Source organism: Serratia sp. BNK-17 (genome assembly GCF_048684935.1).
In the GTDB taxonomy this organism is placed as follows: Bacteria; Pseudomonadota; Gammaproteobacteria; order Enterobacterales; family Enterobacteriaceae; genus Serratia; species Serratia nematodiphila.
On the sequence record NZ_JBLQTR010000001.1, the window covers coordinates 1,991,722 to 2,215,500 of the forward strand.

Sequence of the window (223,779 nt, forward strand, 5' to 3'; positions counted from 1 at the left end):
GCTGCTTGCCGTGGGATTCGGCCTCGGTTTGCACGAAGTCCATCAGCGCGCCGAAGAAGCCGCCGCGATACGACGTGGTCACCAGCCCGAGGGTATTGCTGTGGCTGGAGGCGAGCGCGCGGGCCGCCGGATTGGGGGTGTAACCGAGCTGGGCGACGGCGCGTTCAACCTTCTCGCGGGTCGGCGCCTTGACGTTGCTGTCGCCGTTCACTACCCGCGATACGGTGGCGCGCGATACGCCCGCCAGCGCCGCGACATCTTCCAGTGTCACCATCGTCCAACTCCTGATTACGGCTAAAAAAATGGGTTCGGCGCGCCGAACCCCTGTCATACCGCGCGCAGGCGCTTACCTGAACTGCGGCAAATACGGCGCGTTTATCGTCAACACCTCGTCCAGCAACGGCTGCGCCAGATTGGCGTTGCCCACCAGCGGGTTGGCGATCAGCGCCAGCAAGCCGCTGCGGCGATCGCCGTGCACCGCGGCCTCGATGGTCAGGCGTTCGTAGGCTTTCACCTGCTGCGTCAGCGCCTGCATCGGCTCCGACAGCGGCCCGAACGTCAGCGGATGCGCGCCTTGGGCATCGACGATACAGTTGATTTCTATCACAGCATCGTCCGGCAGGCCATGGATTGCGCCGCGGTTTGCGGTGTTGACCACTAATTGCGTGCCGAGATTATTATGGATAGCACGAATCAGCTCCAGCGCAACCTCGGAATAGAAAGAACCGCCGCGGAAGCTGAGCTGTTCCGGTTTCGTGTTCAGCTGCGGATCGGCATACAGCTCGAACAGCTCTTTCTCCACCTGCATCACCTGTTCGGCGCGGGTGCCGCGCTCGCCGGCGGCGGCCATCTCTTCCGCCAGCATCTCACGGGTCTGGTAAAAATAGCGGTGGTACGGGCAGGGGATCGCGCCGAGCGCGCGCAGGAAGTCCGGCTGCCAGGGCTCTTCCTTGATGTTGTTCATGGTCAGCGCCGCGCCGTCGCACAGCATGTCGATCACCTTGGCGGTGACGTCGCGCCCCTGCAGCGTGACCTGATGCACCCAGACCATGTGGTTCAGGCCGGCGAACCGCAGCTGCACGTCGGCGTAAGGCGCCTGCAGCATGTTGGCGATCATGTGATGCATGCTGATCGGCACGTTGCACAGGCCGATGATCTTCGCTTTGGTAAAGCGAGACACCGCCTCGGTGACGATACCGGCCGGGTTGGTGAAGTTGATGATCCAGGCGTCCGGCGCCAGCTTTTCCACCCGACGAGCGATATCCAGCATCACCGGAATGGTGCGCAGCGCCTTGGCGAAGCCGCCGACGCCGGTGGTCTCCTGGCCGAGCAGCTGGTATTTGAGGCCCAGCCGTTCGTCGGCGGCGCGCGCCGGCAGTTGCCCGACGCGGAACTGGGTCAGCACGAAAGCGGCGCCGCGAATCGCGTCGTCCAGCGTGAAGTGCACGCTGACCTTCACCTGTTCCAGCCCATGGCGCGCCAGCATGCGGCGCGTCAGGGCGGCGATGGTTTCCACTTTTTGCCGGCCTGGCTCGACGTCCACCAGCGCCAGTTCGGTGACCGGCAGCTCATCGATGCGCTGGATCAGCCCATCGACCAGCTCGGGAGTGTAGCTGCTGCCGCCGCCGATCACGGCGATTTTGAGCGTGCTCATGGGCGGCCCTCCGTCAGCGACTGACGGCGATAGAGCTCGATCATGTCGTCGGCCAGATCCTGGATCACCATGGCGTTCATCAGATGATCCTGCGCATGCACGGTGATCAGATTGATCGCCAGCTTGCCGCAGCCTTCGTCCAGGCCGATCAGCTCGGTCTGGATCAGGTGCGCTTTCTTCACCCACTCTTTGGATTCGGCCATGTGTTTGGCCGCGGCGGCGAAGTCGCCGGCGCGCGCTTGTCGCAACGCCATCAACGCATTGCTGCGCGCGCTGCCGGAGAACACCAGCAGTTCCATGATGGTGCTTTCAAACTCGGGGCTGACTTCAGTCATCAATTCACTCACGTCATTTCTCCAGGGGTTGCGCGGCGATGCCGCCGTGGGATGCTTCAATATCCGTTCTTTTTATAATGAGAGCGCTCTCATTTATATAGAGTAACGACAATGCGTGTGCAAACTGGGAGGCAGATCGCAAAAACCGCCCCAGGGCGGCACGGGGCAAAAAATGCGTGATGCGGTTGGCAAAAAAGCCTTCTGCGCCCATACTTTCCGCAGCAAAATTCAGGGCCGCCTAGGATATGTCCCGTAATTGGGTAAATATAGGTAAATGGCTGGCACTTGCCGATACAGCTCTTTAGAATCAAAGCGCTTTTCCGTTGTTTGTCTCTCAGAGAAAGGATCCGTTAATGTTCAAACGTACTTTAGTGACCTTCGTCGCGCTGTGTTCCCTGTCCGCAGTGGCACCAGCCGCACTCGCCGCCGGTGAGACCCATGTCATGCTGACGACCTCGGCGGGGAATATCGAATTGGCGCTCGACAGCCAGAAGGCACCGGTTTCCACCCAGAACTTCGTCGATTACGTGAACAGCGGGTACTACAACAACACCATTTTCCACCGCGTGATCCCGGGCTTCATGATCCAGGGCGGCGGTTTCACCGCTGACATGCAGCAAAAATCCACCAAGGCGCCGATCAAGAACGAAGCCGACAACGGCCTACGCAACCTGCGCGGCACCATCTCGATGGCGCGCACCGCCGACAAGGACAGCGCCACCAGCCAGTTCTTCCTGAACGTGGCGGATAACGCCTTCCTGGATCACGGCCAGCGCGACTTCGGCTACGCCGTGTTCGGCAAAGTGGTGAAAGGCATGGATGTGGTGGACAAGATCGCTCAGGTGCCGACCGGCAACGTCGGCCCTTACCAGAATGTGCCGACCAAGCCGGTGGTGATTCTGTCGGCCAAGGTGCTGCCGTAAATTTTTTGGCCGATCCCGCTGGGGTCGGCCGTCCTTCCTCCCGAAGCCTTGCCTTCATCACTGTTTTCTCCCGCGCCCCATGCTCTAATCGGCAGACAATAACCAGACCGGAAATCCGGCGTTCGCCCTTTGTTGTCTCTGGATGAGTTGCTGCCATGTATGAATTTAACCAGGTGCTGTTGCTGTTGCAGCAGATGTGCGTCTATCTCGTTATCGCCTATCTGCTGAGCAAAACCCCGCTGTTCATTCCGCTGATGCAGGTGACCATTCGCTTGCCGCACAAGCTGCTGTGCTACGTGATCTTCTCGGTGTTCTGCATCATGGGCACCTATTTCGGGCTGCATATTCAGGATTCGATCGCCAATACCCGCGCGATAGGCGCGGTCCTGGGCGGGCTGCTGGGCGGGCCGTCGGTGGGCTTTCTGGTCGGGCTGACCGGCGGCCTGCACCGGTATACGCTCGGTGGCATGACCGACGTGGCCTGCGCGATCTCCACCGTGTCCGAAGGGCTGGTCGGCGGCATCGTACACAGCATCGCCATGCGCCGGGGGCGCATCGAGCTGCTGTTCAATCCGCTGTTCGTCGGCGGCGTGGCGCTGGTGGCGGAAGTGCTGCAGATGGCGATCATTCTGGCGGTGGCGCGCCCTTATAACGAGGCGTTGCAGCTGGTGGAACACATCGCGCTGCCGATGATGATCGCCAATACCGTCGGCGCGGCGATGTTTATGCAAATCCTGCTGGACAGGCGCGCGATGTTCGAGAAATACACCAGCGCTTTCTCTTCCAAGGCGTTGAAGATCGCCGAGCGCACCGAGGGCATCCTGCGGCAGGGGTTCGATCAGGAAAACAGCATGAAGGTCGCCCGGGTGATTTATCAGGAGCTGGGCATCGGCGCGGTGGCGATCACCGATCGCGACAAGCTGCTGGCGTTTATCGGCATCGGTGACGATCACCACCTGCCGGGCACGCCGATCGCCTCGGTGCATTCGCATCGCGCCATCGACAACAACGAGGTGGTGTACGCCGACGGCAATCAACTCTCTTACTGCTGCTCGATCAATCCGGCCTGCAAGCTGGGATCGACGCTGGTGATCCCGCTGCGCGGCGAAAACCAGCGGGTCATCGGCACCATCAAGCTGTATGAACCGAAAAGCCAGCTGTTCAGCACCATCAACCGTACGCTGGGCGAAGGCATCGCCAGCCTGCTGTCGGCGCAGATCATGGCCGGACAGTACGAGCGCCACAAGCAGCTGCTGGCGCAGTCGGAGATCAAGCTGCTGCATGCGCAGGTCAATCCGCATTTCTTGTTCAATGCCTTGAATACCCTGGTGGCGGTGATCCGCCGCGATGGCGAGCGCGCCTGCGATCTGGTGCAGTCCCTCTCGACCTTCTTTCGTAAAAACCTCAAGCGCTCGGATGACGAAGTCAGCCTGGCGGACGAAATTGAACATGTGAACGCCTACCTGCAGATAGAGAAAGCGCGCTTCGCCGATCGGCTGGAGATTGCGGTATCGCTGCCGGAGGCGCTGCTGGCGGCGCGGCTGCCGGCGTTTTCGCTGCAGCCGATCGTCGAGAATGCCATCAAGCATGGCACCTCGCATCTGTTGGGCGTGGGCCGCATCGAAATCGGCGCCTGCTGCGAAGGCGAGCATCTGCTGTTGCAGGTGACGGACAACGCCGGGCTGTTCCAGCCGAAACCGAACTGCAGCGGGCTGGGGATGAACCTGGTGGATAAACGCATTCGCGTGCGCTACGGCGAAGGCTATGGCGTGCAGGTGGATTGCCGACCGGACGCCTACACCCGCATTACGCTTAATGTCCCTATGGAGAGGGCAGCCTGATGTTAAACGCACTGATTGTTGACGATGAACCTTCCGCGCGCGACAACCTGCGCCACCTGCTGGAAGCTGAAGCGGGGATCTCGATTATCGGCGAGTGCGCCAACGCCATCGAAGCCATCAGCCAGATCCATCGGCTGCAGCCGGACGTGGTGTTTCTCGATATTCAAATGCCGCGTATCAGCGGGCTGGAAATGGTCGGCATGCTGGATCCCAACCGTATGCCGCACATCGTGTTTCTGACCGCCTACGACGAATACGCGGTGCAGGCATTTGAGGAGCACGCCTTCGACTATCTGCTGAAGCCGGCGGAGCCGACGCGGTTGAGCAAGACGCTGCAACGCCTGCGGCAGCGCAGTGCGCCGCAGGATGTGACGGCGCTGGATGAGAGCGCCGGTTACTTGAAATACATTCCCTGCACCGGCCACAGCCGCATCTATCTGCTGCGGTTCGATGAAGTGCTGGCGATCCGTTCCAAGCTGAGCGGGGTATTCGTGGTGCGCAGCGACGGCATGGAGTGTTTCACCGAATTGACGCTGCGCACGCTGGAAAGCCGTACGCCGCTGGTGCGCTGCCATCGGCAGTATCTGGTCAACCTGGAGCAGGTGCGCGAGATCCGCTTCGAAGAGGGCGGTGCGGCAGAGATGATCATGTCGGCAGGCGATCCGGTGCCGGTCAGCCGGCGCTATTTGAAGGCGCTGAAGGAGCAACTGGGGCTACGGGGGTGACTATGCCGGCGGCCACCGGCGGCGAGTATGCACGATGGCCAATATGATGACGCGTTGAGCCGCCAATTCATAGACCAACAGATAGGACGGGGAGATGACCAGCTCGCGCGTGCCGCCTATCCGACCCGTTTTCCCGCTGGTGGGATGATGCACGAGGCGTGCCGCCGCGTCAGCGATTTTTGCATCATTTTCTGCGGCGGCGGCCGAATTTTTAAGTTCCAACCATTCATAAATCGCCAGACGATCGGCGAGGGCGGGTACCGTCCATGTCAGTTTCACAAAAGTCCTTTTGTGTTTTATTGCGTTGATTTAGCTCTGCGTTCGGCGAAATAAGCAGCCACCTCTTCATCGTCGGCGAACTTGCCTTCACGCAACGCCTTGCGGCTCACCTCGACCTTTTCCTTTAACCACTGGTCGTACTCTTCCTGCTGCGCCTGGCGGCTGACAAACTCGCGCATGAAATCGCGCAGCAGTTGCGAAACCGTGCGATCGGCGGCCTTTGCCGCGCTGGCGAAAGCGGTTTTTAACTCGTCATCCACGCGGATTACCACGGTAGATTCAGACATGGTATTTACCTCGTATATACAGCGTAATGCTCACTATAACACTGGTGCTTTATTGTTCAAGCAAAGACGCTCTGACGCTAAGCGCAATCTGAATTCATCAGGCCCCGACGGTGCCCTTTTTGTTTGTCCTTGACGGGGTTACGCGGCGCTTATAGCTTTATTGCATCAACAGGCGCGTTTCGCGCCGCGGTCAGCGTCAAAGGAACAGAAAATGAGTGAACCACGGATTATCGCCAAAGCGATGAAAGACGGAAAACCGGAACAGGATCTGGTGATTTTGCCGGCGTTGGCCAACCGCCACGGCTTGATCACCGGGGCAACCGGCACCGGCAAGACAGTGACGCTGCAGAAAATGGCCGAACAGTTCTCACGCATCGGCGTGCCGGTGTTCCTCTCGGACGTGAAGGGCGATCTGTCCGGCATCGGCGCCGAGGGCGTGCCTTCCGAAAAACTGCAGGCGCGCCTGGCGGCGATTGGCGTCACCGACTGGCAACCGCAGGCCTGCACCATTATCCCGTGGGATATTTACGGTGAAAAAGGCCACCCGATCCGCGCCACCATTTCCGATCTCGGGCCGTTGCTGCTGGGGCGCCTGTTGGATTTGAACGAGGTGCAAAGCGGCGTGCTGCAGCTGGTGTTCAAAATCGCCGATGACAATGCGCTGCTGCTGCTGGACATGAAAGACCTGCGCGCCATGGTGCAGTTCGTCGGCGACAACGCCAAACAATTCCAAACCCAGTACGGCAATATCTCTGCCGCCTCTATCGGCGCCATTCAGCGCGGGTTGTTGACGCTGGAAGAGCAGGGGGCCAATCAGTTCTTCGGCGAGCCGATGCTGGACATCAACGATCTGATGAAAACCGACGCCAACGGCCACGGCGTGATCAATCTGCTGGCGGCGGACAAGCTGATCAATCAGCCGAAGCTGTATTCGGTGTTCCTGCTGTGGCTGCTGGCCGAGCTGTTTGAGCACCTGCCGGAAGTGGGCGACCCTGAACAGCCGAAGCTGGTGTTCTTCTTCGATGAAGCGCACCTGCTGTTCAACGATGCACCGGCGGCGCTGCTGACCAAGATTGAACAGGTGGTGCGTCTGATCCGCTCCAAAGGCGTCGGCATTTACTTCGTCACCCAGAACCCGCTGGACATCCCGGACAGCGTGCTGGGCCAGTTGGGCAACCGCGTGCAGCATGCGCTGCGCGCCTTTACCCCGCGCGATCAGAAGGCGGTGAAGACGGCGGCGCAAACCCTGCGCGCCAACCCGGCCTTCGATGCCGAAACGGCGATCACCGAGCTGGGCGTGGGCGAAGCGCTGGTGTCGTTCCTCGACGAGAAGGGCCGGCCGAACGTGGTGGAGCGGGCGATGGTCATCGCGCCGGAATCCAAAATGGGCATGCTTGGCGCGGAAGGGCTGAACAGCGCGATCAACAAGTCGCCGCTGTATGGCCGCTATGAAGACATGATTGACCGCGAGTCCGCCTACGAGAAGCTGTCGTCGGGCGGTTTCGCCACCATCGGCACCCCGCAGCAGGGGCAACAACCGCAGACGCAACAGCAACAACAGCAGGCGGGCGGCGGCCTGATGGATGGTTTGAACGAGCTGTTGTTCGGTTCCACCGGCCCGCGCGGCGGCAAACGCGACGGCATCGTCCAGACCGCCGCCAAGAGCATGGCGCGCGATCTCGGCCGCCAGATCCTGCGCGGCGTGCTGGGCTCGATCACCGGCGGCCGTAAAAAGTAAGCGGAAATTATCGTCGGCAGCGGCGGGTTAAATCAGTAAACTATGGCGGCGTTTTTCTCTGCCGGACCTGACATGCTGCTGCTGATCGATAACTACGACTCCTTTACCTATAACCTTTACCAGTACTTCTGCGAGTTGGGCGCCGAGGTGGTGGTGAAGCGCAACGATGAGCTGCAGCTGGCCGCTATCGAGCGGCTGGCGCCGCAGCATCTGGTGATTTCCCCCGGCCCCTGCACCCCGAACGAAGCGGGTATCTCGCTGGCCGCCATTCGTCATTTCGCCGGCAAACTGCCGATCCTTGGCGTGTGCCTGGGGCACCAGGCGCTGGGGCAGGCGTTCGGCGCCGAGGTGGTGCGCGCCCGCGCGGTGATGCACGGCAAAACGTCGGCCATTCGCCATCTGGGCGTCGGCGTGTTCCGTGGCCTGAGCGATCCGCTGACCGTGACACGTTACCACTCGCTGGTGCTGAAAGCCGATACGCTACCGGACTGCTTTGAAGTGACCGCCTGGAGCGAACGCGACGGCGTGCGCGACGAGATCATGGGCATCCGCCACCGCGCTTTGGCGTTGGAAGGCGTGCAGTTCCATCCGGAAAGCGTGCTCAGCGAGCAGGGCCATCAGCTGCTGGATAACTTCCTCAACCGTTAATCCCGATGCGTTTTTTTCGCTCGTCGGGCGTTTTGCGTTTGCGCTTGATTGGTTTTTTATGCATATTTCGTGATTATGTTTTCAATCTAACATTACGATAGCGCTGAAAAACCTTCAGGGTGGAGCCGAAAAAATGACTGGAAAATCCGCAGTGAGCCGCAGCACCTTTGACCAGGTTATCCTGCCTGTTTATGCACCCGCCCAGTTTGTGCCGGTGCGCGGCCAAGGCAGCCGGGTCTGGGATCAGCAGGGAAAAGAGTACATCGATTTTTCCGGCGGCATCGCGGTAACGGCGCTGGGGCACTGCCATCCGGCGCTGGTCGAGGCGCTCAAACGTCAGGGTGAGACTCTGTGGCATACCAGCAACGTCTTTACCAATGAACCGGCGCTGCGCCTGGCGAGCAAACTGATCGACGCCACCTTCGCCGATCGGGTGTTCTTCGCCAACTCCGGCGCAGAGGCCAACGAAGCGGCGTTCAAACTGGCGCGTCATTACGCCATCACCCGCCACAGCCCCTATAAAACCAAAATCATCGCTTTCTATAACGCGTTCCACGGCCGCACGCTGTTCACCGTGTCGGTGGGCGGGCAGGCCAAATACTCCGACGGGTTCGGGCCAAAGCCGGCCGACATCGTGCACGTGCCGTTCAACGATCTGGCGGCGGTGAAAGCGGTGATGGACGACCACACCTGCGCGGTGGTGATGGAGCCGATTCAGGGCGAGGGCGGCATTACGCCGGTCGACGCCGGCTTCCTCAAAGGCGTGCGCGAGCTGTGCGACCAACATCAGGCGCTGCTGGTGTTCGACGAAGTGCAAAGCGGCATGGGGCGCAGCGGCAAGCTGTTCGCCTATATGCATTATGGCGTGACGCCGGACATTCTCACCACCGCCAAGGCGCTGGGCGGCGGTTTCCCGGTGAGCGCCATGCTGACCACCGAAGAGATTGCGTCGGTGATGCAGGTGGGCACTCACGGCACCACCTACGGCGGCAACCCGCTGGCCTGCGCGGTGGCGGAGGCGGCGTTGGATGTGATCAATACGCCGGAAGTGCTGAGCGGCATCGAACAGCGCCACGCGCTGTATGTGCAGACTTTGCAGGATATCGGCGATAAATACGGTATTTTCACCGCCATTCGCGGCATGGGGTTACTGATCGGCGCCGAACTGACGCCGCATTATCACGGCAGAGCGCGCGATTTCCTCACCGCTGCCGCCGCGCGTGGGCTGATGATCCTCAACGCCGGGCCGAACGTGATCCGCTTTGCGCCGTCGCTGGTGGTGGAGCTGCAGGACATCGAGGCCGGCATGGCGCTGTTCGAGCTGGCGGTGCAGGATGTGATCAACGCCTGAAGCTCGTGCGGCGAATAACGGGGCGCGGCATGCCGCGCCCTTATTGATCGCGCAGTTTGCGCTTGAGCCAGATGCCGTGGTGTGGGCGCTGGCGCCAGGCCAGCGACGAAATGGTATGCATCACGTTCAGGTGCGACAAAATGCGCCGCAAATGACGTTCCATCTCGGTGACGGGCATGTCCGGATGCAGATCCGGCGGCTGCATGATGCCGCTGTTGTCACTGCTCGGGCCGTCGTATTCCAACCGCTGCTGGCAGCTTTGCAGCGCAATTTCACAGGTTTGCAGATAGGCTTCCGCCAGTTTCGGCGTCAGCATGTAGTGCTCGCGCGCCAGAATGGTCATGGCGTTCAGGTGTTCGACGATGAACTGGCTGTGAGTGACCCACAGCCGCATGTCCGCCAGATAATTCGACGCGAACCCCGGCTCCTGCATCGCCTGATTGAGCGAGGTGAACAGCGCATTGTGCGCCTGGTTGACCTGCATGCGGGTATAGGCCAACGCGGTGGCATCCGGTTCCGGCTGCTTCAGCATCAGCCGCAGCGCGGCTTGATCGTTCTCCAGCGCCTGATGGGCATTCTTGCGCAGCAGCCCGCTTTGCCACTGCGGCCACAGCCAAATGGTGCCGCCGAACGCCAGCACGCAGCCTATCAGCGTATCGATCAGACGCGGCACCAGAAAATGCGAGCCGTTCAGCGCCAGCAGCTGCAGGGTGTAAACCGCCGTGACCGTAAAGCCAATCACCGACAGCCCGTAGTTCTTGCGCGAAACCAGGTAGGCCAGCAGCGTGATCACCAGCATGATGCTCAGCGTTTCTCCTTCCGGCAGCTGCAGCTGCAACAGCCCGGCCGCCAGCAATAGCCCGGCAATCGTGCCCAGCGCACGGTGCTGAATACGCACCCGGGTGGCGTTATACCCGTTTTGGCTCACCAGCATGATGGTGAGCAGGATCCAGTAAGGCTTCGGCAGGTTGAAAACCGCACCCAGGCTGCTGCCGACCGCCAGCGTCACCCCCAGCCGCGCGGCGTTGCGCAGGGCGGTGGATTTGAACGACAGGTAGCTGGCCAGCGCCGGCCAAAACGGCAGGCGGTGCTGGCCGGGCATCAGGTCGCGGCGGTACAGCGGATGCTGGGTGCGCAGCAGGCGAGCGATGCGGCTGAAGTGGTAATAACAAAACTGGCCGACCGGGTTATCGGGATGCTGCGCCGCCATTTTTTCCAGCGCCGCCAGTTCGTGGCTCATGGAGAAGCGCTTCGAATGTTGATGGTAGAGAATATCGTGCGCCACCACGCGCAGCCGGCCGGCGATCACCTGAGCGTTGCGGCGAATGATCGCTTCGGCCTGGCTCTGCTCCACCAGTTTTTGCACCTCCTCCGGCAGATGCAGGCTGACGGTGATGTGCTCCTGCAGATCCATCGCCACCTGAAAGGCGCGCTGCAGGCGCTTTTGTTCGAGGTTGTTGGCGTGCGGCAGGAAATTGAGCTGTTGGTATAAAAGGCTGATCAGATCCATCACCTTTTGTTGGCGCACCAGCAGCGGCGGCAGCGCGGTTTGCGGATCGGTGTGCTGGGTCAGCAACGAGTATTTGGCTTCGAAATAGTCAGCCAGCTCCAGATAGAGCTGGCTGAGCGTCTCGCGCATTGGCTGTTCTTTCCACAGCTTGAACCAGAACCAGGTGAATAAGCCGTACCAGACGGTGCCGATCGCGTACAGCAGCGGCGCCTGCCAGAGGGGTACCGTGCCGGCCGTGCTGAGGGCGAAAATGGCGGCCACCAGCGCCGCCGGCAACAGCCGGGCGTGCAGCGGGCTGATTTCGCCGGTGACGCCGAGCAGCAGCGCCAGGCCCAGCATCAGCGCCGGCAGCGGCACGTGCCACAGCAGTGCCTGTTGCAGCAGCACGCTGCTGAAGGCGAACAGCGAGCCGCCGACGATCAGCCGTTTAAAGAAGCGCTTATGCGGCGTGTCCAGACCGGCGATATTGCAGCAGGCGGGCACCAGAGAGAACATCAGGCCGAGCTGCAGCTGGCCTATTAACAAGCCGAACAGCACCGGCAGGCACAACACCAGCGTTTGTCGCAGTGCGTAGTTGATTTCCGGGTGGTAGATCAGGCGGCGCCACATGGCAGAGAGCAGATAAAAAAACGGCGCAGACTGCGCCGTTTCTTCGGGGATTAACGGGTGCCGTAGACGACAATGGTTTTGCCGTGGGCGGAAATCAGGTTTTGATCTTCCAGCATTTTCAGAATACGGCCAACGGTTTCACGCGAGCAGCCGACGATCTGGCCGATCTCCTGACGGGTGATCTTGATCTGCATGCCGTCCGGGTGAGTCATGGCGTCAGGTTGCTTCGCCAGATTCAGCAGGGTTTGCGCGATGCGGCCGGTCACGTCCAGGAAGGCGAGGTTGCCCACTTTTTCGGAGGTGACCTGCAGGCGGCTCGCCATTTGGGCGGACAGACGCATCAGGATGTCCGGGTTCACCTGGATCAGCTGGCGGAATTTCTTGTAGGAAATTTCGGCCACTTCACAGGCGGTTTTCGCGCGAACCCAGGCGCTGCGCTCCTGGCCTTCTTCGAACAATCCGAGCTCGCCGATGAAATCCCCCTGGTTGAGGTAGGACAGGATCATCTCTTTACCTTCTTCATCCTTGATCAGCACCGCGACGGAGCCTTTCACGATGTAGTAAAGCGTTTCGGCCTTTTCACCTTGGTGAATCAGCGTACTCTTCGATGGATATTTGTGGATATGGCAATGAGACAGGAACCATTCGAGAGTAGGGTCTGTTTGCGGTTTGCCGAGAACCATTCGCTGTTATCCTCTGTTGTTATCGCTGCCTTGTGTCACAGGGGTCAGAGTTCCCTGTAAAACCCGCCTGTAGCCGCAGTTATGAGCGAGGGCTACCGGCAAGTTTTGAGGCGTGTCATAAAAATACGCTGTCGCTCTAGCATATTAACTTGCCGTAAGCGCTGCAAGCTACATTCTGTTAACATACCGGTAAAGGAGCCTTTCTCTGGGCGTTTCCCTGAAATGCAGTGTCCCGGAAAGATTTATTGCGGCTCTGTTTGTAGCACAGAGTAAGGCGGGTGTCTCGTGTTGTCTCGCTTCAGCATGATTAGCATCAGGTTACGTTGCCTGTTTCTATGCGAAAGCGTACTCTGATTTTAAGAAATCAACCGGAGTGACCAGAATGCAGGCAAGAGTTAAATGGGTGGAAGGGTTAACGTTTTTGGGTGAATCGGCCTCCGGCCACCAGGTGCTGATGGACGGCAACGCCGGTGATAAAGCGCCCAGCCCGATGGAGATGGTGCTGATGTCGGTGGGCGGCTGCAGCGCGATCGACGTGGTATCCATCCTGCAAAAGGGGCGCAACGACGTGCGCGACTGCGAGGTGAAGCTGACCTCCGAGCGCCGCGAAGAAGCCCCGCGGTTGTTCACCCATATCAACCTGCACTTCATCGTGACCGGCCAGGATCTGACCGACAAGATCGTCGAACGTGCGGTGAACCTGTCGGCGGAGAAATACTGCTCGGTGGCGCTGATGCTCAACAAGGCCGCCACGGTAACCCACAGCTTCGAGATCCGCCAACCGGCGTAATCGAGGCGGAGCGCGGCCGGCGCCGCGCTCAACGCATTTATTCGATCTTCTTGCCTTCCAGCAACCGTTGCACCAGCGGCGCCATGATCAGCTCCATCGCCAGCCCCATTTTGCCGCCCGGCACCACTAACGTATTGATGTGCGAGATAAACGATCCCTGCAGCATCGCCAGCAAGTAGGGGAAGTCGATCTGGTCCAGGCCGCGGAAGTGGATCACCACGAAGCTTTCATCCAGTGAGGGAATGGCCTTGGCGGCGAACGGGTTGGAGGTGTCCACCGTCGGCACGCGCTGGAAGTTGATGTGGGTGCGCGAGAACTGCGGCGTAATGTAGTTGATGTAGTCTTCCATCGAGCGCACCACCGAATCCATCACCGCTTCGCGGGAGTGGCCGCGTTCGCCGGTATCGCGGATCAGCTTCTGGATCCACTCCAGGTTGACGATCGGCACCACGCCGACCAGCAGATCGACGTGTTTGGCCACGTCATGGTGCTCGGTGACAACGCCGCCGTGCAACCCCTCGTAGAACAGCACGTCGGTCGGCGCCGGCAGCGGCTCCCACGGGGTGAAGGTGCCCGGTACCTGATTGTAGGGCACCGCTTCGTCGTAGGTGTGCAGGTACTTGCGCGAACGGCCGGTGCCGTTTTTGCCGTAGTCGATAAAGCTCTGCTGCAGCAGGCCGAAGTCGTTGGCCTCGGGGCCGAAATAGCTGATGTGTCTGCCCAGATCGCGCGCCTTGCGGATCGCCGCGTCCATTTCCGGCCGGGTATAGCGGTGGAAGCTGTCGCCCTCCAGTTCGGCGGCGCGGATATTGAGCTGCTGGAAGATTTTACGGAACGCCACGCTGGTGGTGGTGGTGCCGGCGCCGCTGGAACCGGTCACCGCGATAACGGGATGTTTGGCAGACATGATGGTTGTCACTCCGTGTTGAATGCGCCGGCGTCAGGGGATTATTGTGGCTCTTGTTGACGCTCTCTATGTCAGGAAAAAATGGCGCGTGCTGGTTTGCAATGTCCCATTGTTACCTGATTTTTTCCGTCAGTCATAGAACCGGGCGCCACTAAATTTCTTCCTGCCCGGCGCGGAATTGGCCGCGCGGCATGATGTTGACGCTCTCATGCAGTTCCGACCACACCAGCACCACTTCGCCGTTTTTCAGCTGGCGGCGCACGTCCTCCACCTTCTGCTCCAGCGAGCGTTCGTGTTCGCCGTAATCGGTGCCTTCGCGCAGCACAAAGGATTCGATCAGGCTGTTCAGGGTGTCGGTTGCCAGTTCTTGCCAGGGAATAATCACGTCGGAATGTCCAGATAAGGGGAAAGCCAGGCCGGAATGCGATGCTCCAGCCACATGTGCGGTTTTTTCAGCGTGCCGCCGACGAAGCCGACGTGGCCGCCGAACTCAGTCAGCTGATATTCGATATTGCGCGGCAGGCCGGCGACGTCGGGGATCACCTCAGGGGTCATGAAAGGGTCGTCCTTCGCATGGATGATCAGCAGCGGCGTCTGGATAGACGGCAACAGCGGCAGGGCGCTGCAGCGGCGATAATAGTCGGTGGCGTCGCTGAAGCCGTGAATGCGCGAGGTGATGGCGTCGTCGAATTCGCGAATGCGTCGCAACCCGTTCAGCTGTGACAGTTTGAGCGGCAGAGTGTCCGGGTAGTGCAACAGCTTGCGGGTGGCGTTTTGTTTCAGCTGCCCCAGCAGGTAGCGCTGATAAACGCGGGAGAAGCCTTGCTCCATGCGGTAGGCGCAGGGTTCCAGCATCAGCGGCGCCGAGACCACCACCGCCGCCTGCAGCAGGCTGTCGGCGCCTTGCTGCGCCAGATAGCAGGCCAGCATGTTGCCGCCGAGCGAAACGCCTACCGCCGCGGTTGGCACCTCACCGTAGCTGTCGCGCAGCCAGCGCAGGAAGAAACGCGCGTCTTCGGTTTCACCGGAGTGGTAGATGCGCTGCTTGCGGTTGGGTACGCCGCTGCAGCCGCGAAAGTGCATCACCACCCCGAGCCAGCCGCGCTCGCGCCAGGCGTTGAGCAGGCCGTGCGCGTAGGGGCTGTAGAAGCTGCCTTCCAGGCCATGAAACAGCACTGCACGCGGTTTGTCGGGCGCCTGCGCCGGATCCTCGCTCCAGGCGAGATCGACGAAATCGCCGTCGGGCAATTCCAGCCGTTGCCAATGCGGTTTCAATAACACGCGGCGGCGCACCAGCCGCGGCAACAGCGTTTGCAGGTGCGGGTTACTGGCCCCGGTCAGAGGGCGAAAGGTGTTAGGCATAGGCTGAGTAAAATGTTGTGGGCGGCTATTGTGAGATCTCTAGCGCACTGTTAGCTTCAATACCAAGAATTATCAATGATACTGCAAAAAAGCGCCTTGGGTGAGGAGCACCCGTGCCATGGAACCGAGTTTATTCCTTTCGATGCTGGGCTTCCTGTGGGTCGCCGCCATCACGCCTGGCCCCAATAATCTGCTGCTGACCACCTCCGGCGCTAACTTCGGCTTTATGCGATCGCTGTGGCTGATGGTCGGCATCATGCTCGGCATGCAAAGCATCTTGCTGCTGGTGGCGTTCGGCGTCGGCAGCCTGATCCTGGTCTACCCGTCGCTGCACCTGATCCTGAAAATCCTCGGCAGCCTGTACCTGCTGTGGCTGGCGTGGAAAGTCGCCACCGCAGCCGGTGCGGCTGTATCAGGGCTGGCTGCTGCAGTTCCTCAACCCGAAAGCCTGGCTGATGGCGCTGGGGGCGGTGGCGAGCTTCAGCCTGGCGGGCGATAAGTACAACGGTTCCATTGCGGCGATCGCGCTGGGCATTGTGGTGGTGAACATCGTCGCCGGCATTATCTGGCTGGCGTTCGGCACCCTGATTGGCCGCCTGCTGCGCAGTAAAAAGGCCTGGGTTATCTTCAACGTTTCCATGGGGCTGCTGACTGCAGCCTGTGTATTACTGATTTGGCATTAAGGAGCGGAACGATGGCGGAAAACTATTATCACGTGGTCGCCTTTACCGGTGAGGGGCTGCGCGGCAACCCGGCCGGGGTCTGCCTGCTGACGCAGACACTGCCGACGGAGCGGCTGCAGGCAATCGCCAACGAGATCGGCCTGCCGGAGACCAGCTTTGTCTGGGATGACGGCGACATGACCGCCATCCGCTGGTTTACCCCGGAGCGTGAGGTCGATCTTTGCGGCCACGGCACGCTGGCGGCGGCGCATGTGATGTTCAGCGCGGTTAACCCGGCGCTGAAGGATATTCGCTTCCGTTCGGCCAGCGGCGAGCTGTTCGTCAAGCGCGATGAGCGGGACGGGGAGCGGCTGGTGCTTGATTTCCCCGCCAGGCCGCCGCAGAAAGTCGCCGAACCGGCGGGCCTCGCGGCGCTGCTGGGCGTGCAGCCGCAGGAAGTGTGGCAGGCGAAAGCGCTGCTGGTGGTGGTGGAAAATGAGGCGCAGGTGCGCGCGCTGCGGCCGGACATCCCGGCGCTGATCGCATTGGCCGGCCGCGCGGTGATCGTCACCGCGCCGGGTGACACCGTGGACTTCGTTTCGCGCTATTTCACACTCGACGGCGGCGAGGATCCGGTGACCGGATCCGCGCATTGCACGTTGATGCCTTACTGGACGGCGCGTCTCGGCCGCCATCGGCTGCACGCCCGGCAGATTTCGGCGCGCGGCGGCGAGCTGTTCTGCGAACTGCAAGGGGACCGCACGCTGCTAGGGGGCTACGCTCACGTGTTCCTGCGTGGGACGATCGTGCTGTGATTCGCTTTAATATTACCTAAGGTAATAAAGAAGACTTTTTTATTCTTTTATCGCCCGTCATCGCTCAGATAAAACTGTCAGCAACTGAACAGATTGTTATCAACGGAGCGGAACATGGCGGGCAAACTCTTTTCTTTACGCAACGCGGCGCTGCTGGCGTTGTCGCTCAGCGCGGCCAGCGCCTACGCGGTGGACGTGACCGTGGCGTACCAGACGTCGGCGGAGCCGGCCAAGGTGGCGCAGGCGGAAAACAGCTTCGCCAAACAGTCCGGCGCGACCGTGGACTGGCGTAAGTTCGACAGCGGTTCCAGCGTGCTGCGCGCGCTGGCCTCCGGCGATGTGCAGATCGGCAATATCGGCTCCAGCCCACTGGCGGTGGCCGCCAGCCAGAAACTCCCCATCGAAGTGTTCCTCATCGCCTCGCAGCTCGGCAGCTCCGAAGCGCTGGTGGTGAAAAATGACATCAAAAGCCCGCAGGATCTGATCGGCAAGCGCATTGCGGTGCCGTTTATTTCCACCACCCATTACAGCCTGCTGGCTTCACTCAAACATTGGGGCATCAAGCCTGAACAGGTGAAGATCCTCAATCTGCAGCCGCCGGCCATCGCCGCCGCCTGGCAGCGCGGCGACATCGACGGCGCTTACGTCTGGGCGCCGGTGGTCAACGAACTGGCCAAACAGGGCAAGGTGCTGACCGACTCCGCGCAGGTGGGCGAATGGGGCTCGCCGACGCTGGACGTGTGGGTGGTGCGCAAAGACTTCGCAGAGAAACATCCCGACGTAGTAACCGCCTTTGCCGCCAGCGCCCTGCAGGCGCAAAAGGCCTACCTGGCGGCGCCGGAACAGTGGCTGAAAGATCCGAGCCATCTCAGCACGCTGGCGCGCCTGAGCGGCGTGCCGGAAGCGCAGGTGCCGGAACTGGTGAAGGGGAACCGATATCTGCCGGTGGCCGATCAGGTTGCCCAACTCGGCCAGCCGGTGGACAAGGCAATCCGCGATACCGCCGAATTCCTCAAGCAGCAGGGCAAGATCCCGCAGGTCGACAGCGACTACAGCGCTTACGTCACCGACCGTTTTGTGAAACAGGTGCAGGCTGCGCCGCAGTCGTAAGGAAGCAGGATGCTAAACGTCAATCATCTTTCAGCAGAGTATCAGGGGCGGCCCGCGCTGCGTGACGTGTCGTTCCAGATCGCCGCCGGGCAACTGGTGGTGGTGCTCGGCCCATCGGGCTGCGGCAAGACCACGCTGCTGAATTTGATCGCCGGGTTTATCGAGCCTTCAGCTGGCAGCATCACGCTGGATGGAACGCCCGTTCACGGCCCGGGCGCCGAACGGGGCGTGGTGTTCCAGCATGAGGGCTTACTGCCGTGGCGTAACGTGGTGGACAACGTTGAGTTCGGCCTGCAGCTGGCCGGCATCGGCAAGGCGCAGCGCCGCCAGGTGGCGGAGCAGATGCTGCAGCGCGTGGGGCTGGCAGGCTATGAACAGCACTTCATCTGGCAGCTTTCCGGCGGCATGCGCCAACGCGTCGGCATTGCCCGCGCCCTGGCCGCCGATCCGCGTCTGCTGTTGCTGGATGAGCCGTTCGGCGCGCTGGACGCGTTCACGCGCGAGCAGATGCAGGAGCTGCTGCTAACCATCTGGCGAGATACCGGCAAACAGGTGCTGCTGATCACCCACGATATCGAAGAGGCGGTGTTCCTCGCCAGTGAACTGTTACTGCTGTCGCCGGGGCCGGGGCAGGTGGTGGAGCGGCTGTCGCTGAACTTCGGCCAGCGCTATGCCGACGGCGAAGCCTGCCGCGCCATCAAGTCCGATCCTGAATTTATCGCTCAGCGCGAATATGTGCTGGGCAAAGTTTTCCAACAGCGCGAGGCCTTGCTATGAGCCTGCATTCCACTCTGAAGGCTGCAGCCCAGCCGCAGGGCAAAGCGGCGCGCCGTTTCAGCGTGCCGCGCAACGTTTGGTTGAGCGGCGCCACGCTGTTGACGGTGTTGATCGTCTGGTGGGGCGTGACGGCGCTGCAGCTGATCAGCCCGCTGTTTTTGCCGGCGCCGCAGCAGGTGCTGCACCAGTTGATCACCATCGCCAGCCCGCAAGGCTTTATGGACGCCACGCTATGGCAGCATCTGGCGGCCAGCCTGGGGCGCATTTTGGTGGCGCTGCTGGCGGCGGTGATCGTCGGTATTCCGGTGGGCATCGCCATGGGGCTGAACGACACGGTGCGCGGCATCCTCGATCCGCTGATTGAGATCTATCGTCCGGTGCCGCCTCTGGCCTATCTGCCGCTGATGGTGATTTGGTTCGGCATCGGCGAGACCTCGAAAATCTTGCTGATTTATCTGGCGATCTTCGCGCCGGTGACGCTCTCCGCCGTGGCCGGCGTGCGCAGCGTGGCGCAGGTACGAGTGCGCGCCGCCCGCGCGTTGGGCGCCACGCGTTGGCAGGTGCTGCGTTTCGTGGTGCTGCCGAGCGCGCTGCCGGAGATCCTGACCGGCATTCGCATCGGGCTGGGCGTCGGCTGGTCGACGCTGGTGGCCGCCGAACTGATCGCCGCCACGCGCGGCCTGGGATTTATGGTGCAATCCGCCGGCGAGTTTTTGGCGACCGACGTGGTGTTGGCCGGCATCGGCGTGATTGCGGTGATTGCATTTGGGTTGGAGCTGGGGCTGCGCGCCCTGCAGCGCCGATTGACCCCGTGGCATGGAGTACAGCAATGAACGAACGTCTGAATATCACCCCGCTGGGGCCTTACATCGGGGCGCTGGTGGAAAACGTCGAATTGGCCCGGCCGTTGGGCGACGGCCAGTTTGAACAGCTTTATCATGCGTTGCTCAAGCATCAGGTGCTGTTCTTCCGCAACCAGCCGATCACGCCGTTGCAGCAGCGCGATCTGGCCGGGCGCTTCGGCGATCTGCATATCCATCCGGTCTATCCGCACGCCACCGACGTGGAAGAGATCATCGTGCTCGATACTCACGACGACAATCCGCCGGACAACGACAACTGGCACACCGACGTGACCTTTATCGAGAACCCGCCGCTGGGCGCGATCCTGGCGGCCAAGACCTTGCCTGCCACCGGCGGCGATACGCTGTGGGCCAGCGGCATCGCGGCCTACGAAGCGCTGTCGGCGCCGTTCAGAACGCTGCTCGCGGGGTTGCGCGCAGAGCATGACTTCACCAAGTCGTTCCCGGAGCACAAGCATCGCGGTAGCGAAGAAGAACACCAGCGTTGGCAACTGGCGGTGCAGAAAAACCCGCCGCTGCTGCATCCGGTGGTGCGCACTCACCCAGTCAGCGGCCGACAGGCGCTGTTCGTCAATGAAGGGTTCACCACGCGGATCGTGGATGTGGCGCCGAAGGAGAGCGATGCTTTACTGAATTTCCTGTTCGCTCACATCACTAAGCCGGAGTTTCAGGTGCGCTGGCGCTGGCAGGAAAATGACGTGGCGATCTGGGATAACCGCGTGACGCAGCACTACGCCAACGCGGATTATCTGCCGCAGCGGCGCATCATGCACCGCGCGACCATTCTGGGGGATAAACCTTTTTACAAGGCCTGAGGCTTAGGCTTCGAACGCCTGCGTTAACTGCTCCAGCTGTTCCTGCGCATCCAGCCAGGTCATTTCCGTCTCTTCCAGCGCGGATTTGGCTTGGCTTTGCTTTTGCAGGCAGTCGGTCAACTCGGCCTTGCGGCTGATGTCGTACAGCGCGGGATCCGCCAGCTGTTCCTCCACCGCCGCCAGTTCGGCGCCCAGTTTTTCCATCTGCTGTTCCAGCTTGGCGATCTGCTTGCGCAGCGGTTGGGTTTGCGTACGGAACTCCGCCTCGCGGCGTTTTTGATCCTTGCGCGCCTGCGCGCTGTTGCCGCCGCTCTCTTTTTCCGGCGCGTCCTGCTGGCTTTCCTGGCGCTGCAGGTCGACAAGCCACTGCTGATAATCGTCGAGATCGCCCTCGAAAGGCTCGACCTGGCCATCGTGCACCAGGTACAGATCGTCGGTGGTGGAGCGCAGCAGGTGACGGTCGTGCGATACCACCACCAACGCGCCTTCGAAATCGATCAGCGCCTCGGTCAGCGCCTGACGCATGTCGAGATCCAGGTGGTTGGTCGGTTCATCGAGCAGCAGCAGGTTCGGGCGCTGCCAGACGATCAGCGCCAGCACCAGCCGCGCCTTCTCGCCGCCGGAGAAACGCTCGGTCATTTCGCTGACCTTGTCGCCCTGGAAGCCGAAACCGCCCAGATAGTCGCGCAGCTGCTGCTCCAGCACCCTTGGGGCGATGCGGCTCAGGTGCTGCAGCGGCGATTCGTCGGCGCGCAAAAATTCCAGCTGATGCTGGGCGAAGTAACCCAGCTTGATGCCTTTCGCCAGGCCGATCTCGCCGCTCAGCGGCTCCAGGGTGCCGGCCAGCAGTTTGATCAGCGTCGATTTCCCGGCGCCGTTGCGGCCGAGCAGGCCAATGCGCGAGCCGGGCACCAGGTTCAGCTTGATTGACTTCAGGATCACTTTATCGCCATACCCGGCGCTGACTTTTTCCATGCGCAGCAGCGGGTTCGGCAGGCTTTCCGGCGGGCGGAAGCTGAAGGTGAACGGGTTGTCGACGTGCGCCGGGGCTATCAGCTCCATGCGCTCCAGCATCTTGATGCGGCTCTGCGCCTGTTTGGCCTTGGTGGCCTGTGCGCGGAAACGGTCGATATAGCTTTGCAGGTGCGCCACTTTCTCTTGCTGGTGCTGATACAGCGACTGCTGCTGCGCCAGCTTGGTAGCGCGCTGGCGTTCGAACGACGAGTAGTTGCCGGTGTACTCGTTCATCGTCTGCTGTTCGATATGCAGGATCTTGTCGACGATCGGATCGAGGAAGTCGCGGTCGTGCGAGATCAGCACCAGCGTGCCGGGATAGCTTTTCAGCCAGCGCTCCAGCCAGATCACCGCATCGAGATCCAGGTGGTTGGTCGGTTCGTCGAGCAGCAGCAGATCGGAACGGCACACCAGCGCCTGCGCCAGGTTGAGGCGCATGCGCCAGCCGCCGGAAAAGTCGCGCACCGGGCTTTGCAGCTGTTCGTTGGAGAAGCCGAGGCCGTGCAGCAGGCTGGCGGCGCGGGAACGGATGGTCCAGGCGTCGATGGCGTCCAGCTTGCCGTGCAGGGTGGCGATGGCGTGGCCGTCGTTGCGATCGTTGGCCGCCTGCAACTCGGCTTCAAGCTGGCGAAACTCGCGGTCGCCGTCGATAACATACTCGATCGCCGGCACGTCCAGCGCCGGCGTCTCCTGGTTGACCCAGGCCAGCGCCCAGTTGCCGGGGAAGGTGAAGCTGCCGCCGTCCGCCGCGATCTCGCCCTTCAGCAGCGACAACAGCGTGGATTTGCCGCAGCCGTTTTTGCCCACCAGGCCGACCTTCTGACCTGGATTAACCGTCGCCGTGGCGTTGTCCAGCAGGACGCGGATGCCGCGTCGGATTTGTAGCGAGGAGAATACAATCATAAAGCGCCGTATGTTCAGAGTATGTTAAATTATCATTAAGGTAACAGAACGCGCACCGCGCGCTGTTTTTGTCTTTGCGATGCATGGTAACGGAAAACCGCTACCCTGACGACGCTTTGGAGGGGAATGATGTCGCAGCCGCCCAAGGTCTTGCTGCTGTATGCCCATCCGGAATCTCATGACTCGGTGGCGAACCGGGTTTTGCTTCGACCGGCGCAGCAGTTGGAACATGTCACCGTGCACGATCTCTACGCGCACTATCCTGATTTTTTTATCGATATCCATCACGAACAACAGCTGCTGCGTGAGCACCAGGTCATCGTGTTTCAGCATCCTCTTTATACCTACAGCTGCCCGGCGCTGCTGAAGGAGTGGCTGGATCGCGTGCTGGCGCGCGGCTTCGCCAGCGGCGTGGGCGGCAATGCGCTGGCGGGCAAGTACTGGCGCTCGGTGATCACCACCGGCGAGCCGGAAGGCGCCTACCGTACCGGCGGTTATAACCACTATCCGATGGAAGATATCCTGCGGCCGTTCGAGCTGACCGCCGGGATGTGCCATATGCATTGGTTGACGCCGTTCGTGGTGTATTGGGCGCGGCGGCAAAAGCCGGAGGTGCTGCGCAGCCATGCGGACGCCTACGGGGACTGGCTGAGCCACCCGCTGCCGCACGGAGGACGATGATCATGGAAGGATCGACCTTACTGACCGCCATTTTGCTGTTCCTGTTCGCCGCGGTGGTGACGGTGCCGATCGCCCGCCGTCTGGGGATCGGCGCGGTGCTGGGCTATCTGATCGCCGGTATCGCCATCGGCCCGTGGGGATTGGGCTTCATTCGCGACGTTGACGAGATCCTGCACTTCTCCGAGTTGGGCGTGGTGTTCCTGATGTTCATCATCGGCCTGGAGCTGAACCCCAGCAAGCTGTGGGAGCTGCGGCGCTCGATCTTCGGCGCCGGCGCCGGCCAGGTGTTGATCACCGCGGCGGTGCTGGGCGCGTTGCTGTACCTGACGCACTTCGCCTGGCAGGCGGCGGTGATCGGCGGTATCGGCCTGGCGATGTCTTCCACCGCCATGGCGCTGCAGCTGATGCGCGAAAAGGGCATGAATCGCAACGAAGGCGGGCAGCTGGGTTTCTCGGTGCTGCTGTTCCAGGATATGGCGGTGATCCCGGCGCTGGCGTTGATCCCCATCCTGGCCGGCGCCGGCGGCACCAGCGACGACTGGGCGAAGATCGCGCTCAAGGTGGCGGCGTTCGGCGGCATGCTGATCGGCGGCCGCTTCCTGCTGCGGCCGCTGTTCCGCTATATCGCCGCTTCCGGCGTGCGCGAGATCTTCACTGCCGCGGCGCTGTTGCTGGTGCTCGGCTCGGCGCTGTTTATGGAGACGCTTGGCCTGTCGATGGCGCTCGGCACCTTCATTGCCGGCGTGCTGCTGGCGGAGAGCGAATACCGCCACGAACTGGAGATCTCCATCGAGCCGTTTAAAGGGCTGCTGCTGGGACTGTTCTTTATCTCGGTGGGCATGGTGTTGAATATCGGCGTGCTCTACACCCATCTGGCCGAGGTGTTGATCGGCGTACTGGCGCTGGTGGCGGTGAAATCCGGCGTGCTCTACGGCGTGTCGCGCCTGTTCGGCCTGCGTAGTTCGGTGCGCCTGCAGTTTGCCGGCGTGCTCAGCCAGGGCGGTGAGTTTGCCTTCGTGCTGTTTTCTGCGGCGGGCGCGCAAAAGGTGCTGCAGCCGGATCAACTCTCTTTGCTGTTGGTGGTAGTGACGCTGTCGATGATGACCACACCGTTACTCATGCAGGCCATCGACCGCATTTTGGCGCGCCGCTATAACGCCAAAGGCGAAGACGAGGAGACGCCGTACGTAGAGGACGACGATCCTCAGGTGATCATCGTTGGCTTCGGGCGTTTCGGCCAGGTGATCGGCCGCCTGTTGATGGCCAACAAAATGCGCATTACCGTACTGGAACGCGACGTCAGCGCCGTCGGGGTGCTGCGGCGTTACGGATATCAGGTTTATTACGGCGACGCCACCGAGTTGGAGCTGTTGCGCGCGGCGGGCGCCGAAAAGGCCAAGTCGATCGTGATCACCTGCAATGAGCCGGAAGACACCATGGAGATCGTGCGGCTGTGCCAGCAGCACTTCCCGAATCTGAGTATTCTGGCGCGGGCACGCGGCCGCGTGGAGGCGCATGAGTTGCTGCAGGCGGGCGTAAAACAGTTCAGCCGCGAAACCTTCTCCAGCGCGCTGGAACTGGGGCGCAAGGCGTTGATGGAGTTGGGCATGCACCCCCATCAGGCCTTCCGCGCCCAGCAGCATTTCCGCCGCCTGGATATGCGCATGCTGCGTGAACTGATGCCGCCGCATCAGGGCGACGTGGCGCAAATTTCCCGCGTGAAAGAGGCGCGGCGCGAGCTGGAAGAGCTGTTCCATCGCGAAATGCAAAAAGAAAGTCGCCAGTTTGACGGCTGGGATGAATACGAATAAGCGGGAGCATAACGATGTCTGCAACACGTAAGAGATTTATCGCCGGGGCGGTGTGCCCAAGCTGTAGCGCCATGGATACGCTGGCGGTGTGGCGGGAGGATCAGGTGGAAGTGGTGGAGTGCGTCAAGTGCGGCCATCACCAGCGCCAGACCGAACAACAGGTGGAAAAACACGTTCGACCGCAAGAGCAGGTGATCGGCATTTTTCAGCCGAAGTAGCGTTTTTTTATCCCGAAGGGTACAGCGAGGCAGATTTCCGTTACAATCTGTCCGGAAAAGGCGCGCATCCCGATAACGGTGTGCGTCCTAGTAGCCAACGGTAGGAGATATCATGAAAGTAGCAAAAGACTTGGTAGTCAGCCTGGCTTACCAAGTACGTACAGAAGACGGTGTTTTGGTTGATGAGTCTCCGGTGAGCGCACCGCTGGACTATCTGCACGGGCATGGTTCTCTGATCGCAGGTCTGGAAAAAGCGCTCGAAGGCCACGACGTTGGCGATCGTTTTGACGTTCACGTCGGCGCGAACGACGCGTACGGCAACTACGACGAAAACCTGGTGCAGCGCGTACCGAAAGATGTCTTCATGGGCGTTGACGAACTGCAGGTCGGCATGCGTTTCCTGGCTGACACCGATCAGGGCCCGGTACCGGTTGAAATCACCGAAGTTGACGGCGACCACGTGGTGGTTGACGGCAACCACATGCTGGCCGGCCAAAACCTGAACTTCAACGTGGAAGTTGTCGCGATCCGCGAAGCGACCGCAGAAGAACTGGCGCACGGTCACGTACACGGCGAGCACGACCATCACCACGAACACGGTGAAGGCTGCTGCGGCGGTCACGGCCACAGCCACGATCACGACCATGGTCACGACCACGGTAAAGGCGGTTGCGGTAACGGCGGTTGCGGCTGCCACTAAGCAGAACGCGATCACGAGACAAGAGGGCGGCCATCGGCTGCCCTTTTTTATGCGCGGCGCACCGGGCGCCGAACGGCACAACAGGACATGCCATGGCCACCATGAAAGACGTTGCGCGGCGCGCCGGCGTTTCCACGGCCACCGTCAGCCGGGTGATCAATAATACCGCCTACGTTGAGCCGGTGACCCGCGAACGCGTCGAGAAGGCGATGCGCGAGTTTAACTACCACCGCAACGCCGCCGCGCTGGCGCTGGCGAAAAGAAGCGGCAATATGCTGGGGTTGCTGACCGGCAACCTCGACGATCCGTTTTTTTCACGCCTGGCGCGGGGCGTGGAAGACATCACGCGACAGGCCGGCGTGCGTTTGATGTTGTGCAGCGGCGGGCATCAGGCCGAACTGGAAAAAAGCGGCCTCGACTTTCTCATCAATCAGGGATGCGAAGCCATCGTGGCGCACGTCACGCGCATGGGGGAGGAGGAGCTGCTGCGCTACGCCGCCCACACGCCCGCGCTGGTGCTGATCAACCGTTACCTGCCCGCCATCGCCAACCGTTGCATCTGGCTCGACAACGCCAATGCGGCGCAGACGGCGACCAAGCTGCTCATTCGTCAGGGGCATCGGAGAATCGCCTGCGTGACGACGGATCTGCCGATCGACGACCGCGCGCAGCGGTTAGCGGGTTACCGCCAGGCCATGGCCGCCGGCGGCATTGAGGTGCCCGGCAGCTGGATCATCAGCGTGCCCTTCAATGAAAGAGGGGGCGAACTGGCGGCCGAGCGCGTTCTGGCCAGCGACCAACGCTTCACCGCCGCAGTGACGTTCAACGACGTGATGGCCGCCGGCATGATGCGCACCTGCCACCAACGGCAAGTTCAGTTGCCTGAAGCGCTGTCAATCGTCGGTTTTGACGACATTGCCCTGGCGAAATATCTCCACCCCGCGTTGACCACCGTGCATTACCCCATCGAAAAAATGGCCCGCCGCGCCGCGCGTCTGGCGCTACAAATCCACAGCGGCAGCGACGTCGCGCCGCAGAACAACCGCTTTTCGGCCGAACTTATCCTGCGAGACTCCGTCGCCGATGGTGAGAGGACTGAGCAAAGCAAGCGCGGCGAATGAGAGGCGGCTCACATAACGCCATCTCATGAAACCGATTACATGGCCAGTGGCCTGCGCTCACATCCTCCGATTACCGAAGCCATTACGCTGTTGCAGTACCCCCTCTTCAACAGGAGCCGTATATGGATAATAAGAAAACGCTCAACCTTGGGCTGGCGACGCTGCCGATTGTGGCCATGCTGTTGCTGCTCATCATCGGCTATGGCCAGTTTGGCCTGCGCATTGAACCGCTGCTGCTGGTGTCCGCCGCCATCGCCGCCGCGTTGGCCTGGTGGCAAGGCTACCGCTGGGATGACATCATCGGGGCCATCGTGGCCAAGCTGGCTAAGGCGATGCCGGTGATCATGATCCTGATCTGCGTGGGCGGGCTGATCGGCACCTGGATGATCAGCGGCACAATCCCTTACATGGTGTATTGGGGGCTGAAGCTGATTAGCCCGCAATACATTCTGATCGCCGCGTTCTTCATCACCAGCGTGATCTCGGTGTGCACCGGTACCTCGTGGGGGGCGGCCGGCACCGTGGGCGTGGCGCTGATGGGCGTGGCCGCCGGTCTGGACGTGCCGCTGGCCGCCGCGGCCGGGGCGGTGGTGTCCGGCGCCTACTTCGGCGACAAAATTTCCCCGTTGTCCGATTCGACGAACTTCGCGGCTATCGTCGCGGATACCGATCTCTACAGCCATATCCAGCATCTGATGTACACGACGCTGCCGAGCTTCATCCTGGCCGCCGTGGTGTACCTGATCGCCGGCCACACCGGCGCGGTGGGCAGCGTGGCAACGCCGGAAAAAGTGACCGAAATCGTCAGCGCGCTTGAGGGGTTGTACCATTTCAATCTGCTGTTGATCCTGCCGCCGGTGCTGGTGCTGTGGGGCGCGGTGACCAAACGGCCGGTGATCCCCGTCATGCTGGCCGCCTGCGCGCTGGCGATCGCCATCGGCGTCGCGCTGCAGGGTTTTAGCCTGCAACAGGGGCTGAATGCGTTGATGGACGGTTTCCATCTGTCGATGTTCGCCAGCCAGGGCCATAACGTTGAAGGGATCGTCGCCGATGTGCCGCGCCTGCTGAACCGTGGCGGCATGTTCTCGATGATGAGTACGATCCTGCTGGTGTTCTGCGCCTTTTCCTTCGCCGGCGCCTTGACGCTGACCGGCGCGTTGACGGTGATCATCAGCCGGCTGCTGAAAGTGGTGCACACCACCGGTCAACTGATCGCCGCTACCGTTGCCACCACCATCCTGGTGACCGGCGCGACCAGCGACGGCAAGCTGGCGCTGCTGATCCCGGCGGAGCTGTTCAAAGGGGCCTATCGACGCATGGGGCTGGACAACAAAAACCTGTCGCGCACCGTCGAAGATGCGGGCACCGTCATCGAGCCGCTGATCCCGTGGACGGCCGCCGGTATTTACATGGCGACCACGCTGGGAGTGAGCACGCTCGATCTGCTGCCGTGGGCGATCCAATGTTATGTCGCAGTGGTGTTCGCCCTGATTTATGGCTTCACCGGCTTCGGTATCGCCAAACTCCAACCTCAGAACGACTTGCAGCGTAAGGAAGCCTGACATGACGAGTCATTTCAACGCCATCATCGATCGCCACAATACCGGCTCCGTGAAGTGGGACTTCATCGACCGCTATCTGCAACTGGACGGCAGCGAATTGTTGCCGATGTGGGTGTCCGATTTCGACTTTCCATGCCCGCCGGAGGTGCAACAGGCGCTGCATCAGCGGGTGGACCACGGCGTCTTTGGCTACAGCGAACGCGACGACGCCTACTACCAGGCGGCGATCGACTGGTTTGCCAAGCGGCACGACTTGCCGCTGCGGCGCGAGTGGTTCACGTCGATTGAAGGGGTGGTGCCGGGGTTGGCGATGCTGATCCAACTGCTCAGCAAGCCGGGGGACGGCGTGGTGGTGCAGGGGCCGTACTATGGCTCGTTCGCCAAGATAGTCACCATGAACGGCAGAGAGGTGATTGAAAATCCGCTGCTGGAAACCCCGCAGGGATGCCGGATCGATTTCGACCAGCTGGCCGCCTGCCTGGCGCAGCGCAAACCGCCGCTGTTGTTGCTGTGCAATCCGCACAATCCGACCGGCCGTTGCTGGCGCCGCGAGGAACTGGAGCGGCTCATGGCGCTCTGCCACGCCCACGATGTCACGGTGATCTCCGATGAAATTTGGGCCGATCTGCTGCTGCCCGGCGAGACGTTTACATCGGTGTTGCATCTGGACGAGGAATATCGCGAGCGGGTGATTGCGGCGACGTCCGCCAGCAAAACCTTCGGACTCTCTTCGCTGCGCATTTCGAATTTTCTGATCCCCAATGCCCGGCTGCGGCAGGCGTTTGTCGATCGGCTGAACGCCCACGGGCTGGATGTATTCAACGCGCTGTCGATGACGGCGGCGACCGCGGCCTATCAACGGGGCGCTGCCTGGCTTGATGAGCTGCTCGACTACCTGGCGGAGAATCGGCGCTGGTTTGAGCAGGCGCTGGCGGCCGCCGCGCCCTGGTGCACGATGACCCAGGCTGAAGGGACTTATCTCGCCTGGCTGGATTGCCGTGCACTGGGTTTGAACGATGCTGACTTACAGCAGGCGCTGGTGGCGGTGGCGAAGCTGGCGCCGTCGATGGGCAGCGGTTTCGGCCCGAAGGGGAGCGGTTTTATCCGCATCAACCTGGGGTGCCCGCGCCGCTATCTCGAGCGTGCCGTCGACGGGCTGGCACGCCTGAAATAACCGCGCAGCGGGCCCTCAATAGTGCGGCGGAGGGGTTTCTTCCGATTGCGAGGCGATCATTGAGGTTTGGGTCGAGCGCAGCTTGTCGGTCAACATGCGCAGGTGTTCGCGCATCTTCAGCATTTCCATTTGATGCTGGATGACGGTCTGGTTGAGCTCTTCGATGGTGAGCTCTTGGAAGGCCTGGCGGCTCTCCAGTTCTTCAAGCCGCTGTAGCAGGCGTTGAATGTCGGCGTTGTGCATGAGGCTACCTCTGACGCGATAAAATCCTGATTCGGCGCTATGGTAACAGCTGACGCCGGGTTTGCTCGCGCTATTTCTCCAGGCGGCGCGCAACGTTGCGATCGGCAGTGTAAAGTGCTGAAAAGTTGCACGCCCGATACGCCGTTTTTTGCTAACCTCGCCGAATATTCTGCAAGAAAAATCTGATTTATCATGCGAGTAGCACACAGGGGGAAACTTCTTGGCAAAGCGGGAGTCACACTTTGACTCGATTGGTTACCTGTGCGACTGTTTTGTTTTGTTTCAGGCAGCTATAGTAGCCCGGTTATCTTACCTAATGATTGTTTGGGGCATTGCTTCAGACACTGGAGAAATGGATGAAATCTTTGTTTAAAGTCACGCTTCTGGCAACCACCATGGCTTTTGCTCTGAATGCGACCCAGGTCATGGCAGCCGATGCCGCCAAACCGGCAGAAGCCGCTAAACCAGCGGACGCGGCGGCAGCTCCGAGCACCGGCAAGTTCAAAAACGACGACGAGCAAGCCGCTTACGCACTGGGCGCCTCTCTCGGCCGTTACATGGACAACTCTCTGAAAGAGCAAGAGAAGCTGGGCATCAAACTGGACAAAGATCAGCTGATCGCCGGCGTTCAGGACGCGTTCGCCAACAAGAGCAAGCTGAACGACGCCGACATCGAGAAGACCCTTCAGGGCTTCGAAGCGCGCGTGAAGGCTTCCGCTCAGGCGAAGATGGAACAGGACGCCAAGGACAACGAAACCAAAGGCGCCAAGTACCGCGACAGCTTCGCGAAAGAAAAAGGCGTGAAGAAAACCGAATCCGGCCTGCTGTACCAGGTAGAGAAACCGGGCGCGGGTGAAGCGCCGAAAGACAGCGACACCGTGGTAGTAAACTACAAAGGCACCCTGACCGACGGTACTGAGTTCGATAACTCCTACACCCGCGGCGAGCCGCTGTCGTTCCGTTTGGATGGCGTGATCCCGGGCTGGACCGAAGGCCTGAAGCACATCAAGAAAGGCGGCAAAATCAAGCTGGTGATCCCGCCGGCATTGGCCTACGGCAAAACCGGCGTTCCGGGCATCCCGGCTAACTCCACGCTGGTGTTCGACGTTGAGCTGCTGGACGTGAAAGCGGCGCCGAAAGCCGACGCTAAAGCCGAAAAATCGGCTGACGCGAAAGCAGACGCTAAAGCGAAATAATCTCGTCGCTCTGTTTGCCACCGCCGCGGATGCCCTCCGCGGCGGTTTTCATTTCGACCGCCGCCGCTTCTCTCTCCATTGAACGCTTGACGCCTGCCGGGCATCGGGCTTAACGTCAATACCACGCGCAAACGCAAGGACTTTGCTCCGGTCGCTTTGCTAGACTAATAATTCTGACTTATCAGTCATGCGTCTGCCCCTTAGGGCGTGTACCTAAAATTGTTCCCGGCCGCCTCGCCCGCGGATGTCATCGTGCCGTTTATGCTGCTCTCAGCCAGCCGCGCTGCGGCGTGCCGACGACGGCAGCGATCCGGTCCGAGCGGTTTTAGCTGCGCCCCCTGGCACAGGCGATCTATGAGGGTGGTATCTTCGATGTCGAATTCGCTTTTATCCAGCGAAGCCAGCGAACTTGATTTGCTGAATGAACGTCCGTTTACTCAAACGGATCATGAAATCCTGAAATCCTATGAAGCGGTGGTCGATGGGCTGGCGATGTTGATCGGCGGCCACTGCGAGATCGTATTGCACGCGCTGGAAGACCTGAACAGTTCGGCGGTGCGCATCGCCAACGGGGAACATACCGGGCGTAAAATCGGTTCGCCGATCACTGACCTGGCGCTGCGCATGCTGCACGACATGGCCGGCGACGACAGCAGCGTGTCGAAAGCCTACTTCACCCGCGCCAAGAGCGGCGTGCTGATGAAGTCGGTGACCATCGCCATTCGCAATCGCGAACAGCGGGTAATCGGCCTGCTGTGCATCAACATGAACCTCGATGTGCCGTTCTCGCAGATCATGCAGACCTTTATGCCGCCGGCCACGCAGGACGTGCCGTCGTCGGTGAATTTCGCCTCTTCCGTCGACGATCTGGTGGCGCAGACGCTGGAGTTCACCATCGAAGAGGTGAATGCCGATCGCTCGGTATCCAATAACGCCAAGAACCGCCAGGTAGTGCTAAACCTCTATGAGAAAGGCATCTTCGACATCAAGGATGCGATCAATCAGGTGGCGGATCGCCTGAATATCTCCAAACACACCGTGTATTTGTACATCCGCCAGTTCAAGAGCGGCGATCTGTTGGGAAGCGACCGTTGATGCTCGATTATTGTCTGTTGGTCACCGGTCCGGCTTACGGCACGCAGCAGGCCAGCAGCGCCTATCAGTTCGCTCAGGCCCTGCTGGCGAAAGGACACCGGCTTTCCAGCGTCTTTTTCTACCGTGAAGGGGTATTGAACGCCAACCAGCTGACCGCGCCCGCCAGCGATGAGTTCGACCTGGTGCGCGGTTGGGCGCAGCTGGCTCAGCAACACGGCGTGGCGCTCAACGTCTGCGTGGCCGCCGCGTTGCGCCGCGGCGTCACCGATGAGCGGGAGGCGGCGCAGCAGGGGCTGGCAAGCGCCAACCTGCAGCCCGGTTTTACCCTGAGCGGGTTGGGTTCCCTGGCCGAAGCGTCGCTAAGTTGCGACCGTCTGGTGCAGTTCTGAGGATAGGATGAAACGAGTCGCTTTTGTTTTCACCCATGGGCCGCACGGCGGCGCCAGCGGCAGGGAAGGGCTGGATGCGCTGCTCGCCACGTCGGCGCTCAGTGAAGATGTGGGGGTGTTTTTTGTCGGCGATGGCGTATTGCAGCTGTTGCCGGGCCAACAGCCGGAAAAGATTTTGGCGCGCAATTACATTGCCACCTTTGGCGTGCTGCCGCTGTATGACGTGGAGCGGTGCTATCTGTGCCAGGCTTCACTGCAGGAACGCGGACTGAGCCAGGTGACCGATTGGGTGCTGGACGCCGAGGTGCTGGCGCCGGACGAGCTGCGCCGCGAACTGGACGGCTACGACGCCGTGATGACGTTTTAGGATCCTCTGATGCTGTATACCCTGAGCCATTCGCCAAACCAATGTGACCTGCCTGCGCTGCTGCGCCTGACGGCGCAGGGCGACGCGCTGTTGCTGCTGCAGGACGGCGTGCTGGCAGGCCTTGCCGGCAGCGCTCATCTTGAATTGCTGCTCGCCGCCCCCATATCCCTTTATGCGCTGCAGGACGACCTGGAAGCCCGGGGATTGGTTGGTCATTTTTCGCACAAAATCACTGTCGTCGGCTATAATCACTTCGTTGAATTAACCGAACAACACCGCAGCCAAATGGCCTGGTGATAAGAGTGATGTTGTATATTTCTTGACACCCATACTGGTCAGCCCTAAAATTCTGCGTCCTCGTACTTTGCCAGTAGTGCATACGAGGGGATTTATCACATGTTTACGAAGCTAGTACGAAGCAAAAACCAGGAGCTTTTTTAATGGCAACAATTAACCAGCTGGTTCGCAAACCACGCTCTGTGAAGGCTGCTAAAAGCAACGTTCCAGCGCTGGAAGCCTGCCCGCAGAAACGTGGCGTATGCACCCGCGTATATACCACTACCCCGAAAAAACCAAACTCCGCACTGCGTAAAGTTTGCCGTGTGCGTTTGACCAACGGTTTCGAAGTGACTTCCTACATCGGTGGCGAAGGCCACAACCTGCAGGAACACTCCGTAATCCTGATCCGTGGCGGTCGTGTAAAAGACTTGCCAGGCGTGCGTTACCACACCGTCCGTGGTGCACTTGACTGCTCCGGTGTTAAAGACCGTAAGCAAGCTCGTTCCAAGTACGGCGTGAAGAAGCCAAAGGCTTAATGGTTCTCCGTTAAGTAAGGCCAAACGTTTTAACTTTAATGTCAAAATAAACTCGTAGAGTTTTGGACAATCCTGAATTAACAACGGAGTATTTCCATGCCACGTCGTCGCGTAATCGGCCAACGTAAAATCTTGCCAGATCCTAAGTTCGGATCTGAGCTGCTGGCCAAATTTGTAAATATCCTGATGGTAGACGGTAAAAAATCTACTGCAGAAGCAATCGTCTATACCGCGCTGGAGACCCTGGCTCAGCGTTCTGGTAAAGATCACCTGGAAGCTTTCGAAGTCGCTCTCGACAACGTTCGCCCGACTGTAGAAGTTAAGTCGCGTCGCGTTGGCGGTTCTACTTATCAGGTACCAGTTGAAGTCCGCCCGGTTCGTCGTAATGCTCTGGCAATGCGTTGGATCGTTGATGCTGCACGTAAACGCGGTGATAAATCCATGGCTCTGCGCCTGGCGAACGAGCTGTCTGACGCAGCAGAGAACAAAGGTTCTGCTGTTAAGAAGCGTGAAGACGTTCACCGTATGGCCGAAGCCAACAAGGCGTTCGCCCACTACCGCTGGTAATCATCCGGCTGTAGTCATGCTAACCAAGCGGGCGCGTCAAATCGGCCCGCTTGGGTTAACTGAACTTGAACGCCCTAGGAATAGAGGAATCAAATGGCTCGTACAACACCCATTGCACGCTACCGTAACATCGGTATCAGTGCTCACATCGACGCCGGTAAAACCACCACTACCGAACGTATTCTGTTCTACACCGGTGTAAACCACAAAATCGGTGAAGTTCATGACGGCGCTGCCACCATGGACTGGATGGAACAGGAGCAGGAGCGTGGTATTACCATCACTTCTGCAGCGACTACTGCCTTCTGGTCTGGTATGGCCAAGCAGTTCGAACCGCATCGCGTAAACATCATCGACACCCCAGGGCACGTTGACTTCACCATCGAAGTAGAACGTTCCATGCGTGTGCTGGATGGCGCGGTAATGGTTTACTGTGCTGTTGGTGGTGTTCAGCCACAGTCTGAAACCGTATGGCGTCAGGCTAACAAATACAAAGTGCCACGTATCGCGTTCGTTAACAAAATGGACCGTATGGGCGCTAACTTCCTGAAAGTTGTAGGCCAGATCAAAACTCGTCTGGGCGCCAACCCTGTTCCTCTGCAGCTGGCTATCGGCGCAGAAGACAAATTCACCGGCGTTATCGACCTGGTGAAGATGAAGGCGATCAACTGGAACGAAGAAGACGCAGGCGTAACCTTCGAATACGAAGACGTGCCGGCTGACATGATGGATCTGGCTGAAGAATGGCGCCAGAACCTGATCGAGTCCGCTGCGGAAGCTTCCGAAGAGCTGATGGAAAAATACCTGGGCGGCGAAGAGCTGACCGAGGAAGAAATCAAATCCGCTCTGCGTCAGCGCGTGCTGAACAACGAAATCATCCTGGTTACCTGTGGTTCTGCGTTCAAGAACAAAGGCGTACAGGCGATGCTGGATGCGGTAATCGAATACCTGCCGGCACCAACTGACGTTCCTGCGATCAACGGTATCCTGGACGATGGCAAAGACACTCCGGCTGAGCGTCACGCAAGTGATGACGAGCCGTTCTCTGCGCTGGCGTTCAAAATCGCTACCGACCCGTTCGTGGGTAACCTGACCTTCTTCCGCGTGTACTCCGGCGTTGTTAACTCCGGCGACACCGTGCTGAACTCCGTTAAGGCTGCGCGCGAGCGTTTCGGCCGTATCGTTCAGATGCACGCCAACAAGCGTGAAGAGATCAAAGAAGTTCGCGCAGGCGACATCGCCGCTGCGATCGGTCTGAAAGACGTGACCACCGGGGACACCCTGTGTGATCCAGACTCTCCAATCATCCTGGAGCGTATGGAATTCCCTGAGCCGGTAATCTCTATCGCCGTTGAACCAAAAACCAAAGCTGACCAAGAAAAAATGGGTCTGGCTCTGGGCCGTCTGGCTAAAGAAGACCCGTCATTCCGCGTATGGACTGACGAAGAGTCTAACCAGACCATCATCGCCGGTATGGGTGAACTGCACCTCGACATCATCGTTGACCGCATGAAGCGTGAATTCAACGTTGAAGCTAACGTGGGCAAACCTCAGGTAGCTTACCGCGAAGCGATTCGCGCGAAGATTACCGATGTTGAAGGTAAGCACGCCAAGCAGTCTGGTGGTCGCGGTCAGTACGGTCACGTTGTGATCGACATGTACCCACTGGAGCCGGGCTCTAACCCGAAAGGTTACGAGTTCATCAACGACATCAAAGGTGGTGTAATTCCTGGCGAATACATCCCTGCCGTTGATAAAGGCATCCAGGAGCAGCTGAAGTCTGGTCCGTTGGCTGGTTACCCGGTAGTAGACATGGGTATTCGTCTGCACTTCGGTTCTTACCACGACGTTGACTCCTCTGAACTGGCGTTTAAACTGGCCGCGTCTATCGCCTTTAAAGAAGGCTTTAAGAAAGCGAAACCAGTTCTGCTTGAGCCTATCATGAAGGTTGAAGTTGAGACTCCAGAAGAGAACACCGGTGACGTTATCGGTGACTTGAGCCGTCGTCGCGGCATGCTGCGCGGTCAGGAATCTGAAGTGACTGGCGTTAAGATCCACGCTGAAGTACCGTTGTCCGAAATGTTCGGCTACGCAACTCAGCTGCGTTCTCTGACTAAAGGTCGCGCATCATACACCATGGAATTCCTGAAGTATGATGATGCACCGAACAACGTCGCTCAGGCCGTAATCGAAGCCCGTGGCAAATAAGCCGCAGGGTTAAAACCAAAGTCCCGTGCTCTCTCCAGAAGGGGAGAGCGCTATAGTAAGGAATATAGCCGTGTCTAAAGAAAAATTTGAACGTACAAAACCGCACGTTAACGTTGGTACTATCGGCCACGTTGACCACGGTAAAACTACCCTGACTGCAGCGATCACCACCGTTCTGGCTAAAACCTACGGCGGTTCTGCACGTGCTTTCGACCAGATCGATAACGCGCCAGAAGAAAAAGCTCGTGGTATCACCATCAACACCTCCCACGTTGAGTATGACACCCCGACTCGTCACTACGCGCACGTTGACTGCCCAGGGCACGCCGACTACGTGAAAAACATGATCACCGGTGCTGCTCAGATGGACGGCGCGATCCTGGTAGTAGCTGCGACTGACGGCCCAATGCCTCAGACTCGTGAGCACATCCTGCTGGGTCGTCAGGTTGGCGTTCCTTTCATCATCGTATTCATGAACAAATGCGACATGGTTGATGATGAAGAGCTGCTGGAACTGGTAGAAATGGAAGTTCGCGAACTGCTGTCCGCTTACGACTTCCCAGGCGACGACCTGCCAGTAATCCGCGGTTCCGCGCTGAAAGCGCTGGAAGGCGAAGCTGAGTGGGAAGCGAAAATCATCGAACTGGCCGAAGCCCTGGACAGCTACATCCCAGAGCCAGAGCGTGCTATCGACAAGCCGTTCCTGCTGCCAATCGAAGACGTATTCTCCATCTCCGGTCGTGGTACCGTTGTTACCGGTCGTGTTGAGCGCGGTATCATCAAAGTTGGCGAAGAAGTTGAAATCGTTGGTATCAAAGACACCGTTAAGTCTACCTGTACTGGCGTTGAAATGTTCCGCAAACTGCTGGACGAAGGCCGTGCTGGTGAGAACGTAGGTGTTCTGCTGCGTGGTATCAAACGTGAAGAAATCGAACGTGGTCAGGTACTGGCTAAGCCAGGCTCCATCAAGCCGCACACCCAGTTCGAATCTGAAGTGTACATCCTGAGCAAAGATGAAGGTGGTCGTCACACGCCATTCTTCAAAGGCTACCGTCCACAGTTCTACTTCCGTACTACTGACGTGACCGGTACCATCGAACTGCCAGAAGGCGTAGAGATGGTAATGCCAGGCGACAACGTGAACATGGTTGTAACCCTGATTCACCCAATCGCGATGGACGACGGTCTGCGTTTCGCAATCCGTGAAGGCGGCCGTACTGTAGGCGCTGGTGTTGTTGCTAAAGTTATCGCTTAATCGCGAATAATTTTTCGACACAAAAAAGGGCACTTCGGTGCCCTTTTTTTATGCAATTCGTATAAGTCTTAATTGAAATAAAAACCATTCCTATTTAGACTCAATGCATTGGTTAAGAAGTGAGTCTCTCTATGTATGTATGTCTGTGTAATGCGGTGACTGACAAAGCGATCCGTAATGCGGTGCGTCAGCACAACCCCCATACCATGAAGCAGCTGCGTGAACTTGTGCCGATTGGTACCGATTGTGGAAAGTGCATTCGTCAGGCAAGACAGATTATGGTGGAGGAACGCGGAACTATCATCCCAATGCATGAAGTTGCCTAACAAAGGGTAAGGTTATTTTTGACTCTTGGCTTACAGGTTCTACACTTTTAGAACTGGCCAGGAGGAGTTACCTATGAAAGGCGATAAAAAGATCATTGCTCACCTCAACAAGCTGCTCGGCAACGAGCTGGTTGCCATCAATCAATATTTCCTGCACGCCCGCATGTTCAAGAATTGGGGTTTAATGCGCCTCAACGATAAGGAATACCATGAGTCGATCGACGAAATGAAACATGCCGATCGCTACATCGAGCGCATCCTGTTCCTGGAAGGAATACCTAATCTGCAAGACCTCGGCAAGCTGAACATCGGCGAAGACATTGAAGAGATGCTGCGTTCCGATCTGGCGCTGGAATTGGCGGGCGCCAAGAACCTGCGCGAAGGTATCGCCTACGCCGACTCGATTCACGATTATGTCAGCCGTGATTTGATGATCGACATTCTGGCCGATGAAGAAGAGCATATCGACTGGCTGGAAACCGAGCTGGATCTGATCGCTCGCCTCGGCATTCAAAACTATGCCCAGGCCCAGATTTTAGAGCGCAAAGAGTAAGCCTGCCTTCCGTTCGTCATCGCCTCTCCTGCCGGCGACCGTTTTTACGGCGGGGCAGGGGAGCTGCCCGCCAAGCATAATTCATACCTTGATCGCCACCTTCATCCCGTGATCGTCGCTGAAGACGCAAAAATGACGATTTCCTGAGCATATTTCCAACTGCGGCTTGCTTCCTGGGCCATTTTGCGTATAATGCGCGGGCTTACCTAATCTTGGTAAGCCTGATTTTAGCGAATCAGTCGATTGGCAGGTCTTTTTTGCCTTTCGAACAATACTCCCGATATGGGGGTTATATGTTGACGATTACACTCCCCCATCAATCGAAATGGGTGTGAGGAGTAATTATTTACGTTTATAAATAATTGGAGCTCTGGTCTCATGCAGAACCAAAGAATCCGTATCCGCCTGAAAGCGTTTGATCATCGTCTGATCGATCAATCAACCGCGGAAATCGTCGAGACTGCAAAGCGCACTGGTGCGCAAGTCCGTGGTCCGATCCCGCTGCCAACTCGCAAAGAGCGCTTTACCGTTCTGATCTCTCCGCACGTCAACAAAGACGCGCGCGATCAGTACGAGATTCGCACTCACAAGCGTCTGGTTGACATCGTTGAGCCAACCGAGAAAACCGTTGATGCTCTGATGCGTCTGGATCTGGCTGCCGGTGTAGACGTGCAGATCAGCCTGGGTTAATCAGGTCATTGAGCGATTGAGAGGTTGAAACAATGATTGGTTTAGTCGGTAAAAAAGTGGGTATGACCCGTATCTTCACTGAAGATGGCGTTTCTATCCCAGTAACCGTAATTGAAATTGAAGCGAACCGCGTGACTCAGGTTAAAAGCCTGGACACCGACGGTTACCGTGCCGTTCAGGTTACCACTGGTAGCAAAAAAGCTAACCGTGTAACCAAGCCGGAAGCGGGCCATTTCGCTAAAGCTGGCGTTGAAGCTGGCCGTGGTCTGTGGGAATTCCGCCTGGAAGAAGGTCAAGAATTCGCTGCAGGTCAGGAAATTAGCGTAGAAATCTTCGCTGACGTTAAAAAAGTCGATGTTACCGGTACTTCTAAAGGTAAAGGTTTTGCTGGCACTGTTAAGCGCTGGAACTTCCGTACCCAAGACGCTACCCACGGTAACTCCTTGTCTCACCGCGTTCCGGGTTCTATCGGTCAGAACCAGACTCCGGGCAAAGTGTTCAAAGGCAAGAAAATGGCTGGCCACCTGGGTGATGAGCGCGTAACCGTTCAAAGCCTGGACGTAGTACGTGTTGACGCTGAGCGCAACCTGCTGCTGGTTAAGGGTGCTGTACCGGGCGCAACCGGTGGCAACCTGATCGTTAAACCAGCTGTGAAGGCGTAAGGGGATAGCAATGGAATTAGTATTGAAAGACGCGCAAAGCGCGCTGACTGTTTCCGAAACTACCTTCGGTCGTGATTTCAACGAAGCGCTGGTACACCAGGTTGTTGTTGCTTATGCAGCAGGTGCCCGTCAAGGTACTCGTGCTCAGAAGACCCGTGCTGAAGTAACTGGTTCCGGCAAAAAGCCATGGCGTCAGAAAGGCACCGGCCGTGCGCGTTCAGGTTCTGTAAAGAGCCCGATCTGGCGTTCAGGCGGCGTGACCTTTGCTGCTAAGCCACAGGACCACAGTCAGAAAGTAAACAAAAAGATGTACCGCGGCGCGCTGAAAAGCATCCTGTCCGAACTGGTACGTCAAGATCGTCTGATCGTTGTCGAGAAGTTCTCTGTAGAAGCGCCTAAAACTAAGCTGCTGGCACAGAAACTGAAAGATATGGCTCTGGAAGACGTGCTGATCGTGACCGGTGAACTGGATGAGAATCTGTTCCTGGCAGCTCGCAACCTGTACAAGGTTGACGTGCGCGATGTAGCAGGTATCGATCCGGTTAGCCTGATCGCCTTCGACAAAGTGGTTATGACTGCTGATGCTGTGAAGCAAGTTGAGGAGATGCTGGCATGATCCGTGAAGAACGTTTGCTGAAAGTGCTGCGTGCACCGCACGTATCTGAAAAAGCATCCGCTGCGATGGAAAAAAGCAACACCATCGTTCTCAAAGTTGCCAAAGACGCGACCAAAGCAGAAATCAAAGCTGCAGTGCAGAAACTGTTTGAAGTCGAAGTCAAAGACGTGAACACCCTGGTAGTTAAAGGGAAAGTGAAGCGTCACGGTCAGCGTGTTGGTCGTCGTAGCGACTGGAAAAAAGCTTACGTCACCCTGAAAGAAGGCCAGAATCTGGACTTCATCGGCGGCGCAGAGTAAGTCGGAGGAGTAAGAACAATGGCAATTGTTAAATGTAAACCTACATCTCCGGGTCGTCGCCACGTTGTTAAAGTGGTTAACCCTGAGCTGCACAAGGGTAAACCTTATGCCCCGCTGCTGGAAAAACTGAGCAAAAGCGGTGGTCGTAACAACAATGGCCGTATCACCACCCGTCATATCGGTGGTGGCCACAAGCAACATTATCGTCTGGTTGACTTCAAGCGCAACAAAGACGGTATCCCTGCTGTGGTTGAGCGTCTGGAGTACGATCCGAACCGTTCCGCGAACATCGCGCTGGTTCTGTACAAAGACGGCGAACGCCGTTACATCCTGGCGCCGAAAGGCCTGAAAGCTGGTGACCAGATTCAATCTGGCGTTGATGCTGCAATCAAAGCGGGTAACACCCTGCCGATGCGCAACATTCCAGTTGGTTCAACGGTTCACAACGTAGAAATGAAACCAGGTAAAGGCGGCCAGATGGCTCGCTCCGCTGGCGCCTACGTTCAGATCGTTGCTCGTGATGGTTCCTACGTAACTCTGCGTCTGCGCTCCGGCGAAATGCGTAAAGTTCCAGCTGATTGCCGCGCCACCCTGGGTGAAGTCGGTAACGCTGAACACATGCTTCGCGTTCTGGGTAAAGCAGGTGCTGCACGTTGGCGTGGTGTTCGTCCTACCGTTCGCGGTACGGCGATGAACCCGGTAGATCACCCGCACGGTGGTGGTGAAGGTCGTAACTTTGGTAAGCACCCGGTAACTCCGTGGGGCGTTCAGACCAAAGGTAAGAAGACCCGTAGCAACAAGCGTACTGATAAGTTCATCGTACGTCGCCGTAGCAAAAAATAATTAGAGGATAAGCCATGCCACGTTCTCTCAAGAAAGGTCCTTTTATTGACCTGCACTTGCTGAAGAAGGTAGAGAAAGCGGTGGAAAGCGGTGACAAGAAGCCTTTGCGCACTTGGTCCCGTCGTTCAACGATCTTTCCTAACATGATCGGTTTGACCATCGCTGTCCATAATGGTCGTCAGCACGTACCAGTGTTCGTTTCCGATGAAATGGTCGGTCACAAACTGGGTGAATTCGCGCCGACTCGTACTTATCGCGGCCATGCGGCTGATAAAAAAGCTAAAAAGCGCTAAGGTAGGAGGAAGAGATGGAAACTATCGCTAAACATCGCCACGCTCGTTCTTCTGCTCAGAAGGTTCGCCTTGTTGCTGACCTGATTCGCGGTAAGAAAGTGTCGCAAGCTCTGGAAACTCTGACCTACACCAACAAGAAAGCTGCTGGTCTGGTTAAGAAAGTGCTGGAGTCTGCCATTGCTAACGCAGAACACAACGATGGCGCTGACATCGATGATCTGAAAGTTACGAAAATCTTCGTAGACGAAGGCCCAAGCATGAAGCGCATTATGCCGCGTGCAAAAGGTCGTGCAGATCGCATCCTGAAGCGCACCAGCCACATTACTGTGGTTGTGTCCGATCGCTGAGACTCTGGAGACTAGCAATGGGTCAGAAAGTACATCCTAATGGTATTCGCCTGGGTATTGTCAAACCTTGGAACTCTACTTGGTATGCGAATACCAAAGAATTCGCTGACAACCTGGACAGCGACTTTAAAGTTCGTCAATTCCTGACTAAGGAACTGTCGAAAGCTTCCGTTTCTCGCATCGTTATCGAGCGTCCTGCGAAGAGCATCCGTGTGACCATTCACACTGCTCGCCCAGGCATCGTTATCGGCAAGAAAGGTGAAGACGTCGAAAAACTGCGCAAGGTCGTAGCGGACATCGCTGGCGTTCCTGCACAGATCAACATCGCCGAAGTCCGTAAACCGGAACTCGACGCTAAATTGGTTGCTGACAGCATCACTTCTCAGCTGGAACGTCGCGTTATGTTCCGTCGTGCTATGAAGCGTGCAGTACAGAACGCAATGCGTCTTGGCGCTAAAGGTATCAAAGTTGAAGTAAGCGGCCGTCTTGGCGGCGCCGAAATCGCACGTACCGAATGGTACCGCGAAGGTCGTGTTCCATTGCACACTCTGCGTGCGGACATCGACTACAACACATCTGAAGCGCACACCACTTATGGTGTAATCGGCGTTAAGGTATGGATCTTCAAAGGTGAGATCCTGGGTGGTATGGCTGCAGTTGAACAACCGGAACCGGCTGCTCAACCTAAAAAGCAGCAGCGTAAAGGCCGCAAGTAAGGAGAGTCGCTGATGTTACAACCAAAGCGTACAAAATTCCGTAAGGTGCACAAGGGCCGCAACCGTGGTCTGGCGCAAGGTACGGATGTTAGCTTCGGCACTTTCGGTCTGAAAGCTGTTGGCCGTGGCCGTCTGACTGCTCGTCAAATCGAAGCAGCTCGTCGTGCAATGACTCGTGCAGTTAAGCGTCAAGGCAAGATCTGGATCCGTGTATTCCCGGACAAACCGATCACCGAGAAGCCGCTGGAAGTGCGTATGGGTAAAGGTAAGGGTAACGTGGAGTATTGGGTTGCCCTGATCCAGCCTGGTAAGGTCCTGTACGAAATGGACGGCGTGCCAGAAGAGGTTGCCCGCGAGGCATTCAAACTGGCAGCAGCGAAACTGCCGATCAAAACCACCTTTGTAACTAAGACGGTGATGTAATGAAAGCACAAGAGCTGCGTGAAAAAAGCGTTGAAGAGCTGAATGCCGAGCTGCTCAACCTGCTGCGTGAGCAATTCAACTTGCGCATGCAGGCGGCCAGTGGCCAGCTGCAACAAACTCACCTGTTGAAACAAGTGCGTCGTGACGTCGCACGCGTTAAGACTTTACTGACTCAAAAGGCGGGTGTGTAAATGACTGAAGTTATCCGTACCCTGCAGGGTCGTGTTGTTAGCGATAAAATGGAGAAATCCATCGTTGTTGCTATCGAGCGTACTGTGAAGCACCCGATCTACGGGAAATTCATCAAACGTACGACCAAGCTGCACGTACATGACGAGAACAACGAATGTGGTACCGGCGACGTGGTGGAAATCCGCGAATGCCGCCCACTGTCCAAGACCAAGTCCTGGACGTTGGTTCGCGTTGTAGAGAAAGCGATTCTGTAATAGAGTAGCTGGCTCTCACTTAATAAACGGCTCAGAAAATGAGCCGTTTATTTTTTCTACCCATACCAAGTAAGCGGTGTTATAATGCTGCGCCCTCGGTTATGGGGCTTTTCAACGGCCTAATTTTTACTTGGGTCTTTAAAGTAGTAGTTGACATTAGCGGAGCACTAAAATGATCCAAGAACAGACTATGCTGAACGTCGCCGACAACTCCGGTGCACGTCGCGTAATGTGTATCAAGGTTCTAGGTGGCTCGCACCGTCGCTACGCAGGCGTCGGCGACATCATCAAAATTACCATCAAGGAAGCAATTCCTCGCGGTAAGGTGAAGAAAGGCGATGTTCTGAAGGCGGTAGTGGTGCGCACCAAGAAGGGTGTACGTCGCCCGGACGGTTCTGTCATTCGCTTCGATGGCAATGCATGCGTTATTTTGAACAATAACAGCGAGCAGCCAATCGGTACGCGTATTTTTGGGCCGGTAACTCGTGAACTGCGTAATGAGAAGTTCATGAAAATTATCTCTCTGGCACCAGAAGTACTCTAAGGAGCGAACATGGCAGCGAAGATCCGTCGTGATGACGAAGTTATCGTGATTACCGGGAAAGACAAAGGTAAGCGCGGTAAAGTAAAAAATGTCCTGTCTGCTGGCAAGGTCATTGTTGAAGGCATCAACCTGGTTAAGAAACACCAGAAGCCGGTTCCGGCTCTGAACCAACCAGGCGGCATTGTTGAGAAAGAAGCTGCAATTCAGGTTTCTAACATTGCTATCTTCAACGCGGCTACCGGCAAGGCTGACCGTGTAGGCTTTAGATTCGAAGACGGCAAAAAAGTCCGTTTCTTCAAGTCTAACAGCGAAACTATCAAGTAATTTGGAGTAATACGATGGCGAAACTGCATGATTACTACAAAGACGAGGTAGTCAAACAACTGATGTCTCAGTTTGATTACAACTCTGTCATGCAAGTCCCTCGGGTCGAGAAGATCACCCTGAACATGGGTGTTGGTGAAGCGATTGCTGACAAGAAACTGCTGGATAACGCCGCAGCGGACCTGGCAGCCATCTCCGGTCAAAAACCGTTGATCACCAAAGCCCGCAAATCTGTTGCAGGCTTCAAAATCCGTCAGGGCTATCCGATCGGCTGTAAAGTAACTCTGCGTGGCGAACGCATGTGGGAGTTCTTTGAGCGTCTGATCTCCATTGCTGTTCCACGTATCCGTGACTTCCGTGGCCTGTCCGCCAAGTCATTCGATGGCCGTGGCAACTACAGCATGGGCGTGCGTGAGCAAATCATCTTCCCAGAAATCGACTACGACAAAGTCGATCGCGTTCGTGGTTTGGATATTACCATTACCACTACTGCGAAATCTGATGATGAAGGCCGCGCGCTGCTGGCTGCTTTTAACTTCCCGTTCCGCAAGTAAGGCAGGGTTACTGATGGCTAAGCAATCAATGAAAGCACGCGAAGTCAAGCGCGTGAAATTAGCTGACAAGTTCTTTGCAAAACGCGCTGAACTGAAAGCTATTATCTCTGATGTGAACGCATCCGATGAAGATCGTTGGAATGCCGTTCTCAAGCTGCAAACTCTGCCGCGTGATTCCAGCCCGTCTCGTCAGCGTAAACGCTGCCGCCAAACTGGCCGTCCACATGGTTATGTGGGCAAATTCGGGTTGAGCCGTATTAAGCTTCGTGAAGCCGCTATGCGCGGTGAAGTACCAGGCTTGAAAAAGGCTAGCTGGTAATTACCAATTGAATCACGGGAGTAAAGACAGATGAGCATGCAAGATCCGATCGCGGATATGCTGACCCGTATCCGTAACGGTCAAGCCGCGAACAAAGTTGCGGTCACCATGCCTTCCTCCAAGCTGAAAGTGGCAATTGCCAACGTGCTGAAGGAAGAAGGTTTTATTGAAGATTTCAAAATCGAAGGCGACGCCAAGCCTGTTCTGGAACTGGTACTGAAGTACTTCCAGGGCAAAGCTGTGGTAGAAAGCATTCAACGTATCAGCCGTCCAGGTCTGCGCATCTACAAGAAAAAAGATGAGCTGCCAAAAGTTATGGCCGGTTTGGGTATCGCTGTTGTTTCTACCTCTAAAGGTGTTATGACCGATCGTGCAGCTCGCCAGGCTGGTCTGGGTGGCGAGATTATCTGCTACGTAGCTTAATTCGGGAGGAAAGAATGTCTCGTGTTGCAAAAGCACCCGTCGTCATTCCTGCCGGCGTAGAGGTAAAACTCAACGGTCAGGTTATTTCGATTAAGGGTAAAAACGGCGAGTTGACTCGTACTATCCACGACGCCGTTGAAGTGAAGCAAGAAGCTAACGCACTGACTTTCGCTCCGCGCGAAGGTTTTGCTAACGCATGGGCCCAAGCGGGTACTACGCGCGCTCTGCTGAACGCAATGGTTGTTGGTGTTACCGAAGGCTTCACCAAGAAGCTTCAACTGGTAGGTGTTGGTTATCGTGCTGCCGTTAAAGGCAACGTGGTGAATTTGGCCCTGGGCTTCTCTCACCCTATCGATCACCAGCTGCCGGCAGGTATCACTGCTGAATGCCCAAGCCAAACTGAAATCGTGCTGAAAGGCGCTGATAAGCAGGTAATTGGCCAGGTAGCAGCAGATCTGCGCGCTTACCGTCGTCCTGAGCCTTACAAAGGCAAGGGTGTTCGTTACGCCGACGAAGTCGTGCGTACCAAAGAGGCTAAGAAGAAGTAAGGTAACACTATGGATAAGAAATCTGCTCGTATCCGTCGTGCGACCCGCGCACGCCGCAAGCTCCAAGAGCTGGGTGCAACCCGCCTGGTGGTACATCGTACCCCGCGTCACATTTACGCACAGGTGATTGCTCCAAACGGTTCTGAAGTACTGGTAGCCGCTTCTACTTTAGAAAAAGCTATCGCGGAGCAACTGAAGTATTCCGGTAACAAAGACGCAGCAGCAGCCGTAGGTAAAGCTCTGGCTGAGCGCGCGTTGGAAAAAGGGATTGCGAAAGTATCCTTTGACCGTTCCGGTTTCCAATATCATGGTCGAGTCCAGGCACTGGCAGATGCTGCCCGTGAAGCTGGCCTTCAGTTCTAAGGAAGAGGTTTAAGATGGCTCACATCGAAAAACAAGCTGGCGAACTGCAGGAAAAGCTGATCGCGGTAAACCGCGTATCTAAAACCGTAAAAGGTGGCCGTATTTTCAGCTTTACCGCACTGACTGTAGTTGGTGATGGTAACGGTCGCGTTGGTTTTGGCTACGGCAAAGCACGCGAAGTTCCAGCAGCGATCCAGAAAGCGATGGAAAAAGCCCGTCGCAACATGATGAACGTCGCGCTGAACAGCGGCACCCTGCAGCACCCTGTTAAGGGCGCTCACACGGGTTCTCGCGTGTTCATGCAGCCTGCTCATGAAGGTACCGGTATCATCGCGGGCGGTGCAATGCGCGCCGTTCTCGAAGTTGCTGGGGTGCACAACGTATTGGCTAAAGCTTATGGTTCCACCAACCCGATCAACGTGGTTCGTGCAACTATCGACGCTCTGGCGAATATGAAGTCTCCTGAAATGGTCGCTGCTAAGCGTGGTAAATCCGTTGCCGACATTCTGGGGTAATTGACCATGGCTAAGACTATTAAAGTTACACAAACTCGCAGCTCAATTGGCCGTCTGCCGAAGCATAAAGCTACTCTGCTCGGTCTGGGTCTGCGTCGTATTGGTCACACCGTAGAGCGCGAGGATACTCCTGCTGTTCGCGGTATGGTCAACCTGGTTTCCTACATGGTTAAAGTTGAGGAGTAACAGATGCGTTTAAATACTCTGTCTCCGGCTGAAGGTGCCAAGCATGCGCCTAAGCGTGTAGGTCGTGGTATTGGTTCTGGCCTGGGTAAAACCGGCGGCCGTGGTCACAAAGGTCAGAAGTCTCGTTCTGGCGGTGGCGTACGTCGTGGTTTCGAAGGTGGTCAGATGCCTCTGTACCGTCGTCTGCCGAAATTCGGCTTCACTTCACGCAAAGCGATGATCACGGCAGAAGTTCGTCTGTCTGAGCTGGCTCTGGTTGAAGGCGATGTTATCGACCTGAACGCGCTGAAAGCCGCTAACGTAGTTGGTGTCCAGATCGAATTCGCGAAAGTTGTACTTTCTGGCGAAGTCGCTCGTCCGGTAACCCTGCGTGGTCTGCGTGTCACCAAAGGCGCTCGTGCTGCTATCGAGGCTGCTGGCGGTAAAATTGAGGAATAAGTAGCAGATGGCTAAGCAACCAGGATTAGATTTTCAAAGTGCTAAAGGCGGGCTCGGCGAGCTGAAGCGCAGACTTTTGTTTGTCATCGGCGCGCTGATTGTCTTCCGCATCGGCTCTTTCATTCCGATTCCTGGTATCGATGCCACTGTGCTTGCCAAATTGCTTGAGCAGCAGAGAGGCACTATCATTGAAATGTTTAACATGTTCTCTGGTGGTGCCCTCAGCCGTGCTTCTATCTTTGCTCTGGGGATCATGCCGTATATCTCGGCGTCGATCATTATCCAGCTGCTGACGGTGGTTCATCCGGCGTTGGCGGAAATCAAGAAAGAAGGGGAGGCTGGCCGTCGCAAGATTAGCCAGTACACCCGCTACGGTACGCTGGTATTGGCCATATTCCAGTCGATCGGTATTGCTACCGGTCTGCCGAATATGCCTGGTATGCAGGGCCTGGTGTTAAACCCAGGCTTTGCATTCTACTTTACTGCGGTTGTGAGCCTGGTAACCGGGACAATGTTCCTGATGTGGCTGGGTGAGCAGATTACTGAGCGCGGTATCGGCAACGGTATCTCGATCATTATCTTCGCGGGTATTGTAGCGGGGCTCCCGCCGGCAGTGGCCCATACTATTGAGCAAGCGCGGCAAGGCGACCTGCACTTCCTCCTGCTGCTGTTGGTTGCAGTATTGGTGTTTGCAGTAACCTTCTTCGTTGTTTTCATCGAGCGTGGTCAACGTCGTATCGTCGTTAACTATGCGAAGCGTCAACAAGGTCGTCGTGTTTATGCAGCACAGAGTACACACTTACCGTTGAAAGTGAACATGGCGGGTGTTATCCCGGCGATTTTCGCTTCCAGCATTATTCTGTTCCCGGCCACGATTGCATCATGGTTTGGGGGCGGTACCGGTTGGAACTGGCTGACTACGATTTCGCTGTATTTGCAGCCAGGGCAACCGCTTTATGTGTTACTCTATGCGTCTGCAATCATCTTCTTCTGTTTCTTCTACACGGCGTTGGTTTTCAACCCGCGTGAGACAGCAGATAACCTGAAGAAGTCCGGTGCCTTCGTACCAGGAATTCGTCCGGGAGAGCAAACGGCGAAGTATATCGATAAAGTAATGACGCGTTTAACCCTGGTGGGCGCGATGTACATTACTTTCATCTGCCTGATCCCGGAGTTCATGCGTGATGCAATGAAAGTACCATTCTACTTTGGTGGTACCTCGCTACTGATCGTGGTTGTCGTCATCATGGACTTTATGGCTCAAGTGCAAACTCTGATGATGTCAAGTCAGTACGAGTCTGCATTGAAGAAAGCAAATCTGAAAGGCTATAACCGCTAGTCAGATTCGTTTGAGAAGTTACGGAGAGTAAAAATGAAAGTTCGTGCTTCCGTCAAGAAATTATGTCGTAACTGCAAAATCGTTAAGCGTAACGGTGTCGTTCGTGTGATTTGCAGCGCCGAGCCGAAGCATAAACAGCGTCAAGGCTGATTATCTCGCATATTTTTCTTGCAAAGTTGGGTTGAGCTGGCTAGATTAGCCAGCCAATCTTTTGTATGTCGCACTGCAACATTATTTGAGTATCCTGAAAACGGGCTTTTCAGAATGGTGTTGCTGTATAAAATAGTAGGAGTGCATAGTGGCCCGTATAGCAGGCATTAACATTCCTGATCATAAACATACCGTTATCGCCTTAACGTCGATCTTCGGTATCGGTAAAACCCGTTCACAGGCTATCTGTGCATCTACGGGTATTGCTGAAAATGTTAAGATCAGTGAGCTGTCTGAAGAGCAAATCGAAAAGCTTCGTGATGCAGTTGCCAAATACACCGTTGAGGGTGATTTGCGTCGTGAAATTACCCTGAGCATCAAGCGTCTTATGGACCTTGGTTGCTATCGTGGTTTGCGTCATCGTCGTGGTCTGCCGGTACGCGGTCAGCGCACCAAGACCAACGCTCGTACCCGTAAGGGTCCGCGCAAGCCGATCAAGAAATAATCGGGGTTATTGAATAATGGCAAAGGCACCTGTTCGTACACGTAAGCGTGTAAGAAAGCAAGTCTCTGACGGCGTGGCTCATATCCATGCTTCTTTCAACAACACCATCGTTACCATCACTGATCGTCAGGGTAATGCTTTGGGTTGGGCAACAGCCGGTGGTTCCGGTTTCCGTGGTTCTCGTAAGTCCACTCCGTTCGCAGCACAGGTTGCAGCAGAACGTTGTGCTGACGCAGTGAAAGAATACGGTATCAAGAACCTGGAAGTTATGGTTAAAGGACCTGGTCCTGGTCGTGAGTCTACTATCCGCGCTCTGAACGCGGCTGGTTTCCGCATCACTAACATTACTGATGTGACTCCGATCCCTCATAACGGTTGTCGTCCGCCGAAAAAGCGCCGCGTGTAACGCAGCTTTTAGGATTGTTGGAGAAAGAAAATGGCAAGATATTTGGGTCCTAAGCTCAAGCTGAGCCGTCGTGAGGGCACAGACCTGTTCCTTAAGTCTGGCGTTCGCGCGATCGATTCCAAGTGTAAAATTGAACAAGCACCTGGTCAGCACGGTGCGCGTAAACCGCGTCTGTCTGATTACGGTGTTCAGTTGCGTGAGAAGCAGAAAGTTCGTCGTATGTACGGCATTCTGGAGCGTCAATTCCGCAACTATTACAAAGAAGCAACCCGCCTGAAGGGCAACACCGGTGAAAACCTGTTGCAGCTGCTGGAAGGTCGTCTGGACAACGTTGTTTACCGTATGGGCTTCGGCGCTACTCGTGCAGAGTCACGTCAGCTGGTTAGCCACAAAGCAGTTATGGTAAACGGTCGCGTTGTTAACATCGCTTCTTATCAGGTATCTCCGAATGACGTAGTCAGCATCCGCGAGAAAGCTAAAAAGCAGTCTCGTGTTAAAGCTTCTCTGGAGCTGGCTGAGCAGCGTGAAAAGCCGACTTGGCTGGAAGTTGATGCTGCTAAGATGGAAGGCGTGTTCAAGCGTATGCCTGAACGTACCGATCTGTCTGCGGACATTAACGAACACCTGATCGTCGAGCTTTACTCCAAGTAAAGCTTAGTACCAAAGAGAGGACACAATGCAGGGTTCTGTGACAGAGTTTCTAAAACCGCGCCTGGTAGATATCGAGCAAGTCAGTTCGACGCACGCCAAGGTGACCCTTGAGCCTTTAGAGCGTGGCTTTGGCCATACTCTTGGCAACGCACTGCGCCGTATTCTGCTTTCATCTATGCCGGGTTGCGCGGTGACCGAGGTTGAGATTGATGGTGTACTGCATGAGTACAGCACCAAAGAAGGCGTACAGGAAGATATCCTGGAGATCCTGCTCAACCTGAAAGGGCTGGCGGTGAGAGTTCAAGGCAAAGACGAAGTTATTCTTACCCTGAATAAATCTGGCATTGGCCCTGTGACCGCTGCCGACATCACCCATGATGGTGATGTCGAAATCGTCAAGCCTCAGCACGTGATTTGCCACCTGACTGATGAGAACGCGGCTATCAGCATGCGTATCAAAGTTCAGCGCGGTCGCGGTTATGTGCCGGCTTCTGCCCGAATTCATTCGGAAGAAGATGAGCGCCCAATCGGTCGTCTGTTGGTTGACGCCTGCTACAGCCCTGTAGAGCGTATCGCCTACAATGTTGAAGCTGCGCGTGTAGAACAGCGTACTGACTTGGATAAGCTGGTCATCGAAATGGAGACCAATGGCACGATCGATCCTGAAGAGGCGATCCGCCGTGCGGCCACCATTCTGGCTGAACAACTTGAAGCTTTCGTTGACCTGCGTGATGTGCGTCAGCCGGAAGTTAAAGAAGAGAAACCGGAATTCGATCCGATCTTGCTGCGCCCTGTTGACGATCTGGAATTGACTGTCCGCTCTGCTAACTGCCTCAAGGCAGAAGCTATCCACTACATCGGTGATCTGGTACAGCGTACCGAGGTTGAGTTGCTGAAAACGCCAAACCTGGGTAAAAAATCTCTTACCGAGATTAAAGACGTGCTGGCCTCACGTGGTCTGTCTCTGGGCATGCGCCTGGAAAACTGGCCGCCGGCAAGCATTGCTGACGAGTAACCGGATCACAGGTTAAGGTTTTACTGAGAAGGATAAGGTCATGCGCCATCGTAAGAGTGGTCGTCAACTGAACCGTAACAGCAGCCATCGCCAGGCTATGTTCCGTAACATGGCCGGCTCTTTGGTTCGTCATGAGATCATCAAGACGACCCTGCCAAAAGCAAAAGAGCTGCGTCGCGTTGTTGAGCCGCTGATTACTCTTGCCAAGACCGACAGCGTAGCTAATCGTCGTCTGGCATTCGCCCGTACTCGTGATAACGAGATCGTGGCAAAACTGTTTAACGAGCTGGGCCCGCGTTTCGCGAGCCGTGCCGGTGGTTACACTCGCATTCTGAAGTGTGGCTTCCGCGCAGGCGACAACGCGCCGATGGCATACATCGAGCTGGTTGATCGTGCTGAGTCTCAAGCAGAAGTAGCAACTGCAGAGTAATCTGTAGACGCGTAAAAAAACCGGGCTTGCCCGGTTTTTTTACGTCCAAATCCAGCCAAATGTGCGCAATTCCCCTGCAGTGCTTAAGATCCCCGCCCCTATCCGCTATGCTAAGGCTTATTCATTAGGCTAACCGAGGCTGTCTGTCATGGGGTTGCTTGATCAATGGGCGGAACGTCATATCCTTGATGCTCAGGATAAAGGCGAGTTCGACAACCTGCCTGGCCAGGGGCAGCCGCTGGCGCTGGAAGATGACAGCGCGGTGCCGCCCGAGCTACGCGCCGGTTACCGTTTGCTGAAAAATGCCGGTTACCTGCCGCCGGCGCTGGAAGATCGTAAAGAGGCGTTGACCGTTGCTCGCTTGCTGCAAGAGATTAATAGCGAACATCCGGACTATGTCGATCTCAGCAAGCGCATGGCGCTACTGGAGCACCGGCTGCGTCAGGCTGGGATGAGCACCGATTTCTTGCATGGCGAATATCAGCGCGCGCTTGATGGCAAGTTCACCCGAGAGGAGCGGTAATGTTCAAGATAGGTCAGTTGGCCAAGCTCGCCGAAGTGACGCCGGATACCGTGCGTTACTATGAAAAGCAGGGCATGATGGATCACAATGTCCGCACCGAAGGCGGTTATCGGCTGTATACGGAGCAGGACCTGCAGCGGCTGCGTTTTATTCGCTATGCCAAACAGTTGGGCTTTACTCTGGAAACGATCGCCGAACTGCTGTCGATCCGGGTTGATCCTGAACACCATACCTGCCAGGAATCGAAGTCGATCGTCGATGCTCGCCTGAGTGAAGTTGAAAGCAAGTTGGCGGAGCTGACCCGCATGCGCGAATCGTTGAAACGCTTGAGTGATGCCTGCTGTGGCACCGCCCATACCAGCAACTATTGTTCTATTCTGGAAGCCTTGGAACAGGGCGCCAGCGATGATAAAGGCAAAAAAGGTTGCTGACGGCACTTTAATTTTTATATTGCCGGCAGTATTATCGGCTCGTTTTATTACCCTACCTTTTACAGGAGCATTACCATGACGAAATATCGTCACACTAAAGGCCAGATTCAAGATAACGCCATTGAGGCGCTGCTGCATGACCCGCTATTCCGCCAACGAGTGGAAAAGAATGTGAAAGGCAAAGGCAGCTACCGGCGTAAAGAAAAACACAACAAAGGCGGTAACTGGGAGGCCAGTGGCAAACTATCAAACGATAATTTACCACTGGCTTTCTGGTTTTAAGGCATTAAAAAAGCCACCTTCATCGGTGGCTTTTTATTGGCGTAACTTAATGCTGTTTTACAGCTTTGGCTGCTGTTGCTGGCTCAGCAAATCACGGATTTCCGTCAGCAGTTTCTCTTCTGCGGTTGGTTCTGGCGGCGCTGCCGGCGCTTCTTCCTGCTTGCGGCGCATCTTGTTCATCAGTTTAATCGCCAGGAAGATAGCGAAGGCGACAATCACAAAGTCAAATACGGTCTGGATGAATGAACCATAGTTCATTACCACCGCCGGTACGGCGCCCTGAGCTTCACGTAACACCAGATGGAACTGTTTAAAATCGACGCCGCCAATCAGTAAGCCCAACGGTGGCATGATGATATCAGCCACGAAGGACGAAACAATCTTGCCGAATGCAGCACCGATAATCACACCGACGGCCAGATCGACCACGTTGCCGCGCATGGCAAATTCGCGAAACTCTTTCAACATACTCATAGAACGCACCCCTTGCAGAATTAATAACTCAAGTTTAACAAAGCAATTTCCCTTTGCCACAAATGGCGAGAAGTTTTATCTCCTCCCAAGGCAGAGAACAACTACGCAATTATAGACCATCGCCTAATAAATTCGTTCTACAAGAAGAACGGGCTCGGTTGGAACAAGCGTTCAACGTCCGGCACGAATTTCTTGTCGGTAATAAACATGATGACGTGATCGCCCTGTTCGATTTTGCTGTTGCCGTTGGCGATGATCACGTCGTCGCCACGCACGATCGCACCGATGGTGGTACCCGGTGGCAGCTTGATGTCTTCCACGATGCGGCCGACCACTTTAGATGTGCTTTCATCGCCGTGGGCAATCGCTTCGATCGCTTCTGCCACGCCGCGGCGCAGTGACGAGACGCTGACGATATCCGCTTTGCGCACATGCCCAAGCAGCGCGGAGATGGTTGCCTGCTGCGGGGAAATGGCAATATCGATCACGCTGCCTTGCACCAGATCGACATAGGCGCGGCGCTGGATCAATACCATCACCTTCTTGGCGCCCATGCGCTTGGCCAGCATGGCGGACATGATGTTGGCCTCATCGTCGTTGGTGATGGCGATGAAAACATCCACCTGCTCGACGTGCTCTTCGGCCAGCAGCTCCTGATCGGAGGCATCGCCGTAGAATACAATGGTGTCGTGCAGCTGTTCGGCCAGCTCGGCGGCGCGTTGCTGATTCCGCTCGATCAGTTTGACGTTGTAGTCTTTTTCCAGCTTGGCGGCCAGGCCGGCGCCGACGTTGCCGCCGCCGACGATCATGATGCGCTTATAGGGTTTTTCCAGCCGCTGCAGTTCGCTCATCACCGCGCGGATATGCTGTGAGGCGGCGACGAAGAACACTTCATCGCCGGCTTCGATAATGGTCGAGCCCTGCGGACGGATCGGACGATCCTGGCGGAATATGGCGGCGACGCGGGTATCGATATGCGGCATGTGCTCGCGCATTGAAGAGAGCGCATTGCCGACCAGCGGGCCGCCGTAATAGGCTTTAACCGCGGCGATGCTGACCTTGCCTTCGGCAAAGTTGACCACCTGCAGCGCGCCAGGGTATTCAATCAGCTTGTAGATATAGTCGATGACTAGCTGCTCCGGCGAAATCAGATGGTCGATTGGCACCGCTTCCGGCAGGAACAGTTTCTCCGACTCGCGGATGTATTCCGGCGCGCGGATACGGGCGATACGGTTAGGGGTATTAAACAGAGAATAGGCGATCTGGCAGGCGATCATGTTGGTTTCGTCGGAGTTGGTGACGGCGACCAGCATGTCGGCGTCTTCTGCGCCGGCTTCGCGCAGCACCCGAGGGTGGGAACCATGCCCCTGAACCACCCGCAAATCGAATTTATCCTGCAGCTGACGCAAGCGGCCGGAATCGGTATCGACGACGGTGATATCGTTGTTTTCACCCACCAGGTTTTCCGCCAGCGTCCCGCCAACCTGACCGGCACCAAGAATAATTATTTTCATCGTGTTCTCTGCTTCACACTGAAAGACTTAGGGCGCGCACGCACGCCCTGAAGCATTACATTTTAATCAGCTTAGCGTAAAAGAAGCCATCGCCGTCCTCGGGATGCGGGCTATTCTGTCGCCCTGGCCGCTGCGCATCGCCGGTTTCAACCAGCTTGGCATCGGCGTGGCGTTGCAAGAACGCGGCGATCTGGTTGCTGTTTTCATCCGGCAGGATAGAACAGGTGGCGTAAACCATCACTCCGCCTGATTTTAGATGCGGCCAGACGGCTTCCAGAATTTCTGCCTGCAGTGCGGCGAGTTCGGCGATGTCGCGATCGCGGCGCAGCCATTTGATGTCGGGATGACGGCGGATCACGCCGGTGGCGGAGCAAGGTGCGTCCAGAAGGATACGATCGAACTGCTTGTCCCCGCACCACTGCTGCGGAGTGCGGCCATCGCCCAGTTTAACCTCTGCGTGCAAACGCAGACGCTGCAGGTTCTCTTTGACTCGCGCCAGGCGCTGTTCGTCGATATCGACCGCCATGACGTGTGCTTTCGGCGCCGCTTCCAAAATATGCGTGGTTTTGCCGCCGGGTGCGGCGCACAGATCGAGGATCTGTTCGCCGTCTTGCGGATCCAACAGATCGACACAGCCCTGGGCCGAAGCATCTTGTACGGTGACCCAGCCTTCGGCGAACCCTGGCAGATCGGTCACGGCGCAAGGCGCCAGCAAACGCACTGCATCGGCATAGTCTGAATGAGTTTCCGCGGCGATGCCGGCGTCGTTCAGCAGCTGCAGATAAGCGTCACGGGTGTGATGCAGGCGGTTGACGCGCAGCCACATCGGCGGCTTCTGGTTATTGGCGTCGACGATCTGTTCCCAGTTGGCGGGATAAGCCTGTTGAATGCGTTTCAGTAACCAGCTGGGATGCAGATAGCGGCTGTCATTGTTGGCGGCGCGTTGCAACAGCTCTTCCTGCTGGCGTTGAAATTGGCGCAAGACGCCGTTAATCAGGCCTTTTAACTGCGGGCGTTTCAGCGCTACCGCACCTTCCACGGTTTCCGCCAGCACGGCGTGCGCCGGGATGCGGGTATACAGCAGCTGATACAGGCCGACCATCAGCAAGTAGTGCAGCGTACGCTGCTTACCGGTCAGCGGCTTGGCCATCAATTGCTGAATGCACCATTCGAGCTGCGGCAGCACGCGTAACGTGCCGAAACACAGCTCCTGCAGCAACCCGCGATCTTTGTCGCTGATGGAGGTTTGCAGCGCCGGCAGGACAGTGCTGAGCGACTGCCCCTGATCCAGCACCTGGCCGATGGCTTTGGCAGCGATGCTGCGGAGATTGTAATTATTTTTCATAGGCTGAAGCTGATAACGATCGGCATTAAGAAAATAACGGCCCGGCGATGAACGGCCGGGCAGTGGGGTGACTTACAGCCGGTTACCCGGGGTAAACCATTCACGACGTGAATTTAACAGGTCCTGCGCCGACATCGGTTTCTTACCGGCGGGCTGCAGCTGGATCAGATTGAGGATGCCGTCGGCGGTCGCCACCTGAATGCCTTGCTTGTCGGCATGGACAACGGTGCCCGGCTTCGCGTTGGCGCTTTGCGCCAGCACGCTGGCCTGCCAGACTTTTACCGGTTGATCGTCGATGGTGAAGTAGCTGATCGGCCAAGGGTTGAAGGCGCGGATGCAGCGCTCCAGTTGTGCAGCGGACAGGTTCCAGTCCAGGCGAGCTTCTTCTTTGCTCAGCTTCTCGGCGTAAGTGACCAACGCTTCGTCCTGTACTTCGCGGGTGGCGCTGCCGTCGGCCATTTGGCGCAGCGTCGTCAGCATGCCCTGCGGGCCGAGCTGGGCCAGTTTGCCGTAGAGACTGGCGCTGGTGTCGCTGCTCTCAATCGGGCAGGCGATCTTGTGCATCATGTCGCCGGTATCGAGGCCGGCGTCCATCTGCATGATGGTCACGCCGGTTTCGCTGTCGCCGGCCCAGAGCGAACGCTGGATCGGTGCCGCGCCGCGCCAGCGAGGCAGCAGCGAACCGTGTACGTTGATGCAACCGAGACGCGGCATATCCAGCACCGCTTGCGGCAGGATCAACCCGTAGGCAACAACCACCATCACGTCGGCGTTAAGATCGGCCACCAGGCGCTGGTTCTCTTCTGGGCGCAGCGATTTGGGCTGAAATACCGGCAGTTGGTGTTGTTCAGCCAGCACTTTTACCGGGCTTGGCGTCAACTTGTTGCCGCGGCCTGCCGGGCGGTCGGGCTGGGTAAAAACGCCGACAATCTGGTGCTCAGATGACAACAGCGCGTCAAGATGACGCGCTGCGAAGTCTGGTGTTCCGGCGAAAATAATCCGTAAAGAGTCAGACACGTTGATTTCCTGATCGGTTAGGCGCGGGCTTGGAGCTTGGCCATTTTTTCCAGTTTCTGACGAATGCGCTGGCGCTTCAGCGGCGACAGGTAATCGACGAACAGTTTACCCATCAGGTGATCCATCTCGTGCTGGATGCAGATCGCCAGCAGATCGTCCGCTTCCAGCTCGAAAGATTTGCCTTCGCGATCCAGCGCGCGGATCTTCACCTGCGCGGCGCGTGGTACCAATGCACGCTGCTCGGGAATGGAAAGACAGCCTTCCTCGATGCCGGTTTCGCCGCTTTTTTCCAGCAGCTCCGGATTGATCAGCACCAGGCGCTGATCGCGATTCTCGGAGACGTCGATCACGATAATGCGCTGATGGATATCCACCTGAGTCGCAGCTAGGCCAATGCCTTCCTCTGCGTACATGGTTTCAAACATATCATCCACGATGCGCTGGATATCTGCATTGACTTCTTTTACCGGCGCTGCGACTTTGCGCAGACGCTCGTCTGGGAAATGTAATACCTGCAAGACTGACATATATCTTTAGATCTGTATCCGAGTAATGAACGAGGTTTAACCTCTATTCTAGACATTTCCCGGCCTGATTGACAGCATTGCGCACCAATTGCTCAGATTGGTAATACCACCGTTTTTGCTGAGGGAACAGACGATGCGGCCGGAAGAGATCGCTTTACGGATGCGGGGGGTTACGGGGCTGCAGACCGTCGTGGCCAGCCGGATCGTGCGGCAGTTATCGCAAATGGGTGGCGAGCCTCGCCGCGCGTTGCGTGAACTGGGATTGAATGAACGGCAGCGAGCACAGTTCAACCAGACGGATCCCGGTTATCTGGCGGCCACCTTGCGTTGGCTGGAAGTGCCGGCGCACCGTATGCTGAACTATGCAGCGGCCGGCTATCCCGAATGCCTGGCCCAGATCGACGATGCGCCGCTGTTCCTGCTGATCGATGGAGATCCTCAGGCGCTGTTGCGCCCGCAACTTGCCATGGTTGGCAGCCGGCAGTTCAGCCACTACGGCGAGCGCTGGGCTAACCATTTCGCCGAGGAATTGGCGCGTTGCGGTTTTACCATCACCAGCGGTTTGGCGATCGGCATCGACGGCATTTGCCATCGCGCAGCGCTGGCGGCCGGGGGTTGCACGATAGCGGTGTTGGGCTGCGGGCTGGCCAATGTCTACCCGCGGCGGCACCACAGGCTCGCAGAGCAGATAGTCGAGCAGGGCGGTGCGGTGATTTCAGATCATTTGGTCACCGATTTGCCCCTGGCCGACCATTTTCCGCGCCGCAACCGCATTATCAGCGGGCTGAGCCAGGGCGTTCTGGTCATAGAAGCCTCGTTGCGCAGCGGTACCCTGGTGACGGCTCGCTATGCGCTGGAGCAAGGGCGTGAGGTATTCGCCTTGCCGGGGCCGTTAGGGAACCCGATGAGCGAAGGCACGCACTGGCTGATCCAACAGGGCGCGCATCTGGTGACTGGGCCGAAAGATATAGCCGAATTGCTGGGAAGCGGCCTTCAATGGTTGCCACTGAACGAAAATACAACTATTTGTGCGTCGCAGGCTGAAGTTGAATTGCCATTTGCCGATGTGTTGGCTAACGTAGGAGATGAGGTGACACCTGTTGACGTCGTCGCTGAACGTGCCGGCCAACCTGTGCCAGTGGTGGTAATCAAGTTACTCGAGCTGGAGTTAGCAGGGTGGATCGCAGCTGTACCCGGCGGCTATGTCCGAATAAGGAGGGCAAGCCATGTTCGACGTACTCATGTACTTGTTTGAAACTTATATCCACAATGAACCAGAGATGCGCGTCGATCAGGATCAACTGACCGATGATCTCGCCCAGGCGGGGTTTCATCAGGATGATATCTACAACGCGTTGAATTGGCTTGAGAAGTTGGCCGACCTGCAAGAAGGTCAAAATGCGCCTTACTTTATGGATGCCGATCCGCTGGCGATGCGGATCTATACCGAAGAGGAAAGCGCGCGTTTGGACGCCGGCTGCCGTGGTTTTCTCCTGTTCCTGGAACAGATTCAGGTATTGAACCTCGAAACCCGTGAAATGGTTATCGACCGCGTTATGGCTTTGGATAATGCGGAATTCGATCTCGAAGATCTGAAATGGGTCGTGTTGATGGTGCTGTTTAATATCCCCGGATATGAAAGCGCCTATCAGCAAATGGAAGAACTGTTGTTTGAAGTGAACGAAGGTTATCTGCATTGAGCCGATAACGCGCATAGAAGACGTTATGACAAAAAACGCGATTTTTGCCGCCAGGCAAAATGAACCCTGTCCGGAATGCGGGGCCGAGTTGGTGATCCGTAGCGGTCGCCACGGCCCTTTTCTCGGCTGTTCCCAGTACCCTGAATGCCAATATATTCGGCCGCTGAAAGCACAGGCCGATGGGCATGTCGTTAAGGTGTTGGATGGGCAGCAGTGCCCGAAGTGTCAGGCGACGTTGGTGCTGCGCCAGGGGCGCTACGGCATGTTTATCGGCTGCAGCGATTATCCGCAGTGCGATCACACAGAAGTGATCGACAAGCCTGACGAAACCGCCATTACCTGTCCGCAGTGCGGCCAAGGCAAACTGCTGCAGCGCAAGTCGCGTTACGGCAAGGTTTTTCACTCCTGCGATCGTTACCCGGAATGCCAGTTCGCTCTCAACGTTAAACCCGTCGCTGGTGAATGCGCCTATTGCCATTATCCGCTGCTGATGGAAAAGCGCACGGCAAAAGGCCCCGTCCTGTGCTGTGCCAGCAAGCTGTGCGGAAAACCCGTTGCGACTACAGAATAATCACATCATGAATTCAGAATTAAGCCCGAACCTTTTATCTATCATCGATGCTTTGCATCAACAGCAGGTGATTGCGTATCCCACCGAAGCGGTATTCGGCCTGGGTTGCGATCCCGACAGCGAGCAGGCGGTCAATGCATTGCTGGCGCTGAAACAGCGGCCGTGGGAAAAGGGGCTGATTTTGATCGCCGCCGACTATGCGCAGCTTAAGCCTTATATTGACGACAGTACGCTCAGCGAACAGCAGCGCGCGACGATGTTCGCCAGTTGGCCTGGGCCGGTAACCTGGGTGTTGCCTGCTCGCCCGGAGGCGCCGCGTTTGTTGACCGGGCGTTTCAGTTCACTGGCGGTGCGCGTCAGCGATCATCCGCTGGTGCAGTTGCTGTGCCGGCAGTACGGCAAGCCGCTGGTGTCGACCAGCGCCAATCTCAGTGGGTTGGAACCGTGTCGCAGTGCGGATGAGGTCACGCGGCAGTTCGGCGAGGCTTTCCCGGTATTGGCCGGCAAGGTAGGCGGCCGTCTTAACCCTTCCGAAATCAGAGATGCTCTGACCGGCGAACAGATCCGTCAGGGCTAGAGGTAATGGGCATGGAGAAGTTTGCGGTATTTGGCAACCCTATCGGCCACAGCAAGTCGCCGCGAATTCATGCGCTGTTTGCTGCCCAGACCGGCATTGAGCATCCTTATGGGACGGTGTTGGCGCCGCTGGACGGTTTTGAAACCAGCCTGCAGGCGTTTATCCGCGCCGGAGGGTTGGGGGCGAACGTCACGGTGCCTTTCAAGGAGCGAGCTTATTCGGCAGCCTCTGAACTGAGTGAGCGCGCGGCGATGGCCGGTGCGGTTAACACCCTGAAGGTATTGCCGAATGGCGGTCTATTGGGGGACAACACCGACGGCATCGGTTTGTTGACCGATCTGCAGCGTCAGCAATTGATCCGGCCGCAGGATCGCATTCTGCTGGTGGGCGCCGGCGGCGCGGCGCGCGGCGTGATCCTGCCGCTGCTGTCTTTCGGCTGCCGGCTCACGATCACCAACCGCACTTTCAGCCGGGCCCAAGAGTTGGCCGACGCTTTCCGGCATCTGGGGGAGATCTCGGCGGCGCCGATGGATCAACTGGATCAGCAAGCGTTCGATCTGGTGATCAATGCGACGGCGTCCGGCATCAGCGGGGAGATCCCGGCGTTGCCTGCAGGCGTGGTGAATGCGCAAACCCGTTGCTATGACATGTTCTATCAGCAAGGCGTTACGCCATTTCTGGCCTGGGCGCAGCAGCAGGGCGCAACGGAATACGCCGATGGGCTGGGTATGCTGGTGGGGCAGGCGGCACATGCTTTCCTGCTGTGGCACGGAGTAATGCCAGAGATAGAACCAGTCTTGCGCCAGCTGCGCAGCGAGCTGGTGGCATAAATCCTACCCCGTTCTCTTTATAGGGAACGGGGCGCCCATCAGATATCTTCCGACAGGTATTCGTCTTTCCAGCGTACATAGTTGTTAGAAGAATAAAGCAATCCCTCCAACTCGGCGGCGGTCAAAGGCCGAACCTGGCGTGCCGGGCTACCCATATAAAGATAGCCGCTCGCCAGGCGTTTGCCCGGCGCCACCAAACTGCCGGCGCCAATCATCACGTCATCTTCTACAACTACGCCGTCCAACAGGATCGATCCCATCCCGACCAGCACCCGGTTGCCGATGGCGCAGCCGTGCAGCATCGCTTTATGGCCCACGGTAACGTCTTCGCCAATTAACAGGGGATAACCGTCGGGGTTATGTTCGGAGCGATGAGTCACATGCAGTACGCTGCCGTCCTGAATATTGCTGCGCGCGCCGATCTTTACCGCATTGACGTCGCCCCGGATGGTGACCAACGGCCAGATGCTGACGTCATCCGCCAGATCGACGTCGCCGATCACCACGCTGGAAGGATCGATCAAGACGCGTTGACCGAGTTTGGGTGTGTATTGAAGATAAGAACGTACTGCATCGGACATGGTGCTTGCCTCACGTCGGGATCATATTTACCGGCAATACTAGACCCTGGCGATGGAATTACAACCAGTCGCCGCGCAGGATCCTGCGGAAAATGGCCCTGATCGCACAAGATCCACCCGGAAGGACTGAAAAGTGTGCAAACAGAAAGAAAAGATCAAAAAAGGGGTTGTGCAAAAAACTCGGATCCCTATAATGCGCCTCCATCGACACGGCGCAAGTGATTCACTTCACAGAGCGGCCGGGAAGAAAGAGAAAAAAATCCTGAAAATTAGGGTTGACTCTGAAAGAGGAAAGCGTAATATACGCCACCTCGAGTTAGCAAGCGAAAGCGCCTAACTCACTGCTCTTTAACAATTTATCAGACAATCTGTGTGGGCACTCCACAAGACGATATCCAGCATCTTCGGATGCAAAAAAATATCAAGTCTTGAAGAGTGACTAACTGAAGTAAAATTCATGCAGTAAATCTTTGAGCATCGCTTCTCGAGTGGAAGCAAATCAAGCTTTTAATTGAAGAGTTTGATCATGGCTCAGATTGAACGCTGGCGGCAGGCTTAACACATGCAAGTCGAGCGGTAGCACAGGGGAGCTTGCTCCCTGGGTGACGAGCGGCGGACGGGTGAGTAATGTCTGGGAAACTGCCTGATGGAGGGGGATAACTACTGGAAACGGTAGCTAATACCGCATAATGTCGCAAGACCAAAGAGGGGGACCTTCGGGCCTCTTGCCATCAGATGTGCCCAGATGGGATTAGCTAGTAGGTGGGGTAATGGCTCACCTAGGCGACGATCCCTAGCTGGTCTGAGAGGATGACCAGCCACACTGGAACTGAGACACGGTCCAGACTCCTACGGGAGGCAGCAGTGGGGAATATTGCACAATGGGCGCAAGCCTGATGCAGCCATGCCGCGTGTGTGAAGAAGGCCTTCGGGTTGTAAAGCACTTTCAGCGAGGAGGAAGGTGGTGAACTTAATACGTTCATCAATTGACGTTACTCGCAGAAGAAGCACCGGCTAACTCCGTGCCAGCAGCCGCGGTAATACGGAGGGTGCAAGCGTTAATCGGAATTACTGGGCGTAAAGCGCACGCAGGCGGTTTGTTAAGTCAGATGTGAAATCCCCGGGCTCAACCTGGGAACTGCATTTGAAACTGGCAAGCTAGAGTCTCGTAGAGGGGGGTAGAATTCCAGGTGTAGCGGTGAAATGCGTAGAGATCTGGAGGAATACCGGTGGCGAAGGCGGCCCCCTGGACGAAGACTGACGCTCAGGTGCGAAAGCGTGGGGAGCAAACAGGATTAGATACCCTGGTAGTCCACGCTGTAAACGATGTCGATTTGGAGGTTGTGCCCTTGAGGCGTGGCTTCCGGAGCTAACGCGTTAAATCGACCGCCTGGGGAGTACGGCCGCAAGGTTAAAACTCAAATGAATTGACGGGGGCCCGCACAAGCGGTGGAGCATGTGGTTTAATTCGATGCAACGCGAAGAACCTTACCTACTCTTGACATCCAGAGAACTTAGCAGAGATGCTTTGGTGCCTTCGGGAACTCTGAGACAGGTGCTGCATGGCTGTCGTCAGCTCGTGTTGTGAAATGTTGGGTTAAGTCCCGCAACGAGCGCAACCCTTATCCTTTGTTGCCAGCGGTTCGGCCGGGAACTCAAAGGAGACTGCCAGTGATAAACTGGAGGAAGGTGGGGATGACGTCAAGTCATCATGGCCCTTACGAGTAGGGCTACACACGTGCTACAATGGCGTATACAAAGAGAAGCGACCTCGCGAGAGCAAGCGGACCTCATAAAGTACGTCGTAGTCCGGATTGGAGTCTGCAACTCGACTCCATGAAGTCGGAATCGCTAGTAATCGTAGATCAGAATGCTACGGTGAATACGTTCCCGGGCCTTGTACACACCGCCCGTCACACCATGGGAGTGGGTTGCAAAAGAAGTAGGTAGCTTAACCTTCGGGAGGGCGCTTACCACTTTGTGATTCATGACTGGGGTGAAGTCGTAACAAGGTAACCGTAGGGGAACCTGCGGTTGGATCACCTCCTTACCTAAAGATATTAGTTCGAGTGGCGTGCTCACACAGATTGTCTGATGAAAAAGTAACGAGCAAAAGCGTCATAAAAGTACGGTGTCGTGTCCCCTTCGTCTAGAGGCCTAGGACACCGCCCTTTCACGGCGGTAACAGGGGTTCGAATCCCCTAGGGGACGCCAAGCTTCCGACCCACCCGGTGAAAGCGGCGGTCTTCAGTATCTGACGATACACCATATCTTAAAGATGACTTCCGAGTCATGTTTAAGATATTGCTCTTTAACAATCTGGAACAAGCTGAAAATTGAAACATGACGGCTGAAATTTATCCCTCCGTAGAAGTACTGGGATAAAGAGTAACCTGTCATAGAGTCTCTCAAATGTTTGCAGCGCGAACGATGGAAACATCTTCGGGTTGTGAGGTTAAGTGACTAAGCGTACACGGTGGATGCCTAGGCAGTCAGAGGCGATGAAGGGCGTGCTAATCTGCGAAAAGCGTCGGTAAGGTGATATGAACCGTTATAACCGGCGATACCCGAATGGGGAAACCCAGTGTGTTTCGACACACTATCATGTCATGAATACATAGTGGCATGAGGCGAACCGGGGGAACTGAAACATCTAAGTACCCCGAGGAAAAGAAATCAACCGAGATTCCCCCAGTAGCGGCGAGCGAACGGGGAGGAGCCCAGAACCTGAATCGGCTTGTGTGTTAGTGGAAGCGTCTGGAAAGTCGCGCAGTAAAGGGTGATAGCCCCGTACACTAAAATGCACAGGTCGTGAGTTCGATGAGTAGGGCGGGACACGTGACATCCTGTCTGAATATGGGGGGACCATCCTCCAAGGCTAAATACTCCTGACTGACCGATAGTGAACCAGTACCGTGAGGGAAAGGCGAAAAGAACCCCGGCGAGGGGAGTGAAATAGAACCTGAAACCGTGTACGTACAAGCAGTGGGAGCACCTTCGTGGTGTGACTGCGTACCTTTTGTATAATGGGTCAGCGACTTATATTTTGTAGCAAGGTTAACCGTATAGGGGAGCCGTAGGGAAACCGAGTCTTAACTGGGCGATTAGTTGCAAGGTATAGACCCGAAACCCGGTGATCTAGCCATGGGCAGGTTGAAGGTTGGGTAACACTAACTGGAGGACCGAACCGACTAATGTTGAAAAATTAGCGGATGACTTGTGGCTGGGGGTGAAAGGCCAATCAAACCGGGAGATAGCTGGTTCTCCCCGAAAGCTATTTAGGTAGCGCCTCGTGAACTCATCTTCGGGGGTAGAGCACTGTTTCGGCTAGGGGGCCATCCCGGCTTACCAAACCGATGCAAACTCCGAATACCGAAGAATGTTATCACGGGAGACACACGGCGGGTGCTAACGTCCGTCGTGAAGAGGGAAACAACCCAGACCGCCAGCTAAGGTCCCAAAGTCATGGTTAAGTGGGAAACGATGTGGGAAGGCATAGACAGCCAGGATGTTGGCTTAGAAGCAGCCATCATTTAAAGAAAGCGTAATAGCTCACTGGTCGAGTCGGCCTGCGCGGAAGATGTAACGGGGCTAAACCATGCACCGAAGCTGCGGCAGCGACGCTTAGCGTTGTTGGGTAGGGGAGCGTTCTGTAAGCCGTTGAAGGTGGCCTGTGAGGGTTGCTGGAGGTATCAGAAGTGCGAATGCTGACATAAGTAACGATAAAGCGGGTGAAAAGCCCGCTCGCCGGAAGACCAAGGGTTCCTGTCCAACGTTAATCGGGGCAGGGTGAGTCGACCCCTAAGGCGAGGCTGAAAAGCGTAGTCGATGGGAAACAGGTTAATATTCCTGTACTTGGTGTTACTGCGAAGGGGGGACGGAGAAGGCTAGGCTAGCCGGGCGACGGTTGTCCCGGTTTAAGCGTGTAGGGGGTGTGACCTGGTAAATCCGGTTGCATACTAACCCTGAGGCGTGATGACGATGCACTACGGTGCAGAAGTAGTTGATGCCCTGCTTCCAGGAAAATCCTCTAAGCTCCAGGTAACATTAAATCGTACCCCAAACCGACACAGGTGGTCAGGTAGAGAATACCAAGGCGCTTGAGAGAACTCGGGTGAAGGAACTAGGCAAAATGGTGCCGTAACTTCGGGAGAAGGCACGCTGGCATGTAGGTGAAGTCCCTTGCGGATGGAGCTGAAGCCAGTCGAAGATACCAGCTGGCTGCAACTGTTTAATAAAAACACAGCACTGTGCAAACACGAAAGTGGACGTATACGGTGTGACGCCTGCCCGGTGCTGGAAGGTTAATTGATGGGGTCAGCCGCAAGGCGAAGCTCTTGATCGAAGCCCCAGTAAACGGCGGCCGTAACTATAACGGTCCTAAGGTAGCGAAATTCCTTGTCGGGTAAGTTCCGACCTGCACGAATGGCGTAATGATGGCCAGGCTGTCTCCACCCGAGACTCAGTGAAATTGAACTCGCTGTGAAGATGCAGTGTACCCGCGGCAAGACGGAAAGACCCCGTGAACCTTTACTATAGCTTGACACTGAACATTGAGCCTTGATGTGTAGGATAGGTGGGAGGCTTTGAAGCGTGGACGCCAGTCTGCGTGGAGCCATCCTTGAAATACCACCCTTTAATGTTTGATGTTCTAACTCGGCCCCGTGATCCGGGGTGAGGACAGTGTCTGGTGGGTAGTTTGACTGGGGCGGTCTCCTCCCAAAGAGTAACGGAGGAGCACGAAGGTTAGCTAATCACGGTCGGACATCGTGAGGTTAGTGCAAAGGCATAAGCTAGCTTGACTGCGAGAGTGACGGCTCGAGCAGGTACGAAAGTAGGTCTTAGTGATCCGGTGGTTCTGAATGGAAGGGCCATCGCTCAACGGATAAAAGGTACTCCGGGGATAACAGGCTGATACCGCCCAAGAGTTCATATCGACGGCGGTGTTTGGCACCTCGATGTCGGCTCATCACATCCTGGGGCTGAAGTAGGTCCCAAGGGTATGGCTGTTCGCCATTTAAAGTGGTACGCGAGCTGGGTTTAGAACGTCGTGAGACAGTTCGGTCCCTATCTGCCGTGGGCGTTGGAAGATTGAGAGGGGTTGCTCCTAGTACGAGAGGACCGGAGTGAACGCACCACTGGTGTTCGGGTTGTCATGCCAATGGCATTGCCCGGTAGCTAAGTGCGGAAAAGATAAGCGCTGAAAGCATCTAAGCGCGAAACTTGCCTCAAGATGAGTCTTCCCTGGGCCTTTAAGGCCCCTGAAGGAACGTTTAAGACTAAGACGTTGATAGGCTGGGTGTGTAAGTGCAGCGATGCATTGAGCTAACCAGTACTAATGATCCGTGAGGCTTAACCTTACAACACCGAAGGTGTTTTTAGAGAGATTTTCAGCAAAGTTCCGAGATTGGTTCTGATGGCGACACGAGAGTGAAGCGGTTGGAATGAAACGAATTTGCCTGGCGGCAATAGCGCGGTGGTCCCACCTGACCCCATGCCGAACTCAGAAGTGAAACGCCGTAGCGCCGATGGTAGTGTGGGGTCTCCCCATGCGAGAGTAGGACACTGCCAGGCATCAAATTAAGCGTGCTGATATGGCTCAGTTGGTAGAGCGCACCCTTGGTAAGGGTGAGGTCCCCAGTTCGACTCTGGGTATCAGCACCACTTTATTTAAAGTGGGTTTAGAAGTTCGGCAGAAAAAAGAATTTGCTTGGCGGCAATAGCGCGGTGGTCCCACCTGAACCCATGCCGAACTCAGAAGTGAAACGCCGTAGCGCCGATGGTAGTGTGGGGTCTCCCCATGCGAGAGTAGGACACTGCCAAGCATCAAATAAAACAACAAGCCTCATGCGAAAGCATGGGGCTTTTTGTTTTGTCTGTTATTTGGTGTTCTGCTCGAGCATGGGCATGCGAAAGGCCCGTCGGGAACGGGCCTTAACGCCGCTTGCGGCGGCCCCGCAGGGGAGAGTCTCAGGATGAGACGAATACTGTAGGACACTGCCAAGCATCAAATAAGCCAAGAGGCCATCCGAAAGGATGGCCTTTTTGCTTTTCATCCGCTTTACTCCCTCTGCTTATATCCCGGCGCAGGCCGTGCAATGAAACATTTTCACCTTTTCGCTGAATGCTCGACAGCGATGAAAAAAAACGCTATCTTCGGGCATCTAGAAGTCTAAACGTATAAATGGATGTGTGAGGGTTAAGCAATGCCGATTCGTGTTCCTGATGAGTTACCTGCGGTCAATTTCTTGCGCGGTGAGAATGTCTTCGTGATGACATCCTCGCGGGCAAAAACACAGGAAATCAGGCCACTGAAAGTGCTGATCCTCAACCTGATGCCAAAGAAGATCGAAACGGAAAACCAGTTTCTGCGTCTGTTGTCCAACTCGCCGCTGCAGATTGATATCCAGCTGCTGCGCATCGACAGCCGCGAATCGAAGAACACGCCGGCCGAGCATCTGAACAACTTCTACTGCGACTTCGAGGATATCCAGAATGAGAACTTCGATGGCCTGATCGTCACCGGTGCGCCGCTGGGGCTGGTTGATTTCTGCGATGTTGCCTACTGGCCGCAGATCGAGCGGGTCATTGACTGGGCCAAAAACCACGTCACCTCCACGCTGTTCGTATGCTGGGCGGTACAAGCGGCGTTGAACATCCTGTACGGCATTCCCAAGATGACGCGCGAAGTGAAGCTCTCCGGCGTTTATCCGCACCAAACGCTGCAGCAGCATGCGTTGCTGACACGCGGCTTCGACGAAAGCTTCCTGGCGCCGCATTCACGCTATGCCGATTTTCCGACCGAGGTGATTCGCCAATATACCGACCTGGATATTCTGGCCGAATCCGAGCAGGCCGGCGCCTACCTGTTCGCCAGCAGGGATAAGCGCCTGGCGTTTGTCACCGGCCATCCTGAGTATGATGCCCTGACCCTGGCCGGGGAGTATTGTCGCGACAGCGAAGCTGGCCTCGATCCTGCCGTACCGCTCAACTACTTCCCCGATGACAACCCCGCACTGACACCGAAAGCCACCTGGCGCAGCCATGGCCACCTGCTGTTTTCCAATTGGCTCAACTATTACGTCTACCAGATCACGCCTTACGATCTGCGCCATATGAATCCGACTCTCGACTGATCTTTTCTGCCTGCCGGCGGCTGAATCGAGGCCGCCGCGCTGTTGATCCTCTGCACGATCCTCTTTTTACCGGTCACTTTCCCCAAAAAACCATTGGTCAACAACGCGTTAGCCTATCTTTGCGATTCTATTGGAACCAGTTTCCTTACCTGTTGGTTATGTTATTTGTTCTAACTAATTGATAATAAAGTGTTAATAAAATATTTAATAATAAAATGGAAATGGTTTTTGATTTTTGTTTTTTGTTGAGTATTCTTAGAGCTATCGGGATGAGATCTGACCAGTTTAGGATCGTTTCATCCGCCCTGATCCACAGTGATTTCTGATGAAAATGCGCCGGTCGCTCGGGCGCAACGATGGGAAGGAGCAAGGTCATGACGCAACAGATAGCAGGCACGGAGTTAAGGTTTACCCAGGGTTTCGCCGCAGCGGAGCGCCAGGTATTAACGGATGAAGCGGTTGAATTCCTGGCGGAACTGGTGGGGAAATTCACGCCGCGGCGCAATGAGCTGCTGGCGGCGCGTGCCCGCTGGCAGCAAAATATCGATCGCGGCGAGCTGCCTGGATTTATTTCGGAAACCAATTCCATTCGTGAAGGCGACTGGCAGATCCGCGGCATCCCGCAAGACCTGCGCGATCGCCGGGTCGAGATCACCGGGCCGGTAGAACGCAAGATGGTGATCAATGCGTTGAACGCCAACGTAAAAGTATTTATGGCGGACTTCGAAGACTCCCTGGCGCCAAGCTGGGACAAAGTCATCGACGGTCAAATCAACCTGCACGATGCGGTTAACGGCACCATCTCCTACACCAATGAAGCCGGTAAGATCTACCAGCTGAAACCGAATCCGGCGGTGTTGATCGCTCGCGTGCGCGGCCTGCATTTGCCGGAGAAACACGTCTTGTGGCGTGATGAAGCCATCCCCGGCGGCCTGTTCGATTTCGCGCTGTACTTCTACCACAACTATCGTCAGCTGTTGGCCAAGGGCAGCGGCCCGTATTTCTACCTGCCGAAAACCCAGTCCTGGGAGGAAGCGGCCTGGTGGAGCGATGTCTTCAGCTTTACCGAGGATCGTTTCGATCTGCCACGCGGCACCATCAAGGCGACCGTGCTGATCGAAACCCTGCCGGCGGTGTTCCAGATGGACGAGATCCTCTATCACCTGCGCGATCACATCGTCGGCCTGAACTGCGGCCGCTGGGATTACATCTTCAGCTACATCAAAACGCTGAAGAACCACGGCGATCGCGTGCTGCCGGATCGTCAGTCGGTGACCATGGAGAAACCTTTCCTCAGCGCCTATTCACGTCTGTTGATCAAAACCTGTCATAAGCGCGGCGCCTTCGCCATGGGCGGCATGGCGGCGTTTATCCCGAGCAAAGACGCTGAGAAAAACGCCTGGGTGCTGAACAAGGTGCGGGCGGATAAAGAGCTGGAGGCCAACAATGGCCACGATGGCACCTGGGTGGCGCATCCGGGGCTGGCGGACACGGTGATGGAGGTGTTCGGCAAGGCATTGGGCGATCGCCAGAATCAGCTGGACGTGATGCGTGAGCAGGATGCGCCAATCAGCGCCGCGCAGCTGTTGGAACCATGCGATGGCGAACGCACCGAAGCGGGGATGCGCGCCAATATCCGCGTGGCGGTGCAGTACATCGAAGCCTGGATCTCCGGCAACGGCTGCGTGCCTATCTATGGGTTGATGGAAGATGCCGCGACGGCGGAGATCTCCCGTACCTCTATCTGGCAGTGGATCCACCACGAGAAGAGTCTGAACGACGGGCGCCCGGTCACCAAGGCGCTGTTCCGCCAGATGTTGCAAGAAGAGATGTTGGTGGTGCGTGAAGAAGTAGGGGAAGCGCGCTTTAACGCCGGCCGGTTCGAAGAGGCGGCGCGCCTGATGGAGCGCATCACCACGCAAGATGAATTAATCGATTTCCTGACGTTGCCCGGCTATGAGCTGCTGGCCTGAACTTTCCCAATCAACCCTACATGACTGAAAGGATAAAAATTATGTCTACCTCTCGCTCTCAACAGATCCAGCAGCTGGAACAGGAATGGAAATCGGCCCGTTGGGAAGGCATCACCCGCCCTTACAGCGCCGAAGACGTGATCAACCTGCGCGGTTCGGTCAACCCGGAATGTACCCTGGCGCAAAACGGCGCCGCCAAACTGTGGGCGTTGCTGAACGGCAAGGCGCGAAAAGGCTACGTGAACTGCCTGGGCGCGTTGACCGGTGGCCAGGCGCTGCAGCAGGCTAAAGCCGGCGTCGAGGCCATCTACCTGTCCGGCTGGCAGGTGGCGGCCGACGCCAACAGCGCGGCGGCCATGTACCCTGACCAGTCGCTGTATCCGGTGGACTCGGTACCGAAGGTGGTCGAGCGCATCAACAACACCTTCCGCCGCGCCGATCAGATCCAATGGGCGAACCAGATTGAGCCGGGCAGCAAAGGCTACACCGATTACTTCCTGCCGATCGTCGCCGATGCGGAAGCCGGCTTCGGCGGCGTGCTGAACGCCTTCGAGCTGATGAAAGCGATGATCACCGCCGGCGCCGCCGGGGTGCACTTCGAAGACCAGTTGGCGGCGGTGAAGAAATGCGGTCATATGGGCGGCAAAGTACTGGTGCCGACACAGGAAGCGATCCAGAAGCTGGTCGCCGCTCGCCTGGCCGCCGACGTGCTCGGCGTGCCGACGCTGGTGATCGCCCGTACCGACGCCGATGCGGCCGACCTGCTGACGTCCGATTGCGATCCGTATGACAGCGCCTTCGTCACCGGCGAGCGCACGGCGGAAGGCTTCTTCCGCACCCATGCCGGCGTCGAGCAGGCGATCAGCCGCGGCCTGGCCTATGCCCCTTACGCCGATATGGTGTGGTGCGAAACCTCAACGCCGGATCTGGATGCCGCTCAGCGCTTCGCCGACGCGATTCACGCCAAATACCCGGGCAAGCTGCTGGCCTACAACTGCTCGCCGTCGTTCAACTGGAAGAAGAACCTCGACGATCAGACCATCGCTCGCTTCCAGCAGGCGCTGTCGGACATGGGCTACAAGTATCAGTTCATCACGCTGGCGGGCATCCACAGCATGTGGTTCAACATGTTCGACCTGGCGCACGCCTATGCGCAGGGCGAAGGGATGAAACACTACGTCGAGAAGGTGCAGCAGGCGGAGTTCGCCGCGGTGGATCGCGGTTACACCTTTGCGTCGCATCAGCAGGAGGTGGGCACCGGCTACTTCGACAAGGTCACCACCATCATTCAGGGCGGCGCCTCTTCGGTCACCGCGCTGACCGGTTCGACGGAAGAACAGCAGTTCTGATGCGGCAAGCTTGAAGACGTTTCACCCGGAGCCTGCATGCGCAGGCTTCTTTTTCTGGCGGGGGTAAGGATGGCGGCAAAACTGGAGTTGTTGATCGCACAGACGATCCTGCAGGGCTTCGATGCGCAGTACGGCCGCTTTTTGGAGGTGACCGCTGGCGCGCAGCAGCGCTTCGAGCAGGCGGACTGGCCGGCGGTGCAGCAGGCGATGAAAAAGCGCATCCATCTGTATGACCATCACGTCGGCCTGGTGGTGGAGCAGCTCAAATGCATCACCGGGCAGAAATATTTCGACGCCGACTTCCCCAGCCGGGTCAAAGCGGTTTATATCGATCTGCTGCCGGACTACCCGCGTTTCGAGATAGCCGAAAGCTTTTTTAACTCGGTCTACTGCCGGCTGTTCAAGCATCGCGATCTGACGCCGGACAAGCTGTTCGTGTTCAGTTCGCAGCCGGAACGGCGCTTTCGCGACATTCCGCGTCCGCTGGCGCGCGATTTCATCTCCAATGGCGATCTGCCGGCGATGCTGCGCAGCGTGCTGAGCGATCTGCCGCTGCGGTTGCCGTGGGAGGATTTGACGCGCGATATTCGCTACATCACTCAGGCGCTGCAGCGCGCCTTCAGTCCGCAGCAACTGGCGGGGGCCACCTTTCAGATCGCCAACGAACTGTTCTATCGCAACAAGGCCGCCTGGCTGGTCGGCAAGCTGCGCCTGGCTGACGGCGTTTATCCGTTCTTGCTGCCGATCCACCACAGCGAGTCGGGCGCGCTGTTTATCGATGCCTGCCTGACCGGTAAGGCCGAGGCCAGCATCGTCTTCGGCTTCGCCCGTTCTTATTTCATGGTCTACGCGCCGCTGCCGGCGGCGATGGTGGAATGGCTGCGCGAGATCCTGCCGGGCAAGACCACCGCCGAGCTGTACATGGCGATCGGCTGCCAGAAGCACGGCAAAACTGAATGCTACCGCGAATACCTGACCTTTATGGCGCAGTCGCAGGAGCAGTTCATCATCGCGCCGGGGGTGAAGGGCATGGTGATGCTGGTGTTTACCCTGCAGTCCTTCGATCGGGTGTTTAAAGTGATCAAGGACGAATTCGCCCCGCAAAAAGAGGTGACGCAAGCGCAGGTGATGGCTTGCTATCAGCTGGTGAAAGAGCATGATCGCGTCGGGCGTATGGCGGATACCCAGGAGTACGAAAATTTCGTCGTCGACAAGGCGCGCCTCAGCCCGGAACTGTTGGCGGAGCTGCGGCGCGAAGTGCCGGGCAAACTGGAAGATCTCGGCGATCGCATTGTGATTAAGCACCTGTATATGGAACGGCGCATGACGCCGCTGAATCTGTATCTGGAGCAGGCCAACGACCAGCAGATGCGCGATGCGATTGAAGAGTACGGCAACGCGATCAAGCAGTTAGCCGCCGCCAACATCTTCCCCGGCGACATGCTGTTCAAGAACTTTGGCGTGACGCGCCACGGGCGGGTGGTGTTCTACGACTACGACGAGATTTGCTACATGACCGAGGTCAACTTCCGCGATATCCCGCCGCCGCGTTATCCGGAAGATGAGTTGGCCAGCGAGCCGTGGTACAGCATCGCGCCCAACGACGTGTTCCCGGAAGAGTTCCGCCACTTTCTGTGCGGCGATCGGCGCATTCGGCAGGTGTTTGAAGAGCTGCATAGCGATCTGTTTACCGCGGAGTACTGGCGCGGGTTGCAGCAGCGCATCCGCGAAGGGCATGTGGAAGACGTATTTGCTTATCGCAAGAAGCAGCGGTTCAGCCAGCGCAGCGGGGCGGCGCTGCCGGCCGCCACCGCTGCGATGTAAATCAGGCCTCGGCGCCCGCGACGGCGGCGCGCGCCAGTTCAGTGATGCGCGCGTAGTCGCCGCTTTCGAGCGCGTCCGCCGGCACCAGCCAGGAGCCGCCGATGCACAGCACGCTTTTCAGCGCCAGATAGCTGCGGTAGTTGTCCGGCGAGATGCCGCCGGTCGGGCAAAAACGCACCTGCGGGAACGGGCCGCCGATCGCCTGCAGCGCTTTTACGCCGCCGTTGGCTTCCGCCGGGAAGAATTTAAACTCGCGCAGGCCGTAATCCATGCCCTGCATCAGTTCGGAAACGGTGCTGATGCCCGGGATCAAGGGAATGGAACCGGCGGTGGCGGCTTTGAGCAGCTCGTCGGTCAGGCCTGGGCTGATGGCGAACTGCGCACCGGCTTCGGTCACTTCCCGCAGCTGCTGCGGATTGATCACCGTACCGGCGCCGATGATCGCTTCCGGCACCTCTTGGGCGATGGCGCGAATGGCGTCCATGGCGCAGGCGGTGCGCAGCGTCACCTCCAGCACCCGCACGCCGCCGGCGACCAGCGCTTTCGCCAACGGCACCGCATGTTCCAGCTTGTTGATCACGATGACCGGCACCACCGGCCCCGCCGTCAGGATCTGCTCGGCGCTTGTTGTCCACTTGTTCATGCTGACGTTCTCCTCTGTGGCCGCCGCCAGGCGGCGATGCGGCCAGGCTATCGATTAAAATTTGATGCAGCAGGCGCCCTGTTCGGCGCCGGACAGCTGGCTGCGCAGCGCGCCGAACAGCTCGCGGCCGCAGCCGATGTGTTCCGCGCTCAGATCGGGTTGGCAAGGCGTGCGCCGCGCCAGCTCCTCGGCGTCGACCAGCACCTGCAGCTCGCCGCTGCGGCCGTTGACGCGGATCGGATCGCCGTCGCGCACTTTCGCCAGCAGGCCGCCGGTATAGGCTTCCGGGGTGACGTGGATGGCGGAAGGCACCTTGCCGGAGGCGCCGGACAGGCGGCCGTCGGTCACCAGCGCCACTTTGAAGCCGCGATCCATCAGCACGCCCAGCGGCGGCATCAGCTTGTGCAACTCGGGCATGCCGTTGGCCTGCGGCCCCTGGAAGCGCACCACCACCACGCAATCGCGATCCAGCTTGCCGGCTTCGAACGCCGGCACGATGTCGTGCTGGCTGTCGAACACTACCGCCGGCGCTTCGATGATCTGGTTGTCGGCGGGCACCGCCGAGGTTTTCATCACCGCGCGGCCCAGATTGCCGGCCATCACTTTGGTGCCGCCGTGATGTTCAAACGGCTGAGTGACGCTGGCGATCACGCTGGCGTCGAGCGAGCCGGCCACGCCTTCTCGCCACACCAGTTGGCCGTTATCCAGCCACGGTTCCTGGGTGTAGCGGCGCAGGCCGAAACCGGCCACGGTGTGCACGTCTTCGTGCAGCAGGCCGTGTTGCAACAGCTCGCGCACCACCAGCGGCACGCCGCCGGCGGCCTGGAACTGGTTGATGTCGGCCGGGCCGTTCGGGTAGATGCGGCACAGCAGCGGCACCGCCTCCGACAGCTCCGAGAAATCGTCCCAGGTGATGATGATGCCCGCCGCCCGCGCCATCGCCACCAGATGCATGGTCAGGTTGGTGGAGCCGCCGGTCGCCAGCAGCGAGACGATGCCGTTCACCACCACTTTCTCGTCCACCAGGCGGCCGATCGGCAGGTAGTTGCCGGCGGTGTCGGTCAGTCGGGTCACCTGGCGCGCGGCGGCGTCGTTCAGCGCGTCGCGCAGCGGCGTGTCCGGATGGACGAAGGAGGCGCCCGGCAGATGCAAACCCATCACTTCCATCACCATCTGGTTGGTGTTGGCGGTGCCGTAGAAGGTGCAGGTGCCGATGCCGTGATAAGAGGCCGCCTCGGCCTCCAGCAGCGCCAAACGGTCGGCCTTGCCCTCGGCGTACAGCTGGCGCACGCGCACTTTTTCCTTGTTCGGCAGGCCGCTGCTCATCGGGCCGGCCGGCACGAACAGCGTGGGCAGGTGGCCGAAGGAGAGGGCGGCCATCACCAGCCCCGGCACGATCTTGTCGCAGATGCCGAGGAACAGCGCGCCGTCGAACATATTGTGCGACAGCCCGACGGCGGCCGACATGGCGATCACGTCGCGGCTCATCAGCGACAGCTCCATGCCGTCCTGCCCCTGCGTCACGCCGTCGCACATCGCCGGCACGCCGCCGGCCACCTGGCCCACGGCGCCCACCGCCTTCAGCGCCTGTTTCAGCCGCTGTGGGTAATGTTCGTACGGCTGGTGGGCCGACAGCATGTCGTTGTAGGCGGTGATGATGGCGATATCGCTGCGCACCATGTTTTTCAGCGACGCCTTGTCATCGGGCTGACAGGCGGCGAAACCGTGGGCCAGGTTGCCGCAGGCGAGCTGCGCGCGGTGGACGGTTTGGGAGCGGGCCGCCTCGATACGCGCCAGATAGGCGGCGCGGCTGGCCTGGGAACGGTCGATGATGCGCTGTGTGACACGGGACAAGGTTGGATTAATCATGCCTTCCTCACATTGCTGTTGTTATAGTCGCCGCCTGTGGCGGTGCCCCCGAGGGTGATTTGCAGCCCTGGTGTGCAAGGCCGGGGGCGATTTGGGATTTAAAACATCGTGAATGCAATCATGCCGATGGCGCCGCCGACGCTGCCCAGAATGGTTTCCATCACCGTCCAGGTTTTCAGCGTTTGCAGTTCGTTGGCGCCGGTGAATTTGCCGAACAGCCAGAAGCCGGCATCGTTGACGTGGCTCAGCACGATGGAGCCGCCGGCGATGCAGATGGCCAGCGCGGCCAGTTGCCCGCCGCTGAGCCCGAGCTGGCTGGTGACCGGCAGCACCAGGCCGACGGTGGTCAGGCAGGCGACGGTGGCCGAGCCCTGGATCACCCGCACCATGGCGGACAACGCGAATGCGGCTACGGCGATCGGCAGGCCGGCGCCGATCATGGCGTCACCCAGCGCCGGCCCGACGCCGGAATCCACCAGGATCTGCTTGAACACCCCGCCGGCGCCGGTCATCAGCAGGATGATCCCGGCCGGCTGCACCGCGGCGGAGCAGATGGCCAGCGTCTGTTCGTTGCTCATGCCGCGCGGTTTCGCCAGACCGTAAATCACGATCAGGCAGGCCAGCAGGATGGCGGTGAACGGGTGGCCGATAAACTCCAGCCACTGCTGCAGCTGTGAACCTGGAGTGACCAGCCGCGCGCCGATGGTTTTCATGCCGACCAGCACCAGCGGGCACAGCACCAGCGCCAGGCTGAAGCCGAACGACGGCAGATTGCCCTTGGTCAGCGTCGGCTCATTTTCTTCCGGCGGCATCGGCCAGTTGACGAAACGGCTGATAAAGCTGCCGTACAGCGGGCCGGCGATCAGCATGCCGATCACCGCCGCCACCAGGCCGATGGCGATCATCCAGCCGAAATCGGCCTTCATCTGCGACGCCAACAGCATCGGCACCGGCCCCGGCAGCAGGAAGGAGGCGGCGGCGGCCACGCCGGCGAACAGCGGGATCGCCAGCTTGACGATATTACCGTCGGTGCGGCGCGCCACGGCGAACACGATGCCGATCAGAAGCACCACCGCCACGTCGAAGAACAGCGGCAGCGCGCAGATCAGCCCGGCGATGCCGAGCGCGTAGTGCGCCTTGCTTTGTCCGAATCGTTTCAGCAATTGCGCCGCAATTTGATCGAGCGCGCCGACCTCATGCAGGATCTTGCCGAACATCGCCCCGAGCGCCACCACGATCGCCAGGAAGCCCAGCGTGTCGCCCATGCCTTTCTGCATGGTGTCGGCGATGTGTTCCAGCGGCATGCCGGAGAAAATGCCGGCGGCGATGGATACCAGCATCAGCGCGACGAAGGCGTGCATGCGCGCCTTCATCACCAGGAATAACAGCAGTAAAACCGAGCCGACTGCGGTACCGACCAGCGTTACAGTACTCACGCGCACACGTCCTGCGGCAGGAAGCTCTGGATATGGCGCACGGTATCGGCGATCACCGCGTCCAGCGGCTGATTGATGTCGATCGCCATCACGTCGTTCTCGTCGGCGCCCGGTTGCTCCAGTGCGGCGAACTGGGTGACCAGCATCTGCGGCTTGAAGAAGTGGCCGTTGCGCGCCGCCAGGCGGGATTCGATCACCGGGAACTCACCGTGCAGATAGATGAATGACAGGTTGCCGTTGCCGGCGCGCAGGCGGTCGCGATACTGCTTTTTCAACGCCGAGCAGACGATGATCGACACGTTGTTGGTGCGCTGCATGGCGAAGGCGGCGTCGTTGAGCGCGGCCAGCCACGGCGCGCGATCGTCGTCGTTCAACGCCTCGCCGGCGGCCATCTTCAGGATGTTGCTGCGCGGGTGCAGGAAGTCGCCGTCGAGGAAGCCGGCGGAGAGTTGGCGGGCCGCGGCGGCGGCGACGGCGGACTTGCCGCTGCCGGAAACGCCCATAACGACGTAAATGCGATTTTGATTGTTGGTCATGGCTTAGCTCCAAAACACCGGGTGACGTTACCTTCGTTCAGTTTGATTGTTACCGGTAACATGTTATCGGTAACATTGTCGAAGGAAGTTTGAGCGGTTGCAATGGGCTTTCGCCGTGAGGATCGTTAACTGTGATCGGCTTCAAGCTTTTTTCCTGTGCGCTAAACAGGATGCCGACAGCCTGTTACATGCTGACAACAGAGCATGGCGGGGGAGCAGGGGCGCACTGGGGCGCCCCTCGGATGAGCGGGATTAGCGCACGCCGCCGTAGGCCAGGCTGATCTCTTTCGACGCGTGGATCACCAGCGCGCCCAGCTCGATCACGCGATCGTCAGTGATGCGCGACACCGGGCCGGAGATGGAAATGGCGGCGAAGGCTTCGCGGTGCTCGTCGAAGATGCAGGCCGCCACGCAGCGCAGGCCGAGCGCGTGCTCTTCGTCGTCAAAGGAGAAGCCCTGCTTGCGGATCTGCGCCAGTCCCTCTTTCAGGTTGTGCGGCGTCAGGGTGTGCGGCGTGTAGGTGTGCATGCCTTTCTTGTGCAGCAGTTTGGTCACCTGATCGTCCGGCAGGGTGGCGAGGAACGCTTTACCGGCGCCGGAGGCGTGCATCGGCAGTTTGCCGCCGATCGGCGCCGACATGCGCATCAGCGCCGTGCACTGCACCTGATCGATGATGATCGCCTGGTACTCGCTGGTATCCAGCACCGCCAGGTTGACGGTTTCGCCGGACTCTTCCATCAGGCGGCGCAGCGTCGGATGCACCATCGCCAGCAGGTTGCGGCTTTGCAGGAAGCTGCTGCCGACCACAAAGGCGTGCGAACCGATGGTCCACAGGCCGAGATCGCCGACCTGGCGCACGAATCCCTGCTGCTGCATGGTGGTGAGCAGGCGGTGAGTGGTGGAGTTCGGCAGGCCGGCTTGCTGGGCCAGATCGGTCAGGGCCACGTTGCCCTGGGCTTCCGAAATGTATTCCAACAGTTTCAGGCCACGGGTCAACGATTGTACCTGACCGGTCGCCGCACTGGCGGCGGGGGCTGCTGCGCGGGGCTTCTTGCCGCGCTTGGCGGGAGCAGGGGTGGCCATGGGTGAGATTCCTTTTTCCGTATGATGGAATTCATTTTCGTTTTTTGTCGATGAATTGCAAGCCGCCGTCAGCTAATCGGAGGTGTTGGCGCACAACCTGAAAAACTCTCAATTGTCGCCTGGCCCTTTGTCCTTACAAGCTGTGCTAGGATGACTCGTTGGTGTTTGCGGCAGTTGAGCAATGGGCTGGATGGCAATGGAAGGGGTTACAGTGACGAATCGAGTAGAACAACTGCGCCGCCAGTTAGCGCAGCGCATTTTGGTGTTGGACGGCGGCATGGGCACCATGATCCAGAGCTACCGTCTGGATGAGCGCGATTTCCGCGGTGAGCGTTTCGCCGACTGGCGCAGCGATCTGAAAGGCAATAACGATCTGCTGGTGCTGACCAAGCCGGAAGTGATCACCGCCATTCATTACGCCTATCTCGAGGCGGGCGCCGATATCCTTGAGACCAATACCTTCAACTCCACCTCTATCGCCATGGCCGACTACCATATGGAGTCGCTGTCCGCCGAGATTAACTATCAGGCCGCCTGCCTTGCGCGCGCCTGCGCCGACGAATGGACGGCGCGCACGCCGGAAAAACCGCGCTACGTCGCCGGGGTGTTGGGGCCGACCAACCGCACCGCGTCCATCTCGCCGAACGTCAACGATCCGGCGTTCCGCAACATCTCGTTCGATGAACTGGTGGCGGCTTACCGCGAATCGACCCGCGCGCTGGTGGAAGGCGGCGTCGATCTGATCATGATCGAGACCATCTTCGACACCCTCAACGCCAAGGCCGCCGCTTTTGCGGTGGAAACCGAATTCGAAGCGCTGGGGGTGGTACTGCCGATCATGATTTCCGGCACCATCACCGACGCCTCCGGCCGCACCCTGTCCGGCCAGACCACCGAAGCGTTTTACAACTCGCTGCGCCACGTCAAGCCGCTGACCTTCGGCCTGAACTGCGCCCTGGGGCCGGATGAGCTGCGTCAGTACGTCGCCGAGCTGGCGCGCATCTCGGAGACCTACGTCACCGCGCACCCGAACGCCGGTTTGCCGAACGCCTTCGGCGAGTACGATCTGGATGCGGCCGAGATGGCGCGTCAGGTCGGGGAGTGGGCGCAGGCCGGCTTCCTCAATATCATCGGCGGCTGCTGCGGCACCACGCCGGAACATATCGCCGCGATGGCCAAGGCGGTCGAGGGCGTGCCGCCGCGCCGGCTGCCGGAGCTCCCGGTCGCCTGCCGCCTGGCCGGTCTGGAACCGCTGACCATCGACGCCAACACCCTGTTCGTTAACGTCGGCGAGCGCACCAACGTCACCGGTTCGGCACGTTTCAAACGCTTGATCAAAGAAGAGAAATACAACGAGGCGCTCGACGTGGCGCGCCAGCAGGTGGAGAGCGGCGCGCAGATCATCGATATCAACATGGACGAGGGGATGCTCGACGCCGAAGCGGCGATGGTGCGTTTCCTCAACTTGATCGCCGGCGAGCCGGATATCGCCCGGGTGCCGATCATGATCGACTCCTCCAAGTGGTCCGTTATCGAGAAAGGCCTGAAATGCATTCAGGGCAAGGGCATCGTCAACTCGATCTCGATGAAGGAGGGCGAAGAGGCCTTTATCCACCACGCCCGGCTGGTGCGCCGCTATGGCGCCGCGGTGGTGGTGATGGCGTTCGACGAAGTGGGCCAGGCGGACACCCGCGAGCGCAAGTTCGAGATTTGTCGCCGCGCCTATAAAATTTTGACCGAACGCGTCGGTTTCCCGCCGGAAGACATCATTTTCGACCCGAACATCTTCGCCGTCGCCACCGGCATCGAAGAGCACAACAACTACGCCGTCGACTTTATCGAAGCCTGCGCCGACATCAAAACCCACCTGCCGCACGCGATGATCTCCGGCGGCGTGTCCAACGTGTCGTTCTCGTTCCGCGGCAACGATCCGGTGCGTGAAGCGATCCACGCGGTGTTCCTGTATCACGCCATTCGCAATGGCATGGACATGGGCATCGTCAACGCCGGGCAGCTGGCGATTTACGACGATCTGCCTGGCGAGCTGCGCGAGGCGGTAGAGGACGTGATCCTCAACCGTCGCGAGGACGGCACCGAACGCCTGCTGGAGCTGGCGGAAAAGTACCGCGGCAGCAAAGACGGCGAAGCGGCGGTGCAGCAGGCGGAGTGGCGCGGTTGGCCGGTGGAAAAGCGGCTGGAGTATTCGCTGGTGAAGGGCATCACCGAGTTTATCGAGTTGGACACCGAAGAGGCGCGGCAGCAGGCCGAACGGCCGATCGAAGTGATTGAAGGGCCGCTGATGGCGGGGATGAACGTGGTCGGCGATCTGTTCGGCGAGGGCAAGATGTTCCTGCCGCAGGTGGTGAAATCCGCCCGCGTGATGAAGCAGGCGGTGGCCTACCTGGAACCGTACATCGAGGCCAGCAAGCAGCAGGGCACCTCCGCGGGGAAAATCCTGCTGGCGACGGTGAAGGGCGACGTGCACGACATCGGCAAGAACATCGTCGGCGTGGTGCTGCAGTGCAACAACTATGAAATCGTCGATCTTGGCGTGATGGTGCCGACGGAGAAAATCCTGCGCACCGCGCGCGAGGAGAACGTCGACATCATCGGCCTGTCGGGGCTGATCACGCCGTCGCTCGACGAGATGGTCAACGTGGCCAAAGAGATGGAGCGCCAGGGCTTTACGCTGCCGCTGCTGATCGGCGGCGCCACCACCTCCAAGGCGCACACCGCGGTGAAAATCGAGCAGAACTACAGCGGCCCGACCACCTACGTGCAAAACGCTTCGCGCACCGTGGGCGTGGTGTCGGCGCTGCTGTCCGCCTCCCTGCGCGACGAGTTTGTGGCGCGCACCCGCAAAGAGTATGAAACGGTGCGCATTCAACACGCGCGCAAAAAGCCGCGCACGCCGCCGGTCGATTTGCACAAGGCGCGCGCCAACGCCATGGCGCTGGACTGGGCCGACTATCAGCCGCCGGCGCCACGGCAATTGGGCGTATTCCCGGTGTCGGCCGGCATCGAGACGCTGCGCCACTATATCGACTGGACGCCGTTCTTCATGACCTGGTCGCTGGCGGGCAAATACCCGCGCATCCTGGAAGACGAGGTGGTGGGGGAAGAGGCCAAGCGCCTGTTCCACGACGCCAATCAGATGCTGGATCGGCTGGCCGCTGAGCGCAGCCTCAACCCGCGCGGCGTTTACGGCCTGTTCCCGGCCAACCGCGTCGGCGACGACGTGGTAGTGTACCGCGACGAACAGCGCGGCGAGGTGCTGGCGGTGAGCCGCCATCTGCGCCAGCAGACGGAAAAAACCGACTTCCCGAACTACTGCCTGGCGGACTTCGTGGCACCGAAAAACAGCGGCAAGGCCGACTACTTCGGTGCCTTCGCGGTGACCGGCGGGCTGGAGGAGGACGCGCTGGCGGCGGCGTACGACGCACAGCACGACGATTACAACAAAATCATGGTCAAGGCGCTGGCGGATCGTCTGGCGGAGGCTTTCGCCGAATACCTGCACGAACAGGTGCGCAAGTTGCACTGGGGTTATGCCGCCGACGAGAACCTGAGCAACGAAGAACTGATCCGCGAAAACTATCAGGGCATCCGGCCGGCGCCGGGCTACCCGGCCTGCCCGGAGCACACCGAAAAAGCGACCATCTGGCAGCTGCTGGACGTCAACCGCCACACCGGTATGGAACTGACGGAGTCTTTCGCCATGTGGCCGGGGGCGGCGGTGTCCGGCTGGTACTTCAGTCACCCCGAGAGCAAGTACTTCGCGGTGGCGCAGATCCAGCGCGATCAGGTGGAAGACTACGCGGCGCGTAAAGGGATGAGCGTGAGCGAGGTCGAGCGCTGGCTGGCGCCAAACCTCGGCTACGACGCCGACTGACCTTCCTCTTTAAGGGCGCAGCGATGCGCCCTTGTCATTTACAGCGCTTCCACATCGATGTGCAGCGCGTCGTACCGCCAATACTCCAGGTCGCAATCGATCACCCTGTCGTGCTGATCGCGATTCACCCGCGTAATGAACAGCGCCGGGCTGCCGTAGGTCACCTTCAGCATGGCGGCGGCCTGTTGTGGCAGCAGGGTGGGCAGCATATCGAAACGTACCCGGCCGTAGTGAATGCCGTAGCGTGCGGCGTACAGCGCGGTTAGCGACTGGGTCAGGTCTTCGTCCAGAATGCCGGGGAAATAGGCCGGATTGAGGTAGTGCTCGCAGTACAGCACCGCGCGCCCGTCGATGTAGCGCAGCCGGCGAATGCGATAGGCCTCGGCGCCGGAGGGCAGCGCCAGGCGGCCGGCCAGCGGCGCGTCAAGCGTGACGACCGCACTGTCGATCGCTTCGGTATGGGCGGCGCGCCCCTGTTGCTGCGCCATGGCGTGAAAATGGCTGCGCTGCAACGGGTTATAGATCAGACGTGGCGGCGAGATAAACCAGCCGCGCCGCACCTGGCGGTAAATGACGCCCTGCGCCTCCAACTGGCCGAGCGCCTCCTGCAGGGTAATGCGGGTGGTCGCGAACTGTTCGCTCAGGGCGCGCTCGGAGGGCAGCTTGCCACCCACGGCGAATTCGCCGGCGGTGATGCGGGCGTGCAGCGTTTGGCAGATGGTGGCGACGGTCGTCGGTGCTTCACTCATACAGCGGGTGTCCCGTTTCAGTGCGTTTGGCCTTTAAGGTAGACCAGCGTCGCGTTTTCGCCGTTGCAATGGGTGATAAAACTGTCGCTTTTTTAAGCTGACATATAATTATCACATTCGTCCGTTAGATTGGTTTGGTCCTTGCTGGACTAGTCCAGCCATCCCCACACTACCACCTGGAGCATCAGTTATGAAACGTTTGTGCGCTTCTGTGTTAACCAGTGCCATCGTGTTATCCAGCCAGATGAGCTGGGCCGCGGATACCGATCTGGCGGCGCTGGAGCAGGCCGCTAAAAAAGAAGGCGAAGTCAACAGCGTCGGCATGCCGGACAGCTGGGCCAACTGGAAAGGCACCTGGCAAGATCTGTTGAGCAAATACGGCCTGAAGCATGTCGATACCGACATGAGCTCTGCGCAGGAGATCGCCAAATTCGATGCGGAAAAGAACAACGCCACGGCGGACATCGGTGACGTCGGCGCGGCCTTCGGCCCGGTGGCGGTGCAGAAGGGTGTAACGCAGCCGTACAAACCCTCCACCTGGGATCAGGTGCCGGATTGGGCGAAAGACAAAGATGGCCACTGGGCGCTGGCTTACACCGGCACCATCGCCTTCATCATCAACAAGCAGCAGGTGAAAGACATCCCGCACAGCTGGGCCGATCTGCTCAAGGGCAGCTATCAGGTCACCATCGGCGACGTCGGCACCGCGTCGCAGGCGGCCAGCGGCGTGCTGGCGGCCACTTACGCGATGGGCGGCAACGAGAAAAACCTCAAGCCGGGCCTGGAATTCTTCGGCAAGCTGGCCAAGGCCGGCCGCCTGAGCCTGAGTAACCCGGTGATCGCGTCGCTGGAGAAGGGGGAAGTGCAGGTTGGCGTGGTATGGGACTTTAACGGCCTGAACTACCGCGATCAGATCGACAAAACCCGCTTTGAAGTGCTGATCCCGTCGGACGGTTCGATCACTTCCGGCTACACCACCATCATCAACAAATACGCCAAGCACCCGAATGCCGCCAAGCTGGCGCGCGAATACATCTTCTCCGACGCCGGTCAGATCAACCTGGCGCGCGGCTATGCCCGCCCGATCCGCGCCGAACATCTGACGCTGCCGGACGACGTCAAGGCCAAGCTGCTGCCGGCCGAGCAGTACAAGAACGCGCACCCGATCGCCGATCCGGCGGCCTGGGAACAGAGCGCCAAAGCGCTGCCGCGCCTGTGGCAGGAAAACGTCATTATGTTTATGCAGCAGTGAGTTAACGCACCATGAAAACGATCCTCGTGCTGCTGGACGGCCTCAACTACCGGGTGGCGCACGACGCCATGGGTTATCTGCAGGCCGAATGCGCGGCGGGACGCGGGCGGTTGTACCTGCTGGAGAGCGAGTTGCCCTCGCTCTCCCGGCCGCTGTATGAATGCATCCTCACCGGCATCACGCCGGTGGAGAGCGGCGTGGTGCATAACCACGTCTCGCGCCTTTCTCATCAACAAAGCGTGTTTCATTACGCGCGCGCCGCCGGGCTGACCACCGCCGCCGCCGCGTATCATTGGTTCAGCGAATTGTATAACCGCACGCCGTTCGACGCCGCGCGCGACCGCCATACCGACGCCCCCGAGCTGCCGATCCAGCACGGCCATTTCTATTACGACGACGGCTATCCCGACAGCCATCTTTTCGACGACGCCGAAAGCCTGCGCCAGCGTCATCAGCCGGACTTCTTGCTGATCCATCCGATGAACATCGACGACGCCGGGCACCGCTTCGGCCTCTCTTCGCCGCAGTACCGCAACGCGGCGCGGCGCGCCGACGGCTCGTTGTCGCGCTACCTGCCCGAGTGGCTGGCGGCCGGTTATCAGGTGCTGGTTACCGCCGACCACGGCATGAACGACGATCGCAGCCACGGCGGGGTGTTGCCGGAAGAGCGCCAGGTGCCGCTGTTCGTGTTCGGCGCGGGCTTCAGCCTGGACGACGCCGATCCGCAGCAAACCGAGCTGTGCGGCACGATCTGCGATCTGCTGCAGGCGCCGCACGACAAGCCGCGCTGCCGGGCGTTGCTGGCGCAGGATGCGCGATGAACAGCAAAACCAAATGGATCGCCGCACTGTGCCTGCTGCCGTTTATCGTGCTGTTCGGCGCGTTTCAGCTCGCCCCGCTGGTGTGGATCGCCATTCACAGCTTTTTCAGCGAGACCAGCGGCTGGGGCTGGGGAAACTATGTCGATATCCTCACTTCGCCGTTCTACCTGCAGGCGTTTCAGTTCTCGCTGGAGATCTCGCTGTGGTCGAGCGTCTACGGCTTGCTGATCGCGTTAGTTGGCAGTTACTCACTGCGCCAGCTCGGCCAGACGCGGTTTCATGACTTCGTGATGTCGTTCACCAACATGACCAGCAACTTCGCCGGGGTGCCGCTGGCGTTCGCCTTCGTCATTCTGCTGGGGCTGAACGGTTGCCTGACGTTGCTGCTGCGCAAATACGGCCTGATGGAGAGCTTCAACCTCTATTCGAAGAGCGGCCTGATCGTGCTGTATACCTACTTCCAGATCCCGCTCGGGGTGCTGCTGCTGTATCCGGCATTCGACGCGCTGCGCGCCGACTGGCGCGAATCGGCGGCGCTGCTCGGTGCCGGCCCCTGGCGCTACTGGCGGCATATCGGCCTGCCGGTGCTGGCGCCGGCGCTGATGGGCACCTTCGTCATCCTGCTGGCCAACGCGCTCGGCGCCTACGCCACGGTGTATGCGCTGACCACCGGCAACTTCAACGTGATCCCGATCCGCATCTCGGCGCTGGTGGCGGGGGACATCTCCCTCGATCCGAACCTGGCCAGCGCGCTGGCGATGCTGCTGGTGGTGATGATGGCGTTTATCACGGTGATCCACCAATGGATGCTGCGCAGGAGCTACCTCAATGCGCGCTCATAACCGGCTGGAGAATGCTCATGTCGCGTGTTGAACGCTTGTACCACCGCACGGTGACCGGCCTGCTGCTGTTGATCCTGCTGCTGCCGCTGGCGGCGACGCTGATTTACGCGCTGGCTACCCAGTGGGGCGCCACCATTTTGCCGGACGGTTTTACCCTGAAGTGGCTGACGGCGCTGTGGAGCGATCCGCGCTTTTTGCAGGCGCTGTGGCACTCGCTGCTGATCTGCTTCGGCACGCTGCTGCTGTCGGTGGTGGTGATCCTGCCGGCGATGTTTGTGATCGCTTACTACTTCCCCAAGCTGGACGCGGTGATGAACGTGCTGATTCTGCTGCCGTTCGCCGTGCCGCCGGTGGTGTCGGCGGTGGGGCTGATGCAACTGTTCGCCGCCGATCCGCTGCCGCTGCTCGGCACCCCCTGGATTTTGGTGGGTTGCTATTTCACCATCGCGCTGCCGTTTATCTACCGCGCCATCAGCAACAACATGCAGGCGATCAACCTGCGCGATCTGATGGACGCCGCGCACTTGCTCGGCGCCAGTACCTGGCGGGCGGCGCTGTGGGTGGTGCTGCCAAATTTGCGCAAGGGCGGAACGATCGCCGTGTTGCTGTCGTTCTCGTTCCTGATCGGCGAGTTCGTGTTCGCCAACCTGCTGGTGGGCAGCCAGTATGAAACGCTGCAGGTCTATCTGTTCAACATGCGCAACGGCAGCGGGCATTTCACCAGCGCGCTGGTCATCTCCTATTTCGCCGTGGTGCTGCTCGTCACCTGGCTGGCGAACCTGCTGAATAAAAACAAGGGTTAACCCGATGGCTTATCTCAACGTCACCCGCCTGAACAAACACTATGGCCAAACCCAGGTGTTTCAGGATATCTATTTCACCGCCGAAGAGGGGGAGTTCGTCACCCTGCTCGGGCCAAGCGGCTGCGGCAAGTCGACGCTGTTGCGCTGTCTGGCCGGCCTGACTCCGGTCGACAGCGGGCAAATTTTACTGCAGGGCCAGGATCTGGTGCCGCTGGCGCCGCAAAAGCGCGGCATCGGCATGGTGTTCCAAAGCTATGCGCTGTTTCCCAATATGACGGTGGAAGGCAACGTGGCCTTCGGCCTGAAAATGCAGAAGCTGGCGGCCGGGCAGATCGGCCAGCGGGTGCAGGAGGTGCTGGCGCTGGTGGAGCTGAGCGATCTGGCGAAGCGCTATCCGCATCAGCTGTCGGGCGGCCAGTGTCAGCGCGTGGCGCTGGCGCGATCGCTGGTCACGCGCCCGCGTCTGCTGCTGCTCGACGAACCGCTGTCGGCGCTGGACGCGCGCATCCGCAAACATCTGCGCGAGCAGATCCGGCGCATTCAACGCGAGCTGAACCTGACAGCGATCTTCGTCACCCACGATCAGGAAGAGGCGCTGACCCTGTCGGATCGCATCGTCCTGATGAACAAGGGGCAGATCGTGCAGAGCGGTGATGCGGAAACCCTGTATACCCAGCCGGCGGACGCCTTCGCCGCCGGTTTTATCGGCAACTATAACCTGCTGAGCGCCGAACAGGCCGGCCGGCTGACCGGGCGCAGCTATGCCGGCAAGGTGGCGATCCGCCCAGAGTCTATCGGGCTGTTGCCGGCCGGACAGGGGATCGGCGGGGTGATCCTTGGCCACAGTTTGCTCGGGAATGTGGTACGCTATCGGATTCAGGTTCGCGAGGTAGAGTTGCTGGTTGACGTGCTCAACCGTTCGGTGGCCGATCTGCGGCCCGACGGCGCGGAAATTGGGCTACACTTGGAACCTGTTGTATTGCGGGAAGTTGCATGACTTCGCAGCGCGGCGCCGGGGCTCTCCCACCGCCGCCTTAACCCTTCTCTTCTGCGGTCTGCCGCCCGCCCGCTGTCCTGCCAGACCCACGCCCGGCAGGCGGGACCGCGCGCTGTACCCGTCATCCTTTGGCTCGCCTCTGTGCTTCGCGTGACAGGCATCGGGTATCAGCCTCCTTTGGCCGGGCGTTAATGGAGCGTATCTTCCGTGCTGACCCTTCTTCACCTGCTTTCGTCCGTGGCGCTGTTGGTGTGGGGAACCCACATCGTGCGTACCGGGATCATGCGGGTTTACGGCGCCAATCTGCGGCGCGTGTTAAGCGACAGCGTTGAGAAAAAACCGCTGGCGTTCGTTTCCGGCATCGGCGTGACCGCGCTGGTGCAAAGCAGCAACGCCACCGCGCTGCTGGTGACCTCTTTCGTCGCGCAGGGGCTGGTGGGGCTGGCGCCTGCGCTGGTGATCATGCTGGGCGCCGACGTCGGCACCGCGCTGATGGCGCGCGTGCTGACCTTCGATCTTTCCTGGCTGTCGCCGCTGCTGATCCTGGTCGGCGTCTTCCTGTTCCTCAGCCGCAAACAGATGCGGATCGGCCAGATCGGACGCGTTCTGATCGGTCTGGGGCTGATCGTGCTGGCGCTGGAACTGATCGTGGCCGCCGCCACGCCGATCACCCAGGCGGCAGGGGTGAAAGTGCTGTTCTCGTCGCTGACCGGCGATGTGATGCTGGATGCCCTGACCGGCGCGCTGTTCGCCATCGTCAGCTATTCCAGCCTGGCCGCGGTGCTGCTGACCGCCACCCTGACCGCCACCGGCGTGATTTCGCTGAAGGTGGCGCTCTGTCTGGTGATCGGCGCCAACCTCGGCAGCGGCCTGCTGGCGATGATCAACGCCAGCGGCCAGAACGCCGCCGGGCGGCGCGTGGCGCTCGGCAGCCTGCTGTTCAAATTGGTGGGCTGCATCCTGGTGTTGCCCTTCGTCTCCTATCTGGCGGATGTGATGGCTCAGCTGCCGGGCGGCAGCGAAGAGCTGGTGATCTATTTCCACGTGTTCTACAACCTGATCCGTTGTCTGGTGATGATCCCGCTGGCCGGGCCGATGGCGACGCTGTGCGAACGGCTGATCGTCGACGTGGCGGCCGACGACCCGCGCATGCGGCCGCGTCATCTGGACGCCAGCGCGCTGGATACGCCGACGCTGGCGCTGGCCAACGCGGCGCGCGAAACGCTGCGCATGGGCGACGTGGTGGAACACATGATGATCCTGCAGCGCGAAGTGCTGCACGGTAAGCAAGGTGTGGATAAAGAGGTGCGGCGACTCGACGATGACGTCGACGTGCTGTACACCGCCATCAAGCTGTATCTGGCGCAGATCCAGAAGGAAGATCTGGGCGAGGAAGATTCGCGCCGCTGGGCGGAAATCATCGAAATGGCGCTCAACCTGGAACAGGCGGGCGACATCATCGAGCGCATGGCCGGCGACGTGGGCGCCAAATCGCACGCCGCGCGCCGCGCCTTCTCGGCGGAAGGATTGGCGGAACTGGACGGGTTGCACGAACGGCTGATCGGCAACCTGCGTCTGGGGCTGTCGGTGTTCCTGTCCGGCGACGTCACCAGCGCCAAACGCCTGCGCCGTTCCAAGCACCGCTTCCGCATTCTGGATCGCCGCTACGCGCACGCGCACGTCGATCGTTTGCATCAGCAAAACGTGCAGAGCATCGAGACCAGTTCGCTGCATTTGGGATTGTTGGGAGACATGAAGCGCCTGAACTCGCTGTTTTGCGCCGTGGCCTACAACGTGTTGGATCAGGATGCGAAAGACGACGATCGCGACTGGGAAGACACCCCGAGCACGCTGTAAAAAAACGCCCCCGGTTTTAACCGGGGGCGTTGCGTAGGGGAGGCGCGTTATTTGCCGCTGAACACGCCGGCTTTGGCGTCCGCCTGCTGAGTTGAGGCATGGCCGCTGGCGAACGGCACGTTGCCGTCGACGCTTTGCTTCGCCGCGCCGCCTAACAGTCCACCTACCGTGGCCGCCGCATCGACGCGGCCGCCGCCCTGATAGCGCTGGCCGCTGACGTCCTGCTGGCTGACCTGGCTACCGCCCAGTTCCACCTTGCCCTGCTGACTGCGGATTTCGCCGCCGGTCAGTTGGGTTTGGCCGCCGACCTGCAGCGCCACGCCGTGCTTACCGGCAATCGCCGATTGCTCGCCAACCGCATTGTTGTTCACCACGTCGGCATTGACCTTGAGCTGCCCCTGGCGACCCGCCGGCCCGGTGATGCTGTCTTTTACCGCGCCGCCGACGGTGCGTGCGCCGCGATCCCACAGTGGGCCCTGCGGTTTTTCGCCGGCCGGCGTTTCCGGCAGCGTGACTTTGCCGTCAGCCTTGCTGAAGCTGACTGCACCGGTGGTATCCTGCTGCGGATCGAGGCGACGCGCCACGCTGTTGTACTTGTCGGTGGTGGCGTCGGCCACTTTGTTCACCCCGGCTTCCAGTTTCTCTTTCACTTTACCGGCGTAGCGCGGCGTGCCGACCTTCGACAGCTTGGAGGTGATGCTGCTGCCCGGATCGTTGCTGTGGCTCAGACCGGCATCCACATCCACCTTCAAGCCTGTCTCGATGTCTTTGCGGCTTTCAACGCGCAGATCGCCGCCCACCTTGCCCTGTACGCTGTCGGCGTCGACGCGCGCGCCGGCAAGGCGGGTGTCTTTGCCGCTGTTGAGCGCCACGTCGCCCGCGGTGATGCCGGTGTTGGCGTGGGTGGTTTTATCCTGCTGCTCCACGCCGACTTTCAGACCTGCGCCCAGCGTGTGGGTGTCTTTGCCGGTGTTCGGATCGACCTTGCCGCCGGCGTCCTTGTTGAAGGTTTGACCGCCTCTGGCGTTGGCTTTGATGCCCAGATTCCAGTCGTCCTTATGCTGCTCGTTCTTGGCGGATTCCAGCAGGATGCCGCCGTTTTTCGCTTCGAGCGCGGCGTTGCCGCCGCTGACTTTGGCCCCCTGCAGATGCAGCGCGTCATCGCCTTTGCCGTTGGCGGACAGGGTGACCTTGCCGTCTGAGGCGATAGTAGCACCCTGGCGCTCGGTCGCGGACTCATTGACCTTGGCGATGTCGAACGCGCCGCCTGCGGAGAGGCTGCCGCCGGTTTTTTCCTTGCTGTCGCTGCTGCCGGCGCCCAGATCGATATTGCCGGACAGCTTGCTTTCCTTACGCGTTTGGGTCGATTCCGCCGCCTGCAGCGCGACCTTGTTGCCCGCGTTCAGGCTGACGTCGCCCTGGCTCTTGACGTTGGTGCCCTGCAGCGTCAGATCGCGGCCCGCCTTCAGCTCCACGCCCTGGCCGCTGACGTTGCCGACCTGCGCCGTGCTGCTGCTGCTTTCACCGTTGTTGGTGCCGCCGCCGAAACCGGCGCCGAAGTTTTTGCTGTCGGCGGTGAAGCCACCTTTGGCGGACGCTTTGACGTTAAAGCCGCTGTGGTTCTCGCTCTGTTTGTCGCTGGCCTGATCGAAGCGGATATCGCCGCCGGCGTTGACGGCGGTTTTACCGCTGCCGCCGTTCAGCGCGGTACCCTGATAGACCGCGTCTTTTTTCACGTTGACGTTGATGCCGTTGGCCGCGTCGATCGAGCCGGCCACCGCCTGGCTGGCGCTGCTGTTGCTGCGCTGGGTGCCGCCTTCGCCCTTGGCGTCCACGGTCAGATCGCTGCCGGTGGTGGTGTAGACGCGCACGCCGGCGCTGCCGCGGGTGTCGCGGCTCTGCTCGTCCTGACGGTTTGCCGCGGCTTCGCTGCGGTGGCTGTCCGCCGTCAGGTTAACCGCGCCTTTGCTCGCCTGGTACTGCGTGCCCTGATCGCGCACTTCGCCTTTGGCATTGATGTCGATGCTGCCGGCTTTCACCGAGCTGACCACCGCCTGCGAGCTGCTGCTGTGTTTTTCGCTGTTGCCGCCCTGTGCGCCGATATCCAGGCCGACGTTAGGCGCGCCGATGCCGCCGATGTCGTTGATAACGCCGGTAGCGTCCAGCTTGGCTGCCTTGCCGACCGCGCGCTCGACCGGACGGGTCACGGCGCTGTAATCGACGTTGGCGCCGATGTTCACGCCGACGTCGGTTTTGGTGGTGGTGGTGCTGGCGGTGTCGGCAGCGGCAAGGTGATCGACGCCGGCGGCGTTTTCTTGATAGGCGCCGCCGACGCGGTGCTGTGCGCCTTGCTGGGTCAGCTTGTCGCGGGCGTTGATCGTCAGGTTGCCTTTGACGTCGCTGCCGGAGGTGATCGCCTTGCTGCTTTGCGTCTGGGTTTTGCTGTTCTCGTAGCCGGCTTCCACGCCGCTGCCGAGTTTGTCGATGCCGCCGGTGTAATAGAAACCGCCGCCGATCTTGGTTTGCTCGGTGTTTGAGGCCGTTTTGTCGTCGGCCGCCAGGAACGAAACCTTGTTGCCGCTGACGCTGGCGTCGCCTTTGTCGGCGACCAATTGAGAACCGCTGAAGGTCACGTCCTTCTCCGCCTTGAGCTTCACGTTGCCGCCGCTGAGGCTTGAGGCGCTATTCTCGGTGCGGGTGGTTTTCTCGCTGTCGCGGGTGTGCTCGATGCGCAAACCGGCGCGGTACTGCTTGTCACCGGCTTCTTTGGCGTAGCCGTTAACGGTGAGCGCGGTCTTCTGCTCGTCGATGTTCTGCTGCCGCTCGGCCGCCTTGACGTTGATGTTGCCGGTCTTCGACTCGACGCTCAGCTCACCGCCGCTGGCGACCTGGCTGCCGATCACGTCGGCATCCTTGTGGCTGACCAGCGTCAGGTTGGTGTCGGACTTCAGCTCGCTGGCGGTGCTGCTCTGGTAGCTGTTGTCGGCCTTGTGCGAACTGCTGGTGATGTTGAAGGCGGTGCCGGTGCGCGCGTCGATTTTGTCCACGGTGGTGCTCAGCGCGTTGTCGATGCGCAGGCCGCCGTGGGTGGCGGTGACTTCGCCGCCTTTCTGGCCGCGCGCCTTGCTGCCGGTAATGGTGACGCCTTGCTGGCCGTTCAGGCGCAGGGTGCCGCCGCTGGTCAGCTCGGAAGCGTGGCTGATCTCGCGGCGATTGCTGTTGTTTTTGTTGTCGCCGCCGCCGATGCCGCCCCAGGAGGTTTTGTCATCGCGTACCGCTTTGGCGTTGGCGGTTTTCTGCACCCCGACCTGGATCTGGCCGTCTGCATCGATCGTCAGATCGCGCTGGGCATGGATATTGGCGCCCTGAGTCGAGACATTGCGACCGGCTTTCAACGTCAGTTCACCCTGGCTGCGCAGTTCGCTGGCCTTCAGGCTTTCGCTTTCGTCGCTGCTGCTCCATCTGCCGGTGCGCAGGCTGGAGGTGTGGTTGCGCTGGTAGCCGCGCTCGCTGGATTTATCCTTCTCCACCAGCCCGGCAAGGTGTACGTCGCGCGCCGCTTTGACGCTCAGCGCACGCTCGGCGCTGACATTGGCGCCCAGCAGCTTCACGTCTTCCTGGGTGCTGATGAGTTTGGCGCTGCCGCCGGCGGCGACGGTGCTGCCCGCCTGTTGCAGCTGCTCGCGTTCGCGGGTAACGTCATATTGCCAGGAGTAGAACCAGCGATCGTCGGTATGGCCTTGCGTCTGCTTCAACTGCTGGCCGTCGAGCGTCAGCTTACCGCCCTGCAGCGTAATGTCTTCACCGCGGATATCGGTGGCGGTGAGGTGCGCGAGATTATCCGCCACCAGACTGATGTTCTTGCCTTTCAGCTCGGTGCGGGTCAGCTTCTGGCTGCTGCTGCGATCGTTGACGTAGATGCCGCCACGGTAATTTTGATAGTTATCGCCGCCGTTTTTGTTGCTGCTGGCGTCGTCGACGCGGCTTTCGCTGCGGATATCATAGGCTTTCACCTTGAGCTCATCGCCGGCGTTCAACGAGCCGGCCAGTTTCACGCCGCTGCCCTGCGCGGTGTTGATGATGTTGATGCGCCCGGCCTGCATGCTGCCGAGGTAGTAGCTGTCCAGCGCGGTCGGCGTCTGTTGGCTGGCCTGCACCGTGCCGTCGCGCGCTACCCGGTTAAGGCCGCTGATGGCGTTGATCGTCGCCGAGGTCACCTTACCATCCGAATGCTTGAAATCTTGCACGATCACTTCGCCGCGGCTGTCGATCTTCGGCGCGATCAGATCCAGTACGCCGCCGGCGTTCAGGGTGCCATTGAGGCTCAGAGTGTTGCGGTTGCCGAAGGTGCTGTAACCCTGCAGCACGCCGTTTTCCACCAGCGGGTTGCCGACCACCAGTGAGGAATGGCTGGTATTGATGAATCCGCAGCCCTGACAGCTGATGCCGTTCGGGTTGGCCAGCACGTAGTCGGCCGCCATGCCGAAGATCTCTTGCTGGCCATGCAGCAGAGACGGGTTACGGCCGATCACTTCGTTGAGGATCACGCTGGCTTCGCGCCCGCCCAGATTGGGGTTGGCGCCCAGTTGGCCGGCCAGCTGCGACAGTCCCGCCTCGCGGGAGTTGTTCAGCACCGCGCCGGGCTGGTTGACGTTGAAGTCCTGATATTGGTTGTGCGACAGCCCGTTGCCGTTCGGCGCGACGATATCGACCACCTGCGCGCCGGTGGCGGCGGTGGAGACGCCGGGGCCGTTGGCGCCGTTGGCCGCAACGATCTCTGCGGCGTAGGCGCCGGCGGAAGCGGCGAGAATAATCGCCAGCGCGGCGGCCAGTTTGCCTGCCGCCGAAAGTCTGAAGTTATTATTTTTCATCCATGTATCTCCGTATATTGCCGTGGGGTCCTGCAAAACTGTTGATTAAAAGGTGTAAGAAAAGCGGGCCAACACCTGAACGGGATCTTCCGGCGTAGCGTGGTTAGACAAAATCCAGCCGCGGCTGACCTCGAGATCGACCAGCGCCTGGCGGTAACGTAACGTGGCGCCGGTGCTTATACCGGCGCTGCTGCGCCAGCCCGAGTTGTCCTGACGCGGCAGAATGCGGCCAACGTCGGCGCCGAGGCGCGGCGTCAGCGTGGTGGCACCCAGATTGAAACTGCGGGACAGCGTATTTTGCAGATACCAGCCGTTGTCGCCGGACTGGGTGCTGCGGCTGAAGCCGCGCACGGCGCTGCGATCGGTGAGGCTCAGCCACTCCACGCCGGGCAGCGGGTCGCGGCTGTACTGGCCATAGAACAGATTGTTGAGCTGATAGGTGGCGTCACCCAGCTGGAGGCGCTGGCTGAGGTTGGCGAACAGCTTGCCTTTGGTGAACTGGCTGTCGAGGTGCACCGAACTCGGGTGGCGGCCGGCCCCCAGCCACGGCATCCCCTGCTCGACGCTGAGGTTGGCGCTGAACACGCCATTGGGCAGAATTTGCAGGTGACTGGCGCTCAGTTCGGCCAGGGTCAGCGTTGGGCTGCTGACCTCAAGGCGCACGCTTTCGAAGTAGTTGTCGATGCGCTTGTAGGTCAGCTGGCCGCTCAGGCTGTCTATCTGATCGTGATCGCGATAAAACACGTAGTCGCTGCGCAGCCCGTACTGTTGGGTCTGGCCGTGCAGTTTGACCACGTTGTGCGGCAGCTGCTGGTGGTTTTCATAGGACGAGAAGCTGGCGAACCCGCTGAAGGTGAACGCGCCGTACGGCAGCGAATAGAGCAGGGTGTAGGCGCGATTATAGCGGTGAGCCGGGTTTTCCAGCGTGCTGTTGGCGTTCAGGCTGACAAAGTCCGACAGGCCAAACGGGCTGTCCAACGTGGCAGTGGCGCGCGCCAGCCACCGGCCGGTGCTTTTTTGGCCGTAATTATCCGTGCCGGCGGTAATCAGCCAGGGCTTGGCATGCTGATTGCGCAAACGAATAACCGAACCGCCAACCTGGCGGCCGGGCAATATATCCAGCTTGGTGGTATTTGATTGCAAACGGTTGGCCTGATCCAATCCCTGATCGAGCTCGGTTAATTTCAACGGCTTGCCTTCCAGCCCCGGAAATAATAAACGGCTGTTGACCCAGCGATCGCCGCCTTCTATTTTCTCGATAAATCCTTCCGTCACGCTTAACCCCAATTCTCCTTGTGAATTAGGGCGAACAATTTGCACGCGCGCGGTGATATAGCCCTTTTGCACATAAAGGCGCGTTAATTCACGGGTCAGGCGATTGATATCGTTGCTGCTGATGCACTGTTCCGGCAGCGCGCTCAGGGCCGACAAATCGGCCGGCGAGAGTAGGGTGACTCCCTGCAGATAAACGCCGGCGATCGGCAGGCACTGCGCGGACTGCGGCAGTGCGGGCGCGGCTGGTTCCGGTTCCGCCAGCAGGCGCTGTTGCTTCAGCTGCTGGTAGCGGCGTTGCTCAATCAACTGGTTGACTTCACGCGTGCTGTCTTGCAACGCGCGCCGTGATTCCCCCATCGACATGTCCATCATCATGTGGGAGTCCGGCAGGGTTTCGGCGGAAAGGGCCGTGCTGACCAGCAGTGTCAAGGCGGTGATTTTTTTTATCATTGTAATCCATTCTGAGAGGCCGCCGGGGCAGCCAGCCCAATCCATGAGGTTAACCACGGGCGGCCGACGGCCGGCCCGAAATAATGAGCGACATGCACATTGCGAGGTATCTTGATTTGCCGCAGCAAATAAGACGGTGGGTATATATCTAAATAATAATTAGGCTGCTTCTTTTATGGCGGGCAACCCTGGTGACTTAATTAATTAAAAAAAGTGGAGCGTCTCTTCCTCTTGTCAACATTATCGGCACGGATAGGAAGAATCTGAATTTTTATTTTTCACGGATGATAGGGGATGAGGGGAATTATGACAATCCGACCAGTGGGAAATACGAAATTTCGCAGGAAAGAAAAGGGACGCAATTGTTTGCGTCCCTACAGGCGGTTTATTTCTTCTTGATAGGGCGGCCGGACCAATAACCCGCCAGCAGTGAACCGGAGAGGTTGTGCCAGACCGAGAACAGCGCGCCTGGCAGCGCGGCCAGCGGCGAGAAGTAGATTTTGCCCAGCGTGGCCGCCAACCCGGAGTTCTGCATGCCCACTTCGATCGCCAGCGTGCGGCAGGTGGACTCGTCGAAGCCGAACAATTTGCCGCCCCAATAGCCGCTCAGCAGACCGATGCCGTTGTGCAGGATCACCGCGATGATAACGACCAGACCGACCGAAGCGATATGGCTTTGGCTGCCCGCCACCACCGCGCTGATGATCGCCAGAATGCACACCATCGACAACGCCGGCAACAGTGGCTCGATGCGTTTCACTGCCTTGGTCAGGGTATGGTGGACGATCAGGCCCAGGCCGATCGGGATCACCACAATCTGCAGAATGCTCAACAGCATGCCCATGATATCGACGCTGATCTCGGCGTCGACGTATAGACGGGTCAGCAGCGGCGTGGCGAACACCCCCACCAGCGTCGAGACCGCCGAGATGGTCACCGACAGCGCCACGTCACCCTTGGCCAGATAGATCATCACGTTGGAGGCGGTGCCGCTGGCCACGCTGCCCACCAGCACCATGCCGGCGGACAGATCCGGCGGCATGCGGAACAGCATCGCCAGGATCCAGGCTGCCAGCGGCATGATCAGATAATGCAGGAAGATGCCTGCCGCCACCGGGCCGGGGCGCGCCAGCACGCGTTTGAAGTCGTCGAGCCGCAGCGTGACGCCCATGGCGAACATGATCAGCATCAGCAGCGGGCTGACGTAGGGGCCGATACCGGTAAAGGTGGTCGGCGTGTAATACGCGGCGACGGACAGCAGTATCGCCCAGAGGGGGAATAAGCGCGTGAGTAGTGCCAGCATGCAGGTTTTCCTTAGCCAGATTGAGAACGGTGGATGTGGTTGTGTTTTTATTGCGGGCTCAACATGCTGAACCCCTGCAGGTTTTGAACGGATTTTTTAGACGCAGGGGCGCAGCATGCTGCGCCCGCAATCAGGGATAATGACTTATTCGAACAGGTTGTGATGCAGGGTACGCACCACCTGCTCGGCTTCTTCGCCCGGCACCAGGAAGCACAGGTTATAGCTGCTGGCGCCGTAGCAGATCAGGCGGATATTGAACGGATCGAGCACGCCGAACACCTCTTTGCCCACGCCGCAGGCGCTCGACAGCTGGTTGCCGATGATCGCCACCAGCGCCAGGTTTTCTTCCACTTCCACCCGGCACAGCGACGACAGTTCGGTCAGCAGTGAGGTGGTCAGCAGGCTGCCGCCGACGGAGGTGGCGCCGGTGGTGTCCATGGTCAGCGCGATGCTGACTTCCGAAGTGGTGATCAGATCGACGGAGACATTATGGCGCGCCAGGATGTTGAACACCTCGGCCAGGAAACCGCGTGCGTGCAGCATGTTCAGGCTGTGCAGCGTCAGCAGCGTTTGCTTGCGGCGCAGCGCCAGCGCGCGGAACAGCGGCGGGTTCTCGGTGGTGTTGCACACTAGCGTGCCGCCGGCCGCCGGATCCTTGCTGGAGCCGACGAACACCGGAATATCGCTGCGCACCGCCGGCAACAGGGTGGCCGGATGCAGCACTTTAGCGCCGAAGGTGGCCATTTCCGCCGCCTCTTCGAAACCGATTTTGTCGATGCGCTTGGCCGCCGGCACCACGCGCGGATCGGTGGTGTAGATGCCCGGCACGTCGGTCCAGATATCCACCCGGCCGACGCCGAGCGCTTCGCCGAGCAGCGCGGCGGTATAGTCGCTGCCGCCGCGGCCGAGCGTGGTGGTGCGGCCCTTCGGCTCGCTGCCGATAAAGCCTTGGGTGACCACCAGCGCTTCCTGCAGGCGCGGCTGCAACTGCGCCCGGGCCAGTTCGCTGAGCGCGGCGCTGTCCGGCACGGCGCGGCCGAAGTGATCGTCGGTGCGCATCACTTTGCGCACGTCGAACCATTCGGCCTGCACGTTGCGGGCGCGCAGGATTTCAACGAACAGCAGGGTGGACATCAGCTCCCCATGGCTGACCAGTTCGTCGGTCAACGCCGTCGAGGTGGCCAGCGACGCGGCTTCCGACAGCATGGCGATGTTTTCCAGCAGGCGGTCTATTTCGTCGCGGATCACCGCCGGCGCCGCGAGGCGATCGAGGATGGCGTATTGGATACGCCGGATTTCATCAAGCTGGTAATTGCGCTTGTCGGCCTCGCAACCCTCGGCCAGGGCGACCAACAGGTTGGTGACGCCCGCCGAAGCGGACAACACCACCAGGCGGACCTGCGGGTTGGCCAGCACGACGTCGGCGCTGCGGTTCATGGCTTCAAAGTCGGCGACGCTGGTGCCGCCGAACTTGGCTACCACGGTGGAATTCTGGGGTGCTGCTTGGTTCATCTAGAAACCTCGTGTCAGGGATGCCCGTTTGGGGCACTGTAATTCCATAGCCTTGGCACAAGGGGAGAGCGGTAAACAGGGGGCAGGCGTAGAGGTCAGGCTACGATACACCCAGAAGCGCCCCACCTTGTCGATCGCCCTGCGGGCGATCCCCTGGTGACAACCCAGGGGATTCAGCCCCTGTAGTCGATACGATAATGGCCGGCCATTACCCTACCTCGGCGTCGCTCCCCCTCGGGTGCCGTCAACGGAGAAACGGCTCCTCTGACACTCTACCTGGGCGACGCGCCTCTTCTGGCTTGCGCACCGGGTGCGCAAGTAGGCTGTTAGGAATAGCCGGTTATCGCCATTCTGTCAACGTACAGACGGTGAGGGATTTTCATCTTGCACCAGCGCGATAAGCGTACAGGGCATCGCGGGCGTGGAACCGGCGCCAATCGGTTGCAGAGAACCGTCTTCCTTTTGGCTGAATAGCGGAATAACGCCCTGATGTTTCTCCAAATACTCCAGCCAACCGAAATTTTCGTTCAATTTGGTCGCTTTGATGGCGGCCCCTCTGGCGAGCAGGCTGCTCAGGCGGCCGTAGGTGGCTTCCTGATTAAATAAAATTTCATGCCGGCGGAAACGCGAACTTTCCGCGCTGGCGCCGCGTCCTTTCAACGGCGCCCCCGAACGGATGGCGAACACGTGATCTTCGCCGAAGAGATGGCCGAAGTGGTAGACCGCCAGCGCGTTCTGGTGGCGATTGGGCGACAGCGCCAGCACCTGGGCGATATTGCTCAGATCGAGGTAGTTCTCGGCGTGTTCGGAGTAGGCGTGGCCATAGTAGGCCGGAATGCCGTCCATGCGCGCCTGACGGTAGTATTCCCAGCTGCTGTCGGTGACGATCACCGGCACGTTCAGCTTGATCAGCGCCTGCGCCAGCATGCGCGCCACGCTGTTGGCGCCGACGATCAGCACGCCGCGCGGTTTCTGCTGCTGCACCCGCAGCCAGCGCGCCATCATGCCGCTGGTCAGGCTTTGCAACACCACGGTGCCGATGATGATGGCGAACACCACGGTCACCAGCCGGTCGGCGCCCTGATAGCCGCTGCGCTGCAGCGTCAGCGCGAACAGCGAGCTGACCGCCGCGGCCACGATGCCGCGCGGGGCGATCCAGCACAGCAGCAGCCGATCGCGCCAGTGCAGGGAAGAGCGCCAGGTCGACACCGCGATGCACAGCGGCCGGGCGATGAACTGCACCGCCAGCAGCAGCAGGAGCAACGGCCAGCCCATGTTCCACAGTGCCTGGATGTCGAGCCGCGCCGCCAGAATGATGAACAGCGCCGAGATCAGGATCGCCGACAGCTCCTCTTTAAACGCCAGAATATCGCTGGTGTCCACGTCGCGCATGTTGGCCAGCCAGATGCCCATCACCGTGACGGTCAGCAGGCCGGATTCGTCGGCGATGGCGTTGGACACGCCGAAGGCGGTCAGCATAATAGCCAGCACCGCCAGGTTCTGCAGGTAGCGCGGCAGCCAAACGCGGCGCAGCGCCAGGCCGAGCAGGTAGCCGAACAGCGCGCCGGCGATAAGCCCGACGGCGGCGGTCACGCCCAGCGTCCAAAACAGGTGGGTATAGGACTCCGCATTCTGCTTCAGCACGATAAACTCGAACACCAACAGGGTGAAGATGGCGCCGACCGGATCGATGACGATCCCTTCCCAGCGCAACACCTGGTTAATGTTGGCGTTCGGCCGCACCACGCGCATCAGCGGGGCGATCACCGTCGGCCCGGTCACCACCGTCACCGCGCCGATCAGCGCCGCCAGCTCCGGCGGGAAATCCAGCAGCCACCAGCTGGCGAGGCTGATGACCAGAAAGGTGACCAGCATGCCGACGGTGACCAGGTTGCGCACCACGCCTCCGAGGCCGCGTATCTCCTCGAAGCGCAGCGTCAGCGCCCCTTCGAACAGGATGATCGCCACCGACAGCGACACCAGCGGAAACAGCAGATCGCCGAACAGCAGATCCGGCTGCACCAGATGCACCGTCGGGCCGAGCACGATGCCGAACAGCAGCAGCGGCAAGATGGCCGGCAGGCGCAGCAACCAGGCCAGCCACTGCGCCAGCAGCGACGCCAGGCCGATAAGCACCAACATGAGCGGGGCGGATAATTCCATAAGCGAGATCCCTTTCAAATGACGAAATAAGCGATGATGACACAGCCTGATGACAATTCGGCAATCCCGATAACAGGCCGTTAGCCAAAAGTATAGAGTGAAAGCTGAAACGAGGCGGCAATGCGTTGACAGTTAGCGCCTATCGCAAGAAAAGAGATCATAATCACAGTCGAACAGGCTACAATCGGACAAACGCGTCATTTTTATTCTCAAGCCTAAGAGTGTTGCTATGAAAAATATCAATCCTAGTCAAACCGCTGCTTGGCAAGCCCTGCAGCAACATTATGCACAGATGAAAGACGTACGGATCGCTGACCTGTTCGCCCAGGACAGCGATCGTTTCTCCAGGTTCTCCGCGACCTTCAACGACCAAATGTTGGTGGACTATTCCAAGAACCGCATCACGCAGGAAACTCTGGAGAAGCTGCAGGCGCTGGCGAAAGAAACCGATCTGCAAGGCGCCATCAAATCGATGTTCGCCGGTGAGAAGATCAACCGCACCGAAGATCGCGCGGTGCTGCATATTGCCCTGCGCAACCGCAGCAACAGCCCGATTCTGGTCGACGGCAAAGACGTGATGCCGGAAGTGAACGCGGTATTGGCCAAGATCAAACAGTTCTGCGCGCGCGTCATCGGCGGCGAGTGGAAAGGCTACACCGGCAAGCCGATCACCGACGTGGTGAACATCGGCATCGGCGGTTCGGATCTCGGCCCTTACATGGTGACCGAAGCACTGCGCCCTTATAAAAACCACCTGAACATGCACTTCGTCTCCAACGTCGACGGCACCCACATCGCCGAAACGTTGCAGCCGCTGAATCCGGAAACCACACTGTTCCTGGTGGCCTCCAAAACCTTCACCACTCAGGAAACCATGACCAACGCCCACAGCGCGCGTGACTGGTTCCTGAGCAGCGCCGCCGATCAACAGCACGTGGCCAAGCACTTCGCCGCGCTGTCCACCAACGGCAAAGCGGTAGCCGAGTTCGGCATCGATACCGACAACATGTTCGAATTCTGGGACTGGGTCGGTGGCCGTTACTCCCTGTGGTCGGCGATCGGCCTGTCGATCGCGCTGTCCATCGGTTATGACAACTTCGAGCAGCTGCTGAGCGGCGCGCACGCTATGGACAAGCACTTCGCCGAAACGCCGGCGGAGAAAAACCTGCCGGTGCTGCTGGCGCTGATCGGTATTTGGTACAACAACTTCTTCGGCGCCGAAACCGAAGCCATTCTGCCGTACGATCAGTACATGCACCGTTTTGCCGCTTACTTCCAGCAGGGCAACATGGAATCCAACGGCAAGTACGTCGATCGCAACGGCAACCCGGTGGATTACCAGACCGGCCCTATCATCTGGGGCGAGCCGGGCACCAACGGCCAGCACGCGTTCTACCAGCTGATCCACCAGGGCACCAAGCTGGTGCCGTGCGATTTCATCGCGCCGGCCATCAGCCATAACCCGCTGGGCGATCATCACGCCAAACTGCTGTCCAACTTCTTCGCTCAGACCGAAGCGCTGGCGTTTGGCAAATCGCTGGAAGTAGTGAAAGCCGAGTTCGCGGCGCAGGGCAAAACCCCTGAGCAGGTCAAGCACGTGGCGCCGTTCAAGGTGTTTGAAGGCAACCGGCCGACCAACTCAATCCTGCTGCGCGAAATCACCCCGTTCAGCCTGGGCAGCCTGATCGCGCTGTACGAGCACAAGATCTTCACCCAGGGCGCGATCCTGAACATCTTCACCTTCGATCAGTGGGGCGTGGAGCTGGGCAAACAGCTGGCTAACCGCATCCTGCCGGAGCTGGCGGGCAGCGAGAAAATCAGCAGCCATGACAGCTCGACCAATGCGCTGATCAACCGCTTCAAGGAATGGCGCTAAGCGCCTGAGCTGAAGCCAATAAAAAACCCGCCGCGGCGGGTTTTTTTACGTCTGTAACAAATTACAGATTGATCGGCACTTCGAAGCTGACGCCCGCGCCCACGTCATCGGCGGTGCTGTGATCGTTGTCGGTGTACCACAGGCTGGTATCGAACTTAACCTGGGACGGGAAGGTGTAACCCCAACCGACCTGGACGCCCTTCAGCGTATCGGATTTCGGGAACGCCTGGTTGATGCTTTGGCTCCGCGGGTTCACCTTGGCGTATACCAGACGGGTGCTCCAGCGCTGACTGTCGTCCAGCACCAGCTCGACGCGGCCGGACAGCATCTGGCCGTCGCCGCCCATTGCGTGACCCAGCGGGTAGCCCTGCTGATAGTAGCCGCCTTTGTAGACCCAGTGATTGTAGACATAGCCTTTGCGATCCATATTGGCGCGGGTATCCGCCCCTTCAATCGACCAGTTGATCGTGGTGCTGCCCCACTCAGGGTGACCTTCCAGACCCAACAGATACGTATTTTGTGATGGCAGATAACCGGCTTCATCCTCGCCGACCAGTTGGCCGTACAGGCTGACCGGCAGGCCAATCAGCGGCTGCATTTTCAGCTTGAAGTCGAAACCGGCGAGCTGGTTGCCCGGGTCATTGATTGAATTATCGGTATTGTCTTTGCCGGTTGTCGCATCCCAGAACGAACTCCAGGACTGCGGACGGCCTTCACCGCCCCACATCATGACACGTGACGCACCCAATTCGAGGAAGTCTGTCGGCATCATGGTGAAGCGGCCGCCGATCAGTTTGGTGTGCGGTACAGAACTGTACTGTGACAGCTGGCCTGCGGTCAGTTGGTATTGCCAGCGGCCGATCCACGACAGCCACGGGGTTTCAAACGGCGATTGATCGGCGCGCTGCAGCATAAAGCCGGCTACCGGGCGCGCGGCGTCGGAGCGAATCAGGCTGCCGTCGTAACCCGGGCCCCACCATTGGGAAACCTCGCCGAAGGAGAGCCACTGGTTCCAGATTTTCACTGCGCCGTAGGAGCCGTTCATATTGAATTTTGAGCCGTCGCTGACGCGCTGATCGCCTTCCACCGAGCCTTGCAGACGCACATCCCAGAACTCGCCGTTGGCGCCGGCGCCGATGGTCAGGCGATCGTCGGCGTACTCGTTTTGGCCGAAGCCCTGCGGGGTGCCGGGTTTATCGGTCGATGCGTAACCGCTGACGCGGATGTTGGCCTTTAACGCATCGACGCGGCGTTGCACGCGATCGATGACGTTCTTCTCGGTATTGGTCACCGGCTTGGCCTGCGCGATAACGGAACTGATCTCTTCCTGACTCAGCGGCCAGGTGGACAGGCTGACGTTGATGACGCCGCGGTCAGACAACCAGGCGAGATCGTTACGCAGATCGTTGTCAGGGGCTACCAGGCCGGCGGCGTGGCCGGATAATGCACAGGTAAACAGGCCCGCAGCGACCAGTCCGTTAAGTTTAGCGCGCATAAAAAATCCCTTGTTAATTCGAGGTTATTGGTTTTATGTAAAGATCTCTGCGTCCCATGATAGTTGACATTTCGATTTGCTACAAATCTATGAGTCAGAAACATCTTATTATAAGGTGATGAATTAAATGGGGTTTAAAAACGCTTTCGCGCGAAGGCCAAATTTTAAGACAATGCCTATATTGGCGCTAACGGATAATTTAAGCGGTAATCAGAGAGGATCTTTATGGCAAAAACGTCGCGTTCGATCATGATAGCGAAGGGGCTGCAGCGGGTGCTGAACGTGGGCTTGTTGCTGCTGGCGGCAATTCTGGTGGTATTTCTGGTCAAGGAGACCATCCATCTGGCGAAGGTGTTATTTATTAACAGCGAAGAGTCGTCCTCTTACCTGTTGATTGAAGGCATCGTGATTTATTTTTTGTACTTTGAATTTATCGCCTTGATCGTCAAGTATTTTGAGTCGGGTTATCATTTCCCGCTGCGCTATTTTATTTATATCGGCATTACCGCGATTATTCGTTTGATTATCGTGGATCACAAAAATCCCATCGACACCCTGATCTACGCGGCGGCGATATTGGTGCTGGTGGTGACGCTCTATCTGGCTAACACCGACCGGCTGAAACGGGAGTAGCTGAGATAAAAATGGCGGCCAAAGGCCGCCAAAGACACAGGATATAATTACCCGTCGTCTTTCAAGCGACAGCGTTGTTGACTGCACTCGCTAACCCCAGTTACTTACTGAAGTAAGCGCCTGGGCTTAGCGAGCTGGTCGCCTGGCTGTAACTTGAAATCCATAGGGTAAAAGATAAGGAAAAACATCAAACGCACTGCAGTGGCACAAATTACCCCTTCACGCCGCCGGCCGTCAGGCCACCCACCAGCCAGCGCTGCGCCAGCAGGAACACGGCGGTAATCGGTATCGCCGACAGTACCGCGGCGGCGGCGAAGTCGCCCCACAGGTAGTTCTGCGGGTTGAGATATTGCTGCATCCCCACCGCCAGCGTGTAGCTGTTCACATCGCGCAGCAGCAGCGACGCCACCGGCACTTCGGTGATGGCGGCAATAAACGACAGAATGAATACCACCGCCAGAATCGGCACCGACAGCGGCAACAGCACCAGACGAAACGCCTGCCACGGCGTGGCGCCATCCAGCGCCGCCGCTTCTTCCAGCGAATTGTCGATGGTTTCGAAATAGCCTTTGATAGTCCAGACGTGCAGCGCAATGCCGCCCATGTAGGCGAAAATCACGCCGCCGTGGGTGTTCAGGCCGATAAACGGAATGTACTGTCCCAGGCGATCGAACAGGGCGTACAGCGCCACCAGCGACAGCACCGCCGGGAACATCTGGAAGATCAGCATGCTTTTCAACAGCGCGCTCTTGCCGCGAAAACGCATGCGGGCGAAGGCGTAGGCGCAGGTGGTGGATAGCGTCACGATACCGATGGCGGTGATCGCCGCGATCTTGACTGAGTTCCACAGCCACAGCAGCACCGGGAACGGCGGCGGCGTCACGCTGCCGTCGGCGTGGGTGACGCTGAAGCCGAGCGCCAGCCGCCAGTGATCCCAAGAGAGGGTTTCCGGTATCAGGCTGCCGGTGGCGAAGTTGCCGGAGCGCAGCGAGATGGCGACCACCATCAGCAGCGGAAACATGATCAGGGCGATAAAGCACAGCATCAAGATATGGGTGATCCACAGGCGCAAGCGCTGGGATTTGGGTTGAACCATGGCCATCGTTATTCTCCCTAATCGAAGTTCATCTTGCTGGCTTTCAAATTCAGGATCGCCAGCGCGCCCACCAGCAGGAAGATCAGCGTGGCGATGGCGGCCGCCAGGCCGAAGTCTTGCCCGCCGCCGCCTTCGAAGGCGATGCGGTAGGTGTAGCTGACCAGCAGATCGGTATAGCCGGCCGGCGTGGTGGTGCCGATCATGTCCGGGCCGCCGTTGGTCAGCAGCTGGATCAGCACGAAGTTGTTAAAGTTGAAGGCGAAGCTGGCGATCATCAGCGGCGTCAGCGGCTTGATCAGCAGCGGCAAGGTGATGCGGAAGAAGTTTTGCCACGGGTTGGCGCCATCCATCGCCGAGGCCTCGTACAGATCGTCCGGGATCGCTTTCAGCAGCCCCATGCACAGGATCATCATGTACGGGTAGCCGAGCCAGGTGTTGACGATCAGGATCATGCTCTTGGCGGTGAGCGGATCGCTGAACCAGGCGGGTTTGATGCCGAACAGATGGCTGAGCATCATGTTGATTTCGCCGAAGCTCTGGTTGAACAACCCTTTGAAGATCAGGATCGAGATGAACGACGGCACCGCATAGGGCAGGATCAGCAGCACGCGGTAGATCGCCTTGCCTTTCAGCGCCTCCCACTGCACCACGCAGGCCAACACCATGCCGACCGCCACGGTGAGGATCACCGTCATTACCGAGAACACGATGGTCCAGATGAAGATCGACACGAACGGTTTCTTGATGCCTTCGTCCTGCAGCACCCGCAGGAAGTTTTTCCAGCCGGTGGTGACGGTATAGCCGGGGCTCAGGGTTTCCTGCGCCCAGCCGCCGTCGGCGTTGATCGCCTGATAGAAGCCGATGTCGCCGTTCGGCCGATAGCGCACCTGGGTCTGGTTATTGGTCAGCGTGCTGCCGTCTTTGTCCAGCGCATACAGCGGACGGGTGCCGGAGAATTGGCGAAGAGAGCTCATGCGCAATTCACCGCCGTCGGGCAGTTGCGCCACCAGCTGGCTCAGCGCTTGCCGGTTCTGGGTGATCACTCGCAGCGTGGCGCGTTCGCCCTGCGGCGCGGCGCTCTGCGTGGTCAATGTCAGGGTTTGCGGCGCAGCGGCGTCGAGGCGGAAAGGCTCGGAAATCATCGGCTGTTCACTATCCGGCGAGGTTAATTGCAGGCGCCATTGCTGATTTTCCGCCGGGTAGAGGCCGAAGGTGAAGGTTTTGCCGCTCTGGAACTGGCGTTGCATCAGCACCGATTGCGCGCGCTCAAAGGTCAGCTGGTTGGTGCTGCTGTAGTTGGTAAAGGCGATGGCGATGGTGCAGATCAGCGGGAACAGGACGAACAGTCCCATGCCGGCGACGCCGGGATACACATAGCGCCAGGCGTAGGCGCGGCGGTTGGCGAAGACGTAAAGTCCGGCGCTGACCAGGATCAGCGTCAGGATGGCGAACAGGTATTCACCCTGTGCATACATCAACACAATCAGGTAGCAGGTCACCAGGCTGAACAGGCCGACCACCAGCCATTTCAGCGCGTCGCTTTGCCACCACTTCGATTTTTTACGCGCAGGCGTCCCGGCGTGAGCGAATTGCATAGGGCGTTCCTTTCTGTGAAGCAATGGCGGGGCGCCACGGCGCCCCGCACGACGTCGTTACTTGGTGATGCGGGTCTGCACGTCGTCCAGCGCGGCTTTCACCGTCTGACGGCCGCTGACGGCGTTGATCACTGCACTGCGTTCGGCGTACCAGAAGGCGCTCATCTGCGGGATGTTCGGCATAATCTCCCCGTTTTGCGAGTTCTGCATGGTGGCGGCGATCTTCGGATCTTTGGCCAGCGCCTCCTGGTAGGATTTCAGCGCCACCGCGCCCAGCGGTTTGTCTTTGTTGACGTCCGCCAGCCCTTCGTTGGTCAGCAGGTAGTTTTCGAGGAACTCGGTCGCCAGCTCCTTATTCGGACTGGCGGCGTTGATGCCGGCGGTCAGCACGCCGACGAACGGCTTGGACGGTTTGCCTTTGAAGGTCGGCAGCAGCGTCACGCCGTAGTTGATTTTGCTCTGCTCGATGTTGTTCCAGGCCCATGGCCCGTTGATGGTCATCGCGGTTTGGCCTTTGTTGAACGCGGCCTCGGCGATCGAGTAATCGATATCGGCGTTGATGTGTTTGTTTTTCACCAGATCGACGATGAACTGCAGGCCAGCCTGTGAACCGGCGTTGGCGACGCCGACATCCTTGATGTTGTATTTGCCGTTTTCATACTTGAAGGCATAACCGCCGTCGGCGGCGATGATAGGCCAGGTGAAGTAGGGTTCCTGCAGGTTCCACATGATGGCGCTCTTGCCGCCGGCGCGCAGCTGTTTGTCCAGCGCCGGGATCTCTTCCCAGGTCTTCGGCGGCTGTTTGACCAAGTCCTTGTTGTAAATCAGCGACAGCGCTTCGACGGCGATCGGGTAGCCGATCAGCTTGCCGTCATAGCGCACGGCGTCCCAGGTGAACGGGAACAGCTTGTCCTGGAAGGCTTTGGACGGGTGGATTTCGGCCAACAGGCCGGACTGCGCATAGCCGCCGAAGCGGTCGTGGGCCCAGAAAATGATGTCAGGACCGTCGCCGGTGGCGGCCACCTGCGGATATTTTTCTTCCAGTTTGTCCGGGTGCTCGACGGTGACCTTGATGCCGGTGTCTTTTTCGAATTTCTTGCCGACTTCCGCCAGGCCGTTATAGCCCTTGTCGCCGTTGATCCAGATAACCAGTTTGCCTTCCTCAATCTTGGCGAAGGCGGAAGAAGAGAGCACCAGGGTGGCCAGTGCCGAGAGCGCCAGCGTGCGGGCGAGGGTAATGCTGCGAGTCATAATCCAGTCCTTCTTTTTGTGGGCACATAAATCAAGGAGAGACGTTTCGCGGTAATAGTGGGTCACAACGCGACATATTCTCATCCTCCCCCCTCTACGCCCCTAAGATGAGGAGTGTGATCCAGTTAACGTTGTGCTCTATTCTGTGGCGTCAGGCACAAAATAGGGGGGCGATTTTTGCCAGCCGGATCACAGATTTGCCTTAAGCGCGGAACTTCTCATCGCCGCGGTCGTTCTCTCATCCTCCCGCCTCCTCCCCCATGAAAAATCCTGTTACGGATGATTACCCTTTCCGGTGACTCCCGCACTATCGGCACATCGATTTTTAACGCCACGCGCAGCAGGGATACCGGATTTATGTCGTCAATGCCTATCGCCACTCAGCCCACCCTGTACCGGATCCATCCGGCCAGTTTCCGTGACGGAAACGGGGACGGCGTGGGCGACGCACACGGCATGCTTGCAGCGCTGCCGTACCTGAAAGCGCTGTCGATCGACGGCCTGCTGCTGCCGCAGACGCTGGCGCCGGAGGCCGAGGCGACGGTGACGGGCGAAGGGCTGACGCTGTGGTACGGCGATGAAGCCAACCGCGTTCGCAATGCCGTCGCGCCGCAGCGGTTCGCCCACGGCGCGCTGGCGCTGGACGTGATGCCGTTCAGCGCGGAGAAGCTGGCGGCGGTGTTGCACGCCCGCCGCGCCACGTTGGCGGACAGCCTGTGGAGCACCGGGGATGCCGAGCAGCCAAGAGTGGTCAGCCGCTGGGGGCAAGGCGATTTGCGTTCCGCCGCCGCCTTTTTGACGCTGTTGGCGATGTTGCCGGCGCCGATCTGCCTGTATCAGGGCGAAGAGCTGGGGCTGCCGCATGCCGCCGGCCTGCAGGATCCGCGCGGCGCGCAAACGCCGATGCCGTGGCATGAAGCCCCCGAACAGGTCACCGCCGGGGAGATCAGCTGGTATCAGCAGGTGGCGATCGAACACCGCGCATTGGCCATCAGCCGCCAACAGCACGACAGCCACTCCACCTTACGTTACTGCCAGGCGCTGTTGGCCCTGCGCCGTTCGCCGCTCATCCAGCGCGGCGAGCTGAACGCGGTCAGCCAGCGGGACGGCGTGGTGCGCTTACTTATTACCCATCAGGATCAATGCCTTGAAGCGCTGATAAACCTGCAGCCTTATACTCAGGCGGCCGCGCCGTCTGAGGCGACCTTGCCGTTGGCATGGCAGCACGGCGCGCAGCAAGAGGGTCATCAATGGGTTTTGGCGGGCTTTGCCTCCGCCATTTTCACACGACATGTTAACTGCGAAAGCAGGGGAGTAACGCATGGCTAGCGTGACACTGCGCAGCGTTTATAAGGCCTTCGGTGAGGCCGTGATTTCCAAAGACGTCAATCTGACCATCGAAGACGGCGAGTTTGTGGTGTTTGTCGGGCCGTCGGGCTGCGGCAAATCGACGCTGCTGCGCATGATCGCCGGGCTGGAGGACATCACCTCCGGCGACCTGCTGATCGGCGAGAAACGGATGAATGAGGTGCCGCCTTCCGAGCGCGGCATCGGCATGGTGTTCCAGTCCTACGCGCTGTATCCGCACCTGTCGGTGGCGGACAACATGTCGTTCGGCCTGAAGCTGGCCGGCGCCAGGAAAGCGGAAATCAATCAACGGGTGAACCAGGTCTCCGAGGTGCTGCAGCTGGCGCACCTGCTCGATCGGCGGCCGAAGGCGCTGTCCGGCGGGCAGCGTCAGCGCGTGGCGATCGGCCGCACGCTGGTGGCCGAGCCGGACGTGTTTCTGCTCGACGAACCGCTGTCCAACCTCGATGCCGCGCTGCGGGTGCAGATGCGCATCGAGATCTCCCGTCTGCACAAGCGCCTGCAGCGCACCATGATTTACGTCACTCACGATCAGGTCGAAGCGATGACGCTGGCCGACAAGATCGTGGTGCTCGACGCCGGTCGCGTGGCGCAGGTCGGCAAGCCGCTGGAACTGTACCACTACCCGGCCAACCGCTTCGTCGCCGGGTTTATCGGCTCGCCGAAGATGAACTTCCTGCCGGTCAAGGTGACCGCTGCGCAGGCGCAACAGGTGCAGGTCGAACTGCCCAACCGTCAACTGGTCTGGCTGCCGGTGGAAGGCGCGGGCGTTCAGCCCGGCGCCAACCTGTCACTGGGCATTCGCCCCGAACATCTGCTGCCCGGCGAAGCCTCTGAAGTGCGGCTTACCGGCGACGTACAGGTGGTGGAGCAGCTCGGCAACGAGACGCAAATCCACATCCAAATCCCGGCCATCCGTCAAAACCTGGTGTACCGCCAGAACGACGTGGTGCTGGTAGAAGAAGGTGCCACATTCGCCATCGGCCTGCCGCCTCACCGCTGCCACCTGTTCCGTGAAGACGGTACGGCATGTAAACGGCTGCACCAGGAGCCGGGCGTTTAAAGCATCAAAGTCGGTATAACAGGAGAATAATGATGACTACTCTGCGCAAACTTCCTCTGGCACTGGCTGTCGCCGCCGGTGTTCTCTCTACTCAGGCGCTGGCCGTGGATTTTCACGGTTACGCCCGTTCCGGCATCGGCTGGACCGGCAGCGGCGGTGAGCAACAGTGCTTCAAGGCCACCGGCGCCGCGAGCAAATACCGTCTCGGCAACGAATGTGAAACCTACGCCGAACTGAAACTGGGGCAGGAAGTGTGGAAAGAAGGCGACAAGAGCTTCTATTTCGACACCAACCTGGCCTATTCGGTCTCGCAACGTTCCGACTGGGAAGACGTGACGCCGGGCTTCCGCGAAGTCAACGTGCAGGGTAAAAACCTGATCGACTGGCTGCCGGGCTCCACGCTGTGGGCCGGTAAGCGTTTCTATCAGCGTCATGACGTTCACATGATCGACTTCTACTACTGGGATATCTCCGGCCCGGGCGCCGGTCTGGAAAACATCGATCTGGGCTTCGGCAAGCTGTCCGCCGCCGTGACCCGCAACTCCGAATCCGGCGGCTCTTACGGCTATCTGGATAACGAATGGAAACAGCGTCCGACCGTCAACGACACTTTCGACCTGCGTCTGGCCGGCCTGGAGCTGAACCCGGGCGGCACCCTGGAGCTGGGCGTGGACTACGGCCGCGCCAATGCGCAGGATAACTACCGCCTGGCGGACGGTGCCAGCAAAGACGGCTGGATGTTCACCGCGGAACACACGCAGAGCATCCTGAACGGTTACAACAAGTTCGTGCTGCAGTACGCCACCGACTCGATGACCTCGCAGAACAACGGCCGCAACGAAGGCGCCACCATCGATAACAACGGCAAGATGATCCGCGTGCTGGATCACGGCGCCATCGACTTCAACGATCAATGGGCGCTGATGTACGTCGCCATGTTCCAGGACATCGACCGCGACAACAACAACGGCACCACCTGGTACACCGTGGGCGTGCGCCCGATGTACAAATGGACGCCGATCATGAGCACCTTGCTGGAAGCCGGCTATGACAACGTCAAATCCCAGCGCACCGGCGATCGCAACGGCCAGTATAAAGTGACCCTGGCTCAGCAATGGCAGGCGGGCAACAGCATCTGGTCGCGTCCGGCCATCCGCCTGTTCGCCACCTACGCCAAGTGGGACGAGAAGTGGGGCTACGCCACCGGCGATGACACCGGGTATAACGCCGGCACCGCTTACAACGACACCAGCATGCATACCTTCAGCCGCGGCAAGGATGACGAAGTCACCTTCGGCGCCCAGATGGAAATTTGGTGGTAACGACAGGACGGGGAGGGCCGCAGGCTCTCCCCCAATCGCATTCGCCGCGGCCGGATCTCTTGCCTGATCCATCGCGGCGCTGAAAGAGGATATAACGATGAAAAAGAATCTGCTGTCACTCTGCCTGTCGCTGGCGCTGACCGTCGGCGCGCCTTTGGCGGCCAATGCCGATACGCCGGCCAACGTTTCCGTCGCGCCGGCCATCAGCGCCGCCACGCTGCAAAGCCTGCCGTGGCAGCCGTTGCAGCCGCCGGTGTCGCAAGAGGTGAAGCTCGACGCCGTCAGCCCGCAGCTCAATCAGGGCGAGATCCAGGGGGCGATCGCCGCCTATACGTTGCCGGCCGATCGCGGTTCGCTGGAAGTGACGCTGAGCAGCCTCGCCAAAAACAATTCGCTGTACGCGCCGAGCGTGCTGGTGCTGGACGAGCATCTGCGCCCGGCGGCGTATTACCCGAGCAGCTATTTCCCTTACCAGCCGCCGGGGGCGATGTCCTCCGATCGTCTCGAAGGCACGCTGAAGCTGACGCCGGCGCTCGGTCAAAAACAGATTTACCTGCTGGTGTACACCACTCGCCAGGATTTGGTGAAAACTACGCAGCTGACCAACCCGGCCAAGGCCTATGCGCAGGGGGTGGGCAACGCGGTGCCGGATATCCCGGATCCGATCGCCGGCCACGCGACGACCGGCACGCTGAAGCTTAAGGTCACCGCTGAACAGGGCACCGGCAACGTGATGATCGGCATGCTGCAGCCTGCGCCGAGCGTGGCGCCGGTGGTGGTGGGGTCGAGCACCCCGGCCGCAGCGGCGGCACCGATGCCGACGCCGGAGAAACCGGCGGAGCCGATGCTCAACGATACCGAAAGCTACTTTAATAACGGCATCAAGCAGGCGGTGAAGGCGGGCGATATCGATAAGGCGCTGAAGCTGATGAATGAGGCCGAGAAGTTGGGCTCTACCACTGCGCGTAAAACGTTTATCAGCAGCGTTAAAGGCAAGGGGTAACACCCGGCGCTGCCGATGCTGGCTCGATGATTGGTGCGCCTTGGCGCACCTTTTTTCATCCGCGCGCCAGCGTTGCGCCGATCAACGCCAGCAGACGGGCGTTGTCCACCTGCTGCATGATGCGCACCGGCTTGCCCTGCGGCGGCGGCATACCGACCGTCAGGCGCAGGCCGCCCGGCCGCCAACGGCGTGAGCTGCCGCGCGTCAACGCCCCTTCCAGCGCCACATCCACATGGAACATTTCGGTCGTGACCAACTGCGGTTCCAGCAGCCAGGCGATCACCAGCGCATCATGGATCCAGCAGCCCGGCAGGCGCCGCGTATGGCGCGAATAGTCGATCCACGGCTGCGTGGTGGCGCGCAAATAACGGCATAGCGGGGTATCCGGCTGGGTCAGCGCGGCCAGATCCGCCTGGGTCAGCATGGTCTGGGTGGTGACGTCCAGCGGCGCCAGCGTGATATTGGCACCGCTGTTCAACACCAGCCGCGCCGCTTCCGGATCCAAACCAAAATTGGTGTCCTTGATGTATCCTTCGACGTTGAACACGCCGCCCATGATCACGATCTCTTTCACCGCCTGCGCCATCTGCGGGTAAAGCTGCATGGCGTGCGCAACGTTGGTCAGCGGGCCGATCGCCGCCAGCGTGATCTCGCCGGGATGCCGGCAGATCAGTTCGCCGATGGCGATGGCGGCGTCCGGTGCGGGCGCGTTGGCCAGCGAGGGGGCGGGCAAGTCGCGCCACAGCGCCGCCAGCTGAGGATCGGCGATTGGGCGGTCCAGATGTGCGCGCCACGGCTCCGGCGGCTCGCTCAGGGCGCGCGCCGCGCCGAGGGCGACCGGTACCCGGTAGCCGCTCTGCGCCAGCAGATCGGAGGCGACGGCGAAGCCCACTTCACGCGGGGTATTGCCGGCCACGATGCTGATCAGCTCCAGTTGCAGCTGCGGTTTGGCCGCCAGCGCCAGAGCCAGCGCCAGACCGTCATCGACGTTGGCGCCGGGAACGCCGTTGCCGGGATCGCAATCAATGATTAAACGCATAGTAAGGTGTCCTGAGAAACCGCTAACAGCCGCACGAGTGGCGGATGCGCAGTTGAAAAGCGAATTCATGCAGCTCGGCGGGCGCGGCGCCGGCGGCCAGCATGGCGATGGCCCGTTTGGCCATGGCGTCGATCGGCTGCTCGACCGCGCTGAGCGGCGGCACGCTGAATTCGGATTGCTGCGTGCCGTTAAAACAGATCAGCGCCAGATCATCCGGCGCGCGCAGCCCATGTTCCGCCAGCGCCGACAGGCAGCCGAGCGCCTGCTGCTCGTTAGAGGTGAAAACGGCGCGCGGGCGCGGGCCTTGCACCAGGCGCTGGGTGGCCTGGTAACCGCCCTGGCGGGTGTAGGGCACCTCGAAAATCCATTCGTCGCGCGGCGCGATGCCCGCTTCCAGCAGCGCATCGCGCCAGCCGTTCAGGCGATCCTGTGCGTTGAGCATGGTCAGCGGGCCGATAAAAATGCCGATATCGCGATAGCCGTGCTGCAGCAGATGGCGGGTCGCCTGGCAGGCGGCGTCGCGCTCGTCGACGCGAATGGCGCAGACGCCGGCCTGGCTGTCGATGGTATCTATCATCACGCAGGGCGTGCCGGAGGCGCGGATCAGATCGAACCACGGATGGCGATCGACGCTGGTGTACAGCAGGCCGTCGACCTGGCGGCGCAGCAGGTTGTTGATCAGCTCATATTCGCGCTGCCGGTCGTCGCCGGCGTCGCCCAGCAGCAGCACGCGGCCGCGGCTGAAGGCCTCCTGCTGCAGCGCCCGCGCCAGCGTGGCGAAGAACGGGTTGGAAATATCCGGCACCACCAGCCCATAGGTTTGCGTGCTGCCGGAGGCCAGCGCTCGCGCGATGTCATTCGGCCGGTAGCCGGTCTGCTCGATCGCCGCCAGCACGCGCAGCCGGGTGGCTTCCGCCACCGGGCGCGGGCCGTTGTTGATCACGTAGCTGACCACGGCGACGGAGGTGCCCGCTATGCGAGCCACGTCGGCGCGGGTAACGCGGCGCGCGGAGTGATTATCCAAATTGAGGTCCTGTTCGCCTTCCCGCTACGCGGCATCCTGCGGCAGGTTGAGATCGCGGCCGCGGGTTTCGGGAGCAAAGAAGGTGGTGATTAAGCCGATGGCCGCCATTACAACAAAATAGCAGGCGACAGGCCACCAGTGACCGAAACCGGACAGCAGCGCGGTGGCGATCAGCGGCGCAGTGCCGCCGGAGAGGATCGACCCGAGCTCCTTGGCGAACGCCATTTTGGAGTAGCGGTTCTTCACGCCGAACAGTTCGACGCCGTAGGCCGCCTGCACGCCGAAGATCCCCAGCGATGCGATGCACATGCCGACCACGATCACCGAGATGACGATCGCCGGCTCACGGCTGTCGAGCAGCCAGAACGCCGGGAAAGCGTACAGCACCAGCAGCAGGCAGAACCACCGGTAGGTGATGCGACGGCCGAAACGATCGGAGAGCCAGCCGGCCAGCGGGATCACCAGAAAACCGCACAGTGAGGCGATCAGCACCGCCAGCGCCGGCACCGATTTATCGACCATCAGCACCTTGGCGACGTAGCCGACGATAAAGCCCTGGCACAGGTAGGAAGGGCCGTTCTCGCCGATGCGCAGGCCAAGCATCACCCAGAACGCCTTGGTGCGTTGCAGGTAGCTGCGTGAGTCCGGCGTGGCCTGGGCGGCGTCGAGCATGCGCTGGTGGTTTTGCTGCAGTTCGCGTTCGAACACCGGCGTTTCCCGCACGTGGCGGCGCAGATACAGCGCCACGCCGGCGATCAGGATACTGGCGAGGAACGGAATGCGCCAGCCCCAGCTCATCAGGTCTTCCTTGTCCAGCTGCAATACCAGCAGCCACACCAGCGACGCCAGCAGGGTGCCACTGTTGGAGCCGATGGCGATGATCGACGCCACCAGCCCGCGCCGCTTGGCCGGCGCGTATTCCGCCAGCATCACCGCCCCGCCGGACAGCTCCGCACCGGCGCCGAACCCCTGCGCGAAGCGCAGGATCACCAGGCAGGCGGGCGCCCAGACGCCGATTTGCGCATAGGGCGGGATCAGGCCGATCAATGTGGTGGAGAGGCCCATCAGCGCCACGGTGGTGATCAACACCACGCGGCGGCCTTTGCGATCGCCGATCCAGCCGAACACCAGCGCGCCGATCGGCCGCGCGACGAAGCCGACGGAGTAGGTGGCGAAGCTGGCCAGCAACGCCACCAGCGGCGTGGCTTCGGGGAAGAACACGTCGCCGAACACCATGCCGGCCGCCAGGCCGTACAGCGCAAAGTCGACGTATTCCATGGCGGTGCCGAGCCAGCAGGAGAAGGTGGCGCGCCAAAATTGGCTGCGCCCCTCTTTGGTTGCCAGGCGTTCATCGGCCGCCAGCGCGGCGTCGGCGGTCTGTGAAGGGGCAAGCGTTGTTTCGCTCATGGCAGTGCTATCCTCTTTTGTTCTGCGCCTGGAGGGGCGCGGTTAAAGATGGTTTCCCTGGTGCCGGCAACAAAGGTGTGCCGACAAATCATGTCGGACGCATGGCGATTCAACGCTGCGGTATCAGGGTATCTACGCGCGTAGATAACACAACGCGAGGAAGCTGAAACTTTGCGGGCGATCACAGAATCGTCAGCGCGCCGGGAAATGAAGATAGAGAATGCGGATGGCAAAAAGATGACAGAACCCCGGTTTTTCCGGCCGATTGACCTGCCGTTTTCGCCACGAATCAGCCTGCCGCTTTCGCATTTCTGCGCTACAATGGGGGCCTGTTAACAGTTTGTATCGTCTGGCGCGCCGTACCGGCTGCGGTTCAGGCGAGGAGTAAAGCAATGTCTGGCATCAGGGATTCCATCCTGCCGCCGCTGGAGTGGTTATCCGAACAGGATCCTCCGGCGCCCGCCGCCGTCAGCGACTGGCTGATGGAGTTAGGCTCCATGACCCGACGATTTGAACGCCATTGCGCCCAGGTGCGCGTTGAACCGCAGCGCGAATGCTTCGTCACGCGCGAGGCGCTGGGCGACGAGGCGAACCACCTGCCCGATAGCCCGCGCTACTGGCTGCGCGAAGTGGTGCTGCTGGGCGACGGCCAGCCCTGGCTGCTGGGGCGCACGGTGATCCCGGAACATACGCTGACCGGCCCCGACCAGGCGCTGGTGGATCTGGGGACGCTGCCGCTGGGGCGCTATTTGTTCAGCAGTGGCGATCTGACCCGCGACTATATCCATATCGGCCGACAGGATGCGCTGTGGGCGCGTCGTTCACGGTTGCGGCTGGCGGGCAAGCCGCTGCTGCTGACCGAACTGTTTTTACCGGCTTCGCCGCTGTATTCAGCGGTTCCCGCATAAGAGAGGAGAGCAAGACGTTGGAGGGAAGCGTGACTCAAAGTAAATGGCGGGCTTACAGCCATTTGATGCGCATTGATAAACCGATTGGCACGCTGTTGCTGTTGTGGCCGACGCTGTGGGCACTGTGGCTGGCCGGAAAAGGCGTGCCGCCGCTGTCGATTTTGCTGGTGTTCGTGCTCGGCGTGTTCCTGATGCGCGCCGCCGGCTGCGTGGTGAATGACTATGCCGATCGCGCGGTGGACGGCTACGTGAAACGCACCGCCGGGCGGCCGATGCCGAGCGGCCGGGTGAGCGCGAAAGAGGCCAAGGTGCTGTTCGTGGTGCTGGTGCTGATCTCGTTCTGCCTGGTGTTGACGCTGAATGCGATGACCATCTGGCTGTCGCTGGCGGCGCTGGCGCTGGCCTGGGTGTATCCGTTTATGAAGCGGGTGACCAACCTGCCGCAGTTCGTGCTGGGCGCCGCGTTCGGCTGGGGCATTCCGATGGGCTATGCGGCGGTCAGCGAATCGCTGCCGCTCAGCTGCTGGCTGCTGCTGCTGGCGAACATCTGCTGGACGGTGGCCTATGACACGCTGTATGCGATGGTCGATCGCGACGATGATCTGAAAATCGGCATCAAGTCCACCGCTATCCTGTTCGGGCGTTATGACAAGCTGATCGTCGGGCTGCTGCAGTTCGCGACGTTGCTGCTGCTGGTGTGGGTCGGTTATCTGGCGCAGCTCGGCGGCGCGTTTTACTGGTCGCTGCTGCTGGCGGGCGCGCTGTTCATTCACCAGCAGAAGCAGATCGCCGGGCGCGAGCGCGACGCCTGCTTCAAGGCCTTTCTGCAGAACAACTATGTCGGGCTGGTGGTGTTTATCGGCATCGCGCTGAGCTATCTGCCGGCGTAACGGTTTCCTGCAGCAAGAAAAAAGGCACCCCTTGGGGTGCCTTTTGTGTTTCCGCGCCGGGCGAAATCACTCGTCTTTCTCTTCTTGCGCATCGGTTTGCGGCAGAGCGTTGGTCTCTTCCGGCATGTTGACGCTTTCGATGGTCAGCTTGATTTCCGGCGTGATCAGATCGCTCAGCATGCTGTACACCTCGAGGGTGTGCTCGCGGATCGCATCGCCGCTGTCGTTGATGTAGCCTTCTTCACGCAGCGTCGCCACCAGGGTGGAGAACACCGCCTTGTCGAAGAACTCCGGCGCATTGATGCCGTGCAGCACCGACAGACGCTGCGCCATGATGCGGCTCTCTTTCTCCAGCGCGCCGCGGTTGATGCTCGGGTTGGCGCTGAGGATCGACATGGTGATGGCGTAGCGTTGCAGGGTTTCGCGCACCCCGGCGGCCAGCAGCTGCAGCGGGCGAATGCGCGCCGGGTTGAGCACCAGATCGTCGCCTTTGTCGCAGATCAGCTGTTGACGGATCAGCTCGTCGATCATCGGCCGCAGCACCTCCGGCAGCTGTTCCTTGTCGTTATGCAGGAACAGCTCGGCTTTCAGCATCGGGTAGATCATGCCGATCTGGCGCAGCAGCTCGGCGCGCGACACCCGACGGTGATGCATCACGATGCTGGCGATCAGCGACGGCAACACCAGCAGATGGTGGATGTTGTTGCGGTAATAGGTCATCAGCACCGCCTGCTCGCGCGGCAGGATGATGATGTCGCCGATGCTGTCCTTCTCCACCTCGAACTTGTTCATGTTCAGCGCGTGATCCAGCAGCTCATCCGGCGTTTGCGTCGGCACGGTGACGTCACGCGCGTAAGGCGCGTTGCGCATCAGCTGCAGGTAGCACTCGAGCTGCTCGACCAGCTGTTCGCGGGTCAGCGAACGCTGACGCGAGGCCAGCAGCGCGGTGGAACACAGGTTCATGGCGTTGGCTGCGGCGGCATTGTTGATGCGCACCATGATCTGGCCGGCCAGATCGTTGACCGTCGGCGTCAGCCAGCTTGGACGCTGAGCTTCGATCGGATCGATCGATTCGCGCCACTGCGGCACGTTCTGGTTGAGGTAAGCCGTCAACGGCAGCGGTTCGCCGAAGTTGACGTATCCCTGGCCCAGGTTGCGCAGCTTGCGCAGGCCGCGCAGCATCTGCGGCAGGCTCTCTTTTTCCTTGGTGGCGCCGCGCAGCTCTTTGGCGTAGGTACCCACTTCCATCACGTGTTCGTAACCGATGTAAATCGGCACCAGCGTGATCGGACGGGCGCCGCCGCGCAGCATCGCCTGGATGGTCATCGACAGGGTGCCGGTCTTCGGCTCCAGCAAGCGCCCGGTGCGGGAACGGCCGCCTTCCACGAAATATTCCACCGAGTAACCGCGGGTGAACAGCTCGCCGAGGTATTCGCGGAACACCGTCGAGTACAGCTTGTTGCCTTTAAAGGTGCGGCGGATGAAGAACGCGCCCAGGCGACGGAAGATCGGGCCCGCCGGCCAGAAGTTGAGGTTGATGCCCGCAGCGATGTGCGGCGGCACCAGGCCCTGGTGATACAGCACGTACGACAGCAGCAGATAGTCCATGTGGCTGCGGTGGCAGGGCACGTAGACGATCTCGTGGCCGTCCTGCGCCAGCTGGCGCACGCGCTCGGCGTTGGTGACGTTGATGCCCTGATACAGCCGGTTCCAGGTCCAGCTCAGCACGCGGTCGGACAGGCGCACGGTTTCGTAGGAGAAGTCGGCGGCGATCTCTTCCATCAGCGCGATGGCGTTCTGCTGGGCCTTCTCGTGCGAGATCTTCTTGCTGCGCGCTTCGTCCTCGACCGCTTTTTCGATCGCTTTGGACGCCAACAGCTTGTTGAACAGATCCTGACGGGCCGGCAGACTCGGGCCCACCGCGGCCAGGCGCTGACGCGAGAAGTGCATGCGCGCCACACGCGCCAGTTTCTGCGCGATGGTTTTATCCGTGCCGTGTTCGGTAGCCATGCGGCGCAGCGACACGGTGTTGGAGAAACGCACGAAGCTGTCGCGGCCGAGCCACAGCACGGCGAAGAATTTCTGCACGCCGTTCAACAGACGCAGGTGCGGCGTGCCGTGGCCTTCGCGGCCCGGCGAACGGCCGAACATCACCGAAACCGGCAGCATCTGAATGTCGAGATCCGGGTTGCTGCGATGCAGATCCAGATAGTCGTGGAACAGCTTTACCGACTCTTCTTTTGGGGTGTAATAGCGGAATACGCGCGGGCCGTCGTGGATGAACACGTAGCTCGGCAGCACGGTGCCGTCGATCTCCAGCGAGTTGAGCGGATCGGGCAGATCCTGCGCCAGGCACTGGGTGCGCAGCGTCAGCAAATCCGCCTTGGAATTGTAAGGTAAAACATACAAAATCGGCCGTGAGGGATCCAACCCTAGCTCGGTAACCGGATCTGAAGGGATGACCTTACTTCTTACCAACAATTTAAGTGGTAAATTCAATATTTTATAATAAATTTTACGCCAACCTGACATAACAACGTGAAGCCTCTTGTTAGCAATGCGCCGCAAGCATACCAGAAACCGGGTAGCAGATCTGTGGTGTTCGAAAACCGAGAGCCGTCAGCGCGGACTGTTCTAGACTCTTTTTATTATGACCGACCTCTGAGAAAGGCACGAAAACATGGCAAACCAAGCAACCGGACTGACCCGCATCATCAAGGCCGCCGGCTATTCCTATAAAGGGCTATCCGCCGCCTGGCAGCACGAAGCGGCTTTCCGCCAGGAACTGGTGGTCACCCTTCTGGCTATCATACTGGCTGTCTGGCTGGATGTGGGTGCGATAGCGCGCATTTTATTGATCGGATCGGTAGCGCTGGTGATGATCGTCGAGATCCTGAACAGCGCGATCGAGGCGGTGGTGGATCGCATCGGCAGCGAACATCACGAGCTGTCCGGGCGGGCCAAGGACATGGGATCGGCGGCGGTGTCGCTGGCGATCGTGCTGGCGCTGTTCGTTTGGGGCACGGTCTTATGGCAGCATTTCGGCTGACGAAAAGCGCCTACTGACTGATTTTTATTTATTCTTCGGTTCCCAATCCGCGCTTACCTGTATATACTCACAGCAAGACTGTATAAACAAACAGGGGGCGGAATGAAAGCACTAACTACCAGACAGCAAGAGGTCTACGATCTGATTCGCGAGCACATTTCGCAAACGGGCATGCCGCCAACGCGTGCCGAGATCGCGATGCGTCTGGGGTTCCGTTCGCCTAACGCCGCCGAAGAGCACCTGAAGGCGCTGGCACGCAAAGGCGTGATCGAAATCGTCTCCGGTGCCTCGCGCGGTATCCGTCTGCTGATGGAAGAAGAAGAAGGGCTGCCGCTGATCGGCCGCGTCGCCGCCGGCGAGCCGCTGCTGGCGCAGCAGCACATCGAAGGGCACTACCAGGTGGATCCTTCCCTGTTTAAACCGAGCGCCGATTTCCTGCTGCGGGTGAACGGTATGTCAATGCGCGACATTGGCATTCTGGACGGCGATCTGCTGGCGGTGCACAAAACGCAAGACGTGCGCAACGGCCAGGTCGTGGTCGCGCGGATCGAAGACGAAGTGACGGTCAAGCGCTTGAAAAAGCACGGCAACGTGGTTGAACTGCTGCCGGAGAACAACGAATTCCAACCGATCGTGGTCGATCTGCGCCAGCAGAATTTCACTATCGAAGGGCTGGCGGTCGGCGTGATCCGCAACGGCGACTGGATTTAATCGCCGCGCCATCACCGCCGCTCCCTGTATCAATCGCCCCTGTTTTGGGGCGTTTTTGTTTCTGACTTCGCCCTTTGTCACTCAGTCACAGGAACATCCCATCATGCGCCTGATTTCCGCTTTCACCAGCGACACCGATAAAGCCCTGTGGCGCCTCGCCCTGCCGATGATCTTCTCCAATATTACCGTGCCGCTGCTCGGGCTGGTGGACACCGCGGTGATCGGCCACCTCGACAGCCCCATTTATCTGGGGGGCGTGGCGATCGGTGCGGTGGCGACCAGCTTCCTGTTCATGCTGCTGCTGTTCCTGCGCATGAGCACTACCGGCCTGGCGGCGCAAGCGCTGGGGGCGCAGAACCCCCAGGCGCTGGCGCGCGCCTTTATGCAACCGCTGCTGCTGGCGCTGTTGGCCGGGGTGGCGATCGTCCTGCTGCGCTATCCGCTGATCGAACTGGCGCTGCGGATCGTCGGCGGCGATGCCGACGTGCTGGAACAGGCGCGGCGTTTTCTTGAGATCCGCTGGTTAAGCGCCCCGGCGGCGCTGGCCAACCTGGTGCTGCTGGGCTGGCTGCTTGGCGTACAGTACGTGCGGGCGCCGGTGATCCTGCTGATCGTCGGCAACCTGCTGAACATCGTGCTGGATATCTGGCTGGTGATGGGCCTGGGCTGGAACGTGCGGGGGGCGGCGGCGGCAACCGCCATCGCCGAATACGCTACGCTGCTGCTCGGCCTGTGGTTGGCGTGGCGGGTGATGCGCCTGCGCGGTATTACCCTGCAGATGCTGCGCCAGGCCTGGCGTGGCGATCTGCGTCGCCTGCTGGCGCTCAACCGCGACATCATGCTGCGCTCATTGTTGCTGCAACTGTGCTTTGCGTCGTTGACCATTTTCGGCGCTCGCCTGGGAAGCGAGGTGGTGGCGGTCAATGCGGTATTGATGAATCTGCTGACGTTCACCGCCTATGCGCTCGACGGTTTCGCTTATGCGGTGGAGGCACATTCCGGCCACGCCTACGGCGCCCGGGACGACAGCCAACTGCGCAAGGTGTGGCACGCGGCCTGCAGGCAGGCAGGGCTGGTCGCGTTGGCCTTCGGCCTGGCGTATGCTGTTACCGGCCAGCAGATCGTGGCAGCCTTGACCTCTTTGCCGGAACTGCGTGCGTTGGCCGCCCATTATTTACCCTGGCAGGTCATTCTGCCGCTGGTTGGGGTGTGGTGCTATTTGCTGGACGGCATGTTTATCGGCGCCACGCGCGGCGCCGAGATGCGCAACAGCATGGCGGTGGCCGCGGCGGGATATGGTATTGCGCTGTTCAGCGTGCCGCTGCTTGGCAACCACGGGCTTTGGCTGGCGCTGGCGGTGTTTCTGGCGCTGCGCGGCCTGGCATTGGGCTGGATTTGGCACCGTCACCAGGTGCGCGGCAGCTGGTTTACTGCCCATTAAACCGGACGTCTTGTTGGGTTAATGGTTAGTTTTTCTTATGATTTTGATCATGTTTGCTTACATGTTTTCAGCCTTGGTCTGTTCGCGTTAGTTCGTTGTTTGTTAGCGTTTTTTGTTTTTATCTTGTTTGTTAATGGTTTTTTATCCTGTGTTTTGGCTTTTTTATTTCCATGTTTAACTAGAATGAATCATGTGGCTGGTAAATGAAGGGGAGCGGTGCTTCTTAAGGTGAAGGAAGCATCAGCCAGAAAAACTTCTGGTTAACCCCGGCCGGCAACAGGGATCACTGATTCACCACAGGTTAACGGAGAGACTATGAATAAAGATCAAGCCGACGGTAACTGGAAGCAGCTGAAAGGCAAAGTGAAAGAGAAATGGGGCAAGCTGACCGATGACGATCTGACGGTCATCGAAGGGAAACGCGAACAGCTGGTCGGCAAAATCCAGGAGCGCTACGGTTACCAGAAAGAGGCGGCCGAAAAAGAGGTGAAGGCCTGGGAAGATCACACCAAACACCGCTGGTAACACGCAGGGCCGCCACTGACGGCGGCCGGCAACAGCGCAGGCCGGCGTCGCTCCATCCTCTGGCGCCCCGGCCGCAGGTACAGGGAAGTACCTGACTTCGTCTTACTTCTTCTTGATGGCGATGCTGTGATCGTGTTCGGCGCAGTCATGCTTGCTGTCACAAGCTTCAACTTCAACGCAACCGGCGCACAGGCCGTGCGCTTCCACCACGCTGTGCCGCAGCGCAAATCCGGCTTCTTGCGCCAGCTTCTGCAGCGTCTCCTCCACGCCTTCGGTGGTGCGTTCGGTCACCTGGCCGCAGCGATCGCAGATAAACAGCGCGGACGTATGCATCGGCTGTTCGAAGTGGTGGCACAGCACGTAGCTGTTGGCGGACTCCACCCTATGGATAAACCCTTGCTCCAGCAGAAAATCCAGCGCGCGGTAGACCGTCGGCGGCTTGGCCTGCGGTTCGGCGACGCGCAGCAGATCGAGCAGGTCATAAGCGCTGATTGCACCGGGTTGCTGAGTCATCAGACGCAGCACTTCCAGCCGTTGCGGCGTCAATCGCACATTGCGTTGCTGGCAGAGGCGTTCCGCCTGCGCCAACAGCTTTTCCTGGGTGGTTGAGTTCATCGCAAATATCCCGGTACGTAAAAAAGCCGATTTTACCATGATTACGGCGAATCGCCGAGAGTTGCCCCCTTTTCCCCTGAGGATAGCGCAGAGAAAGGCGCGCTGAGTGCGCTAAAAGAGAGATGCATCACAACTTTTCCCCTCCGCCGGGCGGTAGAACAACGTTGCCGGTTTTAGCGCTGGAGAGCAGCGGGCGAGAGCGGTATAACGCCTTTCACCCGCGTGATGAGCAGGAGCCCTGTGTGATGACGGAAAGAGACAAGCTGTTAAGCGGCCTGGAATACAACAGCCGCGATGAAGAACTGATCGCCCTGTACCATCGGGCGAGGGCGTTGACCAAAAGCCTGGGGGCGCTGGACTCGCATCAGGCGGACGAGAAAAATCGCCTGCTCGGTGAGCTGTTCGGCAACTGGGGTGAGGCGAGCTGGATCGAAACGCCATTCTGGTGCGACTACGGGCAGCATGTCCGCATCGGTAAAAACTGTTTTATCAACGTCAATGCGGTGTTCCTCGACTGCAACACCATCACCATCGGCGACAATACGCTGATCGGCCCCAACGTACAAATCTACACGCCGAGTCATCCGCTGAAGGCCGGTGAACGCTTTACCGGTGACCCGGCTTTTCCTTTCCGCACCTCGGCGCAGCCGGTGTCTATCGGCAGCAACGTGTGGATCGGCGGCAACGTGGTGATCCTGCCGGGAGTGACCATCGGCGACGGCACGACCATCGGCGCGGGCAGCATCGTCACCGGCGACATTCCGGCCAATGTGCTGGCGTTGGGGCAGCCGTGCCGGGTTATCCGCGCGTTGGAATAGGCCGCTTAACACGAATCGGCGGCCAGCGGTTTATCGGCGAGTGCGGGGCAAGGGCGGAGGAGGGGGCTTCTTACGGTGCGAATCGTCGTTTGGCAACTGGCGGTCATCGGCCAAGGCCAGGCGTGCGGCCGCCAGGCGGCTCATGACGGTGCCGATTGGCACCGCCAGCACTTTCGCCGCTTCCCGGTAGGACAGCCCTTCGACATACACCAGAAACAGCGCGTTGCGCTGGGCCGCCGGCAACCGGCTTACGCGCCGCATCACTTCATTGAGCCAGACCGGCTGTTCATCGTTGTCCGCATCACCAAGCTCTTCCGCCGCCATGCAGCCTTGCCCCTGACGACGATGCTGGGCGCGAACTTCATTGAGCCAAATAGAGTGCAAGATGGCAAACAACCAGCGATCCAGGTGTGAACCGGGGGTGAATTGCGCGGCGCGTTCCAGCGCACGCACGCAGGTTGCCTGCACCAGGTCGTCGGCGACATCCCGCCGGTGCGAAAGCACCAGCGCATAGCGCCACAGGCGGGAGAGATAGTGGCCGAGTTCATCGCGTATCGCATCGCCGCTGATAGTCACCTCCGCAGGCGCGTCGGATCAAGATTCCGGTTGGCGGTCGATGGCTGCCGCCAAATCTCGGTACTCCTCGCACCCGGTGCCGCACAGCGACTGGATCACCAGCAGCTGTTGGCGCGCCAGGTCGGGCCGCCCTTTCAGCATATAGGCTTCTCCCAGGTACTCGCGCACTTTGGGGTATTTCGGATCGAGGGCCACTGATTTTAAATAATAGCCGATACCCTCATCGGTGCGGCCCAGTTTGCGCGTGGCGTAGCCGCGATAATTCAGTGCGACGGCGGTGTTGGGATTTTGCAGCGTGTTGAGCATATCGATCGCTTCCTGATAACGGCCGCTTTTCGCCAGTGCATAGGCATAGTTAGTGCGGTCGGCGTCGTCGACTTTGCTGCCTTTATCCACCGTGCAGGTCTGGGTTTTACTGTCGTAAACCTGGCCTTTCGGACAGGTCGGCGGGGTTTGGCCGCTGCCGTCGCCGCCCATCGCCAGCGCCGCGCCGGAAAACAGCAGGCAGCCGGCAATGGCCGATGCCAGCAGGCGTTTAATGAAGCTGTTCATGGTTGTGTCCTCAAGGCAGAGGCACCGTGCGCGCCCGTAATGAGATAACACCTGAACGAGTGAATTTATTCGCCTTACTCCCGCTTATTTACGCCACCGGCAAGGCGGTTTTCCCAACGGCGTCGATTGTCGTTATAATAGCCGTTTGCGGCCGCGCGCCGTTCGTTGAACCCAGACAGACTCAGGTAGCCAGTAACTCAGCATGACGAAAGACAACCACGCCCCAACCTACGCCGCCAATCGCTTCTCCATCGCGCCAATGCTCGACTGGACCGATCGTCATTGCCGTTACTTCCACCGCCTGCTGACCAAGGAAACGCTGTTGTACACCGAAATGGTGACCACCGGCGCGATCATCCACGGCAAGGGCGACTATCTGGCCTACAGCGAAGAAGAGCATCCGGTGGCGCTGCAGCTGGGCGGCAGCGATCCGGCCGCGCTGGCGCACTGCGCCAAACTGGCGGAGCAGCGCGGTTATGACGAGATTAACCTCAACGTCGGCTGTCCGTCCGATCGGGTGCAAAACGGTATGTTCGGCGCCTGCCTGATGGGGCAGGCGACGCTGGTCGCCGACTGCATCAAGGCGATGCGCGACGTCGTATCGATTCCGGTGACGGTGAAGACCCGCATCGGCATCGACGATCAGGACAGCTACGCTTTCCTGTGCGACTTTATCCAGACCGTCGCCGGGCGCGGCGAGTGCGACATGTTCACCATCCACGCTCGCAAAGCCTGGCTCTCCGGCCTCAGCCCGAAAGAGAACCGCGAAGTGCCGCCGCTGGACTACCCGCGCGTTTATCAGCTGAAGCGGGATTTCCCGGCGCTGACCATCGCCATCAACGGCGGGGTGAAAACGCTGGAAGAGGCGCAACAGCACTTGCAGCATCTGGACGGCGTGATGATGGGGCGCGAGGCTTACCAGAATCCGGGCATCCTGGCGCGGGTCGACAGCGAACTGTTCGGCGCGCAGACCGCGGTGCCGGACAGCGTGGCGATCGTCGAAGCGCTGTATCCGTATATTGAGCGCGAGCTGTCCAACGGCACCTATCTCGGCCACATTACTCGCCATATCCTCGGTCTGTTCCAGGGCGTGCCGGGCGCGCGCCAGTGGCGTCGCCATCTGAGCGAGAACGCTCACAAGCCGGGCGCCGATGCGCGGGTGGTGGAGCAGGCGCTGGCGTTAGTGCGTCAGCCGCGTGTCGAAATGGCGTAGCCGAAAAAATTTGACCAACAGTTAGTCTTTTTCACCAGGCATTCGGCGCACTGCCGGATGCCTTCCCCATTTTTTCAATAGGTTAGCCATTCCGCCATTCTGGCACGCTTCTTGTAATTCACTCTGCAGATACGTTGCATTGCAAAGGAGCAATCATGTTGGAAATCTTCTTTCTCATTGGCTTTGTGGTGATGCTGATGGTGACCGGCATCTCGTTGCTGGGGATCTTCGCTGCGCTGTTGGCGGCGGCGGCGTTCATGTTGTTGGGCGGGCTGTTCGCGGTGGTCATCAAGCTGCTGCCGTGGCTGATTTTGGCGGTGGTTGGGGTATGGATTTACCGTTCGATGCAGAAACCCCAGGTCAGGCGTTACTGATTTTTTGCCGAATAATCAGTCAGTCGCGATGAAACTTGCATAACTGCCCACCACGCTAATGCGGCAGCGATCACAGCTTGGCAGTTTTCCCCGGCGATGTGGCACATAAAGCGTGTTTTTTGCCGGACGGGGCTGTTAGGATGTTGGTCGATGCAGTGATGCGACCCATTTCATCACCGTGAGAGACACCTAAAATTCGTGTTGCTAAAGCAACCCCTGTCTCTGGCGGACTCTGCTCTACCCCTACAAAACGCAGTAACAGAAAGGGCTCCGCAAGGAGCCCTTTTCTTTGGCTGCTATCAGGGGATCAGCAGGCTGGAACCGCTGGTGCTGCGGCTTTCCAGCACCTGGTGCGCACGCTGGGCGTCGGCCAGCGCGAATTTCTGCTCGTCTCTCACCTCCACCCGAATGGCGCCGCTGCCGATCAGCGAGAACAGCTCATTGCTGGCGTACTGCAGCTCGGCGCGGTTGGTGATGTAACCGTTGAGGGAAGGGCGGGTGACGTACAGCGAGCCCTTCTGATTCAGCAGCGCCAGATCGACTCCCGTCACCGGGCCGGAGGCGTTGCCGAAGCTGACCATCAGGCCGCGCCGCTTCAGGCTGTTGAGCGAGGCCTGCCAGGTGCTTTGCCCCACCGAATCGTACACCACGCCAACCTTCTCGCCGTGCGTCAGCTCGGCCACCCGCTGGGCGATATCCTCTTTGTGGTAGTTGATGGTGGCCCAGGCGCCGGCCTGTTTCGCCAGCGCGGCCTTCTCGTCGGAGCCGACGCTGCCGATCAGGCGCGCGCCCAGCGCTTTGGCCCATTGGCAGGCGATCAGCCCAACCCCGCCGGCGGCGGCATGGAACAGGAACACTTCACCCGGTTGCACGTCGTGGGTCTGGCGCAGCAGGTAATGCACCGTCAGCCCTTTGAGGAAAGAAGCGGCACCCTGCTCAAAGCTGAGGTTGTGCGGCAGCAGCGCCACTTTTTCTTCCGGCACATTGTGGACTTCGCTGTAGGCGCCGAGCGACGACTGCGCATACACCACCCGGTCGCCCGGTTTGATCGCGCTGACCCCGGCGCCAACCTTGACCACCACGCCGGCCGCCTCGGTGCCGAGGCCGCTCGGCAGGCTGGGCGGCGCGTACAGCCCGCTGCGCACATAGGTGTCGATGTAGTTGATGCCGATCGCTTTGTTCTCGATCTGCACTTCGCCGGCGGCGGGATCGAGCGGTGTAAAATCAACGTATTGCAAGACTTCCGGCCCGCCGGTGGCGGAAAACTGAATGCGCTTGGCCATATCGTTACCTCGTTTGAGTGTCTGATTTCACCCTATTCTTTTTAGTATCGGAGGTCCAGTTCACCCGTGCGGGATTCAATACCTTTTTTGCATCGGTTATGACGCAAAAATCACGTATACTCTCGCGTCAAGATCCTTCATTCGCAACCGGATAAAGACTACGTTTCATGGCAGGAAAAAAACCAACCAACAAAACAAACGCGGACGAAACCAGAGAGCGTTCCAGAGATCGTCAGATGGAAGGGCTGAAGATGCCGCCGCACTCGCTGGAGGCCGAGCAGTCGGTGTTGGGCGGTTTGATGCTGGATAACGAGCGTTGGGACAACGTGGCGGAGCGCGTGGTCGCCAACGACTTCTTCAGCCGTCCGCACCGCCTGATCTTTACCGAGATGCAGCGTCTGCTGGAGATGAGCAAGCCTATCGACCTCATCACCCTGTCTGAATCGCTCGAACAGAAGGGCGAGCTGGACTCGGTCGGCGGCTTCGCCTACCTGGCCGAGCTGTCGAAAAACACCCCGAGCGCCGCCAACATCGGCGCCTACGCCGACATCGTGCGCGAGCGCGCGGTGGTGCGCGAGATGATCTCGGTGGCTAACGAGATCGCCGACGCCGGCTACGATCCGCAGGGGCGCAGCAGCGAAGACCTGCTCGATCTGGCGGAATCCCGCGTCTTCCAAATCGCCGAGAACCGCGCCAGCAAAGACGAGGGCCCGAAGGGCATCGAGCGCATCCTGGAAGATACCGTCTCGCGCATCGAACAGCTGTATCAGCAGCCGCACGATGGCGTGACCGGGGTCGATACCGGCTATCAGGACCTCAACAAGAAAACCGCGGGCATGCAAAAGTCCGATCTGATCATCGTCGCCGCCCGTCCTTCGATGGGGAAAACCACCTTCGCCATGAACCTGTGCGAAAACGCCGCGATGACCCAGGAAAAACCGGTGCTGATCTTCAGCCTGGAGATGCCCGGCGAGCAGATCATGATGCGTATGCTGGCGTCGCTGTCGCGCGTGGATCAGACGCGCATCCGTACCGGCCAGCTCGACGACGAGGACTGGGCGCGCATTTCCAGCACCATGGGCATCCTGCTGGAGAAGCGCAACATGTACATCGACGACTCCTCCGGCCTGACGCCGACCGAAGTGCGCTCGCGCGCGCGGCGCATTTTCCGCGAGCACGACGGGCTTAGCCTGATCATGATCGACTACCTGCAGCTGATGCGCGTGCCGGCCCTGTCCGACAACCGTACGCTGGAGATCGCCGAGATTTCGCGCTCGCTGAAGGCGCTGGCGAAAGAGCTGCAGGTGCCGGTGGTGGCGCTGTCGCAGCTGAACCGCAGCCTGGAGCAGCGCGCCGACAAACGCCCGGTCAACTCCGATCTGCGTGAATCCGGCTCCATCGAGCAGGACGCCGACCTGATTATGTTCATCTATCGTGATGAGGTGTATCACGAGAACAGCGATCTGAAAGGGATCGCGGAAATTATTATCGGTAAGCAGCGTAACGGCCCGATCGGCACCGTGCGCCTTACCTTTAACGGCCAGTGGTCGCGTTTCGACAACTACGCGGGGCCACAATACGATGACGAATAATCAGCTAAGGAACTGAAATGAAAGCGGCAACCGCTGTAATCGACCGCCGCGCTCTGCGACATAATCTGCAACAGGTGCGCCGCCAGGCGCCGCAAAGCCGCCTGATTGCCGTTGTGAAAGCAAACGCTTATGGACATGGCCTGCTGGAAACAGCACACACCCTGCAAGACGCCGACTGCTACGGCGTGGCGCGCATCGGCGAGGCGCTGATGCTGCGCTCCGGCGGCATCGTCAAACCGATCCTGCTGCTGGAAGGCTTCTTCTGTGCCGAAGACCTGCCGGTGCTGGTGGCGAACAACATCGAAACCGCAGTGCACTGCATCGAACAGCTCGAAGCGCTGGAGCAGGCCGAACTGGCGCGCCCGGTGCCGGTGTGGATGAAGCTCGATACCGGCATGCATCGGCTGGGGGTGCGCCCCGAGCAGGCGGAGGCGTTTTATCAGCGCCTGTGCGCCTGCCGCAACGTGGCGCAGCCGGTCAATATCATGAGCCACTTCAGCCGCGCCGATGAGCCGGAGTCCGACGCCACCCTGAAACAGATCGCCTGCTTTGAGCAGTTCGCGCTAGGCAAACCGGGCCAGCGCTCGGTCGCCGCCTCCGGCGGCACGCTGCTGTGGCCGGATGCTCACAACGAGTGGGTGCGTCCCGGCATCATTCTGTACGGCGTCTCGCCGCTGGATAACGGCAGCGGCGCCGGGCATGGCCTGCTGCCGGCGATGACGCTGAAATCCAGCCTGATCGCGGTGCGCGAGCACCAGGCCGGCGAAGCCGTCGGCTATGGCGGCACCTGGGTAAGTCCGCGCGATACTCGCCTTGGCGTGGTGGCGATGGGATACGGCGATGGCTACCCGCGCAGCGCGCCGACCGGCACGCCGATCCTGATTAACGGCCGCGAAGTGCCGATCGTCGGCCGGGTGTCGATGGACATGATTTCGGTCGATCTCGGGCCGGACGCCGCCGATAAGGTGGGGGATGAAGCGGTGTTGTGGGGGCCGGCGTTGCCGGTCGAGCGTATCGCCGCCTGTACCGGCATCAGCGCTTATGAACTGATCACCAAGCTCACGCAGCGCGTGGCGATGGAATACATCGGCGACTGATGCGCCGCAGGGGCCGACGCGCGTCGGCCCCGTTCTTCAACGTGTTACTTCTTTACCGCCAACCACTTGTCGATAATTTTCTGATACTCGCCGGTCGCCTTGGCCAGGTGCAGCCACTGATCCACATACAGTTTCCAGCTCAGATCGTCGCGCGGCAGCATGTAAGCCTTCTCGCCGTACTGCATCGGTTTGGTCGGATTCACCGCGCACAGCTTCGGATAGCGCTTTTGTTGGTACAACGCCTCGGAGGCGTCGGTGATCATCACGTCCGCCTTGCGATCCACCAGCTGCTGGAAAATGCTCATGTTGTCGTGCGTCAGCGTCAGTTTGGCCTTCGGCAAATAGGCGTGCACGAAGGCTTCATTGGTGCCGCCCGCCGGTTCCAGCAGGCGCACCGACGGTTTGTTGATCTGTTCTATCGTGCGGTATTTCTTCACGTCGGTGCAGCGCACCAGCGGGATTTTGCCATCGGTATCCAGCTTGTCGGCGAAGAACACCTGCTTTTGCCGCTCCAGCGTGACGGAGATGCCGCCCATGGCGATGTCGCACTTGCCGGAGGCGAAGTCCGGCGTCAGGGTTTTCCAGCTGGTTTTCACCCACTTCACCTTGGCGCCCAGGCTCTTCGCCAGCGATTCCGCCATGTCGATGTCGATGCCTTCATAGCCGCCGCCTTCCTTGAGGAAGGTGTAGGGCTTGTAGTCGCCGGTGGTGCAGACCTCCAGGGTCTTTTGCTGCAGCACTTTGTCCAGGTGGGATTGCGCGCCGGCGCTGCCGGCGGCGAGCAGCAGCGCGAGGGGGAGTAGCTTTTTCATCTGGCGTCCTTTTTATACATTCGTGGTTTTATGCGTTACTTCGCCGTTAATTGTCGTTTGCCTGCATGAGTTAGCCGTTTTTTATGCCGCTTACCGGCGAAAACGCCGGGCGTTGCTGCTGTACGCGATTTAAGCGCCAGGGTGTGACGTCGGCAACGGTAAAAAAACTGGTAGGCTGTAACGTCAACATTTATTAACACAGTTTACAGGTGGCTATGTACAACATTGACGATTTTGATATGAAAATCCTGACGCTGTTACAGGCCAACGGCCGTTTGACCAATCAGGAGCTGAGCGAGCTGGTGGGGCTCTCCGCCTCCCAATGTTCGCGGCGGCGCATCAGCCTGGAGCAGGCGCAGCTGATCCGCGGTTACCACGCGCGGCTGGCGCCGGAGGCGGTCGGCCTGGGGCTGGTGGGGCTGATCGAAGTCAGCCTGATCACGCACGCGCAGGAGCAGATCGACAGCTTTCATCAGATGCTGGAGGAAGTGGACGCGATCCTGGACGCTTACAAGACCACCGGCGACGCCGATTACCTGCTCAAAGTGGCGGTGGCGGACCTGCCGGCGCTGAGCGAATTCATCAGCCAGACGCTGTCGCCGCACAAAAGCGTGGCGCATATCAAAACGGCGGTGGTGCTCAATCGCATCAAGGAAAACGGTTTATTGCCGGTGGCGAGATAAAGCTAAAACCGAATGCGCTTTTCCGTCTATATTAGGAACGTAACGCTGTGCCCAAAACCACAATAAACCAGGAGAAAAACCCCGTGTTCCAGAACGTTGACGCCTATGCCGGCGATCCCATTCTGTCGCTGATGGAAAAATTCAAACAAGACCCGCGCGCGCACAAGGTGAACCTGAGCATCGGCCTGTACTACGATGCGCAGGGCATCATTCCGCAGATGCGGGCGGTCGCCGCGGCGCAAGCGCAGTTGAACAGCGTCGAGCATGGCGCCTCGGTATACCTGCCGATGGAAGGGCTGCAGTCTTACCGTTCCGCCATCCAGCAGCTGCTGTTCGGCGCGCAGCACCCGATGCTGCAGCAGGGGCGCATCGCCACCATTCAGACCGTCGGCGGTTCCGGCGCGTTGAAAGTGGGCGCCGACTTCCTGAAAAGCTATTTCCCGGATTCGCAGGTGTGGGTCAGCGATCCGACCTGGGAAAACCACGTCGCCATCTTCAGCGGCGCCGGTTTCAAGGTGAATACCTACCCGTATTTCGACAGCGAAAGCCTGGGCGTGAAGTTCGACGCCATGCTGGCCGCGCTGAAACAGCTGCCGAAGCACAGTATTGCGCTGCTGCACCCGTGCTGCCACAACCCGACCGGTTCCGACCTGACCCCCGCCCAGTGGGATGAGGTGGTCAAGGTGATCGCCGAACGTGAAATCATTCCGTTCCTCGACATCGCCTATCAGGGCTTCGGCGGCGGCATGGAGCAGGACGCCTACGCCATTCGCGCCATCGCGGCGGCCGGTTTGCCGTGCCTGGTGAGCAATTCGTTCTCGAAGATCTTCTCGCTGTACGGCGAGCGCGTCGGCGGCCTGTCGGTGGTGTGCGAAAGCGAAGAGGCGGCCGGGCGCGTGCTGGGCCAGCTGAAGGCCACCGTGCGCCGCAACTACTCAAGCCCGCCGAACTTCGGCGCGCAGCTGGTGGCCAAGGTGCTGAACGACGCCCAGCTCAAAACCCAGTGGCTGGACGAGGTGGAGAGCATGCGCACCCGCATTCTCGAGATGCGTCACGCGCTGGTGGACACCCTGAAGAGCGCGCTGCCGCAGCGCAACTTTGATTACCTGTTGGCGCAGCGCGGCATGTTCAGCTACACCGGCTTCAGCGCGGCGCAGGTCGATCGTTTGCGTGAAGAGTTCGGTGTTTACCTGATCCACAGCGGCCGCATGTGCGTGGCCGGCCTGAACCACAACAACGTGCGTCAGGTGGCCGAGGCGTTTGCCGCGGTGCAGTAACGCCTGTTAGTCTGAACGGACGTTCATCGGGAGCGATAGCGATATCGCTCCTTTTTTATTGCCGGCGCGCCGCCGAAGTTGCCGCAAACCGGAGAGAGAATATACTGATTGAGGGGCGCTCACTCATGTGGCATCAGCAAACGCTAATCCTCAGCGCAAAAGCGCGTGGCTTTCATCTGGTTACCGACGAGATAGTCAACCAGTTAACCCACTTACACCGCCTGCAAACCGGCCTGCTGCATCTGTTGCTGCAGCACACCTCGGCCTCGCTGACGCTCAACGAGAACTGCGATCCCACGGTGCGAGCCGATATGGAGCAGCATTTCCTGCGTCAGGTGCCGGAAAACGCACCCTATCAGCATGACTACGAAGGGCCGGACGACATGCCGGCGCACATCAAATCCTCGCTGCTGGGCGCTTCCTTGACGCTGCCCGTCAGGCACGGGCGGCTGATGTTGGGCACATGGCAGGGCATCTGGCTGGGAGAGCACCGCATCCACGGCGGAGCACGCCGTATTGTGGCCACGTTACAGGGGGAATAACCCAATGAATAACAGCGCATTGCTGGAGTACTGCATGGCGAAGCCGGGCGCGGAGCAGAGCGACCAGAACCAGTGGCAGGCCAGCCAGATCAAGGTGGGCGACGTGATGTTCGCCATGGTGTGCGAGGTCGAAGGGCGGCCGGCGCTGGCGGTCAAGTCCAGCCCGGAGCTGGCGGAAAGCCTGCGTGAACACCATCCGGAGATCGTCGCCTGCGACGGTCTGAACAAGGCGCACTGGAATACGGTGTTTCTCGACGGCAACCTGCCGAACTCGCAGTTTTACACGCTGATCGACAGCTCCTATCAGCTGGTGGTGGACGGCCTGCCCGAACACGTGCGCCAGGAACTGCGCGCCTGATTGCCGGGCGGCGGCGCCGCCCGTTTTTCTTCTGTTTTTTTCATGTTAAAGCGTGATCGCGACCTGGGTTTGGGAACGTTCCCTTTTTATTGCGGCACTAAAACAGCTACGCTTGGGCATTCAAGACACGCGGATGAAGGAGGCCGACATGGCCATGAGCGAAGAAAAGCGCAAGATGATCGCCGGGGAACTGTACGACGCCGGCGATGAACTGCTGCGCAGCGAACGCCGGCGCGCACGCCAGCTAACGCATCGCTATAACCACTCCTCGCCGGAAGAGGGCGAGCTGCGCAAACAATGGCTGGGTGAGTTGCTGGGTTGCTATCAGGGCGGCACCATCGAGCCGACCTTCCGCTGCGATTACGGCTATAACATCTATCTCGGCAAGAACTTCTACGCCAACTTCGATTGCGTGATCCTCGACGTATGCGAGGTGCATATCGGCGACAACTGCCTGCTGGCGCCGGGCGTGCATATCTATACCGCCACCCATCCGCTGGACGCCGAGACTCGCGTCGGCGGGGCGGAGTTCGGTAAGGCTGTCAGGATTGGCGACAACGTGTGGATCGGCGGGCGTGCGGTGATCAATCCGGGAGTGACCATCGGCGATAATGCGGTCGTGGCCTCCGGCGCGGTGGTGACCAAAGACGTGCCGGCCAATTGCGTGGTGGGCGGCAACCCGGCCAGGATCATCAAGCAGCTATAAAAAAACGGGCGCCGCCGGGCGCCCGCCGTCATCAGGCGCGCAGCGAGTCGATATCCACCACGAAGCGGTACTTCACGTCGCTTTTCAGCATGCGTTCATAGGCCTCATTAATTTGCTGCATCGGGATCAGCTCGATATCCGACGTGATGCCGTGCTGCCCGCAGAAGTCCAGCATCTCTTGCGTTTCCGCGATGCCGCCGATCAGCGAACCGGCGATGCGGCGGCGCTTCATGATCAGGTTGAACACCTGCGGTGACGGATGATCGTGCTCCGGCGCGCCGACCAGCGTCAGGGTGCCGTCGCGGCGCAGCAAGTTGAGGAACGGGTTCAGATCGTGCTGAGCCGCTACCGTGTTGAGGATGAAGTCGAAGCTGTTGACGTGCTGTGCCATCTCATCCGGGTTGCGCGAAATCACCACTTCATGGGCGCCGAGGCGCTTGGCGTCTTCGATTTTCGACGGCGAGGTGGTGAACAGCACCACATGCGCGCCCATCGCCCGCGCCAGTTTGACGCCCATGTGCCCCAGCCCGCCGAGCCCGACGATGCCGACCTTTTTGCCTGGCCCCGCGCCCCACTGGCGCAGCGGCGAATAGGTGGTGATGCCGGCGCACAGCAGCGGCGCGACGCCGGCCGGATCGAGGTTTTCCGGCACGCGCAGCACGAAGTCCTGATCCACCACCAGATTGGTGGAGTAGCCGCCGTAGGTCACGGCGCCGGTGTGGCGATCCTGGCCGTTATAGGTGCCGGTAAAGCCGTTTTCGCAATACTGTTCCAGCCCCTCATCGCAGCTCGGGCAGCTGCGGCAGGAATCCACCATGCAACCGACGCCGACCAGATCGCCGATCCGGTAACGCGAGACATGGTCGCCGACGGCGCTAACGCGGCCGACGATTTCGTGGCCCGGCACCACCGGGTAAATCGTATTGCTCCATTCATTGCGCGCCTGGTGCAGATCCGAGTGGCAGACGCCGCAGAACAACACCTGAATTTGCACATCGTGGTCGCGCAGGGCGCGCTGCTGGTAATCGAAAGGCACCAGCGCAGACTTCGCGTCATGCGCGGCATAGGCATGGGTAATGTTCATGGTCGCTCCAGTTATCAATGTAGGGGGGACAACGTTTGACCGGCAGCGAAGTGCCGGCGAGACGCGGCCTGAATCAGACAGGGCGGCCGCCGAGGGAACATTGATGATAGAAGCGGTGAGCGCGGAGGGAAATGCCTGAAAATGTCGAAATCTTGCCTGTTTCTGTTCGATTGCGGGGAAACGGGGCAGCGTGCGGACCGCCTGAACGACGGCCCGCACGCCGGCGACATTACTGGTTCAACAGTGGTTTCAGGAAGCGTGCGGTGTGCGATTTCTCGCAGTCGGCGACCGTTTCCGGCGTGCCGGCGACCAGGATCTCGCCGCCGCCGCTGCCGCCTTCCGGCCCCAGATCGACGATCCAGTCGGCGGTCTTGATCACGTCCAGGTTATGCTCGATGACCACGATGGTGTTGCCCTGATCGCGCAGCTGATGCAGCACCGCCAACAGCTGTTGGATATCGGCGAAGTGCAGACCGGTGGTCGGTTCGTCGAGGATATACAGCGTTTGGCCGGTGCCGCGCTTCGACAGTTCGCGCGCCAGCTTGACGCGCTGCGCTTCACCGCCGGAAAGCGTGGTGGCCGACTGGCCGAGGCGGATGTAGGACAGGCCGACATCCATCAGGGTCTGCAGCTTGCGCGCCAGCGCCGGCACCGCGTCGAAGAAATCGCGCGCTTCTTCGATGGTCATCTCCAGCACTTCGTGGATGCTCTTGCCCTTGTACTTCACTTCCAGCGTTTCGCGGTTATAACGCTTGCCCTTGCACTGGTCGCACGGCACGTAGATGTCCGGCAGGAAGTGCATCTCGACCTTGATCACCCCGTCGCCCTGGCAGGCTTCACAGCGCCCGCCCTTGACGTTGAAGCTGAAGCGGCCCGGCGTGTAACCGCGGCTGCGCGATTCCGGCACGCCGGCGAACAGCTCGCGCACCGGGGTGAAGATGCCGGTATAGGTTGCCGGGTTGGAGCGCGGCGTGCGGCCGATCGGGCTCTGATCGATGTCGATCACCTTGTCGAAATGTTCCAGGCCGGTCACTTCGCGGAACGGCGCCGGTTCGGCGATGGTGGCGCCGTTGAGCTGGCGCTGGGCTATCGGGAACAGCGTATCGTTGATCAGCGTCGATTTGCCGGAGCCGGACACGCCGGTGATGCAGGTAAACAGACCGACCGGCAGCGTCAGCGTCACATCTTTCAGGTTGTTGCCGCGCGCGCCGCTCAGCTTCAGCACTTTGGTCGGATCGGCCTGCACGCGCTGCGCGGGGATGGCGATCTCGCGCTTGCCGCTGAGGAACTGGCCGGTCAGCGATTCCGGCTGCGCCATGATGTCGTCGACGGTGCCTTCCGCCACCACCTGGCCGCCGTGTACGCCGGCGCCGGGGCCGATGTCGATCACATGGTCGGCGGCGCGGATGGCGTCTTCGTCATGCTCCACCACGATCACCGTGTTGCCGAGGTTGCGCAGGTGGATCAGCGTTTCCAGCAGGCGCTCGTTGTCGCGCTGGTGCAGGCCGATCGACGGCTCATCCAGCACGTACATCACGCCCACCAGGCCGGCGCCGATCTGGCTGGCCAAACGGATTCGCTGCGCTTCGCCGCCGGAGAGCGTCTCCGCCGAGCGAGACAGTGACAGATAGTTCAGGCCGACGTTCACCAGGAATTTCAGGCGGTCGCCGATCTCTTTCAGCACTTTCTCGGCGATTTTGGCGCGCTGGCCGCTGAGCTTCATGTTCTGGAAGAAGGTCATCGCATGGCCGATGCTCAGATCGGAGATCTCCGGCAGCGTGGTGTCTTCGACAAACACGTTGCGCGCTTCTTCACGCAGGCGAGTGCCGTGGCACGAGGCGCAAGGGCGGTTGCTGATGAACTTCGCCAGCTCTTCGCGCACCGCGCTGGACTCGGTCTCTTTATAGCGGCGCTCCATGTTGTGCAGCACGCCTTCAAACGGATGGCGGCGCACGGTGGTGTCACCGCGATCGTTGATGTATTTGAACTCGATCGACTCTTTGCCGGAGCCGCTCAGCACCGCCTTCTGCACGTTGGCGCTCAGGGTGTTGAATGGCGCTTCGACGTCGAACTCATAGTGCTCCGCCAGCGAGCGCAGCATCTGGAAGTAATAGAAGTTGCGGCGATCCCAGCCGCGGATCGCGCCGCCGGCCAGCGACAGCTCGGGGTTTTGCACCACGCGATCCGGATCGAAGAACTGCTGCACGCCCAGGCCGTCGCAGGTCGGGCAGGCGCCGGCCGGGTTGTTGAAGGAAAACAGGCGCGGTTCCAGCTCGCGCATGCTGTAGCCGCAGATCGGGCAGGCGAAGTTGGCGGAGAACAGCAGCTCGTCCGCTTTTTCGTCGTCCATATCCGCCACCACTGCGGTGCCGCCGGACAGCTCCAGCGCGGTTTCGAACGATTCGGCCAGGCGCTGCGCCATGTCGTCGCGCACCTTGAAGCGATCGACCACCACTTCGATGGTGTGTTTCTTCTGCAGCTCCAGCTTCGGCGGATCGGACAGATCGCACACTTCGCCGTCGATGCGCGCGCGGATATAGCCCTGGGCGGCCAGGTTTTCCAGCGTTTTGGTGTGCTCGCCCTTGCGGTCTTTCACCACCGGCGCCAGCAGCATTAGGCGCTTGCCTTCCGGCTGGCTCAGCACGTTGTCGACCATCTGGCTGACGGTCTGCGCCGCCAGCGGCACATGGTGATCCGGGCAGCGCGGCTCGCCGACGCGGGCGAACAGCAGGCGCAGGTAGTCGTGAATCTCGGTAATGGTGCCGACCGTGGAGCGCGGGTTGTGCGAGGTGGATTTCTGCTCGATGGAGATCGCCGGCGACAGGCCTTCGATATGATCGACGTCCGGTTTTTCCATCAGCGACAGGAACTGGCGCGCATAGGCAGAGAGTGATTCGACATAGCGCCGCTGCCCTTCGGCATACAGCGTATCGAAAGCCAGCGAAGACTTGCCGGAACCGGACAGGCCGGTGACGACGATCAGTTTGTCACGCGGGATGATCAGGTTGATGTTTTTCAGATTATGGGTTCGAGCACCACGAACTTCGATATTGTCCATTTACACTTCCCGTCTTGATGATACACCGCGCCTGTCGCGATTTTTGCGGGGGATTTTGTGATGGATCTCGCAAAAAACCGGCACAGCCTGGTCGAAACGCATAATTATGACACAAAAAAACCTGAATGAATATCCAGTATGCGAATGCAACAAGGTCGATCGAAAAGACAATTCTGGAATGCAATTCGCACTTATCAACACGGGTGTGGTTTCGTACTCAGCGTGGTAAACTGACGCGTTTATACTGTGTAGAAATCAATCATCGGGAGAAGTGCTCATGGCCAGCAGAGGCGTAAACAAAGTAATTCTGGTCGGGAATCTGGGTCAGGATCCAGAAGTCCGTTACATGCCGAACGGCGGCGCAGTGGCCAACATTACCCTGGCGACCTCCGAAAGCTGGCGTGACAAGGCGACCGGCGAACAGAAAGAGAAGACCGAGTGGCACCGCGTCGTGCTGTTCGGCAAACTGGCCGAAGTGGCGGGTGAATACCTGCGTAAAGGCTCTCAGGTCTACATCGAAGGCTCCCTGCAGACCCGTAAATGGCAGGATCAGAGCGGCCAGGATCGCTACACCACCGAGATCGTGGTTAACGTCGGCGGCACCATGCAGATGCTGGGCGGCCGTCAGGGCGGCGGCGCACCGGCCGGTCAATCTGCCGGTGGCCAGGGCGGTTGGGGCCAACCTCAGCAGCCACAGGGCGGCAACCAGTTCAGCGGCGGCCAGCAGCAGTCTCGCCCGGCGCAGAACAGCGCACCGGCGACCAGCAACGAACCACCAATGGATTTCGACGACGATATTCCGTTCTAAGCCTGGCGACAGCGCTAAAAAAACCCCGCTCAGGCGGGGTTTTTTGTGTTCGTTAGCCGCTGATTTTCTGCGGCGGTGTCGCCAATCAGTAAATTGCTACCGGGTTGATATTGACCTGGGTTGAACCGACATACAGCGGTTGCCCCAGTACGAACAGGAATTCCCAGGTTTTCGTGCGCACCAGCGGGCGGCTGTCGATCAGCTCCAGGTTATAGACGCCGCGTTTGGCCAGCAGGTACTGGTTGACCGGGAACTCTTCGTCATTTTTCGGGTTAGGGTAAACTTCGGAGGCCCAGGTATCACCGCCGAAGGCCACGATGCCTTGGTCGGCCAACCATTTCGCCGCTTCCATGCCGATGCCCGGTTCAACTTCCAGGAACTTTTTATTGTCTTTGCCAATCAGCTCCAGCCAGCCGGTGTTGAACAAGACAACGTCGCCTTTGCGTAAACTGATGCCCTGCTTTTTAAGCACCGCTTGAATATCCGCAACGGAAAATTCGGTGCCGCCCGGAACGATCGCTTTATTATAATAAGCCGTCATATCGAGTACGACACCGCGTGTGACCATGGGCGGCACTTTTTCCACGCCCAATTTTTTCACGCCATCTACGGTGACGAAATCCGCCGCCTTATTGCCGTTATAATAAACATTGTCGATGCCGATATGGCCAATGCCATTCAACTGAGTGCCGACGCCGGTCCAGGCATTCACCAATTCATCATTAAAGGTGAATTTATTTGGGCCAAGCGTTTTACCGTCCTGCTGACCAGGCTGAATATTATATAGGCGGAAGCTGCGGTGGCGGAACGCCGGGAAATCTTTATCGACGGGCACCGCCAATGGCAATGTCTTGCCTTGTTTTACCAACTGCACAGACTGTAATACGACCTCAGGCGTGAGCAGGTTGGCCGCGCCGATTTCGTCTTTTGCGCCGTAAACGGAAGGATACCAGTCTGACGACTGCACAGCGGATTCTGCGGCGTGCGCGGGCACTGCGGCCAGCAAGGGCAGCAAGAGGGAGAGGCGATACAATGATTTCATCAGTGACTCATCCTTATAACGGAGTATTGCAGGGCGAATGAAAGTGAGCCTCCGGAAATTGGCGGCGTGAGGCCGCCGAATAATAATCGGTGAGGGAACGGCTCATTTTTTCTGTGTACTGGGTACGTCAGCGTGATTTTAAAAAAGCGCCCGGCGATGATTTCCTTAATCATGCGGTAATGAATAACGCCGTATGCACGGCGTTATCGCTAAACGCATTATTTTTTCAGTTCTGCACTCATAGTGACGAAATTGCCCATGTAGGCGCTGGTAATTTTGTAGCCGCTTGCGCCGGCTTCTTGCGCTTTTTTAGCGATGAGGGCTTCGGTGGAATCCAGTGTTCTGCCGGTTGCGGTCACGCTTTCTGCCGCGGCGTTAAACGACAGCATGGAAAACAGAGCGAGTGAAATAACGGTGGTCATGGTTTTCATATCTTTATCCTGTGTTCGAAGGTTCGAAAAATAAGGGTGTCCGGTATGACACGATGGAGCGAAGGATAAAGACGTCGGGCTGGTGAATAAATAACAGAATCGTCAATAAACTATTCCATTTTTGCGCATAAACTAATTCTATTATTGTCTTTCAAGGCCGAATATGCCGTGCGAGGTGAGAAGCGGTCGTCGGGGAGCGAATGAAAAAAAAGCCCCTTGCGGGGCTTTGAGCGCTACGCCGAGAAGCCGCCGTCGATGCTCAGACTGGCGCCGGTGATATAACCCGCCTGCGGGCCCGCCAGGTAGGCGACGAAACCGGCGATTTCTTCATCTTTGCCGTAACGGCCGATCGCCATCAGCTGCTTGAGCTGATCGGCGAACTCGCCGGCGTCCGGGTTCATTTCGGTGTCCACCGGGCCGGGCTGCACGTTATTGACGGTGATGCCGCGTGGGCCGAGATCGCGCGCCATGCCCTTGGTCAACCCGACCAGCGCCGATTTGCTCATCGCGTACACCGCCGCGCCGCCGAACGGCACGCGCTCGGCGTTGGTGCTGCCGATGTGGATGATACGGCCGCCGTCGTTCATGTGGCGCGCCGCCTCCTGGCTGGCGACGAATACGCTGCGTACGTTGACCGCCAGCATGCGATCCAGGTCGTCCAGCGCCAGTTCCTCGGTGCCGCCCAGCGTAAATACCCCGGCGTTGTTCACCAGAATATCCAGGTTGCCGAAGTGACTCACCGCCTGGCGAACCGCCTGCTGCAGCGCCGCAGCATCGGCGCTGTCGGCCTTGATGGCGAGGGCTTTGCCGCCGGCGGCGGTAACGGCGCTCGCCACCGCTTCGGCGCGATCGGCCGAGGCGGCGTAGGTAAAGGCGACGGCGGCGCCCTCGCTCGCCAAGCGTTTAACGATGGCGGCGCCGATGCCGCGGGAACCGCCCTGAACGAATGCGACTTTGCCTTGCAGTGGGAGTGCTGTGGTCATGTTATTTCTCCAGAGTGGATGAGGGTAAAGTGTCGGCATTCAGTATCGGAGATCGCTTGCACGGCCACTAGCCACAAAGAGCTATAATCAGTTAAAACCATTAGTTTAAAATCCATAAGGAAAAAGCATGCTGGGACATCTGGAGTGCTTCGTCAGCAGCGCGGAAAACGGCAGTTTCTCCGCCGCCGGCCGCAAGCTGGGCCTCAGCCCGGCGGCGGTAAGCAAGAATGTCACCCGGCTGGAGGCGGTGGTCGGCGTGCGGCTGTTTCAACGCAATACCCGCAAGTTGATCCTCACCGAAGCAGGCGAGCGTTTTCTCGGTGAGGTGAGCGGCGGGTTGCAATCGATCCAGTGTGCATTGAAGGGGTTGAGCAGCGGCGGCGGCGCGGCGGCCGGCGGCTTGAAGGTCAGCATGGGCACCGCCTTCGGCCTGCACTTCGTGTTGCCGATGCTGCCGATGTTTTTGACGCAGTACCCGGCGATTGTACCGGACTGGCATTTCGACAATCGCCAGGTGGATCTGATCGGTGAGAACTTTGACGCTGCGCTGGGCGGCGGCATCGAGTTGGCGCAGGGGATGATTGCTCGCGAGCTGGCGCCCGCGCATGGCGTATTGGTCGCTTCGGCAGAATACTTGCGGCAGCGGCTGCCGTTGACGGAGCCGGAGCAACTGGCGCAACACGCCGGGATTTTCATCCGTTCGCCGCAGACCGGGCGCATTCGCCACCAGCCGCTGCGAAATGCCCAGAATGAGCAGCGTGCGCCGGGGATGACGGTCAGCATGACGGTCAATGAACCGGAAGCGGCGGCGCGGGCGGCGGAAATGGGATTGGGCATCGCGCTGATCGGCATGCCGAATGCGGCGCCTTATCTGGAAAGCGGCCGTCTGAAGCGGGTTCTGCCGGGCTGGTATGTCGATCGCGGCAGCGTGTATCTCTATTTTCCCACCACCAAATTCTTACCGACCAAAACCCGGGTGTTCGTCGATTTCATCACCGAACAGTTCCGCCTGCAGAAGTTGGCGGCGCGCTTTGACGCCCGCTAAAACGAGAAAAGCCCCTTGCGGGGCTTCTTTCTTCCGTCGGTTGGCTGTCCGACGATCAGTTGAAGATTTCTGCGGTGCCGTACAGTTTGTTCTGACCACCGGCGGCGACGATGCGGTAGGCGCTGGCGCCCGAAGCGGCGGCTTTGCTGGCCAGTTCGCTTTCCAGCGCGCTCAGGTTAGCGGCGCCGCTCACGGTGACGACGCCGATCTTCTGGGCGTCTGCAGCAGGTTGGCTGGAAGGCAGGTCAGCGGCGAAGGTAGCGAAAGAAGCGGTAGCCAGCAGCGCAGCGGTAGCAAAAATTTTGACGTTTTTCATGATGCGTTCCTCAGAGTGTTTGTTAGGTGAGAGCCCGTTGTCTCTCGATGTGTTAAATACTAGTGCACCAGATGTGAATAAAAAATCGGAGAGTTTTGAGCATCTCTGTCAAATAAATTGATTATTTTTCATCCGCTGGCGCGGGGCAACAATCGCCACTACCCTTTACAGACGATCCTTAACCGGAGAAGCGTCATGACGATGAATGCGTTTATCGGCAGTTGGGCGTTGGTGTCGTCGGCGTTCAAAAACCAGAACGGCGAGCTGAATTACCCGCTGGGCGAGCAGGTGTTGGGGCGCATCCACTATGAGGCCAACGGCACGATGGCGGCGCAGCTATACAGCGCCGTACGGCCGCGTTTCGTCGCCGACGATTTGGCGCAGGGATCCGAGCGGGAGATCCATGCCGCCTTCATCAATATGATTTGCTACTTCGGCCGTTATCAGGTGGAAGAAAGCGAGCAACGGGTGGTGCATCAGGTTGAAGGCTGCTCGTTCCCCAATTGGATAGGCAGCCGTCAGGTGCGTTTTTACGCCTTTAACGCCGATCGGCTGACGTTGCGCACGGTGCCGCTGCAGCTCGGCAACGGCGTGCAGGTTGGCGAACTGGTGTGGCAGCGGACAGGAGCGTCGTCATGATCATCGTTCATCATCTCAATCACTCGCGGTCGCAGCGCATTCTGTGGTTTCTGGAAGAGCTGGGCGTGCCCTATCAGGTGCAACGCTACGAGCGCGATCCGAACACCATGCTGGCGCCGCCGGCGCTGAAAAAGATCCACCCGTTGGGTAAATCGCCGGTGATCGTCGATGGCGATCTGACGCTGGCGGAATCCGGCGCCATTATCGAATACTTGCAGGAAGCCTACGACGCACAGGGCATGTTTATGCCAACCGACTTCCACGCGCGTCAGCAATACCGCTACTGGCTGCACTACGCCGAAGGATCGCTGATGCCGCTGTTGGTGATGAAGCTGGTGTTCAGCCGTCTCGGCCAGCCGCCGATCCCCTGGCTGCTGCGGCCGGTGGCCGGCGCGATCGGCAAAGGCGTGCAGCGGGAATACCTCGACAAGCAGATCGCGCCGCACTGCGAATTCCTCGAACAGCACCTGAATAAGGGCAGTTGGTTCGTTGGCAACGACTTCAGCGCGGCGGATATTCAGATGAGCTTCCCGCTGGAGGCGATGGCGGCGCGCGGCGCGTTGGATGATTGCCCGAAACTGCGCGGCTTCCTGCAGCGCATTCACGCCCGGCCCGCCTACCAGCGGGCATTGGAGCAGGGCGGCCCTTACGACCTGCTGAGTTAAGCGGATGGGCTATACTCGATGGGGTCATTCTTCATCGGAGGTAGCCCATGGCTACGCAAATCTTCGTTAACCTGCCCGTACGCGATCTGCCCGCCTCAATGGCGTTTTTCACCCAGCTCGGCTTCAGCTTCAACCCGCAATTTACCGACGATACCGCCGCCTGCATGGTGGTCAGCGACACGATTTACGTGATGCTGCTGACCCACGACAAATTCAGGATGTTTACCCCGAACCCGATCGGCGACGCCAAACAGGCCACCGAAGTGTTGGTGTGCCTGTCGCAACCCAGCCGGGCGGCGGTGGACGAACTGGTGCGCAAGGCGATCGCCGGCGGCGGCAATACCTATCATCCGCCGCGGGACTATGGCGTGATGTACGGCCACGGATTTCAGGACCTGGACGACCATATCTGGGAATTGATGTATATGGATCCCGCGGCGGTGCAGGCGCAATAAGCTCGCCGTGAAGCAGGTCGGCAGGGGCGCCGGATCGCCCCGTCTTTTCGCGCAGAAGCCATTCCCGCCGTTTTCTGCATAAATTGCCGCGATCTTTAGTTGATTAGACGCTAGGGAAGGCAGGATAATCGTTTGCCTTGAATAAACCACCATAAATCACCCGTACCGCGCGCTGCGAGTTAAACGTTTGCCTGGGTGCGCATCGCCGTTGGCGGTGTGGCATAAGGGCAGGGATGCGGAACGTGACGTAAACGATTACGTGGCGATCGGGCGCGGGCGAGATTACAGGCCTGCTGTGACGGGCCGATTCATGAAACACAGGGGAAGTAACCTATGTCGAACTCTCAAGCGAACCACGCCGCAAAACCAACCGGCGGGCTTGATGGCTATTTTAAAATTTCCGCGCGCGGCAGCAGCGTGCGTCAGGAGGTGGTGGCGGGGCTGACCACCTTCCTGGCGATGGTGTACTCGGTGATCGTGGTGCCGAGCATGCTGGGCAAAGCGGGTTTCCCGCCGGCGGCGGTGTTTGTCTCCACCTGCCTGGTGGCCGGTCTGGGGTCGCTGTTGATGGGGCTGTGGGCTAACCTGCCGATGGCCATCGGCTGTGCGATCTCGTTGACCGCCTTTACCGCCTTCAGCCTGGTGCTGGGCCAGCACATCAGCATTCCGGTGGCGCTGGGCGCGGTGTTCCTGATGGGCGTGCTGTTTACCATTATCTCGGTCACTGGCATCCGCGCCTGGATCCTGCGCAACCTGCCGATGGGCGTGGCGCACGGCACCGGCATCGGCATCGGGCTGTTTCTGCTGCTGATCGCCGCCAACGGCGTCGGCCTTGTGGTGAAGAACCCGCTGGATGGCTTGCCGGTGGCGCTCGGTGCTTTCACCTCTTTCCCGGTCGTCATGACGCTGGTCGGCCTGGCGGTGATCTTCGGCCTGGAGAAACTGCGCGTGCCCGGCGGCATTTTGCTGGTGATCATCGCCATTTCCATCATCGGCCTGATCTTCGATCCGGCGGTGAAATACCAGGGGCTGTTCGCCATGCCGAGCCTGGCGGACGCTGACGGCAAATCGTTGATCTTCAGCCTGGATATCATGGGCGCATTGCAGCCGGTGGTGTTGCCGAGCGTGCTGGCGCTGGTTATGACCGCGGTGTTCGACGCCACCGGCACCATCCGCGCGGTGGCCGGGCAGGCCAACCTGCTGGATAAAGATGGGCAGATCATCAACGGCGGCAAGGCGCTGACCTCGGATTCCCTGAGCAGCATCTTCTCCGGCCTGGTGGGCGCCGCGCCCGCTGCGGTTTATATTGAGTCCGCCGCCGGCACCGCCGCGGGCGGCAAGACCGGCCTGACCGCCACCGTGGTCGGCATTCTGTTCCTGCTGATCCTGTTCCTGTCGCCGCTGGCCTATCTGGTGCCGGTTTACGCCACCGCGCCGGCGCTGATGTACGTCGGCCTGCTGATGCTGAGCAATGTCACCAAGCTGGACTTCAACGACTTCGTCGACGCGATGGCCGGCCTGCTGTGCGCCGTGTTCATCGTGCTGACCTGCAACATCGTCACCGGCATCATGCTGGGCTTCAGCTCGCTGGTCATCGGCCGCATCTTCTCCGGCGAATGGCGCAAGCTGAACATCGGCACCGTGCTGATCGCCGTGGCGCTGGTGGCGTTCTACGCCGGCGGCTGGGCGATTTAAGCCGCTTGGGTTTCCCTCGCCCGCCGGGCGGGGGAGCCTGTTACGGCAATTCCCTTCTTAAGATAAGTCTTCTTCTGCTCTGCACCGCGTTTTGAAAGGCACAACAAGCTTTAACGGCTGTAAAAAAAGTGATCTACTATCGTGACCAACGCAGGCCCTGAGCCGATGTCGTCTGAATCGTAGAGTCTAAGGAAAGCATGGAAATCTTTTTTACAATCCTCATTTTGATCCTGGTGGTCTCCCTGTCCGGGGTGGTGACGCGCATGTTGCCGTTCCAGGTGCCGCTGCCGCTGATGCAAATCGCCATCGGGGCCCTGCTGGCCTGGCCGCATTTCGGGCTGCACGTCGATTTTGATCCCGAACTGTTCCTGGTGCTGTTCATCCCGCCGCTGCTGTTTGCCGACGGCTGGAAAACGCCGACGCGCGAATTCCTGCATCACGGGCGTGAAATTCTCGGCCTGGCGCTGGTGCTGGTGCTGATCACCGTGGTCGGCGTCGGTTATCTGATCTACGCCATGGTGCCGGGCATTCCGCTGGTGGCGGCCTTCGCCCTGGCGGCGGTGCTGTCGCCGACGGATGCCGTGGCGCTGTCCGGCATCGTCGGCAAAGGGCGGATCCCCAAGCCGATCATGGGCGTGCTCGAGGGCGAGGCGCTGATGAACGACGCCTCCGGCCTGGTGTCACTCAAGTTCGCCATCGCGGTGGCGATGGGCACCATGGTGTTCACCGTGGGCGGCGCGACCCTTGAATTCCTCAAAGTGGCGATCGGCGGCCTGCTGGCCGGCGTGGCGGTCACCTGGACCTACAGTAAATCGCTGCGGGTGATGAGCCGCTGGAGCGGCGACGATCCGGCGACCCAGATCGTGTTCCTGCTGCTGCTGCCGTTCGCGTCCTACCTGATCGCCGAACATATCGGCGTTTCCGGCATCCTGGCGGCGGTGGCGGCGGGGATGACCATCAGCCAGTCCGGCGTGATCCGCAACGCGCCGCTGGCGATGCGCCTGCGCGCCAACAGCGTGTGGGCGATGCTGGAATTCGTGTTCAACGGCATGGTGTTCATCATGTTGGGCCTGCAGCTGCCGGGCATTCTTGAAACCTCCATCCTGCAGGCGGAGCTGGATCCGACCATCCAGACCTGGTACCTGTTCGCCGACGTGGCCACCATCTACGCCGCGCTGCTGGTGCTGCGCTTCACCTGGCTGTGGGTGATGAAGAAGGCCAGCAACCGCTTTATGAAAAAGCGTCCGCTGCAGTTCGGCGATTACAGCACGCGTGAGCTGTGGGTGGCGTCGTTCGCCGGGGTGCGCGGGGCGATTACCCTGGCCGGTGTGCTGTCGATACCGCTGTTGCTGAGCGACGGCACCGCCTTCCCGGCGCGCTATCAGCTGGTGTTTATCGCCGCCGGGGTGATCCTGCTGTCGTTGATCGTCGGCGTGCTGGCGTTGCCGCTGCTGCTGCGCGGTGTGCAGGTCACCGACAAGAGCGCCAGCAAGCAGGAAGAGCGCATGGCGATCGCCATGGCGGCCGAAGTGGCGATTGAGAGCGTGAATAAAATGGAAGAGCGCCTGGTTGCCGATACCGAAGAAAACCTCGATCCGCAGGTGTTGAAAGAGGTCAGCTCGCGGGTGACGGGCATGCTGCGGCGGCGCATCGCGTCGAAAGACGATATCGAGAATGCGCTGGCGATGGAAAACCTCGAGCGGCGTTTCCGCCTGACGGCGCTGCGCGCCGAGCGCGGCGAGCTGTATCACCTGCGCGCCACGCAGAAAATCAGCAACGAGACGCTGCAAAAACTGCTGCACGATCTCGACCTGCTCGAAGCGCTGCTGATCGAACGCGAAGGGTAAATCTCAGAAGAGGAATAAACGTTTTCCTCTTTATTTCTGTCCTGAAGGGCCGCTTGTGCGGCCCTTTTTTTGGTTACTTGAGCGGCGGCCAGTAGTCGCGGCAGCAGGCGATCCAGGCCTGCGCGCTGTGCGACAGGTAGCTGCCCTGGCGCCAGATCAGGCCGATTTTCCACTCCATGCGCGGCTCCAGCGGCAGCCAGACCAGGTTTTCCTTGTCCAGCCAGCGACAAACCGGCTCCGGCAGCATGGCGATGCCCACGCCGGCCTGCACCATCGAGGCGAGAAAGTCCCATTGGCCGCTGCGCACCGCGATTTGCGGTTCAAAGCCGGCCAGGCGAAACGCCTTCATCAGCATCTTGTACAGCGCAAAGTCTTCGTTATAAATCAGGATCGGGCTGTCGGCCAATTCGGCGATATTGATGCTGGTGCGGTTGAGCCACTGCGGCGTGCGCGGCGCCACCACGCACATCGGATGGCCCAGCAGCGGCAGAAAGGTCAGCGGCTGCGCCGAATCGAAGGGCAGCACCGTCATCGCCAGATCCAATTCGCCGGACATCACCGCCTGTTCGACCGACAGCCCGCCCAGCTCGGAAATCTTCAATTCGATGCCGGGGTAGGTCTGGCGAAAGCGGCGGATCAGATCGGCGATCTGCCTGCCGACCATCGGCGGAATGCCCAGCCGCAGCACGCCCTTTTTCACCGAGCTAATGTCTTCCAGCTCCGCCTCCAACTGGCGGAACTCGTCGAGGATCGTCAGGCCGCGCTGGTACACCGCCTGGCCGCTGTCGGTCAGGCGCAGCTTGCGGCCTTCACGGATCAGCAGCGTGCATTCCAGCTCTTCCTCCAGATGCCGCAGCATTTTGCTGATGGTGGGCTGGGTGACGAACAGTTTTTCCGCCGCGCGGGTGAAGCTTTGCTGGCGCACCACTTCAACGAAGTAGCGCAGGGTGCGGACATCCACGTTAGGGTTCTCCTTGGGGACGCTACCGGCGGGAAACTATTCCCGGACGGCATGATGTCGATAATTTTAATTCATTTCAGGCGTGGTTTCCCGGCTGCGTATACTGTAGGCCGTCAATTATTGTTTGAGGTCATCTTTCATGTCTCTGGCGTTACGCCGCGTTGCCCCTTCCCTGCTGACCCGTTTGCAGGTGCCGATCCAGGTGGCGTTGTATGCGGCGCTGTTCCTGATCGCCGATCGTCTGGTGCAACAATTCCACCTGCCGCTCCCCGCCAATATCGTCGGCATGCTGATGCTGCTGGCGCTGATCCTGCTGCGCATTCTGCCGCTGAGCTGGGTCAAGGCCGGCTCCCGCTGGCTGCTGGCGGAAATGCTGCTGTTTTTCGTGCCGGCGGTGGTGGCGGTGGTCAACTATGCCCAGCTGCTGATGGTCGAAGGCTGGAAGATCTTTCTGGTGATCGCGGTCAGCACCATGCTGACGCTGGGCGCCACCGGGCTGGTGGTGGACAGGGTGTATCGGCTGGAGATTTGGCTGCAGCGGCGGAAGCAGCGCCATGAATGATTTCATCCTTAGCCTGGCCTGTTTTCTGGCGACGCTGGCGCTCTATTTCGCCAACAAGAAACTCTATCGCCGCCGCCGCACGTTGCTGCTGATGCCGCTGGTGCTGACGCCGATGATTCTGGTGTTGCTGCTGGTGGTCACCCACATCTCCTATCAGGACTACATCGGTGAAACCCACTGGCTGCTGTGGCTGCTGGGGCCAGCGACCATCGCCTTCGCGGTGCCGGTGTACGAGAACCTGCATATCATCCGTCGCCACTGGCTGTCGCTGACCGCCGGGGTAACGACCGCAGTGCTGGTGGCGGTGTACAGCTCGGTGTGGCTGGCGCGCCTGCTGACGCTGCCGGAAGAGGTGCAGCGTAGCCTGGCGGTGCGGTCGATCACCACGCCGTTCGCGCTGGAGGCCGCCAAGCAGATGGGGGGCCAACCGGACCTGGTGGCGTTGTTCGTGGTGATCACCGGGGTGTTCGGCATGGCGGTGGGCGACATTCTGTTTTTGCGACTGGCTGTACGCAGCCGCCTGGCGAAAGGGGCCGGATTTGGCGCCTCGTCGCACGGCGCCGGCACCGCCCGCGCCTATGAACTGGGGCCGCAGGAGGGCGTAGTGTCGAGCCTGGTGATGATGTTGGCCGGCATTATCACGGTGGTGGCCGCGCCACTGATCGGCCGGCTGATGTGGTAAGGAGGCGGTCTGCGGCGAACTGCGCCGCAGACCGTAGAGCGTCAAGGAAGGTTGCCTAGCATCGCCGGCGTGCGCGATGACTGTCGCAAGGCGCGTCCTATCTCCTCGTGGCTGAAGATAATGGAGTGATGATTGCAGGGCAACGGATGCACCTGCAGATGTTGACCGATTGCCGACAGGCCATTGTCGGCAATCGCCAGCAGTTCACGCTCATCGCCCAGGCCGGTGATATTCAGATTTGCATCTTCGGTCGCCTTGAACAGCGTGATGCGTGCATGTTGCAACGGTGCGCTGAGCGTTTGTTTTGCCAATGCCAGCTCCGTCGGCTCTGCCTTTAAGGCCCGGTCGGCGGCCTCGCCGTCAATACCCAACATGGCCAGCATCGCCGCCAGCATGCCCGGCTCGCTGCGGATCTGGAATGGGGTTCGGTAGAAGGTATCAAGCAGGAACAGTTGGATATCGCGATAGCCCTGGCTTTCCAGTTGAGCGGCCATCTCCAGCGCGATCAGGCCCCCTAGCGACCAACCCAACAGACGGACGGGGCGCGCCGGCGACAGCCGCATATGGCCGAGATAATACGCCGCCAGCTCGCGTAGCGAAGTGATGTGCGGCTGTTGGAACAGGTTGTAATTGTTGATGCCTAACACATTGAAATCTTTCTCTAAATAGTTCGCCAGATCGCGATACACGTCGCAGCCGGTGACGGCTGGGTGGATCATCCAGACGCTTTCGGCGGCGATGGCGTGATTCAGGCGCTCTACCTGTTTAAAGGTAAAACTGGCCTGATTCAGACGCGTCAACAGCTGCTGCAGGGGTTCTGAGGTGGCCGGCGTCGTTGCGGGCACACCGTCGGTGAGAATACGGGCCTGGCCGCGCAGCGTCGGGTGAGCAAACAGCGTCTTAATGCCTAACGAATGCCCGTGTCGCTTCAGTTTAACCAGCAGTTGAATGGCGTGCAGCGAATGGCCGCCCAGCGCGAAGAAATCATCGTCGCGGCCAATGCGCGTTGTGCCCAGCAGTTCGCTCCACAGTTCGGCCAACTGCTGTTCCTGCTCGCCTTGCGGGGCTTCATAAGCAGCGGTTTCCTGCATGTTGGCCGGTGCCGGTAACGCTTTGCGATCCAGCTTGCCGTTGGGCGACAGCGGAAAAGCATCCAGCCGGATAAAACAGGACGGCACCATAAAGTCCGGCAGGTGTTGCTGCAATTGCCGACGCCATTCGGCGGCGTCGGCCGTTTGCTCTGGGGCGATGACATAGGCGACCAGGCGCTTGCCGCCGCTTTCGTCTTCCCGCGCCAGAATGGCGGCGTCTTCAACCCCTGAACACTGTCTGAGCTGTTGCTCGATCTCGCCTAATTCAATGCGCAGGCCGTGGATTTTGACCTGGAAATCGTTTCTGCCCAGATACTCAATGTTGCCATCCGGCAGCCAGCGGGCCAGATCGCCGGTTTTATACAGGCGAGCCTGCGGCTCGGCGCTGAAAGGATCGGCGATAAATCGCTCGGCGCTCAGCGCCGCGCGGTTCAGATAACCACGGGCAACCTGAATACCACCGATATGCAATTCGCCGGCGATGCCAGGCGGTAACGGTTGCAGTTGGTCATCCAGAATATGGAGCTGGGTATTGGCGATCGGTTTACCGATCGGTACCAGTGGGCGAGGATCATCGGGCAGGCATTGCCAGCTGGAAACGTCTACGGCGGCTTCAGTCGGGCCGTAGAGATTGTGCAGTTCCGCCTGCGGCAACTGCTGCAGGCAGCGTTGTACCGTCGCGAGCGGCAACGCCTCGCCGCTGCACATAATGCGTTTCAGAGAGGCACACTGCGCCATATCGCCGTGGCGCAGAAACAGTTGCAGCATCGAGGGGACGAAATGCAGTGTGGTCACGCCGTGCTGCGCGATGCAGGCGCTGAGATAATCCGGCTCCTGGTGACCGCCCGGTTTGGCGATGGCCAGCCGGGCGCCGACCATCATCGGCCAGAAAAACTCCCAGACAGAGACGTCGAAGCTGAACGGCGTTTTCTGCAGCACGACATCATCCGGCGTCAGTGTATAAGCCTTTTGCATCCACAGGAGTCGGTTGATCACCCCACGGTGTTCGTTCATTACCCCTTTGGGTTTCCCCGTCGAGCCGGAGGTGTAAATCACATAAGCCAGGCTGCGCTGTGGATCGGCGGCCAGCGGCGGCGGGTTGCCATCCGGCGCTTGCCGCCACAGATGGCTCTCACGCTGAAGATGCAATCGCGGCACGGCGATATCGCGCAGCGGATGCAGCGCGTGTTCGCCGCCATCGTCGATCAGAACGAATCTGGCGCCGCAATCTTGCAGCATGTGGCGCAGGCGGTCTTGTGGATAGTCGGGATCGAGCGGTACATAGGCGGCGCCCGCCTTCAGGATGGCGTACAGGGCAATCACCATATCCGGGCTGCGGTTGACGCATACCGCGATGCGATCGTCAGGCTGTAATCCCTGCAGCCTGAGAAAGGCAGCCAATCGATTCGCCCGCAGATTCAGCTGTTGATAACTGATCTCGTGGTCCTCGTAGCACAGCGCCGGCGCTTCTGGCGTCAGCGCGGCCTGCCGTTCCAGGAATTGATGTACGCCTTGCGGCATGTCTGCCCATGTTTGTCGGGTTTCATTCCATTGATGGAAGATTTGCTGTCTTTCCTGCGGCAACAGCAGCGGTAACTGCCCCAGCGGCAGCGCCGGATCGCCGTCCAGTAGCGTGTTCAGCAGGTGCAGCATGCGGGCGGCGATGCGCTCACCGTCTTCCTGACTGAACCAGGCCTGATTGAGGTTGAACTCCAACAGCGGGTCGTCGCCCGGATGGTAATGGCGCAGGTAGACGCCGAGGGGCAGCTGTTCCTGACCGTGGTGCAGGTTTTCCACCTTGAACTGGCTGCCTTCCAGTTCGATGTCGGTCGGAAAAACCTCCAGAGAAAAGCTGATGTCGAACAGCTGGCGCCGCTCCTGCTGATGCAGGTTCAACTGGCGGTTGAGTTCGGCAATGGGAAAACGCTGGTGACGATAACACTGGCGCAGCTCGCTGCCGATTTGCCGCAGTAAGTGGCCGAAGGATTGCTGTGAATCGACCGTGATGCGCAGTGGGATCATCGAGGAAAACATGCCCAATGTTTGCTTATGTTCGGCGGTACTGCGGTTATGTACCGGCACGCCCAGCGTGAATTGATCGGTTTGCCAAATCCGGGCGAACCAGGTGGCCAGCAAAGCGCTAAAAAAATGCATTGCAGAACCGCCCTGTGCGGCGGCGTATTGTTCCAACTGTAGGAAACGCTCGCGTGGCAACCGCTTGATTATCTGATGGCTGGGGTAGGTTTGTTGCTCACAGTGATTTTGGCGGCGTTCCAGCATGGAGGGGGGCGCGTCGATGAAACGCTTCAACCAGAAATCACGATCGCGCTCGTAGCGTGGAGACTGCTGATAGGTGCGATCGCTGATGACGAAGTCTTGGTAACGCGAGCGGGGGGCTTCGTTTTTTATCCCTGCTTTTAATTGTTTATAGCGCTCCATGATCATTTTGCTCAGCAGGGAAATTGAGGTGCCGTCCGCAATCAGGTGATGGGAAGCAAGCAGCCATAGCGTGCTGGAACCGCTGACTTTGGCCAGGTGGCAGCGCCAAAGCAGGCTGTCATACAGTGAATAAGGCTGCAGGAATTGAGAACGAAGGTGTGTTTCCGCCAGGCTGATGGCATCTTGTCTGTGCGAAAAATCGTGGTAATGCAGGTCGATATAGGCCCGGTCGCAGGTTTCCTGGGTAATGCCTTGCGGCGTTTCTTTCAGCGTGGTTTGCAACGCATCATGTTGTTGCTGTATTTGCCGTATGGCTTCTTGAAACAGCGGTAGCGAAATCTCGCGCTCTACGCGCCATAAACACCCAACGTTATATAAGGGGATATCGGGGTTTAAAGATTGGTCTAGCCACACGGCTTGTTGCACGGTCGTCAGGGAATAAGCGGACACGGAACCACCTCCACAAATAAGGAATGAATCGAATTAAATAAAGTGAGTCGCAGCCAAGCACTCGAACATTATAAAAGGTGATTATTAAGTTGGCCTGTTTTCACATTAAATATTTTTAATGATTTTATTTGATTATAATAAATTCAATGATTTTAGCGTTAATGATTTGTATTTTATTTATTTTTAAACTAATTTTTTGCCATTACTTTTGTGGCGTGTTAATTACGATTGACTGGTTTTTCTACGTGGTATTAGTAAGTGAAATTATGTAATTTATTGTTTTATTTGTGTTTTTTATTTTTTAAAAAAAAGGGCGGAGCTGAGGAGGTTCGTGGGCGATAACGGAGTGGTATCTCAGCGGGCAAGTTCGGTTGCTTCTCCGCAAGAGATAACAGGCTGAATCATAAAAAATTATAAAGAATCTCTTATGCTGTATTATTATAAAAGAAATAATAATGAATAATAAGAAGTAAAGCTTATTGTGATTTCATGCATTTCTTTATTCGTAATTCTGCTGTTAACTTTCATAGGAGTATGACGTTTCAATTAAACTGCGATGAATGATCCGTTATTGGGCAATTAATGGATTAACTTTAATGAGATAATAAATGTGAAACGTTGATGCCGAGTGATACCCGAAATGAAAGGCGCAACGAGAACCCTGTCTCGCTGCGGCCCGATCCTACCGGGAGGTAGCAGGTTAGCAGACGGCGGCTTTGACGAGTTCCACCACCAGCGGCGAAAGCTCGCCGCGCAGTGCAGCGCGTTCTGATTGAAACAGCGTGGCGACGTAAAAACGCCGCTCCGGCAGTTCGATGGCGCGCACGTCGCCTTCGGCATCGTGGCCGCTGATAATCAACGGGAAGCGCTCAAGGTCGGCGACGAAGTCCGGAGCCACGCCAAAGTTGCAGTGGTAGCCTTCATGGGTGTTCAGGCTGCCGTAGGCCTGCGCGACACGGGTGTCAGGCTGAAAAACGATGTCGCCGGTTTTTTCCACCAGCGAGCAGCTCAGCGGGGCGATCACCAACCGGCCACCGCTGTCGGTTTCCGCATGGCCGGCATCGTGCCAGCCCATCACGTTGCGGGCGTACTCGATGATGGCGTACTGAAAGCCGCCGCAGGAACCGAGGAACGGCACGTCGTTTTCCCGCGCATGCCTGATCGCCATAAAGGCGCCGTCGTCGTGACAATATGGGCTGCCTGGCACCACCCAGATGGCATCGAAATCTTGCAGGACATCGGGGGAGGTCAGGGTTTCGGTCGGTAGCCACTGGGGCTGCACGTCGATGTCGAGATGGGCGGCGGTGAGCTGGAGCGCCACGGGGATGGCCTGATGGGCCACGGCTTGCGGGTTGTAATCACCGACCAGAGCAATGCGGACTTGAGCTTTCATCATTTCCTTTCCTGTGCGGGTAAAGAGGGAGATTACAGGAAAGCGAAATGTTGAGCCGCAGATTTTTTAAACGCGGCGCACAAAAAAGCCCGGCGTCGGCCGGGCTGGAAAACGGGGTTCAGTACAGCGACGGCGCGCCGACCGGCCGGGTTTTGAAGCGGCGATGCAGCCACAGATATTGCTCCGGCGCCCGCATGATCTCTTTTTCGATCACTTTGTTCATATAAGCCGCCGCCGCCTGTTCGTCGCTGAGCGGGTAGTCTTCCAGAGCCGGCTGGATCAGCAGGTCGTAGCCGCGGCCGCCTTCACGGCGGATCAGCACCACCGGCACCAGCGCCGGGTTGGCCATGCGCGCCAGCATGAAGGTGCCGCTGGTGGTGGCGGCCTGATCGACGGCGAACAGCGGCGCGAATACGCTGCCGCGCGGGCCGTAATCTTGATCCGGCGCGAACCATACCGCCTCACCGCGCTTGAGTGCGTGCACCATGCCGCGCAGATCCTTGCGATCGATCATCGCCTTGTTGGAGCGCATGCGGCCCTTGGTTTGCGCCCACTCCATCGCCTTGTTGTTGTGCGGGCGGTACATCGCCATCATCGGTTGGCACAGGCCCATTGCCCGGCCGCCCAGCTCAAGCGACATAAAGTGCACGCCGATCACCAGCACGCCGCGGTCGTCACGCTGCGCCATTTTGAGGTGGTTGATGCCGGAGACGTTAAACCAGCGCTTAACGCGTTTATCCGACCAGAACCAGGCCATGCCGGTTTCCAGCAGGCCCATGCCGAGGGACTCAAAGTTGCCCACTACTTTACGCTCGCGCTGTGTTTCGTCCATTTCGGGGAAGCACAGTTCGAGGTTGCGGCGGGTGATGGCGACGCGACGCTTAAGAAAGCGCATCGAGGTGCGCCCCATCCATACGCCAAGGCGGTTAAGCAGCGGGTAGGGGAGTTGCACCAGCAGGAACAACAGGGCCAGACCGAACCAGGTCAGCCAGTAGCGCGGGTGCAGCAAGGAAAGTTGAAATCTCTTTTGGCGTTTCATAGCAGCTCGTTTATGCGTTAGGGGGGTAGCAACCTGTAGCGCATAAAGGATCCACTCGATAGCGATACAACGACTCAGACACCCGGGGACGGCCAGGGTTTAGTCAGAATTCCATAATTGACTAAACATTTACATTCGAAGGGCGGTTTGCGCTGCTATCAGGCTTCGGAGGGATAGCTGTTGGCCAGCGGAGGCGGCTCTAGGAATGCGTATGTTAACACAGGGTACGGGGTTCAGAGGAAGAGAGGCATGCGAATATTCTCATTCGCATTGCCTCTGGATTGACGATTGGCGACGGTTTACAGGCTGGGGAGGATGATGGCGGCGAAAATGGCGGCGATCACCAGCCATTTCAGCAGGTAGTAACCGCGGCGATTACGCGCCTTCAGGCGCTGGCCGGCGTCGCGCACCGCGTTGACGTATTTGAAGATGCGGTTGATGCCGCCGGTGCGGTCCTGATCGTCGTTCGGCGAACTGGCCGCCGACATCAGCGTAGCGCCGACCCAGTGGTTGACCGCCTGCGCCCAGCGCCATTTCATTGGCCGCTCGACGTCGCAAAACAGAATGATGCGCGTCTGGTCGGTGGCGTTTTGCGCCCAGTGCACGTAGGTTTCGTCGAAGATCACCGCCTGGCCGTCGCGCCAGCTGTGCTGCTCGCCGTCCACCTCGATGAAGCAGCGATCGTCGTTAGGCGTCATCAGCCCCAGGTGGTAGCGCACCGAGCCGGCGTAAGGATCGCGGTGTTTACCCAAATGGCTGCCGGGCGGCAGCTCGGCGAACATCGCCGCCTTGACCGATGGGATGCGGTTGAGCAGCTCGACGGTTTTCGGGCACAGCGTTTGCGCCGAAGGGTGACTGTCGCTGTACCATTTCAGATAGAAACGTTTCCAGCCGCGTTTGAAGAAGGTGTTGAAGCCGGCGTCGTTATGCGACTGCGCCTTTTTGATGTGATCCTGCAAACGCACGGCTTCCTCGCGGATCACCTGCCAGTTGTCGGTCAGCGTTTGCAGCTCCGGGAAGCCTTTTTCGTCGAAATAGGGCTGTTTGGCGGGCAAACGCGAGAAACCGGTCATAAACATGTTGATCGGCCCCATAAACGTGGAGTGATCGAACAGCTGACGGGTAAGCTTTTGTTTCTCTTTGCCGCGGGAGTGTGCGTAGAGGAAGCTGATGATAAAAATGCCGATAATGATCGCGGCAACCATAGAATCCATCCCTGTTGGTGCTTGTTAAAAATTCGTACAAATTATAGTTTTATGACAGGAAAAATTTAACTTTTTCGTGCGCTTTCCCTGCGTGTGCTGCTTGTTGGCATAAAAAATCAATAAAATGATTTGTAATGAAATTTTATATCGATTTTTTTGGTTTTAGTCCTATTCTTAAATCGTTCAAGGGGTGTTTCATGCCATCTTGTTTCATGACGAATGGCACGTATCTGAGAAAAGAGGGACTTATGAAAAAATCAATCATTGCCTTGTCTGCACTGCTGCTCGCTTCCCCGGTGTTCGCTGCTGAAACCGCGACCGACACCGCCGCTCACGCCAGCAACGAAGTTGTCGCCGAGGCGCACAAAGGGGCGGATACCGCCAAAGAAAAGCTGCACCAGTCTCAGGACAAGGGTGAAGAGCTGAAGCTGAAAGCCAAGCATGCCGCCGAAGGCAAGAGCGACAGCGTCGGCAGCAAAGTGAGCGAAGGTTCGCAAAAGGCCTGGCACTCCACCAAACAGGGATCGGAGAAGGCTTGGGACAAGACCAAGCAAGGGGCGGAAAGCCTCAAGAACAAAGTGACCGAGTAAGGTCTCCGCTTTACCCCAAGGGCCGCGCAGCGGCCTTTTTTATTGCCTGCAATCCAGAGCCGATGCCCCGCTTTGTCGCCCCGATTAAAACGTGAGAGTATTCTTCATCGATTGGCGACTCAATCGTAAGCAAGAAGGAAGCGCTATGAAATCCCACTGGATAAGGCGGTTATTGACACCCCCACCAGCCTGGACAGGCAGAGCATCGGTTATCTTGGGCCTGCTGGTGTTTGTGGTGTTGAGCGGGCTGGATAGCCTGGGCGTGGATTTGGACGGGTGGAAGCGCTACGTGATGATCGCGGGCGTGGCGGGTATTTGCTATTTCTTTGCCGGATATATCGATAAGCGCATTCCGCGCAAATCCTTGCCAATGTAGGCACAAGTCAGAAAAAGAAAAAGGCGCTTATCAAATGAGATAAAGCGCCTTTTCAACACGTTAACTGACTAGTATCAGTTCATGCCGTATTTTTTCAGCTTCTTGCGCAGCGTGCCGCGGTTGATGCCCATCATCAGGGCTGCGCGGGTCTGGTTGCCACGGGTGTATTGCATCACCATGTCCAACAGTGGCTGTTCAACTTCAGCCAGTACCAGCTCATACAGGTCATTTACGTCTTGACCGTTCAGTTGAGCAAAATAGTTCTTCAGTGCTTGTTTAACCGAGTCACGCAGAGGCTTTTGAGTCACCTGATCTTGTGAGTTAACGGTAGAAACGGTCAGTACGTCAGAATTTACGCGTTGTTCGAACATAGTTCTGTCAGCTCTTTTTTTACGCTAAGATTTTCGAAATATGCCTCCAACGCCTCCAGCTGTTCGCTGGCATCCTCTATGGCGTTGAATGTGCGCCGAAACTGGTCATTCGGAGCGTGTTCCTGGAGATACCAGGACACGTGCTTACGAGCAATCCGGAATCCCTTGCCTTGGCCATAGAAGCCGTGCAATTCCCGAATGTGCCCAATCAACAAGCGCTTCACCTCGCCAAGCGGCAGCGGCGGCAGCAACTCCCCAGTGTCCAGATAATGCTGGATTTCCCGGAAGATCCAGGGTCTCCCCTGAGCAGCGCGGCCTATCATCAGGGCATCGGCCCCGGTGTAGTCGAGCACTGCTCTGGCTTTATGCGGGTCAGTAATATCCCCATTCGCGATAATCGGAATGGAAACACTCTGCTTAACTGCCCGAATGCTGTCGTATTCCGCGTCGCCGTTAAACAGACAGGCGCGGGTTCGGCCGTGAATCGTCAGGGCCTGAATACCACAGTCTTCGGCCAGTTGGGCAATCTCTACACAGTTACGGTGCTCTGGCGCCCAGCCGGTGCGAATCTTCAGCGTTACCGGCACATCCACCGCGTCAACCACCGCGTGGAGGATCCGTTTTACCAGATCCGGGTACTGCAACAAGGCGGACCCGGCAAGCTTCCGGTTCACTTTTTTGGCCGGGCATCCCATATTGATGTCGATGATCTGCGCGCCGCTGGCCACGTTGATACGCGCGGCGGCGGCCATATCATCAGGATCGCATCCGGCAATCTGCACGGAGCGGATCCCTGGTTCATCGCTATGCACCATACGCAGACGCGACTTATCCGTCCGCCACACCTCCGGATTGGAGGAGAGCATTTCGGATACAGCCATCCCAGCACCCATTGCATGACAGAGGGTTCTGAACGGGCGATCTGTAATACCGGCCATCGGGGCCGCAATCAGGCAATTAGTAAGCTGGTGGTGTCCAATGCGCATAGACAAAGAGTGACCATACTGTGTCCGCAAGGGCGCGTATATTACGCATTTTTGCGCCGAGATGAAAGGCCAAACTTTAACCAATCGGCTCGCTATTAGGGCAAAAAATGCGCTGCGCAGTGATTCATAAAAATATTGTATATATTTTACAATGAGTTGACGAAAAGTGCTTGTTTTGTGTGCGGTAAAATATTCGCCTTTGCGCAGGATATTATCTGCATTCGCCCGCTATTTTTGCCGGGATAACCTGCCTGGAAGGCGCATTGTCAGGGCGATCCATCGTTGAAAGGCAAAAAATTGCATAAAATTTTGTCTTGCCCGTGAGGCGATCGCCGGACAAAAAAAATCCACCGGCGCGGGGCCGGTGGATGAGGGAGCAATATACCGTGACGCTTACTTACGGCGGCCGGTGATGCGGCACCACTCTTCACGCTCGGCGACCGGATCGAGCGTGAACTTTTCTTCGTAGGCTTGTGCAACGCTGCTCGCCTGGCTGGCCAGCACGCCGGACAGCCCCAAATGACCGCCGGCCTTCGGCAGGCAACCGATCAGCGGCGCCAGTTCGCGCAGCGGGCCGGCGAGGATGTTGGCGACCACCACGTCCGCCAGCAGGTCCGCCGGCTGGTCTTTCGGCAGATACAGCTCCAGACGCTCTGAGACGCCGTTACGCTGCGCGTTGTCGCGGCTGGCCTGAATGGCCTGGGGATCGATGTCGATGCCGATAGCGCGCGCCGCACCCAGCTTCAGCGCGGCGATCGCCAGGATGCCGGAACCGCAGCCGAAATCGATGACGGTTTTGCCGGCCAGATCGAGGCCGTCCAGCCACTGCAGACACAGCGCGGTGGTCGGGTGGGTGCCGGTGCCGAACGCCAGGCCCGGATCGAGCATCACGTTGACCGCGTCGGGATCCGGCACGTCGCGCCAGCTCGGGCAGATCCACAAGCGCTCGCCGAAGCGCATCGGGTGGAAGTTGTCCATCCATTCGCGCTCCCAGTCCTTGTCTTCCAGCTGCTCTATCTTGTGGCGGAATCCGGCGCCCAGCAGCGGGTGCTGTTCCAGCATCGCCACCACCTCGGTCATATCGGTTTCCGCGTCGTACAGGCCGATCACATCGGTATCGCCCCACAGCAGGGTTTCACCCGGCAGCGGCTCGAACACCGGGTTGTCGTGGGTGTCCTGGAAGGTCACCGACACGGCGCCGCTTTCCACCAGCGCGTCGCTCAGGTCTTCCGCCTGGCTGCCGGTGGTGTTCAGTTTGAGTTGGATCCAAGGCATAGCAATTCTCTTCAAGAGGGTAATGATGACGCCGCCCGGCGCTTTTCGCCGACGACGTTACCGAGATAAAACGCCAACAGGCTGAGCAACAGCGAAGGCACGATAGGATGCAGCCCCGCCGGTTGCAGGTTGAAGCTGGCCAATAGCGTATAGCATACCGCACCCGACACCATTGAGCTAAGCGCTCCCTGAGCATTGGCTCGTTCCCAATACAGGCCCAGCACCAGCGGCCACAGGAAGACCGCCTCCAGCCCGCCGAAAGCCAGCAGGTTGAGCCAGATGATCATCTCCGGCGGGCGCCAGGCCGCCAGCAGCACCAGCAGGCCGAGGATCAGCGTGGTCAGGCTGGAGAAGCGCTTGATCAGCCGCTCGTTGTGGATCTGCTGCGGCCGCACGCCCAGGTAGAGATCCTTGATGATGGTGGCGGAGGATTGCAGCAACTGAGCGTTGATGGTCGACATGATCGCCGCCATCGGCGCCGCCAAAAAGATCCCGGCGGCGTACGGCGGCAGAACGGTGATCATCAGCGTCGGGATCACCTGGTCGGGGATCTTGAGATCCGGCAACACCGCGCGGCCGAGCGCGCCGGCCAGGTGCATGCCGAACATCAGCACCGCCACCACCACGGTGCCGAGCAGAATGCCGCGATGCACCGCCTTGCTGTCCTTGTAGGAGATGCAGCGCACGGCGGTGTGCGGCAGGCCGATCACCCCGAAGCACACCAGGATCCAGAATGACGCCATAAACGGCAGGCTGAGGATCTGATCGCCGCCCTGCGGCGACACCAGCGCAGGATCGATCTGCTGCAGTTTGCTCACTGCGCTGTCCAGTCCGCCGGCGGCATGGATCACTGCCACCAGCAGCAGCACGGTGCCGAGCAGCATCACCAGCCCCTGCATGGCGTCGTTCAGCACGCTGGCGCGGAAGCCGCCGAAGGCGGTGTACAGCGCGATGCTGATGCCGAAGATCAACAGGCCGGTGTCGTAAGGAATGCCGGCGGCGGTCTCCAGCAGGCGTGCGCCGCCGATGAACTGCACCGTCATGGCGCCGAGGAACGCCACCAGCAGGCTGAGGCTGGCCAGCCACACCAGCAGGCGGCTTTGGTAGCGGCCATACAGCATGTCATTGAGAGTAATGGCGTTGTAGCGCCGCGCCAGGATGGCGAATTTCTTGCCCAGCACGCCGAGCGACAGCCACACCGCCGGCAGTTGGATCATCGCCAGCAGCACCCAGCCCAGGCCGTATTTGTAGGCGGCGCCCGGCCCGCCGATAAACGAACTGGCGCTGATGTAGGTGGCGGTCAGGGTCATCGCCAGCACAAAGCCGCCCATCGAGCGGTTGCCGAGGAAATATTCGCTGAGGAAGTTTCCGTTCTGGCGGCGCCGATAGGCGTACACCGACAGGCCGAACACCAGCAACAGGTAGGCGACCAGCGGCAGGATCACTTCAGTTTGCATCGCGGTCCTCCAGCGAAATGTCGCGGAACACCGTGCGCACCATCAGCCAGCACAGGCCGATGAACAGCAGCGGCACCAGCAGGCAGGCCATTTCGAACCAGTGCGGCAGGCCGGTGACGCCGATGGCGCTGTCCGGCAGGTAGGCCGCCAGCCCCCAGGCCAGCAGGTAGAGCAGCGTCAGCCCCAGCGCCCAGCGCGCTTCGCGGTGCGCCTGAATAAAGCGTTTGTCCATCAGTGTCCCCCATAGGTTTACGATGATGGCTTGTGACAAGAACAGATGAAGGAACAGGATTGTACGGAATGTGCGGCGTTTGGCTAATAAATTATTCACCTTTCCGGTGAACGCAACGGGGCGATGGAAAGAAAAGAGGGGGGTAAATATATAAATTTTTGCCGGTTTATTTCGATGATAAAATAATTAAAGAGAATGGGAAAAGGAATGGGTTTTATATTGGTTGGCGCAACCGGAATCGAACCAGGTGACCTCTGTGAAGTATGACACAGCGCTCTACCACTGAGCTACACGCCTGCAATAAACAAATTTATAACATCTCCTAATCATTCATGTAAATAGATTTCTTTTATTTTTTGGCATTAAATAAATCGTTCGATTAAATAATGACCCGCATATCCTTCGCTATTTATTTACTGTGATTAATATCACGATAAAGCCGCCCCGTTAATACGTTTAAACAAGGGCGGCGTTAATTAGCGGGTTAACAATGTCACGCGGTTATCGTTCTTTTCTCAGATATTCTTTCCGAAATAGTATAAAGAACGATGACGCCGATGCATAAAAAGAACATCACGGCATACAGGGCGCCACCGCCACCTTGTTTTAACAGCAAACCGCCGACAAAAGGAGCGAGCGCCAGGCCAAATTCGTAAAACGTGGCGGCACCGAAGTAAGCCCCTTTTAGGTTAGCCGGCGCCATACGATCAATTTGTATATTGAGCGTAGGGAACAGGATGACTTCGCCGAGGCTGAGCAGGAACATGGCGACCAACCACAGCAGCCAGCTTTCACTGGAAACCAGCAGAAAGACAATTTGTGAAAGCGCGAGAAAGAACACGCCCAGGCTGGTTTTCAGTGCCAATGACATGCGGCGGGTAAAGCGCTCGGTGAAATACTGCAGCGTTATCACCGTGGCTGCATTGATGAATATCAGCACGCTGAGCAGGTATTCGGGGTTGTACACCTGGCTGATCATGAGGTATTGCGGCAGCGTCACGTCGATCTGCCCGTAGACCAGCATCACCAAAATGTTGGCGACTACCAACACCTTGAACGCCTGATCGTTCCAGATAATCCGCAAAGAGCCAATGAACGAGAAGGTGGCGTTGCGCGTTTCTTTACCGTGCCCCGCTTTGAATACCGCGAGCACCAGCAGCAAATAGCAAAGGAACGACAATGCGGTGACGAAGAAGGTGGCCTTCTGCGCCGTCAGCCCGAGAGCGACACCCACTAATGGGCCTACGGCTGCGCCCACGTTCATCAGGAAGTAGCGGATGTTCAAGGCGCGTTCCCGCTCTTGCCTGTCATGGAGAATATCGCCGATCACCGCTTTGCTGGCGGGTTCGATCAATGAGCGCGAAATGCCATTGAGTAAAATACCGACAAAATACCACGCCGGTGAGTTGGCCAACGCAAGTACGCTAAATGAAATGATAGCGGCGATTGCACCAAGAATAATCAACGTGCGACGGCCATATTTGTCTGATGCGCCACCGAAGAGATAGCCGAAAGAAATAGACACGATAAGTGATACGCTCATCATGACGCCGATTTCCACCGGCGTCATCGCGTAGTTATTTCTCATGAGAATGGTAATGAATGGCCAAATCATGAAAAAGCAGGCGCGCGTCAAAAACGTCCCGATAAAGATAACCCATATTTCTTTTGGGAAATAAGGGATGAATGTTGACCTCAAGGCGGTTTCTCCTTAAATGTTGCTCGTCGTCTGTTGAACCGAGTGTATTACACCTTTTCCAAACTTTCCTTTTCCCATCGGTTAGCCAGAGTGAGTAACGGCGTCACTCCGGTTTCTCTAATCCTCGCGATGAGATTTTTCCGCTGATCGAAGATAACCGGATGCGGGCTGATGCCTTGAATAATCGCGGCGACAGTCGCCGAGACTGGCGCGCTATGCGCCAGCGTTGGAATCGCCAGAACGTTCATGCAGTATTCGAACATGGAATCGACGGAGTTCAATTTACCCAACATCAAGAACGTCATTTCATCTCCGACGAGGGTAGCGCCAAGGCTGTCGAATATCATTTTGACTTGCGCCACGGGCTTCTCTTTCAGATGGAAACTGAGCAGTGCGCGGAACTGGTCGCGATTCAGACGGCCCTGTTTCATCTCGTCATTCAGCATGGCGAGTGCCTGGCGTACATAATTTTCCTCTTCGTTGAACAGATCTGCCGAAGCGCAGCGGAAATGCTGTTTGAGGAAATACCAGTGAAAGACATATTTGCCGTCGAATTCAAGGCGAACAACGTTGGTGAAGTCTTCCAGATCGTGCCGTTCCGGGTGGAAGTCGCTGAGATCGCAACGAATATCGATGCCGGAAGAGGAGGCGATTCGGCGGCAAATGGTGGTGATATCAGCTTCGCCCAATAGCGCTTGCAGCATATGCTGCATGTTGTTGCCGCCGGCGGCCAACTCGCAATAGGCGTCTTTACCTGGCGTCAGGTATTTGATTCGGTTGTCGCGCGCATTGAGTGATGAGGCAATTTCAGCCCACTGGTTATGTACTTCCTGGCTTCTGATCGTTTCCAAACGAGGGTTTTTTTCATAGAACGCGATGACGCGCGGATCGACAGCCAGACCGCTGCGTTTGAGTATTCCGGCGTCAAGCTGCGCGCTTGCTTGGTTTTTCACCAGGACATTGATGAAGTTGCGCAGCGAACTCTCCCCGCAATCTGAGAACGAGACGTCAGAATCCGGCGCGGGGCGGCAGGTTTTGGTGATGCACAGCGGCGGAAAATAGCGGCCGTACACTTCGCGATCGTAATAGTCATGGCAGCGATCGGGGAAGTGCGTCTCGCCCGTCGCCGTTTCGCCGAACAGCTCCCCGCTCAGTTCCCGCAGTTGCTGCATGTAGGCGGTCAATTTGCCGAAGTTACCCTTGCATTTCAGCCACAGCGCCGCGTTGAGCAAATGAAACACCTCCCTGTCGTGCTCGGCGGTGCGGCTGGCCGCGATCAGTAAACGACATAAATTGTGCAACTCGGCCAGCAAGCTGTCGCGATCGGCACAGTGGATACCGACGTAATCCTGCACACGTCGCGGCAGATAGCGGTGATACTTGTTGAAAGGCAGATGCAATGCAATGAAGTCAGCGCTGAATCCCTCGGTTTGCAGCCGTGCGACGGTGCTTTCGGTAAAATTTTCCGCCAGCATGCTGGCGCGCAAGGTGGCTTCATCTTTTTGCTGGCGGGCATGTTCGACGGTGGCCTGCGCGTTTTGCCAGGCGGGGAACAGGCCGGCTTGATGCATGGCTTCTTGCTGCGCCGCATTCAGGCGTGCTTCCAGCTCGGTGATTTCGGCATTGAGCGCCAGCAGCTGCGCCTCTTTATTCTCAGCAGCGCTTTTGCCCAGCGTTTTTTTGCCGGCTTTGAGCGCGGCGATCGCGGCTCGACATTGTTGGATCGGCGCCTGCTGCGCTTTAACGGCGTTTTCCGCCTGTTGCAGGATCTGATTCAGCGCTTTTTCTTGCGCTTTCAAATGGGCGCCGAGGGAGAGCGCTTCGCGTTCTGCGGCTGCGATCTGCGCTTTTGTGTCCTCGAACTGTTGCAGTACGCTGTCGCAAAGCCGGCGTATTTGCACAGAAAGCCGATGTTGCTGCTCAATGGCAGCGTGAAAATCCGTTTCATCTCGTACATGCTGATATAACGAGGAGATATCATTGTCGGTGAAACGCGGGCTGCTCATGAAAGCCACCAGCCGTGCAAGGGTAGAGGGGGAAAACCAGGTGAACGGATTCTTCACCTCTTTGCTTACGTCAAACTCGACCAGGTCAGTACGGTAGAACAACGCGCGCGCCACCTGGCCGATCGGGTGTTCGGCGCCAAGAAAACGGTAATACTTTTCCGCGAGTTCGTTGTTGCACCACAGCACCCCGTACAGTGGCGAAAGAAAACGATACTCAGGGCGTAACGGCATGTAGAGATCGCGGAAAATCTGTCTGGTTTGATCGGTCGTCATCAGCTAAAACCTTGGATGATGTTTTTTAACTTGAGCGCCGCCTGGTGGATTTGTTGTTGCTCATCCTGATTGGGCATCAGCGACAGCGGCGTAAAGACGCCGTCGCGCAGAGCCAGCGGCCAGGACATGAACACGCCCAGTTCCGGCAGCCAGACCGAACCGCAGCAGGGGGTTTCGTCCCGTTGGATGATGCGCTCAAGCAAGATAAGAATGGAGGCGGCCGGGCCATATTTAGGAGGGCGCCGCATTTTGTGAAATATGTCCAACCCTTGATTGCGGGTATCGGTGACGATTTGCGCCAGCGCCTGCGCCGAAAGTAGCTGGTTCAGCGGTCCCTCGTCGGTTGTTACCTGGCTGAGCAAGGGCACCAACCCGGCGCCGTGCTCGCCGCAGACTGTCAGGCTACGCGCGTCGATGCGCTGCATGTCGATCCCGGAAATGCGGCAGATGCTTTTCAGCAGCCTGGCGGTGTTGTGCGCGGCGCCGATGCCTATCACCCGGCAGCGAGAGTCGAGCAGGATTTTATCGATGTAATAGCTGATGCTATCCACCGGATTGACCGCATTGATGATGTGACAGCCGGGAGCAATGAAGGGTTTGGCTCGGCTAAAAATGGCCTCGCTGAGCCGTACGTGATCGTCCAGCAACGCCTGGCGGTCATGCATCGGAAAGGTTGAAGGCACGCCATAGCAACAGAGGATCACGTCAGCCCCGTCGATGTGGCGGTAGTCATCCGTCACAACAATCTTGGGTAAAGACGTTCGGTTATGGCGTGAGAAGAGCGCTTCCGCCAGCAGGCCATCAAGAATATCTTCGCAAACGGCTGAATACTTTTCGGTATTTCGGCAGATGATCACGACTTCATTGACGCTGCCACGTCGCTCGGTCGTACTTAACAGCGCGTTTAGCGTCTCTTGCCCAATACCGCCGAATCCCAATAAAACAATTTTCATGACCGCTCCTGATGACCTGCCCGGCTTATGCTTCGATCAGTTCGGCCAGTCTTGCATACTGCTTCTCAACCATACTCCACCCTTTATCGAGTACGGCTTTGACACGCTGGAATTGTTCTTCGGTCATCCCCTTGAAGAACGCTTTATCCACTTCCTGATGATCGCCATCGAATTCGGAGTGATCCTCGAAATGGTTCTGTTTGCTCGGATCGAACACGTGTTTGATGTTGTTATAGAACACGAAAGCCGAACCTTCGATGACAAAGTGCACCAGGATAGCCTGTTCCAGATTATCCAGCGTGATCATCTGGTGGTTGAACCAGATGCACAGCGCTTCAAAGATCGCGTCTTCGCGAACCTGGAGGTTGTCGCGGCTGTTGCGCAGCACCTCGTCATGGCCGAATTCTTCTTTCAGATGTTCACTGAAGAAACGCGAGAAGCGAACGTCTTCACACAGTGCGCTACGCAGCAGCACCATTTTTTGGAACTGATCGGACAGGATCTGCAGGTAGTCCAGGAACAAGGATTTTTTCGCCTCGGAGAACGTTTTGTCCTTGGCGAATGCGGTAAAGATCTTGTTGTCCTGATAGCGCTCGATGTAGCGGGCGTTATGCGCTTTAAGCTGATGGTAGTAAGCGTAGGGATCTTGATCGAAAGTCACCAGCGGCTTGCTGGGATCTTCATAGAGCCCGCGCTCCTCAAACTGGATTGACAGCCCCCAGTAGCCGTTGTCGCCCGCGCCGATGAAGCCGTGATCCGCGCCTGGCGGAATGCAGATGACATCGCCTGGAACGGCCCGGCGGTCAACGCCGTCTCCCAGCAGGATCGCTTCCCCTTCACAAATGATATACAGCGAAGATATTGGATGAACATGCACATCCAGCTTTTCGTTTTTCGCCAGACGCACCCAGCTTACTGCCAGGCGTGCCCGTTCGGGAATAAAGCGGTTTATTTCCTCATTGGCGCGGAAATTCTTCACTTCGCCCAAAAGCTTCTCAATCCCGTTTTCCTTAATGCTTTTTATGGTTTCCATGTCAGCACGGTGGTACAGGGAAAACTCGGGCTTACGGTCGTATTCAGTTACATGGCTCATTAAGACATTACTCATCTAAGTCAATAAAAAGGATAAATAAAAAGAGAAAAAGAGCGCGCTGCATTCGATCGACGGCGACAATAGCACGGGCTATCACCGAGCGGATGTGATCGGGGTCAAGCTTTGTAATTAATACGTTAATTTTGTTAAAGCTTATGGCGTGTGAAAATGCGATGGATTGAGTTTTTTCCTTGCTAATATTTATTTGTAAGCTATGAGTTAAATGTTTTTTGTTTAAAAACATCTTGTTATGTTTTGTGTGGTGATGTGGGTGGCGGGCTGGATGAATGTGAAGAGAAAGTTATCTGTGAAGATTTGATTCTATTTTGCGCGGTTGAACGAAAAAATCAGGCGGGCGCGAGAAAAGAAAAAGGCCGGTGATTAACCGGCCTTTCGTCAGACGATGCTGCGTGGCTGCCTTAGGTTTCCTGCAGACCCAGCTTCTTCTCCAGATAGTGGATGTTGGTGCCACCGTGCTGGAAGTTTTCGTCGTTCATGATCTTCTGCTGCAGCTCAACGTTGGTTTTGATGCCGTCGATGATCAGTTCAGCCAGGGCGTTTTTCATGCGGGCGATCGCCACGTCACGGTTTTCGCCGAAGGTGATCAGTTTGCCGATCATGGAGTCATAGTACGGCGGTACGGTATAACCGGCGTAGATATGAGATTCCCAACGCACGCCGAAACCGCCTGGCGCGTGGAAGCGGGTGATCTTGCCCGGGCTCGGCAGGAAGGTGTTCGGATCTTCGGCGTTGATGCGGCATTCTACCGCGTGGCCGTGGATCTTCACTTCTTCCTGTTTGATCGACAGCGGCTGACCGGCAGCGATGCGCAGCTGCTCTTTGATCAGATCCACGCCGGTGATCATTTCGGTAACCGGGTGCTCTACCTGAATACGGGTGTTCATTTCGATGAAATAGAACTCGCCGTTTTCATACAGGAACTCGAAGGTGCCCGCACCGCGGTAGCCGATTTCCACGCAGGCTTTCGAGCAGCGCTCGCCGATGTAGCGGCGCATTTCGCTGGTGATGCCCGGCGCCGGCGCTTCTTCGACCACTTTCTGGTGGCGGCGCTGCATGGAGCAGTCGCGCTCGGCCAGATAGATGGCGTTGCCCTGGCCGTCGGCCAATACCTGAATCTCGATGTGACGCGGATTCTCCAGGTATTTTTCCATGTACACCATGTCGTTGTTGAAAGCCGCTTTGGCTTCCGCTTTCGTCATGTTGATGGACTGCTCAAGGTCTTTGTCGCTGCGCACCACGCGCATGCCGCGACCGCCGCCGCCGCCGGAGGCCTTGATGATCACCGGATAACCGATGCGCTTGGCGAAGGCACGGTTTTTATCCATGTCGTCGGTCAGCGGGCCGTCGGAGCCCGGCACGCATGGCACGCCGGCTTTTTTCATGGCGTTGATCGCGGAAACCTTGTCGCCCATCAGGCGGATGGTTTCGGCTTTCGGGCCGATGAAGATGAAACCGGAGCGTTCAACCTGCTCGGCGAAGTCGGCGTTCTCGGACAGGAAGCCGTAGCCCGGGTGGATCGCCACCGCGCCGGTGATTTCCGCCGCCGAGATGATGGCCGGGATGTTCAGGTAGCTTTTTACCGATGGCGCAGGACCGATGCAGACGGTCTCGTCGGCCAGCAGCACGTGTTTCAGATCGCGGTCGGCTGCGGAGTGAACCGCAACGGTCTTGATGCCCAGTTCTTTACAGGCACGCAGGATGCGAAGCGCGATCTCGCCGCGGTTGGCGATAACAATTTTATCAAGCATGGGGGGCGCCTCGTTATTCGATGACGACCAGCGGCTCGTCATATTCGACCGGCTGGCCGTTTTCCACCAGGATGGCTTTCACGACGCCGGACTTGTCCGCTTCGATCTGGTTCATCATTTTCATGGCTTCAACGATGCACAGGGTATCGCCGGCGTTCACTTTCTGGCCCACTTCCACGAAGGCTTTCGCGTCCGGGCTTGGGGTGCGGTAGAAGGTGCCTACCATTGGGGAACGAACGACGTGGCCACTCACGGCCGCCGGTGCTGCAGGGGTTTCTGCCGCAGGCGCGGTGGCAACGGCGGTAGCCAGGGCTGGCTGCTGCTGTGCCGGCATCGCGTAAGCCTGCTGCATGACGGGATAAGCCTGCGCCGGTGCGGCACGGCTGATGCGAACCGATTCTTCGCCTTCAGAGATTTCCAGTTCAGAAATGCCTGATTCTTCAACCAGTTCGATCAGTTTCTTGATTTTACGAATATCCATGAGTGTGATTCCGTACTCTTTTTGTGGAGCAATTAGTGGGTTTTCGACAGACGGTTAACCGCTGCCTGTAAAGCGAAAGCGTAGCCATCCGCGCCGAGGCCGCAAATCACGCCTACCGCTACGTCTGAGAGATAAGAGTGATGGCGGAAAGGTTCGCGGGCGTGCACGTTGGACAGGTGGATCTCGATGAACGGGATCTGCACCGCCAGCAACGCATCGCGCAACGCCACGCTGGTGTGCGTGAACGCCGCCGGGTTTATCAGAATGAAATCGGTGTTGCCGCGCGCCTGATGGATGCGATCGATCAGCTGATGCTCGGCGTTGGACTGCAGATGGCTCAGGGTAATATCCAATGCGGATGCCTGGTTTTCCAATCCGTTAACAATCTCTGTCAGCGTCGTGCTGCCGTACTTCTCCGGCTCACGCGTCCCCAGCAGATTGAGATTGGGGCCGTTCAGAAGCAAAATGTGAAACTTATCCGCCATTGTGCTGGTATCTCCGGCAATAAAACCATCATCGTAGAAAATAACCCGATGTTACCGATTTGTCACCTGTTAAGGGGCAAATTCACCCTGAGAACAGAAACAAGGTCGGGCATTATAACGATATCGTAGCAATTCGCAGCTAAATACTGGTCTTATCAGCGAAGATATTCAACCCCAAATCGACCAACTCGGGGTTCCGTGACAGGAATATGAGCGCTGGAACACAGAAAAAGTTCCCGCCGGCGGCGTGCGTTTTTCAACGACAATCACGCGCGCCGCCGCGCGATTCAGCGCCACCAGGCGCGGAATTTCTTGTAGCGCAGGCCCAACAGCGCCACCGCCAGCAGCGCGTAAATGAACTGCTGGGGGGAAAAGGTTTTGACCGACCACAGATAGTGGATGGGCGCGAGGATCGCCGCCAGATAGACGAAGTTGTGCAACGTTTGCCATTTGGCGCCCAGTTTGCGCATCGCCCACAGCGTCGAGGTGGCCGCCAGCGCCAGCAGGATCAGCCAGGTGAGGATGCCGAGCGTCAGATAAGGGCGGTTCACCAGCTCGCTGCCCAGCAGGCCGAGATTGCTCAGCCCCAGCTCCAGCGTGGAGTAGCTTATCAGGTGCAGCGTGCCCCAGGCAAAACACCACAGCCCCACCAGACGGCGGCAGCGGATCAGCAGCGGCTGGCGGGCGTAGCGCGCCAGCGGGGCGATCATCAGCGTGGCCAGCAGCAGTTTCAGCGTCATCCTGCCGGTAAAATGCTGGATGTCCTTGGACGGATCGGCGCTGAACCAGCCTTGATCCACCGCCAGTACCAGCCAGAGAAAGGGCAAAAACGCCGCCAGATGCAGGGCGGCTTTCAGCCATTTGATGTGAACAGGCGTCAGGCGCACTTAGAAATTCTCCCGCAGATCCATGCCGCGATACAGCGACGCCACCTGATCGGCATAGCCGTTGAACAGCAGCGTCGGTTGGCGTTTGACGTCGAGAATGCCGCCGGAGCCGATGAAGCGCTCGGTGGCCTGCGACCAGCGCGGATGATCGACGTGCGGATTCACGTTGGCGTAAAAACCGTACTCGTTCGGCGCGGATTGGTTCCAGGTGGTCGGCGGCTGATCGCGCACCAAGCGGATATGCACGATCGATTTGATGCCTTTGAAGCCGTATTTCCACGGCGTGATCAGTCGCAGCGGCGCGCCGTTTTGCGGCGGCAGGGTTTTGCCGTACACGCCGACGGTCAACAGCGCCAGCGGATGCATCGCCTCGTCCAGCCGCAGCCCTTCGACGTAGGGATATTTCAGGCCGCCGCCGATAAAGCGATCTTTCTGGCCGGGCATCTGCTCCGGATCGTACAGCGTCTGGAAGGCTACGTAACGCGCGTTGCTGTTCGGTTCGGCCAGCTTGAGAAGCTTGCCCAGCTCGAAACCGATCCACGGCACCACCATCGACCAGGCCTCGACGCAGCGCATGCGGTAAATACGCTGCTCCAGCGGGAAACGCTTCATCAGATCGTCGATATCCAGCGTTATCGGTTTCGCCACTTCGCCGTCGATGCGCACTTTCCAGCCTTCGGTTTTCAGCCCGCCGGCGTTGGCGGCCGGATCGGCTTTGTCGAGGCCGAACTCATAGAAGTTGTTGTAGCCGGTCACCTTGTCTTCCGGCGTCATCGCCAGCTGCGCCTGCCAGGCGGCCGGTTTGCCGAATGCCAGCGCTTTGCCCGGCGGCGCCTTGGGGCGATCGTTGCCCTTGAACCACGACAGCAGGTCCGCCCGCGCGCCGGTAGGCAGCGCCAGCGTAGCGGCGCTGATGCCGAGCGCCTGCAGCACCTTGCGCCGCTGGTGGAACACGCTCTCCGGCGTGACGTCGGCCTCGGTTAATTTCGGGTGTTTGTTCATGCTTATGTTCTCCGCGACTGATTCCCGCCGCCTGTAAGCGGCAAACGGGTCTCCATGAAATAAGCATGGCGCTAAAGCCGGCCGGAAGCGAGGGGGCGCGGGAAAATATGAAATTTCGCAGAAGCGGGAACTCCCCCCGTCGACGAGGGGAGAAGGTCAGCGGATTTTCACCAGGGTGCGGCCGGTGATTTGGTTGTTCAGCAGCGCAGCGGCGGTGGCCGGCGCCTGCTCGAGGGTGATTTCGTGTGTGGCCTGCTGATAGAAGCTGTCCGGCAGAATGCCGGCCAGCCGTTCCCAGGCGGTTTGGCGGCGATGCAGCGGCGTATGCACTGAATCCACGCCCTGCAGGCGCACGTTGCGCAGAATGAACGGCATCACGGTGGTCGGCAACTGATAACCGCCCGCCAGGCCGCAGGCGGCGACGGTGCCGTTATAGTTCATCTGTGCCAGCACCCGCGCCAGCAGTTTGTCGCCGACGGTGTCCACTGCGCCGGCCCACAGCTGTTTCTCCAGCGGACGCGGCGTGTCGATATAGCCATCGCGCGACATCACCTCTTTGGCGCCGAGCGCTTTCAGGTACTCGGTATTGCTGTCGCGGCCGCTGATGGCGGTCACCCGGTAACCCAACGCCGCCAGCAGGGCGATGGCGGTGCTGCCCACGCCGCCGCTGGCGCCGGTGACCAGGATATCGCCGTCGTCCGGGTGCACGCCGCCTTCCTCCAGCGCCATCACGCACAGCATGGCGGTAAAGCCGGCGGTGCCGATGATCATCGCCTTGCGCTCATCCAGCCCGTTCGGCAGCGGCACCAGCCACTCACCGGAGACGCGCGCCTGCTCGGCCAGGCCGCCCCAGTGGTGTTCGCCCACGCCCCAGCCGGTGAGCACCACGCTTTGCCCCTCTTTGAAGCGATCGTCGCGGCTGTGGCGCACGGTGCCGGCGAAATCGATGCCCGGCACCATTGGGAAGTTGCGTACGATCTTGCCTTTGCCGGTGATCGCCAGCGCATCCTTGTAGTTCAGGCTGGACCAGTTGATGTCGACGGTAACATCGCCTTCCGGCAACCGATCGCTGTCGATATCTTTGATATGGGCCAGAGTTTGGTCGTCTTGTTGTTCCAATAACAGTGCACGCATGTCACTCTTCCTCTCGTTTACACTTTTCTATCAATGGCTGAATCACATTTATTTGACTATATGCATAATAAGCGGCCCAAGTCCTGATAAAGGACAAAAACGGCGCTTGCAGGTTTAATTCCTCAGCAAGGCTTGTTAGGGTTGGACGGTCCCTTTTAGCTAAAGGGTGAACACTCACTTAACCATAGCGGACAAGGCACAGGGATGCGATTTACCACCAAACTCTCTGCATTGATCACTCTGTTGGTCGCGCTGGCGATGTTTTTGATGCTGATGGGATGCTCATACAGCTTCTTTTACGTTACCCAGGATCGCCAGGAGCGCCGCTTGGATTCGCTGGTTACCACTCTCGATCAAGCCATGCTGAGCGAGCCGCCGCAGGAGCAGGAGAAATGGTTGCCCATCGTCATGCGCACGCTCGGCATCGTGTCGATCCGCATAGAGGCCGGGGCCAGCCAACTGCTCGACTATAAATTGCCGACGGTCAAAAAAGAGCACTGGGATGCGCTGAACGGCTATCGTCAGGTCTCGCGCCCCCTGTTGCAGCACCCGGGCAGCACGCTGTACATCACCTACCTCGATCCCTTCGCCAGCGACGTGCGTACGCTGCAATCCACCGCCGCCGTCACGCTGTCGATCGTCGTCATGGTGGTGATTTTGCTGTTCAGCCTGCGCTGGCTGCGTGAACAGGCCGACGGCGAAGATCGTCTGGAACGCCGCGCGCGGCGCATTCTGAACGGCGAGCGTGAAAACGTCATGCAGGGCGACGTGCGTGAGTGGCCGGCCAACGTCAGCGGCGCGCTCGACCGCCTGCTGGCCGATCTGGCGGAAGCGCGGGAAGAGCGCAGCCGGGTCGATACGCTGATCCGCGCCTTTGCCGCGCAGGACGCCAAAACCGGGCTGAATAATCGCCTGTTCTTCGATAACCAATTGACCACTCAGCTGGAAGATGAAGGCTCGCACGGCATCGTGATGATGGTGCGGCTGCCCGATTTCGAGACCCTGCGCGAGACGCACGGCAGCGTGGCGGTGCAAGAACTGATGTATTCGCTGGTCAACCTGCTGTCTACCTTCGTGATGCGTTACCCGTCGGCGCTGCTGGCGCGCTACTTCCACAGCGATTTTACCGTGCTGTTGCCGCATCGAACCCTGAAGGAGGCCGACGGCATCGCTTCACAGCTGGTCAACGCCATCGATGCCTTGCCTTCCACGGCGCTGATCGATCGCGAGGCCTTCCTGCACATCGGCATCGTGGCGTACCGCAGCGGTCAAACCACCGAGCAGGTGATCGACTATGCGGAGCAGGCGACGCGCCACGCTACGCTGCAGGGCGAAAACGGGTGGTATGTGTACGACAGCCAGGTGCCGGAAAAGGGGCGCGGCAGCGTCAAGTGGCGCACGCTGCTGGAACAGGTGCTGGCGCGCGGTGGCCCGCGGCTGTATCAGAAACCGGCGGTGACCGTGGAAGGCGAGGTGCACCATCGCGAGATCATGAGCCGGATCTATGACGGCACCCAGGAATTGCTGCCGGCGGAATATATGCCGCTGGTGCAGCAGCTGGGGTTGGCGGAGAGTTACGATCGCCAACAGGTGAGCCGCATCATTCCCTTGTTGGCGCAGTGGCCCGAGGAAACGCTGGCGTTTCCACTGTGCGTAGACTCGATTTTGCAGCGCTCTTTCCAGCGCTGGCTACGCGATACGCTGTTGCAATGCGAAAAAAGTCAACGTCGGCGAATTCTGATTGAACTTGCGGAGGCAGATGTGTGTCAACATATCGACCGTTTGCGTCCGGTGCTGAGGTTGCTGTCAGGGCTGGGTTGCCGCCTGGCGGTGTCCAAAGCGGGGTTAACCGTGGTCAGTACGTCCTATATCAAGTCGCTGCAGGTGGAGATCGTCAAGCTCCACCCGGGGTTGGTGCGGAGCATCGATAAGCGGGACGAAAACCAGCTGTTCGTGCAGAGCCTGACCGGCGCCTGCGCGGGTACGCGCGCGCAGGTGTTCGCCGCCAGCGTACGCACGCGCAACGAGTGGCAGACGCTGAAAGAGCGTGGGATCCACGGCGGGCAGGGCGACTTTTTCGCGTCGCCGGAACCGATCGACGCGGGGCGTAAAAAATATTCACGTCGTTATCGCGTTTAAGCTGATTGCCGGACAAAAATTGACGTAGAATGAGCGCCGGATCCATCTGGGCCATGTCACTCGTCATTTTGGAGTTTTCTCCAATCTGCCTGCGACAACGACGCCTATTTGAGATAGGCTCTTGTCAGCTTTTATCTGGTTGGCGTTGGTAGGTGCTTACCATCGGCGGCAATCAGGGAATATGTTAGATTTTATGAGCTGTGTTACGCCGTTTCGTGCGTTGACAGGGTGGTAAACTGAGCCTTTGTTCAGGGAATTCAGGCCTCATCCAATTTCCGTGCATTCGAGCAGAAACAATACAGACTATTTTTCACCGAAGTAGAACGTTTTTGCGCCTTGTCGCTGCTTCGTGTGGTTGGTAAAGTAGGCGGATTTTATTTTCCGCCCCCAGCTTGCAGGATTATCCTTTCGTTATGTTTAAGAAATTTCGTGGCATGTTTTCCAACGACTTGTCCATCGACTTGGGTACCGCCAATACCCTGATTTATGTTAAAGGGCAAGGCATCGTACTGAATGAACCTTCGGTGGTTGCCATTCGTCAGGATCGTGCCGGCTCCCCAAAGAGCGTTGCGGCCGTCGGTCATGACGCCAAACAGATGCTGGGCCGCACCCCCGGCAACATCGCGGCTATTCGCCCGATGAAAGACGGCGTGATCGCCGACTTCTTCGTGACCGAAAAAATGCTGCAGCACTTTATCAAACAGGTTCACAGCAACAGCTTCATGCGCCCAAGCCCGCGCGTGCTGGTCTGTGTGCCGGTCGGCGCGACCCAGGTTGAACGCCGCGCTATCCGCGAGTCCGCCCAAGGGGCCGGCGCGCGCGAAGTGTTCCTGATTGAAGAGCCGATGGCGGCGGCGATCGGCGCAGGTCTGCCGGTCTCCGAAGCGACAGGCTCAATGGTGGTGGATATCGGTGGCGGTACCACTGAAGTGGCGGTGATCTCGCTGAACGGCGTGGTGTACTCCTCTTCCGTGCGCATCGGCGGCGACCGCTTCGATGAAGCCATCATCAATTATGTGCGCCGCAACTACGGCTCGCTGATCGGCGAAGCGACCGCCGAGCGCATCAAGCACGAAATCGGTTCTGCCTATCCGGGTGACGAAGTGCGCGAAATCGAAGTCCGCGGCCGTAACCTGGCCGAAGGCGTACCGCGCGGCTTTACCCTGAACTCCAATGAAATCCTCGAAGCCCTGCAAGAGCCGCTGACCGGCATCGTCAGCGCGGTGATGGTGGCGCTGGAGCAGTGCCCGCCAGAATTGGCCTCCGACATTTCCGAACGCGGCATGGTATTGACCGGCGGCGGCGCGCTGCTGCGCAATCTCGATCGCTTGCTGATGGAAGAAACCGGCATCCCGGTCGTAGTGGCGGAAGATCCACTGACCTGCGTGGCGCGCGGCGGCGGCAAGGCGTTGGAAATGATCGACATGCACGGCGGCGATTTGTTCAGCGAAGAATAGTCAGCCCCTGGAAGGAGGAATCGTATCGGATGAATGCGCACAGCGAGAATCGGGTACGGTTCCTCTTTCTGTTGTCGAGGAACTCGCATAATTTATGAAGCCGATTTTTAGCAGGGGGCCTTCCCTGCAACTGCGACTTTTTTTGGCGGTGATTGCGGCCATTGGCCTGATCGTTGCCGACAGCCGGCTCGGCACGTTCGTGAAGATACGCAACTACATGGACACCGCAGTCAGCCCTTTCTATTTTCTGGCCAACGGGCCGCGTAAAGTTTTGGACAGCGTGTCAGAGACGCTGGCCACCCGCCAACAGCTGGAGCTGGAAAACCGCGCTCTGCGGCAGGAACTGCTGCTGAAAAACAGCGATATTCTTCTTCTTGGCCAATTCAAGCAGGAAAATGCCCGCTTGCGCGAGCTGCTGGGTTCTCCGCTGCGTCAGGACGAACACAAGATGGTCACCCAGGTGATCTCCACCGGTTCCGATCCGTATAGCGATCAGGTGGTGATCGACAAAGGGTCGGACAACGGCGTCTATGAAGGCCAGCCGGTGATCAGCGACAAGGGCGTGGTCGGTCAGGTGGTGGCGGTGGCGAAAGTCACCAGCCGCGTGCTGCTGATCTGCGACGCCTCGCATGCGCTGCCGATCCAGGTGCTGCGCAACGATATTCGGGTGATCGCTGCGGGCAGCGGCTGCGCCGACGATCTGCAACTGGAGCATCTGCCGAACAACACCGACATCCGCGTCGGCGACGTGCTGGTCACCTCCGGCCTCGGCGGCCGCTTCCCGGAAGGGTATCCGGTAGCGGTGGTCTCCTCGGTCAAAGTCGACAACCAGCGTGCTTACACTGTGATTCAGGCGCGGCCGACCGCCGGTCTGCAGCGTTTGCGCTACCTGCTGCTGCTGTGGGGCGCCGATCGCAACGGCGACATGCCGCTGCCGCCGGACGAAGTACACCGCGTGGCCAATGAGCGCTTGATGCAGATGATGCCGCAGGTGCTGCCGCCGGCCGGTTCCGTCGGGCCACAGCTGCCGGCCCCGGCCGCCGGTGCGGCGCCGCAATCCGGCGCTCCGGCGTCTGCTCAGCCTCAGGTTCAGCCTGCGGCGGCGGAGGTGGTGCAATGAACAGCTACCGCAGCCACGGGCGCTGGATAATCTGGCTGTCGTTCCTGGTGGCGTTGGTGCTGCAAATCATGCCGTGGCCGGAGCAGATCTACATGTTCCGGCCTTCCTGGCTGGTGCTGATCCTGATCTACTGGGTGATGGCTTTGCCGCATCGGGTCAACGTCGGCACCGGCTTCGTGCTGGGGCTGATCATGGATCTGATCCTCGGTTCCACGCTGGGCGTGCGCGCGCTGGCGCTGGGCATCATCGCCTATCTGGTGGCGTTCAAATTCCAACTGTTCCGCAATATGGCGCTGTGGCAACAGGCGCTTATCGTCGTGTTGCTGTCGCTGTCGATGGACGTGGTGGTGTTCTGGGCTGAGTTTTTAGTGATCAACGTCTCTTTCCGCCCAGAGGTGTTCTGGAGTAGTGTGGTAAACGGCATTTTGTGGCCGTGGTTATTCCTGTTGATGCGCAAAATCCGCCGTCAGTTCGCCGTACAGTAAGGGTATATCAATGACTTCGCTTTATCTGGCCTCCGGCTCCCCACGTCGACGTGAACTGCTGACCCTGCTGGGCGTGTCGTTCGACATTCTGCTGACGCATACCGAAGAGCAGCGCCGGGAAGGCGAAGCCGCAGAAGCCTATGTGCGCCGCCTGGCGCAGGACAAGGCCAAGGCGGGCGTGGCGCTGGCGCAGGAAGATCGGCCGGTGCTGGGCGCCGACACCATCGTGGTGCTCAACGGCCGGGTGCTGGAGAAGCCGCGCGACGAAGCCCATGCGGCGGACATGCTGGCGGCCCTGTCCGGCAAGCAGCATCAGGTGATGACGGCAGTGGCGATCGCCGATCGCCACGACGTGCGTTGCCAGCTGGTGGTGACTGACGTGACGTTCCGCAGCCTGTCACAACAGGATATCCGCGACTATATTGCTACGGGCGAACCGATGGATAAGGCGGGCGCCTATGGAATTCAAGGAAAGGGTGGTTGTTTCGTCAGAACGATAACCGGGAGTTATCACGCAGTGGTCGGTCTGCCGCTGGTCGAAACACATGAGCTGCTCAGTAATTTTGTCGCATTACGTGATGTAAGAACCGGTTGATGGGCGCTGCCATTATCGACCGGCTCTGAGGAGAAGGCATGACAGCTGAGCTACTGGTTAATATCACACCGTCTGAAACGCGGGTCGCCTATATCGATGGCGGCATTCTGCAAGAGATCCATATCGAACGCGAATCCAAACGCGGCATCGTCGGCAATATCTATAAAGGGCGCGTCAGCCGCGTCCTGCCGGGCATGCAGGCGGCGTTCGTCGACATCGGCCTGGACAAGGCCGCCTTCCTGCACGCCTCTGACATCATGCCGCATACCGAATGCGTCGCCGGCGACGAGCGGAAAAACTTCCACGTGCGCGACATCGCCGAGCTGGTGCGCCAGGGGCAAGACCTGATGGTGCAGGTGGTGAAAGATCCGCTTGGCACCAAGGGCGCGCGTTTGACCACCGATATCACGCTGCCTTCGCGTTATCTGGTCTTCATGCCGGGTGCGGCGCACGTCGGCGTGTCGCAGCGCATCGACAGCGAAGCCGAGCGCGAGCGCCTGAAGGCGATCGTGGCGCCGCACTGCGACGAGCTGGGCGGCTTTATCATCCGCACCGCGGCGGAAGGCATCGGCGAGGAAGAGCTGGCGCAGGACGCCGCATTCCTCAAACGGCTGTGGACCAAGGTGATGGAGCGCAAGAAGCGCAACCAGACCAAATACAAGCTGTACGGCGAGCTGGCGTTGGCGCAGCGCATCTTGCGCGATTTCGCCGGCGCGGCGCTGGATCGCATCCGCGTCGATTCGCGGTTGACGCACGATCTGCTGGTGGAGTTCACCGGCGAGTACATCCCGGACATCACCAACAAGCTCGAGCTCTATACCGGCAGCCAGCCGATTTTCGATCTGTACGATGTGGAAAACGAGATCCAGCGTGCGCTGGAGCGCAAGGTGGAGCTGAAGTCCGGCGGCTATCTGATCATCGATCAGACCGAGGCGATGACCACGGTCGACATCAACACCGGCGCCTTCGTCGGCCATCGCAACCTCGATGAAACCATCTTCAATACCAACATCGAGGCGACGCAGGCCATCGCCCGCCAGCTGCGGCTGCGCAATCTGGGCGGCATCATCATCATCGACTTTATCGATATGAACAACGAAGAGCATCGCCGTCGGGTGCTGCACTCGCTGGAGCAGGCGTTGAGTAAAGATCGGGTAAAAACCACGATCAACGGCTTCTCTCAGCTAGGCTTAGTTGAAATGACGCGTAAACGAACGCGTGAAAGCATTGAACATGTGCTCTGTCACGATTGTCCTACTTGCAATGGGCGCGGCACCGTGAAAACGGTGGAAACCGTGTGCTACGAGATCCTGCGCGAGATTGTGCGCGTGCACCATGCTTACGATTCCGATCGCTTCCTGGTGTACGCCTCTGCGGCGGTCGGCGAAGCGCTGAAGAGCGAAGAGTCGCATGCGCTGGCCGAAGTGGAGATCTTCGTCGGCAAACAGGTGAAGGTGCAGATCGAACCGTTGTACAGCCAGGAGCAGTTCGACGTCGTCATGATGTAGCCCGCCCGACATCGATAGGGGCCCGGCACGCCGAGCCCGTCAGTGCATAGATATTCCCGTTGCCAGGCAGCGGAGCAAGGAGAACTGCGTGAGGCGACTGCCTGGGATTCTGTTAGCAACAGGCGCCACCCTAATCGTGATTGTGGCGCTGCTGATCAGCGGGCTGCGCCTGATGCTGCCGAAGCTGAACGACTACCGTCCCCAACTGCTGGCGCAGGTGGAGAAGCTGTCCGGCGTGCCCGTGCAGATGGATTTCCTACAGGGCAGTTGGGAAACCTTCGGCCCACAGCTTGAAGTGCGTAACCTGAGCGTTACGCTGCCCAAAAGCGATGTGCATATCGAGCGCGTGACGCTGGCGCTGGATGTGTGGCAGTCGCTGTTGCACTGGCGCTGGCAGTTCCGCGATCTGACCTTCTATCAATTCCGGCTTGATTTGAACGCCACGCTGGGCGGCGATCGGCAGGGCGATGGCCTTGAACCCGGTAAAATCAGCGATCTGATGCTGCGCCAGCTCGACCATTTCGATCTGCGCGACAGCCGTATTTCATTCCTGACGCCCGCCGGCGCGCGCGCCGAATTCGACATTCCCCAGCTGACCTGGCTCAACGGCCGCGACCGCCACCGCGCCGAGGGGCAGATCAGCCTGTCGACGCTGAATGGCCAACACGGCGTGGTGCAGCTGCGCATGGACCTGCGTGACAATCAAGGCCTGCTGGATACCGGTACGGTCTACCTGCAGGCCGACAACATCGACATGAAACCCTGGTTTACCCGCTGGCTGCGCGCCAACACTGGGCTGGAAAGCGCCGATTTCAGCCTGGCGGCCTGGCTGCAGGTGCAGAACGGCGAGATCGCCGGCGGCCATGCGTTGCTCAAGCAGGGGGCGGCCAACTGGGATACCGGCGCCGCGCAGCACCGGCTGGACGTGGACAATCTGGCGCTGTCGCTGCGCCGCCAGGGCACCGGTTGGCAGCTCGACGTGCCGCAGCTGCGTTTGAGCACCGACGGCCAGGCCTGGCCGCAGGGCGGGCTGTCCGCGCTGTGGCTGCCGGAAAACACCGAGTTCATGGGGCCGACGCAGAATGAAGAGCTGCGGGTGCGCGCGACCAACCTTCAGCTGGAGCGCCTGTCGGCGCTGCTGCCGACCTTCTCGTTCCTCAGCCCGGATGTGCTCGAGCGCTGGAACGATCTGCAGCCGCAGGGGCAGGTGGCAGCGCTGGCGCTGGACATCCCGCTCAAGCAGCCGGAAAAGAGCCGTTTTCAGGCGCTGTGGCGCGATGTCAGCTGGCAGCGTTGGGAACTGCTGCCCGGCGTCAACCACTTCTCCGGTGCGCTGAGCGGCGGGGTGGAGAACGGCCGCCTGACGCTGGGGCTCACCGACAGCACCCTGCCTTACGGCGACATGTTCCGCGCCCCGCTTGAAATCAGCAGCGCGCGCGGCGCGCTGACCTGGCGTTACAACGATCAAGGGTGGGAGCTGGCGAGTCAGGGGCTGGACGTCAAGGCGAAGTCGCTGTGGGTCAACGGTGATTTCCGTTATCAGCAGCCGGCCAAGGGCGATCCGTGGCTGAACATCCTGGCGGGCATCCGCCTGTATGACGGCGCCGACGCCTGGCGCTATTTCCCGGAACCGTTGATGGGCAAGCATCTGGTGGACTACCTGAGCGGCGCCATTCAGGGCGGCCAGGTGGATAACGCTACGCTGATTTATTCCGGCGATCCGCAGCACTTCCCGTATCGTAAAAACGAAGGGCAGTTTGAAGTCTTCGTACCGCTACGTCACGCCACCTTCCAGTTCCAACCGGGCTGGCCGGCGCTGACCGATTTGGCGATCGATCTCGATTTCGCCAACGAGGGATTGTGGATGCATGCGCCGCAAACCCGATTGGGTAAGGTGGCGGGTAAAAATATCAGCGCGGTGATCCCGGATTACCTGAAAGAGCGGCTGCTGATCGACGCCGAAGTCGCGGGGGCGGGCAGCGACGTGCATGACTACTTCATGCAGACGCCGTTGCACGATTCGCTCGGGGCGGCGCTGGAGCAGCTGCAGATTGGCGGTGATGTCAGTGGGCGCTTACATCTTGATATTCCCCTGGACGGCGAGCAGGTCAGAGCCACCGGCGAAGTGGCGCTGAACAACAATTCGTTGCTGATAAAGCCGCTGGACAGCGAACTGCAAAAGCTCAGCGGCAAATTCCGCTTCGACAACGGCAACCTGCAGAGCGACCCCTTGTCGGCCAACTGGTTCGGGCAGCCGGTGGCGGTCAACTTTTCCACGCAGGAAGGCGATCGCGATTACAAGATCAATGTCGGCCTAAAGGGCGACTGGCAGCCGGGCAAGTTCCCCGGCCTGCCGACAGAGGCTGCCGCTGCGCTCAGCGGCAGTGCGCCCTGGCAGAGTCAGGTGGCCATCACGTTGCCGCATCAGGGCTCGGCCAGCTACGATATCGGCCTGGACGCAGATCTGAAGAAAGTGAGCAGTCACTTACCCTCACCGCTGGACAAGGCGCCGGGCGAGGCGTTGCCGGTGAACGTCAAGGTTAAAGGTGGTCTGAACGGTTTCATGTTGACCGGCAGCGCGGGCAAGCAGAACCGCTTCAACAGCGAATGGAACTTCGACAAAAAACAGGTGGATCTGGCGCGTGCCGCCTGGCAAACCAACGGTGGCGGCACCCCGCCGCTGCCGGCCGGCAAATCGATGACGCTGAACCTGCCGGCGCTGGACGGCGAGCAGTGGCTGGCGCTGCTGGCGCCGGCGCTGAAACAGGGCGGCGGCAGCGGTCAGGTGGGCGGTTTCAGCTTCCCTACCACCGTGGCGCTGACTACGCCGCAGCTGCTGTTGGGCGGCCAGGCCTGGCATAAGCTGACGCTGTCGGCCGAAAAACAGCTTGGCGGTACCCTGGTGAGCGCCAAGAGCGACGAAGTGGACGGCAGCCTGCGGGTGGCCGATCGCGGGCCGTGGCGCGCCGATATCAACTACCTGTATTACAACCCACAGTTCGCCGAGACGAAAAACGCGGCGGGTGCGCCGTCGCCGTCGACCGAGAAAGTTTCCTTCCGCGACTGGCCTTCGCTGATGCTGCGCTGCAAGTCGTGCTGGGTGCTGGGGCAGAACCTCGGCAAGGTCGAGGCGGATCTGACTAATCGGGGGGATACCCTGACGCTGGATCACGGCCTGGTCGATACCGGTAAAGGGCGTATGAGCGCCACCGGCCTGTGGAAACAAAACGCGCAGGAAGAGCGCAGCTCGCTGAAAGGCAAACTGCTCGGCGGCAAGATCGATGAAACCGCCGCCTTCTTCGGCATCACTATCCCGCTGAAGGGAGCGCCTTACGACGTGGACTTCGATCTGTACTGGCACGGCGCGCCGTGGCAGCCGCAGGTCAATACGTTAAGCGGCGCGCTGCAGGTCAAGATGGGCAAGGGCGAGATCGACAGCATGGGCGGCGGCCGCGCCGGCCAGCTGCTGCGGCTGGTCAGCTTCGACGCCCTGCTGCGCAAGCTGCAGTTCGATTTCAGCGATACCTTCGGCAAAGGTTTCTACTTTGATTCCATCCGCAGCACCGCCTGGCTGAAAGATGGCATAATGCATACTGATAATCTATTGATCGACGGCCTGGCGGCGGACATCGCCATGAGCGGCCAGATCGATCTGGCGCGCCGCCGCATCGATATGGAGGCGGTGGTGGCGCCGGCGATTTCGGCGACCGTCGGCGTGGCCACGGCGTTTGTCGTCAACCCGATCGTCGGCGCGGCGGTATTTGCCGCCTCGCAGGTGCTGGGGCCGCTGTGGAGCAAGATTTCGCTGATTCGCTACCATATCGGCGGCGATCTCGACCAGCCGAAGATCAATGAGGTACTTCGTAAGGCAAAGGAGGATAAGGCGTCATGAGGAATGCTAACGTTGCGTTGTTGCAGTTGTGCAGTGGCGATCAGGTGCGCGATAACCTGGCCCAGATTGAACAGCAGATCAAGCAGCTCAATGCCGGGGTAAAACTGGTCATGACGCCGGAGAACGCGCTGCTGTTCGCCAACTCCGCGGCCTACCGCCAACAGGCGGAAAAACAGGGCGATGGCCCGCTGCAGAACGCGGTGCGCGAGCTGGCGCGCCGCTATGGGGTGTGGTTGCTGGTGGGCTCGATGCCCTTGATCAGCCGCGAAAACCCGGAACTTATCACCACCAGCAGCCTGTTGTTCGACGAGCAGGGCGAAATCCGCGCCCGCTATGACAAACTGCACATGTTCGATGTGGATATCAACGATGCGCACGGCCACTACCGCGAGTCGGATACCTACCAGCACGGGCAGCACCTGACGGTGGTGGATACGCCGGTCGGGCGTTTGGGCATGACCATATGCTACGATCTGCGCTTCCCCGCGCTGTTCCAGGCGCTGCGGGCGCAGGGCGCCGAACTGATTTCGGTGCCGGCGGCGTTTACCCGGGTCACCGGCGAGGCGCATTGGGAAATCCTGCTGCGCGCCCGGGCGATCGAAAACCAGTGCATGATCCTGGCGCCGGCGCAGGTGGGGCGCCACGGACCGACTCGTCGCACCTGGGGCCACACGCTGGCTGTTGACGGCTGGGGCAAGGTGCTGGCCGAGAACGCGGACGCCGTGGCGGCGCTGAAGGTGCGCGTGGACACCGCAAGCCTGAAAAATATTCGTGCGCAGATGCCGGTGCTGCAGCACAACCGATTCCAGACGTCGCTGACGGCGCCGTCTGACAAGCTATCCTCCAATCAAGAGTGAAACCATTATGAGCCTGACGTTTGTCAGTGAGCAGTTACTCGCTACCAACAAGCTGAGTCATCAAGACCTGTACAGGGTACTGGGTCAACTGGCAGAACGCCGTATCGACTACGCCGATCTCTATTTCCAGTCCAGCTATCACGAAGCCTGGGTGATCGAGGACGGCATCATCAAGGATGGCTCTTACAATATCGACCAGGGCGTCGGCGTGCGCGCCGTCAGCGGTGAGAAGACCGGCTTCGCCTATGCCGATCAGATCACCCTGAATGCGCTGCAGCAGAGCGCCCAGGCGGCGCGCAGCATCGTGCGCGAGCAGGGCGACGGGCGGGCGCATACCCTGGGCGAAATCGGTTACCGGGCGCTGTATCCGCTGCTCGATCCGCTGCAAAGCCTGCCACGCGAAGAGAAAATCGCCCTGTTGCACCGCGTCGACAAGGTGGCGCGCGCCGCCGATGCGCGGGTTCAGGAAGTGAACGCCAGCATCACCGGCGTTTACGAGCAGGTGTTGGTGGCCGCCACCGACGGCACGCTGGCGGCGGACGTTCGCCCGCTGGTGCGTCTTTCCGTCAGCGTGCTGGTGGAGCAGGACGGCAAGCGTGAGCGCGGCTCCAGCGGCGGCGGCGGCCGTTTCGGCTATGACTACTTCCTGGAAACCGTCGACGGCGACGTGCGCGCCGACGCTTACGCTAAAGAAGCGGTGCGCATGGCGCTGGTCAACCTCGGCGCGGTAGCGGCGCCGGCCGGCAATATGCCGGTCGTGCTGGGCGCCGGCTGGCCGGGCGTGCTGCTGCATGAGGCGGTGGGCCACGGCCTGGAAGGCGACTTCAACCGGCGCGGCACCTCGGTGTTCAGCGGCCATATGGGCGAGCTGGTGGCGTCCGAACTGTGCACCGTGGTGGACGACGGCACCCTGCAAGGGCGCCGCGGCTCGCTGGCGATCGACGACGAAGGCGTGCCGGGCCAGTACAACGTGCTGATTGAAAACGGCGTATTGAGAGGCTACATGCAGGACAAGCTCAACGCGCGGCTGATGGGCGTCGCCCCGACCGGCAACGGCCGCCGCGAGTCCTACGCGCATCTGCCGATGCCGCGCATGACCAACACCTACATGCTGGCGGGCCAATCGACGCCGGAAGAGATCATCGCCAGCGTCGAGTACGGTCTGTACGCGCCGAACTTTGGCGGCGGTCAGGTGGACATCACCTCCGGCAAGTTCGTGTTCTCCACCACCGAAGCCTACCTGATCGAAAAGGGCCGCATCACCAAACCGGTGAAAGGGGCGACGCTGATCGGCTCCGGCATCGAGGCGATGCAGCAGATCTCGATGGTCGGCAACGATCTGGCGCTCGATAAAGGCGTGGGCGTGTGCGGCAAGGAAGGCCAGAGCGTGCCGGTAGGCGTTGGCCAACCGACGCTGAAACTGGATACGTTGACCGTCGGCGGCACGGCGTAATCTTTCTTCAAGGGGCCATGCGTTGGCCCCTCAACCATTCTCCATTTCGCGGCCTTTCTCGCATTCGTAACGCTAAGCGCGGCAGGACGCCGTAGCCTGCACGACATAATGGAATGAAATTGACGTGGCGAAAAAACAGAGCACGACAAGAATGACGCGCCTGGCATTATCCGCTCGGCGTTGGCTGCTGGTGCTGGGCGTTCTGTCCCTGACGGGCTGCGCCCGTTCCGATGCGCTGTGGGGCGTGGTCGATAAACTCTGCATGGCCAACTATCAGCAAAAACGCAATCCGGCCCCGTGCGAGCAGATTTATATGCCGCAGGGGAAAGCGCAGGGCTTTAGCGTGCTGCAGAACCCGCGTTACCCTTATCACTTTATCCTGGTGCCGACGGCGCCGCTCTCCGGCATTGAAAGCCCGCAGCTGCTGGTTGGAGAACGGACGGACTATTTTGGCTATGCGTGGCTGATGCGTTACCGGCTGGCCGCCGAGTATGGCGGGCCGGTGCCGGATGATATGTTGGGCATGGCGATCAACTCCGCTTACGGCCGCAGTCAGAACCAATTGCATATTCACCTGACCTGCCTGCGCGAAGATGTGCGGCGTCAATTGCAGGCGGAGCGCCCCTACATACAGGAACAATGGCGGCCTTTGCCGGATAAGCTGTTGCGCCACACCTACTATGCCCGCCGCGTGATGCAGCCAGCCGTGATGGGCATCTACCCGATTAAGGATTTGGCGGATTATTTCCATTTGTCGCCGTCGCAGCTGGCGGAATATGGCGTGGCCGTCGTCCCGACCACGTTTGCCGGCCGGCAAGCGTTTATCTTGCTGGCCTCGAAGCGCGGCTGGGACGTCGGCAATCGCGCGTCGGTAGAGTCGCTGCTGGATAAAGAGTGCGCGATATTGCCGCGTTGATTTTGCTACATAAATGACGCATGTGAGAGCGACGAGGCATCGCTCTCACCTTGTTGCCCTACCTAAACCGCGCATCCTGCGCAAACAGGAAAGCGGCTTCCCGCAGGCGAGCGTCGGCTTCCGCCTGAGCCCCCTGATAGCGCAAGATCATGATCAGCGTGGCATAAACGTTGGCGTCGATGCGGCGTTCCAGATAGTCATTGGCCCACTGCCGATAGCTGGTCAACAGGGCATCATCACGCGTTTGGTTATAGACCAGCAGCGCGTGAGATTGCTCGTCGAACGTTTTGCGTTCCTGGTAGATCCAGGCGGCCGGCGGCGGCATCTGCTCGATGCTGTCGATGGTGGTCAGCAGGGTGCGCTCCGATTGGGTGAGCGCCATGCGCCCTTGCCAGGCGAAGAACGCCATCACCAACACGCCGACCATTGTCATCGCCACCGGCAGACTCAGGGCTTTGGCGAACGGCTGCGGGCGGGGCTCGCCGGTTTGGCCGTCCAGCAGCGCCAGCAGCAGCAGAAACGCCAGCCAATGCGGCGCAGACAGATAGAAAGGATATTCCAGTTGGGTGTGTATCAACATTGGCAGCAGCACCAGAAACAGCCCGACGCGCGCACCGGCCGGCGCTTCGCGATCCCGTTGCCAGGCGCGTTTCAGCAGCCGTGCGCCGGCGACGATGACGATAGCGATACCTGCCAGCGCCGGCAGGCCGCCCTCAACCCACCACAGCAGGATTTCATTGTGCGGATGCCCGGCGACTTCCAGCACTTCTCGCCAGGGCATTGTCTGCAGACGGAAGTGCGCGAAGCTGTATTCAAAGCCGCCGTAACCCCAGCCCAGCAGCGGTTTGGCGAAAATCATGGCGACGGTGTCTTGCAGCATGGTCAGGCGCGTGCCGTTGGAGGGAGAGCGATCGAGAAAGCCCGTTTGTTCGCCCAGACCGAAACCGGTGAGCTGTATCGTCACACCCAGCGTCAGCCCCAGCGCCAGGGCGCAGCAGGCAAGGCGGGCGGTACGCGGTCGCCGACGGCAGAGCCGCCACAACAGCAGCGAGGCCGCTACGGCGCCTCCCAGCCAGCCGGCGCGGGACTGAACCAACACCAGCACGGTGACGAAGGCGGTCAACAGCGTGAACAGCAGCACCTGCCGTTGGCGCTCGCTGCGCGCGGACGAAAAAGCGGGTAAAAACAGCGCCCACTGCGCCAACGCCAGTCCGGTGGCGATGAAGCTGCCCAAGACATTCGGCTGCTGGAATACGGCGTAGACCCTTCCTCCGTCTGGTGCAACCCAGGCCCAACCGGGAGCGAACAGTTGCAGCGCCGCCAGCAACGCCTGAATGCTGACGGCAAACAGCAGACCGTACAACAGCAGCTCGCGCTGCCGGGCGTTGAGGCGCAGCTGCAGGCAGGCGACATAGAACAGCCAGCCGCCGAGCAGACCGGCGCAACGCCACAGGGCGTCTTCGCGCCATTCGGGGCGGGTATACAACAGCGGCAGCGCCAGCACGGCGATGCCGAGCAGCAACAGGCGTGCGGTGGGGGTCAGCGAAAGACGGGTACGGCCAAGGCAAATGGTGAACGTCACTATCAGCGTGGTGAGTGCCATGACAGCCCAGGCCAGAATGTTTTGCGGCAGCGCCAGACCGTCGCCGCCCATGTTGGGGTAATAAACCGGCAGGACCGCCGCCATCCAGATCAGCAGCAGGGGCAGCACGGCGATGGTCGCTGCGTTAGCGGGAGATTTATCGGCCATGGTTAACCTGCCATGGCCTGATAGCGTTTATGAAATGCATGTTTTGATTATTCCCTATCCTTTATCCTGATGTTGAAATGCGTGTAATGTTCAATTCGAAATGTCTCACGGGAAATTTAAATCGTCTTTATGGTGAAGCGATAAATAATGTTTGCCCTGAGAATGCGCGAGGCTGTATGCCTAAAGAAAGGTTAAGCCGTATTTTTCACCCGCAAAAGGCATTTTTGTTGTTTGCAAAAACAGATGCGCTATTTTCTCAAATCTATTGTGATTCAGTCAATTTTTAATCGAATTTTATTTTTGTTTATTAAAATCAGTTGATTGAGTGTTATTTTTGCGTGTATGAATATCGTGGGGTATCTCGGCGATGGCCTATGTCGGCAGTCAATGTGAAGAATAAAATAGGTGTCTTCTTGTTTAATTTGTTTCGTCAGCGGCGGTGTGGCGGCGGAGGTTTATTTCATCATTTTTCATTGCTGATTTTTAAATTAAAAGTGATTTTCATATTTGTATTTTTATTGAGATTCTTCTTGTCTTTATCTGTTTTTTTTGGTTTTTATAAAATTATTTATGGTTAGGATTGTTCTGCTGCATTGGAAATAAAAGAGGTTATGGCTTGAGCCTCCCGTTGCCGCGGCAGAATACGGACTAACGCGCCTGCCCAAGCGCGTTAATCTCGTCTCTTGTGCGCTTACTCCACGTCGCCGATCCGCTCCAGCGCATCCACCACCAGATCCCAGAATTTATCCTGATCCAGTTTGACCGCTACCTGGGTGTGGCAATCCGGCGGCGGCGGCGCGCGGAAGTCCGCGACCGTCATGCCTAAGGTGAGGGTGCCGGTCAGTTCTATATTTACCGGCGCTTTGCGCACCGTCATGACGCTCGGGTCGATCACATAGGCCACCGCGCAAGGATCGTGCACCGGCGGGGCGCTGAAGCCTTGCGCCTGTTGGTACATACGGCCAAAGAATGCCAGCAGCTCGTTGACGAAGGCGGCCGGCCGGGTGCCGAGGGCGGCGATGCGTTCGCAGACTGCCGGCGTGGCCAGCGCCTGGTGGGTGAGATCCAGCCCGACCATGGTCAGCGGCCATTTTTCGTTGAACACGATGTGCGCCGCCTCGGGATCGATTTTGATATTGAACTCCGCCACCGCGCTCCAGTTGCCCACATGATAGCCGCCGCCCATCAGCACCACTTCCTTGACCCGTTCGGCAATGCGCGGCTCTTTACGCACCGCCATGGCGATATTGGTCAGGCCGCCGGTCGGCACCAGCGTCACGCTGCCCGGTGGGTGGGCCATCACGGTCTCGATGATCAGGTCTACCGCGTGGCGTGAGTCCAACTGCAGGTGGGGTTCCGGCAGCACCGGGCCATCGAGGCCTGAGTCGCCGTGAATGTCGGGCGCCACTTCGATATTGCGCACCAGCGGACGCGGGCAGCCGGCGGCGAAGGGGACGCCGGTGATATTGGCGATACGGGCCACCGCCAGGGCGTTGCGCGTCACTTTGTCCAGCGTCTGGTTACCCACCACGGTGGTGACCGCCAGCAGGTCGATCTGCGGATTGCCCCAGGCCAGCAACAGAGCGATGGCGTCGTCATGCCCCGGGTCACAGTCCAGTATGATTTTTTTCATGGTTATTCCTGATGCAGGGAGAGGTTTCCGCAGCATAACGCAGCGCGACGGCGTGGGATAATGCCGATGGTGCTTTTGTTAACGGCATCAAAGCCTTGCCACTTTTACGATGTAATGAAACGTAAATCCTGCTCGCCGGGCTTTACCCTGGAGTTTACTCCAGGGTTTACAGTGAGGTTCAGCGTCAATGCACAGAGGAGAGGCGGGATGAGCTTACTGAAACGGTTGTTGGGGCAAGGCGGTCATCAGCGCGCGGGCCACGGCGGCGGGCATCATGGCAACCGCTATAACCAGCATGGCGAGCCGGGGCCGCAGTGCCCGGAATGCCGGGCAGTGAATAAATCGGGCGCCCGTTATTGCCACCGCTGCGGTCAGCCGTTTGCCGCGCTAAGCGCCACCTGCGGCCAGTGCGCCGCGCCGTTGCCGCCGGGCAGCCGCTTTTGTCCGCAGTGCGGCGGCGGTGTGCCGTGAACCGGGGCGGTTGGACACTCGCGCTGCTGCTGGGCGCCATGGCGCTGTGGACGTTGCTGGCCTGGGGCGTATCCGGCCTGCTGACCTGGCTGCCGGCGTTGGCGGAGGCAGCCGGGAAGGCATCGTTGCCGGTGAACGGTGCGCTGAGCCTGGTGCCGCAGGCGGCGCTGGACGCCTGGCTGCCATGGCTGAAACAGCTGGGCAGCGGGCTGGCGAGCTATTTTCCTGTGCTGCTGACCTGGGCGGGCTACGCCGTCTGGCTGCTGTGGGGCTTCGGCATGGTGGCGCTGACGCTGCTGGCCGCGCTGGCGCGCCGCTATTTGAGCGCCACTCAGCGATAGCCCTGATAGACCGCCGCTACGCGTTCGAAATAGTCGGTTAAATAGTTGATGCACACCTGCACCTTCAGCGGCAGTTTGTCTTTCTCGGTATAGAGCGCGTAGATCGGCCGTGGATCCGAATGGTAGCTTTTGAACAGGATCTCGATCTCGCCGCGTTTGATCTCTTCGATCACCCACATCAGCGGGGCGTAGGCGATGCCGGCGCCATTTTTCAGCCAACGGATCATGGTGGAGGAGTCGTTGGTGACGAAGCGCCCCTGCGGGGAAATGCGCGTGGTGATGCCTTCCGGCGACATCAGTTCGAATTCGCTGTCGGGCCGCACGCTGTACTCCAGCCAGGAAAAGTTGACCATGTCGCTCGGCTTCTGCGGCGTACCGTGCTGGATCAGGTAGCTTTTGGCGGCGCACACCACCATCGGCATCTGCCCCAGGCGGCGGGAGAACAGGCTGGAGTCCTGCAGCGCCCCGGTGCGGATCACCAGATCCAGTCCGTCGGTGATCAGATCCGGCGCCGGTATGCCGGTCACCAGGTTGACCGTCAGGCCCGGATACTCTTTCATCATCTCGGCGGTCATGTTCGCCAGCACGTTTTGCGCCATGGTGGACGAGCTGCCGATGCGCAGCGTGCCGGCGGGCGTATTGTTAAACGCGTACAGCTGCTCATGCACTTCGCTGACTTCCTGCAGCATGCGTCGGCAGCCCTGATAGTAAATCTTGCCGGCCTCGGTCAGGCCGATGCTGCGCGTGCTGCGGTTCAACAGCTTGACCTGCAGTTCATTTTCCAGTTTCGAGACGGTCTGACTGATCGATGAAACGCTCATGTCGAGTTGGCGTGCGGCCGCGGTAAACGACCCGAACTCAACCACTTTGGCGAATACCGACATCCGTTTTAATCTTTCCATTATTCACTCTGGCTTAAAAGTGATTTAGATCACAGATTGTTGATGCCTTGATAGTAAGCAGGCTAATATAACGTGGTCGGGTGAATAGACCTTACCAACGTGCGAGAGCGATCGGCAACGCAATCCTGCCGCTCCTCCGGCACCCTCGCAATCCCTGTCGTGGATGTCTGCCCCCAAGTTTAACCTTTTTTCGGGTTCGTGACCTGGACAAGCTGTCCGGTCAAGATTTGTGGCGCGCGCACGCTAAAATGTAAAGAGAATGTGAATGGCGAGATGTGTCTTTCCCCGGCGTAGTGAACAATAAGGAAAAAGTGATGAGTTTGCTTCCGGTTATGGTCATCTTCGGGCTGTCGTTTCCGCCGGTGTTTTTCGAGCTGCTGGTGTCGCTGGCGCTGTTTTTTCTCTTGCGCCGCCTGCTGCAGCCGACGGGGATTTACGATTTTGTCTGGCATCCGGCGCTGTTTAACACCGCGCTGTATTGCTGCTTGTTTTATCTGATTTCATGTCTTTTTGTTTGAGGTCGCTGTGAAAAATTTTTCGATAAAAATAACCCGAATCGCGATCACTTTGATTCTTGTGCTGTTGGGCATCGCCGCGATATTCAAGGCCTGGGTGTTCTACACCGAGTCGCCGTGGACGCGTGATGCCAAGTTTACCGCCGATGTGGTGGCGATCGCCCCGGACGTCAGCGGCCTGCTGACCGACGTGCCGGTGGTGGATAACCAACTGGTGAAGAAAGGCCAGGTGCTGTTCGTGGTCGATCGGCCGCGTTATGAGCAGGCGCTGGCGGAAGCCGGCGCCGACGTCGCCTACTATCAGACGCTGGCGGCGGAAAAACGGCGCGAGGCCGGCCGCCGCGTGAAGCTGGGCGTGCAGGCGATGTCGCAGGAAGAGATTGACCAGTCGAACAACTCACTGCAGACCGTGCAGCACCAGTTGGCGAAGGCCATTGCGGCGCGCGAGCTGGCGCAGCTGGATCTGGAGCGCACCACGGTGCGGGCGCCGGCCGATGGCTGGATCACCAACCTCAACGTCCATGCCGGCGAATACATCACCCGCGGCTCGGTGGCGGTGGCGCTGGTGAAGAAAGATTCCTTCTACATCCTGGCGTACCTGGAAGAAACCAAGCTGAATGGCCTGAATAAGGGCGACCGCGCGGAGATCACCCCGCTCGGCAGCAACCGCATCATGCACGGCACCGTCGACAGCGTGGCGGCGGCGGTGAACAACAGCAGCAGCACGGTGAACAACAAAGGGTTGGCCTCGATCGACAGCAACCTGGAGTGGGTGCGCCTGGCGCAGCGCGTGCCGGTGAAGATCCTGCTGGACGCCAAGGATCAACAGCATCCGTACCCGGCCGGCACCACCGCCACCGTGGTGATCGTCGGCAAGAACGATCGCAATGCCGACAGCGGCTCGCCTTTTGTACGCCTGATGCACCGGCTGCGTGAGTTCGGCTAATGAGCAGCCCAACCTTTATCCGGCTGAGATTCGCCTTCAAACTCAGCTTCGCGATTGTGTTTGCGCTGTTCGTCGGCTTCCATCTCAATCTGGAAACCCCGCGCTGGTCGGCGATGACCGCCGCCATCGTCGCCGCCGGCCCGGCCTTTGCCGCCGGCGGCGAACCCTTCTCCGGCGCCATCCGCCACCGCGGCTGGCTGCGCATTATCGGCACCTTTATCGGTTGCTTCGTCGGCCTGATCATTATCATCACCACCGCCCGTGCGCCGGTGGTGATGCTGTTGCTGTGCTGCATCTGGGCCGGTTTCTGCACCTGGCTCTCTTCGCTTATCAAGGTGGAGAACTCCTATGCCTGGGGGCTGGCCGGGTATACCGCGCTGATCATCATCGTGACGGTCGCCACCAGCGAGTCTCATCTGCTGGAAGCGCCGCAGTTCGCCATCGAGCGTTGCAGCGAGATCGTGCTGGGGATCGTCAGCGCCGTGTTGGCGGATCTGCTGTTCTCGCCGCGTTCGATCAAACAGGACATCGATCGGGCGGTGGATCAACTGCTGGTGGCGCAATACCGCCTGATGCAGATGTGCATCAGCAATGCCGACAAAGAGGATATCGACCGCGCCTGGAGCAATCTGGTGAAGAGCACCACGGCGCTGGACGGCATGCGCAACAACCTGATGATGGAGTCCTCGCGCTGGCAGAAGGTCAACCGCCGGGTAAAAGCGCTGCATACGCTGTCGCTGACGCTGATCACCCAGGCCTGCGAAACCTATCTGATCTTGTTGAATCACCCGGACGCGCTGAAAGACAGCCTGCGTGAGCAGCTGATGGTCCCGGCGGAAACCCCGCAGGAGATCCACAAGCGCATGAAGCTGCTGCGCCAGGTGTTGACCACGCATCGTTCCGAGGAAACGCTGCCGACCCTCACCGGCTGGGTCGGCGCGGCGACGCGCTACCTGCTGCTGTCGAAAGGCGTGCACGCCAACTGCAGTATCAGCGCGGTGGAAGAGGGGGTGTTGAGCAACGAAACCGTGGTCAAGCCGACTTCGGCGGAAGGGCATCACGCGATGATCAACGGCCTGCGCACCTTTGTGGCGACGGCCTTCGGCAGCCTGCTGTGGCTGTGGACCGGCTGGACGTCCGGCAGCGGTTTTATGGTGATCATCGCGGTCATCACCTCGCTGGCGATGCGCACCCCGGCACCGCGCATGGTGGCGATGGATTTCGTGCTGGGCATGCTGGCGGCGATCCCGGTCGGCTCTCTGTTCTTCATGGTGATCCTGCCGGCGACGCAGCAGAGCATTTTGCTGCTGTGTCTTAGCCTCGGCCTGCTGGCGTTTTTCATCGGCATCGAGGTGCAGAAGCGGCGGCTCGGTTCGCTGGGGCTGCTGGCCGGGACCATCAACATTCTGGTGCTGAGCAACCCGATGGAGTTCAACGTCACCCAGTTTCTCGACGGGGCGCTGGGCCAGTTCCTCGGCAGCTGCGTTGGCCTGATGGTGCTGCTGTTGATCCGCGACAATTCGCGTGAACGCACCGGCCGCACGTTGCTCAACCAGTTCGTCAGCAGCGCGGTGTCGGCGCTGACCACCAAGGCGGCGCGTCGTCGGCAAAACCACCTGCCGGCGCTGTATCAGCAGCTTAACCAGCTGCTGATGATGTTCCCGAACGACATCGCCAAGTATCGTCTGGCGTTGAACCTGATCATTGCCCACCAGCGCATGCAGCGGGCGGAGATTCCGGTCAGCGAAGAGCTGTCGGCCTTCCACCGCCAGATCCGCAGCACCGCCGATCGGGTGGTCTCCGCCAAGAACGACGTCAAGCGCGCCTATTACTACGATCGCTTGCTGGGTGAAATGAACGAGTACCAGCAGAAGCTGGTGGACAATCAGGCACCGCTCAGCGTCACCGGGCCGGTGAAACGCCTGGCCGACATGCTGCATCGCTATCGTCACGCCTTGATCGATTGATGCGTTCCCTCCTGTTGCGCCGCGTTGTGCGGCGCCTTCCCTGACTATACTGAAAGCAGCGCCTGGCATGGCGAGCCGTCTCATGTGAGGCGGCCCGTTTTCAGAGAGACTCCGAGTGCCAGAACGACTGGAAAGTGGCATCATTGTCATGAGTGGATGAAACGCTTACCGCCGCGAAAACGTGACGTGCCGGTCATCTTAGTTTCATCCTGGTCGGCTATATACCTAACTAGCCTGGGGGAGCTGCGGCGCCTTCGGTGGCATAATTTCAGGGAATGTCATGAACAAGCGGATTCTGTTGGCGATTGTCATCGCCGTGGTCATCGCCGTCTTCAGCGCGCTGCGCGGCAACGAGCACCGTGCGATCGGCGGCAATGCGACGGTGGTGCAAGCGCCGGCGGGGCAACAGCAGAGCATCGATCGGCTCACGCAGCAGCAAACGGTGGTGAGCTACCTGCAGCAGCATCAGCGGCTTCCGGGCTATTACGTCACCAAGAAGCAGGCGCGCGAGCAGGGCTGGGACCCGCGTTCAGGCAACCTCTGTGCAGTATTGCCGGGCAAGGCGATTGGCGGCGATCGATTCTCTAACCGTGAAGGGCAACTGCCGAGCGCCGGCGGCCGGGTCTGGCGCGAAGCGGACATCAATTACCAGTGTGGCCGGCGCGGCGCCGATCGCCTGCTGTATTCGAGCGACGGTCTGATCTTCGTCACGCGCGACCATTACAAAAACTTCATTCGTGTGGAGTGAGTTTGATGGCAAAAGTAGAGTTTGATTTTGAACAGATCCAGGATGTGCCGACCTTCTACCGCGATTTTGCGCACAAGTTTGCGCTGGACGAGGGATTCGGCGCCAACCTCGACGCGCTGTGGGACGTAGTGACCGGCGATATCGGTCTGCCGGTGGAAATCGAGTTCACTCACCTGAATGCCCGCAGCAAGCGTCGTTTCGGCGCGATCATTCTGCTGTTTGAAGAGGCGGAAGAAGAGCTGGAAGGCAGCCTGCGCTTCAATATCCGCGAAAGCAGCGGCGAACCGGCACATCACCGGGGATGAAACGGGTTCATCCCGGGATGGCGGCGGCGCTTAGTCGGCCGCTTCGGCCAGCTCGCGCAGGTATTGGAAGATCTGGCGGTAAGCCTTAGGCGGCTTGTTGGCGGCCTTCTCTTTCTGCGCGTTGCGCACCAGTGAACGCAGCTGTTGGCGATCGGCGGCCGGATACAGATCCAGGATCGACGGAATGACGTCATCGCCTTCTTCGACCAGACGGTCGCGCAGCGCTTCCAGCTTGTGGAACAGCGAAACCTGCTGGTTGTGGCGGTTTTTCAGCTTGTCGAGCGCGGTCTGGATCGGCTCGATATCGCGGGCGCGCAGCATTTTACCGATCAGCTGCAGCTGACGGCGACGGCCCTCTTTTTTGATCTTCTGCGCCAGTTCGATGGCGGCACGCAAATCTTCATCCAACGGAATGCGATCCAGCGCGTTTTTGCCCAGATCGACCATTTCGGCCCCCAGGTCTTTCAGCGCTTCGGCATCACGTTTAATCTCACTTTTACTGACCCAGATAATCTCGTCATCGTCCTCGTTTTCATTCTCCGGGACATCGTCGAGCCAGTCTTCAGGCTGTTTGTTCATGGTAGGCTCCGTTAAAAAGAGGCTAATCCTAACAGGTTGCCGGCTTTATGCGAAATTCAACGCGGTTCCTGTTAGACTCAACGGCAGAGATCTCAGGATTTTTGCGCGCCGCTCCGCGTGCACAACTACGCCGCTCCGGCACTTTTCTCAACGATTTTCTGATTAATTATGGCAGATTGATGAAAGTAGTCACTCAAGTTGCAGAACAGCGCAAGGCGCTGGAACAGGCCGTTTCTCAGGCTCTGGAGCTGGCCCGCGCCGGTTCCGACGCGGCGGAAGTCGCGGTCACCAAATCGACCGGCATCAGCGTCAGCACCCGCTTCGGCGAAGTGGAAAACGTCGAGTTCAACAGCGATGGCGCGCTGGGCATTACCGTGTATCACCGCCAGCGCAAAGGCAGCGCCTCTTCCACCGATCTCAGCCCGGACGCCATCGCCCGCACCGTACAGGCGGCGCTGGACATCGCGCGCTATACCTCTGAGGATCCCTGCGCCGGCCCGGCGGAGAAAGATCTGCTGGCGTTCGAGGCGCCGGATCTCGATCTGTTCCACCCGACCGAGCTGGACGCCGAGCGCGGCATCGAGCTGGCGGCGCGCGCCGAGCAGGCTTCGTTGGCGGCGGACAAACGCATTACCAACACCGAAGGCGGCAGCTTCAACAGCCACTACGGCATCAAGGTGTTCGGCAACAGCTACGGCATGCTGCAAAGCTACTGTTCCAGCCGTCACTCGCTGTCCAGCTGCGTCATCGCAGAACAGGACGGCGACATGGAGCGGGATTACGCTTACACCATCGGCCGGGCGATGGGCGATCTGCACAGCCCCGAGTGGGTGGGGCAGGAGTGCGCCCGCCGCACGCTGGCGCGTCTCGCGCCGCGCAAACTGTCGACCATGAAGGCGCCGGTGCTGTTCGCCTCCGAAGTGGCCACCGGGCTTTTCGGCCATCTGGTGGGCGCCATCAGTGGCAGCAGCGTCTACCGTAAATCCACTTTCCTGCTGGACTCGCTCGGCAAACAGATCCTGCCGGCGTGGCTGACCGTCGAGGAGCATCCGCACCTGCTGAAAGGGCTGGCGTCAACGCCGTTCGACAGCGAGGGCGTGCGCACCCAGCGGCGCGATATCATCAAGGACGGCGTGCTGCAGACCTGGTTGATGACCAGCTACTCGGCGCGCAAGCTGGGCCTGCACAGCACCGGCCATGCCGGCGGCATCCATAACTGGCGCATTGCCGGGCAGGGCGCTGACTTCGCCGGCATGTTGAAACAGCTTGGCACCGGCCTGGTGGTCACCGAGTTGATGGGCCAGGGCGTCAGCGGCGTCACCGGCGATTACTCGCGCGGCGCCGCCGGTTTCTGGGTGGAAAATGGCGAGATCCAGTACCCAGTCAGCGAGATCACCATTGCCGGCAACCTGAAAGACATGCTGCGCAACATCGTCAGCGTCGGCAGCGATATCGAAACCCGCAGCAATATCCAGTGCGGTTCGGTGCTGCTGCCGGAAATGAAGATCGCCGGTCAATGATCCTCTGCGCGGCCGGTGCCCGCCGGTCGCGCGTTATCCCGTCTCAACCTTGCTTACAAATCTCCGGTTTCGGTTTTGCCCGGCCTTGCCTATGGTAACGGTGGGTTAATTAAAACAATAACTGGAAGGTGAGCAAACATGCAGAATACCCTGAAAGCGCTGGCGGCGTTGACGCTGCTGGCAGCCAGTTCGCTGGCGGTCGCTGCCGATCTGGGCGACGATATGGACACCCTGGCGGAAAACTATAAAACGGTGCTGAATACCGACTCCGCCGCTACCCTCACACAGAGCCTGCAAAACATGCGCGCCGCCGCGCAGGATGCCAAACAGGGCACTCCGCCGAAGCTGGAAGACAAAGCCGCCGACAGCCCGGAGATGAAAGATTTCCGCAGCGGGTTGGATACCCTGATCGGCCAGATCGATCAGGCGCTGGCCCTGGCCAATCAGGGCAAAGTCGCCGAAGCGAAGCAATTGGCGCAAGGCTTCAAACAAACCCGCGACGCCAACCACAAGAAATTCCGCTAATCCGTCAACCGTCGCGCCCGTCTTCCGTCAGATAGGAGGAGGGCGCCTGCCCCAGCACGCGGCGGAACATGGTTGAAAACGCCGCGCTGCTGTCATATCCCATCTCCATCGCCACCTGCGTCACGCTGTGCCCTTCGGCCAGCAGCGCCAACGCCAGCACCACGCAGGCGCGCTGGCGCCATTGCGAAAAAGGCAGGCCGGTCTGCGCGCGAAAGAAGCGGCTGAAGGTGCGAATGCTCATGTACAGACGGGGCGCCCACCGCTGCGCGGAGTCGTGGGCGTCGGGGTGTTGCAAAAAGGCGCGGCACAGCTCACCCAGCCGAGGATCGGCGGGCAGCGGGATGTGCAACGGCAAAGGTTGCAGCCGGGCCAGCTCGTGCAGCAGCAGCGCCGCCAGCGCGCCGTCGCGGCCCTGTTGTTCATACTCCAGCGGCATATCCACCGCCGCCATCAACAGCTGGCGCATCAGCGGCGTGACGCTGACCACCTGACATACCTGCGGGCGTTCGGCGGGTAACGCGCCGGGTTCGAGGTACAGGCTGCGGGTGGTGACGCCGACCATCCGCACCGCGTGCGGCATCTGCGGCGGCAGCCACACCGCGTGCTGCGGCGGAACGACCCAATTACCTTGCTGCGTGAAAACGTGCATGACGCCGGTAGCGCCGTACAGCAACTGCGCGCGCCGGTGGCTGTGCATTGGCAGCAGGTGCCCCGGCGGATAATCGGTGCCGATGGCGATCACCGCGCGGGTTACGTGGTCGATGTCATCAATGCGGACGTTGCGCATGTGTTCCCTTTGGCGGGCAAATTGGCCGAAACGCAATGATAGTTGGCCTTTCATATAAAGCAAGCCAGCGACGGTCGCCCTACTATCGGGGCAGAAAAATAACGCTTGTTCGGGGCGCCGTTATTTTATCGGCCATGAAACCCGTACAAGTCTTCACACCAGGGTGGGACGAAGGTTCTCGTTCTCGCAATACAAGAAGTTAATAAGGAATAAAGCGTCATTTTATTCCAACACCTGAAGCAATAGTTCTTAGTGCAGTTCAATGACTATAAGGTGATATTTCATGTATAAGTTCGGTGTGATTGGCGGCGGGGCCGCCGGCATCTCTTTTGCCTATAACTTTATAAAAAATAAGTCGGTTAATCATTGCAAAAGGCCGCTTTCCCTGACGGTTTTCGACAAGCAGGGATTTAAAGGCGGTATGGCATACAGCAGCAATTTTGACAGCCATATATTAAATATGACGCCGGAAAATATGTCGGCGGATATTTTCGACGAAGCGCACTTCGTTGATTGGATCGCCATGCATTTCCCGCAGTTTTGCCTGGATCGTTATCCGCCGCGCTGGCTGTATCGGGAATATCTCGATTTTATTCGCGACATGACGATATATATGGCGGCGGACAGTAACGTAGCGCTGAATTTCGTGACCGCCGAAGTGAATGCCATCGCGCCGCACGAAGCCGGCTATCGGCTGACCACCGCCTGCGGCGGCGCCGAGCAGATGAACGCGCTGGTGCTGTGTTCGGGGCACAACCCGCCGGAATGCCTTTACCCAGTGGATGGGGTGATCGCTTATCAGGCTCATCAGGATCTGCCGCCGATCAACCCTTATTCGAGCATCGGCGTGATCGGCTGCAGCCTGACGGCGATTGACGCCATCATTGAACTGATGGAGCGGCTGGGAGCGACCGACATCTGCGCCCTGTCGCGCTCGGGTCTGTTCCCCAGCGTGCAGCCGGCGCTGATGCGTCCGCCGCCGGAGGCGTTTGTTGAGGCGCTGCGGCGCTTTGTCGCCGGCCGCGATTTTATTGACGCGCATCAGCTGGTGCATGCGATCAACGCCGCGCTGGCGCGCCACTATCCGGGGCCGGAGCGGCTGACGGTGCTCTCGGCGCTGGGGGAAAGGCGCGATTGCTACCGCGATCTGGCGGACAGCCTCGATCGCGCGCGCTTTGCCAGGGAGCATATCTGCAGCTATCTGGCGGCGATCCACCCGGCGGTGTGCGCCGCCTGGGTCAAGATGGATGCCAACAACCGGCAGGTCTTCATGCGCTTTTACAACTCCTCCTGGATGCGCAATCGGCACGCCATGCCGATCAAGAATGCCAACAAGATCGTGGCGGCGCTGGAGAGCCAACGCCTGCGCGCCTGCGGCGGCCTGGTGGATATCAGCAAGGCAACGGACGGGTTTATCCTTCGTTGCCATGAGACGCGGGTGCGCGCGCAGTATCTGTTCAACTGCACCACGCCTTCCTATCAACTGCCGCCCAACCGCCTGAGCCAGCAGCTGCTGCAAGACGGGCTGGTGCAAGAGAACCTGTTCGGCGGCGTGAAGTGCAACCCGCATACGCTGAAAATCGCCGACCGACGCGGCCGTGAGCAGCATCTTTACTCGCTCGGCGCGCCCGCCAAGGGCGATCTTTTTTACACCTCGGCGATGGAATCCATCACGCGGGATATCAGCAAAATCGTGTTCAACAACCCTATTTTCAATGCAAAGAAGGCTGAAGTATGAAAAACGTAGCGCTCTTTGTCGGCAACGACATTTTCTCCTGGCTGGTGTGTCAGGATCTGATCGCCGCCCTGAAAGGCGAGTGTGCTTTTACGGTGTATTTCCCCCTGGCGAAAAGCGGCGGCCGCACCCAGGAGCCGGCGGTTCGCCGCCTGGGGCTGTACGAGCGCGAGGTGCTGAACGATTTTGTGTTCCCGTTCGTTGGCCGCAACGCCGCCGCCTGTGAGGGGGCCTATCAACCGCCGCCCCTGTTCCTGGCCGCCGCCGGGGTCAAAGCGCATCGCGTTCTCGACATCAATGACGCCACGTTTATCAGCAGCCTGGAGCATATGGACGCGGTGATCTCCCTGCGCTGCTATCAGAAATTCTCCGCCGACTATGTGCGCGCCTTCAGCCGACGCGGCAAGCTGCTGTGGAACCTGCACCCCGGCGACTTGCCGCGCTATCGCGGGGTGATGACGCTATTCCGCGCAATGATGAACGGTGACAAGGGCTGTGCGGTGACGCTGCATGAAATGGATGAGCACTGGGACGCCGGCCCGGTGCTCGCCCGTCTGCCCGCCGAGCTGCGTCACGATCTGTCGTTCCTGGAAAACATGATGTTGCTGGGCGTGCAAAGCGGCACCTTCCTGGCGCGCCAGCTCATGCGGGCGGAACGGCGCGAAGCGATAGCGGCGGAAAAGCAGGGTGATTCGCGCTATTGGGGCTTCCCGGACGCACAGACGCTGGCGCGGGCGGAACAGGCGGGCATTGAGTTGGTGGATCACGACGCCGTGCGCGATCAGTATCTGGGGCTGTTCGTCGGCGATCGTTTCCATCCGCTGGCGGGACAGTTCTGCGCCGGGTTCGACGACTTCGTGCGGGCGCACGACCATGATTGAAACGTTGATTGTACTGGGTGCCGGTTTTCTGACCGGCATCACCACCATTCTGTTCGGCTTCGGCGGCGGCTTTGTGGTGGTGCCTTTTGTCTATCACCTGATCTCCGCCTCGGGCGAGCAGCCCGGCCAGGCGATGCATATTGCTGTAGCGACCTCGACAGCGGTGATGATCCTCAACGCGAGTTATGCCACCCTGACCAACTGGCGCAGCGGCAACCTGCTGCGAGAAACCATCGTACCGCTGATCTTTTTCATCGGCATCGGCGCGGCGCTGGGCGCGTTCGCCTCCTCGCTGTTGGCGGACGGCGTGATCCGCTGGCTGTTTGTGGTCTATATGGCGGTGACCATCGCCGACTGTCTGTTCCGCCGGGGCTTCCTGATCAAACCGGCGCGCGCCGAACTGTCTTCCGCCACGTTGTGGGGCGGCGGGCCGTTGATCGGCGGCATCGCCACGCTGCTGGGGGTGGGCGGCAGCGTGATGACCGTGCCGCTGCTGCGTCGCCATGGTTACGACATGAAATATTGCGTCAGCGCCGCCAACCCGCTGTCGATCCCGGTGGCGGTGATCGGGGCGCTGATGTATATCGTGTTGGGGTGGCGCGAGATGAGCGGGCCGCAGTATCTGGGTTACGTCAATCTGAACATTCTGGGGCTGCTGGTGGCGGCGGGGATTGCGGGGATCGTGTTTGCCAGGCGTTGTTTGCCGAAGGTGAGCGATGCGCTGCATGCCAAAATCTACGTGCTGCTGCTGATCGCCGTGCTGATCGCTATCTGCCTCTGAGACAGAAAGGGCGGCCGGATGCCGCCCTGAAAACCGCTTAACGGTGGTATTCGCCCGCCGCTTCCGGCTGGTACAGCAATTCCAGCACTTCAATCCGCGCTTCTTCACCGTTTGGCAATTGCCAGGAGATCTGCTTGCCGACGTGCATGCCGAGCAGCGCTGCGCCCAGCGGCGCCATCACAGACAGCTGATCGTGGCTGTCTTTCAGCGAAGCTGGGTAGACCAGCGTGCGCACATGCTCTTCATCGGTGTGCAGATCGCGAAAACGCACGCGGCTGTTCATGGTCACCACGTTGGCCGGCATTTTCTCCGGCGGCAGGATTTCCGCGCGATCCAACTCGTCGTTCAGCGCGGCGGCGACGTCGGTGTTGGCAAAGGCCGGTTGTTCCAATAGCGCATCCAGGCGTTCCGCATCCAGCTCATTAATAGTAATGATGGGTTTGGTCATTCCACTCTCCAGTCAAATCAAAGGGCGCCAGTCTGTGCGCCCATAAATTCGGAAAAACAACACAAAGCAACACCCCCGCGCCAGAGGAGCGGGGGTGTGGGTAATGTCGATTTGTCCCATTGATAGTAGGCGGTTGGGGCGAGAAAAGAAAGAGATCCCGATCACGAAGGCTTTTATCGTCAATCGAGGCAAAAAAAACCGTTAGCCGGGTTATGTATTTGTTATCTCATTCACTTTTTCGCCGCAGCGCCGTTTTGCGAAATGGATCTCCGCGCGTCATTCGATTTCCACTTCGAACTGGAAAAAACCGGTCTCCACAGAAAATCTTGCCGGGGGTAGGGTAAAGACATCACAGAAAGCGGGTTATTCAGGTGATGCGCTTTACGGCTTACTGATTAATGTGGGATCTAGGGGTACTGAAAAGTGAATGATGGATCTGCTTCATTAAAAGAAATTGAACAATCCGATATCAGCGAAGCCGGTGAGATCACCGCTCGGGTGCTGGCGGATATTACCGCGATGCTGAATGCTGAGAATATTTATACCAATGCGGTGCAGCAACAGATGCTGGAATCGCATATTCGCGCCATGGTGCTGCGCTCAATAACCGGCGAGCCGTTGCCGGAGGTGGATAAATCATTGTTCGACGAAATTTCCGCCGAGTCCATGCAAATGGCGGAGCGCGTGGTGGATCAGTTTGGCACATTGCCTATCGAAGAGGCCTATTTGCTGTCCGTGCACTTCGAAGTGGCGAAAGATAATAACGCATAGCGGTTAACGCATCGATTTCAATCAGGAGAATATACCATGGGTCAAATTACCGTAGTGATCGGCGATCGTTTGGGCAAAGGGAAAAAAGTCGGCCAGGGCGTTGAAAACGCAGGCGGAAAAGCGGTGGTCATCCCCGGCGTGGCGGCGGATATGAAGCTGGGCGACGTCATGAAAGCGGAAAACGCGCAGCTGGGCATCTCTTTTTGCGGCAGTGGCGGCGCCGGTGCGATTACCGCGCAAACCAAATACGGCTACAAAGCCAAATACGGCATGCGTTCGGTGGAAGAGGGCGTGACGGCAATTAACGAAGGCTGCAACGTGCTGGGTTTCGGCTTTATGGATAAAGAAGAGCTGGGCCAGAAACTGGTGGAAGCCTACGTCAAAAAACATGGCAACCCATAATGAAAGAGCAATATACCACATCGGTAAAGGTGGAGGGTAAAGGCGACAGCAAAGCGAAAGCTTTTGCTTCCGCCTTGGCTAATGTGCAGGGCGCGGTATTAAAGTCCACCAACAATATTCTGCTGCGCATCGAGCCGCAGGACGTCAGCGTAGTGAAGGCGGAAGAGAAAATAACTAAAGAGAAATTTCTTTTCTTCTTTTTGCCGCGTGAAAGAAAGAGCTATGCCGTTTCTCTGGAAATAACCGTGAACGTAACCATTATCAATACCGAGAAGGTTGTCTTCGTCACGAAATAAAAACGTTAGCATAAATGAAAGGGTATACTGATGTTTTTAATCATCTTATTTAAATCGATTATTATCGGTGGGCTGGTGGGGGTCGGCGTAGGGGCCGGCGCCGCACGCATGTTCCACGCGCCGACAACACAGGGCATGGGAGCGTTTCGCACCCTGGGCGAGCTGAACTCCTGCGAGGGCGATCCGGCTTCCCACTTCTCATTCGGTCTGGGCTTCTTCTTCAACGCCTGGGCGTCTTCCGTGGCGGCGGGCTCCTTCACGCAGGACGTCGATCACCGCATCATCCCGCACTGGGGTGCGGCGGCCCTGATGGTCAAGAATCGCAATCTGGCGCAAACGCTGCACGATCCGAAAAAAATGGCTATCGCCTGCGGCATCATCGGCATGCTGGTGGTGGCCTTCCTCAATACCACCGCTTCCGCCGTGCCTGCCGCGCTGCAGGTTACCGCGATCAAGGTGCTGGTGCCGGCGGCCAACCTGCTGGTGAACACCGTGATGCCGGTGATCTTCTGGCTGGCGGCGATCGACGCCGGGCGCCGTTCCGGCTTCTGGGGCACCATCTTCGGCGGCCTGGCGCAGCTGATCATGGGCAACGCCGTACCGGGCCTGGTGCTGGGCATTCTGATCGGCAAGGGCGTGGAAGAGAGCGGCTGGAACAAGATCACCAAGATCATGATGGCGGTGATCGTGCTGCTGTTCGTGCTGAGCGGCTTCTTCCGCGGCTTCGACATGAAAGTTCTCGAGTCCTTCAGCCTCGGCGTGCCGGGCTGGCTGGACGCCATTCACAACACCCTGAGCGGTAAATAAGGAGCGGGATGATGGAAGAGCAAACCCAAAAAGGCTTCTGGTACGCCGACTGGTCATTCCCGATTTTTGTTGGCCTGCTGTCCTCCGGCGTGTTCGCCGGGACGCACATGTACTACCTGTACGGCATCGGCGCCTTTAACGAAGTGGCCTTCGTCTCCATGCTGCGGGCGGGGATGGATACCGGCGTGTACGGCGCGGTGGCGGCGTTCGGCGCCAGCTTCCTGTTCGCGCGCATCATCGAAGGCTCGCTGGTGGGCATCCTCGACATCGGCGGCGCGATCCAGACCGGCGTCGGGCTGGGCGTACCGGCGCTGCTGCTGGGGGCCGGCATCGTGTTCCCGGTCGCCAACTTCGCCGCGTCGCTGGCCACCGGTCTGATCATCGGCCTGGCGATCGGTTACGTGATCATCCTGGCGCGCAAATTCACCATCAATCAGAGCAACTCCACCTACGGCGCGGACGTGATGATGGGCGCGGGCAACTCGTCGGGCCGTTTCCTCGGGCCGTTGATCATCCTGTCGGCGATGACCGCTTCGATCCCGATCGGCATCGGTTCGCTGCTCGGCGCGCTGCTGTTCTATATCTGGGGTAAACCGATCACCGGCGGAGCGATCCTCGGCGCGATGATCCTGGGGGCGATCTTCCCGGTAGCCATTTCTTAAGAGGCCTGCGCCAGGCGCCGCCCGAGGCTGAGGCGGCGCCCGGGCTAACAGGAGCAATGCGGTATGTATGACTTAGTAATCAGAGGCGCCAGACTGGCGGACGATATGCTGATCGATCTGGCGGTAAAGGACGGCAAAATAGCCTCGGTGGGGCGGCTGGCGGCGGACGTCAGCGCCGTTCGCCAGCTGGATCTGGCGGGCAACTGCCGCCTGAGCGCCGGTTGGATCGATGCGCACGTGCACTGCTATCCCGAATCGCCGATTTACCATGACGAGCCGGATCGGGTCGGCGTCGCCAGCGGCGTCACCAGCGTGGTCGACGCCGGCAGCACCGGCGCCGACGATATCGACGCCTTTTATCAGCTGACGCGCAGCGCCAAAACAAACGTTTTCGCCTTCCTCAACATCTCGCGCATCGGCCTGCTGCGGCAGAACGAGCTGGCGGAGTTGACGGACATCGACAAGCGCGAGGCCGGCCAGGCCATCGCCAATCACCCCGGTTTCATCATCGGCATCAAGGCGCGCATGAGCAGCAGCGTGGTGGGGAAAAACGGTACCCGGCCGCTGGTGTTGGCCAAAGAGATCCAGCAGGAAAACCGCCAGCTGCCGCTGATGGTGCATATCGGCAACAACCCGCCGGATCTGGACGACATCGCCGATCTGCTGACCCGCGGCGACATCATCACCCACTGCTACAACGGCAAACCGAACCGCATTCTGACGCCGGCGGGCACATTGCGCGAGTCTATCCAGCGCGCGCTGCGGCGCGGCGTGTTGCTCGACGTGGGGCACGGCACCGCCAGCTTCAGCTTCGAGGTGGCGCGCCAGGCGATCAAACTGGGCATTTTGCCGCACACCATCAGCTCCGATATTTACTGCCGCAACCGCATGAACGGGCCGGTGCATAGCTTGGCGACGGTGATGTCCAAATTCTTCAGCGTCGGCCTGACGCTGCCGCAGGTGATCGCCTGCGTGACGGAGAACGCCGCGTCGGCGCTGCAGCTCAGCGGCAAAGGGCGGCTGGAGCCGGGCTATGACGCCGATTTCACGCTGTTTGAACTGCGCCGCGAACCGCAGGTGTTCGCCGACGCCGAAGGGCAAACCGCCGAGGGCGAACGGCTGTTGGTGCCGCTGGCTGCGGTGGTGGCCGGGGAAATCCTATTAACCGAACAAGGGGAGGCAAGCCATGTCTTCGATTTATGAAAAATACGGTTTGAAGCAGGTGATCAACACCTCCGGCCGCATGACCATTCTCGGCGTTTCCACGCCGCGCCAGGACGTGATCGACGCCGTTGATTACGGCCTGAACCACTATTTCGAAATCAAGGATCTGGTCAACAAGACCGGCGCCTACATCGCCGATCTGCTCAATGTGGAGGACGCGGTGATCGTTTCCTGCGCCTCGGCGGGGATCGCCCAGTCAGTGGCGGCGGTGATCGTTAAAGATAACGCCAATCTGCTGGTGAACCTGCACTCGGCGCCGATCGCCGTGCCGCGCGAGATCGTGCTGCCGCGCGGCCACAACGTCAACTTCGGCGCGCCGGTGGACACCATGGTGGCGCTGGGCGGCGGCAAGGTGGTGGAGGCGGGCTACGCCAATGAATGTTCGCCGGAGCAGATTGAAGCCTGCATCACGCCGCAGACGGCGGCGATCCTGTACGTCAAATCGCACCACTGCGTGCAGAAAAGCATTCTGTCCGTCGAACAGGCGGCGGTGGTGGCGCGTAAACATAACCTGCCGCTGATCGTCGACGCCGCGGCGGAAGAAGATCTGATGTGTTACTACCAGATGGGGGCCGATCTGGTGATCTACAGCGGCGCCAAAGCCATCGAGGGGCCGACCAGCGGCTTGGTTATTGGCAAGAAACAGTACGTCGAGTGGGTGAAGCTGCAGTCCGGCGGCATCGGCCGGGCGATGAAGGTCGGCAAAGAGGGCATCCTCGGCCTGACGCAGGCAATTGAAAGCTATCTGACGCTTGAGAAAACCACCGGGCAACAGATGGTGGCGCGGATGACGCCGTTCCTCAACAGCCTCAACACCCTGACCGGCGTCAGCGCCAAAACCGTCTGGGACAGCGCCGGCCGCGATATCGCCCGCGCCGAGATCACCTTTGATGAGGCGGTGCTGGGGCGGTCGACCTATGACATCGTCCAGGCGCTGAAAACCGGCGACATCGCCATCTACTTCCGCGGCTACAAGGCCAACGAGGGCAAGATTGAGGTCGACGTGCGCAGCGTCGACGAGCAACAGCTGATGACCGTCTTTAGCTGTATCAAGAACCTGTTTACGGAGAAACAAGCATGAAGCTGCAGCCTAACTACTATCGCGACCGCGTCTGCCTGAACGTGCTGGCCGGCTCCAAAGCCAACGCGCAGGACATTTACGCGGCGGCGGAAGGCCATGTGCTGGTGGGCGTGCTTTCCAAGAACTACCCGGACGTCGACAGCGCGGTGACCGACATGCTGCGCTATGCGCGCCTGATTGAAAACGCGCTGTCGGTCGGCCTGGGCGCCGGCGATCCGAAGCAGTCGGCGATGGTCAGCCTGATCGCTCAGCAGGTGCAGCCGCAGCACGTTAACCAGGTGTTTACCGGCGTCGGCGCCAGCCGCGCGCTGCTGGGCCAGAACGACAGCGTGGTCAACGGCCTGGTGTCGCCGACCGGCCGCGTCGGCTGGGTGAAGATCTCTACCGGCCCATTGAGCGCCGCGGCGCCGGACGGCATCGTGCCGGTGGAAACCGCCATCGCTTTGCTGAAGGACATGGGCGGCAGTTCCATCAAGTATTTCCCGATGGGCGGCCTGAAGTGCAAGGACGAATACCAATACGTCGCCAAGGCCTGCGCCGAGCATGACTTCATGTTGGAGCCGACCGGCGGCATCGATCTGGAAAACTACGAGCCGATCGTTGAGATCGCCCTGGCGGCCGGCGTGAAACGCGTGATCCCGCATATCTACAGCTCGATCATCGACGCCGCCAGCGGCGACACGCGTCCGCAGGACGTGAAAACCCTGCTGGCGATGACCAAAAAGCTGGTGGGTTGAACGCGTAATGGGATGAGGTAAACGCTGGGAGGCGAAGGTTTTCCCGTGGCGCGGCATGCCGCGCCTTACCTATACTGAGGATTACTATGCGAAACTGGCAGGTTCCAACCCGACGCACCGCGTTGTTCCTGGCGCTGCTGGCCGTGACCGGCCCGGCGCTGCATGCTGAGGATGCAATGAACTCCACGTCATCTCATTTCGCCTATATCGGCACCTACAATCCCAACGGCGAAGGCGTTTACCGGGTGCAGGTCGATCCGGCCAGCGGCGCGTTGAGCCACGCCACGCTGGTCAGCAAAGTGCCGAATCCGGCGCAGCTGACGCTGAGCGTTGACGGCAAGACGCTGTATGTCGCCAGTGAAGTGGCCGACTTCAACGGCGGCAAACACGGTGGCATCACCGCTTACCGGGTCAATCCGGCCGATGGCGCACTGACGCAGCTCAACCAGGTAGATTCGCAGGGGGCAGGGCCGGTGTATCTCTCCTCGACGCCGGACGGCCGCCATCTGCTGGTGGCGAACTATGTCAGCGGCAGCGTGGCGGCTTTCCCGATTGAAGCGGACGGCAGCCTGGGCGCCGCCAGCTCGGTGCAGCAACAGCAGGGCCCGGCGGGCGCGGCCAAACCGGCGGCGGCGGTGAACGGCAGCTTCGCCATCAGCGATCACAATGGCCCGCATGCCCATATGATCGCCAGCGATCCGAGCGGCAAGTTCGTGTTCTCCACCGATCTGGGGTTGGATCGCATCTACCAATGGCGCTTTGACGCCGCGAGCGGCCGGCTGACGCCGAACGATCCGCCGTGGATCGCCGCCTCTTCCGCCGGCGCCGGCCCGCGCCACTTTGTGTTCCACCCGGACGGCGACACCGTGCTGCTGGTGAACGAAGAGGCCTCGACGTTGACCAGCTACCGTTTTGATCGCCAAAAAGGTACTCTGAAACAACTGCATGCGGTTTCCGCGCTGCCCGCCGACTATCAGGGCACCAGCTTCGCTTCGGGGCTGGCGCTCAGCAAGAACGGCGACACGCTGTACGTCGCCAACCGGCTGCATAACAGCATTGCCCAGTTCAGCGTGGGCGCCGGCGGCGAGTTGAAACCGGTGGCGGAAACCTGGACCCGCGGCGATTATCCGCGTTCGCTGGCGCTGAGCCCGGATGGCCGCTATCTGTATGCGCTGAACCAGCGCAGCGATAACGTCACTCGCTTCAGCGTCAACCCGACGGACGGCAAACTCAGCTTTGTGGGCGGCTATCTGCCGATCGGCAGCCCCTCGCAAATGGCGTTCCTGCCGCCGGCGAAGTAACCCGTGGCCCGCCCGGTTCGCCGGGTGGGCCGCCTGATTGACGGACACAGAATGGTGCGATTTCCTTACCCGCGTTTGGCTTACTTGTTCGATGCTTTGCAAACCGAGACTTTGCCGCAGGATGAGCTGGCGAAGCGTTTCGCCGTGTCCACCCGCACGGTGCGGGCGGATATCACCGCGCTGAACGAGATCCTGGACAAATACGGTGCGCGCTTCGTGCATAGCCGCGGGGCCGGCTATCGTTTGCAGGTCGATAACGCCGCGCTATTCAGCGCCCTGCAGCATCAGGAGCGCCGCAAACAGGCCACCCCGCGCAGCGCGCAGGAGCGGGTGCATTATCTGCTGGTGCGTTTTTTGACCTCAGCCTTCTCCCTCAAACTGGAAGATCTGGCCGACGAGTGGTTCGTCAGCCGCGGCACGCTGCAAAACGACATGGCTGAGGTGAGAGAGCGTCTGGCGCACTATCAATTGACGATCGAAACCAAGCCGCGCTACGGCATGAAGCTGTTCGGCGCGGAGATGGCGATCCGCGCCTGCCTGACCGATCTGCTGTTCCAGCTGCAGTTGGCCGACGCCGAGAACCCGTTGCTCAACAACGAGATCCTGTTGCAGCCTCAGGTGGCGGCGTTCGCCGGATTGTTGCACCCGCTGTTGTCGCAATACGCCATTCGCCTGACCGACGAGGGCGAGCAGTACCTGATCTTCTACTGTGCGGTGGCGCTGCGGCGCATCAACGACGGTTATCCGCTGCCGGACTTCGAGGTGGAGGACGGCGACGAGGCGGTGCGTCAGGTGTCGACCCGTCTGGCGGCGGAGCTGCGCGCGGCCTCCGGCAAAGAGATCTCGATGGCCGAAGAGGCCTATCTGCGGGTCAACATCGCCGCACGGCGCGTGCAGGACGTGCAGCCGACCGAGATCAACGCCGACGATGAAGAGGCGCTGGTGGACTACATCCTGTCCTACATCAACGCACACTATAACTACAACCTGCAGGGCGACGAGCAGCTGCGGGCCGATCTGCTCACCCATATCAAGACCATGATTACGCGGGTGAAATACCAGATCAACATCCCCAATCCGCTGCTGGCCAACATCAAGCAGCACTATCCGATGGCTTACGACGTGACGCTGGCGGCGGTCTCCAGCTGGGGCAAGTACACGCCTTATACGCTGAGCGAGAACGAAATCGGCTATCTGGTGTTGCACATCGGCGTGGGGCTGGAGCGGCATTACAACATCGGTTATGAACGCCACCCGCAGGTGATGCTGGTGTGCGACACCGGCAACTCGACGGTGCGCATGATCCAGGCGCAGATTGCGCGCAAGTATCCGCAGCTGGTGATGACGCGCATCGTTTCGCTGCGCGATTACGAGATGCTCGCGCACATCGACGAAGACTTCGTGATTTCCAACGCCCGCATCGGCGAGAAGAACAAGCCGGTGGTGGTGATGTCGCCGTTTCCGACCGATTATCAGCTGGAGCAACTGGGCAAGCTGGTGCTGGTGGATCGCACCCGGCCGTACATGCTGGAGAAGTTCTTCGACGCCGAACATTTTATGGTGCTCAACGAGCCGCTGACGCAGGCGGAGCTGTTCAGCCGGGTGTGCGGCCAGCTGGAGCGAGAAGGGTACGTCGGCGCGGACTTTTATCCGTCGGTGGTCGAACGCGAGGCGATCGTTTCCACGCTGCTGGGCGAGGGCATCGCGCTGCCGCATTCGCTGGGGCTGCTGGCGAAGAAGACCGTGGTGGTGACGCTGCTGGCGCCGCAGGGCGTCGCCTGGGGGGAAGGTGAGGTTGCGCACGTGATTTTCCTGCTGGCGATCAGCAAGAGCGATTATGAAGAGGCGATGGCGATCTACGAGCTGTTCGTCACCTTCGTGCGTGAACGTTCAATGAGCCGCCTGCTGGGCAGCGACAGCTTCGACAGCTTCAAAGCGGTGGCGCTGGACTGCCTGAGCCGGAGTTGAGGGCTAATCCGCTTCCGGCAGGAACAGGGCCGGGGGCAGATTGAAACGCTTGGCCAGCGCCATAATGTGCGGAATGGTCAGCGATCTTTTACCGTTCAGAATTTGGTTAACCAACGACTTTTTACCGATCTCATGTTCAAAATCACTTTGGCTGAGTTGGTGCTGTTCCATAAGGACGCGAAGCGCGGCTACCCCCTGTGGTAACTGGGCGATACGCTGGTTGAATGCGGTAAATTCGGCGCTGTTGTCTTCATATTCGGCGATCTTTTTTGCCAGCATGTCAATCAGCGGATGGTGTTCGTCGTTTTCCAGCAGGTATTCCACCAATTCAAGCGCTTCCCGGTAGTCTTGCTGAGCGCGGCTGCCCTGCAACAAGGGCACGGCGCGCAGTAGCGCATCGGCCGCCTTAATGGCATCTGTAATCATGATGAACTCCTTCGATAGTGCTGCATCAGCTTGTCGTATTCGGCGTGGCTAACGATATGCTTTATGAAGACTTTCTGTGTCTCGAAGCTGGCAAAGAACAAGATCCGCAGGTGGTTGCCGCCGACGTCAATGACCCACCATTTCTCTTTGTATTTCATACGATCGAGCGAAGGAAAAAGCGCTTTTAACTCGTCCGGCGTGCGGAACTCGCCCCGTCGCAATGCTTTATAAATGGCCTCGAGAGCAGTGGCTTCATTGGGATATTGCTTCGTTGCGTTATTGAACGGTTCCCTGGAAATGATATGCATCGTTCCTTCGATTCCTACCCGGTGAACATTATAGCGACTGCCGGTGAAGTTCACAAATTGTAAACTTTTCGTTGTCCCGTAAGCAAAGCGTGGGGAAACACCCGCCTGTTGTCTGTTTTTGCGTTACACACTATTGCGATTATCGTGGTGGGGGTAAATCCATGACGTGAATTTACAGGCGGTTACGGCTGATTCTGGAAGCGGATTCGCAAAGTGAGAAACGGGAGGGCTACGTTATGGGAGGGGGGAGGCAACACATGCGCCGAGGCGACGCATGGGGAGAGTCTCAGCGACTAATCTTCATCAAACCCGGAGTTGAACAGCTCGACCACCGCCGCCAGCGCGTTGACTTCGTCGGGGCCGGTCGCTTCGACTTCGATATGCCGGCCCTGGGCGGAGTCCAGCATCAGCAGCGCGATGACGCTGCTGGCTTCGGCTTCGGTGCCGCTTTCGTTGCGCAGCATCACTTCGGCGTCGAAGCTTTGCACCAGTTCGAACAGTTTCATCGCCGGGCGCGCGTGCATGCCCAGCTTGTTTTTGATTTCAACCGTCTGTTTGACCGTCATTGTTTGCGCTTTTCCAGCGTGCGGTGGCGCGACTGCACGTTCTTGCCGCGCGAGCGGAAGTAATCGGCCAGCTGTTCCGCCACGTACACCGAACGGTGCTTGCCGCCGGTACAGCCGATGGCGACCGTCAGGTAGCTGCGGTTGTTGGTTTCCAGCATCGGCAGCCACTGTTCCAGATAGCTGCGGGTCTGGTAGATGAAGTTGTGCACTTCGGTATGGCGATCGAGGAACGACGCCACCGGTTTGTCCAGGCCGGTCATCGGCCGCAGCTTCGGATCCCAGTGCGGGTTCGGCAGGAAGCGCACGTCGAACACGTAGTCGGCGTCGATCGGGATGCCGTGTTTGAAGCCGAAGGATTCGAACACCATGGTCAGTTCGCGCTCGCGCTTGCCCAGCAGGCGGGTGCGCAGCATTTCGGCCAGCTCATGTACCGACATTTCCGAGGTGTCGATAATCAGGTCCGCCCGCGAGCGCAGCGGTTCGAGCAGATCGCTCTCTTCGTCGATGGCGCTTTCCAGCGACAGGTTTTTGCTGGAGAGCGGGTGCAGGCGGCGGGTGTCGCTGTAGCGGCGGATCAGCGTGTTGCGATCGGCGTCGAGGAACAGCAACTGCGGCGAGAAGCTGTCCGGCAGCTGAGTCATCGCGTATTCGAACACTTCCGGTGATTCAGGCATGTTGCGCACGTCGATGCTGACCGCTGCGGAGATATTGCGTTCCGCCAGCGTATTGGCGAGCTGCGGCAGCAGCACCACCGGCAGGTTGTCAACGCAGTAAAAACCCATGTCTTCCAGCGCCCGCAAGGCGACGGATTTTCCGGAACCGGAACGGCCGCTGACAATCATCAGCACCATGTGGCAACTCCCCTGGCATCGCGGCGGCGTTCATC

220 protein-coding genes, 3 tRNA genes, 4 rRNA genes, 1 pseudogene and 1 riboswitch (1 of these 229 only partly in view) are annotated in these 223,779 nt (G+C 59.3%); of the genes and pseudogenes, 149 read left to right on the forward strand and 79 right to left on the reverse strand.

The window, feature by feature from the left end:
- The 3 genes from ACMGF7_RS09420 to ACMGF7_RS09430 form a co-directional block, all read right to left on the reverse strand.
- Positions 1 to 274, reverse strand: partial view of a LacI family DNA-binding transcriptional regulator gene (locus tag ACMGF7_RS09420; protein WP_076741268.1) — the 5' end (the start) only. The gene continues 707 nt to the left of window position 1, outside the view; the window shows 274 of its 981 coding nt (coding positions 1-274); it begins with the start codon at positions 272 to 274; its stop codon lies off the left edge, out of view.
- A gap of 72 nt (positions 275 to 346) precedes the next feature.
- Entirely contained in the window at positions 347 to 1,654 is a 1,308-nt protein-coding gene (locus tag ACMGF7_RS09425; protein ID WP_197799267.1) for a 6-phospho-beta-glucosidase, read from the reverse strand.
- Entirely contained in the window at positions 1,651 to 1,989 is a 339-nt protein-coding gene (locus ACMGF7_RS09430; RefSeq protein WP_004930342.1) for a PTS lactose/cellobiose transporter subunit IIA, read from the reverse strand. The genes ACMGF7_RS09425 and ACMGF7_RS09430 overlap by 4 nt, the downstream gene beginning before the upstream one ends.
- Before the next feature lie 353 nt (positions 1,990 to 2,342).
- On the opposite strand from ACMGF7_RS09430, the gene ppiA reads away from it, so the two are divergent.
- From ppiA to btsR, 3 genes are all read left to right on the forward strand, one after another.
- A complete protein-coding gene (gene ppiA / locus ACMGF7_RS09435; RefSeq protein ID WP_015379288.1) occupies positions 2,343 to 2,912 on the forward strand; it encodes a peptidylprolyl isomerase A in 570 nt (189 codons plus the stop codon).
- 155 nt (positions 2,913 to 3,067) lie between these two features.
- A complete protein-coding gene (locus ACMGF7_RS09440) occupies positions 3,068 to 4,753 on the forward strand; it encodes a sensor histidine kinase (RefSeq protein WP_004930349.1) in 1,686 nt (561 codons plus the stop codon).
- Positions 4,753 to 5,478, forward strand: coding sequence for a two-component system response regulator BtsR (gene btsR / locus ACMGF7_RS09445; protein ID WP_004930351.1), 726 nt, complete (start codon positions 4,753 to 4,755; stop codon positions 5,476 to 5,478). The genes ACMGF7_RS09440 and btsR overlap by 1 nt, the downstream gene beginning before the upstream one ends.
- Here the strand turns inward: btsR and ACMGF7_RS09450 are convergent, their stop codons facing one another.
- Complete coding sequence (locus ACMGF7_RS09450) at positions 5,479 to 5,757, reverse strand: type II toxin-antitoxin system RelE/ParE family toxin (RefSeq protein WP_420286422.1); 279 nt, start codon at positions 5,755 to 5,757, stop codon at positions 5,479 to 5,481.
- Positions 5,758 to 5,774: 17 nt separating this feature from the next.
- Positions 5,775 to 6,044 (reverse strand): hypothetical protein, encoded by a 270-nt coding sequence (locus ACMGF7_RS09455; RefSeq protein WP_197764002.1) that lies wholly within the window; start codon positions 6,042 to 6,044, stop codon positions 5,775 to 5,777.
- 211 nt (positions 6,045 to 6,255) lie between these two features.
- Between ACMGF7_RS09455 and ACMGF7_RS09460 the strand changes: the two genes are divergently transcribed.
- The 3 genes from ACMGF7_RS09460 to argD all read left to right on the forward strand — a co-directional run bounded on the left by ACMGF7_RS09460 (position 6,256) and on the right by argD (position 9,781).
- On the forward strand, positions 6,256 to 7,782 hold the full coding sequence (locus tag ACMGF7_RS09460) for a helicase HerA-like domain-containing protein (protein ID WP_004930359.1): 1,527 nt from the start codon (positions 6,256 to 6,258) through the stop codon (positions 7,780 to 7,782).
- 72 nt (positions 7,783 to 7,854) lie between these two features.
- Positions 7,855 to 8,430 carry an aminodeoxychorismate synthase component II gene (locus ACMGF7_RS09465; protein ID WP_273875363.1) on the forward strand — a complete coding sequence of 192 codons (576 nt, stop codon included), beginning with the start codon at positions 7,855 to 7,857 and terminating at the stop codon, positions 8,428 to 8,430.
- A gap of 133 nt (positions 8,431 to 8,563) precedes the next feature.
- Positions 8,564 to 9,781 (forward strand): bifunctional acetylornithine/succinyldiaminopimelate transaminase, encoded by a 1,218-nt coding sequence (gene argD, locus ACMGF7_RS09470; protein WP_273875364.1) that lies wholly within the window; start codon positions 8,564 to 8,566, stop codon positions 9,779 to 9,781.
- Between the two features lie 40 nt (positions 9,782 to 9,821).
- Here the strand turns inward: argD and ACMGF7_RS09475 are convergent, their stop codons facing one another.
- On the reverse strand, positions 9,822 to 11,900 hold the full coding sequence (locus ACMGF7_RS09475; protein ID WP_044029976.1) for a YccS/YhfK family putative transporter: 2,079 nt from the start codon (positions 11,898 to 11,900) through the stop codon (positions 9,822 to 9,824).
- Positions 11,901 to 11,950: 50 nt separating this feature from the next.
- Entirely contained in the window at positions 11,951 to 12,583 is a 633-nt protein-coding gene (gene crp / locus ACMGF7_RS09480) for a cAMP-activated global transcriptional regulator CRP (protein WP_004090925.1), read from the reverse strand.
- 382 nt (positions 12,584 to 12,965) lie between these two features.
- Between crp and ACMGF7_RS09485 the strand changes: the two genes are divergently transcribed.
- Positions 12,966 to 13,373, forward strand: coding sequence for an OsmC family protein (locus ACMGF7_RS09485; RefSeq protein ID WP_004930372.1), 408 nt, complete (start codon positions 12,966 to 12,968; stop codon positions 13,371 to 13,373).
- Positions 13,374 to 13,410: 37 nt separating this feature from the next.
- Here the strand turns inward: ACMGF7_RS09485 and ACMGF7_RS09490 are convergent, their stop codons facing one another.
- From ACMGF7_RS09490 to ACMGF7_RS09500, 3 genes are all read right to left on the reverse strand, one after another.
- Positions 13,411 to 14,280: a phosphoribulokinase gene (locus ACMGF7_RS09490; protein WP_004930374.1), complete on the reverse strand. Its 870-nt coding sequence runs from the start codon at positions 14,278 to 14,280 to the stop codon at positions 13,411 to 13,413.
- A gap of 151 nt (positions 14,281 to 14,431) precedes the next feature.
- On the reverse strand, positions 14,432 to 14,665 hold the full coding sequence (locus ACMGF7_RS09495) for a YheU family protein (protein ID WP_004930376.1): 234 nt from the start codon (positions 14,663 to 14,665) through the stop codon (positions 14,432 to 14,434).
- A complete protein-coding gene (locus ACMGF7_RS09500) occupies positions 14,662 to 15,642 on the reverse strand; it encodes a hydrolase (RefSeq protein WP_277496856.1) in 981 nt (326 codons plus the stop codon). Before ACMGF7_RS09500 ends, ACMGF7_RS09495 begins: the two co-directional genes overlap by 4 nt.
- A gap of 118 nt (positions 15,643 to 15,760) precedes the next feature.
- Here ACMGF7_RS09500 and ACMGF7_RS09505 point away from each other — a divergent pair.
- From ACMGF7_RS09505 to tauD, 6 genes and pseudogenes are all read left to right on the forward strand, one after another.
- A pseudogene (locus tag ACMGF7_RS09505) lies at positions 15,761 to 16,325 on the forward strand (LysE family translocator).
- 11 nt (positions 16,326 to 16,336) lie between these two features.
- Entirely contained in the window at positions 16,337 to 17,119 is a 783-nt protein-coding gene (locus ACMGF7_RS09510) for a PhzF family phenazine biosynthesis protein (RefSeq protein WP_049240525.1), read from the forward strand.
- A 114-nt stretch (positions 17,120 to 17,233) separates the two neighbouring features.
- A complete protein-coding gene (gene tauA, locus ACMGF7_RS09515; RefSeq protein WP_004930383.1) occupies positions 17,234 to 18,229 on the forward strand; it encodes a taurine ABC transporter substrate-binding protein in 996 nt (331 codons plus the stop codon).
- A gap of 9 nt (positions 18,230 to 18,238) precedes the next feature.
- Entirely contained in the window at positions 18,239 to 19,006 is a 768-nt protein-coding gene (gene tauB, locus ACMGF7_RS09520; protein WP_004930385.1) for a taurine ABC transporter ATP-binding subunit, read from the forward strand.
- The gene (gene tauC, locus ACMGF7_RS09525) at positions 19,003 to 19,839 is read left to right on the forward strand and encodes a taurine ABC transporter permease TauC (RefSeq protein WP_033631937.1); all 837 of its coding nucleotides are present in this window, start codon (positions 19,003 to 19,005) and stop codon (positions 19,837 to 19,839) included. Before tauB ends, tauC begins: the two co-directional genes overlap by 4 nt.
- Positions 19,836 to 20,684: a taurine dioxygenase gene (gene tauD, locus ACMGF7_RS09530; RefSeq protein ID WP_004930389.1), complete on the forward strand. Its 849-nt coding sequence runs from the start codon at positions 19,836 to 19,838 to the stop codon at positions 20,682 to 20,684. The genes tauC and tauD overlap by 4 nt, the downstream gene beginning before the upstream one ends.
- Before the next feature lie 3 nt (positions 20,685 to 20,687).
- On the opposite strand, the gene ACMGF7_RS09535 is transcribed toward tauD, so the two are convergent.
- Positions 20,688 to 22,601, reverse strand: a complete 1,914-nt coding sequence (locus ACMGF7_RS09535; RefSeq protein WP_015379276.1) for an ABC transporter ATP-binding protein — start codon at positions 22,599 to 22,601, stop codon at positions 20,688 to 20,690.
- A 129-nt stretch (positions 22,602 to 22,730) separates the two neighbouring features.
- On the opposite strand from ACMGF7_RS09535, the gene kefG reads away from it, so the two are divergent.
- The 7 genes from kefG (at position 22,731) to ACMGF7_RS09570 (ending at position 29,868) form a co-directional block, all read left to right on the forward strand.
- On the forward strand, positions 22,731 to 23,282 hold the full coding sequence (gene kefG / locus ACMGF7_RS09540) for a glutathione-regulated potassium-efflux system ancillary protein KefG (RefSeq protein ID WP_004930395.1): 552 nt from the start codon (positions 22,731 to 22,733) through the stop codon (positions 23,280 to 23,282).
- 2 nt (positions 23,283 to 23,284) lie between these two features.
- A complete protein-coding gene (kefB, locus tag ACMGF7_RS09545) occupies positions 23,285 to 25,093 on the forward strand; it encodes a glutathione-regulated potassium-efflux system protein KefB (RefSeq protein WP_015379275.1) in 1,809 nt (602 codons plus the stop codon).
- Positions 25,094 to 25,107: 14 nt separating this feature from the next.
- A complete protein-coding gene (locus tag ACMGF7_RS09550; RefSeq protein ID WP_015379274.1) occupies positions 25,108 to 25,311 on the forward strand; it encodes a YheV family putative zinc ribbon protein in 204 nt (67 codons plus the stop codon).
- 112 nt (positions 25,312 to 25,423) lie between these two features.
- Positions 25,424 to 26,011, forward strand: a complete 588-nt coding sequence (slyD, locus tag ACMGF7_RS09555; RefSeq protein ID WP_004930407.1) for a peptidylprolyl isomerase — start codon at positions 25,424 to 25,426, stop codon at positions 26,009 to 26,011.
- Positions 26,012 to 26,103: 92 nt separating this feature from the next.
- Positions 26,104 to 27,132, forward strand: coding sequence for a LacI family DNA-binding transcriptional regulator (locus ACMGF7_RS09560; protein ID WP_015379273.1), 1,029 nt, complete (start codon positions 26,104 to 26,106; stop codon positions 27,130 to 27,132).
- 122 nt (positions 27,133 to 27,254) lie between these two features.
- On the forward strand, positions 27,255 to 28,694 hold the full coding sequence (gene nhaC / locus ACMGF7_RS09565; protein WP_049240528.1) for a Na+/H+ antiporter NhaC: 1,440 nt from the start codon (positions 27,255 to 27,257) through the stop codon (positions 28,692 to 28,694).
- A 1-nt stretch (position 28,695) separates the two neighbouring features.
- The gene (locus tag ACMGF7_RS09570; RefSeq protein WP_273890350.1) at positions 28,696 to 29,868 is read left to right on the forward strand and encodes a MalY/PatB family protein; all 1,173 of its coding nucleotides are present in this window, start codon (positions 28,696 to 28,698) and stop codon (positions 29,866 to 29,868) included.
- Between the two features lie 15 nt (positions 29,869 to 29,883).
- On the opposite strand, the gene ACMGF7_RS09575 is transcribed toward ACMGF7_RS09570, so the two are convergent.
- Positions 29,884 to 30,111, reverse strand: coding sequence for a SlyX family protein (locus ACMGF7_RS09575; RefSeq protein ID WP_004930414.1), 228 nt, complete (start codon positions 30,109 to 30,111; stop codon positions 29,884 to 29,886).
- A 356-nt stretch (positions 30,112 to 30,467) separates the two neighbouring features.
- Between ACMGF7_RS09575 and fkpA the strand changes: the two genes are divergently transcribed.
- The 42 genes from fkpA (at position 30,468) to ACMGF7_RS09785 (ending at position 54,163) form a co-directional block, all read left to right on the forward strand.
- On the forward strand, positions 30,468 to 31,307 hold the full coding sequence (gene fkpA, locus ACMGF7_RS09580; protein ID WP_015379270.1) for an FKBP-type peptidyl-prolyl cis-trans isomerase: 840 nt from the start codon (positions 30,468 to 30,470) through the stop codon (positions 31,305 to 31,307).
- A gap of 372 nt (positions 31,308 to 31,679) precedes the next feature.
- Positions 31,680 to 32,402 carry a helix-turn-helix transcriptional regulator gene (locus ACMGF7_RS09585; protein ID WP_004930418.1) on the forward strand — a complete coding sequence of 241 codons (723 nt, stop codon included), beginning with the start codon at positions 31,680 to 31,682 and terminating at the stop codon, positions 32,400 to 32,402.
- Positions 32,402 to 32,791: a sulfurtransferase complex subunit TusD gene (tusD, locus tag ACMGF7_RS09590; protein WP_049240533.1), complete on the forward strand. Its 390-nt coding sequence runs from the start codon at positions 32,402 to 32,404 to the stop codon at positions 32,789 to 32,791. The genes ACMGF7_RS09585 and tusD overlap by 1 nt, the downstream gene beginning before the upstream one ends.
- A 7-nt stretch (positions 32,792 to 32,798) precedes the next feature.
- Positions 32,799 to 33,158 (forward strand): sulfurtransferase complex subunit TusC, encoded by a 360-nt coding sequence (gene tusC / locus ACMGF7_RS09595; protein ID WP_044029960.1) that lies wholly within the window; start codon positions 32,799 to 32,801, stop codon positions 33,156 to 33,158.
- A gap of 9 nt (positions 33,159 to 33,167) precedes the next feature.
- Positions 33,168 to 33,455 carry a sulfurtransferase complex subunit TusB gene (gene tusB, locus ACMGF7_RS09600; protein ID WP_004930424.1) on the forward strand — a complete coding sequence of 96 codons (288 nt, stop codon included), beginning with the start codon at positions 33,168 to 33,170 and terminating at the stop codon, positions 33,453 to 33,455.
- Between the two features lie 143 nt (positions 33,456 to 33,598).
- A complete protein-coding gene (gene rpsL, locus ACMGF7_RS09605; protein ID WP_004930426.1) occupies positions 33,599 to 33,973 on the forward strand; it encodes a 30S ribosomal protein S12 in 375 nt (124 codons plus the stop codon).
- Between the two features lie 96 nt (positions 33,974 to 34,069).
- The gene (gene rpsG, locus ACMGF7_RS09610; RefSeq protein WP_004956203.1) at positions 34,070 to 34,540 is read left to right on the forward strand and encodes a 30S ribosomal protein S7; all 471 of its coding nucleotides are present in this window, start codon (positions 34,070 to 34,072) and stop codon (positions 34,538 to 34,540) included.
- Positions 34,541 to 34,633: 93 nt separating this feature from the next.
- Complete coding sequence (gene fusA, locus ACMGF7_RS09615) at positions 34,634 to 36,748, forward strand: elongation factor G (RefSeq protein ID WP_004930429.1); 2,115 nt, start codon at positions 34,634 to 34,636, stop codon at positions 36,746 to 36,748.
- 70 nt (positions 36,749 to 36,818) lie between these two features.
- Positions 36,819 to 38,003 carry an elongation factor Tu gene (tuf, locus tag ACMGF7_RS09620; protein WP_015376315.1) on the forward strand — a complete coding sequence of 395 codons (1,185 nt, stop codon included), beginning with the start codon at positions 36,819 to 36,821 and terminating at the stop codon, positions 38,001 to 38,003.
- Positions 38,004 to 38,134: 131 nt separating this feature from the next.
- Positions 38,135 to 38,329 (forward strand): bacterioferritin-associated ferredoxin, encoded by a 195-nt coding sequence (gene bfd / locus ACMGF7_RS09625; protein WP_015379266.1) that lies wholly within the window; start codon positions 38,135 to 38,137, stop codon positions 38,327 to 38,329.
- Positions 38,330 to 38,402: 73 nt separating this feature from the next.
- Positions 38,403 to 38,882, forward strand: coding sequence for a bacterioferritin (bfr, locus tag ACMGF7_RS09630; RefSeq protein WP_004929784.1), 480 nt, complete (start codon positions 38,403 to 38,405; stop codon positions 38,880 to 38,882).
- 378 nt (positions 38,883 to 39,260) lie between these two features.
- Positions 39,261 to 39,572, forward strand: coding sequence for a 30S ribosomal protein S10 (gene rpsJ, locus ACMGF7_RS09635; protein WP_001181005.1), 312 nt, complete (start codon positions 39,261 to 39,263; stop codon positions 39,570 to 39,572).
- A gap of 32 nt (positions 39,573 to 39,604) precedes the next feature.
- Positions 39,605 to 40,234 carry a 50S ribosomal protein L3 gene (rplC, locus tag ACMGF7_RS09640; protein WP_015379265.1) on the forward strand — a complete coding sequence of 210 codons (630 nt, stop codon included), beginning with the start codon at positions 39,605 to 39,607 and terminating at the stop codon, positions 40,232 to 40,234.
- Between the two features lie 10 nt (positions 40,235 to 40,244).
- On the forward strand, positions 40,245 to 40,850 hold the full coding sequence (gene rplD, locus ACMGF7_RS09645; protein WP_004929779.1) for a 50S ribosomal protein L4: 606 nt from the start codon (positions 40,245 to 40,247) through the stop codon (positions 40,848 to 40,850).
- Positions 40,847 to 41,149 (forward strand): 50S ribosomal protein L23, encoded by a 303-nt coding sequence (rplW, locus tag ACMGF7_RS09650; protein WP_004929776.1) that lies wholly within the window; start codon positions 40,847 to 40,849, stop codon positions 41,147 to 41,149. Before rplD ends, rplW begins: the two co-directional genes overlap by 4 nt.
- A gap of 18 nt (positions 41,150 to 41,167) precedes the next feature.
- Positions 41,168 to 41,992, forward strand: coding sequence for a 50S ribosomal protein L2 (gene rplB, locus ACMGF7_RS09655; protein WP_004929775.1), 825 nt, complete (start codon positions 41,168 to 41,170; stop codon positions 41,990 to 41,992).
- Between the two features lie 14 nt (positions 41,993 to 42,006).
- Entirely contained in the window at positions 42,007 to 42,285 is a 279-nt protein-coding gene (gene rpsS, locus ACMGF7_RS09660) for a 30S ribosomal protein S19 (protein ID WP_004929772.1), read from the forward strand.
- A gap of 14 nt (positions 42,286 to 42,299) precedes the next feature.
- Positions 42,300 to 42,632, forward strand: coding sequence for a 50S ribosomal protein L22 (rplV, locus tag ACMGF7_RS09665; RefSeq protein WP_002223844.1), 333 nt, complete (start codon positions 42,300 to 42,302; stop codon positions 42,630 to 42,632).
- 17 nt (positions 42,633 to 42,649) lie between these two features.
- Positions 42,650 to 43,348: a 30S ribosomal protein S3 gene (rpsC, locus tag ACMGF7_RS09670; protein ID WP_004929766.1), complete on the forward strand. Its 699-nt coding sequence runs from the start codon at positions 42,650 to 42,652 to the stop codon at positions 43,346 to 43,348.
- 12 nt (positions 43,349 to 43,360) lie between these two features.
- Positions 43,361 to 43,771: a 50S ribosomal protein L16 gene (rplP, locus tag ACMGF7_RS09675; RefSeq protein WP_004929764.1), complete on the forward strand. Its 411-nt coding sequence runs from the start codon at positions 43,361 to 43,363 to the stop codon at positions 43,769 to 43,771.
- Positions 43,771 to 43,962 carry a 50S ribosomal protein L29 gene (gene rpmC, locus ACMGF7_RS09680; RefSeq protein ID WP_004929762.1) on the forward strand — a complete coding sequence of 64 codons (192 nt, stop codon included), beginning with the start codon at positions 43,771 to 43,773 and terminating at the stop codon, positions 43,960 to 43,962. The genes rplP and rpmC overlap by 1 nt, the downstream gene beginning before the upstream one ends.
- Positions 43,963 to 44,217 (forward strand): 30S ribosomal protein S17, encoded by a 255-nt coding sequence (rpsQ, locus tag ACMGF7_RS09685; RefSeq protein WP_004929760.1) that lies wholly within the window; start codon positions 43,963 to 43,965, stop codon positions 44,215 to 44,217. It begins immediately after the preceding gene.
- 172 nt (positions 44,218 to 44,389) lie between these two features.
- Positions 44,390 to 44,761: a 50S ribosomal protein L14 gene (gene rplN / locus ACMGF7_RS09690; RefSeq protein WP_000613954.1), complete on the forward strand. Its 372-nt coding sequence runs from the start codon at positions 44,390 to 44,392 to the stop codon at positions 44,759 to 44,761.
- Positions 44,762 to 44,770: 9 nt separating this feature from the next.
- Positions 44,771 to 45,085, forward strand: a complete 315-nt coding sequence (gene rplX, locus ACMGF7_RS09695; protein WP_004929758.1) for a 50S ribosomal protein L24 — start codon at positions 44,771 to 44,773, stop codon at positions 45,083 to 45,085.
- A 14-nt stretch (positions 45,086 to 45,099) separates the two neighbouring features.
- Positions 45,100 to 45,639 carry a 50S ribosomal protein L5 gene (gene rplE, locus ACMGF7_RS09700; protein WP_004929756.1) on the forward strand — a complete coding sequence of 180 codons (540 nt, stop codon included), beginning with the start codon at positions 45,100 to 45,102 and terminating at the stop codon, positions 45,637 to 45,639.
- A 13-nt stretch (positions 45,640 to 45,652) separates the two neighbouring features.
- Complete coding sequence (gene rpsN / locus ACMGF7_RS09705; protein WP_004929754.1) at positions 45,653 to 45,958, forward strand: 30S ribosomal protein S14; 306 nt, start codon at positions 45,653 to 45,655, stop codon at positions 45,956 to 45,958.
- A 30-nt stretch (positions 45,959 to 45,988) separates the two neighbouring features.
- Positions 45,989 to 46,381 (forward strand): 30S ribosomal protein S8, encoded by a 393-nt coding sequence (gene rpsH / locus ACMGF7_RS09710; protein ID WP_004929753.1) that lies wholly within the window; start codon positions 45,989 to 45,991, stop codon positions 46,379 to 46,381.
- Between the two features lie 14 nt (positions 46,382 to 46,395).
- Positions 46,396 to 46,929 (forward strand): 50S ribosomal protein L6, encoded by a 534-nt coding sequence (gene rplF, locus ACMGF7_RS09715; RefSeq protein ID WP_004929751.1) that lies wholly within the window; start codon positions 46,396 to 46,398, stop codon positions 46,927 to 46,929.
- 9 nt (positions 46,930 to 46,938) lie between these two features.
- Positions 46,939 to 47,292 (forward strand): 50S ribosomal protein L18, encoded by a 354-nt coding sequence (rplR, locus tag ACMGF7_RS09720; RefSeq protein ID WP_004929748.1) that lies wholly within the window; start codon positions 46,939 to 46,941, stop codon positions 47,290 to 47,292.
- A gap of 14 nt (positions 47,293 to 47,306) precedes the next feature.
- Positions 47,307 to 47,807, forward strand: a complete 501-nt coding sequence (gene rpsE / locus ACMGF7_RS09725) for a 30S ribosomal protein S5 (RefSeq protein ID WP_004929747.1) — start codon at positions 47,307 to 47,309, stop codon at positions 47,805 to 47,807.
- Positions 47,808 to 47,813: 6 nt separating this feature from the next.
- Positions 47,814 to 47,993, forward strand: coding sequence for a 50S ribosomal protein L30 (gene rpmD, locus ACMGF7_RS09730; protein ID WP_048232028.1), 180 nt, complete (start codon positions 47,814 to 47,816; stop codon positions 47,991 to 47,993).
- 3 nt (positions 47,994 to 47,996) lie between these two features.
- Positions 47,997 to 48,431 carry a 50S ribosomal protein L15 gene (rplO, locus tag ACMGF7_RS09735; protein ID WP_004929742.1) on the forward strand — a complete coding sequence of 145 codons (435 nt, stop codon included), beginning with the start codon at positions 47,997 to 47,999 and terminating at the stop codon, positions 48,429 to 48,431.
- Positions 48,432 to 48,438: 7 nt separating this feature from the next.
- Positions 48,439 to 49,770 carry a preprotein translocase subunit SecY gene (secY, locus tag ACMGF7_RS09740; protein WP_004929740.1) on the forward strand — a complete coding sequence of 444 codons (1,332 nt, stop codon included), beginning with the start codon at positions 48,439 to 48,441 and terminating at the stop codon, positions 49,768 to 49,770.
- 33 nt (positions 49,771 to 49,803) lie between these two features.
- On the forward strand, positions 49,804 to 49,920 hold the full coding sequence (gene rpmJ, locus ACMGF7_RS09745) for a 50S ribosomal protein L36 (RefSeq protein ID WP_002227352.1): 117 nt from the start codon (positions 49,804 to 49,806) through the stop codon (positions 49,918 to 49,920).
- 148 nt (positions 49,921 to 50,068) lie between these two features.
- Complete coding sequence (gene rpsM, locus ACMGF7_RS09750; protein WP_004929734.1) at positions 50,069 to 50,425, forward strand: 30S ribosomal protein S13; 357 nt, start codon at positions 50,069 to 50,071, stop codon at positions 50,423 to 50,425.
- Positions 50,426 to 50,441: 16 nt separating this feature from the next.
- Positions 50,442 to 50,831 carry a 30S ribosomal protein S11 gene (gene rpsK / locus ACMGF7_RS09755; RefSeq protein ID WP_004929731.1) on the forward strand — a complete coding sequence of 130 codons (390 nt, stop codon included), beginning with the start codon at positions 50,442 to 50,444 and terminating at the stop codon, positions 50,829 to 50,831.
- Between the two features lie 30 nt (positions 50,832 to 50,861).
- Entirely contained in the window at positions 50,862 to 51,482 is a 621-nt protein-coding gene (gene rpsD, locus ACMGF7_RS09760) for a 30S ribosomal protein S4 (RefSeq protein ID WP_004929729.1), read from the forward strand.
- 25 nt (positions 51,483 to 51,507) lie between these two features.
- The gene (locus ACMGF7_RS09765) at positions 51,508 to 52,497 is read left to right on the forward strand and encodes a DNA-directed RNA polymerase subunit alpha (protein WP_002919219.1); all 990 of its coding nucleotides are present in this window, start codon (positions 51,508 to 51,510) and stop codon (positions 52,495 to 52,497) included.
- A 40-nt stretch (positions 52,498 to 52,537) separates the two neighbouring features.
- Positions 52,538 to 52,927, forward strand: a complete 390-nt coding sequence (rplQ, locus tag ACMGF7_RS09770; RefSeq protein ID WP_004929726.1) for a 50S ribosomal protein L17 — start codon at positions 52,538 to 52,540, stop codon at positions 52,925 to 52,927.
- A 148-nt stretch (positions 52,928 to 53,075) separates the two neighbouring features.
- Entirely contained in the window at positions 53,076 to 53,450 is a 375-nt protein-coding gene (locus ACMGF7_RS09775) for a DUF1992 domain-containing protein (RefSeq protein ID WP_004929724.1), read from the forward strand.
- Positions 53,450 to 53,881 (forward strand): Zn(2+)-responsive transcriptional regulator, encoded by a 432-nt coding sequence (zntR, locus tag ACMGF7_RS09780; RefSeq protein ID WP_016930321.1) that lies wholly within the window; start codon positions 53,450 to 53,452, stop codon positions 53,879 to 53,881. The genes ACMGF7_RS09775 and zntR overlap by 1 nt, the downstream gene beginning before the upstream one ends.
- Positions 53,882 to 53,956: 75 nt before the next feature.
- Complete coding sequence (locus ACMGF7_RS09785) at positions 53,957 to 54,163, forward strand: alternative ribosome-rescue factor A (RefSeq protein ID WP_004929720.1); 207 nt, start codon at positions 53,957 to 53,959, stop codon at positions 54,161 to 54,163.
- 57 nt (positions 54,164 to 54,220) lie between these two features.
- On the opposite strand, the gene mscL is transcribed toward ACMGF7_RS09785, so the two are convergent.
- From mscL to def, 5 genes are all read right to left on the reverse strand, one after another.
- Positions 54,221 to 54,637: a large-conductance mechanosensitive channel protein MscL gene (mscL, locus tag ACMGF7_RS09790; protein WP_015379263.1), complete on the reverse strand. Its 417-nt coding sequence runs from the start codon at positions 54,635 to 54,637 to the stop codon at positions 54,221 to 54,223.
- A gap of 137 nt (positions 54,638 to 54,774) precedes the next feature.
- Positions 54,775 to 56,151 carry a Trk system potassium transporter TrkA gene (gene trkA / locus ACMGF7_RS09795; RefSeq protein WP_004929716.1) on the reverse strand — a complete coding sequence of 459 codons (1,377 nt, stop codon included), beginning with the start codon at positions 56,149 to 56,151 and terminating at the stop codon, positions 54,775 to 54,777.
- A gap of 55 nt (positions 56,152 to 56,206) precedes the next feature.
- Positions 56,207 to 57,496: a 16S rRNA (cytosine(967)-C(5))-methyltransferase RsmB gene (rsmB, locus tag ACMGF7_RS09800; protein WP_049241889.1), complete on the reverse strand. Its 1,290-nt coding sequence runs from the start codon at positions 57,494 to 57,496 to the stop codon at positions 56,207 to 56,209.
- A 72-nt stretch (positions 57,497 to 57,568) separates the two neighbouring features.
- Positions 57,569 to 58,513: a methionyl-tRNA formyltransferase gene (gene fmt / locus ACMGF7_RS09805; protein ID WP_049241887.1), complete on the reverse strand. Its 945-nt coding sequence runs from the start codon at positions 58,511 to 58,513 to the stop codon at positions 57,569 to 57,571.
- A gap of 17 nt (positions 58,514 to 58,530) precedes the next feature.
- A complete protein-coding gene (gene def, locus ACMGF7_RS09810; protein ID WP_004929710.1) occupies positions 58,531 to 59,040 on the reverse strand; it encodes a peptide deformylase in 510 nt (169 codons plus the stop codon).
- 133 nt (positions 59,041 to 59,173) lie between these two features.
- Between def and dprA the strand changes: the two genes are divergently transcribed.
- The 5 genes from dprA to aroE are packed head-to-tail and all read left to right on the forward strand — an operon-like array spanning position 59,174 to position 62,718.
- On the forward strand, positions 59,174 to 60,295 hold the full coding sequence (gene dprA / locus ACMGF7_RS09815) for a DNA-protecting protein DprA (RefSeq protein WP_021505263.1): 1,122 nt from the start codon (positions 59,174 to 59,176) through the stop codon (positions 60,293 to 60,295).
- A complete protein-coding gene (gene smg, locus ACMGF7_RS09820) occupies positions 60,267 to 60,740 on the forward strand; it encodes a DUF494 family protein Smg (RefSeq protein ID WP_004929707.1) in 474 nt (157 codons plus the stop codon). The genes dprA and smg overlap by 29 nt, the downstream gene beginning before the upstream one ends.
- A gap of 25 nt (positions 60,741 to 60,765) precedes the next feature.
- On the forward strand, positions 60,766 to 61,311 hold the full coding sequence (locus ACMGF7_RS09825; protein WP_004929705.1) for a type I DNA topoisomerase: 546 nt from the start codon (positions 60,766 to 60,768) through the stop codon (positions 61,309 to 61,311).
- 7 nt (positions 61,312 to 61,318) lie between these two features.
- Positions 61,319 to 61,888: an L-threonylcarbamoyladenylate synthase type 1 TsaC gene (tsaC, locus tag ACMGF7_RS09830; protein WP_049241885.1), complete on the forward strand. Its 570-nt coding sequence runs from the start codon at positions 61,319 to 61,321 to the stop codon at positions 61,886 to 61,888.
- Between the two features lie 11 nt (positions 61,889 to 61,899).
- A complete protein-coding gene (aroE, locus tag ACMGF7_RS09835; RefSeq protein WP_049241893.1) occupies positions 61,900 to 62,718 on the forward strand; it encodes a shikimate dehydrogenase in 819 nt (272 codons plus the stop codon).
- Positions 62,719 to 62,756: 38 nt separating this feature from the next.
- Here aroE and ACMGF7_RS09840 read toward each other — a convergent pair whose 3' ends face one another.
- Positions 62,757 to 63,299 carry a gamma carbonic anhydrase family protein gene (locus tag ACMGF7_RS09840; RefSeq protein ID WP_049241883.1) on the reverse strand — a complete coding sequence of 181 codons (543 nt, stop codon included), beginning with the start codon at positions 63,297 to 63,299 and terminating at the stop codon, positions 62,757 to 62,759.
- Between the two features lie 508 nt (positions 63,300 to 63,807).
- Here ACMGF7_RS09840 and ACMGF7_RS09845 point away from each other — a divergent pair.
- From ACMGF7_RS09845 to aceK, 10 genes are all read left to right on the forward strand, one after another.
- A 16S ribosomal RNA gene (locus ACMGF7_RS09845) occupies positions 63,808 to 65,349 on the forward strand.
- Positions 65,350 to 65,437: 88 nt separating this feature from the next.
- Positions 65,438 to 65,513, forward strand: a tRNA-Glu gene (locus tag ACMGF7_RS09850).
- Between the two features lie 239 nt (positions 65,514 to 65,752).
- Positions 65,753 to 68,659, forward strand: a 23S ribosomal RNA gene (locus tag ACMGF7_RS09855).
- Positions 68,660 to 68,757: 98 nt separating this feature from the next.
- Positions 68,758 to 68,873, forward strand: a 5S ribosomal RNA gene (gene rrf / locus ACMGF7_RS09860).
- Between the two features lie 14 nt (positions 68,874 to 68,887).
- Positions 68,888 to 68,963 (forward strand) — tRNA-Thr (locus ACMGF7_RS09865).
- A gap of 45 nt (positions 68,964 to 69,008) precedes the next feature.
- Positions 69,009 to 69,124: ribosomal RNA gene (rrf, locus tag ACMGF7_RS09870) — 5S ribosomal RNA — on the forward strand.
- The 16S, 23S and 5S rRNA genes sit together here with 2 tRNA genes alongside, the layout of an rRNA operon.
- A gap of 381 nt (positions 69,125 to 69,505) precedes the next feature.
- Positions 69,506 to 70,435, forward strand: coding sequence for a homoserine O-acetyltransferase MetA (gene metA, locus ACMGF7_RS09875; protein ID WP_049241384.1), 930 nt, complete (start codon positions 69,506 to 69,508; stop codon positions 70,433 to 70,435).
- Between the two features lie 374 nt (positions 70,436 to 70,809).
- Positions 70,810 to 72,408, forward strand: coding sequence for a malate synthase A (gene aceB, locus ACMGF7_RS09880; protein WP_015379256.1), 1,599 nt, complete (start codon positions 70,810 to 70,812; stop codon positions 72,406 to 72,408).
- Positions 72,409 to 72,449: 41 nt separating this feature from the next.
- Entirely contained in the window at positions 72,450 to 73,757 is a 1,308-nt protein-coding gene (gene aceA / locus ACMGF7_RS09885) for an isocitrate lyase (protein WP_004936630.1), read from the forward strand.
- A 69-nt stretch (positions 73,758 to 73,826) separates the two neighbouring features.
- Positions 73,827 to 75,581, forward strand: a complete 1,755-nt coding sequence (aceK, locus tag ACMGF7_RS09890) for a bifunctional isocitrate dehydrogenase kinase/phosphatase (RefSeq protein ID WP_420286423.1) — start codon at positions 73,827 to 73,829, stop codon at positions 75,579 to 75,581.
- Position 75,582: 1 nt separating this feature from the next.
- Here aceK and ACMGF7_RS09895 read toward each other — a convergent pair whose 3' ends face one another.
- The 5 genes from ACMGF7_RS09895 to iclR all read right to left on the reverse strand — a co-directional run bounded on the left by ACMGF7_RS09895 (position 75,583) and on the right by iclR (position 81,148).
- Entirely contained in the window at positions 75,583 to 76,224 is a 642-nt protein-coding gene (locus ACMGF7_RS09895) for a bifunctional 4-hydroxy-2-oxoglutarate aldolase/2-dehydro-3-deoxy-phosphogluconate aldolase (RefSeq protein ID WP_004936635.1), read from the reverse strand.
- 54 nt (positions 76,225 to 76,278) lie between these two features.
- Complete coding sequence (gene edd / locus ACMGF7_RS09900) at positions 76,279 to 78,093, reverse strand: phosphogluconate dehydratase (RefSeq protein WP_164095435.1); 1,815 nt, start codon at positions 78,091 to 78,093, stop codon at positions 76,279 to 76,281.
- 98 nt (positions 78,094 to 78,191) lie between these two features.
- Positions 78,192 to 79,529, reverse strand: coding sequence for a gluconate transporter (gntU, locus tag ACMGF7_RS09905; protein ID WP_015379253.1), 1,338 nt, complete (start codon positions 79,527 to 79,529; stop codon positions 78,192 to 78,194).
- Positions 79,526 to 80,065 (reverse strand): gluconokinase, encoded by a 540-nt coding sequence (gene gntK / locus ACMGF7_RS09910; RefSeq protein ID WP_004936645.1) that lies wholly within the window; start codon positions 80,063 to 80,065, stop codon positions 79,526 to 79,528. The genes gntU and gntK overlap by 4 nt, the downstream gene beginning before the upstream one ends.
- 252 nt (positions 80,066 to 80,317) lie before the next feature.
- Positions 80,318 to 81,148, reverse strand: a complete 831-nt coding sequence (iclR, locus tag ACMGF7_RS09915) for a glyoxylate bypass operon transcriptional repressor IclR (RefSeq protein ID WP_021505158.1) — start codon at positions 81,146 to 81,148, stop codon at positions 80,318 to 80,320.
- Between the two features lie 196 nt (positions 81,149 to 81,344).
- On the opposite strand from iclR, the gene metH reads away from it, so the two are divergent.
- Complete coding sequence (metH, locus tag ACMGF7_RS09920) at positions 81,345 to 85,040, forward strand: methionine synthase (protein WP_325994655.1); 3,696 nt, start codon at positions 81,345 to 81,347, stop codon at positions 85,038 to 85,040.
- Positions 85,041 to 85,078: 38 nt separating this feature from the next.
- Here metH and ACMGF7_RS09925 read toward each other — a convergent pair whose 3' ends face one another.
- A complete protein-coding gene (locus ACMGF7_RS09925; protein WP_004936656.1) occupies positions 85,079 to 85,789 on the reverse strand; it encodes a UTRA domain-containing protein in 711 nt (236 codons plus the stop codon).
- Between the two features lie 190 nt (positions 85,790 to 85,979).
- Between ACMGF7_RS09925 and ACMGF7_RS09930 the strand changes: the two genes are divergently transcribed.
- From ACMGF7_RS09930 to ACMGF7_RS09955, 6 genes are all read left to right on the forward strand, one after another.
- Positions 85,980 to 87,041, forward strand: coding sequence for an ABC transporter substrate-binding protein (locus ACMGF7_RS09930; protein ID WP_004936660.1), 1,062 nt, complete (start codon positions 85,980 to 85,982; stop codon positions 87,039 to 87,041).
- 11 nt (positions 87,042 to 87,052) lie between these two features.
- On the forward strand, positions 87,053 to 87,862 hold the full coding sequence (locus tag ACMGF7_RS09935) for an alkaline phosphatase family protein (RefSeq protein WP_049189129.1): 810 nt from the start codon (positions 87,053 to 87,055) through the stop codon (positions 87,860 to 87,862).
- Positions 87,859 to 88,704, forward strand: coding sequence for an ABC transporter permease (locus ACMGF7_RS09940; RefSeq protein ID WP_197798924.1), 846 nt, complete (start codon positions 87,859 to 87,861; stop codon positions 88,702 to 88,704). Before ACMGF7_RS09935 ends, ACMGF7_RS09940 begins: the two co-directional genes overlap by 4 nt.
- A gap of 17 nt (positions 88,705 to 88,721) precedes the next feature.
- Positions 88,722 to 89,507, forward strand: a complete 786-nt coding sequence (locus ACMGF7_RS09945; protein ID WP_015379246.1) for an ABC transporter permease — start codon at positions 88,722 to 88,724, stop codon at positions 89,505 to 89,507.
- 4 nt (positions 89,508 to 89,511) lie between these two features.
- Entirely contained in the window at positions 89,512 to 90,504 is a 993-nt protein-coding gene (locus tag ACMGF7_RS09950; protein WP_197798923.1) for an ABC transporter ATP-binding protein, read from the forward strand.
- A 207-nt stretch (positions 90,505 to 90,711) separates the two neighbouring features.
- On the forward strand, positions 90,712 to 92,361 hold the full coding sequence (locus ACMGF7_RS09955; RefSeq protein WP_004936675.1) for a Na/Pi cotransporter family protein: 1,650 nt from the start codon (positions 90,712 to 90,714) through the stop codon (positions 92,359 to 92,361).
- Positions 92,362 to 92,408: 47 nt separating this feature from the next.
- On the opposite strand, the gene ACMGF7_RS09960 is transcribed toward ACMGF7_RS09955, so the two are convergent.
- From ACMGF7_RS09960 to ACMGF7_RS09980, 5 genes are all read right to left on the reverse strand, one after another.
- Positions 92,409 to 97,232, reverse strand: coding sequence for a hemagglutinin repeat-containing protein (locus ACMGF7_RS09960; protein ID WP_420286424.1), 4,824 nt, complete (start codon positions 97,230 to 97,232; stop codon positions 92,409 to 92,411).
- 45 nt (positions 97,233 to 97,277) lie between these two features.
- Positions 97,278 to 98,957 (reverse strand): ShlB/FhaC/HecB family hemolysin secretion/activation protein, encoded by a 1,680-nt coding sequence (locus ACMGF7_RS09965; RefSeq protein WP_004936682.1) that lies wholly within the window; start codon positions 98,955 to 98,957, stop codon positions 97,278 to 97,280.
- Between the two features lie 385 nt (positions 98,958 to 99,342).
- Entirely contained in the window at positions 99,343 to 100,260 is a 918-nt protein-coding gene (panS, locus tag ACMGF7_RS09970) for a ketopantoate/pantoate/pantothenate transporter PanS (RefSeq protein WP_044030318.1), read from the reverse strand.
- Between the two features lie 144 nt (positions 100,261 to 100,404).
- On the reverse strand, positions 100,405 to 101,772 hold the full coding sequence (gene lysC, locus ACMGF7_RS09975; protein ID WP_420286425.1) for a lysine-sensitive aspartokinase 3: 1,368 nt from the start codon (positions 101,770 to 101,772) through the stop codon (positions 100,405 to 100,407).
- A 107-nt stretch (positions 101,773 to 101,879) separates the two neighbouring features.
- Positions 101,880 to 102,074, reverse strand: a riboswitch (Lysine riboswitch).
- Positions 102,075 to 102,126: 52 nt separating this feature from the next.
- A complete protein-coding gene (locus ACMGF7_RS09980; RefSeq protein ID WP_049204312.1) occupies positions 102,127 to 103,935 on the reverse strand; it encodes a cation:proton antiporter in 1,809 nt (602 codons plus the stop codon).
- 229 nt (positions 103,936 to 104,164) lie between these two features.
- On the opposite strand from ACMGF7_RS09980, the gene pgi reads away from it, so the two are divergent.
- Positions 104,165 to 105,811, forward strand: coding sequence for a glucose-6-phosphate isomerase (gene pgi, locus ACMGF7_RS09985; protein ID WP_420286426.1), 1,647 nt, complete (start codon positions 104,165 to 104,167; stop codon positions 105,809 to 105,811).
- Between the two features lie 61 nt (positions 105,812 to 105,872).
- Here the strand turns inward: pgi and ACMGF7_RS09990 are convergent, their stop codons facing one another.
- Positions 105,873 to 107,306: a capsule assembly Wzi family protein gene (locus ACMGF7_RS09990; RefSeq protein WP_197763813.1), complete on the reverse strand. Its 1,434-nt coding sequence runs from the start codon at positions 107,304 to 107,306 to the stop codon at positions 105,873 to 105,875.
- A gap of 225 nt (positions 107,307 to 107,531) precedes the next feature.
- On the opposite strand from ACMGF7_RS09990, the gene psiE reads away from it, so the two are divergent.
- Positions 107,532 to 107,939: a phosphate-starvation-inducible protein PsiE gene (gene psiE, locus ACMGF7_RS09995; protein ID WP_015379238.1), complete on the forward strand. Its 408-nt coding sequence runs from the start codon at positions 107,532 to 107,534 to the stop codon at positions 107,937 to 107,939.
- A gap of 211 nt (positions 107,940 to 108,150) precedes the next feature.
- Here the strand turns inward: psiE and malG are convergent, their stop codons facing one another.
- From malG to malE, 3 genes are read right to left on the reverse strand one after another with little or no spacing between them, the layout of a single operon-like run.
- A complete protein-coding gene (malG, locus tag ACMGF7_RS10000) occupies positions 108,151 to 109,041 on the reverse strand; it encodes a maltose ABC transporter permease MalG (protein WP_049241397.1) in 891 nt (296 codons plus the stop codon).
- Positions 109,042 to 109,052: 11 nt separating this feature from the next.
- On the reverse strand, positions 109,053 to 110,630 hold the full coding sequence (gene malF, locus ACMGF7_RS10005; RefSeq protein WP_049241399.1) for a maltose ABC transporter permease MalF: 1,578 nt from the start codon (positions 110,628 to 110,630) through the stop codon (positions 109,053 to 109,055).
- 57 nt (positions 110,631 to 110,687) lie between these two features.
- A complete protein-coding gene (gene malE / locus ACMGF7_RS10010; RefSeq protein WP_420286427.1) occupies positions 110,688 to 111,881 on the reverse strand; it encodes a maltose/maltodextrin ABC transporter substrate-binding protein MalE in 1,194 nt (397 codons plus the stop codon).
- A gap of 357 nt (positions 111,882 to 112,238) precedes the next feature.
- On the opposite strand from malE, the gene ACMGF7_RS10015 reads away from it, so the two are divergent.
- The 4 genes from ACMGF7_RS10015 (at position 112,239) to malM (ending at position 116,637) form a co-directional block, all read left to right on the forward strand.
- Positions 112,239 to 113,210, forward strand: a complete 972-nt coding sequence (locus ACMGF7_RS10015; protein ID WP_015379234.1) for an alpha-amylase family glycosyl hydrolase — start codon at positions 112,239 to 112,241, stop codon at positions 113,208 to 113,210.
- On the forward strand, positions 113,203 to 114,312 hold the full coding sequence (malK, locus tag ACMGF7_RS10020; protein ID WP_049241402.1) for a maltose/maltodextrin ABC transporter ATP-binding protein MalK: 1,110 nt from the start codon (positions 113,203 to 113,205) through the stop codon (positions 114,310 to 114,312). Before ACMGF7_RS10015 ends, malK begins: the two co-directional genes overlap by 8 nt.
- Positions 114,313 to 114,344: 32 nt before the next feature.
- Positions 114,345 to 115,634 carry a maltoporin gene (locus tag ACMGF7_RS10025; RefSeq protein WP_015379233.1) on the forward strand — a complete coding sequence of 430 codons (1,290 nt, stop codon included), beginning with the start codon at positions 114,345 to 114,347 and terminating at the stop codon, positions 115,632 to 115,634.
- A gap of 97 nt (positions 115,635 to 115,731) precedes the next feature.
- Positions 115,732 to 116,637, forward strand: coding sequence for a maltose operon protein MalM (malM, locus tag ACMGF7_RS10030; RefSeq protein ID WP_015379232.1), 906 nt, complete (start codon positions 115,732 to 115,734; stop codon positions 116,635 to 116,637).
- A 55-nt stretch (positions 116,638 to 116,692) separates the two neighbouring features.
- Here malM and ACMGF7_RS10035 read toward each other — a convergent pair whose 3' ends face one another.
- From ACMGF7_RS10035 to ACMGF7_RS10045, 3 genes are read right to left on the reverse strand one after another with little or no spacing between them, the layout of a single operon-like run.
- Complete coding sequence (locus ACMGF7_RS10035; RefSeq protein ID WP_088381960.1) at positions 116,693 to 117,676, reverse strand: nucleoside hydrolase; 984 nt, start codon at positions 117,674 to 117,676, stop codon at positions 116,693 to 116,695.
- A gap of 22 nt (positions 117,677 to 117,698) precedes the next feature.
- Positions 117,699 to 118,700 (reverse strand): LacI family DNA-binding transcriptional regulator, encoded by a 1,002-nt coding sequence (locus ACMGF7_RS10040; RefSeq protein WP_048325669.1) that lies wholly within the window; start codon positions 118,698 to 118,700, stop codon positions 117,699 to 117,701.
- Positions 118,701 to 118,724: 24 nt separating this feature from the next.
- A complete protein-coding gene (locus ACMGF7_RS10045; RefSeq protein ID WP_075684489.1) occupies positions 118,725 to 120,107 on the reverse strand; it encodes an MFS transporter in 1,383 nt (460 codons plus the stop codon).
- A 392-nt stretch (positions 120,108 to 120,499) separates the two neighbouring features.
- Between ACMGF7_RS10045 and ubiC the strand changes: the two genes are divergently transcribed.
- Both ubiC and ubiA read left to right on the forward strand, forming a co-directional pair.
- On the forward strand, positions 120,500 to 121,015 hold the full coding sequence (ubiC, locus tag ACMGF7_RS10050) for a chorismate lyase (protein ID WP_015379228.1): 516 nt from the start codon (positions 120,500 to 120,502) through the stop codon (positions 121,013 to 121,015).
- Positions 121,016 to 121,032: 17 nt separating this feature from the next.
- Positions 121,033 to 121,905: a 4-hydroxybenzoate octaprenyltransferase gene (ubiA, locus tag ACMGF7_RS10055; RefSeq protein ID WP_004936728.1), complete on the forward strand. Its 873-nt coding sequence runs from the start codon at positions 121,033 to 121,035 to the stop codon at positions 121,903 to 121,905.
- Positions 121,906 to 121,971: 66 nt separating this feature from the next.
- Here the strand turns inward: ubiA and plsB are convergent, their stop codons facing one another.
- On the reverse strand, positions 121,972 to 124,437 hold the full coding sequence (gene plsB, locus ACMGF7_RS10060; RefSeq protein WP_164095430.1) for a glycerol-3-phosphate 1-O-acyltransferase PlsB: 2,466 nt from the start codon (positions 124,435 to 124,437) through the stop codon (positions 121,972 to 121,974).
- Positions 124,438 to 124,585: 148 nt separating this feature from the next.
- Here plsB and ACMGF7_RS10065 point away from each other — a divergent pair, with 148 nt between their 5' ends.
- The 4 genes from ACMGF7_RS10065 (at position 124,586) to ACMGF7_RS10080 (ending at position 127,631) form a co-directional block, all read left to right on the forward strand.
- The gene (locus ACMGF7_RS10065; RefSeq protein WP_015379225.1) at positions 124,586 to 124,954 is read left to right on the forward strand and encodes a diacylglycerol kinase; all 369 of its coding nucleotides are present in this window, start codon (positions 124,586 to 124,588) and stop codon (positions 124,952 to 124,954) included.
- Between the two features lie 102 nt (positions 124,955 to 125,056).
- Positions 125,057 to 125,665 carry a transcriptional repressor LexA gene (gene lexA / locus ACMGF7_RS10070; protein ID WP_004936736.1) on the forward strand — a complete coding sequence of 203 codons (609 nt, stop codon included), beginning with the start codon at positions 125,057 to 125,059 and terminating at the stop codon, positions 125,663 to 125,665.
- 103 nt (positions 125,666 to 125,768) lie between these two features.
- Positions 125,769 to 127,106, forward strand: coding sequence for an MATE family efflux transporter DinF (gene dinF, locus ACMGF7_RS10075; protein WP_004936740.1), 1,338 nt, complete (start codon positions 125,769 to 125,771; stop codon positions 127,104 to 127,106).
- A 315-nt stretch (positions 127,107 to 127,421) separates the two neighbouring features.
- Positions 127,422 to 127,631, forward strand: a complete 210-nt coding sequence (locus ACMGF7_RS10080; protein WP_004936743.1) for a CsbD family protein — start codon at positions 127,422 to 127,424, stop codon at positions 127,629 to 127,631.
- Between the two features lie 102 nt (positions 127,632 to 127,733).
- Here ACMGF7_RS10080 and zur read toward each other — a convergent pair whose 3' ends face one another.
- Positions 127,734 to 128,246: a zinc uptake transcriptional repressor Zur gene (zur, locus tag ACMGF7_RS10085; RefSeq protein WP_015379223.1), complete on the reverse strand. Its 513-nt coding sequence runs from the start codon at positions 128,244 to 128,246 to the stop codon at positions 127,734 to 127,736.
- 245 nt (positions 128,247 to 128,491) lie between these two features.
- On the opposite strand from zur, the gene ACMGF7_RS10090 reads away from it, so the two are divergent.
- Positions 128,492 to 129,064, forward strand: coding sequence for a sugar O-acetyltransferase (locus tag ACMGF7_RS10090; protein ID WP_049241410.1), 573 nt, complete (start codon positions 128,492 to 128,494; stop codon positions 129,062 to 129,064).
- Positions 129,065 to 129,094: 30 nt separating this feature from the next.
- Here ACMGF7_RS10090 and ACMGF7_RS10095 read toward each other — a convergent pair whose 3' ends face one another.
- Both ACMGF7_RS10095 and ACMGF7_RS10100 read right to left on the reverse strand, forming a co-directional pair.
- A complete protein-coding gene (locus ACMGF7_RS10095; protein ID WP_197800489.1) occupies positions 129,095 to 129,640 on the reverse strand; it encodes an RNA polymerase sigma factor in 546 nt (181 codons plus the stop codon).
- Between the two features lie 18 nt (positions 129,641 to 129,658).
- Positions 129,659 to 130,192, reverse strand: a complete 534-nt coding sequence (locus ACMGF7_RS10100) for a tetratricopeptide repeat protein (RefSeq protein WP_021505139.1) — start codon at positions 130,190 to 130,192, stop codon at positions 129,659 to 129,661.
- Between the two features lie 202 nt (positions 130,193 to 130,394).
- Between ACMGF7_RS10100 and dusA the strand changes: the two genes are divergently transcribed.
- Together dusA and pspG are read left to right on the forward strand one after the other, a co-directional pair.
- On the forward strand, positions 130,395 to 131,405 hold the full coding sequence (gene dusA / locus ACMGF7_RS10105) for a tRNA dihydrouridine(20/20a) synthase DusA (RefSeq protein ID WP_019453217.1): 1,011 nt from the start codon (positions 130,395 to 130,397) through the stop codon (positions 131,403 to 131,405).
- Between the two features lie 155 nt (positions 131,406 to 131,560).
- Positions 131,561 to 131,779 (forward strand): envelope stress response protein PspG, encoded by a 219-nt coding sequence (gene pspG / locus ACMGF7_RS10110; protein ID WP_004936761.1) that lies wholly within the window; start codon positions 131,561 to 131,563, stop codon positions 131,777 to 131,779.
- Between the two features lie 299 nt (positions 131,780 to 132,078).
- On the opposite strand, the gene ACMGF7_RS10115 is transcribed toward pspG, so the two are convergent.
- On the reverse strand, positions 132,079 to 133,062 hold the full coding sequence (locus ACMGF7_RS10115) for a quinone oxidoreductase (protein ID WP_004936764.1): 984 nt from the start codon (positions 133,060 to 133,062) through the stop codon (positions 132,079 to 132,081).
- A gap of 167 nt (positions 133,063 to 133,229) precedes the next feature.
- On the opposite strand from ACMGF7_RS10115, the gene dnaB reads away from it, so the two are divergent.
- The gene (gene dnaB, locus ACMGF7_RS10120) at positions 133,230 to 134,654 is read left to right on the forward strand and encodes a replicative DNA helicase (protein WP_025160134.1); all 1,425 of its coding nucleotides are present in this window, start codon (positions 133,230 to 133,232) and stop codon (positions 134,652 to 134,654) included.
- 17 nt (positions 134,655 to 134,671) lie between these two features.
- Positions 134,672 to 135,751, forward strand: a complete 1,080-nt coding sequence (gene alr, locus ACMGF7_RS10125) for an alanine racemase (RefSeq protein ID WP_049241416.1) — start codon at positions 134,672 to 134,674, stop codon at positions 135,749 to 135,751.
- Between the two features lie 44 nt (positions 135,752 to 135,795).
- On the opposite strand, the gene ACMGF7_RS10130 is transcribed toward alr, so the two are convergent.
- Positions 135,796 to 136,563: a transporter substrate-binding domain-containing protein gene (locus tag ACMGF7_RS10130; RefSeq protein ID WP_049241420.1), complete on the reverse strand. Its 768-nt coding sequence runs from the start codon at positions 136,561 to 136,563 to the stop codon at positions 135,796 to 135,798.
- Positions 136,564 to 136,778: 215 nt separating this feature from the next.
- Here ACMGF7_RS10130 and ACMGF7_RS10135 point away from each other — a divergent pair, with 215 nt between their 5' ends.
- From ACMGF7_RS10135 to maa, 5 genes are all read left to right on the forward strand, one after another.
- The gene (locus ACMGF7_RS10135; protein WP_004936775.1) at positions 136,779 to 137,246 is read left to right on the forward strand and encodes an Lrp/AsnC family transcriptional regulator; all 468 of its coding nucleotides are present in this window, start codon (positions 136,779 to 136,781) and stop codon (positions 137,244 to 137,246) included.
- Between the two features lie 83 nt (positions 137,247 to 137,329).
- Positions 137,330 to 138,523, forward strand: coding sequence for an amino acid aminotransferase (locus ACMGF7_RS10140; RefSeq protein ID WP_041922290.1), 1,194 nt, complete (start codon positions 137,330 to 137,332; stop codon positions 138,521 to 138,523).
- 125 nt (positions 138,524 to 138,648) lie between these two features.
- Entirely contained in the window at positions 138,649 to 139,065 is a 417-nt protein-coding gene (locus ACMGF7_RS10145) for a secondary thiamine-phosphate synthase enzyme YjbQ (protein ID WP_004936779.1), read from the forward strand.
- 4 nt (positions 139,066 to 139,069) lie between these two features.
- Entirely contained in the window at positions 139,070 to 139,423 is a 354-nt protein-coding gene (locus ACMGF7_RS10150) for an MmcQ/YjbR family DNA-binding protein (RefSeq protein ID WP_004936783.1), read from the forward strand.
- A 148-nt stretch (positions 139,424 to 139,571) separates the two neighbouring features.
- Complete coding sequence (gene maa / locus ACMGF7_RS10155; protein WP_053091215.1) at positions 139,572 to 140,129, forward strand: maltose O-acetyltransferase; 558 nt, start codon at positions 139,572 to 139,574, stop codon at positions 140,127 to 140,129.
- Between the two features lie 31 nt (positions 140,130 to 140,160).
- Here maa and ACMGF7_RS10160 read toward each other — a convergent pair whose 3' ends face one another.
- Entirely contained in the window at positions 140,161 to 141,213 is a 1,053-nt protein-coding gene (locus ACMGF7_RS10160; protein WP_049241424.1) for an NAD(P)-dependent alcohol dehydrogenase, read from the reverse strand.
- Between the two features lie 229 nt (positions 141,214 to 141,442).
- A complete protein-coding gene (uvrA, locus tag ACMGF7_RS10165) occupies positions 141,443 to 144,271 on the reverse strand; it encodes an excinuclease ABC subunit UvrA (protein WP_015379213.1) in 2,829 nt (942 codons plus the stop codon).
- Between the two features lie 277 nt (positions 144,272 to 144,548).
- On the opposite strand from uvrA, the gene ssb1 reads away from it, so the two are divergent.
- On the forward strand, positions 144,549 to 145,079 hold the full coding sequence (ssb1, locus tag ACMGF7_RS10170; RefSeq protein ID WP_004936793.1) for a single-stranded DNA-binding protein SSB1: 531 nt from the start codon (positions 144,549 to 144,551) through the stop codon (positions 145,077 to 145,079).
- An 85-nt stretch (positions 145,080 to 145,164) separates the two neighbouring features.
- On the opposite strand, the gene ACMGF7_RS10175 is transcribed toward ssb1, so the two are convergent.
- The 3 genes from ACMGF7_RS10175 to ACMGF7_RS10185 form a co-directional block, all read right to left on the reverse strand.
- Complete coding sequence (locus ACMGF7_RS10175; RefSeq protein ID WP_273890108.1) at positions 145,165 to 146,085, reverse strand: cyclase family protein; 921 nt, start codon at positions 146,083 to 146,085, stop codon at positions 145,165 to 145,167.
- 254 nt (positions 146,086 to 146,339) lie between these two features.
- Positions 146,340 to 146,552, reverse strand: coding sequence for a DUF1471 domain-containing protein (locus ACMGF7_RS10180; RefSeq protein WP_004936800.1), 213 nt, complete (start codon positions 146,550 to 146,552; stop codon positions 146,340 to 146,342).
- Positions 146,553 to 146,785: 233 nt separating this feature from the next.
- Complete coding sequence (locus tag ACMGF7_RS10185; protein ID WP_004936803.1) at positions 146,786 to 147,535, reverse strand: 3-oxoacyl-ACP reductase family protein; 750 nt, start codon at positions 147,533 to 147,535, stop codon at positions 146,786 to 146,788.
- A 127-nt stretch (positions 147,536 to 147,662) separates the two neighbouring features.
- Between ACMGF7_RS10185 and ACMGF7_RS10190 the strand changes: the two genes are divergently transcribed.
- Positions 147,663 to 148,580: a LysR family transcriptional regulator gene (locus ACMGF7_RS10190; protein ID WP_273890109.1), complete on the forward strand. Its 918-nt coding sequence runs from the start codon at positions 147,663 to 147,665 to the stop codon at positions 148,578 to 148,580.
- A 55-nt stretch (positions 148,581 to 148,635) separates the two neighbouring features.
- Here ACMGF7_RS10190 and bhsA read toward each other — a convergent pair whose 3' ends face one another.
- The gene (bhsA, locus tag ACMGF7_RS10195; protein ID WP_004936809.1) at positions 148,636 to 148,896 is read right to left on the reverse strand and encodes a multiple stress resistance protein BhsA; all 261 of its coding nucleotides are present in this window, start codon (positions 148,894 to 148,896) and stop codon (positions 148,636 to 148,638) included.
- A gap of 195 nt (positions 148,897 to 149,091) precedes the next feature.
- Here bhsA and ACMGF7_RS10200 point away from each other — a divergent pair, with 195 nt between their 5' ends.
- The 5 genes from ACMGF7_RS10200 (at position 149,092) to ACMGF7_RS10220 (ending at position 154,197) form a co-directional block, all read left to right on the forward strand.
- Positions 149,092 to 149,535 (forward strand): lipocalin-like domain-containing protein, encoded by a 444-nt coding sequence (locus ACMGF7_RS10200; RefSeq protein ID WP_004936812.1) that lies wholly within the window; start codon positions 149,092 to 149,094, stop codon positions 149,533 to 149,535.
- A complete protein-coding gene (locus tag ACMGF7_RS10205) occupies positions 149,532 to 150,200 on the forward strand; it encodes a glutathione S-transferase family protein (protein WP_004936814.1) in 669 nt (222 codons plus the stop codon). Before ACMGF7_RS10200 ends, ACMGF7_RS10205 begins: the two co-directional genes overlap by 4 nt.
- Before the next feature lie 47 nt (positions 150,201 to 150,247).
- Positions 150,248 to 150,655, forward strand: coding sequence for a VOC family protein (locus ACMGF7_RS10210; protein ID WP_420286428.1), 408 nt, complete (start codon positions 150,248 to 150,250; stop codon positions 150,653 to 150,655).
- A gap of 333 nt (positions 150,656 to 150,988) precedes the next feature.
- The gene (locus tag ACMGF7_RS10215) at positions 150,989 to 152,350 is read left to right on the forward strand and encodes an NCS2 family permease (RefSeq protein ID WP_004936819.1); all 1,362 of its coding nucleotides are present in this window, start codon (positions 150,989 to 150,991) and stop codon (positions 152,348 to 152,350) included.
- 197 nt (positions 152,351 to 152,547) lie between these two features.
- Entirely contained in the window at positions 152,548 to 154,197 is a 1,650-nt protein-coding gene (locus ACMGF7_RS10220) for a Na+/H+ antiporter (RefSeq protein ID WP_004936822.1), read from the forward strand.
- Positions 154,198 to 154,270: 73 nt separating this feature from the next.
- Here ACMGF7_RS10220 and ACMGF7_RS10225 read toward each other — a convergent pair whose 3' ends face one another.
- Positions 154,271 to 155,158, reverse strand: coding sequence for a LysR family transcriptional regulator (locus ACMGF7_RS10225; RefSeq protein WP_004936826.1), 888 nt, complete (start codon positions 155,156 to 155,158; stop codon positions 154,271 to 154,273).
- A 139-nt stretch (positions 155,159 to 155,297) separates the two neighbouring features.
- On the opposite strand from ACMGF7_RS10225, the gene ACMGF7_RS10230 reads away from it, so the two are divergent.
- Both ACMGF7_RS10230 and ACMGF7_RS10235 read left to right on the forward strand, forming a co-directional pair.
- Positions 155,298 to 155,720, forward strand: coding sequence for a CidA/LrgA family protein (locus ACMGF7_RS10230; protein WP_004936830.1), 423 nt, complete (start codon positions 155,298 to 155,300; stop codon positions 155,718 to 155,720).
- Positions 155,713 to 156,402 carry an LrgB family protein gene (locus ACMGF7_RS10235; RefSeq protein WP_004936833.1) on the forward strand — a complete coding sequence of 230 codons (690 nt, stop codon included), beginning with the start codon at positions 155,713 to 155,715 and terminating at the stop codon, positions 156,400 to 156,402. Before ACMGF7_RS10230 ends, ACMGF7_RS10235 begins: the two co-directional genes overlap by 8 nt.
- Before the next feature lie 41 nt (positions 156,403 to 156,443).
- Here ACMGF7_RS10235 and ACMGF7_RS10240 read toward each other — a convergent pair whose 3' ends face one another.
- The 4 genes from ACMGF7_RS10240 to lpxO all read right to left on the reverse strand — a co-directional run bounded on the left by ACMGF7_RS10240 (position 156,444) and on the right by lpxO (position 164,019).
- Entirely contained in the window at positions 156,444 to 160,382 is a 3,939-nt protein-coding gene (locus ACMGF7_RS10240; protein ID WP_273874984.1) for a non-ribosomal peptide synthetase, read from the reverse strand.
- 700 nt (positions 160,383 to 161,082) lie between these two features.
- Positions 161,083 to 161,778, reverse strand: a complete 696-nt coding sequence (locus tag ACMGF7_RS10245; protein WP_021505130.1) for a CTP synthase — start codon at positions 161,776 to 161,778, stop codon at positions 161,083 to 161,085.
- Positions 161,779 to 161,893: 115 nt separating this feature from the next.
- Positions 161,894 to 162,814 carry a kdo(2)-lipid IV(A) palmitoleoyltransferase gene (lpxP, locus tag ACMGF7_RS10250; RefSeq protein WP_044030347.1) on the reverse strand — a complete coding sequence of 307 codons (921 nt, stop codon included), beginning with the start codon at positions 162,812 to 162,814 and terminating at the stop codon, positions 161,894 to 161,896.
- Between the two features lie 299 nt (positions 162,815 to 163,113).
- Complete coding sequence (gene lpxO, locus ACMGF7_RS10255; protein ID WP_004936848.1) at positions 163,114 to 164,019, reverse strand: lipid A hydroxylase LpxO; 906 nt, start codon at positions 164,017 to 164,019, stop codon at positions 163,114 to 163,116.
- A gap of 248 nt (positions 164,020 to 164,267) precedes the next feature.
- Between lpxO and ACMGF7_RS10260 the strand changes: the two genes are divergently transcribed.
- Complete coding sequence (locus tag ACMGF7_RS10260) at positions 164,268 to 164,609, forward strand: hypothetical protein (protein WP_004936850.1); 342 nt, start codon at positions 164,268 to 164,270, stop codon at positions 164,607 to 164,609.
- A 145-nt stretch (positions 164,610 to 164,754) separates the two neighbouring features.
- Entirely contained in the window at positions 164,755 to 164,985 is a 231-nt protein-coding gene (locus ACMGF7_RS10265) for a hypothetical protein (protein ID WP_126180945.1), read from the forward strand.
- A 74-nt stretch (positions 164,986 to 165,059) separates the two neighbouring features.
- Here ACMGF7_RS10265 and fis read toward each other — a convergent pair whose 3' ends face one another.
- From fis to ACMGF7_RS10345, 16 genes are all read right to left on the reverse strand, one after another.
- Entirely contained in the window at positions 165,060 to 165,356 is a 297-nt protein-coding gene (gene fis / locus ACMGF7_RS10270) for a DNA-binding transcriptional regulator Fis (protein ID WP_000462905.1), read from the reverse strand.
- Positions 165,338 to 166,342, reverse strand: a complete 1,005-nt coding sequence (gene dusB, locus ACMGF7_RS10275) for a tRNA dihydrouridine synthase DusB (RefSeq protein WP_004936856.1) — start codon at positions 166,340 to 166,342, stop codon at positions 165,338 to 165,340. The genes fis and dusB overlap by 19 nt, the downstream gene beginning before the upstream one ends.
- 393 nt (positions 166,343 to 166,735) lie before the next feature.
- Positions 166,736 to 167,617 carry a 50S ribosomal protein L11 methyltransferase gene (gene prmA, locus ACMGF7_RS10280; protein WP_015379202.1) on the reverse strand — a complete coding sequence of 294 codons (882 nt, stop codon included), beginning with the start codon at positions 167,615 to 167,617 and terminating at the stop codon, positions 166,736 to 166,738.
- 11 nt (positions 167,618 to 167,628) lie between these two features.
- The gene (gene panF / locus ACMGF7_RS10285; RefSeq protein ID WP_004936863.1) at positions 167,629 to 169,074 is read right to left on the reverse strand and encodes a sodium/pantothenate symporter; all 1,446 of its coding nucleotides are present in this window, start codon (positions 169,072 to 169,074) and stop codon (positions 167,629 to 167,631) included.
- The gene (locus ACMGF7_RS10290) at positions 169,064 to 169,306 is read right to left on the reverse strand and encodes a YhdT family protein (RefSeq protein ID WP_004936865.1); all 243 of its coding nucleotides are present in this window, start codon (positions 169,304 to 169,306) and stop codon (positions 169,064 to 169,066) included. The genes panF and ACMGF7_RS10290 overlap by 11 nt, the downstream gene beginning before the upstream one ends.
- Positions 169,307 to 169,526: 220 nt before the next feature.
- Positions 169,527 to 169,603, reverse strand: a tRNA-OTHER gene (locus tag ACMGF7_RS10295).
- Between the two features lie 196 nt (positions 169,604 to 169,799).
- Positions 169,800 to 171,005, reverse strand: a complete 1,206-nt coding sequence (locus ACMGF7_RS10300) for an MDR family MFS transporter (protein ID WP_004936868.1) — start codon at positions 171,003 to 171,005, stop codon at positions 169,800 to 169,802.
- A gap of 47 nt (positions 171,006 to 171,052) precedes the next feature.
- Entirely contained in the window at positions 171,053 to 173,284 is a 2,232-nt protein-coding gene (locus tag ACMGF7_RS10305; RefSeq protein ID WP_164095425.1) for a hypothetical protein, read from the reverse strand.
- Complete coding sequence (locus tag ACMGF7_RS10310; RefSeq protein WP_015379200.1) at positions 173,284 to 174,237, reverse strand: lactate/malate family dehydrogenase; 954 nt, start codon at positions 174,235 to 174,237, stop codon at positions 173,284 to 173,286. The genes ACMGF7_RS10305 and ACMGF7_RS10310 overlap by 1 nt, the downstream gene beginning before the upstream one ends.
- Before the next feature lie 25 nt (positions 174,238 to 174,262).
- On the reverse strand, positions 174,263 to 175,330 hold the full coding sequence (locus ACMGF7_RS10315) for a cupin domain-containing protein (protein ID WP_049241430.1): 1,068 nt from the start codon (positions 175,328 to 175,330) through the stop codon (positions 174,263 to 174,265).
- A gap of 419 nt (positions 175,331 to 175,749) precedes the next feature.
- Positions 175,750 to 177,099, reverse strand: coding sequence for an acetyl-CoA carboxylase biotin carboxylase subunit (gene accC / locus ACMGF7_RS10320; protein ID WP_004936886.1), 1,350 nt, complete (start codon positions 177,097 to 177,099; stop codon positions 175,750 to 175,752).
- 13 nt (positions 177,100 to 177,112) lie between these two features.
- A complete protein-coding gene (gene accB / locus ACMGF7_RS10325; RefSeq protein ID WP_004936889.1) occupies positions 177,113 to 177,580 on the reverse strand; it encodes an acetyl-CoA carboxylase biotin carboxyl carrier protein in 468 nt (155 codons plus the stop codon).
- Between the two features lie 32 nt (positions 177,581 to 177,612).
- Complete coding sequence (gene aroQ, locus ACMGF7_RS10330; protein ID WP_004936891.1) at positions 177,613 to 178,065, reverse strand: type II 3-dehydroquinate dehydratase; 453 nt, start codon at positions 178,063 to 178,065, stop codon at positions 177,613 to 177,615.
- Between the two features lie 287 nt (positions 178,066 to 178,352).
- Positions 178,353 to 178,952, reverse strand: a complete 600-nt coding sequence (gene msrQ, locus ACMGF7_RS10335) for a protein-methionine-sulfoxide reductase heme-binding subunit MsrQ (RefSeq protein WP_420286429.1) — start codon at positions 178,950 to 178,952, stop codon at positions 178,353 to 178,355.
- Positions 178,953 to 179,954 (reverse strand): protein-methionine-sulfoxide reductase catalytic subunit MsrP, encoded by a 1,002-nt coding sequence (gene msrP / locus ACMGF7_RS10340; RefSeq protein WP_049241434.1) that lies wholly within the window; start codon positions 179,952 to 179,954, stop codon positions 178,953 to 178,955.
- 156 nt (positions 179,955 to 180,110) lie between these two features.
- Entirely contained in the window at positions 180,111 to 181,088 is a 978-nt protein-coding gene (locus tag ACMGF7_RS10345) for an MDR family oxidoreductase (protein WP_164095424.1), read from the reverse strand.
- A 204-nt stretch (positions 181,089 to 181,292) separates the two neighbouring features.
- On the opposite strand from ACMGF7_RS10345, the gene csrD reads away from it, so the two are divergent.
- The 10 genes from csrD to ACMGF7_RS10395 all read left to right on the forward strand — a co-directional run bounded on the left by csrD (position 181,293) and on the right by ACMGF7_RS10395 (position 195,510).
- Positions 181,293 to 183,227 (forward strand): RNase E specificity factor CsrD, encoded by a 1,935-nt coding sequence (gene csrD, locus ACMGF7_RS10350; RefSeq protein ID WP_049241436.1) that lies wholly within the window; start codon positions 181,293 to 181,295, stop codon positions 183,225 to 183,227.
- 413 nt (positions 183,228 to 183,640) lie between these two features.
- A complete protein-coding gene (mreB, locus tag ACMGF7_RS10355) occupies positions 183,641 to 184,684 on the forward strand; it encodes a rod shape-determining protein MreB (RefSeq protein ID WP_003855260.1) in 1,044 nt (347 codons plus the stop codon).
- A 94-nt stretch (positions 184,685 to 184,778) separates the two neighbouring features.
- Positions 184,779 to 185,804 carry a rod shape-determining protein MreC gene (gene mreC, locus ACMGF7_RS10360; RefSeq protein WP_049241438.1) on the forward strand — a complete coding sequence of 342 codons (1,026 nt, stop codon included), beginning with the start codon at positions 184,779 to 184,781 and terminating at the stop codon, positions 185,802 to 185,804.
- Positions 185,801 to 186,289: a rod shape-determining protein MreD gene (gene mreD / locus ACMGF7_RS10365; protein WP_004936918.1), complete on the forward strand. Its 489-nt coding sequence runs from the start codon at positions 185,801 to 185,803 to the stop codon at positions 186,287 to 186,289. The genes mreC and mreD overlap by 4 nt, the downstream gene beginning before the upstream one ends.
- A gap of 10 nt (positions 186,290 to 186,299) precedes the next feature.
- Positions 186,300 to 186,884: a Maf family protein gene (locus tag ACMGF7_RS10370; RefSeq protein ID WP_004936921.1), complete on the forward strand. Its 585-nt coding sequence runs from the start codon at positions 186,300 to 186,302 to the stop codon at positions 186,882 to 186,884.
- Positions 186,885 to 186,922: 38 nt separating this feature from the next.
- Positions 186,923 to 188,392, forward strand: a complete 1,470-nt coding sequence (gene rng / locus ACMGF7_RS10375; protein ID WP_004936922.1) for a ribonuclease G — start codon at positions 186,923 to 186,925, stop codon at positions 188,390 to 188,392.
- Positions 188,393 to 188,480: 88 nt separating this feature from the next.
- A complete protein-coding gene (gene yhdP, locus ACMGF7_RS10380) occupies positions 188,481 to 192,284 on the forward strand; it encodes an AsmA2 domain-containing protein YhdP (RefSeq protein ID WP_197800483.1) in 3,804 nt (1,267 codons plus the stop codon).
- Positions 192,281 to 193,141, forward strand: a complete 861-nt coding sequence (gene nit1, locus ACMGF7_RS10385) for a deaminated glutathione amidase (protein ID WP_004936930.1) — start codon at positions 192,281 to 192,283, stop codon at positions 193,139 to 193,141. The genes yhdP and nit1 overlap by 4 nt, the downstream gene beginning before the upstream one ends.
- Before the next feature lie 7 nt (positions 193,142 to 193,148).
- Positions 193,149 to 194,594 carry a metalloprotease TldD gene (gene tldD, locus ACMGF7_RS10390; protein ID WP_016930234.1) on the forward strand — a complete coding sequence of 482 codons (1,446 nt, stop codon included), beginning with the start codon at positions 193,149 to 193,151 and terminating at the stop codon, positions 194,592 to 194,594.
- A gap of 151 nt (positions 194,595 to 194,745) precedes the next feature.
- Entirely contained in the window at positions 194,746 to 195,510 is a 765-nt protein-coding gene (locus ACMGF7_RS10395; protein WP_273875006.1) for a CDP-diacylglycerol diphosphatase, read from the forward strand.
- Positions 195,511 to 195,568: 58 nt separating this feature from the next.
- Here ACMGF7_RS10395 and ACMGF7_RS10400 read toward each other — a convergent pair whose 3' ends face one another.
- Together ACMGF7_RS10400 and ACMGF7_RS10405 are read right to left on the reverse strand one after the other, a co-directional pair.
- Positions 195,569 to 197,260: a PglL family O-oligosaccharyltransferase gene (locus tag ACMGF7_RS10400; RefSeq protein WP_164095419.1), complete on the reverse strand. Its 1,692-nt coding sequence runs from the start codon at positions 197,258 to 197,260 to the stop codon at positions 195,569 to 195,571.
- A gap of 691 nt (positions 197,261 to 197,951) precedes the next feature.
- The gene (locus ACMGF7_RS10405) at positions 197,952 to 198,893 is read right to left on the reverse strand and encodes a nucleoside hydrolase (RefSeq protein ID WP_197798911.1); all 942 of its coding nucleotides are present in this window, start codon (positions 198,891 to 198,893) and stop codon (positions 197,952 to 197,954) included.
- Between the two features lie 207 nt (positions 198,894 to 199,100).
- Here ACMGF7_RS10405 and ACMGF7_RS10410 point away from each other — a divergent pair, with 207 nt between their 5' ends.
- A complete protein-coding gene (locus tag ACMGF7_RS10410) occupies positions 199,101 to 199,364 on the forward strand; it encodes a zinc ribbon domain-containing protein (protein ID WP_164095417.1) in 264 nt (87 codons plus the stop codon).
- On the forward strand, positions 199,361 to 199,705 hold the full coding sequence (locus tag ACMGF7_RS10415; RefSeq protein ID WP_306377694.1) for a hypothetical protein: 345 nt from the start codon (positions 199,361 to 199,363) through the stop codon (positions 199,703 to 199,705). The genes ACMGF7_RS10410 and ACMGF7_RS10415 overlap by 4 nt, the downstream gene beginning before the upstream one ends.
- Here the strand turns inward: ACMGF7_RS10415 and aaeR are convergent.
- Positions 199,696 to 200,607 (reverse strand): HTH-type transcriptional activator AaeR, encoded by a 912-nt coding sequence (gene aaeR / locus ACMGF7_RS10420; RefSeq protein ID WP_015379188.1) that lies wholly within the window; start codon positions 200,605 to 200,607, stop codon positions 199,696 to 199,698. The two genes, ACMGF7_RS10415 and aaeR, sit on opposite strands and share 10 nt — an antisense overlap.
- 314 nt (positions 200,608 to 200,921) lie before the next feature.
- On the opposite strand from aaeR, the gene aaeX reads away from it, so the two are divergent.
- The 5 genes from aaeX to ACMGF7_RS10445 all read left to right on the forward strand — a co-directional run bounded on the left by aaeX (position 200,922) and on the right by ACMGF7_RS10445 (position 205,088).
- Positions 200,922 to 201,125 (forward strand): p-hydroxybenzoic acid efflux pump operon protein AaeX, encoded by a 204-nt coding sequence (aaeX, locus tag ACMGF7_RS10425; RefSeq protein ID WP_004936952.1) that lies wholly within the window; start codon positions 200,922 to 200,924, stop codon positions 201,123 to 201,125.
- 7 nt (positions 201,126 to 201,132) lie between these two features.
- A complete protein-coding gene (gene aaeA, locus ACMGF7_RS10430; RefSeq protein WP_004936954.1) occupies positions 201,133 to 202,068 on the forward strand; it encodes a p-hydroxybenzoic acid efflux pump subunit AaeA in 936 nt (311 codons plus the stop codon).
- Positions 202,068 to 204,035 carry a p-hydroxybenzoic acid efflux pump subunit AaeB gene (gene aaeB / locus ACMGF7_RS10435; RefSeq protein WP_015379187.1) on the forward strand — a complete coding sequence of 656 codons (1,968 nt, stop codon included), beginning with the start codon at positions 202,068 to 202,070 and terminating at the stop codon, positions 204,033 to 204,035. The genes aaeA and aaeB overlap by 1 nt, the downstream gene beginning before the upstream one ends.
- Positions 204,036 to 204,315: 280 nt before the next feature.
- Positions 204,316 to 204,783, forward strand: coding sequence for a ribonuclease (locus ACMGF7_RS10440; RefSeq protein ID WP_004936959.1), 468 nt, complete (start codon positions 204,316 to 204,318; stop codon positions 204,781 to 204,783).
- A gap of 5 nt (positions 204,784 to 204,788) precedes the next feature.
- Positions 204,789 to 205,088, forward strand: a complete 300-nt coding sequence (locus tag ACMGF7_RS10445) for a barstar family protein (protein WP_004936963.1) — start codon at positions 204,789 to 204,791, stop codon at positions 205,086 to 205,088.
- 30 nt (positions 205,089 to 205,118) lie between these two features.
- On the opposite strand, the gene yjgA is transcribed toward ACMGF7_RS10445, so the two are convergent.
- Entirely contained in the window at positions 205,119 to 205,667 is a 549-nt protein-coding gene (gene yjgA / locus ACMGF7_RS10450; RefSeq protein WP_004936968.1) for a ribosome biogenesis factor YjgA, read from the reverse strand.
- A 179-nt stretch (positions 205,668 to 205,846) separates the two neighbouring features.
- On the opposite strand from yjgA, the gene pmbA reads away from it, so the two are divergent.
- Together pmbA and cybC are read left to right on the forward strand one after the other, a co-directional pair.
- Complete coding sequence (gene pmbA, locus ACMGF7_RS10455) at positions 205,847 to 207,187, forward strand: metalloprotease PmbA (RefSeq protein ID WP_420286430.1); 1,341 nt, start codon at positions 205,847 to 205,849, stop codon at positions 207,185 to 207,187.
- Between the two features lie 138 nt (positions 207,188 to 207,325).
- On the forward strand, positions 207,326 to 207,712 hold the full coding sequence (cybC, locus tag ACMGF7_RS10460) for a cytochrome b562 (protein WP_016930224.1): 387 nt from the start codon (positions 207,326 to 207,328) through the stop codon (positions 207,710 to 207,712).
- Between the two features lie 4 nt (positions 207,713 to 207,716).
- Here cybC and ACMGF7_RS10465 read toward each other — a convergent pair whose 3' ends face one another.
- A complete protein-coding gene (locus ACMGF7_RS10465) occupies positions 207,717 to 208,499 on the reverse strand; it encodes an AraC family transcriptional regulator (RefSeq protein WP_004936980.1) in 783 nt (260 codons plus the stop codon).
- 283 nt (positions 208,500 to 208,782) lie between these two features.
- On the opposite strand from ACMGF7_RS10465, the gene ACMGF7_RS10470 reads away from it, so the two are divergent.
- The 3 genes from ACMGF7_RS10470 to ACMGF7_RS10480 are packed head-to-tail and all read left to right on the forward strand — an operon-like array spanning position 208,783 to position 211,896.
- Positions 208,783 to 210,237, forward strand: coding sequence for an FAD/NAD(P)-binding protein (locus ACMGF7_RS10470; RefSeq protein WP_197763823.1), 1,455 nt, complete (start codon positions 208,783 to 208,785; stop codon positions 210,235 to 210,237).
- On the forward strand, positions 210,234 to 211,115 hold the full coding sequence (locus tag ACMGF7_RS10475) for a formyltransferase family protein (RefSeq protein ID WP_164095411.1): 882 nt from the start codon (positions 210,234 to 210,236) through the stop codon (positions 211,113 to 211,115). The genes ACMGF7_RS10470 and ACMGF7_RS10475 overlap by 4 nt, the downstream gene beginning before the upstream one ends.
- On the forward strand, positions 211,108 to 211,896 hold the full coding sequence (locus ACMGF7_RS10480) for a sulfite exporter TauE/SafE family protein (RefSeq protein WP_164095410.1): 789 nt from the start codon (positions 211,108 to 211,110) through the stop codon (positions 211,894 to 211,896). Before ACMGF7_RS10475 ends, ACMGF7_RS10480 begins: the two co-directional genes overlap by 8 nt.
- 37 nt (positions 211,897 to 211,933) lie before the next feature.
- On the opposite strand, the gene rnk is transcribed toward ACMGF7_RS10480, so the two are convergent.
- Complete coding sequence (rnk, locus tag ACMGF7_RS10485) at positions 211,934 to 212,344, reverse strand: nucleoside diphosphate kinase regulator (RefSeq protein ID WP_004936993.1); 411 nt, start codon at positions 212,342 to 212,344, stop codon at positions 211,934 to 211,936.
- A 453-nt stretch (positions 212,345 to 212,797) separates the two neighbouring features.
- Here rnk and ACMGF7_RS10490 point away from each other — a divergent pair, with 453 nt between their 5' ends.
- The 10 genes from ACMGF7_RS10490 to ACMGF7_RS10535 all read left to right on the forward strand — a co-directional run bounded on the left by ACMGF7_RS10490 (position 212,798) and on the right by ACMGF7_RS10535 (position 221,593).
- Complete coding sequence (locus tag ACMGF7_RS10490) at positions 212,798 to 213,115, forward strand: glycine dehydrogenase (protein WP_086016691.1); 318 nt, start codon at positions 212,798 to 212,800, stop codon at positions 213,113 to 213,115.
- A 36-nt stretch (positions 213,116 to 213,151) separates the two neighbouring features.
- Positions 213,152 to 213,517 (forward strand): glycine-rich SFCGS family protein, encoded by a 366-nt coding sequence (locus tag ACMGF7_RS10495; protein ID WP_197836291.1) that lies wholly within the window; start codon positions 213,152 to 213,154, stop codon positions 213,515 to 213,517.
- Positions 213,517 to 213,813, forward strand: a complete 297-nt coding sequence (locus ACMGF7_RS10500) for a DUF4312 family protein (protein ID WP_004937003.1) — start codon at positions 213,517 to 213,519, stop codon at positions 213,811 to 213,813. Before ACMGF7_RS10495 ends, ACMGF7_RS10500 begins: the two co-directional genes overlap by 1 nt.
- Before the next feature lie 30 nt (positions 213,814 to 213,843).
- Positions 213,844 to 214,620, forward strand: a complete 777-nt coding sequence (locus tag ACMGF7_RS10505; protein ID WP_004937006.1) for a DUF4311 domain-containing protein — start codon at positions 213,844 to 213,846, stop codon at positions 214,618 to 214,620.
- Positions 214,621 to 214,631: 11 nt separating this feature from the next.
- Positions 214,632 to 215,282, forward strand: coding sequence for a DUF4310 family protein (locus tag ACMGF7_RS10510; protein WP_004937013.1), 651 nt, complete (start codon positions 214,632 to 214,634; stop codon positions 215,280 to 215,282).
- Between the two features lie 63 nt (positions 215,283 to 215,345).
- A complete protein-coding gene (locus tag ACMGF7_RS10515; protein ID WP_164095409.1) occupies positions 215,346 to 216,485 on the forward strand; it encodes an amidohydrolase/deacetylase family metallohydrolase in 1,140 nt (379 codons plus the stop codon).
- Positions 216,469 to 217,587, forward strand: coding sequence for a DgaE family pyridoxal phosphate-dependent ammonia lyase (locus ACMGF7_RS10520; RefSeq protein ID WP_021505110.1), 1,119 nt, complete (start codon positions 216,469 to 216,471; stop codon positions 217,585 to 217,587). Before ACMGF7_RS10515 ends, ACMGF7_RS10520 begins: the two co-directional genes overlap by 17 nt.
- Positions 217,584 to 218,324 carry a 2-dehydro-3-deoxy-phosphogluconate aldolase gene (gene dagF, locus ACMGF7_RS10525; protein ID WP_033648993.1) on the forward strand — a complete coding sequence of 247 codons (741 nt, stop codon included), beginning with the start codon at positions 217,584 to 217,586 and terminating at the stop codon, positions 218,322 to 218,324. The genes ACMGF7_RS10520 and dagF overlap by 4 nt, the downstream gene beginning before the upstream one ends.
- An 86-nt stretch (positions 218,325 to 218,410) precedes the next feature.
- Complete coding sequence (locus tag ACMGF7_RS10530) at positions 218,411 to 219,625, forward strand: lactonase family protein (protein WP_085337186.1); 1,215 nt, start codon at positions 218,411 to 218,413, stop codon at positions 219,623 to 219,625.
- A 51-nt stretch (positions 219,626 to 219,676) separates the two neighbouring features.
- Complete coding sequence (locus ACMGF7_RS10535; RefSeq protein ID WP_015379179.1) at positions 219,677 to 221,593, forward strand: BglG family transcription antiterminator; 1,917 nt, start codon at positions 219,677 to 219,679, stop codon at positions 221,591 to 221,593.
- A 3-nt stretch (positions 221,594 to 221,596) separates the two neighbouring features.
- On the opposite strand, the gene ACMGF7_RS10540 is transcribed toward ACMGF7_RS10535, so the two are convergent.
- The 4 genes from ACMGF7_RS10540 to rapZ form a co-directional block, all read right to left on the reverse strand.
- Positions 221,597 to 222,019, reverse strand: coding sequence for a helix-turn-helix domain-containing protein (locus ACMGF7_RS10540; protein WP_015379178.1), 423 nt, complete (start codon positions 222,017 to 222,019; stop codon positions 221,597 to 221,599).
- Complete coding sequence (locus ACMGF7_RS10545; RefSeq protein WP_004937033.1) at positions 222,016 to 222,327, reverse strand: type II toxin-antitoxin system HigB family toxin; 312 nt, start codon at positions 222,325 to 222,327, stop codon at positions 222,016 to 222,018. Before ACMGF7_RS10545 ends, ACMGF7_RS10540 begins: the two co-directional genes overlap by 4 nt.
- Before the next feature lie 293 nt (positions 222,328 to 222,620).
- Positions 222,621 to 222,893: a PTS phosphocarrier protein NPr gene (npr, locus tag ACMGF7_RS10550; protein WP_004937034.1), complete on the reverse strand. Its 273-nt coding sequence runs from the start codon at positions 222,891 to 222,893 to the stop codon at positions 222,621 to 222,623.
- Positions 222,890 to 223,744: an RNase adapter RapZ gene (rapZ, locus tag ACMGF7_RS10555; protein WP_015379177.1), complete on the reverse strand. Its 855-nt coding sequence runs from the start codon at positions 223,742 to 223,744 to the stop codon at positions 222,890 to 222,892. Before rapZ ends, npr begins: the two co-directional genes overlap by 4 nt.
- Between the last annotated feature and the right edge of the window lie 35 nt (positions 223,745 to 223,779).

What these genes read in the sequence shown, in the direction of transcription:
- ACMGF7_RS09425 (WP_197799267.1), bottom strand. Translation starts at nt 1,654, where the DNA reads ATGAGCACGCTCAAAATCGCCGTGATCGGCGGCGGCAGCAGCTACACT.
- ACMGF7_RS09430 (WP_004930342.1), bottom strand. Translation starts at nt 1,989, where the DNA reads ATGACTGAAGTCAGCCCCGAGTTTGAAAGCACCATCATGGAACTGCTG.
- ppiA (WP_015379288.1), top strand. Translation starts at nt 2,343, where the DNA reads ATGTTCAAACGTACTTTAGTGACCTTCGTCGCGCTGTGTTCCCTGTCC.
- ACMGF7_RS09440 (WP_004930349.1), top strand. Translation starts at nt 3,068, where the DNA reads ATGTATGAATTTAACCAGGTGCTGTTGCTGTTGCAGCAGATGTGCGTC.
- btsR (WP_004930351.1), top strand. Translation starts at nt 4,753, where the DNA reads ATGTTAAACGCACTGATTGTTGACGATGAACCTTCCGCGCGCGACAAC.
- ACMGF7_RS09455 (WP_197764002.1), bottom strand. Translation starts at nt 6,044, where the DNA reads ATGTCTGAATCTACCGTGGTAATCCGCGTGGATGACGAGTTAAAAACC.
- ACMGF7_RS09460 (WP_004930359.1), top strand. Translation starts at nt 6,256, where the DNA reads ATGAGTGAACCACGGATTATCGCCAAAGCGATGAAAGACGGAAAACCG.
- ACMGF7_RS09465 (WP_273875363.1), top strand. Translation starts at nt 7,855, where the DNA reads ATGCTGCTGCTGATCGATAACTACGACTCCTTTACCTATAACCTTTAC.
- argD (WP_273875364.1), top strand. Translation starts at nt 8,564, where the DNA reads ATGACTGGAAAATCCGCAGTGAGCCGCAGCACCTTTGACCAGGTTATC.
- ACMGF7_RS09475 (WP_044029976.1), bottom strand. Translation starts at nt 11,900, where the DNA reads ATGTGGCGCCGCCTGATCTACCACCCGGAAATCAACTACGCACTGCGA.
- crp (WP_004090925.1), bottom strand. Translation starts at nt 12,583, where the DNA reads ATGGTTCTCGGCAAACCGCAAACAGACCCTACTCTCGAATGGTTCCTG.
- ACMGF7_RS09485 (WP_004930372.1), top strand. Translation starts at nt 12,966, where the DNA reads ATGCAGGCAAGAGTTAAATGGGTGGAAGGGTTAACGTTTTTGGGTGAA.
- ACMGF7_RS09490 (WP_004930374.1), bottom strand. Translation starts at nt 14,280, where the DNA reads ATGTCTGCCAAACATCCCGTTATCGCGGTGACCGGTTCCAGCGGCGCC.
- ACMGF7_RS09500 (WP_277496856.1), bottom strand. Translation starts at nt 15,642, where the DNA reads ATGCCTAACACCTTTCGCCCTCTGACCGGGGCCAGTAACCCGCACCTG.
- ACMGF7_RS09510 (WP_049240525.1), top strand. Translation starts at nt 16,337, where the DNA reads ATGGCGGAAAACTATTATCACGTGGTCGCCTTTACCGGTGAGGGGCTG.
- tauA (WP_004930383.1), top strand. Translation starts at nt 17,234, where the DNA reads ATGGCGGGCAAACTCTTTTCTTTACGCAACGCGGCGCTGCTGGCGTTG.
- tauB (WP_004930385.1), top strand. Translation starts at nt 18,239, where the DNA reads ATGCTAAACGTCAATCATCTTTCAGCAGAGTATCAGGGGCGGCCCGCG.
- tauC (WP_033631937.1), top strand. Translation starts at nt 19,003, where the DNA reads ATGAGCCTGCATTCCACTCTGAAGGCTGCAGCCCAGCCGCAGGGCAAA.
- tauD (WP_004930389.1), top strand. Translation starts at nt 19,836, where the DNA reads ATGAACGAACGTCTGAATATCACCCCGCTGGGGCCTTACATCGGGGCG.
- ACMGF7_RS09535 (WP_015379276.1), bottom strand. Translation starts at nt 22,601, where the DNA reads ATGATTGTATTCTCCTCGCTACAAATCCGACGCGGCATCCGCGTCCTG.
- kefG (WP_004930395.1), top strand. Translation starts at nt 22,731, where the DNA reads ATGTCGCAGCCGCCCAAGGTCTTGCTGCTGTATGCCCATCCGGAATCT.
- kefB (WP_015379275.1), top strand. Translation starts at nt 23,285, where the DNA reads ATGGAAGGATCGACCTTACTGACCGCCATTTTGCTGTTCCTGTTCGCC.
- ACMGF7_RS09550 (WP_015379274.1), top strand. Translation starts at nt 25,108, where the DNA reads ATGTCTGCAACACGTAAGAGATTTATCGCCGGGGCGGTGTGCCCAAGC.
- slyD (WP_004930407.1), top strand. Translation starts at nt 25,424, where the DNA reads ATGAAAGTAGCAAAAGACTTGGTAGTCAGCCTGGCTTACCAAGTACGT.
- ACMGF7_RS09560 (WP_015379273.1), top strand. Translation starts at nt 26,104, where the DNA reads ATGGCCACCATGAAAGACGTTGCGCGGCGCGCCGGCGTTTCCACGGCC.
- nhaC (WP_049240528.1), top strand. Translation starts at nt 27,255, where the DNA reads ATGGATAATAAGAAAACGCTCAACCTTGGGCTGGCGACGCTGCCGATT.
- ACMGF7_RS09570 (WP_273890350.1), top strand. Translation starts at nt 28,696, where the DNA reads ATGACGAGTCATTTCAACGCCATCATCGATCGCCACAATACCGGCTCC.
- ACMGF7_RS09575 (WP_004930414.1), bottom strand. Translation starts at nt 30,111, where the DNA reads ATGCACAACGCCGACATTCAACGCCTGCTACAGCGGCTTGAAGAACTG.
- fkpA (WP_015379270.1), top strand. Translation starts at nt 30,468, where the DNA reads ATGAAATCTTTGTTTAAAGTCACGCTTCTGGCAACCACCATGGCTTTT.
- ACMGF7_RS09585 (WP_004930418.1), top strand. Translation starts at nt 31,680, where the DNA reads ATGTCGAATTCGCTTTTATCCAGCGAAGCCAGCGAACTTGATTTGCTG.
- tusD (WP_049240533.1), top strand. Translation starts at nt 32,402, where the DNA reads ATGCTCGATTATTGTCTGTTGGTCACCGGTCCGGCTTACGGCACGCAG.
- tusC (WP_044029960.1), top strand. Translation starts at nt 32,799, where the DNA reads ATGAAACGAGTCGCTTTTGTTTTCACCCATGGGCCGCACGGCGGCGCC.
- tusB (WP_004930424.1), top strand. Translation starts at nt 33,168, where the DNA reads ATGCTGTATACCCTGAGCCATTCGCCAAACCAATGTGACCTGCCTGCG.
- rpsL (WP_004930426.1), top strand. Translation starts at nt 33,599, where the DNA reads ATGGCAACAATTAACCAGCTGGTTCGCAAACCACGCTCTGTGAAGGCT.
- rpsG (WP_004956203.1), top strand. Translation starts at nt 34,070, where the DNA reads ATGCCACGTCGTCGCGTAATCGGCCAACGTAAAATCTTGCCAGATCCT.
- fusA (WP_004930429.1), top strand. Translation starts at nt 34,634, where the DNA reads ATGGCTCGTACAACACCCATTGCACGCTACCGTAACATCGGTATCAGT.
- bfd (WP_015379266.1), top strand. Translation starts at nt 38,135, where the DNA reads ATGTATGTATGTCTGTGTAATGCGGTGACTGACAAAGCGATCCGTAAT.
- bfr (WP_004929784.1), top strand. Translation starts at nt 38,403, where the DNA reads ATGAAAGGCGATAAAAAGATCATTGCTCACCTCAACAAGCTGCTCGGC.
- rpsJ (WP_001181005.1), top strand. Translation starts at nt 39,261, where the DNA reads ATGCAGAACCAAAGAATCCGTATCCGCCTGAAAGCGTTTGATCATCGT.
- rplC (WP_015379265.1), top strand. Translation starts at nt 39,605, where the DNA reads ATGATTGGTTTAGTCGGTAAAAAAGTGGGTATGACCCGTATCTTCACT.
- rplD (WP_004929779.1), top strand. Translation starts at nt 40,245, where the DNA reads ATGGAATTAGTATTGAAAGACGCGCAAAGCGCGCTGACTGTTTCCGAA.
- rplW (WP_004929776.1), top strand. Translation starts at nt 40,847, where the DNA reads ATGATCCGTGAAGAACGTTTGCTGAAAGTGCTGCGTGCACCGCACGTA.
- rplB (WP_004929775.1), top strand. Translation starts at nt 41,168, where the DNA reads ATGGCAATTGTTAAATGTAAACCTACATCTCCGGGTCGTCGCCACGTT.
- rpsS (WP_004929772.1), top strand. Translation starts at nt 42,007, where the DNA reads ATGCCACGTTCTCTCAAGAAAGGTCCTTTTATTGACCTGCACTTGCTG.
- rplV (WP_002223844.1), top strand. Translation starts at nt 42,300, where the DNA reads ATGGAAACTATCGCTAAACATCGCCACGCTCGTTCTTCTGCTCAGAAG.
- rpsC (WP_004929766.1), top strand. Translation starts at nt 42,650, where the DNA reads ATGGGTCAGAAAGTACATCCTAATGGTATTCGCCTGGGTATTGTCAAA.
- rplP (WP_004929764.1), top strand. Translation starts at nt 43,361, where the DNA reads ATGTTACAACCAAAGCGTACAAAATTCCGTAAGGTGCACAAGGGCCGC.
- rpmC (WP_004929762.1), top strand. Translation starts at nt 43,771, where the DNA reads ATGAAAGCACAAGAGCTGCGTGAAAAAAGCGTTGAAGAGCTGAATGCC.
- rpsQ (WP_004929760.1), top strand. Translation starts at nt 43,963, where the DNA reads ATGACTGAAGTTATCCGTACCCTGCAGGGTCGTGTTGTTAGCGATAAA.
- rplN (WP_000613954.1), top strand. Translation starts at nt 44,390, where the DNA reads ATGATCCAAGAACAGACTATGCTGAACGTCGCCGACAACTCCGGTGCA.
- rplX (WP_004929758.1), top strand. Translation starts at nt 44,771, where the DNA reads ATGGCAGCGAAGATCCGTCGTGATGACGAAGTTATCGTGATTACCGGG.
- rplE (WP_004929756.1), top strand. Translation starts at nt 45,100, where the DNA reads ATGGCGAAACTGCATGATTACTACAAAGACGAGGTAGTCAAACAACTG.
- rpsN (WP_004929754.1), top strand. Translation starts at nt 45,653, where the DNA reads ATGGCTAAGCAATCAATGAAAGCACGCGAAGTCAAGCGCGTGAAATTA.
- rpsH (WP_004929753.1), top strand. Translation starts at nt 45,989, where the DNA reads ATGAGCATGCAAGATCCGATCGCGGATATGCTGACCCGTATCCGTAAC.
- rplF (WP_004929751.1), top strand. Translation starts at nt 46,396, where the DNA reads ATGTCTCGTGTTGCAAAAGCACCCGTCGTCATTCCTGCCGGCGTAGAG.
- rplR (WP_004929748.1), top strand. Translation starts at nt 46,939, where the DNA reads ATGGATAAGAAATCTGCTCGTATCCGTCGTGCGACCCGCGCACGCCGC.
- rpsE (WP_004929747.1), top strand. Translation starts at nt 47,307, where the DNA reads ATGGCTCACATCGAAAAACAAGCTGGCGAACTGCAGGAAAAGCTGATC.
- rpmD (WP_048232028.1), top strand. Translation starts at nt 47,814, where the DNA reads ATGGCTAAGACTATTAAAGTTACACAAACTCGCAGCTCAATTGGCCGT.
- rplO (WP_004929742.1), top strand. Translation starts at nt 47,997, where the DNA reads ATGCGTTTAAATACTCTGTCTCCGGCTGAAGGTGCCAAGCATGCGCCT.
- secY (WP_004929740.1), top strand. Translation starts at nt 48,439, where the DNA reads ATGGCTAAGCAACCAGGATTAGATTTTCAAAGTGCTAAAGGCGGGCTC.
- rpmJ (WP_002227352.1), top strand. Translation starts at nt 49,804, where the DNA reads ATGAAAGTTCGTGCTTCCGTCAAGAAATTATGTCGTAACTGCAAAATC.
- rpsK (WP_004929731.1), top strand. Translation starts at nt 50,442, where the DNA reads ATGGCAAAGGCACCTGTTCGTACACGTAAGCGTGTAAGAAAGCAAGTC.
- rpsD (WP_004929729.1), top strand. Translation starts at nt 50,862, where the DNA reads ATGGCAAGATATTTGGGTCCTAAGCTCAAGCTGAGCCGTCGTGAGGGC.
- ACMGF7_RS09765 (WP_002919219.1), top strand. Translation starts at nt 51,508, where the DNA reads ATGCAGGGTTCTGTGACAGAGTTTCTAAAACCGCGCCTGGTAGATATC.
- rplQ (WP_004929726.1), top strand. Translation starts at nt 52,538, where the DNA reads ATGCGCCATCGTAAGAGTGGTCGTCAACTGAACCGTAACAGCAGCCAT.
- ACMGF7_RS09775 (WP_004929724.1), top strand. Translation starts at nt 53,076, where the DNA reads ATGGGGTTGCTTGATCAATGGGCGGAACGTCATATCCTTGATGCTCAG.
- zntR (WP_016930321.1), top strand. Translation starts at nt 53,450, where the DNA reads ATGTTCAAGATAGGTCAGTTGGCCAAGCTCGCCGAAGTGACGCCGGAT.
- ACMGF7_RS09785 (WP_004929720.1), top strand. Translation starts at nt 53,957, where the DNA reads ATGACGAAATATCGTCACACTAAAGGCCAGATTCAAGATAACGCCATT.
- mscL (WP_015379263.1), bottom strand. Translation starts at nt 54,637, where the DNA reads ATGAGTATGTTGAAAGAGTTTCGCGAATTTGCCATGCGCGGCAACGTG.
- trkA (WP_004929716.1), bottom strand. Translation starts at nt 56,151, where the DNA reads ATGAAAATAATTATTCTTGGTGCCGGTCAGGTTGGCGGGACGCTGGCG.
- rsmB (WP_049241889.1), bottom strand. Translation starts at nt 57,496, where the DNA reads ATGAAAAATAATTACAATCTCCGCAGCATCGCTGCCAAAGCCATCGGC.
- def (WP_004929710.1), bottom strand. Translation starts at nt 59,040, where the DNA reads ATGTCAGTCTTGCAGGTATTACATTTCCCAGACGAGCGTCTGCGCAAA.
- dprA (WP_021505263.1), top strand. Translation starts at nt 59,174, where the DNA reads ATGCGGCCGGAAGAGATCGCTTTACGGATGCGGGGGGTTACGGGGCTG.
- smg (WP_004929707.1), top strand. Translation starts at nt 60,267, where the DNA reads ATGTTCGACGTACTCATGTACTTGTTTGAAACTTATATCCACAATGAA.
- ACMGF7_RS09825 (WP_004929705.1), top strand. Translation starts at nt 60,766, where the DNA reads ATGACAAAAAACGCGATTTTTGCCGCCAGGCAAAATGAACCCTGTCCG.
- tsaC (WP_049241885.1), top strand. Translation starts at nt 61,319, where the DNA reads ATGAATTCAGAATTAAGCCCGAACCTTTTATCTATCATCGATGCTTTG.
- aroE (WP_049241893.1), top strand. Translation starts at nt 61,900, where the DNA reads ATGGAGAAGTTTGCGGTATTTGGCAACCCTATCGGCCACAGCAAGTCG.
- ACMGF7_RS09840 (WP_049241883.1), bottom strand. Translation starts at nt 63,299, where the DNA reads ATGTCCGATGCAGTACGTTCTTATCTTCAATACACACCCAAACTCGGT.
- metA (WP_049241384.1), top strand. Translation starts at nt 69,506, where the DNA reads ATGCCGATTCGTGTTCCTGATGAGTTACCTGCGGTCAATTTCTTGCGC.
- aceB (WP_015379256.1), top strand. Translation starts at nt 70,810, where the DNA reads ATGACGCAACAGATAGCAGGCACGGAGTTAAGGTTTACCCAGGGTTTC.
- aceA (WP_004936630.1), top strand. Translation starts at nt 72,450, where the DNA reads ATGTCTACCTCTCGCTCTCAACAGATCCAGCAGCTGGAACAGGAATGG.
- aceK (WP_420286423.1), top strand. Translation starts at nt 73,827, where the DNA reads ATGGCGGCAAAACTGGAGTTGTTGATCGCACAGACGATCCTGCAGGGC.
- ACMGF7_RS09895 (WP_004936635.1), bottom strand. Translation starts at nt 76,224, where the DNA reads ATGAACAAGTGGACAACAAGCGCCGAGCAGATCCTGACGGCGGGGCCG.
- edd (WP_164095435.1), bottom strand. Translation starts at nt 78,093, where the DNA reads ATGATTAATCCAACCTTGTCCCGTGTCACACAGCGCATCATCGACCGT.
- gntK (WP_004936645.1), bottom strand. Translation starts at nt 80,065, where the DNA reads ATGACCAACAATCAAAATCGCATTTACGTCGTTATGGGCGTTTCCGGC.
- iclR (WP_021505158.1), bottom strand. Translation starts at nt 81,148, where the DNA reads ATGGCCACCCCTGCTCCCGCCAAGCGCGGCAAGAAGCCCCGCGCAGCA.
- metH (WP_325994655.1), top strand. Translation starts at nt 81,345, where the DNA reads ATGGAAGGGGTTACAGTGACGAATCGAGTAGAACAACTGCGCCGCCAG.
- ACMGF7_RS09925 (WP_004936656.1), bottom strand. Translation starts at nt 85,789, where the DNA reads ATGAGTGAAGCACCGACGACCGTCGCCACCATCTGCCAAACGCTGCAC.
- ACMGF7_RS09930 (WP_004936660.1), top strand. Translation starts at nt 85,980, where the DNA reads ATGAAACGTTTGTGCGCTTCTGTGTTAACCAGTGCCATCGTGTTATCC.
- ACMGF7_RS09935 (WP_049189129.1), top strand. Translation starts at nt 87,053, where the DNA reads ATGAAAACGATCCTCGTGCTGCTGGACGGCCTCAACTACCGGGTGGCG.
- ACMGF7_RS09940 (WP_197798924.1), top strand. Translation starts at nt 87,859, where the DNA reads ATGAACAGCAAAACCAAATGGATCGCCGCACTGTGCCTGCTGCCGTTT.
- ACMGF7_RS09945 (WP_015379246.1), top strand. Translation starts at nt 88,722, where the DNA reads ATGTCGCGTGTTGAACGCTTGTACCACCGCACGGTGACCGGCCTGCTG.
- ACMGF7_RS09950 (WP_197798923.1), top strand. Translation starts at nt 89,512, where the DNA reads ATGGCTTATCTCAACGTCACCCGCCTGAACAAACACTATGGCCAAACC.
- ACMGF7_RS09960 (WP_420286424.1), bottom strand. Translation starts at nt 97,232, where the DNA reads ATGAAAAATAATAACTTCAGACTTTCGGCGGCAGGCAAACTGGCCGCC.
- ACMGF7_RS09965 (WP_004936682.1), bottom strand. Translation starts at nt 98,957, where the DNA reads ATGATAAAAAAAATCACCGCCTTGACACTGCTGGTCAGCACGGCCCTT.
- panS (WP_044030318.1), bottom strand. Translation starts at nt 100,260, where the DNA reads ATGCTGGCACTACTCACGCGCTTATTCCCCCTCTGGGCGATACTGCTG.
- lysC (WP_420286425.1), bottom strand. Translation starts at nt 101,772, where the DNA reads ATGAACCAAGCAGCACCCCAGAATTCCACCGTGGTAGCCAAGTTCGGC.
- ACMGF7_RS09980 (WP_049204312.1), bottom strand. Translation starts at nt 103,935, where the DNA reads ATGGAATTATCCGCCCCGCTCATGTTGGTGCTTATCGGCCTGGCGTCG.
- pgi (WP_420286426.1), top strand. Translation starts at nt 104,165, where the DNA reads ATGAAAAATATCAATCCTAGTCAAACCGCTGCTTGGCAAGCCCTGCAG.
- ACMGF7_RS09990 (WP_197763813.1), bottom strand. Translation starts at nt 107,306, where the DNA reads ATGCGCGCTAAACTTAACGGACTGGTCGCTGCGGGCCTGTTTACCTGT.
- psiE (WP_015379238.1), top strand. Translation starts at nt 107,532, where the DNA reads ATGGCAAAAACGTCGCGTTCGATCATGATAGCGAAGGGGCTGCAGCGG.
- malG (WP_049241397.1), bottom strand. Translation starts at nt 109,041, where the DNA reads ATGGCCATGGTTCAACCCAAATCCCAGCGCTTGCGCCTGTGGATCACC.
- malF (WP_049241399.1), bottom strand. Translation starts at nt 110,630, where the DNA reads ATGCAATTCGCTCACGCCGGGACGCCTGCGCGTAAAAAATCGAAGTGG.
- malE (WP_420286427.1), bottom strand. Translation starts at nt 111,881, where the DNA reads ATGACTCGCAGCATTACCCTCGCCCGCACGCTGGCGCTCTCGGCACTG.
- ACMGF7_RS10015 (WP_015379234.1), top strand. Translation starts at nt 112,239, where the DNA reads ATGTCGTCAATGCCTATCGCCACTCAGCCCACCCTGTACCGGATCCAT.
- malK (WP_049241402.1), top strand. Translation starts at nt 113,203, where the DNA reads ATGGCTAGCGTGACACTGCGCAGCGTTTATAAGGCCTTCGGTGAGGCC.
- ACMGF7_RS10025 (WP_015379233.1), top strand. Translation starts at nt 114,345, where the DNA reads ATGACTACTCTGCGCAAACTTCCTCTGGCACTGGCTGTCGCCGCCGGT.
- malM (WP_015379232.1), top strand. Translation starts at nt 115,732, where the DNA reads ATGAAAAAGAATCTGCTGTCACTCTGCCTGTCGCTGGCGCTGACCGTC.
- ACMGF7_RS10035 (WP_088381960.1), bottom strand. Translation starts at nt 117,676, where the DNA reads ATGCGTTTAATCATTGATTGCGATCCCGGCAACGGCGTTCCCGGCGCC.
- ACMGF7_RS10045 (WP_075684489.1), bottom strand. Translation starts at nt 120,107, where the DNA reads ATGAGCGAAACAACGCTTGCCCCTTCACAGACCGCCGACGCCGCGCTG.
- ubiC (WP_015379228.1), top strand. Translation starts at nt 120,500, where the DNA reads ATGTCTGGCATCAGGGATTCCATCCTGCCGCCGCTGGAGTGGTTATCC.
- plsB (WP_164095430.1), bottom strand. Translation starts at nt 124,437, where the DNA reads ATGTCAGGTTGGCGTAAAATTTATTATAAAATATTGAATTTACCACTT.
- ACMGF7_RS10065 (WP_015379225.1), top strand. Translation starts at nt 124,586, where the DNA reads ATGGCAAACCAAGCAACCGGACTGACCCGCATCATCAAGGCCGCCGGC.
- lexA (WP_004936736.1), top strand. Translation starts at nt 125,057, where the DNA reads ATGAAAGCACTAACTACCAGACAGCAAGAGGTCTACGATCTGATTCGC.
- dinF (WP_004936740.1), top strand. Translation starts at nt 125,769, where the DNA reads ATGCGCCTGATTTCCGCTTTCACCAGCGACACCGATAAAGCCCTGTGG.
- ACMGF7_RS10080 (WP_004936743.1), top strand. Translation starts at nt 127,422, where the DNA reads ATGAATAAAGATCAAGCCGACGGTAACTGGAAGCAGCTGAAAGGCAAA.
- zur (WP_015379223.1), bottom strand. Translation starts at nt 128,246, where the DNA reads ATGAACTCAACCACCCAGGAAAAGCTGTTGGCGCAGGCGGAACGCCTC.
- ACMGF7_RS10090 (WP_049241410.1), top strand. Translation starts at nt 128,492, where the DNA reads ATGACGGAAAGAGACAAGCTGTTAAGCGGCCTGGAATACAACAGCCGC.
- ACMGF7_RS10100 (WP_021505139.1), bottom strand. Translation starts at nt 130,192, where the DNA reads ATGAACAGCTTCATTAAACGCCTGCTGGCATCGGCCATTGCCGGCTGC.
- dusA (WP_019453217.1), top strand. Translation starts at nt 130,395, where the DNA reads ATGACGAAAGACAACCACGCCCCAACCTACGCCGCCAATCGCTTCTCC.
- pspG (WP_004936761.1), top strand. Translation starts at nt 131,561, where the DNA reads ATGTTGGAAATCTTCTTTCTCATTGGCTTTGTGGTGATGCTGATGGTG.
- ACMGF7_RS10115 (WP_004936764.1), bottom strand. Translation starts at nt 133,062, where the DNA reads ATGGCCAAGCGCATTCAGTTTTCCGCCACCGGCGGGCCGGAAGTCTTG.
- dnaB (WP_025160134.1), top strand. Translation starts at nt 133,230, where the DNA reads ATGGCAGGAAAAAAACCAACCAACAAAACAAACGCGGACGAAACCAGA.
- alr (WP_049241416.1), top strand. Translation starts at nt 134,672, where the DNA reads ATGAAAGCGGCAACCGCTGTAATCGACCGCCGCGCTCTGCGACATAAT.
- ACMGF7_RS10130 (WP_049241420.1), bottom strand. Translation starts at nt 136,563, where the DNA reads ATGAAAAAGCTACTCCCCCTCGCGCTGCTGCTCGCCGCCGGCAGCGCC.
- ACMGF7_RS10135 (WP_004936775.1), top strand. Translation starts at nt 136,779, where the DNA reads ATGTACAACATTGACGATTTTGATATGAAAATCCTGACGCTGTTACAG.
- ACMGF7_RS10145 (WP_004936779.1), top strand. Translation starts at nt 138,649, where the DNA reads ATGTGGCATCAGCAAACGCTAATCCTCAGCGCAAAAGCGCGTGGCTTT.
- ACMGF7_RS10150 (WP_004936783.1), top strand. Translation starts at nt 139,070, where the DNA reads ATGAATAACAGCGCATTGCTGGAGTACTGCATGGCGAAGCCGGGCGCG.
- maa (WP_053091215.1), top strand. Translation starts at nt 139,572, where the DNA reads ATGGCCATGAGCGAAGAAAAGCGCAAGATGATCGCCGGGGAACTGTAC.
- ACMGF7_RS10160 (WP_049241424.1), bottom strand. Translation starts at nt 141,213, where the DNA reads ATGAACATTACCCATGCCTATGCCGCGCATGACGCGAAGTCTGCGCTG.
- uvrA (WP_015379213.1), bottom strand. Translation starts at nt 144,271, where the DNA reads ATGGACAATATCGAAGTTCGTGGTGCTCGAACCCATAATCTGAAAAAC.
- ssb1 (WP_004936793.1), top strand. Translation starts at nt 144,549, where the DNA reads ATGGCCAGCAGAGGCGTAAACAAAGTAATTCTGGTCGGGAATCTGGGT.
- ACMGF7_RS10180 (WP_004936800.1), bottom strand. Translation starts at nt 146,552, where the DNA reads ATGAAAACCATGACCACCGTTATTTCACTCGCTCTGTTTTCCATGCTG.
- ACMGF7_RS10185 (WP_004936803.1), bottom strand. Translation starts at nt 147,535, where the DNA reads ATGACCACAGCACTCCCACTGCAAGGCAAAGTCGCATTCGTTCAGGGC.
- ACMGF7_RS10190 (WP_273890109.1), top strand. Translation starts at nt 147,663, where the DNA reads ATGCTGGGACATCTGGAGTGCTTCGTCAGCAGCGCGGAAAACGGCAGT.
- bhsA (WP_004936809.1), bottom strand. Translation starts at nt 148,896, where the DNA reads ATGAAAAACGTCAAAATTTTTGCTACCGCTGCGCTGCTGGCTACCGCT.
- ACMGF7_RS10200 (WP_004936812.1), top strand. Translation starts at nt 149,092, where the DNA reads ATGACGATGAATGCGTTTATCGGCAGTTGGGCGTTGGTGTCGTCGGCG.
- ACMGF7_RS10205 (WP_004936814.1), top strand. Translation starts at nt 149,532, where the DNA reads ATGATCATCGTTCATCATCTCAATCACTCGCGGTCGCAGCGCATTCTG.
- ACMGF7_RS10210 (WP_420286428.1), top strand. Translation starts at nt 150,248, where the DNA reads ATGGCTACGCAAATCTTCGTTAACCTGCCCGTACGCGATCTGCCCGCC.
- ACMGF7_RS10215 (WP_004936819.1), top strand. Translation starts at nt 150,989, where the DNA reads ATGTCGAACTCTCAAGCGAACCACGCCGCAAAACCAACCGGCGGGCTT.
- ACMGF7_RS10220 (WP_004936822.1), top strand. Translation starts at nt 152,548, where the DNA reads ATGGAAATCTTTTTTACAATCCTCATTTTGATCCTGGTGGTCTCCCTG.
- ACMGF7_RS10230 (WP_004936830.1), top strand. Translation starts at nt 155,298, where the DNA reads ATGTCTCTGGCGTTACGCCGCGTTGCCCCTTCCCTGCTGACCCGTTTG.
- ACMGF7_RS10235 (WP_004936833.1), top strand. Translation starts at nt 155,713, where the DNA reads ATGAATGATTTCATCCTTAGCCTGGCCTGTTTTCTGGCGACGCTGGCG.
- ACMGF7_RS10245 (WP_021505130.1), bottom strand. Translation starts at nt 161,778, where the DNA reads ATGATGAAAGCTCAAGTCCGCATTGCTCTGGTCGGTGATTACAACCCG.
- lpxP (WP_044030347.1), bottom strand. Translation starts at nt 162,814, where the DNA reads ATGAAACGCCAAAAGAGATTTCAACTTTCCTTGCTGCACCCGCGCTAC.
- lpxO (WP_004936848.1), bottom strand. Translation starts at nt 164,019, where the DNA reads ATGGTTGCCGCGATCATTATCGGCATTTTTATCATCAGCTTCCTCTAC.
- ACMGF7_RS10260 (WP_004936850.1), top strand. Translation starts at nt 164,268, where the DNA reads ATGAAAAAATCAATCATTGCCTTGTCTGCACTGCTGCTCGCTTCCCCG.
- ACMGF7_RS10265 (WP_126180945.1), top strand. Translation starts at nt 164,755, where the DNA reads ATGAAATCCCACTGGATAAGGCGGTTATTGACACCCCCACCAGCCTGG.
- fis (WP_000462905.1), bottom strand. Translation starts at nt 165,356, where the DNA reads ATGTTCGAACAACGCGTAAATTCTGACGTACTGACCGTTTCTACCGTT.
- dusB (WP_004936856.1), bottom strand. Translation starts at nt 166,342, where the DNA reads ATGCGCATTGGACACCACCAGCTTACTAATTGCCTGATTGCGGCCCCG.
- prmA (WP_015379202.1), bottom strand. Translation starts at nt 167,617, where the DNA reads ATGCCTTGGATCCAACTCAAACTGAACACCACCGGCAGCCAGGCGGAA.
- panF (WP_004936863.1), bottom strand. Translation starts at nt 169,074, where the DNA reads ATGCAAACTGAAGTGATCCTGCCGCTGGTCGCCTACCTGTTGCTGGTG.
- ACMGF7_RS10290 (WP_004936865.1), bottom strand. Translation starts at nt 169,306, where the DNA reads ATGGACAAACGCTTTATTCAGGCGCACCGCGAAGCGCGCTGGGCGCTG.
- ACMGF7_RS10305 (WP_164095425.1), bottom strand. Translation starts at nt 173,284, where the DNA reads ATGACGACCGATCAAACCAGACAGATTTTCCGCGATCTCTACATGCCG.
- ACMGF7_RS10310 (WP_015379200.1), bottom strand. Translation starts at nt 174,237, where the DNA reads ATGAAAATTGTTTTATTGGGATTCGGCGGTATTGGGCAAGAGACGCTA.
- ACMGF7_RS10315 (WP_049241430.1), bottom strand. Translation starts at nt 175,330, where the DNA reads ATGAGCCATGTAACTGAATACGACCGTAAGCCCGAGTTTTCCCTGTAC.
- accC (WP_004936886.1), bottom strand. Translation starts at nt 177,099, where the DNA reads ATGCTTGATAAAATTGTTATCGCCAACCGCGGCGAGATCGCGCTTCGC.
- accB (WP_004936889.1), bottom strand. Translation starts at nt 177,580, where the DNA reads ATGGATATTCGTAAAATCAAGAAACTGATCGAACTGGTTGAAGAATCA.
- aroQ (WP_004936891.1), bottom strand. Translation starts at nt 178,065, where the DNA reads ATGGCGGATAAGTTTCACATTTTGCTTCTGAACGGCCCCAATCTCAAT.
- msrP (WP_049241434.1), bottom strand. Translation starts at nt 179,954, where the DNA reads ATGAACAAACACCCGAAATTAACCGAGGCCGACGTCACGCCGGAGAGC.
- ACMGF7_RS10345 (WP_164095424.1), bottom strand. Translation starts at nt 181,088, where the DNA reads ATGCGTGCACTGTTATTGGAACAACAAGACGACCAAACTCTGGCCCAT.
- csrD (WP_049241436.1), top strand. Translation starts at nt 181,293, where the DNA reads ATGCGATTTACCACCAAACTCTCTGCATTGATCACTCTGTTGGTCGCG.
- mreB (WP_003855260.1), top strand. Translation starts at nt 183,641, where the DNA reads ATGTTTAAGAAATTTCGTGGCATGTTTTCCAACGACTTGTCCATCGAC.
- mreC (WP_049241438.1), top strand. Translation starts at nt 184,779, where the DNA reads ATGAAGCCGATTTTTAGCAGGGGGCCTTCCCTGCAACTGCGACTTTTT.
- mreD (WP_004936918.1), top strand. Translation starts at nt 185,801, where the DNA reads ATGAACAGCTACCGCAGCCACGGGCGCTGGATAATCTGGCTGTCGTTC.
- ACMGF7_RS10370 (WP_004936921.1), top strand. Translation starts at nt 186,300, where the DNA reads ATGACTTCGCTTTATCTGGCCTCCGGCTCCCCACGTCGACGTGAACTG.
- rng (WP_004936922.1), top strand. Translation starts at nt 186,923, where the DNA reads ATGACAGCTGAGCTACTGGTTAATATCACACCGTCTGAAACGCGGGTC.
- nit1 (WP_004936930.1), top strand. Translation starts at nt 192,281, where the DNA reads ATGAGGAATGCTAACGTTGCGTTGTTGCAGTTGTGCAGTGGCGATCAG.
- tldD (WP_016930234.1), top strand. Translation starts at nt 193,149, where the DNA reads ATGAGCCTGACGTTTGTCAGTGAGCAGTTACTCGCTACCAACAAGCTG.
- ACMGF7_RS10395 (WP_273875006.1), top strand. Translation starts at nt 194,746, where the DNA reads ATGACGCGCCTGGCATTATCCGCTCGGCGTTGGCTGCTGGTGCTGGGC.
- ACMGF7_RS10400 (WP_164095419.1), bottom strand. Translation starts at nt 197,260, where the DNA reads ATGGCCGATAAATCTCCCGCTAACGCAGCGACCATCGCCGTGCTGCCC.
- ACMGF7_RS10405 (WP_197798911.1), bottom strand. Translation starts at nt 198,893, where the DNA reads ATGAAAAAAATCATACTGGACTGTGACCCGGGGCATGACGACGCCATC.
- ACMGF7_RS10410 (WP_164095417.1), top strand. Translation starts at nt 199,101, where the DNA reads ATGAGCTTACTGAAACGGTTGTTGGGGCAAGGCGGTCATCAGCGCGCG.
- aaeR (WP_015379188.1), bottom strand. Translation starts at nt 200,607, where the DNA reads ATGGAAAGATTAAAACGGATGTCGGTATTCGCCAAAGTGGTTGAGTTC.
- aaeX (WP_004936952.1), top strand. Translation starts at nt 200,922, where the DNA reads ATGAGTTTGCTTCCGGTTATGGTCATCTTCGGGCTGTCGTTTCCGCCG.
- aaeB (WP_015379187.1), top strand. Translation starts at nt 202,068, where the DNA reads ATGAGCAGCCCAACCTTTATCCGGCTGAGATTCGCCTTCAAACTCAGC.
- ACMGF7_RS10440 (WP_004936959.1), top strand. Translation starts at nt 204,316, where the DNA reads ATGAACAAGCGGATTCTGTTGGCGATTGTCATCGCCGTGGTCATCGCC.
- ACMGF7_RS10445 (WP_004936963.1), top strand. Translation starts at nt 204,789, where the DNA reads ATGGCAAAAGTAGAGTTTGATTTTGAACAGATCCAGGATGTGCCGACC.
- yjgA (WP_004936968.1), bottom strand. Translation starts at nt 205,667, where the DNA reads ATGAACAAACAGCCTGAAGACTGGCTCGACGATGTCCCGGAGAATGAA.
- pmbA (WP_420286430.1), top strand. Translation starts at nt 205,847, where the DNA reads ATGAAAGTAGTCACTCAAGTTGCAGAACAGCGCAAGGCGCTGGAACAG.
- cybC (WP_016930224.1), top strand. Translation starts at nt 207,326, where the DNA reads ATGCAGAATACCCTGAAAGCGCTGGCGGCGTTGACGCTGCTGGCAGCC.
- ACMGF7_RS10465 (WP_004936980.1), bottom strand. Translation starts at nt 208,499, where the DNA reads ATGCGCAACGTCCGCATTGATGACATCGACCACGTAACCCGCGCGGTG.
- ACMGF7_RS10470 (WP_197763823.1), top strand. Translation starts at nt 208,783, where the DNA reads ATGTATAAGTTCGGTGTGATTGGCGGCGGGGCCGCCGGCATCTCTTTT.
- ACMGF7_RS10475 (WP_164095411.1), top strand. Translation starts at nt 210,234, where the DNA reads ATGAAAAACGTAGCGCTCTTTGTCGGCAACGACATTTTCTCCTGGCTG.
- ACMGF7_RS10480 (WP_164095410.1), top strand. Translation starts at nt 211,108, where the DNA reads ATGATTGAAACGTTGATTGTACTGGGTGCCGGTTTTCTGACCGGCATC.
- rnk (WP_004936993.1), bottom strand. Translation starts at nt 212,344, where the DNA reads ATGACCAAACCCATCATTACTATTAATGAGCTGGATGCGGAACGCCTG.
- ACMGF7_RS10495 (WP_197836291.1), top strand. Translation starts at nt 213,152, where the DNA reads ATGGGTCAAATTACCGTAGTGATCGGCGATCGTTTGGGCAAAGGGAAA.
- ACMGF7_RS10500 (WP_004937003.1), top strand. Translation starts at nt 213,517, where the DNA reads ATGAAAGAGCAATATACCACATCGGTAAAGGTGGAGGGTAAAGGCGAC.
- ACMGF7_RS10505 (WP_004937006.1), top strand. Translation starts at nt 213,844, where the DNA reads ATGTTTTTAATCATCTTATTTAAATCGATTATTATCGGTGGGCTGGTG.
- ACMGF7_RS10510 (WP_004937013.1), top strand. Translation starts at nt 214,632, where the DNA reads ATGGAAGAGCAAACCCAAAAAGGCTTCTGGTACGCCGACTGGTCATTC.
- ACMGF7_RS10515 (WP_164095409.1), top strand. Translation starts at nt 215,346, where the DNA reads ATGTATGACTTAGTAATCAGAGGCGCCAGACTGGCGGACGATATGCTG.
- ACMGF7_RS10520 (WP_021505110.1), top strand. Translation starts at nt 216,469, where the DNA reads ATGTCTTCGATTTATGAAAAATACGGTTTGAAGCAGGTGATCAACACC.
- dagF (WP_033648993.1), top strand. Translation starts at nt 217,584, where the DNA reads ATGAAGCTGCAGCCTAACTACTATCGCGACCGCGTCTGCCTGAACGTG.
- ACMGF7_RS10530 (WP_085337186.1), top strand. Translation starts at nt 218,411, where the DNA reads ATGCGAAACTGGCAGGTTCCAACCCGACGCACCGCGTTGTTCCTGGCG.
- ACMGF7_RS10535 (WP_015379179.1), top strand. Translation starts at nt 219,677, where the DNA reads ATGGTGCGATTTCCTTACCCGCGTTTGGCTTACTTGTTCGATGCTTTG.
- ACMGF7_RS10540 (WP_015379178.1), bottom strand. Translation starts at nt 222,019, where the DNA reads ATGATTACAGATGCCATTAAGGCGGCCGATGCGCTACTGCGCGCCGTG.
- ACMGF7_RS10545 (WP_004937033.1), bottom strand. Translation starts at nt 222,327, where the DNA reads ATGCATATCATTTCCAGGGAACCGTTCAATAACGCAACGAAGCAATAT.
- npr (WP_004937034.1), bottom strand. Translation starts at nt 222,893, where the DNA reads ATGACGGTCAAACAGACGGTTGAAATCAAAAACAAGCTGGGCATGCAC.
- rapZ (WP_015379177.1), bottom strand. Translation starts at nt 223,744, where the DNA reads ATGGTGCTGATGATTGTCAGCGGCCGTTCCGGTTCCGGAAAATCCGTC.